General features: G+C 62.6%; 190 protein-coding genes and 9 pseudogenes (1 of these 199 cut by a window edge). 93 read left to right on the plus strand and 106 right to left on the minus strand.

Translation table 11 applies throughout. From position 1 onward, the window contains the following. The 3 genes and pseudogenes from C474_RS23500 to C474_RS06475 form a co-directional block, all read left to right on the plus strand. Nucleotides 1–140 (plus strand): annotated as a pseudogene (locus tag C474_RS23500) (amino acid permease); its annotated part reaches 70 nt to the left of the window's first position; the annotation flags it as partial. Then, nucleotides 136–375: a hypothetical protein gene (locus tag C474_RS22515; protein ID WP_169330560.1), complete on the plus strand. Its 240-nt coding sequence runs from the start codon at nt 136–138 to the stop codon at nt 373–375. The pseudogene C474_RS23500 and the gene C474_RS22515, both read left to right, overlap by 5 nt. Nucleotides 376–925: 550 nt before the next feature. Further along, nucleotides 926–1,852 (plus strand): M78 family metallopeptidase domain-containing protein, encoded by a 927-nt coding sequence (locus tag C474_RS06475; protein ID WP_008385100.1) that lies wholly within the window; start codon nt 926–928, stop codon nt 1,850–1,852. Between the two features lie 281 nt (nt 1,853–2,133). On the opposite strand, the gene C474_RS06480 is transcribed toward C474_RS06475, so the two are convergent. Further along, nucleotides 2,134–2,493, minus strand: coding sequence for a winged helix-turn-helix transcriptional regulator (locus C474_RS06480; RefSeq protein ID WP_083861962.1), 360 nt, complete (start codon nt 2,491–2,493; stop codon nt 2,134–2,136). 78 nt (nt 2,494–2,571) lie between these two features. Between C474_RS06480 and C474_RS06485 the strand changes: the two genes are divergently transcribed. From C474_RS06485 to C474_RS06515, 6 genes are all read left to right on the plus strand, one after another. Next, complete coding sequence (locus tag C474_RS06485; RefSeq protein ID WP_008385107.1) at nt 2,572–3,909, plus strand: dihydrolipoyl dehydrogenase family protein; 1,338 nt, start codon at nt 2,572–2,574, stop codon at nt 3,907–3,909. A gap of 142 nt (nt 3,910–4,051) precedes the next feature. Next, on the plus strand, nt 4,052–5,146 hold the full coding sequence (locus C474_RS06490; protein ID WP_008385108.1) for a hypothetical protein: 1,095 nt from the start codon (nt 4,052–4,054) through the stop codon (nt 5,144–5,146). Then, nucleotides 5,143–6,078: a 2-isopropylmalate synthase gene (locus C474_RS06495; RefSeq protein WP_008385110.1), complete on the plus strand. Its 936-nt coding sequence runs from the start codon at nt 5,143–5,145 to the stop codon at nt 6,076–6,078. Before C474_RS06490 ends, C474_RS06495 begins: the two co-directional genes overlap by 4 nt. Further along, a complete protein-coding gene (locus C474_RS06500; RefSeq protein ID WP_152421612.1) occupies nt 6,075–7,247 on the plus strand; it encodes a helix-hairpin-helix domain-containing protein in 1,173 nt (390 codons plus the stop codon). Before C474_RS06495 ends, C474_RS06500 begins: the two co-directional genes overlap by 4 nt. Nucleotides 7,248–7,595: 348 nt before the next feature. Beyond that, on the plus strand, nt 7,596–8,024 hold the full coding sequence (locus C474_RS06505; protein WP_049916771.1) for a DUF7539 family protein: 429 nt from the start codon (nt 7,596–7,598) through the stop codon (nt 8,022–8,024). Between the two features lie 337 nt (nt 8,025–8,361). Then, nucleotides 8,362–9,639 (plus strand): cation:proton antiporter, encoded by a 1,278-nt coding sequence (locus tag C474_RS06515; protein WP_008385116.1) that lies wholly within the window; start codon nt 8,362–8,364, stop codon nt 9,637–9,639. Nucleotides 9,640–9,740: 101 nt separating this feature from the next. Here the strand turns inward: C474_RS06515 and C474_RS06520 are convergent, their stop codons facing one another. Then, a complete protein-coding gene (locus C474_RS06520; RefSeq protein WP_049916773.1) occupies nt 9,741–10,031 on the minus strand; it encodes a hypothetical protein in 291 nt (96 codons plus the stop codon). Nucleotides 10,032–10,478: 447 nt separating this feature from the next. On the opposite strand from C474_RS06520, the gene C474_RS06525 reads away from it, so the two are divergent. Then, nucleotides 10,479–10,784, plus strand: a complete 306-nt coding sequence (locus tag C474_RS06525; protein WP_049916774.1) for a HalOD1 output domain-containing protein — start codon at nt 10,479–10,481, stop codon at nt 10,782–10,784. A 15-nt stretch (nt 10,785–10,799) separates the two neighbouring features. On the opposite strand, the gene C474_RS06530 is transcribed toward C474_RS06525, so the two are convergent. The 3 genes from C474_RS06530 to C474_RS06540 form a co-directional block, all read right to left on the minus strand. Then, on the minus strand, nt 10,800–11,603 hold the full coding sequence (locus tag C474_RS06530; protein WP_049916809.1) for a TrmB family transcriptional regulator: 804 nt from the start codon (nt 11,601–11,603) through the stop codon (nt 10,800–10,802). A 427-nt stretch (nt 11,604–12,030) separates the two neighbouring features. Next, nucleotides 12,031–12,369: a DUF7344 domain-containing protein gene (locus tag C474_RS06535; RefSeq protein WP_049916775.1), complete on the minus strand. Its 339-nt coding sequence runs from the start codon at nt 12,367–12,369 to the stop codon at nt 12,031–12,033. Between the two features lie 294 nt (nt 12,370–12,663). Beyond that, the gene (locus C474_RS06540; RefSeq protein ID WP_049916776.1) at nt 12,664–12,843 is read right to left on the minus strand and encodes a hypothetical protein; all 180 of its coding nucleotides are present in this window, start codon (nt 12,841–12,843) and stop codon (nt 12,664–12,666) included. 389 nt (nt 12,844–13,232) lie between these two features. On the opposite strand from C474_RS06540, the gene C474_RS06545 reads away from it, so the two are divergent. Both C474_RS06545 and C474_RS06555 read left to right on the plus strand, forming a co-directional pair. Further along, on the plus strand, nt 13,233–13,724 hold the full coding sequence (locus C474_RS06545; protein WP_008385120.1) for a diadenylate cyclase: 492 nt from the start codon (nt 13,233–13,235) through the stop codon (nt 13,722–13,724). A 415-nt stretch (nt 13,725–14,139) separates the two neighbouring features. Further along, entirely contained in the window at nt 14,140–14,454 is a 315-nt protein-coding gene (locus tag C474_RS06555) for a DUF5789 family protein (RefSeq protein WP_008385122.1), read from the plus strand. A 55-nt stretch (nt 14,455–14,509) separates the two neighbouring features. Here C474_RS06555 and C474_RS06560 read toward each other — a convergent pair whose 3' ends face one another. From C474_RS06560 to C474_RS06585, 6 genes are all read right to left on the minus strand, one after another. After that, nucleotides 14,510–15,595: an SPFH domain-containing protein gene (locus C474_RS06560; protein WP_049916778.1), complete on the minus strand. Its 1,086-nt coding sequence runs from the start codon at nt 15,593–15,595 to the stop codon at nt 14,510–14,512. A 187-nt stretch (nt 15,596–15,782) separates the two neighbouring features. Beyond that, the gene (locus tag C474_RS06565; RefSeq protein ID WP_008385124.1) at nt 15,783–16,088 is read right to left on the minus strand and encodes a DUF5789 family protein; all 306 of its coding nucleotides are present in this window, start codon (nt 16,086–16,088) and stop codon (nt 15,783–15,785) included. A 271-nt stretch (nt 16,089–16,359) separates the two neighbouring features. Then, entirely contained in the window at nt 16,360–17,145 is a 786-nt protein-coding gene (locus tag C474_RS06570) for a mechanosensitive ion channel family protein (RefSeq protein WP_049916779.1), read from the minus strand. A gap of 264 nt (nt 17,146–17,409) precedes the next feature. Further along, a complete protein-coding gene (locus C474_RS06575; protein ID WP_008385126.1) occupies nt 17,410–18,618 on the minus strand; it encodes a CBS domain-containing protein in 1,209 nt (402 codons plus the stop codon). A 1,058-nt stretch (nt 18,619–19,676) separates the two neighbouring features. Next, on the minus strand, nt 19,677–21,701 hold the full coding sequence (locus C474_RS06580) for a beta-galactosidase (RefSeq protein WP_008385127.1): 2,025 nt from the start codon (nt 21,699–21,701) through the stop codon (nt 19,677–19,679). Nucleotides 21,702–21,830: 129 nt separating this feature from the next. After that, nucleotides 21,831–24,089, minus strand: a complete 2,259-nt coding sequence (locus C474_RS06585) for a glycoside hydrolase family 3 N-terminal domain-containing protein (protein ID WP_049916810.1) — start codon at nt 24,087–24,089, stop codon at nt 21,831–21,833. Nucleotides 24,090–25,303: 1,214 nt separating this feature from the next. Here C474_RS06585 and C474_RS06590 point away from each other — a divergent pair. Then, a complete protein-coding gene (locus C474_RS06590; RefSeq protein WP_008385132.1) occupies nt 25,304–25,495 on the plus strand; it encodes a hypothetical protein in 192 nt (63 codons plus the stop codon). Between the two features lie 139 nt (nt 25,496–25,634). Beyond that, the gene (locus C474_RS06595; RefSeq protein WP_204366067.1) at nt 25,635–27,239 is read left to right on the plus strand and encodes a TCP-1/cpn60 chaperonin family protein; all 1,605 of its coding nucleotides are present in this window, start codon (nt 25,635–25,637) and stop codon (nt 27,237–27,239) included. Here the strand turns inward: C474_RS06595 and C474_RS06600 are convergent. The 6 genes and pseudogenes from C474_RS06600 to C474_RS22805 form a co-directional block, all read right to left on the minus strand. Beyond that, a complete protein-coding gene (locus C474_RS06600; protein ID WP_008385136.1) occupies nt 27,236–27,961 on the minus strand; it encodes a hypothetical protein in 726 nt (241 codons plus the stop codon). The two genes, C474_RS06595 and C474_RS06600, sit on opposite strands and share 4 nt — an antisense overlap. 78 nt (nt 27,962–28,039) lie before the next feature. After that, a complete protein-coding gene (locus C474_RS06605) occupies nt 28,040–29,269 on the minus strand; it encodes an ABC transporter ATP-binding protein (protein ID WP_008385139.1) in 1,230 nt (409 codons plus the stop codon). 91 nt (nt 29,270–29,360) lie between these two features. Beyond that, nucleotides 29,361–30,248 (minus strand): carbohydrate ABC transporter permease, encoded by an 888-nt coding sequence (locus tag C474_RS06610; protein WP_008385141.1) that lies wholly within the window; start codon nt 30,246–30,248, stop codon nt 29,361–29,363. Nucleotide 30,249: 1 nt separating this feature from the next. Next, a complete protein-coding gene (locus C474_RS06615; RefSeq protein ID WP_008385143.1) occupies nt 30,250–31,176 on the minus strand; it encodes a carbohydrate ABC transporter permease in 927 nt (308 codons plus the stop codon). Between the two features lie 102 nt (nt 31,177–31,278). Next, on the minus strand, nt 31,279–32,871 hold the full coding sequence (locus C474_RS22520) for an ABC transporter substrate-binding protein (protein WP_008385145.1): 1,593 nt from the start codon (nt 32,869–32,871) through the stop codon (nt 31,279–31,281). Between the two features lie 189 nt (nt 32,872–33,060). Next, nucleotides 33,061–33,408: pseudogene (locus C474_RS22805) on the minus strand (phosphate acyltransferase); the annotation flags it as partial. A 1,051-nt stretch (nt 33,409–34,459) separates the two neighbouring features. Here C474_RS22805 and C474_RS06625 point away from each other — a divergent pair. After that, complete coding sequence (locus C474_RS06625) at nt 34,460–35,605, plus strand: Fic family protein (RefSeq protein ID WP_049916780.1); 1,146 nt, start codon at nt 34,460–34,462, stop codon at nt 35,603–35,605. 347 nt (nt 35,606–35,952) lie between these two features. On the opposite strand, the gene C474_RS06630 is transcribed toward C474_RS06625, so the two are convergent. Both C474_RS06630 and nirK read right to left on the minus strand, forming a co-directional pair. Continuing rightward, entirely contained in the window at nt 35,953–36,264 is a 312-nt protein-coding gene (locus C474_RS06630) for a CGCGG family putative rSAM-modified RiPP protein (protein WP_008385149.1), read from the minus strand. Beyond that, a complete protein-coding gene (gene nirK / locus C474_RS06635; RefSeq protein ID WP_049916781.1) occupies nt 36,257–37,351 on the minus strand; it encodes a copper-containing nitrite reductase in 1,095 nt (364 codons plus the stop codon). Before nirK ends, C474_RS06630 begins: the two co-directional genes overlap by 8 nt. Nucleotides 37,352–37,463: 112 nt before the next feature. Between nirK and C474_RS06640 the strand changes: the two genes are divergently transcribed. After that, nucleotides 37,464–38,468: a halocyanin domain-containing protein gene (locus C474_RS06640; protein WP_008385153.1), complete on the plus strand. Its 1,005-nt coding sequence runs from the start codon at nt 37,464–37,466 to the stop codon at nt 38,466–38,468. A 215-nt stretch (nt 38,469–38,683) separates the two neighbouring features. On the opposite strand, the gene C474_RS06645 is transcribed toward C474_RS06640, so the two are convergent. From C474_RS06645 to C474_RS06655, 3 genes are all read right to left on the minus strand, one after another. Beyond that, complete coding sequence (locus tag C474_RS06645; RefSeq protein WP_008385155.1) at nt 38,684–38,980, minus strand: hypothetical protein; 297 nt, start codon at nt 38,978–38,980, stop codon at nt 38,684–38,686. 739 nt (nt 38,981–39,719) lie between these two features. Next, a complete protein-coding gene (locus tag C474_RS06650) occupies nt 39,720–41,174 on the minus strand; it encodes an aldehyde dehydrogenase family protein (protein WP_049916783.1) in 1,455 nt (484 codons plus the stop codon). Nucleotides 41,175–41,471: 297 nt separating this feature from the next. Then, a complete protein-coding gene (locus C474_RS06655) occupies nt 41,472–41,867 on the minus strand; it encodes a universal stress protein (protein ID WP_008385159.1) in 396 nt (131 codons plus the stop codon). A 223-nt stretch (nt 41,868–42,090) separates the two neighbouring features. Between C474_RS06655 and C474_RS06660 the strand changes: the two genes are divergently transcribed. The 4 genes from C474_RS06660 to C474_RS06675 all read left to right on the plus strand — a co-directional run bounded on the left by C474_RS06660 (nt 42,091) and on the right by C474_RS06675 (nt 46,356). Continuing rightward, the gene (locus tag C474_RS06660) at nt 42,091–43,257 is read left to right on the plus strand and encodes a thiolase domain-containing protein (protein WP_008385161.1); all 1,167 of its coding nucleotides are present in this window, start codon (nt 42,091–42,093) and stop codon (nt 43,255–43,257) included. After that, a complete protein-coding gene (locus tag C474_RS06665) occupies nt 43,257–43,637 on the plus strand; it encodes a Zn-ribbon domain-containing OB-fold protein (RefSeq protein WP_008385163.1) in 381 nt (126 codons plus the stop codon). The genes C474_RS06660 and C474_RS06665 overlap by 1 nt, the downstream gene beginning before the upstream one ends. Before the next feature lie 104 nt (nt 43,638–43,741). Further along, entirely contained in the window at nt 43,742–44,242 is a 501-nt protein-coding gene (locus C474_RS06670) for a gamma carbonic anhydrase family protein (RefSeq protein ID WP_008385165.1), read from the plus strand. 113 nt (nt 44,243–44,355) lie between these two features. After that, nucleotides 44,356–46,356, plus strand: coding sequence for an AMP-binding protein (locus tag C474_RS06675; protein WP_008385167.1), 2,001 nt, complete (start codon nt 44,356–44,358; stop codon nt 46,354–46,356). 135 nt (nt 46,357–46,491) lie between these two features. Here C474_RS06675 and C474_RS06680 read toward each other — a convergent pair whose 3' ends face one another. Then, nucleotides 46,492–46,935 (minus strand): metal-sulfur cluster assembly factor, encoded by a 444-nt coding sequence (locus tag C474_RS06680; protein ID WP_008385168.1) that lies wholly within the window; start codon nt 46,933–46,935, stop codon nt 46,492–46,494. Nucleotides 46,936–46,937: 2 nt separating this feature from the next. After that, on the minus strand, nt 46,938–47,999 hold the full coding sequence (locus C474_RS06685) for an amidohydrolase family protein (protein ID WP_008385169.1): 1,062 nt from the start codon (nt 47,997–47,999) through the stop codon (nt 46,938–46,940). A 247-nt stretch (nt 48,000–48,246) separates the two neighbouring features. Between C474_RS06685 and C474_RS06690 the strand changes: the two genes are divergently transcribed. Further along, a complete protein-coding gene (locus C474_RS06690; protein WP_008385171.1) occupies nt 48,247–49,002 on the plus strand; it encodes an SDR family NAD(P)-dependent oxidoreductase in 756 nt (251 codons plus the stop codon). 257 nt (nt 49,003–49,259) lie between these two features. On the opposite strand, the gene C474_RS06695 is transcribed toward C474_RS06690, so the two are convergent. The 5 genes from C474_RS06695 to C474_RS06715 all read right to left on the minus strand — a co-directional run bounded on the left by C474_RS06695 (nt 49,260) and on the right by C474_RS06715 (nt 54,609). Next, nucleotides 49,260–49,682, minus strand: a complete 423-nt coding sequence (locus tag C474_RS06695; protein ID WP_049916785.1) for a universal stress protein — start codon at nt 49,680–49,682, stop codon at nt 49,260–49,262. A gap of 85 nt (nt 49,683–49,767) precedes the next feature. Next, nucleotides 49,768–50,670 carry an ABC transporter permease gene (locus tag C474_RS06700; protein ID WP_008385174.1) on the minus strand — a complete coding sequence of 301 codons (903 nt, stop codon included), beginning with the start codon at nt 50,668–50,670 and terminating at the stop codon, nt 49,768–49,770. Between the two features lie 92 nt (nt 50,671–50,762). Next, nucleotides 50,763–52,337, minus strand: coding sequence for a sugar ABC transporter ATP-binding protein (locus C474_RS06705; protein WP_152421613.1), 1,575 nt, complete (start codon nt 52,335–52,337; stop codon nt 50,763–50,765). Between the two features lie 18 nt (nt 52,338–52,355). After that, nucleotides 52,356–53,708: a substrate-binding domain-containing protein gene (locus tag C474_RS06710; RefSeq protein WP_049916786.1), complete on the minus strand. Its 1,353-nt coding sequence runs from the start codon at nt 53,706–53,708 to the stop codon at nt 52,356–52,358. A gap of 124 nt (nt 53,709–53,832) precedes the next feature. Continuing rightward, the gene (locus C474_RS06715) at nt 53,833–54,609 is read right to left on the minus strand and encodes an SDR family NAD(P)-dependent oxidoreductase (protein WP_008385180.1); all 777 of its coding nucleotides are present in this window, start codon (nt 54,607–54,609) and stop codon (nt 53,833–53,835) included. Between the two features lie 177 nt (nt 54,610–54,786). Here C474_RS06715 and C474_RS06720 point away from each other — a divergent pair, with 177 nt between their 5' ends. After that, a complete protein-coding gene (locus C474_RS06720) occupies nt 54,787–55,641 on the plus strand; it encodes a BKACE family enzyme (RefSeq protein ID WP_008385182.1) in 855 nt (284 codons plus the stop codon). 363 nt (nt 55,642–56,004) lie between these two features. Further along, the gene (locus C474_RS06725; protein ID WP_008385184.1) at nt 56,005–56,772 is read left to right on the plus strand and encodes an IclR family transcriptional regulator; all 768 of its coding nucleotides are present in this window, start codon (nt 56,005–56,007) and stop codon (nt 56,770–56,772) included. A gap of 976 nt (nt 56,773–57,748) precedes the next feature. Here the strand turns inward: C474_RS06725 and C474_RS06730 are convergent. From C474_RS06730 to C474_RS06835, 21 genes are all read right to left on the minus strand, one after another. Next, nucleotides 57,749–58,363 carry a lamin tail domain-containing protein gene (locus tag C474_RS06730; protein ID WP_008385186.1) on the minus strand — a complete coding sequence of 205 codons (615 nt, stop codon included), beginning with the start codon at nt 58,361–58,363 and terminating at the stop codon, nt 57,749–57,751. Between the two features lie 158 nt (nt 58,364–58,521). Further along, nucleotides 58,522–59,829 (minus strand): hypothetical protein, encoded by a 1,308-nt coding sequence (locus tag C474_RS06735; protein WP_008385189.1) that lies wholly within the window; start codon nt 59,827–59,829, stop codon nt 58,522–58,524. 49 nt (nt 59,830–59,878) lie between these two features. After that, the gene (locus C474_RS06740) at nt 59,879–62,239 is read right to left on the minus strand and encodes a phage tail protein (protein ID WP_008385191.1); all 2,361 of its coding nucleotides are present in this window, start codon (nt 62,237–62,239) and stop codon (nt 59,879–59,881) included. After that, entirely contained in the window at nt 62,239–64,416 is a 2,178-nt protein-coding gene (locus tag C474_RS06745; RefSeq protein ID WP_008385193.1) for a putative baseplate assembly protein, read from the minus strand. Before C474_RS06745 ends, C474_RS06740 begins: the two co-directional genes overlap by 1 nt. After that, on the minus strand, nt 64,416–67,859 hold the full coding sequence (locus C474_RS06750) for a putative baseplate assembly protein (RefSeq protein WP_008385195.1): 3,444 nt from the start codon (nt 67,857–67,859) through the stop codon (nt 64,416–64,418). Before C474_RS06750 ends, C474_RS06745 begins: the two co-directional genes overlap by 1 nt. 9 nt (nt 67,860–67,868) lie before the next feature. Continuing rightward, the gene (locus tag C474_RS06755) at nt 67,869–68,258 is read right to left on the minus strand and encodes a GPW/gp25 family protein (RefSeq protein WP_008385197.1); all 390 of its coding nucleotides are present in this window, start codon (nt 68,256–68,258) and stop codon (nt 67,869–67,871) included. 45 nt (nt 68,259–68,303) lie between these two features. After that, nucleotides 68,304–68,594, minus strand: a complete 291-nt coding sequence (locus C474_RS06760; RefSeq protein WP_008385199.1) for a PAAR domain-containing protein — start codon at nt 68,592–68,594, stop codon at nt 68,304–68,306. A gap of 24 nt (nt 68,595–68,618) precedes the next feature. Beyond that, nucleotides 68,619–69,335, minus strand: coding sequence for a phage baseplate assembly protein V (locus tag C474_RS06765; protein ID WP_008385200.1), 717 nt, complete (start codon nt 69,333–69,335; stop codon nt 68,619–68,621). Continuing rightward, entirely contained in the window at nt 69,332–70,360 is a 1,029-nt protein-coding gene (locus C474_RS06770; RefSeq protein ID WP_008385202.1) for a phage late control D family protein, read from the minus strand. The genes C474_RS06765 and C474_RS06770 overlap by 4 nt, the downstream gene beginning before the upstream one ends. After that, entirely contained in the window at nt 70,361–71,032 is a 672-nt protein-coding gene (locus C474_RS06775) for a CIS tube protein (RefSeq protein ID WP_008385204.1), read from the minus strand. 1,638 nt (nt 71,033–72,670) lie between these two features. After that, nucleotides 72,671–73,057: a hypothetical protein gene (locus C474_RS06785; protein ID WP_008385208.1), complete on the minus strand. Its 387-nt coding sequence runs from the start codon at nt 73,055–73,057 to the stop codon at nt 72,671–72,673. A 204-nt stretch (nt 73,058–73,261) separates the two neighbouring features. Then, on the minus strand, nt 73,262–75,310 hold the full coding sequence (locus C474_RS06790) for a phage tail protein (RefSeq protein WP_152421615.1): 2,049 nt from the start codon (nt 75,308–75,310) through the stop codon (nt 73,262–73,264). After that, entirely contained in the window at nt 75,280–77,697 is a 2,418-nt protein-coding gene (locus C474_RS06795; RefSeq protein WP_049916788.1) for an eCIS core domain-containing protein, read from the minus strand. The genes C474_RS06790 and C474_RS06795 overlap by 31 nt, the downstream gene beginning before the upstream one ends. Nucleotides 77,698–77,703: 6 nt before the next feature. Then, nucleotides 77,704–79,941 carry an AAA family ATPase gene (locus C474_RS06800; RefSeq protein WP_008385210.1) on the minus strand — a complete coding sequence of 746 codons (2,238 nt, stop codon included), beginning with the start codon at nt 79,939–79,941 and terminating at the stop codon, nt 77,704–77,706. Nucleotides 79,942–79,947: 6 nt separating this feature from the next. Then, complete coding sequence (locus C474_RS06805; protein WP_008385212.1) at nt 79,948–80,400, minus strand: phage tail protein; 453 nt, start codon at nt 80,398–80,400, stop codon at nt 79,948–79,950. Next, nucleotides 80,400–80,648: a DUF6760 family protein gene (locus C474_RS06810; protein ID WP_008385214.1), complete on the minus strand. Its 249-nt coding sequence runs from the start codon at nt 80,646–80,648 to the stop codon at nt 80,400–80,402. The genes C474_RS06805 and C474_RS06810 overlap by 1 nt, the downstream gene beginning before the upstream one ends. Before the next feature lie 2 nt (nt 80,649–80,650). Continuing rightward, nucleotides 80,651–81,106 (minus strand): hypothetical protein, encoded by a 456-nt coding sequence (locus C474_RS06815; protein ID WP_008385216.1) that lies wholly within the window; start codon nt 81,104–81,106, stop codon nt 80,651–80,653. After that, on the minus strand, nt 81,103–81,540 hold the full coding sequence (locus C474_RS06820) for a phage tail protein (protein WP_008385218.1): 438 nt from the start codon (nt 81,538–81,540) through the stop codon (nt 81,103–81,105). The genes C474_RS06815 and C474_RS06820 overlap by 4 nt, the downstream gene beginning before the upstream one ends. Nucleotides 81,541–81,641: 101 nt before the next feature. Beyond that, complete coding sequence (locus tag C474_RS06825; RefSeq protein ID WP_008385220.1) at nt 81,642–83,918, minus strand: choice-of-anchor D domain-containing protein; 2,277 nt, start codon at nt 83,916–83,918, stop codon at nt 81,642–81,644. Nucleotides 83,919–83,981: 63 nt separating this feature from the next. Continuing rightward, the gene (locus tag C474_RS06830; protein WP_008385221.1) at nt 83,982–84,632 is read right to left on the minus strand and encodes a peptidase associated/transthyretin-like domain-containing protein; all 651 of its coding nucleotides are present in this window, start codon (nt 84,630–84,632) and stop codon (nt 83,982–83,984) included. Next, a complete protein-coding gene (locus tag C474_RS06835; RefSeq protein WP_008385223.1) occupies nt 84,619–85,224 on the minus strand; it encodes a DUF4255 domain-containing protein in 606 nt (201 codons plus the stop codon). Before C474_RS06835 ends, C474_RS06830 begins: the two co-directional genes overlap by 14 nt. 369 nt (nt 85,225–85,593) lie before the next feature. Between C474_RS06835 and C474_RS23035 the strand changes: the two are divergent. Both C474_RS23035 and C474_RS06840 read left to right on the plus strand, forming a co-directional pair. Further along, nucleotides 85,594–85,784: pseudogene (locus tag C474_RS23035) on the plus strand (IS6 family transposase); the annotation flags it as partial. 1,124 nt (nt 85,785–86,908) lie between these two features. Then, nucleotides 86,909–87,214, plus strand: a complete 306-nt coding sequence (locus tag C474_RS06840) for a CGCGG family putative rSAM-modified RiPP protein (protein WP_008385224.1) — start codon at nt 86,909–86,911, stop codon at nt 87,212–87,214. A 274-nt stretch (nt 87,215–87,488) separates the two neighbouring features. On the opposite strand, the pseudogene C474_RS06845 reads toward C474_RS06840, so the two are convergent. After that, nucleotides 87,489–88,178: pseudogene (locus tag C474_RS06845) on the minus strand (cbb3-type cytochrome c oxidase subunit I); the annotation flags it as partial. 240 nt (nt 88,179–88,418) lie between these two features. Here C474_RS06845 and C474_RS06850 point away from each other — a divergent pair. Beyond that, a complete protein-coding gene (locus C474_RS06850; RefSeq protein WP_008385228.1) occupies nt 88,419–89,057 on the plus strand; it encodes a helix-turn-helix domain-containing protein in 639 nt (212 codons plus the stop codon). Between the two features lie 90 nt (nt 89,058–89,147). Here C474_RS06850 and C474_RS06855 read toward each other — a convergent pair whose 3' ends face one another. The 3 genes and pseudogenes from C474_RS06855 to C474_RS06865 all read right to left on the minus strand — a co-directional run. Beyond that, nucleotides 89,148–89,702: a halocyanin domain-containing protein gene (locus C474_RS06855; RefSeq protein WP_008385230.1), complete on the minus strand. Its 555-nt coding sequence runs from the start codon at nt 89,700–89,702 to the stop codon at nt 89,148–89,150. 79 nt (nt 89,703–89,781) lie between these two features. Then, the gene (locus C474_RS06860) at nt 89,782–90,105 is read right to left on the minus strand and encodes a glutamyl-tRNAGlu reductase (protein ID WP_008385232.1); all 324 of its coding nucleotides are present in this window, start codon (nt 90,103–90,105) and stop codon (nt 89,782–89,784) included. 4 nt (nt 90,106–90,109) lie between these two features. Then, nucleotides 90,110–90,421, minus strand: a pseudogene (locus tag C474_RS06865) (radical SAM/SPASM domain-containing protein); the annotation flags it as partial. 114 nt (nt 90,422–90,535) lie between these two features. Between C474_RS06865 and C474_RS06870 the strand changes: the two are divergent. Beyond that, the gene (locus tag C474_RS06870; protein ID WP_008385236.1) at nt 90,536–90,904 is read left to right on the plus strand and encodes a DUF2249 domain-containing protein; all 369 of its coding nucleotides are present in this window, start codon (nt 90,536–90,538) and stop codon (nt 90,902–90,904) included. 32 nt (nt 90,905–90,936) lie between these two features. Here the strand turns inward: C474_RS06870 and C474_RS06875 are convergent, their stop codons facing one another. Beyond that, nucleotides 90,937–91,173, minus strand: a complete 237-nt coding sequence (locus C474_RS06875; protein WP_008385238.1) for a DUF2249 domain-containing protein — start codon at nt 91,171–91,173, stop codon at nt 90,937–90,939. A gap of 133 nt (nt 91,174–91,306) precedes the next feature. On the opposite strand from C474_RS06875, the gene C474_RS06880 reads away from it, so the two are divergent. Then, complete coding sequence (locus C474_RS06880; RefSeq protein ID WP_008385240.1) at nt 91,307–91,963, plus strand: helix-turn-helix domain-containing protein; 657 nt, start codon at nt 91,307–91,309, stop codon at nt 91,961–91,963. Nucleotides 91,964–92,037: 74 nt separating this feature from the next. Beyond that, nucleotides 92,038–92,409 (plus strand): winged helix-turn-helix domain-containing protein, encoded by a 372-nt coding sequence (locus C474_RS06885; protein ID WP_049916789.1) that lies wholly within the window; start codon nt 92,038–92,040, stop codon nt 92,407–92,409. Nucleotides 92,410–92,535: 126 nt separating this feature from the next. On the opposite strand, the gene C474_RS06890 is transcribed toward C474_RS06885, so the two are convergent. Continuing rightward, a complete protein-coding gene (locus C474_RS06890) occupies nt 92,536–93,933 on the minus strand; it encodes a hypothetical protein (protein WP_008385243.1) in 1,398 nt (465 codons plus the stop codon). A gap of 159 nt (nt 93,934–94,092) precedes the next feature. Here C474_RS06890 and C474_RS06895 point away from each other — a divergent pair, with 159 nt between their 5' ends. The 3 genes from C474_RS06895 (at nt 94,093) to C474_RS06905 (ending at nt 95,426) form a co-directional block, all read left to right on the plus strand. Continuing rightward, the gene (locus tag C474_RS06895; protein ID WP_008385245.1) at nt 94,093–94,401 is read left to right on the plus strand and encodes a cupin domain-containing protein; all 309 of its coding nucleotides are present in this window, start codon (nt 94,093–94,095) and stop codon (nt 94,399–94,401) included. Nucleotides 94,402–94,527: 126 nt separating this feature from the next. After that, on the plus strand, nt 94,528–94,773 hold the full coding sequence (locus tag C474_RS06900) for a DUF2249 domain-containing protein (RefSeq protein ID WP_008385247.1): 246 nt from the start codon (nt 94,528–94,530) through the stop codon (nt 94,771–94,773). 62 nt (nt 94,774–94,835) lie between these two features. Continuing rightward, entirely contained in the window at nt 94,836–95,426 is a 591-nt protein-coding gene (locus C474_RS06905) for a hypothetical protein (RefSeq protein ID WP_049916812.1), read from the plus strand. A 63-nt stretch (nt 95,427–95,489) separates the two neighbouring features. Here C474_RS06905 and C474_RS22545 read toward each other — a convergent pair whose 3' ends face one another. Continuing rightward, entirely contained in the window at nt 95,490–95,645 is a 156-nt protein-coding gene (locus C474_RS22545; protein WP_008385250.1) for a DUF7560 family zinc ribbon protein, read from the minus strand. Between the two features lie 57 nt (nt 95,646–95,702). Between C474_RS22545 and C474_RS06910 the strand changes: the two genes are divergently transcribed. The 12 genes from C474_RS06910 to C474_RS06965 all read left to right on the plus strand — a co-directional run bounded on the left by C474_RS06910 (nt 95,703) and on the right by C474_RS06965 (nt 108,001). Next, nucleotides 95,703–95,969: a hypothetical protein gene (locus tag C474_RS06910; RefSeq protein WP_008385252.1), complete on the plus strand. Its 267-nt coding sequence runs from the start codon at nt 95,703–95,705 to the stop codon at nt 95,967–95,969. A gap of 230 nt (nt 95,970–96,199) precedes the next feature. Continuing rightward, the gene (locus tag C474_RS06915) at nt 96,200–96,787 is read left to right on the plus strand and encodes a hypothetical protein (protein WP_008385254.1); all 588 of its coding nucleotides are present in this window, start codon (nt 96,200–96,202) and stop codon (nt 96,785–96,787) included. Then, a complete protein-coding gene (locus C474_RS06920) occupies nt 96,784–97,461 on the plus strand; it encodes a QcrA and Rieske domain-containing protein (protein WP_008385256.1) in 678 nt (225 codons plus the stop codon). Before C474_RS06915 ends, C474_RS06920 begins: the two co-directional genes overlap by 4 nt. Continuing rightward, on the plus strand, nt 97,461–98,975 hold the full coding sequence (locus C474_RS06925; RefSeq protein ID WP_008385258.1) for a cytochrome b: 1,515 nt from the start codon (nt 97,461–97,463) through the stop codon (nt 98,973–98,975). Before C474_RS06920 ends, C474_RS06925 begins: the two co-directional genes overlap by 1 nt. Continuing rightward, nucleotides 98,972–99,196: a hypothetical protein gene (locus C474_RS06930; RefSeq protein ID WP_008385259.1), complete on the plus strand. Its 225-nt coding sequence runs from the start codon at nt 98,972–98,974 to the stop codon at nt 99,194–99,196. Before C474_RS06925 ends, C474_RS06930 begins: the two co-directional genes overlap by 4 nt. Then, entirely contained in the window at nt 99,193–102,135 is a 2,943-nt protein-coding gene (locus tag C474_RS06935) for a nitrate reductase subunit alpha (protein WP_008385261.1), read from the plus strand. Before C474_RS06930 ends, C474_RS06935 begins: the two co-directional genes overlap by 4 nt. Next, on the plus strand, nt 102,132–103,229 hold the full coding sequence (gene narH, locus C474_RS06940) for a nitrate reductase subunit beta (RefSeq protein ID WP_008385263.1): 1,098 nt from the start codon (nt 102,132–102,134) through the stop codon (nt 103,227–103,229). Before C474_RS06935 ends, narH begins: the two co-directional genes overlap by 4 nt. Nucleotides 103,230–103,343: 114 nt before the next feature. Continuing rightward, complete coding sequence (locus C474_RS06945; protein ID WP_008385265.1) at nt 103,344–104,165, plus strand: ethylbenzene dehydrogenase-related protein; 822 nt, start codon at nt 103,344–103,346, stop codon at nt 104,163–104,165. 1 nt (nt 104,166) lies between these two features. Beyond that, complete coding sequence (locus C474_RS06950) at nt 104,167–104,934, plus strand: molecular chaperone TorD family protein (protein ID WP_008385267.1); 768 nt, start codon at nt 104,167–104,169, stop codon at nt 104,932–104,934. Next, entirely contained in the window at nt 104,931–105,821 is an 891-nt protein-coding gene (locus C474_RS06955) for a hypothetical protein (RefSeq protein WP_008385268.1), read from the plus strand. Before C474_RS06950 ends, C474_RS06955 begins: the two co-directional genes overlap by 4 nt. Then, entirely contained in the window at nt 105,818–106,654 is an 837-nt protein-coding gene (locus C474_RS06960) for a HEAT repeat domain-containing protein (protein ID WP_008385270.1), read from the plus strand. Before C474_RS06955 ends, C474_RS06960 begins: the two co-directional genes overlap by 4 nt. A 9-nt stretch (nt 106,655–106,663) precedes the next feature. Then, a complete protein-coding gene (locus C474_RS06965) occupies nt 106,664–108,001 on the plus strand; it encodes a P-loop NTPase (RefSeq protein ID WP_008385272.1) in 1,338 nt (445 codons plus the stop codon). 169 nt (nt 108,002–108,170) lie between these two features. On the opposite strand, the gene C474_RS06970 is transcribed toward C474_RS06965, so the two are convergent. After that, nucleotides 108,171–110,774, minus strand: a complete 2,604-nt coding sequence (locus tag C474_RS06970; RefSeq protein ID WP_008385274.1) for a cation-translocating P-type ATPase — start codon at nt 110,772–110,774, stop codon at nt 108,171–108,173. Between the two features lie 207 nt (nt 110,775–110,981). Here C474_RS06970 and C474_RS22865 point away from each other — a divergent pair. Together C474_RS22865 and C474_RS23505 are read left to right on the plus strand one after the other, a co-directional pair. Continuing rightward, a pseudogene (locus C474_RS22865) lies at nt 110,982–111,116 on the plus strand (SDR family NAD(P)-dependent oxidoreductase); the annotation flags it as partial. Beyond that, nucleotides 111,117–111,248 (plus strand): annotated as a pseudogene (locus C474_RS23505) (SDR family NAD(P)-dependent oxidoreductase); the annotation flags it as partial. A gap of 38 nt (nt 111,249–111,286) precedes the next feature. Here C474_RS23505 and C474_RS23045 read toward each other — a convergent pair. The 4 genes from C474_RS23045 to C474_RS06990 form a co-directional block, all read right to left on the minus strand. Next, nucleotides 111,287–112,123, minus strand: a complete 837-nt coding sequence (locus C474_RS23045; protein WP_083861963.1) for an SLC13 family permease — start codon at nt 112,121–112,123, stop codon at nt 111,287–111,289. Nucleotides 112,124–112,466: 343 nt separating this feature from the next. Next, entirely contained in the window at nt 112,467–112,943 is a 477-nt protein-coding gene (locus C474_RS06980) for a YeeE/YedE family protein (RefSeq protein ID WP_008385280.1), read from the minus strand. Continuing rightward, complete coding sequence (locus tag C474_RS06985; RefSeq protein WP_008385283.1) at nt 112,940–113,527, minus strand: YeeE/YedE family protein; 588 nt, start codon at nt 113,525–113,527, stop codon at nt 112,940–112,942. Before C474_RS06985 ends, C474_RS06980 begins: the two co-directional genes overlap by 4 nt. Before the next feature lie 24 nt (nt 113,528–113,551). Then, on the minus strand, nt 113,552–114,823 hold the full coding sequence (locus C474_RS06990; protein ID WP_008385285.1) for an MBL fold metallo-hydrolase: 1,272 nt from the start codon (nt 114,821–114,823) through the stop codon (nt 113,552–113,554). A 229-nt stretch (nt 114,824–115,052) separates the two neighbouring features. On the opposite strand from C474_RS06990, the gene C474_RS06995 reads away from it, so the two are divergent. From C474_RS06995 to C474_RS07010, 4 genes are all read left to right on the plus strand, one after another. Then, complete coding sequence (locus tag C474_RS06995) at nt 115,053–115,298, plus strand: sulfurtransferase TusA family protein (RefSeq protein WP_008385286.1); 246 nt, start codon at nt 115,053–115,055, stop codon at nt 115,296–115,298. Between the two features lie 2 nt (nt 115,299–115,300). Further along, nucleotides 115,301–115,909, plus strand: a complete 609-nt coding sequence (locus C474_RS07000; RefSeq protein WP_008385289.1) for a DsrE/DsrF/DrsH-like family protein — start codon at nt 115,301–115,303, stop codon at nt 115,907–115,909. A gap of 47 nt (nt 115,910–115,956) precedes the next feature. Continuing rightward, nucleotides 115,957–116,343: a DUF302 domain-containing protein gene (locus tag C474_RS07005; RefSeq protein ID WP_008385291.1), complete on the plus strand. Its 387-nt coding sequence runs from the start codon at nt 115,957–115,959 to the stop codon at nt 116,341–116,343. A gap of 205 nt (nt 116,344–116,548) precedes the next feature. Next, nucleotides 116,549–117,214, plus strand: a complete 666-nt coding sequence (locus C474_RS07010; protein ID WP_239640397.1) for a DUF2270 domain-containing protein — start codon at nt 116,549–116,551, stop codon at nt 117,212–117,214. A 340-nt stretch (nt 117,215–117,554) separates the two neighbouring features. On the opposite strand, the gene C474_RS22550 is transcribed toward C474_RS07010, so the two are convergent. Continuing rightward, nucleotides 117,555–117,722, minus strand: coding sequence for a hypothetical protein (locus C474_RS22550; RefSeq protein WP_008385295.1), 168 nt, complete (start codon nt 117,720–117,722; stop codon nt 117,555–117,557). A 554-nt stretch (nt 117,723–118,276) separates the two neighbouring features. Between C474_RS22550 and C474_RS07015 the strand changes: the two genes are divergently transcribed. The 3 genes from C474_RS07015 (at nt 118,277) to C474_RS07025 (ending at nt 121,302) form a co-directional block, all read left to right on the plus strand. Next, nucleotides 118,277–118,936, plus strand: coding sequence for a helix-turn-helix domain-containing protein (locus C474_RS07015; RefSeq protein ID WP_008385297.1), 660 nt, complete (start codon nt 118,277–118,279; stop codon nt 118,934–118,936). Between the two features lie 602 nt (nt 118,937–119,538). Beyond that, nucleotides 119,539–120,912: an aminomethyltransferase family protein gene (locus C474_RS07020; RefSeq protein WP_049916790.1), complete on the plus strand. Its 1,374-nt coding sequence runs from the start codon at nt 119,539–119,541 to the stop codon at nt 120,910–120,912. A gap of 180 nt (nt 120,913–121,092) precedes the next feature. Next, nucleotides 121,093–121,302, plus strand: coding sequence for a hypothetical protein (locus C474_RS07025; RefSeq protein WP_008385302.1), 210 nt, complete (start codon nt 121,093–121,095; stop codon nt 121,300–121,302). Between the two features lie 84 nt (nt 121,303–121,386). Here C474_RS07025 and glyA read toward each other — a convergent pair whose 3' ends face one another. From glyA to folP, 4 genes are all read right to left on the minus strand, one after another. Then, a complete protein-coding gene (gene glyA, locus C474_RS07030) occupies nt 121,387–122,631 on the minus strand; it encodes a serine hydroxymethyltransferase (RefSeq protein ID WP_008385304.1) in 1,245 nt (414 codons plus the stop codon). Between the two features lie 149 nt (nt 122,632–122,780). Continuing rightward, a complete protein-coding gene (locus C474_RS07035; RefSeq protein WP_008385306.1) occupies nt 122,781–123,647 on the minus strand; it encodes a methylenetetrahydrofolate reductase in 867 nt (288 codons plus the stop codon). A gap of 154 nt (nt 123,648–123,801) precedes the next feature. Continuing rightward, a complete protein-coding gene (locus C474_RS07040) occupies nt 123,802–125,019 on the minus strand; it encodes a hypothetical protein (protein ID WP_008385308.1) in 1,218 nt (405 codons plus the stop codon). 615 nt (nt 125,020–125,634) lie between these two features. Next, nucleotides 125,635–128,037 (minus strand): dihydropteroate synthase, encoded by a 2,403-nt coding sequence (gene folP, locus C474_RS07045; RefSeq protein ID WP_008385310.1) that lies wholly within the window; start codon nt 128,035–128,037, stop codon nt 125,635–125,637. 613 nt (nt 128,038–128,650) lie between these two features. Here folP and C474_RS07050 point away from each other — a divergent pair. The 4 genes from C474_RS07050 (at nt 128,651) to C474_RS07065 (ending at nt 136,519) form a co-directional block, all read left to right on the plus strand. After that, nucleotides 128,651–129,625: a formyltetrahydrofolate deformylase gene (locus C474_RS07050; protein ID WP_008385312.1), complete on the plus strand. Its 975-nt coding sequence runs from the start codon at nt 128,651–128,653 to the stop codon at nt 129,623–129,625. 713 nt (nt 129,626–130,338) lie between these two features. Next, nucleotides 130,339–132,891 (plus strand): GcvT family protein, encoded by a 2,553-nt coding sequence (locus C474_RS07055; RefSeq protein WP_008385314.1) that lies wholly within the window; start codon nt 130,339–130,341, stop codon nt 132,889–132,891. Between the two features lie 98 nt (nt 132,892–132,989). Continuing rightward, complete coding sequence (gene ilvA / locus C474_RS07060; RefSeq protein WP_008385316.1) at nt 132,990–134,237, plus strand: threonine ammonia-lyase; 1,248 nt, start codon at nt 132,990–132,992, stop codon at nt 134,235–134,237. A 488-nt stretch (nt 134,238–134,725) separates the two neighbouring features. After that, nucleotides 134,726–136,519, plus strand: coding sequence for a BCCT family transporter (locus C474_RS07065; protein ID WP_008385318.1), 1,794 nt, complete (start codon nt 134,726–134,728; stop codon nt 136,517–136,519). 105 nt (nt 136,520–136,624) lie between these two features. Here the strand turns inward: C474_RS07065 and folE are convergent, their stop codons facing one another. The 4 genes from folE to C474_RS07085 all read right to left on the minus strand — a co-directional run bounded on the left by folE (nt 136,625) and on the right by C474_RS07085 (nt 140,058). Continuing rightward, a complete protein-coding gene (gene folE / locus C474_RS07070; RefSeq protein ID WP_008385320.1) occupies nt 136,625–137,359 on the minus strand; it encodes a GTP cyclohydrolase I in 735 nt (244 codons plus the stop codon). 54 nt (nt 137,360–137,413) lie between these two features. Next, nucleotides 137,414–137,794 (minus strand): Rid family detoxifying hydrolase, encoded by a 381-nt coding sequence (locus C474_RS07075; protein WP_008385321.1) that lies wholly within the window; start codon nt 137,792–137,794, stop codon nt 137,414–137,416. 175 nt (nt 137,795–137,969) lie between these two features. Further along, entirely contained in the window at nt 137,970–138,542 is a 573-nt protein-coding gene (locus C474_RS07080) for an anthranilate synthase component II (protein ID WP_008385323.1), read from the minus strand. Nucleotide 138,543: 1 nt separating this feature from the next. Further along, nucleotides 138,544–140,058, minus strand: a complete 1,515-nt coding sequence (locus C474_RS07085) for an anthranilate synthase component I family protein (protein WP_008385324.1) — start codon at nt 140,056–140,058, stop codon at nt 138,544–138,546. 339 nt (nt 140,059–140,397) lie between these two features. Here C474_RS07085 and C474_RS07090 point away from each other — a divergent pair, with 339 nt between their 5' ends. The 4 genes from C474_RS07090 (at nt 140,398) to gdhB (ending at nt 147,627) form a co-directional block, all read left to right on the plus strand. Then, entirely contained in the window at nt 140,398–141,291 is an 894-nt protein-coding gene (locus C474_RS07090) for a bifunctional methylenetetrahydrofolate dehydrogenase/methenyltetrahydrofolate cyclohydrolase (RefSeq protein ID WP_008385326.1), read from the plus strand. A gap of 1,891 nt (nt 141,292–143,182) precedes the next feature. Further along, nucleotides 143,183–146,056, plus strand: coding sequence for a bacterio-opsin activator domain-containing protein (locus tag C474_RS07095; protein WP_008385327.1), 2,874 nt, complete (start codon nt 143,183–143,185; stop codon nt 146,054–146,056). 123 nt (nt 146,057–146,179) lie between these two features. Continuing rightward, complete coding sequence (locus C474_RS21300) at nt 146,180–146,323, plus strand: rubrerythrin-like domain-containing protein (RefSeq protein ID WP_008385329.1); 144 nt, start codon at nt 146,180–146,182, stop codon at nt 146,321–146,323. 2 nt (nt 146,324–146,325) lie between these two features. Next, entirely contained in the window at nt 146,326–147,627 is a 1,302-nt protein-coding gene (gene gdhB, locus C474_RS07100; RefSeq protein WP_008385331.1) for a glutamate dehydrogenase GdhB, read from the plus strand. A 634-nt stretch (nt 147,628–148,261) separates the two neighbouring features. On the opposite strand, the gene C474_RS07105 is transcribed toward gdhB, so the two are convergent. From C474_RS07105 to C474_RS07120, 3 genes are all read right to left on the minus strand, one after another. Then, nucleotides 148,262–150,268 carry a heavy metal translocating P-type ATPase gene (locus C474_RS07105; protein ID WP_008385333.1) on the minus strand — a complete coding sequence of 669 codons (2,007 nt, stop codon included), beginning with the start codon at nt 150,266–150,268 and terminating at the stop codon, nt 148,262–148,264. Between the two features lie 528 nt (nt 150,269–150,796). After that, complete coding sequence (locus tag C474_RS07115; RefSeq protein WP_394295417.1) at nt 150,797–150,964, minus strand: cation transporter; 168 nt, start codon at nt 150,962–150,964, stop codon at nt 150,797–150,799. 220 nt (nt 150,965–151,184) lie between these two features. Then, nucleotides 151,185–151,739: a DoxX family protein gene (locus tag C474_RS07120; RefSeq protein ID WP_008385338.1), complete on the minus strand. Its 555-nt coding sequence runs from the start codon at nt 151,737–151,739 to the stop codon at nt 151,185–151,187. 639 nt (nt 151,740–152,378) lie between these two features. On the opposite strand from C474_RS07120, the gene C474_RS07125 reads away from it, so the two are divergent. The 5 genes from C474_RS07125 to C474_RS07145 all read left to right on the plus strand — a co-directional run bounded on the left by C474_RS07125 (nt 152,379) and on the right by C474_RS07145 (nt 157,768). Next, nucleotides 152,379–152,783 (plus strand): DUF302 domain-containing protein, encoded by a 405-nt coding sequence (locus tag C474_RS07125; protein ID WP_049916791.1) that lies wholly within the window; start codon nt 152,379–152,381, stop codon nt 152,781–152,783. 2 nt (nt 152,784–152,785) lie between these two features. Then, on the plus strand, nt 152,786–153,139 hold the full coding sequence (locus tag C474_RS07130) for an SHOCT domain-containing protein (RefSeq protein WP_008385342.1): 354 nt from the start codon (nt 152,786–152,788) through the stop codon (nt 153,137–153,139). Nucleotides 153,140–153,512: 373 nt separating this feature from the next. Beyond that, nucleotides 153,513–154,835, plus strand: a complete 1,323-nt coding sequence (locus C474_RS07135) for a permease (protein WP_049916792.1) — start codon at nt 153,513–153,515, stop codon at nt 154,833–154,835. A 287-nt stretch (nt 154,836–155,122) separates the two neighbouring features. After that, on the plus strand, nt 155,123–156,088 hold the full coding sequence (locus C474_RS07140) for an ion channel (protein ID WP_239640392.1): 966 nt from the start codon (nt 155,123–155,125) through the stop codon (nt 156,086–156,088). A gap of 198 nt (nt 156,089–156,286) precedes the next feature. Continuing rightward, complete coding sequence (locus C474_RS07145) at nt 156,287–157,768, plus strand: multicopper oxidase family protein (RefSeq protein WP_008385348.1); 1,482 nt, start codon at nt 156,287–156,289, stop codon at nt 157,766–157,768. A gap of 114 nt (nt 157,769–157,882) precedes the next feature. On the opposite strand, the gene C474_RS07150 is transcribed toward C474_RS07145, so the two are convergent. Further along, entirely contained in the window at nt 157,883–158,626 is a 744-nt protein-coding gene (locus C474_RS07150; protein WP_008385350.1) for a DUF4396 domain-containing protein, read from the minus strand. 297 nt (nt 158,627–158,923) lie between these two features. On the opposite strand from C474_RS07150, the gene C474_RS07155 reads away from it, so the two are divergent. The 7 genes from C474_RS07155 to C474_RS07190 all read left to right on the plus strand — a co-directional run bounded on the left by C474_RS07155 (nt 158,924) and on the right by C474_RS07190 (nt 168,653). Next, the gene (locus C474_RS07155; RefSeq protein ID WP_008385352.1) at nt 158,924–159,220 is read left to right on the plus strand and encodes a hypothetical protein; all 297 of its coding nucleotides are present in this window, start codon (nt 158,924–158,926) and stop codon (nt 159,218–159,220) included. Between the two features lie 987 nt (nt 159,221–160,207). Then, nucleotides 160,208–160,429, plus strand: a complete 222-nt coding sequence (locus C474_RS07165) for a hypothetical protein (RefSeq protein WP_008385354.1) — start codon at nt 160,208–160,210, stop codon at nt 160,427–160,429. Nucleotides 160,430–160,559: 130 nt separating this feature from the next. Beyond that, nucleotides 160,560–160,928, plus strand: coding sequence for an SHOCT domain-containing protein (locus C474_RS07170; protein WP_008385356.1), 369 nt, complete (start codon nt 160,560–160,562; stop codon nt 160,926–160,928). A 1,468-nt stretch (nt 160,929–162,396) separates the two neighbouring features. After that, complete coding sequence (locus tag C474_RS07175) at nt 162,397–163,626, plus strand: Cdc6/Cdc18 family protein (RefSeq protein ID WP_152421616.1); 1,230 nt, start codon at nt 162,397–162,399, stop codon at nt 163,624–163,626. Between the two features lie 1,045 nt (nt 163,627–164,671). Then, nucleotides 164,672–165,910, plus strand: coding sequence for an orc1/cdc6 family replication initiation protein (locus C474_RS07180; RefSeq protein WP_008385359.1), 1,239 nt, complete (start codon nt 164,672–164,674; stop codon nt 165,908–165,910). Between the two features lie 497 nt (nt 165,911–166,407). Further along, a complete protein-coding gene (locus tag C474_RS07185) occupies nt 166,408–167,484 on the plus strand; it encodes a glucose 1-dehydrogenase (RefSeq protein WP_008385361.1) in 1,077 nt (358 codons plus the stop codon). Further along, nucleotides 167,481–168,653: an MFS transporter gene (locus C474_RS07190; protein ID WP_008385363.1), complete on the plus strand. Its 1,173-nt coding sequence runs from the start codon at nt 167,481–167,483 to the stop codon at nt 168,651–168,653. Before C474_RS07185 ends, C474_RS07190 begins: the two co-directional genes overlap by 4 nt. Before the next feature lie 10 nt (nt 168,654–168,663). On the opposite strand, the gene C474_RS07195 is transcribed toward C474_RS07190, so the two are convergent. The 8 genes from C474_RS07195 to C474_RS07230 all read right to left on the minus strand — a co-directional run bounded on the left by C474_RS07195 (nt 168,664) and on the right by C474_RS07230 (nt 176,966). Beyond that, entirely contained in the window at nt 168,664–170,112 is a 1,449-nt protein-coding gene (locus C474_RS07195) for a M81 family metallopeptidase (RefSeq protein WP_008385366.1), read from the minus strand. A 97-nt stretch (nt 170,113–170,209) separates the two neighbouring features. Beyond that, the gene (locus tag C474_RS07200; RefSeq protein WP_008385367.1) at nt 170,210–171,190 is read right to left on the minus strand and encodes a hypothetical protein; all 981 of its coding nucleotides are present in this window, start codon (nt 171,188–171,190) and stop codon (nt 170,210–170,212) included. Between the two features lie 64 nt (nt 171,191–171,254). After that, nucleotides 171,255–171,488, minus strand: coding sequence for a hypothetical protein (locus C474_RS07205; protein WP_008385368.1), 234 nt, complete (start codon nt 171,486–171,488; stop codon nt 171,255–171,257). Beyond that, a complete protein-coding gene (locus tag C474_RS07210; protein ID WP_008385370.1) occupies nt 171,485–172,366 on the minus strand; it encodes a carbohydrate ABC transporter permease in 882 nt (293 codons plus the stop codon). The genes C474_RS07205 and C474_RS07210 overlap by 4 nt, the downstream gene beginning before the upstream one ends. Further along, entirely contained in the window at nt 172,356–173,291 is a 936-nt protein-coding gene (locus C474_RS07215; protein WP_049916794.1) for a carbohydrate ABC transporter permease, read from the minus strand. Before C474_RS07215 ends, C474_RS07210 begins: the two co-directional genes overlap by 11 nt. A 15-nt stretch (nt 173,292–173,306) precedes the next feature. Further along, nucleotides 173,307–174,620 (minus strand): extracellular solute-binding protein, encoded by a 1,314-nt coding sequence (locus C474_RS07220; RefSeq protein ID WP_049916795.1) that lies wholly within the window; start codon nt 174,618–174,620, stop codon nt 173,307–173,309. A gap of 114 nt (nt 174,621–174,734) precedes the next feature. Further along, on the minus strand, nt 174,735–175,883 hold the full coding sequence (locus C474_RS07225; RefSeq protein ID WP_008385377.1) for an ABC transporter ATP-binding protein: 1,149 nt from the start codon (nt 175,881–175,883) through the stop codon (nt 174,735–174,737). Nucleotides 175,884–175,964: 81 nt separating this feature from the next. Beyond that, nucleotides 175,965–176,966, minus strand: a complete 1,002-nt coding sequence (locus C474_RS07230; RefSeq protein ID WP_008385378.1) for a Gfo/Idh/MocA family protein — start codon at nt 176,964–176,966, stop codon at nt 175,965–175,967. Nucleotides 176,967–177,082: 116 nt separating this feature from the next. Here C474_RS07230 and C474_RS07235 point away from each other — a divergent pair, with 116 nt between their 5' ends. The 5 genes from C474_RS07235 (at nt 177,083) to C474_RS07255 (ending at nt 182,249) form a co-directional block, all read left to right on the plus strand. Next, on the plus strand, nt 177,083–177,886 hold the full coding sequence (locus tag C474_RS07235) for a sugar phosphate isomerase/epimerase family protein (protein ID WP_008385381.1): 804 nt from the start codon (nt 177,083–177,085) through the stop codon (nt 177,884–177,886). Between the two features lie 51 nt (nt 177,887–177,937). Then, a complete protein-coding gene (locus tag C474_RS07240) occupies nt 177,938–178,636 on the plus strand; it encodes a PIG-L deacetylase family protein (protein WP_049916796.1) in 699 nt (232 codons plus the stop codon). A gap of 260 nt (nt 178,637–178,896) precedes the next feature. Then, nucleotides 178,897–180,177, plus strand: a complete 1,281-nt coding sequence (locus tag C474_RS07245) for a Cdc6/Cdc18 family protein (RefSeq protein ID WP_008385384.1) — start codon at nt 178,897–178,899, stop codon at nt 180,175–180,177. A 63-nt stretch (nt 180,178–180,240) separates the two neighbouring features. Further along, nucleotides 180,241–181,239 (plus strand): Gfo/Idh/MocA family protein, encoded by a 999-nt coding sequence (locus C474_RS07250; RefSeq protein ID WP_083861966.1) that lies wholly within the window; start codon nt 180,241–180,243, stop codon nt 181,237–181,239. Beyond that, complete coding sequence (locus tag C474_RS07255; protein WP_008385389.1) at nt 181,236–182,249, plus strand: Gfo/Idh/MocA family protein; 1,014 nt, start codon at nt 181,236–181,238, stop codon at nt 182,247–182,249. The genes C474_RS07250 and C474_RS07255 overlap by 4 nt, the downstream gene beginning before the upstream one ends. 57 nt (nt 182,250–182,306) lie before the next feature. On the opposite strand, the gene C474_RS07260 is transcribed toward C474_RS07255, so the two are convergent. The 3 genes from C474_RS07260 to C474_RS07270 form a co-directional block, all read right to left on the minus strand. Then, the gene (locus tag C474_RS07260) at nt 182,307–183,299 is read right to left on the minus strand and encodes a Gfo/Idh/MocA family protein (protein ID WP_008385391.1); all 993 of its coding nucleotides are present in this window, start codon (nt 183,297–183,299) and stop codon (nt 182,307–182,309) included. After that, a complete protein-coding gene (locus tag C474_RS07265; RefSeq protein WP_008385392.1) occupies nt 183,296–184,270 on the minus strand; it encodes a Gfo/Idh/MocA family protein in 975 nt (324 codons plus the stop codon). Before C474_RS07265 ends, C474_RS07260 begins: the two co-directional genes overlap by 4 nt. 86 nt (nt 184,271–184,356) lie before the next feature. Next, a complete protein-coding gene (locus C474_RS07270) occupies nt 184,357–185,112 on the minus strand; it encodes a sugar phosphate isomerase/epimerase family protein (RefSeq protein ID WP_008385394.1) in 756 nt (251 codons plus the stop codon). Nucleotides 185,113–185,235: 123 nt separating this feature from the next. Here C474_RS07270 and C474_RS07275 point away from each other — a divergent pair, with 123 nt between their 5' ends. Further along, nucleotides 185,236–185,616, plus strand: a complete 381-nt coding sequence (locus C474_RS07275) for a Rid family detoxifying hydrolase (protein WP_008385396.1) — start codon at nt 185,236–185,238, stop codon at nt 185,614–185,616. A 19-nt stretch (nt 185,617–185,635) separates the two neighbouring features. On the opposite strand, the gene C474_RS07280 is transcribed toward C474_RS07275, so the two are convergent. From C474_RS07280 to C474_RS07290, 3 genes are all read right to left on the minus strand, one after another. Continuing rightward, nucleotides 185,636–186,844: an aminotransferase class V-fold PLP-dependent enzyme gene (locus tag C474_RS07280; protein ID WP_008385398.1), complete on the minus strand. Its 1,209-nt coding sequence runs from the start codon at nt 186,842–186,844 to the stop codon at nt 185,636–185,638. 480 nt (nt 186,845–187,324) lie between these two features. Beyond that, nucleotides 187,325–187,765: a hypothetical protein gene (locus C474_RS07285; protein WP_008385400.1), complete on the minus strand. Its 441-nt coding sequence runs from the start codon at nt 187,763–187,765 to the stop codon at nt 187,325–187,327. Nucleotides 187,766–187,778: 13 nt separating this feature from the next. Then, on the minus strand, nt 187,779–188,690 hold the full coding sequence (locus C474_RS07290; protein ID WP_049916799.1) for a ParA family protein: 912 nt from the start codon (nt 188,688–188,690) through the stop codon (nt 187,779–187,781). Between the two features lie 538 nt (nt 188,691–189,228). Between C474_RS07290 and C474_RS07295 the strand changes: the two genes are divergently transcribed. After that, nucleotides 189,229–190,239 carry an aldo/keto reductase gene (locus C474_RS07295; RefSeq protein ID WP_008385404.1) on the plus strand — a complete coding sequence of 337 codons (1,011 nt, stop codon included), beginning with the start codon at nt 189,229–189,231 and terminating at the stop codon, nt 190,237–190,239. A 44-nt stretch (nt 190,240–190,283) separates the two neighbouring features. On the opposite strand, the gene C474_RS07300 is transcribed toward C474_RS07295, so the two are convergent. Further along, the gene (locus C474_RS07300; RefSeq protein ID WP_008385406.1) at nt 190,284–191,396 is read right to left on the minus strand and encodes an endonuclease/exonuclease/phosphatase family protein; all 1,113 of its coding nucleotides are present in this window, start codon (nt 191,394–191,396) and stop codon (nt 190,284–190,286) included. A 335-nt stretch (nt 191,397–191,731) separates the two neighbouring features. On the opposite strand from C474_RS07300, the gene C474_RS22880 reads away from it, so the two are divergent. From C474_RS22880 to C474_RS23055, 3 genes and pseudogenes are all read left to right on the plus strand, one after another. Beyond that, the gene (locus C474_RS22880) at nt 191,732–191,956 is read left to right on the plus strand and encodes an NAD-dependent epimerase/dehydratase family protein (protein WP_204366070.1); all 225 of its coding nucleotides are present in this window, start codon (nt 191,732–191,734) and stop codon (nt 191,954–191,956) included. Further along, nucleotides 191,860–192,162: pseudogene (locus tag C474_RS23510) on the plus strand (hypothetical protein); the annotation flags it as partial. The gene C474_RS22880 and the pseudogene C474_RS23510, both read left to right, overlap by 97 nt. A gap of 89 nt (nt 192,163–192,251) precedes the next feature. Further along, nucleotides 192,252–192,689: an NAD-dependent epimerase/dehydratase family protein gene (locus C474_RS23055; RefSeq protein WP_239640394.1), complete on the plus strand. Its 438-nt coding sequence runs from the start codon at nt 192,252–192,254 to the stop codon at nt 192,687–192,689. A gap of 431 nt (nt 192,690–193,120) precedes the next feature. Here the strand turns inward: C474_RS23055 and C474_RS07310 are convergent, their stop codons facing one another. From C474_RS07310 to C474_RS21310, 3 genes are read right to left on the minus strand one after another with little or no spacing between them, the layout of a single operon-like run. Continuing rightward, nucleotides 193,121–193,333 carry a hypothetical protein gene (locus tag C474_RS07310; RefSeq protein WP_008385409.1) on the minus strand — a complete coding sequence of 71 codons (213 nt, stop codon included), beginning with the start codon at nt 193,331–193,333 and terminating at the stop codon, nt 193,121–193,123. Nucleotides 193,334–193,339: 6 nt separating this feature from the next. Next, on the minus strand, nt 193,340–193,810 hold the full coding sequence (locus C474_RS07315; RefSeq protein ID WP_152421617.1) for a hypothetical protein: 471 nt from the start codon (nt 193,808–193,810) through the stop codon (nt 193,340–193,342). 34 nt (nt 193,811–193,844) lie between these two features. Beyond that, a complete protein-coding gene (locus C474_RS21310; protein WP_008385413.1) occupies nt 193,845–195,038 on the minus strand; it encodes a trans-sulfuration enzyme family protein in 1,194 nt (397 codons plus the stop codon). A gap of 423 nt (nt 195,039–195,461) precedes the next feature. On the opposite strand from C474_RS21310, the gene C474_RS07325 reads away from it, so the two are divergent. From C474_RS07325 to C474_RS07340, 3 genes are all read left to right on the plus strand, one after another. After that, on the plus strand, nt 195,462–196,379 hold the full coding sequence (locus tag C474_RS07325) for a DMT family transporter (RefSeq protein WP_008385416.1): 918 nt from the start codon (nt 195,462–195,464) through the stop codon (nt 196,377–196,379). A gap of 2,225 nt (nt 196,380–198,604) precedes the next feature. After that, nucleotides 198,605–199,477, plus strand: a complete 873-nt coding sequence (locus C474_RS07335) for an NAD-dependent epimerase/dehydratase family protein (protein WP_049916801.1) — start codon at nt 198,605–198,607, stop codon at nt 199,475–199,477. Between the two features lie 310 nt (nt 199,478–199,787). Further along, nucleotides 199,788–201,305, plus strand: coding sequence for an alpha-L-fucosidase (locus C474_RS07340; RefSeq protein WP_008385421.1), 1,518 nt, complete (start codon nt 199,788–199,790; stop codon nt 201,303–201,305). 23 nt (nt 201,306–201,328) lie between these two features. On the opposite strand, the gene C474_RS07345 is transcribed toward C474_RS07340, so the two are convergent. Both C474_RS07345 and C474_RS07350 read right to left on the minus strand, forming a co-directional pair. Beyond that, entirely contained in the window at nt 201,329–202,321 is a 993-nt protein-coding gene (locus C474_RS07345; protein ID WP_008385422.1) for an aldo/keto reductase, read from the minus strand. A gap of 62 nt (nt 202,322–202,383) precedes the next feature. Continuing rightward, entirely contained in the window at nt 202,384–203,175 is a 792-nt protein-coding gene (locus tag C474_RS07350; protein ID WP_008385424.1) for a TIM barrel protein, read from the minus strand. A 136-nt stretch (nt 203,176–203,311) separates the two neighbouring features. Here C474_RS07350 and C474_RS07355 point away from each other — a divergent pair, with 136 nt between their 5' ends. After that, nucleotides 203,312–204,817, plus strand: a complete 1,506-nt coding sequence (locus C474_RS07355) for an alpha-L-fucosidase (RefSeq protein WP_049916802.1) — start codon at nt 203,312–203,314, stop codon at nt 204,815–204,817. Between the two features lie 527 nt (nt 204,818–205,344). Here the strand turns inward: C474_RS07355 and C474_RS07360 are convergent. The 8 genes from C474_RS07360 to C474_RS07395 all read right to left on the minus strand — a co-directional run bounded on the left by C474_RS07360 (nt 205,345) and on the right by C474_RS07395 (nt 213,246). Beyond that, complete coding sequence (locus C474_RS07360) at nt 205,345–206,526, minus strand: ABC transporter ATP-binding protein (protein WP_008385428.1); 1,182 nt, start codon at nt 206,524–206,526, stop codon at nt 205,345–205,347. 42 nt (nt 206,527–206,568) lie between these two features. After that, entirely contained in the window at nt 206,569–206,916 is a 348-nt protein-coding gene (locus tag C474_RS07365) for an L-rhamnose mutarotase (RefSeq protein WP_049916803.1), read from the minus strand. A gap of 61 nt (nt 206,917–206,977) precedes the next feature. Next, nucleotides 206,978–207,850 (minus strand): amidohydrolase family protein, encoded by an 873-nt coding sequence (locus tag C474_RS07370; RefSeq protein WP_008385432.1) that lies wholly within the window; start codon nt 207,848–207,850, stop codon nt 206,978–206,980. 4 nt (nt 207,851–207,854) lie between these two features. After that, nucleotides 207,855–208,661 (minus strand): SDR family NAD(P)-dependent oxidoreductase, encoded by an 807-nt coding sequence (locus C474_RS07375; RefSeq protein ID WP_008385433.1) that lies wholly within the window; start codon nt 208,659–208,661, stop codon nt 207,855–207,857. Nucleotides 208,662–208,727: 66 nt separating this feature from the next. Then, the gene (locus C474_RS07380; RefSeq protein ID WP_008385436.1) at nt 208,728–209,849 is read right to left on the minus strand and encodes an alpha-L-fucosidase; all 1,122 of its coding nucleotides are present in this window, start codon (nt 209,847–209,849) and stop codon (nt 208,728–208,730) included. Between the two features lie 122 nt (nt 209,850–209,971). Further along, on the minus strand, nt 209,972–210,835 hold the full coding sequence (locus C474_RS07385) for a carbohydrate ABC transporter permease (RefSeq protein WP_008385437.1): 864 nt from the start codon (nt 210,833–210,835) through the stop codon (nt 209,972–209,974). Then, the gene (locus C474_RS07390) at nt 210,832–211,776 is read right to left on the minus strand and encodes a carbohydrate ABC transporter permease (RefSeq protein ID WP_008385439.1); all 945 of its coding nucleotides are present in this window, start codon (nt 211,774–211,776) and stop codon (nt 210,832–210,834) included. Before C474_RS07390 ends, C474_RS07385 begins: the two co-directional genes overlap by 4 nt. A gap of 6 nt (nt 211,777–211,782) precedes the next feature. Beyond that, nucleotides 211,783–213,246, minus strand: a complete 1,464-nt coding sequence (locus tag C474_RS07395; protein ID WP_160166821.1) for an ABC transporter substrate-binding protein — start codon at nt 213,244–213,246, stop codon at nt 211,783–211,785. A 220-nt stretch (nt 213,247–213,466) separates the two neighbouring features. On the opposite strand from C474_RS07395, the gene C474_RS07400 reads away from it, so the two are divergent. Next, the gene (locus C474_RS07400; RefSeq protein WP_049916804.1) at nt 213,467–214,642 is read left to right on the plus strand and encodes an enolase C-terminal domain-like protein; all 1,176 of its coding nucleotides are present in this window, start codon (nt 213,467–213,469) and stop codon (nt 214,640–214,642) included. A 51-nt stretch (nt 214,643–214,693) separates the two neighbouring features. Here C474_RS07400 and C474_RS07405 read toward each other — a convergent pair whose 3' ends face one another. Continuing rightward, nucleotides 214,694–215,791 (minus strand): Gfo/Idh/MocA family protein, encoded by a 1,098-nt coding sequence (locus C474_RS07405; RefSeq protein ID WP_049916805.1) that lies wholly within the window; start codon nt 215,789–215,791, stop codon nt 214,694–214,696. Nucleotides 215,792–216,072: 281 nt separating this feature from the next. Between C474_RS07405 and C474_RS07410 the strand changes: the two genes are divergently transcribed. Further along, complete coding sequence (locus C474_RS07410; protein ID WP_049916806.1) at nt 216,073–216,840, plus strand: IclR family transcriptional regulator; 768 nt, start codon at nt 216,073–216,075, stop codon at nt 216,838–216,840. 1,143 nt (nt 216,841–217,983) lie between these two features. Here C474_RS07410 and C474_RS07415 read toward each other — a convergent pair. Next, nucleotides 217,984–218,277 (minus strand): hypothetical protein, encoded by a 294-nt coding sequence (locus C474_RS07415; RefSeq protein ID WP_152421618.1) that lies wholly within the window; start codon nt 218,275–218,277, stop codon nt 217,984–217,986. Nucleotides 218,278–219,131: 854 nt separating this feature from the next. After that, a complete protein-coding gene (locus tag C474_RS23280; protein ID WP_275039806.1) occupies nt 219,132–219,257 on the minus strand; it encodes a hypothetical protein in 126 nt (41 codons plus the stop codon). A 943-nt stretch (nt 219,258–220,200) separates the two neighbouring features. Here C474_RS23280 and C474_RS07420 point away from each other — a divergent pair. The 4 genes and pseudogenes from C474_RS07420 to C474_RS07435 form a co-directional block, all read left to right on the plus strand. Further along, nucleotides 220,201–220,623 carry a hypothetical protein gene (locus C474_RS07420; RefSeq protein ID WP_008385452.1) on the plus strand — a complete coding sequence of 141 codons (423 nt, stop codon included), beginning with the start codon at nt 220,201–220,203 and terminating at the stop codon, nt 220,621–220,623. 3 nt (nt 220,624–220,626) lie between these two features. After that, a complete protein-coding gene (locus tag C474_RS07425) occupies nt 220,627–222,354 on the plus strand; it encodes a hypothetical protein (protein ID WP_008385453.1) in 1,728 nt (575 codons plus the stop codon). A gap of 5 nt (nt 222,355–222,359) precedes the next feature. Continuing rightward, nucleotides 222,360–223,199, plus strand: coding sequence for a hypothetical protein (locus C474_RS21315; RefSeq protein ID WP_083861970.1), 840 nt, complete (start codon nt 222,360–222,362; stop codon nt 223,197–223,199). Between the two features lie 2 nt (nt 223,200–223,201). Then, nucleotides 223,202–223,434, plus strand: a pseudogene (locus tag C474_RS07435) (hypothetical protein); the annotation flags it as partial.

Below are 223,434 nucleotides of genomic sequence, written 5' to 3' on the forward strand. Positions count from 1 at the left end.
AAATCATCGAACCGCGGAAGGCGGTTCCGAAGGCGATCGCGGTCAGTATGATCACCGTGACCGTACTGTACACGTTCGTCATCATCGCGATGGTGAACGCGCCGGTTTCTGACAGCGTTCTGCAGGTGGGTGAGCTTGCTCGTCGAGACGACCCGGCTCGTGACGCTCGGCGCGAGTTCGGCCACCGCCGACCTCCTCACACGGCTCGGCAAGACCGGTCGGACGATCACAGGAGCGGATCCCGAGGATCTCCTCAAGCGGATCCGAACGGGGATTACCGAGGGCGAGCTCCCGGAATCGGACGGCTTTGACCCGGCGATCTCGGAGTTAGGGCCCCTCGTTGCGAACGCCAATCGGTTCGGAACCCATGACTAATGGAGGGCGGTTATCGGAGTGGCCACCAATCAAGATCGTCGCAACGAACTGGCCCACTAGGGTGACCGTCGTGGTCGACTGCGATCCGAAGAGAGGTGCGAGTGGGATGGTTATTTTCGACGACACGTAGGGAGAAGTATATACGCGTGGGTCGCCTCTATATTTCTGAGGGGCACCCCCCACATCCCCCACCCCCGATACGCCCCTCACTCTTCCTGTTGGCTAATTCTGCAGTAGATTTTAACCCGAGTCGCGGCAGCGATTACTCAGCACTCATTCAGGAGTAGGGTCATATTCTACTGTCTCGTGTCGCCAGCATCTGGCCATCGTGTTCTAGGCAATAGTCAGTGCTAAGGAGTACTTACTCCCGGTCCCGGTAGCGAGTATCGGAAAGCGACTGAGCCTCTGCTCCGCCGGATTCACTCACGAAACTGGATTCAACACCGTGGTCGAACCCCCGTGAGTTACACAGCTGTTGAAATGCTCTTTTTTTTGCGCCGTGAGAGGTGCGGCGCATTCTGGTCTGACAGAAAGCGTCGTGGTGAATTCAATGGCAACCAGTGACTCATCGGCCTCCTTCGAGGAGACCGACACGCGACACGACGAGATGCACAGTACGATCGAAGCATGGATCGATGACCTCGTTGACGATATCGATGCGGCGCAGGCCAGCGACGAGTTCCAAGAGTGGTTAGACGTCCAGAGTCGCTTCCACGACTATTCGCACCGAAATACGCTGCTCATCAAACGCCAGTGTCCTCAGGCAACGAAGGTCGCCGGCTACAACACGTGGCGGAACGACTTCGATCGGCACGTCCAAGAAGGCGAACAAGCGATCTGGATTTGGGCGCCGATCATCACCAAGCGATGTCCCGAGTGTGAGAACTCGCCCAGCTACCACGAGAATACTGATTGTGAGTACGACGAGACACCATCCGAAGAGTGGTCGAAAGGCCTCGTCGGATTCAAACCAGCACCAGTCTTCGACGTCTCCCAGACTGAGGGGGAACCGCTTCCCGAACTGGAGACCGCAGCGTTTGGCGATACTGAGGACCTGGTGCCAGCGCTCACAAGGGCAGCTGATGAGCTCGGTGTGACGGTCCGCATCGTCGACGCTGACGAGTGGGAATACGGCGACGCGAAAGGCGTCTGCAAGCAGCGAAGTTTCCACGATCTCACACCAGTCGTTGAGGTGAAAGCCCGTCCGAACCAAGCGGACCTTGCGGTCACGCTAATTCACGAGTACGCTCATACACTGCTTCATTTCGACCTTGATGACAAGGACAAACGGTCGAAACGTGAGGTCGAAGCTGAGGCCATCGCGTACATCGTCGGTCGGTATTTCGGACTCGATACAAGCGGGTCTGCATTCTATCTTGCCGCGTGGCAGGAAGATAACTCTCAAGAGATCCAAGATCGTCTCGGGTGGATCAGTTCGACCGCTCAAAGGATCATCGAAGCAGTAGCCGAGGGGTGAAATATAGATATAAAAACAAATTAGGCCCCACTAATTCTATTTTCTCGGGTTGTATTTGTATGTCTAACGAGAATGGATATATTTTCGGGATATAGATAATACTCAATGTATATTCAAGATGACGCTCAGTTAAAAATCCGAAAGAAGTTACAGAGATAGCGGACGGCTTCGGTTCTCTCAGCGTTAGCTCACGGATCGATACACACGTCCACCTCTCATAGCAACTATTCCCTTGAGTTCTCCTCCTCGACAGACATCTCAGCAGAGAGGCTTTGAGGAGACTAGTCGAGCGAACCGTCCGTCTCTGTCGCCCATTCGAGTAGCGGTTCGAGACGCCTGCGGACTTCGTGACCATTCTCTGTCAGCGCATACTCTACACGCGGTGGAATCTCATTATACTGCGTGCGTGAGATTAGTTCCGCTTCCTCGAACTCGTCCAACCGTTTTGAGATAGTTGAGGTACTCGCACTCGTAAGGTGAGCTTCGATTTCGGCGAAACGAAGGAAGTCGTGAGCACCGATGATGCTCACCAATTGCATCGCGTACTTCCGACTGAGCGTATCGATTACGCCCGTTAGCGGACAGTAGCACGTCCCGTCTACGTCGCACGTCGGCTCCGGTGAGGAAGTAGCGTCTGCCATTACTTTGAGGCCTCCAACCTACTCCATAGCTTTGGACTTCACAGTATAATAACTTCGTGTTGCAAACCATAGACAAACATGACGAATCTGCACTCGTATGACCTCGTGATTCTCGGCGGTGGCGCAGCGGCCTTCGCGGCTATCACGGAGGCCGACCGGCGGGGCCTCTCAACCGCGATGGTGAACACTGGACTGCCACTCGGCGGGACGTGCGTGAACGTCGGCTGTGTGCCGAGCAAGCACCTCCTCGAAGTAGCGAAAACGGCCTACGAGCCGCCGCACAACCCCTTCGACGCGGTCGAATACGACGATGACCAGCCCACCACGGACTGGGCTGCGGCCATCGACGAAAAGGACGAGATAGTCGCATCGCTGCGCGAACAGAACTACGTCGACGTGGCGGAACACTTCGACACGGACGTCTACGAGGGATACGGCCGCTTCGTCGATGATGCGACCATCGGAGTCGTTGAGGGCGCCGACGCCGGCACGACGATTACCGGAGAGAAAGCGCTCGTCGCGACCGGTAGTTCTCCGGATATCGCACCTATCCACGGCATCGACGCGGTGAGTTACGAAACCAGTGAGAGCATCCTCGACCGCCGCGACCTCCCTGAGAGCGTCGTGATGATTGGTGCCGGATACGTCGCGATGGAGTGGGGCCAGATCCTCCACCGCATGGGAGCGGACGTGACGATACTCCAACGGTCGAGCCACGTCTTGTCCAGTATGGAGGGGCTGCTCGGACGCGAACTCCGGCGGTGCTTCGAGGTAGAGGGAATCGCTGTCGAGACGGACGTGGACGTCCAGCGCGTCTCCGAGGGCAGCGAGACGGAAGAGGGTGTCACTGTTGAGGCCGCCGTCGACGGTATTTCGCGGACGTTTGCGACCAGCGACCTCTTCGTGGCCACTGGCGTCAGCCCGAACACCGACGATATCGGACTAGACGAAATCGGCGTCGAGACCGAGGTGTCGGGCGCAGTCGTCGTTGACGATGAGTTCCGGACGGCGAACCCCGACGTGTACGCCGCGGGCGACTGCATCGGAGAACCGATGCTGGAGACCGTCGCCGCCAAGGAGGGCAACCACGCAGTGAGGAACGCGTTCGGAGAGAAGAGCGCGACCGTCGACTACCACGTCGTCCCGAAGGTGGTGTTCACGAGCCCGGAGGTGGCCGCCGTCGGGACGACGGAACTCGAGTACATGGACGAACACGGAATCTGCACGTGCCGGACGGTGGAGATGGAGGATGTCCCGAAGGCGAAGGCCGTTGAAGACACTCGTGGGTTAGTGCAGGTCGTCAAACACCACGAGACCGACGAGATCGTCGGCGTCCACATGGTCGGGCCGCGGGCCGCCGACATAATTCCCGAGGCGACGCTGGCAGTCAAATTCGGTCTCGCCGTCGACACGTGAACGGTGGATGACTCGGCGTGTCGGGCCATCAGGTATCGCTCGTTACGACCGCTAGGCGCCCGCAGCCCCGGACTGTCCCTCAGAATCAACAGTCCGGTATTTATCAGATATGTTATTATACTATAGTGATGTTTGTTACCTGATGGCACTAACCGCGGGACAGGATCTGTACGCCTCAGTCGGCGAGGAGGGACTCAATCGGTTCGTTCGGCATCTGTTCCGTCAGCGTCCCTCTCTGTTCACCTTCGCAACGCCGGGCATCGCCGCGTACGCGGACGAGTTTCTCGATCCAGCGGTTCCGCTGTCGGGCGCACAGGTCGCGCGGAGCCAGCCCCGCGTCAGCGAACTGTCGAGGATTCCCGTGCTCGGGACAGACGGCCCCGTCGAACTGGAGTACTGCGTGCAGCTGACGGCTTTCGAGTTCGACTTCCATCCCGGCGACGAGTTCGAGCTCCCCGTGGGCGGAGAGCTGGAGGCACAGCAGTTCGGCGTGCACGCGGCGTTCGCCGTGGGGCTCGGCTGTCCAAAGGATGCTGCCCCAGATTTCAGACGACGGATCCGTGACCGGTCGATCTTCGAGGGAAATGTCCTGAGTGTCCTCCAGTCCCGAGGAGTCGAAACGCCCCCCGGTCAACGGTCGGTCGACCGCGGGGAGGCCATGGACGGATTGACGGGCGGACGCCCGCTCGCTGACGGCGGCCGAGCGTCGGGGTCGGCGTCGGTAGCGCGGTTCGGCTTCTTCCCCGCCGGACCGGGGCGGGACCGGTTCGGCGGCGGCGACCAGCGAGTCCTCGCCCCGCCGGACGTGGAGTTGATCAGGAAGCCGGACGTCACGATGCACCGCTTCGAGCTGCACGCGTTCCTCGTCGGCGGCGTCGACATCGGAACCGACGGGGACGAGGACGGAAACGGGGACGCGTTCGCGTTCGAACTTGACCACCTCGAACTCGGCGGGGGAGACGACGGCTCGGCGATCGATCTTCCGACCGGCCTGAAGAACAGCATCGAGTGCTACGTCGACCTCTACGTCAGGCACGTCGTCCTGCCGAGCGTCTCGGAGATGATCCAGAGCACCGTCGCGAGCGTCCTCGACAACGACCTCCTGAAGACGGAGCTCACGCCGGAGGATCCGACGGCCCGCTTCCCGGAGACGGATGCGATTCCCGACAACCCGAACCTCGCGGACGACCGGCTCGAAGTGTATGTCGACCTCGACATCACGGGAGACGGGCAGTGAGCCAGCTGACCGTCGCCGTCTCGGAGGACGGCCTGAACGAACAGCTGCAGGCTGTCCAGGAGAACGTCGCCGTCGAGATCGAGGGGACGTTCGGGGAGGGCGGGTTCGAGGTGGCGTACGAACTGGGCGTCAGACTGGAGGAGGGGACCGTCGAACTTCGGCCCGACCGGTTCGACCTGGACGAACTCGATGTCGTCTACGACCCGGTGCGCTTCGAGGTCCGGTTCGATATCCCGGAGCTGTGTACCCCGTCCGTCTGCATCCCCGGCTTCCTGGGCCTCGGCGAGACGTGCCTCCCCCAGATATGCTTGTTCGAGACCGACCCCGACCTCTCGTTCGTCCTGGACCTCGGTGGCATCGTAGAGTCGGAGGTGTCGGCACTGCTGGCGGCGCACGTCGAGTTCTTCGAGAACCCCGACCGGACGCCCGGGATGACCGACCTCGACGCGTACGACGACGACGTGCTGGACGCGTGGCACGTCGTGATCGAGCCGGTCACGTTCGACATCGACATCGTGGACTTGGCGGACACGGTCGGGAACGCTCTGGAAAAGCGACTGGGCGACGAGATCCAGTCCCTCATCGACGCGATCCCGGGCGCCTCGCAGGTGATTTCGGCCGCAGCCGTCTTCGACTTCCTCCGCGACACCTTCGACATCTTCGACGACCTCCAAGAGGCGATCCACGACGAGTTCGAGACGGGAGCCAGCCTCGGCGGGACGATCCTCTTCGAGCTGGCCGAGCAGTTCGCCCGCACGAAGCCCATCACCATCCCGACGCCGTTCCCCGCCGCGGAGGACGACCCCGAGACGGCGGCGGAGGAGGGTCGGGACGTCGTACTCGTGCCAGTGCTCCTCCCGCTGGAGCGCCCGCGGGTGGAGGTGACCGACGAGGAACTGATCGTTGGCCTGGACGTGGGGGTGGAACAGTGACGCTACGAGCCAACCGGCACGTCCTAGCAGCGACCCGTGTAGACAGCGGTGCGCTGACTCAGGTCGGCGTCGTGCTCCACCGGTTCGACGAACCCGGGACGTACCAGTGCCGGGTCTTTCGCGGCGAACGGCTCGCGGGCCGCTGCTTCGTCGTCGTCGACCCCGACGCCGGGGCCTCGGACGCGACCGTCGACCTCGCCGAGGTCGGACACGACGGCTCCACGCCGTCGACGGGCGCCATCGAGGCGGACGACCCGACGTACCGCGTTCACCCGAACGGGGTCGTCATCTTCCACGTCTCGCGCGGTCCGGGTAGTTACCACGTGGTCGCCAGCCGACCACGGGACGGCGGCGAGGGGTTCGAGACGGTGTTCGACAGCACCAGCCTCGGCACCGACGACGTCTTCCTCGCCCGACCGGTACGACCGGGCCGCTACACGGTGACGAACGCTCACTCGAACGCGGAGGGCGAACTGGTGGTGACCCGTCCCGAGGAAGGTGACCTCTTCACGCCGCGAGTGCCGGTGTCCGCGACGATCGGTGGTGCTGTCGACCCCGAACGCGTCGAGACGGTCGCCGCGCAGGGCGTCGCGTACCGCGTCGAGCGCCGCGCTCGCGTCGTCGTCGAACACGAGGCGGACCTCGAGTCCGACCGCGAGGACGAGAACCGGGAGCCAGTACGACCCCGTCCTCGGCCTCGTCCCGGCCGATCAATCGTCGGACGGCGGCCGTCCGACGACCGCTTCACGCTCGTCCACCCCGAGATCGGGGAGCGTTCGGACGCGATCCCGGTGGACGTGATCGAGTCGATCGGCGAGGCGAACGCTGGGGGGCTGGCGAGCGTGGGCGTCAGGTCGGTGGCCGACCTCGCCCGGATGAACCCTGCATCCGTCGCGCGTGCGATCGACGCGAGCCCCGAGCGGGCGAGCCGGCTCGTCGAGACGGCCCGGCTCGTGACGCTCGGCGCGAGTTCGACCACCGCCGACCTTCTCACACGGCTCGGCGAGACCGGTCGGACGATCGCGGGAGCGGATCCCGAGAATCTCCTCAAGCGGATCCGAACGGGGATTGCCGAGGGCGAGCTCCCGGAATCGGACGGCTTCGACCCGGCGATCTCGGAGTTGGGACCTCTCGTCGCGAACGCTAATCGGTTCGGAGTCCATGACTAATGGAGGGCGGTTATCAGAGTGGCCGCCAATCAGGATCGTCGCGACGAACTGGCCCGCTATCGTAATCAAGCTCGACTGCGATCCGAAGATAGGTGGAGGCGAGACAGTTAGACACGCCGACGTCCCCCGATTCGCCGATAGGTTTAGCCAACGATAGAGTCGAGAAGTTAACCAACAACGGGTAGGCGCGACGTCCCTGACGACCCGGAAGCCCGACGTGAGGAGCTACCTCCCCAAACGGAATCGAGTCTCACGACTACCTGAGCGACTGGCAGAGAATCAACGACGTGAGCGAAGGATCGAAGCCATCGTGCGAACGTTGATTGCCTCGGCAGTTCACATAGGATCATGGCCGAGTTTCCAGACGAACGACAGCTCGTACTACGGGCGCGCTCTCAGTTGGATCAGTGGACGAAACATGCCCGAATGGAGGCGTACGCTGAGCTGTTCGAAGGTGACGATCCCGTCCTCTCCCGGGATGAGGTTCGATTGCTCGATGCGCTCGACTCCGAACTGGAGCGAGAGGGTGGCGATGGTGTCTGGGGGACCGATCAGTACGGAATCCACACGGCTGGGACCTCAAGTTCGGATACTTCTCCCGGAGTAGTCTGCGTGTACCACCCACAGATCACCAAAGACTCCGTCCTTCGTGGGGCCGACGATCTCGACGACGAAACCGAAGAACGACTCAACGCTGCACTCTGGAGGTACAGTGAGCGCGTCGCGACACTCATCGAAAGAGAACTCGACGAGTTCATCCGTCACACACAGGGTTAGGCCCCAACCGGCACCCACGAGGTGCTGCTCGGGACCGACGGGCTGTTCGCGAACTTCTGGCGGGTGCAACCGGAGATATCGCGTCACTGTCCCGGGAGTTCCTCGAACGCGCTCTCCGTCGGCAGGCGGTCGTCGACCTCGCGGACGGAGAACCCGAGGAACGGTCGGGCTGAGCAGACACTCGAACGGGGCCACGACGTGGCCGTTCGGACCAATCACCCGAGCGGGTCCCGTTCGACGGCGGCTGGCTGACCGTCATTGGCGTCTCTACGCGGAGACGGTCCGAAAGAAACTATCTGCTCCGCCGACGACTCGTGAACCGGGACCGGGAACACTCATGTCGTCGGCCACCGCGCTCGGAACGACGCCGAAGTTTCTCGTCTTGGTAGCGCTGTTGCTGGTCGTCGCGCGAGCTCTCGGGAGCGTGACCGAGCGCCTCGGACTCACCCGCGTCGTCGGCGAACTCGGGACCGGATTCGTCCTCGGTCCCTCGGTGTTCAGTCGTCTCCTCCCTTCGATGTACGACCCGCTGGCCCCGGCGGTCGCGTCCACGTTGTTGAGCGACCTCTCGCTGCTCGGGCTGGTGTTACTCTTGACACTGGCCGGCCTCGAGACCGACGTCGAACTCGTTCGGTCGTACGCCCGCGACGTGATCACCATCGGCTCCGTCGGCGTCGCCGTCCCGTTTGCGTTCGGGCTCGCGTTCGGGTTGGTTATTCCGGCGTTTCTCCTGACCGATACGACGCCTCGACTGGTATTCGCACTCTTTCTCGCGACGTCGCTGTGTATCTCCGCGATTCCTGTGATCGTCCGCATCCTCATCGACCTCGAGGCGTTCGACAGCACGTTCGGCCAGCGGACGGTGGCGACGGCGATGTACACCGACGTGGTCGGGTGGCTTCTGCTGAGCGTCGTGGTCGGGGTCGCCCGCGTCGGCCGGCTCGACCTTCGGGCGGTCGGTGCCGTACTGCTCACGCTCCTGAGCGTCCTACTCGGAGCGGTCTTCCTGGGTCAGCGCGTCGTCGACGCGGCCCTCGCGCATCTCGACGAAGCCGACGTTCGGAGCCACCTCGTCGTCGTGGTCGCCGCAGCGGTCGGGGGGAGCGCACTCACGTACGCCGCCGGCATCGAACCGGCGCTGGGCGCGTTCGCGGTCGGACTGTTGTTCGCCCGAGCCGGCGGCATCCCCGAGCGGGCACGGGCGGCGCTCGAACGGGTGACGTTGGGAGTGTTCGCGCCCCTGTTCTTCGGCGTCGCCGGCCTGAACGCCGACCTGGGCCTGCTGTTCGATCCGACGGTCGCTGTCGTCGGCACGGCGACGTTCGTCATCGCGACGGTCGGAAAGATCGGCGGCGTGTACCTCGCGGCCTCGTGGCTCGGGTACGACGGACCGGAGGCGGTCGGGATGGGAATCGGACTGAACGCCCGTGGAGCCATCGAAATCGTCGTCGCGACGGTCGGGTTGGAGTTGGGAATACTGAGCACTCGGATGTACACGGTCGTCATCGCCGTGGCGGTCCTGACGTCGGCGATGACGCCTCCGTTGCTCCGGCGAGTGCTCCGGGGAATCCCGGGCGACTCGACTCCCCGGCGGGCGCCTGAATCGGTCGAATAGGTCGCGATCCGGGTGGTTCACGGGGATGCAACGCAGAGCGCTGGCTAGGTCGTCCGGTCGGCCGCCGTCGAACGAGCTATCCGGGATACAGAACTCGGAACTCACGCCCCGAGCCAGTCGTTGTCGCTGACTTCGTAACCGCTCTTCTGACAGAACTTCCGGCCCCGTTGACGGACCGCTCGGGAGCTCGGTCGCTCACCCGTCGACCGCATCTGTTCGACGATCCAGTCGGTCACCACCGCCACTCCCTCGTCGTCGTCGTCCGGGGTGATGTCCTCGAGCGCCCGGAACGTCCGCTCGTAGGCTTCGTACTGATCGCCTCGGTCATCGTCGCGCAGGCCCTCTTTCGACTCGGCCTCGCTGATACGCTGCATCGCAGTGTCGATAGACATAGCCCACGATAGGACGCGAAGCGATGTAAAGAAGAGGTGTCCCCAATCGGAATGCGAAGGTGCGACCACGGCCCGGAGCACACGGTTCCGTGAGTCGTCGTCGGAGCATCACGAGCCGTGGTCGCTGCGCTGGGAACGGACGCCGGAGCTCCGACTCACGATGAACAGAAGTCATTACAGGAATATACTTGTAACGAGATACTCGTTTCTAAGGCGGTGTGTTTAACAGGGTGACAACAACGGCGAGTCGGTCGGGGTTTCCAACCAATGCGAGGCTGGAGTGCCACGGTCGAGCGACGGTCAATCGATGTCTCGCCGCGGGTCAGAGCCCAAGCCAACCGGAAACCGCTACAGCACGCGTCAACTTCCCACCGATCTCGGACACTTGTTGTGATAAAACGGGTGAGAAACTCCACGGGTTTTCACCGCCCAGCACCACGTAGCACTGTGGAGTACGAGATTGAGGGCGGTGAATCTATCAGTATGGCCGTTGTGCGCGCGGTGAGCGTAGTCGAAGGTCGCAACCCGTCCTCCCTCCGAACGCTGACGGAGGTCGTCGATCCGGATGCGTTAGATGCGTTGTGTGCCCCGCACTACGGCGGAGTAGCTCGAACGGGTGGACGCGTCTCGTTCGTCTACAGCGGTTGCCACGTCACGGTTGACAACGGCGAGTATCTCACTGTTCAACCGCTCGAAGACCGCCTCTACGACGAATCCGATCCGGGGCCTACCGACGGACGGGTGAGCCGATGACCGCGTCTCTGCGGTTCACTGCTTGGGATCGTGAACGGTCAACAACCCTTGAGCCATGAGTCGCCGGGCGATTACGACGAGGCCGTTTCCGAACCCTTCGCCGAAAATCGCTTGTTCCTCTTTGCTGCCGGGCATGATCGAACTCACGAGGATCGTCGACCGGTCTGTCAGAAGAAGTCGGCCGATGGCCGTCTCGCTTTCAGTAGCGTGCTCGCCGTGTAACCACTCTAAGCCAGAGATGAACGTCGTGGCGTCCGGTACTGCCGTTTGAATCTGGTCTTGCAGCGACTCCGTCAGCGCCCCGATGAGAAGGTCGACTCCGTTGCCAACGTCGTTAAGGCTGGCAACGAGATCCTTCGTCAAGAGTGACTCGTCGCCGACGACCAGAACGATCTCCTCGGACGCCCCCTTGACGAGCAGATTCGTGCGATTTTCTATCCCGTCTCGCCCGGACATCGCCCAGACCTGCTGGACGGGCGTCTCGTCGTCTTCGTCGACGATTTCGATCGTATCCAACGCATCGTGGAGTCGCTCAACGCGGGCCTCGTACTGGTCGCGCAGGGTCTCCGTCGCCTCATCGAGCGGAACAGCCCGGAACTGCTGTGGGCTCGAATGTTGAATCTCGACCAAGCCCTGCGCCTCCAGCACCCGAATCGCATCGTACACCCGCGTTCGGGGAACCTTCGTCGTCTCGCTCAACTGCTTTGCCGTTCCCGTGCGGAGGCGAGACAAGCCGACGAAGCAGCGCGCCTCGTATTCTTTCAAGCCGAGTTGTTGGAGGACTTCGATCGCTTCGTCCAAACTGTCAGTAGTATTCATGTGTCCCAACCTCACGGGGTATTCCCCAATGATTGTCTGGTAATTCACCCCCGGCACGGATAGGTATTGTCACTCAAGTCATGACGGGAATCGCCGGGAGGACGTGATACGACCCTCTGATGGTCCGACGTCGGTGTCCAACCGACGCCTCTACTCTTCTGTGATAGCTATACTGACAGCCGAGTGCTACACTGCGTGCCGCCTCGGCCACGGGAACGGGTCGTAGAGTTCTCCGCGAGTGCAGACGGCGAAATCGCCCATCCGGTCCGATCCGCGGTCGGAGACCGCGGTCTGGGTCGAGGGGGCCACGGATAGTCCGGTCGTGGTTCTCAGGGTATTCTTCACGTGGGAACTCGGTACGAACGACGCGGACTCACGGCGAGACGGACTCCGTCTCTCGTCCTCTGAGACGTTCGATGTAGTCGCCTCAGACGTGCTTTCCGGCCACCGGTCTGTCAGCGGGGAGTGAGTCCAGTATCGCCTCAACCCGATTGTTGGGCTGATACCGGACGATTCCGCTTTCGCGATCGTATTCGACGACACCCTGTTCCGCTAACTTCGGCAGTGAGATGTGGGAGAGATGGATTGCGAGTTGTTCTCGGTCCATACTTCGGTCATCGGACTGCAGTTCGTCGCCGTGCATCCGATCTACGAGGTCGCCGATTACCGTCTTACCAGCGGTCTCGTGCCGTAACTGCTGAATGAGTCGTCGCCGATAACGATCAGCGACGAGTTGCAGACAGTCGTCGAGGTCTTGTCCCCTCATAGTAGACGTATCGACTACTCGTCTGATAAACAGATAACCTCTTCACGCCAGGATGCTTTTTTTATTATGTGAGTTACAGGCCGATCAGGAGATGGCCGAGGACGGTGTCGGTAGAACCGGTTCCGCACTCCGAGAGCGGTCGACTTCCTACGCCAGCGGTGAACCCGAAGGCTGCCGGCGTTCGGTTCCTCACCGAACGGAGTCGAGTGGATGGGTATCTGTCGAGGAGTACGCCCTCTTCGCGCGATTCCGGTAACGGTCCTTCGAAGACTCCGACCACCTTCTTCGGAATCGTCAAGCGATGCTCCCGAGGTCCCATACGTACTCTTTTTCGATGGTGATCCAGTGTGTCGTGGGTTCGCGTTCCGGATCGAAGACCGTCACTTCGGTTGGAGAGTCCTCGTCGTCGAACGCCCAACAGAGCGTGAAATCGGGAAGCTCTGCGGAGCGGGATTCGCGGTCGTTCGTAGACATGTATTTAGTAGACGCAGATGGTCGATTCGGGCCCGCGCTGGACGTCGACCGCAGCAGATTTCGTCCTCTGACTCGCTCGTTCCTCGAATCGAGTACGAAGGTACTCGAACTCGACCCTCTTCAAGGAGCAACGTTTTCATCACACGCGTTGTACTGATTACCCGAGTGAATCTCTCCGATACTGCGCGGCGTGCGCGTCCGCCGACAACGGGGTTCGGGTAAGGGAGACCCGGAGGGGGCGTTCACCCGGTTACTCAAAACAGAATCTCATTTGGAAATCCAGCGCTACTATCACCGTGTCAGTCCTACATGGCAGTAGTGAGATGAGTGAGCTGTCCCCTAGCTCTGTCGCATCAGAGCTGAAATCTACTAGTACAGATATCGACGCAGTGCTCGAACGGATCGAGGCATGCGTTGCGGATATCAGCCACGGGTTCGAACGGTGGGACGACCCCTACGCTCGTGGACCGGGCCTCTACTTCGTCGTCGAACGTGATTCCATGGCCGAGTTCGCGGCTCCGATGGGGACGAACCGCTGGCCAGTCGAGGACTGTAGGAGTGTCTTCGCCGAAACCGACGTGTTCCTTGAAACCGCACAGAAGGTCGCGTTGTCGTGCGACGGTGCAGTCGTCGTTCGCAACGACGGTACAATCAGAGAGGAGATGGTCCGAGTAAAGCAACTCTCTGCGGACGAATATCGGCGGATTAACGACCTTCCCTATGCAGAGTGGATGGGTACCCGTCACATGAGTGCACTGGAGACCTCGGTCCGCGAAGAGGTGATCGCTGCGGTCACACTCAGCGAGGAGAACGGACGGGTAACGGTCTTCATCGACGGCGCGTTCGAGGATTCCCCGGCGGCATTCCGGGTGACGGACTGACCAACCGGCGTGAGCACACTCGCGTCCGCTACCGCGTTCCTCGTACTTGCGCCCTTCATCGTTTTCCGTAACCTCCCTTCGAACGTCTCCGGCGTGCTCTGCTTCCGCTTCTGCGGATTCCGCTTCGTTTTCGGTCGCACTGACGGGGGTTACGTCACCGTCGAGAGTCTCACTATCGACGAGTGCGGTCTCGACGGGCGTACCACCCGATCTGGGTCTGTCGAACTTCACTCTTGAGCACCCGCCGTCGATTGAGACACGTTCGAAGGATGTCGTCCTCGTGGAACTCGCTCTCGATAGCCTCCTCGGCGTTCGTCTCGGTTTCGACGAAGCGACCGCGTCCTTTGTCGTACCCGGGACGAACGCCGACGAACGTCCACACAGTTATCCGAATCGGGCGCCTATCTCGACAACGATGACAGACGAGAACGTAAACGACGACCAGCAAGAGCAGTCGGAGCGGAAGCGAGAAGACGTGCGCGACCGCACCCGCGAAGACCGCGCGATGGGCGGTGACCCCGAGGGGCGGCTCAGTGGTCTCGACGACGCACTCGAATCCCAGACCTATCCGATCACGACGGATGAACTGGTTGAGGCGTACGGCGACTACGAGATCGAAGCCCAAAGCGGGACGAAATCACTCGAAGAAGTGCTCGCTCCGACCGATAACCAAACGTACGACTCCGCCGACGATGTCCGAAGCCGGGTGCTGGGACTGATACACCGATAACCGTTGTCGTCTCGGTCCTCTCTCGACACTCGCCGATTGCCGCGTTTAGGAGTCCTTACTCCCGAACGGGGGCGTTCTTCCCATTCGATTCGCCGTCCTTGACCGCCTTGGCCTGTTGTTCCAACTCTTCGACATTCATCTCAGCTGCTTCCTCTATTTCGCCGAGGATCTGCTTGATGTCGTCGAGTCCGATCAGTTCGCGCGTCTCCTCGTCGAACTGCAGACTGTCCAACCGCTGCCCGTCGGTCGCGACGTCGCTCCCCGTGAGGTGTTTGCCGTAGCGTCCGACCAGCGAGGTGAGTTCCTGCGGGAGGACGAACGTCGTCGATTCCCCTCGACCGATGGCTTCGAGCGTGTCCATCCCTTTGTCGATGATCGCGCGTTCGCCCATCGACTCCGCGGACTTGGCTCTCAGAACGGTCGAAATCGCGTCACCCTGTGCCTCGAGGATCTGGCTCTGTTTTTCGCCCTGCGCGCGGATAATGTTCGACTGCTTGTCCCCTTCCGCTTGTTCGACTGCGCTCCGGCGCTCCCCCTGCGCTTCGAGGATCGTGGCCCGTCGTCTCCGCTCCGCGCCGGTCTGCTGTTCCATCGCGTGTTGGACCTCCTGGCTGGGATTGACCTCTCGGACTTCGACGGACTCGACGCGAATTCCCCATTCATCGGTCGGTTCGTCGAGTTCCCTCCGGATACGGGCGTTTATTTCTTGGCGTTTGTTCAGCGTGTCGTCGAGTTCCATGTCGCCGAGGACCGCTCGGAGCGTGGTTTGGGCGAGGTTCGAGACGGCCGTTTTGTAGTCTTCGACCTCCAAGAACGCCTTCTTCGCATCCATCACGCGGAGATAGACGACGGCGTCCGCCGTCACGGGCGAGTTGTCCCGCGTGATCGCTTCTTGTCGGGGGACGTCCATCGTCTGCGTCCGCATGTCGAACGTGTACGTGCGCGACACGAACGGGGGGATGAAGTTGATGCCCGGTTCGAGCAGGCCGCGGTACTCGCCGAACACCGTGAGCGCCTGCTTGTCGTAGGCGTCGACGAACCGCACCATCTGCCAGACCGTTACCACCGCCAGCACCAGTACGAGCAGCCCACCTATCGTGAGTCCGAGAGCGGGAACCTGTAGCGAAACTAAATCGTACATCTGCTTCAGATTCGCTCCACAACTGTATGAAGAGTCGACGTTTTCACGCGGGCCGAGTTTTTGATTATATGAGAGACACAGCTGACGGCGTTCGAATCGATCCGACCGGAACACGAATTCCGTCGGCGCTCCGAACGCCCCCGACTCGCGGCTTTTCAGTCACCCCGTGTGTAATCCGTCGACCTCCTCAGAACGAGACGTCGGCTTCGTCCGTGGGTTCTAACGCCGCTTCGAAGGAGTTCCCGCCGCGGTCGTCGTAGAACTTGCGTCCGATGTACTCGTCGTTGACGTTCCCGATGATGGTCGTGAACAACTCGTCGGCCGACGCGTACGTCTCCTGTCCGACGGAGCCGATGATCGTGGAGATAGTCTCGGTTTCCTGTGCGTCGGGGGCGTCGATTTCGACCGCTCCGACCTGTCTGATGACCGACTCGTGATCAATCGGAAACGTGAGTTCGTCTTCGAGAGAGGCGAGTACGTTGCTTATCTTCATAGGATGGCTAAACTACCGTCCTCCTGTCACTTCAAGTGGTCTCATTTTGATGGATCCCATCTGTTTTGATTAACCGAGTTACCGGGCCTCAACGTCGCTGGCGGTGACGTTATTCACCGAACGTCGCATGTGGCCGTTGCCGGCCGATCAGCCAAAGCGCCGTGGCTTGGCGCAGGGCGGCAATGCCGAACGAGGGTCGTGAGGAAGAGGCCAACAAAATAGTGATCCGAACGGTGACGCCCCGGACGCCGGTGGGGCGGATAGCTACGTATTACTCTCCGCCGTCGGACTGGATGTCCGACGAGGTTCGACTCGCCTCGCCCGTCTCACCGCCGTCGGCCTGCGGCGAGTTGTGCGGTGCTGGCGTCCCGGCGGACGCGCGTCCCATCCAGCGGTCGACGTTCTCCGCGACGTAGGTGTGGCCACCCCATCCCACGGCGACGCCGACGCCGATTGCGACGGCCGCGGCGAGTCCCCACGCTAACGCGTTGGCGAAGACGAACAGGATGCCGACGTCGACGCCCATCGTGTCGAGTCCGATCACGATCGCGGTGAAGTAGAGGAACATCCGCGTGCCTCTCGCGAACCACGAGGTGTATCCGGTACGGGTGGCCGTCCGGGTCCGCATGATGGCGTCGCCGATGAAGTCCGCGACGACGAATCCGAGGACGATCACCAACAGTCCGGCGACGAACGCCGGAAGATACGAGACCGCCGTCGAGATCCACTCCGACAGCAGCGAAATCGCGAGCACGTTCGCGGCGGCGAGAATCGCCAGCGCGTAGACGAACAACTTCGCGAGCGTCCCGAACGCGTTCGAGACGGCGTCTTCGGTTCCTCCGAGGATGCGTCCGATCGGCGTTTCGAGTACCATCCGGTCGATCTCGACCCGGTCCGCTACTCTCCGAACCACCTTGGCGGCCGCGACGCCGAGGACCCAGCCGATCAGGAGAACGAGGAGGGCCCCGACCAGACGGGGGAGAAACGAGACGATCTCCGCAACCGTCTCCTCGAGGAACGCGGGAACATTTATCTGTAGTACATGCGGTTGTAGCATAACTCGGATGTCACCCGTCAGCATCATGAACGGACGACATTTTCACATCTCTCGGATTTTCCATTATGTGGGTTACATGCTGAGCGCAGAAGCGTTCACCGGCGTAGTTTACTCACCTTCCCGAGCGAGATAGAGAAAAATTTCGTCTCAGCGGGTCTTCTCGTTGGTTCTTCGCCAGCACGGTATACGGGGCTCAGGGCCGCGTCGACAGACGGTACCCGTGCCGGAAGTCGAGTACTCGTCCGTCCGTCGGCACCGACCGGATCAGCCGCCGAGCCACCAACCGTAGAGCGGTGCCTGCTCATCCGCGTCCGAACGCTTCTTCGATTGGCCGTAGGTCTTCCCCTTGAGGAGTTGGCGCTCAACCGCGTTCGCCGCAAGTCGAAGGGCGTGCGTGGCACCGAACCCCTCCCCGTCGGCCGTGAAGTATCCGCGGTCGGTGACCAGTCGAATCCGTGCCAACACCAGCGGTACACCCCGGCTTCGTTCCTTGTGCTCCTGCAGTTGAATGCTGGCTTTGATCACGCTCATCTCTCCGTACTTCGAGGTCATCTCCTCGATCAGCGCGGAGACGTCGTCGTAGTCCATCCCCTCCAGTAAGTCGAGTCCGAACACCTGGACGGCGTTCCGGTCCTCGCGCTCCCAGGTGAGCGCCTCGATGACATCTGTTTTCGTGATGATACCGACCGGCTCATCCGAGTCGTCGGCCGTGACGACGAGCGAGGAGATCTCACGATCGAACATCGTCTCGACGACCTCGTCGAGCGGTGCGTTCCGCTCGATTGTCACGACTGCATCGGACATCAGGTTCCGTATCGGCAGGTCGAGCATCCGGTCGGCGTCGCCCTCGCGCGCGCCGAACCCACCACGGTTCTGTCGCCCGCCACCGCGGCGACCGGAACCACCCGACGACCCGCCCTGACTCTTATTGCCGCCTCGCGTCGTGAACTCGATGACGTCGTACAGACTCAACATGCCGACGAGAGCGTTCCCGTCGACGACCGGGAGATGGGCGATACCGGCCTCTCGAAGCGTATTGAGCGCTTTTCCGATCGTGGTTTCCGGGGTTGCGCTGACCAGTTCTGCCGTGTAGGCGTCGTCGACAGTCGCCGCGTCGAGGAACGGACGGACCGCCTCGAGGACGGCATCGGCGGTCACGACGCCGACGACACGGTCATCGTCGAGCACGGGGAGCGTCTTGGCGTCGCTTCCGATCATGAGCCGCGCGACCTCACGGACGTCCTCGGTGCGGTCGACAGTCGGGACGTGCTGTACCTGTGAGCCGACCTTCGCAGACGGCTGGTTGGACGAGGACGCCAGCTGTCGGCGACTGACGACGCCGCGATACTCGTCGCCGTCTGTTACGACGACGGCATCGAGTTCTTGATTTTCGAATGCCCCCGTGACCTTCGAGAGCGGTGTGCCGATGTCGAACTCGGTGAATTTCGGTGAGAGGATTTCAGAAATATCCATGGGTAACCCTCTAGTGTGAGGGACGCAGGCCGGTTATGCCTGTCCCTCCCCCGATTGTAGAGGGAGAGACGCGCGAAGCGATGATTTCGCGATGTACTATCACTAACATACATTCAATGTCGGTACTGATTCGTTCTTCAACTGTGTTTCCGCTGCGTGCAAAAGATGTCTATCACACTTTGCTTTGTAGTGAACAACGGTTTTCTATATCGGCGTCGGACCGAGAGAGGAGAGAACCATCACCGCTACGGGCGACGACAGCGAGGCAACCGTTGATCGACTCGTCGAACTGGTCGAGAACGATTTCGAGTTGAGCGACGAAGAGTCGTAGTCCGGTTCGTCGAAGTCGGATGTAGCCCAGTTCTTCCGTAGATGCTTTCGTACTGATGGTAGACGGTCGTTCCCGAAACTATGTCACTATGGCAATTCTTCGACTTGTCCGATGTTTCACAGACCCGGATTACTGCATTACGACTCTATTACCCCATGTTTAGAATTATAATTTGCCAATCTATAGTCAAATATTCGCTCATTTTTCTCATCACCTGTACCACTACTGCCTAGCATTCATTTCTGGCTCCAATTGATGGCTCTATACTGACTAGATGACTCCATCCCACCATTGTTGTAGATAACTCACAGATAACATCTATCCCCTGAAGCTGTGCTATTTCGGTTCCGTCGAGGGTTCACCCGCGAACGCAAACCTCTTTACGGCAGTTTACCTTGTAATTGTGTTCAGCGTACTCTCGCTCAGCGTCAAGATGCCGTCCGCGTCGCAATAGCGGATATTGACGACGGGAGGGCTCATTCTCTCGTCAACCGAGACTGGCGAGGCACATATCGATACGTGGGACGAATAAATCTCCCGCCCGAGCTGTGTCGATTGCGCTATCTAGGCGCTGCGGGAATCCGAGGAGTGGGACTCACATCTGCGATAAACTGGGATCCATTATCGATGCGCTCGCGGTGTCGGCGGCGGGTTTCGGAACCGAACTAGTGGTCGGACGAGCTTTCATCCGACCCTCTGGCGAAAGCCGCTGACGAGACGGAGTCGGCTACACTCCCTCGACGACGTCAATCTCGTGTGACGGTGCGCCGACGACGGCGAGATCGTGGGCTCCGATGGTCGTCTCACCGAGCACCAAAGTTCCGTTACCGGGGTCGATTTCGATGGGATCCGGTTTGAAGTTCATAACCCAGGTGTAGCCGTCACGTTCGGTGATCCGAACGAACTCGGGGAGGCGTTCGCCGAACGGAACGTCGGCCCGTTCGAGGAGAGACGTCGTGATCGCATCGGCGAGTTCCGCTTCCGGCCAGACGCCGGCGTACGTGACGTGTCCGTTCCCGCAGTCGTTTCTGACGATAGCCGGTTCGCGTTCTGCGACACCCGTTTCGTGCCGACCGACGACGGTCGCGTCGTCGGCGGTGAGCCACTCTCCCCACGTTCTGTACTCGTAGCTCTCGCCGTCGTAACTGACTCGCGTCTCCAAGCCGGGTGCCAGACTCTCGTGTTGCTCGACGCGAGCACCCAGCGGTTCCGCCAACGGACCGGGGGCGAGTTCGTCTCTCAGTTTGTGATACTCGTCTTTCATCGCGGTCCGAATCGTCAAAAGCAGTTCACCCCCGTCGGAAACGTACTCGGTCAAGCGCTCTGCGAGTCCCCGATCGAGGAGGTGCAGCGACGGTGCGACGACCGCGGCGTAGTCGCTCAACTTCCCGCTCGTGGACACGAGATCCACAGTCACGCCCCGGGAACGAAGCGCCCGATAGTACGTCCGAAGGTGCGCGAAGTAGTCGAACTCCGGCGTATGAGGTTCGGTTTCGAGCGCCCAGAGACTCTCGTAGTCGACGAGCATCGCCACGTCCCCGGACGGGGCACCGAGATCGGGCAGTTTCTCGAAGTCCCGGGCGGTGTCCGTCGCCTCCGGGAGGCCCCGGTCTGGTGACCCGTCGTAGTTATTCAACCCGCCCCAGTACTGCTCCTGTCCGAAGCGGCACCGTCGCCAGCGGAAATACGAGACGACGTCGCAACCGTGCGCGACCGCTTGGTGGGACCACAATCGCACCATCCCGTCGGCGGGTTCCGCCGAATACGGAAACGCCCGGATGTCTCCGGACTGGCTCTCCATCACCCAGAACGGCCCCTCGCTCACACCGCGATAGAGCGCGTGATTCATACCGACCATATCGGGGTCTCCGACCCGCTGGTAGTCGGACCCGGCATCCGACGCAGGGTCCGGCGTATCCGACGTTCGCTGGCTAAAGAGCGTGGGATAGCAGTCCCAGCTCGCGAAGTCCAAATCCTCGCTCACCGAGAAGGCGTCGATATCCGAGAAGTCGGACATGAAATTGTGGGTGATGAACCAATCGGGGTTCGCCTCACGTAGAATCTCCGTCTGAAGTCGGTTGTATTCGACGACGCTATCGGACGCGAACCGATCGTAATCTAACAGGCGCGACGGGTGGTGTTGGTCTTGTGCTGGCGTCGGCCCCGGAACGTCAATCTCGGCGAAGGAGCTGTACTCCTGGCTCCAGAACGCGTTTCCCCACGCCTCGTTGAGAGTCTCTATCGAGCCGTACTTCTCCCGGAGCCACGTTCGGAATGCCGAAGCGCAGTCGTCACAGTAGCAACGCGTCGTATCGTGACAGCCAAATTCGTTGTCGGTCTGCCATCCGGCGACGGATTCGTTCTCGGCGAAGTTGCCCACCATCTCCGCTATGATTCGCCGACTTTCCCGCCGGTACTCCGGCGAATTAAAGCAGTAGTGCCGGCGGCTTCCGAACTCGCGGGGCGTGCCGTCCCGCTCTTCTTGGCGGATACCAGGGTACTCGTCGACGAGCCATTTCGGCGGCGTCGCCGTGGGCGTACAGAGCACCGCCTGCATCCCGTGGTCGCCGACGAGATCGACGGCCTCTTTCAGCCACTCGAACTCGTAGGTCCCGGGTTCGGGTTCCATCCGGTTCCAGGAGAACTCGGCCATGCGGACGTACTCGATTCCCGCCTCTGCCATCCTCTCGATGTCGGTTTCCCACCGCTGACGGTCCCAGTGTTCGGGAAAGTAGCAGACTCCGGTATTCATCGCTCTCTCGAACGTGAGGGAGGGTAGTAAATCCCACACATTTTTTCGAGCGAATCGGCGACTCTCTGTCGAGCTATCGAATCAGCCGTACAGCCGCCGCAGTAGAGAATTTGATGGGGGACCGGACCGTTACTCCGCGTCGGTGATCCGCGTCTTAGTGAAGTACGTGCGACCGGTGGACGGCACTCGCTTCGTTCCGGTCACCTCGAACGACGCAGTCGTGACGATGTCACTCGCTGAGTGCCCGACTCGGAGCTGGTACGGGCCCTCTTCGACGGTGAGGTCGAAGTTCCGGTCGTGGTAGGCGAGTTGCGACGCGTCGATCTCGAAACTGACGCGGCGGGCGTCGCCCGCGTCGAGCGATACCCGCTCGAATCCGACGAGTTCTTGGACCGGACGGGCCTGACTCGGATTCTCGGCGCGGACGTACAGTTGGACGACGTCGTGGCCCGCCCGCTCACCGGCGTTCTCGACGGTAACCGCGGCGGTTATCGTCCCGGCCGGTGGAATCTCGTCGTCGGACAACGCGAGGTCACCGTACTCGAAGTCGGTGTAACTCAGGCCGTGGCCGAAGGGGTAGAGCGGGTCGCTGTCCACGTAGACGTGGTCTTCGTTCGCGGAGTTGGGTTTTCGGCTGTAGTGGACCGGAATCTGCCCCACGGTTCGCGGGATGGAGACGGGGAGGTGGCCGCCGGGGTTGTGTTCGCCGAACAGCGTCGCGGCGATGCCTTCGCCGCCGCGTTCGCCGGGAAGCCACGCCTGCACGACGGCGGGAACCGCCTCCGAAATCGCCTCGATAGAGTGCGGTTTGCCGCTCACGACGACGACGACGAGCGGTGTTCCCGTCTGGTCGACGCGTTCGACGAGTTCCTGCTGGACGCCGGGGAGGTCGAGGTCGACCACGTCGCACCCCTCTCCGCTGGTGGGAACGGTCGACCGGTTCTCCTGCTCTTTGTCCATGTCAGACAGGTCGACGGCGGACCGAGCACCGACGAACGCCACTGCGACGTCCGCCTCTGCGGCCGCCGACGCGGCCGCGTCGAACCCGCCCGTGCCGGGTCCCGTCATCGTACAGCCCTGCTCGTGGGACACCTCGAATCCGAACTCGTCGCCGCGGGACCGGATGGCGTCGAGAGGCGTTGTCGCGTCGAGTTCCACTTCTTCCTCGGGGTAATGGGCGGCGTAGGCGTAGTCACCCATCAGTTCCTGCCCGTCGTCGGCCTTCGGGCCGATAACCGCGACGGAGTCGGTTTCGCTCCCGGCGAGGGGCAAGAGGTCCCCTTCGTTCTTCAGGAGCGTCATCGACTCGCGGGCGGCCCGCGTCGTGAGTTCGTCCGCCGCGTCGGTGCCGAACGGTTCGGACGCGGCGTCCGGGTCAACCGTCGGGTCGTCGAACAGACCCTTCCGCACCTTCGCGCGGAGGACGCGTCGAACGGCGTGGTCGACCGTCTCCTCGGAGAGGTGGCCGGACTCCACGCCCTTCACGAGAGAGTCGCCGTAACAGTCCGTGTACGGGAGCTCAACGTCGATACCGGCTTCGAGGGCCATCGCGCCCGCCTCCTCCTCGTCGGCGGCGACGCCGTGCTCGCTCCGGAGGAATTCGACGCTGTAGTAGTCCGAGACGACCGTTCCGTCGAAGCCCCACTCCCCGCGGAGGACGTCGGTCAGCAACCACTCGTCGCTGGCGCAGGGGATGCCGTCGATGTCGTGGTAGGCGTTCATCACGGATTCGGCATCGGACGTTCTGACGGCCGCCTCGAAGGGGAACAGATGCGTCTCGCGGAGTTCGCGCCGACCGAGATTGACCGAACTGCGGTTCTTTCCGCCCTCGCCGACGCTGTGGCCGGCGAAGTGTTTGAGCGTCGCGGAGATGCCGTCGCCGTCGCCTTGAAGGCCGTCGACGTACCCGCACGCCATCGAGGCGACCAAGTACGGGTCTTCGCCGAACGTCTCCTCGACACGGCCCCACCGGAGGTCACGCGCCACGTCGAGGACGGGAGAGAGCGCGTGTGCGGTGCCGATGGCCTCCAACTGGGTTCGGATGGTGCCGGTGATTTCTTCGACGAGACTCGGGTCCCACGTGCTCGCGAGTCCGATGGACTGCGGGAACGTCGTCCCTTCCGGGCCCATGTACCCGCTTAGACACTCCTCGTGAGGTATCGCCGGAATCCCGAGACGAGTCTCCTCTCGGAGGTACGTCTGGAGTTCGTTCGTGACTCGGGCCGCCTCGGTCGGCGGGAGGCTCCCCTCGCCGCCGATTCGCGTCAAGTGGCCGATGCCGTCGGAGAGGTGTTCCTCGACGGCATTCTCGTCGAGATTCCCGTCCCCGTCGAGGAGTTTGTCCGCGTTTACCGACCCCAGTTGCGCCGCTTTCTCCGTCAGCGCCATCCGGTCCAGCAGTTCTTCGACGCGCCGTTCGACGGACACTCCGTCGATTTCGCTACCTGAACGTTTTCGCATCAACGAACGTGTTATATCTGGCCTATCTTAACCGTTCGGACGCGAACGCCCACCAACTGGTCGAAATTTCGCCGGTGACGGGCGTTCACCAGAGCTCGTATCTGAGAACGGGCCGGAAATAATATCGACGACAGTCTATGTCGAAACTATCCTGATACGCCGTAGGAGCCTGTTCGAGTAGTCGAATGCGGCGCGTACAGTCCGAGAACGCATAGTTCTGAAATAGAGAACCAAACCACGCGGCCGAATCTAGAACTCGCTTAATTCGTTCGGGATACGTTACGATCCTAAGATTGTAATGACAAGTCCAGTGTTTGTTTGTAGTTCCGAACAGGCGGCCTCAGTGGCGGAGTAACTGGGACGCGAAGGTACGACTGCAACGATGCCCTAGAGACCGTGTAGGCCGTTGTCGTTCTGAGGAGCAGTCCGGCACTCCGGTGTGAACAGAAACGGAGGCACCGAAGTCGAACGGATGAACCTCCGTCCTCGTTTGACAAGTTGGTTCTCTATTACAGAACACTTCCGGACAGATGGAACGGCATGAGACTCCGTCCTCTATACGGGAGATGCGGCCTCGTCGAGGAATTCGGCGGGTCGCAGTATCGGAACGTTGGAGAACCGACGGACCGAGACACTCACTGTTCGATATTCGGCCGGGATACGCCCGTTACCCTGTCAATCGGCTCCCCTCGGGAGGAAGTAGCCGCAGGATTCGCACACAAACTCGTCGTCGGAAAGCGATTCGTGGGTAGCGAGGTTCTGGTCGCAGTCGGGACAACGCATACGAGTGCAACGCTGTTCGTCGTTTACATAAACATACTACGACAACCGTCGAAATAGAGATGCACACGTCGGGTTGTGAACCCACTCTCGAGAAAAATGCATAGAGGTGGAACAGTTATCCGTCTACCGAGGCGGATTCTATCGGTCGCAAACAGATGATCCAGCGTCGACTGCCGTACTACGGCAGTCATACCACTACGCGCGGCGGTCGACGAGAAGAAGGCGTCTCTCCCCTCAAAGTTCACGGAACCTTCCGTTCGACTGCCGCGGTAAGCTACTCCGTCTCGCAGGCGTGTCGAACCCCGCGTCACGATTCCCCGAACCAAATTTATTTATGCCGAGACGGAGAAATATCATCAATGTCCGTAAACTTCGACAACAAGCGCAACGTCGGCGTCCTCTTCGCGCTACTCGCCGCAACCGTCGTCGCCGCGGGTGCCGGTATCCTCTGGCTCCGCGGCAGCGGAGAACCGCTCATCGTAGAGGTGGGATACACGCTCTTGGTGCTTCTTGGGGCGCTGGCGGTCTACGACCGGTTTCTCGTCCAGTAGACGTCCCGCGCCGAACTCTATCTCGAACGATTATTATAAGAAACCCGCATCGGTACAGTAACTCACCCTCGAAGTAACCATGGTCACGAACGAACTATACACAGGCTGGTCGACGGTCCCGGGCTCCGAGACCCGCCAGATGATACGGGACGCGTCCGAAGAGATGGGCGGACTGGTACGCAGTACACTCGGCCCGTTGGGGCTGGACAAGATGGTCGTCCGACGGATGCCGGACGACGAACTCCGCTGGTTCGTCAGCAACGACGGCAGCGCCATCGTAGAGGAGTTCGAGGGGGAGACGAGCCACCCCGTCGCACAATGGTTCATCCGCGCCGTAGAGGACCACGAAGCCGACTACGGCGACGGGGCGACGACGTTCGTCCTGCTGGCATCGGAGCTGTCGTCTACGGCCATGGACCTAATCGACGACGGCGTCCACCCGAACGACGTGATAGAGGGGTTCTCCATCGGCGCTCAGCGGACGATAGAGCGATGGAACGAGATGGCGATGCCGCTGACGAACGCGACCGGAACGCTCGACCGAGACCGATTGCGCGCCATCGCGATGACGGGGATGACGAACGGCCGCGAGACGTCGTGGCCACTCGGCGAGTTCGCCGATACGGTGGTGGAGGCGGTGATGCGTGTCTCCGACCCGGCCACTCGTAGCATCCGACTCGACCACGCGAAGACGGTCGCCGTCCCCGGCGGGAGTGTCGGGGATTCGATGCTCCTCGACGGAGTCGTCCTCCCGGGAGAAGTCGTCGTCGGCGAGCATCTCCTCCCGACGACGGGGCCGGTGCTGCTCGTAGACGCGAGTCTCAAACCTCGCGACCTCTCCGCGGACGTGAACGTCACAGTCGAGAATGACGCCGACGCGGAACGGGTGGCGAACGGCCGCAGAGACAGCGAGGAGATCGCCGCAGCCATCGCGGCCACGGGCGCAGTCGCCGTCGTCGCGACGGGAGACGCCGACATGGCCGTCGCGAAGGAGCTGGCTCGCCGCGGGACCGTCCTCCTCCGGAACGTCAAACACACGGACTTCGAGTACATCAAACAGGCCACCGGTGCTACGCATCGAGGTCCGATTCGTCCGGACACCCGAATCGACCCCGAAATCCTCGGTCACGCGACCGTACGATTCCGTGACACGGGCCGCGACGACGACTGGATCGCCTTCGAGCCACAGGCACGCGCCGGTGTACCAGCCGTCACCCTCGTGGTTCGAGGCGGGACGCAGGCGGTTGCAGAGGAGGCCGAGCGTCGTATCAGAGACAGCAAGAACGCGCTCCGAGCGTGCGTCATCACGCCGAAAGCGCTCCCGGCCGGGGGAGCCGCAGAGATATCTGCGGCGCACGCGGTCAGATCGATAGCGCCGCGATTCGACGGTCGAGAACAACTCGCGGTGGAGGCGTTCGCCGACGTTCTCGAATCCATCCCGCGGACGTTGGCCGCGAACGCCGGACTGGACTCGCTCGCGGCGGTGGCTGATCTGCGCGCCCGGTACGAGGCGGGCCACCACCGGGCCGCAGTTTCGAGTGACGGAACGCTCATCGACGACGTGACCGCCGACGGCGGCGGCATCGATCCCTACCAGATCCGGGTGTCGGGACTGATTCGAGCCGTCGAGTTCGTCACGAACCTCGTCAGAATCGACAGCGTCCTCGTAGACGAACGCGAACCGTCGGTCGACCGAGTGCTTGAGGAACCGAAGGTGAGTCCCGAGGAGATGTTCGACGGTTAGAGAAGCTGTGTCGCGACGACTGCGACCAGCGTCACCGGAAGAACCGAGAGGACGCTCGCTCTCTTGTCGATGCCGTAGAGTTCGCTCACGACGGGGAGCAACAGGAACCCGACGAGTATCCAGACGCCCGCCATCATCGTCCCGACGACTCGCATCTGGGTCGTGTTCACCACCGCGCTGTGGGACTGTACGACCTCGGCGACCGGTTCGGCGCCCGCGACGACGGTCTCCGGCGACGGGATAGTGACCGCAAGCGCCGCCGCGATCGCCACTACCGGAACGAAAAGGACCATCAGGTAGCCTCCGACCTTGAACATCGACCGCTCCATCGCCGTCTCCTCGGAGAGGTGGCCCGCGATGGCTCCGGCGACGCCGAAGTACAGAAAGCAGACGAAGCCGACGAAGAACAGCCCATACAGCAGGTTGATTCCGAGCGCCAACTGCCAGCCGCTGAAGACGTACCCCTTCGACATCGCGAACGGTTCCGAGAGGTACTCGAAGACGCCTCTCACGACGCCGAGAAGCAGCAGTCCGAGAAGCGGCGGCGTCCACCCGTATCGTTCGACCGTCTCGACGAAGTCGCCGATGTTCCGAGCGTGCGTCAGTTCGTGTCCGAGTCGACGCCACGACCGGTCGGTCGCGACGACCGACGTCTCAGATGCGTACGGCCCCGCGTTGGGTTCCGCGTCAGTCTCGTGTTCCGTTGCGTGGTCTACTGTCATGGGTGTGAAGGTGGAATTCCGACCGAGTTCGAGCCCTGTTCTCGCCGCGCGGGATTCCTGCGACCGTCGTCGTGGCGATCAATCGCCCGCTCCGGTTGCCGACTCCGTCTGCGCTTCGGGGGTCGACCGTTGGTCCAGACTGAGATTCTCTCCGGTCTCTGGGTCGAACACGTGGACGTACTCCGTGTCGAACGTCAGGTACACCGGGTCGTCACTGTTCTCGTACCGTTGCGGGATCGATTCCGGCTCGATGAACACCTTATACTCCTCCTCATCGCCTTGCTCGTCCTCGCCGATGTCGATGCTGTTGCCGATGACGCTCGTGACGTCGATGTTACTTTCCAGCTCGAAGTACAGCAGGTCGTTGCTTCCGAGCGGTTCGATGATGTCGACGAACGCTCTGACGGACTCTTCCACCGACGTCTCGTGGACGTGGATGTGCTCGGGTCGGACGCCCAAGAGGAACTGGTCGGCGTCGCTTCGCGCGGCTATCGACTCGGCCTGGCGTTCGGAGATCGGAAGGTCGATGTCCCCGACGAACCGGGGTCGGTCGCCGGATCGGTCCAACTTCGAGACGAACATGTTCATCGACGGGCTCCCGATGAACTGCGCGACGAACGTGTTCTTCGGTCGGTTGTACACTTCGCGGGGCGACCCGACCTGTTGGAGCGTCCCGGTGTCCAGGATTGCGATGCGGTCCGACATCGTCATCGCCTCCTCTTGGTCGTGCGTCACGTAGATGGTCGTCGTCTCGAACGTCTGCTGGAGGCGTTGAAGTTCCGTCCGCATGTGTTTGCGGAGTTTCGCGTCGAGGTTCGACAGCGGTTCGTCGAACAGGAACACGGCGGGGTCACGGACGATGGCCCGCCCCGTCGCGACGCGCTGACGCTGCCCGCCGGAGAGATGCTTCGGCTTCTGGTCAAGCAGTTCTTCGATACCCATGAGTTCGGCCGCCTCCCTGACGCGTTCGTTTATCTCCTCGGCCGGGAGGTCGGTCGACCGCTTGAGGCCGAACGCCATGTTGTCGCGCACCGACAGGTGCGGGTAGAGCGCGTAGTTCTGAAACACCATCGCGATGTCGCGTTTACGCGGCGGGAGTCGGTTCACCGGGGTGTCGCCGATGCGTATCTCACCCTCGGTTATCTCTTCGAGGCCGGCGAGCATCCGAAGCAGCGTCGATTTGCCGGACCCGCTCGGTCCGACGAGTGTCAGGAACTCCCCATCGTGGATGTCGAGGTTGAAGTTGTCGACCGCGAGAATGTCAGCCTCGTATCGCTTCGTCACGCTGTCGAACTGAATCCGACTCATAGTTAACGAACGTTTCCATCGTAACTATTTATTATTTTTGTTGGTAAGAGCGGGACGAGAGCCGAAATTAGCCAGTATCTGGGAACAGTCGTCAGGTCTTGACTGCTCCCTCCGCGAGTCCGTTGATGATGTACTTCTGGAGGAAAAAGAGGATGATAAAGAGGGGGAGGGTCGCGCCGAGAGCGCCGGCCATCAGCAGGTCCCACTGGAGGGAGTACTGGCCGATCCACGAACTGAGTCCCGGTGGGAGCGTCGTCTTCGCGTCGTCGTTGATGAGGATGAGCGCCATCACGAACTCGTTCCACGCGAAGATCCACGCGAAGATGGCAGTGGTCGCTATCGCCGGCGACGAGAGAGGGACGATGACGCGGACGACCGCGCCGATGCGCGTGCTTCCGTCTATCATCGCCGCCTCCTCCAACGCCTCGGGGAGGTTCTCGTAGAAACCCCGGAGCATCCAGATAGAGAACGGCAGCACGAAGGCGACGTACGCTATCGTGAGGCCGATGAGACTGTTGAACAGGCCGATATCGCGGAAGATGAGGAACAGCGGTACCGCCACCAGGATGAGCGGGAACATCTGCGTCAACAGCAGGAACGTCGCCACCGCCTTCCGACCCTTGAACCGGAGTCGGCCGATGCTGTACGCGCCGAACGTACAGACGATGATGCTGAGCACCGTCGAGCTCACCGTGACGATGACGCTGTTACCGAACCAGGTGATGAAGTTCGTCTCGTACAGCATGCGGCGGTAGGCGTCGAGGCTCGCACCGTCCAGCCACACGCCCGGGTTCTCGATGAACGTGTCGAACGCGACCTGGTTCAGCGAGACGACGATCATCCAGAGCACCGGCATCAGCACCACGAATACCAACGACCACAGCACCGCGTGGAAGCCGAGCGCTTTCGCCCACGTTACGACCTTCGGGGACATCTCGAAGCCGAACAGTTCCTCGGTGTCTCGCGTTTTGCTTGCCATGTTACTTCCCTCCGACTTCGTCCTCGTAGAGACGAAGATAGACCATTCCGTAGCCGAGCATGATGACGAGCATCACGACGGCTATCGCCGCCGCGACGCCGAAGTTGTTCTGTATGAACGCCTGCCGGTAGATGTACACCGGAAGCACCATCGAGGAGTTTCCGGGGCCGCCGCTCGTCATGACGAAGACGAGCGTGAAGTGGTTGAGCGTCCACAGACTCATCAGGAGCGTCGTTACGATGCCGATGGGCTGAAGAAACGGGAGCGTGATGTGTCGGAACAGGTCCAATCGGGTCGAACCGTCCACCTTCGCTGCCTCGTAGAGGTCTTGGGGGATACCCTTCATCGCCGCGAGGAAGGTTATCATGAAGAACGGGAAGTTCCGCCAGACGTACGCCATCGTCACGGAGAACAGCGCGTACCGCGACCGACCGAGCCACGCGACTCCTTGGATACCGAACACTTCGAGGAGGCCGTTGAACATCCCGAGTTCGTAGTTGAAGAGCAGCGTCCAGTTCAGCGCGACGGCGATGAACGGAATCGTCCACGGGAGCAACAGGAGCGTCGTCGCGATAGAGCGCCCCTTGAAGTCGCGATTCAGCAGGATGGCGAACCCGAGTCCCACCATCGCCATCAGGACAACCGCCGTGAACGACCAGACGAACGTGTTCTTCATGACCACCCAGAAGTCCGGGAGTGCGAACACGCGGGCGTAGTTCTCGAGCCCTATGAAGACGTCCTCCTCGAGTCCGCCGTACTCGTAGAAGCTCAGTGCGATACCCCGGAGAATGGGGACGACGCTGATGAGCGCCAGCGCCGCCAGCGTTGGCAGCAAGAACAGCCAACCCCAGAGACTCTCCTTCGAGAGCCAGTATTGGTACTCCTCCGGAATCGTGATTCCACCTGTTGCCGAGGTACTTCTTGACATACTTTGTGTAGTGAACTGACGTATAGGTATTCTATCTGTGGGGATTACCGTCGGAACGACGGACCGTTCCGTGAATCACCGGAGACCCGGAGCGGGAGTGGCTTACTCATAGGGATTGTAGATTTTCGGGACGCCGTCGCCCGTGATCCACGGTTGGACCTCGTCCGGTGCGTCGTCCAGCGACGGTTCCTCGGGGGTCTCCAGTTCGTAGTCGATGTAGTCCGCGCTGTTGATAGCCGACCGGGCCTTGTCGGCCATGCCGCGAATCGCCTTCTTCGGGTCCGTCTCGGAGCCGATCATCCCGGATATAGCGGTCGAGTACCCCGTCGTGCTGCCCTCGACGGAGCCCAGGAACGGGGCGACGCGTCCGGCGCCGGTGACGCCGTAGCGGACCGCGTTCGGTGCCTGTTCGAGGCGGGCGTCGAGCCACGAGTCGGGAATCTCCGTCGGATTGTCGGTGAACAGTTCCATCTCCTCTTGTCCGCTTCGAACCGGTAGGAAGTTCGGTGCAGAGACGGGGAAGTACTTGTTCAACTGGTCGGGTTGCGTCATGTAGTCCAGGAAGCCGAGCGAAATCTTGTCGTCGATGTTGTGGCGGGTAACGTTCTCCTTGAACGTCGTCATGCAACTGCCGCCCATGAAGGACTGCCGTTTGCCGTTCGGTCCCTTCGGCATCGGCGTCAGTTCCGTGGCTTCCGCCAGTTCCTCGTTGCCGTCGACGACGCCCTCTTGGGGGTCGATGAGGCTCCGGGCCAAGTCCGTCGGGAGGTGGGCGATGGCCGTCCGCTTCGCGCGGTAGAGTTCTTCGCCGGACGTGCTGTCGATACCGCCCCACCCGCCGGGCGCGATGTCCCACTGCTCACGGAGACTCAGCGTCCAGAGGTGGGCGAAAAGCGACGCCGGGCTGTCTATCTCGACGCTGAACTGGTCGTCAGAGTAGCCGTAGAACGACCCGCCGGACTGGTGCGTTATCGCGGTCTGGTTCTGACCGGTCGGGAAGTCCGTCGCTCCCGGCGTCGTGAATCCGGACGCATCCGTGTTCTCGGAGACGGCCTGTCCGGTCTCGACGAGTTCGGCCCACGTCTCGGGTGGCTTAGAGACGCCGGCTTCTTCGAGGAGGTTCATGTTGACGTGGCTCGTTCGAAGCTCCATGAACCACGGCATCCCCCAGAAGTCCCCGTCGAACTGACCCCACTTCGAGATCGTATCGTACCAGTCGTCGTACTCGTTGAACAGTTCGGTGTTGGGCCGCGCCGCGCCGCGGTTACCGAAGTCCGCCGCGTGTTCGCACGCCATCTCGGAGACGTTCGGCATCGAACGGCCTTCGATGGAGGCGCTCCACTCCTGGAACACCTGGTCCCAGACGACGACTTCGGTGGTGACGTTGATGTTCTCGTCCGCGGCGTCCTCGTAACCCTTCGCCGCGTCCTTGATGGCTTTCGTCTCCGCGGGGATGTACCCCCGCATCGTCCACCACAGGAAGTCCTGTTCGCCGTTGCCGTCGGTGCCGCCGTCGCCGCTACCACTATTACTACTACATCCGGCGAGGGCAGTCGCGCCCGCCGCACTGGCCGCGGCGGCAGTCTCCATGAACTTTCGGCGCGAGTACTCGCCCGACTGGTCATCGGACTGGTCGTTCGGTTCGCCGGTCGGTTGCGATGCTGGTGCGTCCGTACCGTCCACTGTCGACGCCATATAGTATCTGTAAGAAAGGACTATTATATATCTACCGGGGTACAGATTGACCGGCGTTCTAACCGGTCTCGACGAGCAGTTCCGATTTGAACGCCGTCGCTTCTCCCGTAATCCGCGCCTCGAACGCCGCGAAAGCCGGAATTTCGAGATACGGTAGGAGAGTTCCCACCCCTCTCCACACCGACCCAACTCTTCTTGGACGTCGACGACTGCGACGGCCGCGAGGGTAACGATGCCTTTCACGCCGTCGTCCCGTTGGATGACGCGGATGGGTTTGTTCATGCCGACGAGCATCGGACCGACCGCTTCTACATCACCGAACTGTTAGAGCAGTCTGTAGCCGACGTTACCCGCCTCTAAATTCGGGAACACGAGGACGTTGGCGGGGGCGTCCCTTCCGAGAACTCGTACGTGTCTGCGAGAATGCCTTCGACGACGGCCGCGTCGGCCGTGTCGCCGTCGATGGGGACAGTCTCTAGGTTGTCGCGCAACGCGCGCCGCCTCGCGGAGTGTGCGCGTCCCCTCGTTGTCGACGGTGAACTGTCGCGCCAACCCGGAAGAACACATTTATTCATAATGAAGCGCTGGCTTCTGTCGGTAGTAATATTCCGATTGGTACAATGAGGTAAACCGGACTGAGCCCCCCATTAACAGGACGTTCTATGAAAATCACGCGCATAGCGTTGTAAGGCGACACGCCTGAACCTATCTCTGATTGGCGATGATCCACTCGCGAAATCACCCCAATAACTATATCTATGTGATTGATAAATATAAAATATATAAGAGTAGAGTCGTTCTAACTAATCAGAAGCTATATCGTACGTAATTTATGGGAACAAGAACAAAATACCGTGTCTCCTGAAGCCAACTCCTGAACGAACGTTCTGACAGGGGCATCGCAGCCAAGTAACCCACCGCAGCGAGCGTGAACAGCGCGTGTCGGTACGGTGGATCGAGAGTGACGCGGGGCGAGATAGCTGAAAGAGCCCAGGTCGAGCGAAGTCGAGTCGTGAACGTATACAAGACGCTGAATACAGAGCTTGGGCTGCCGGTCAACTCGGTTACTCCGCAGTCGCTCATCCCGCAGCCATCTTCTGAGTTGGCGGTTGAGAATGCTGTCGGCGATGAGCACGCGAACTCGCCGAGCCGACATACGATTCGGCTATCGCGAACGGACGTCATCCAGCAGGATTGCCGGCGCTTGTGTCTACATTGCTTCCCAAGCGTACGGGCGAGGACTCAGACAAACTGGCATCGCGGAGGTCGCTGGAACAACTGCAGCGGCGACACTTCGTGCCCGGCGTGACGAACTCTTGGCACTCGTACTTTCGAGGATGTCCTCTTCACCTGAGGGTCGCGATTGGAGCCTTGGCAGATGTGCAACAGCAGCGCTATCGTGACACAGTAGCTCTGAGACCCACAGTCTTAGTATACCTACTTATATAGACACTATACACAGAAGCTGTTCCGGCGTTCGAACGTATACTATTCGCGGTTGATCTTCCCCGATAGAGCTCTCGTAGTCTCTACGTATACTTACTATAAAAACAGCTATATCAGTAGGGCTGATAGTGGTATTACCGAAATGCCTACGAAAGAGCTTCCCGAGAGTGCACCGGGAAAATATGTCCCCTATCATCCGAATCCGTACTACTCACCGGAGCCGCTCCCAGTAGAGCCGAAGCTCGAACTCTCCGAACAGACACACGATCTGATGGCCGATGCAGCGTACCAAATCGGTCGTGTCGACGGTATCAGCTCGACGGTTGAGTTCTCCGCAGTTCTCTACACCTCTCTCATACGCATCGAGGCCGTCGAGTCAGCACGTCTCGAAGGAGCGGACGTCGCGTATCAAGACGTCGAAGCGTACCACACAAAGCATCCTGCAGGCGGGGCTGACACGACAATCGAGAAAGACCTGAAGGAGGCCCTCAACTACGAGACTGCACTCACACACGGACTCGAAAAAGTCGAGAGCGGAGCGTCGATAACAGTCTCACTGATCAAAGAACTCCATTCGATGCTGCTCGAGGATGTCCGTAACGAGGGTGACGTCGTCGGTGACTTCCGCGACCATATGGTTCATCTCACGAGCCCACAGCCAGGACAGCGTCCGTTCGTCCCACCGACTCCGAAGGGACTCACCGGGCTCATGCACTCACTTGAGTCGTACATTCAGATGGGTGGGCAGTATCATCCGCTCGTCGACGCCGCTATCATCCATTATTTCTTTGAGACGGTGCACCCCTTCTCGGATGGAAACGGTCGACTCGGTCGATTACTCATCATTCTGTATTTGGCGAGCGAGGGGTACCTCGAAAGTCCGTATATCTACCCGAGCGCGTACTTCAATCGTTACAAGGTCGAGTACGTCGAGCGGATGCGGGCGGTGAGTGAGGGTGGTGCGTGGGACGAGTGGCTCACGTTCTTCCTCGAAGGACTCCGAAGTCAAGCAGAGACGTCGTACGACCGGACGCACCGACTCCGCAATCTCCAAGCACGCTACGAGACAGAGTACCCGGGCAGCACGAATACGGACGCGTTCGCTCGGCAGTTACTCCGGTATCCGTATTTTACGGCACCAAACCTCGTGGAGTATCTGGACGTCTCACGCCGGACCGCCTACAAGGTCGTCGACGATCTTGAATCGGATGGCCTCATCGAGGAAGTGACCGGGAAAGAACGCGGGAAGGAGTACAAAGCAGTCGAGGTGTTCGATATTCTGGAGTAGGCGGCAGTGCCTCGGTTTGATTTAATTGTGGATTTTTCCAAGTGTCGAATCAGATGCACACCTCCCGAGGTTGAAATACAATGACGAAGGAAGCCATCCGCGAGTGGTGATTAACCACTACGCTAATTTAGAGGAACTGCGACCACGTGGCGAAGCGATTCGTGTTCCCTACATCGCACCCAGCATCGGTGAGAGTCTATCGGCGTTGTGCGCCGTGCAGCGCCGCGTACAAGCGCTGGACTCACCGATGGATCACTATTTCGGGCGGACTGAGCGCCGTCACCGTCCGCAAATACTCGCGGCCTCAGATAATCGAGTTAGCACTCGAAGCTGGTCGCTGCACGCGCTTAGCGCTCGTAGACGTGAACACGAAGCACGTGCCCACCACATCCGCACTGTTCGACGTAGGACCACTCGACCAGTTCGCCAAACTCCTCGCCGAGGATAGGCCCGAGATACTCCTCTGGACGGCCGTGCGCGCCGTGGGTGACGAGGTTCACGTGATAGCCCGGAGCAGTATGTTCGACCGCTTCTATCGCACCAGCGACGATGGCGTCGCGTCGGTCCCCGTGAACGGGTTTCTCCAAGTTCGCCGACCACGAGTTGTGGTGAACGCGGTCGGTGACGGGTTCGACGTCGGAGCGGGTGTGGTCACTCATCTCCGTCCTCCGGGTCGAACAGGTCAGGGTTCGCCGGACCCTCGGCACGGAGCACGGCCAGTGCACCCTTCCGCGCGACCCGCGAGAGCGCGTGGTCGACCAGCTTGTAGTCGCCGGGCACGGGGAACCGCGCCGTCACGACCGCCGCGCTGCCGGGCAGGACGGGCGTCGTCTGGACGTAGCGGTGCGGTTCCGAGGCGAGCGACCCCTGCGGGTACACCTCGTCCCAGACGCCGCCGATGGCGTGGAAGCTGCTGAACTGGTTCGGGCCGCCCACCGCGTAGTAGATGCGCACCGTCTCGTCGGTCCGCACGCGCATCTCGTCGTACCCTTGCGGTCCGATGGCGTACTTCTCGCCGTTGATGAGAACGTACGTGGGGTCTTCGGCGGCCATGGTCTCGAAGTCAAACTCGTGGTGGCCCTCGTCGCCGGCGGCGCCGTTCGTGTACACCTCCATCTGCCCGAGGTAGAACTCCCGGTCGACCGCCGGGAGGCCCTCCTCGGGTTCGACGAGGATGAGACCGAACATGCCCGACGAGATGTGGTAGTCGACGTTCGCCACCGCGCAGTGGTAGACAAACGCGCCGGGGTAGGTCACCTTGAACCGCAGGCGCTTCTCCTCACCGGGATTGACCGTCGTCGCCTCCGCGCCGCCGCCCGGACCGCGGCAGGCGTGGAAGTCGACGTTGTGCGCCATCGCGCTGCTCTCGTGGTTCCGAATCGTCACCTCGACCGTATCACCGACGCGCGTTCGGATGAAAGGACCCGGAACCTGACCGTTGAAGGTCATATACTGGAAGGTGACGTCGGGTTCGATCTCGGCGACGGCCTCGCGCGTCTCCAGTTCGACGGGGACGGTCGCGGGTTTCGAACGGGTGATCGGCTTCGGGATATCGCGCGGGTCCGCGGCGACGCGGTCGACGTCGACGGGTTTGGCGGCGGCGAGCGACGGTTCGAAGCCGACGTTGAGCGGTTCCGCGACCTGCACGTCGTCTAACGGTGCTCCGACGGTACAGCCCGCGAGCGCTCCGGCGGTTCCGACGGCCATCCCCTGTAACACGCGGCGACGAGTAGTAGTGTACGTCATGTTCCTTCGACAGTTCATCCTTAGAGTATATCGACGATATAAGCGAGACCCGTTTCTCGGGGGAAGAGAATCATGTGTTTTGATTAATCTATTCGGCTGATTATTTCTGACCATGGCCACCAGTACGACGAATCCGACCATCGCGTGCAGCCGACGAGACGTTCTCCGGGCCGGAGTCGGAACAGCGGTCGGCGCCGCGGCCGCAGGCGCGGTCGCTCGCCCGGTCGCAGCGACGGACGGCGCGAGCGAGTTCGACGCGTGGTTCGAGAACGTCTCGAACTACGAGGAGATCACAGACGAACGCGGCGCGTCGACGGTCACGGTGTCGGTCGGGGCGTCGGGGAACGGGGGCGACTTCGCGTTCGAACCGGCGGCGGTGCGCGTCGACCCCGGAACGACCGTCGTCTGGGAGTGGACCGGCGGCGGCGGCGTTCACAACGTGGCCGCCACGGACGGGGCCTACGAGAGCGACCTGCTGTCGGAGGCCGGTACGACGTTCGAACGGACGTTCGAGGAGAACGGAGTCAGTCTCTACTCGTGTCTCCCGCACGAGGCGATGGGGATGAAAGGCGCGGTCGTCATCGGTAGCGCTCCCGCGGGCGACGAACTCCGTGAGGTCGATTACGGCGACTGGTTCGACGGCGTAGAGAACTTCAGCGGAACGGTCGACAAGCGGGGAGAGCAGGTAGTTCGTATCGCGGTCGGTGCCGCAGGCAACGGCGGCAACTTCGCGTTCGAGCCCGCAGCGGTGCGCGTCGACCCCGGGACGACAGTCGTCTGGGAGTGGACCGGGAAAGGCGATGCGCACAGTCTCGCGGCGGCGGACGGGAGCTTCGACGCCGAGCTAGTTGAGACGGCGGGAGCGACCTATGCGCTGCAATTCGGCGGGGTGGGCGTCAGTAAGTACATCTGTCCGTCGCACGCTGCGGAGGCGATGCGCGGGGCCGTCGTCGTCGGCGACCCGATGGCGGGTGTGATCGACGTGCCGATGACGGCTGCAGTCACGGGCGTCGGCGTTCTCGGCGCGGCGCTCTCACCGCTGGCGTTCGGCGCGTTCCTCGCGCTTCACGGAACCAACGACGAACCGTCCGACGACGTAGCGGACGCAGGTCGGTAACAGCCGATTGCACGACGAGTTCTCTCTGAGGACGACGATTAAGCGCGAGCAGCTTTCTATTGGGTTTGGGGCGCTCGAAGGCATTACTCGCATTCACGGACAGAATCCATTCCACACAACGGAGAATCAATTCATCAACCGGACGACCCGCATCATTCGTGCCAACGTGGCTATCGCTGGTGGGCGCGGCAGCAAACGGAATCGTTTCGAGCCTCTCAGGTTCTTTCCTCTAGGGCCGTCATCGACAGAACCTGAACGGTATCCGGGTCGACCGGCCGAAACAGTCGATCGTCACCGTCACCGATGTTCCCGAGCGTCACCCACTCAGTCGTCCCTGTGGCGCCGCACTGGATACACCGACCGGTGAGTCGTGCTTCGACGGAATCCGAACGGACGCCGAGTTCCGAAAATCCCTCCGCGAGAAAGTCGGTTACCTCGCAGTCGCAGAACTCGGTGCCAGTGAACCGCCACAGATCGCTGATACCGAGTTCGCGGGTTCCGTTGACACTCAACCACGCACCTCGGTCAACGAGACGGAGAGACGTACTCACAGGCGGTGTTGGTGCGTCTCACTACTGCCAGTGTCGGCAGTCGCAACATTGACCGTTATCTTGTGTACGCTCCGGTACGTCCCAACAATACCGTGACGTTCGCAAACGAATATTGCGCGACCTTCGAGTCGGCACTCGACATGCTCGCTCGGATGTACGACGTTGACACTGAGGCAGATGTTATCTTCTATGGCTTCTGGGCGCTACCCCCGTGTCACGGCTACCGAAAGCCCTCAACGTCACTCTTAGTAGGAAAAACGGAATCAAAGAAGTCAATAGTGGATATATATTCGGCACAATAGGAAATAAAATTCGACAGATTGTCGTAAAGTTCATCTCCAAACCTAGTCGGTCGAGTGTCGTATTCTCCCGAAATCAGCCCGTAATGACTTTTTGTCGAGCAACTCTCGTATCGTGTTGACTAGAGACATATTTGAGACATACAACTGTATCTTGTCTGATTTGGTCACGTTATCTAGGATTTTTACGTACACCTCGTCGATTTCGACCGGTCAACGAGCTTGATACCCACAGGTGGGGCTATCTGGTCGCCCGGAACTTCTGTCCCTCGATGACCTGCCGACAGGTGGTGCTGCGATGCGGAACAGATTCGGCGTGCCGACCGTCGATATAACTAACTGAGCCGCTGGTCCGAGGCCCCGTGCAGGCAGGCGGTAGTAGATGGTGCCCCCGAGTAGACTCACTCCGAGATGTTGAGACAGACGTTCTTTAGTTGGGTGTAGTTGTGGATGGCTTGTGTTCCGTTCTCCCGACCGATGCCGCTGTCTTTGTAGCCGCCGAAGGGTGTCTCGTTGCCACCAGCGAACCACTCGTTGACGTAGATCTGGCCGGCGTCGACGTCGCGCGCGAAGCGGTGGGCTCTGCCCATGTCGGTGGTGATGACGCCGGCGACGAGCCCGTAGTCCACGTCGTTGGACCGCTGGATGGCTTCGGCTTCGTCGTCGAAGGTGCTCACGGTCAGCACCGGCCCGAAGACCTCTTCTTGGAGGATCCGTGCGTCCTGCGGGACGTCCGCGAACACGGTCGGTTCGACGTAATACCCCTCGCGGTCGAGCACCGCTCCTCCGGTGAGCGGTTCGCCCAACTCCTCACGGCCGACCTCGAGGTACTCCGCAACCGTATCGAGGTGGGTCGCCGAGACGAGCGGGCCGACATCGTGGTCGTCGATGCCCGGGCCAATGGAGAGCGCCTCGACGGCGCTGACGAGTTTGTCGAGATAGGCGTCGTGTACCTCGCTTTGAACGATGACGCGGGAGGACGCCGAGCAGACCTGGCCGGAGTTCGTCGCGAAGATGCCTTTGATCGTCTCGTCGACGGCGACGTCGAGGTCGGCGTCGTCGTAGATGACCAGCGGGCTCTTGCCCCCGAGTTCGAGGTGGGGTTCGGTGAGGTTCCCGATGGCGGCCTTCCCAACCTCGCGGCCGGTCGCGCTCGACCCGGTGAACGTCACACTCCCGATGTCTGGGTGCCCCGAGAGCGCCGACCCCGCGGGAACGCCCTCACCGGGAACGACGTTGACCGCGGCCGGTGGAACGCCGTTCTCGTGGAGAAGTTTCGTGAGTTCGAGCGCCCCGACCGGCGTCTCCTCGGCCGGCTTGACCACCGCCGCGTTCCCGGCCGCGAGCGCCGGAGCGACGCTCCTCGCGAAGAGGTAGGCCGGGACGTTCCACGGGACGATATGGCCGGTGACACCGAGGGGTTCCCGAATCGTGTAGTCGACGTGACCGTCGTCGAGCGGGATGCTCTCGCCCTCGATTTTGTCGGCCAGGCCACCGTAGTACTCGAAGTGGCGCGCGCAGCGCTCCACCTGCCCGACAGCCTCGGAGAGCGGCTTTCCGTTCTCGAGGGTCTCGATGCGGGCGAGTCGGTCCTTCTCGTCCCGGATGGCTCGGGCAACGTCGTTCAGGATCTCACATCGCCGGGCGGGAGTGTACCCGTACCAGGTCTCGAAGCCATCCCAGGCGACGTCGACGGCCTCGTTCACGTCGGCCTCGGTGCCCGCGGCGACCGTCGTCAACGAGTCACCTGTCGCCGGGTCGTGGACGGTGAGCGTCTCGCCGGACGACGCCGCACGCTCGGTGCCGTCGATCAACACCCCGTACTCATCAGCAATTGCTGGTAGATCTGTCTGCATCGTATCTCAACAATACACGTAGACGCTCATAATAGTTCTTGTCAATATCGGCGTGGAGGTCACCATCTACTACCGGACCGGCTCACCGAGAGCAACGCGCAGTTCGTCGAATCTACGGCACGGATCGCCCACGAACTGAACCGCCCCGTGGCAAGCACCGAGTCGACACCAAATGCTCGCTTGGCTCCTGTTGTCGGCTCGTGTCCGTCACGATGAGCTCCGACGGCAGACTGTTGAGATCGCTCGCTACGGAGAGAACCGACGCTGGGTGTGCCAAGCCACCGATTCACCGGTAGTTCACTCGACTCCGACGATAGTTACCGGGACTGGTGAATCGAGCGCCACCGACTGGGTAACACTCCCGAAGAGCGCTTTGCCAGTGGGTGAGCGTTTCCGTCCGCACACTACGATCTCGTCCGCGCTCATCTCGGTCGCCAGATTCACGATCGACTCCGCGACTGGAACGTACAGTTCGGTCTGTTTGACCGTGATGCCAGCAGCAGAGAGGATGTCCACTGCTTCGATGATGCCCGGGCTCTCCTCGTCGAAGCTGTCATCACCTGTATCATCGCGGTAGGCGTGAGCAACCGTCACGGTGACCTCGTCTGTCTCTCCGGGGAGCCCTAAGACGTACCGGGCTTGAGCGGCCGCCCGGTCGGTTTCGTCGTCTACCGGGAGGAGTATCTGATACATAGCATGAAATACGATACCTCGCGTCGATAAATACGTTCCCCCGGACTGCAGTCAGAAACGTCAACCGACCACAGCCAGGGATGTCTTCCACGTCGTGTGGGGTAGCCGGTCGTAGGCGAGTGGATACCGAAGGAGCACCGAGGACGACACCGAAAGAGAGGACCCATAATTCGGTGTCCAGAGACCGCAACACCTACAATCGGGACGGGAATAATCGTAACGTATGCATGCAGTTCGCATAGCTGGTGCTGGCTCAACAGCGTTCAGTGCGTCTCCCGAACGAACCGGGCGCGACCTCTTTGGGGAGGCAGCCCGTATCGCCATCGAAGATTCAGGCGTCCCGAGGGCGGATATCGACCGCCTCTGTTACGGGAACTTCGCCGGAACGGTCACCGAACGGCAGGGACACCAAGGACCACTGATGGCAGAGGCCGCGGGCGTGACCGCACCAGCGACACGGTACGAGAGTGCGTGTGCGTCGGGCGGCGTCGCACTCCGGAGTGGGGTCGAGGCGGTCCGGTCGGGAGCGGTCGACGTCGTCCTCGTCGGCGGGATGGAGCGGATGCACAACGTTACGACGGAGCGAGCGACCGAGGGACTGGCGATGGCGGCAGACGACCTCTACGAGAGTCGTGCCGGCGTGACGTTCCCCGGTGCGTACGCGCTCATGGCACGCGCGTACTTCGAGGAGTTCGGCGGGACGCGAGCGGACCTCGCCGCGGTCGCGGTGAAGAACCACCGCAACGCCCTCGGGAACGAGAACGCCCAGTTCCAACGAGAGATATCCACGACCGACGTCCTCGAAGCGCCCACCGTCGCCGACCCACTCGGACTGTACGACGCCTGTCCGATCACCGACGGGGCAAGTGCGTGTGTCTTGGTCAGCGAGGAATACGCGGAGAACCACGACCTGAACGCCTCAGTCTCGGTCACGGGGTCCGGACAGGGCACCGACTCGCTCGCCTTGCAAAACCGAGAGTCGCTCACGCGGACCCCTGCGACGGAGCGAGCGGCGATGGTCGCCTACGACGACGCCGGGGTTGCCCCAGCGGACGTCGACCTGCTCGAAGTCCATGACTGCTTCACTATCGCCGAAGTATTGGCACTCGAAGGGTTGGGGCTGTACGACCCCGGCGACGCTATCGACGCCGCGACGTCCGGTGAAACGACGCGAGACGGCGATCTTCCGGTCAATCTCTCGGGTGGGCTGAAGGCGAAAGGCCACCCGGTCGGGGCGACCGGCGTGAGCCAGGTCGTCGAGCTGACGAAGCTCCTCCGCGGCGACCACGTCAACAGTAGCGCGGTCCCCGACGCCTCCGTCGCCGTCGCCCACAACGCCGGTGGAACCGTCGCGAGTGCGACTGTCCACGTCCTCGAGGTGCGTTCCTGATGCGAGAACCGAGAGAAGAAGGCTACGACGACCTGCTCGACGCGCTCGAATCCGACACTGGCTACTACCTCTCCTGTCCGGCAGGCCACGGGTCGCTCCCGCCTCGACAGGTGTGTCCACGCTGTGGCGACGAGCTATCGGAAGAGACACTGCCAGCCACGGGAGCGGTCGTCACGTTCACCGAGGTAGCGGTACCGACCCCGGCGTTCGCCGGCAAGACACCCGTCGTACTCATCGCCGACTTCGGACCCGTCCGGCTCACCGGAGAACTCCTGGACGGCTCGGACATACTCGAAGTCGGGAGCGAAGTGGTACCGACCGTCGCGTCGTCTCCGGGCGGTGACCGTCACGTCGGCTTTCGGCTCGCGTCCGAACGCTGACCCCGGCTTCGTTCACTGTACCGTTACGCTCCGTGCCGTTCCGTACGTCTCGGTTCTTGAACGGTCCCGATAGCACTATATTGTCCTATTCTCGCATTGTGAGTATGCAACGCACTTTCGATGAGGCGACACCGACCGTCGCGGAGTCGGCCTTCGTCTCGGAGCAGTCGTACCTGATCGGCGACGTCGTAGTGGGTGACCGTGCGAGCCTCTGGCCGTTCACGTGTCTTCGGGGAGACGGTGGTTCCACGGTCGTCGGCAGGGAGACGAACGTCCAGGAGTTCACCATGCTCCACGGCGCGATCCTCGGCGACGAGGTCACCGTCGGTCACAACGCCGTCGTCGACTACGCGACCGTAGAGGACCACTCCCTCGTCGGTATGGGGAGCCGTGTCCTCCGGGACGCGACGGTCGAATCCGACTGCATCGTCGCCGCCGGTGCGGTGGTTCTACAGGACCAGACCATCCCCGAAGGGCACCTCGCCTACGGCGCGCCGGCCGAGACGAAACCGCTCACGGACGGCCAACGTGACGAGATTGACCGCGTCCACCAGCACTACGTCGACCTCGGACGTCAGTACAGAGCAGCCGGTCGGTTCGAGTGACCGGAGAGTCCGCTTAACCGACTGCGGCTTTCGACCGGACCGTCTCGACGAATCCGCCACGTTAACCCCGATATTTTATATCTATTGCTGTAGCAACCTAGAGACGCGCAACCATGACAGACGGCACCCACGAAGAGCCATCCATCGTCCACGAACCGACCCAGGAGTTCGTCGAGTCGACGAACGTCTACGAGTTCATGCAGACGTACGACATCGACGACTACGACGAGCTCATCCGTCGAACCACCGAGGAGGTCGACGGCATCGAAGCGTCGGGCGTTGAGTGGTTCTGGGACACCATGCCGGAGTACCTCGGCATCGACTTCTACGAGCCGTACGAGACGGTCCGTGACGACACCGACGGCCCCCAGTTCACCGAGTGGTACCCGGGTGGTGAACTCAACCTCGCACACAACGTAGTGGACCGCCACGCTGCCGCCGACGCCGAGACGAGAAACTCCGTCGCGTGTCTCTTCGAGGGCGAACCCGGCGACGTCAGGGAGGTGACGTACCACGAACTTTCTCGACAGTCGAACAAGGTTGCGAACTATCTCGAATCAGTCGGCGTCGAGACCGGTGACACCGTGGGGATGTACATGCCGATGGTCCCCGAAGTCATCGCGATTCTGTACGGCTGTTTCAAAGTCGGCGCAATCGCGGTCCCGATATTCTCCGGGTTCGGTGTCGAGGCGACGGCCACGCGGATCGAAGACTCGGAGTGCTCGGTGCTCTTCACGGGTGACGGCTTCTACCGGCGCGGCAAGTCACTCACGCTCAAAGAAGCGGCCGACGACGCCATCGACGAAGCGGGCTACGTCGAGCACACGGTCGTCTACGACCGCCTCGGCGACGACGCCGAGGTCCCGATGGGAGAGCGTGACGAGTGGTGGGACGACGCGGTCGAGGACCACGACGACGAGTACGACACCAAATCGCTGCCCTCCTCACAGGAGTCGATGCTGCTGTACTCCTCGGGGACCACGGGCAAACCGAAAGGCATCGTCCACACTCACGCCGGCGTACAGCTACAGTGTGCCAAGGAGATCTACTTCGGTTTTGACCACAAACCCTCGGACCGCTTCTTCTGGGTCTCGGACATCGGCTGGATGATGGGGCCGTGGACACTGATCGGCAACCACACCTTCGGTGGAACTGTGTTCATGTACGAGGGGGCGCCCGACCATCCCCAGCCGGATCGGTTCTGGGAGATGATCGATCGGCACTCGCTCTCGACGTTCGGTATCTCCCCCACGGCCATCAGAGCGCTGCGCAAACACGGCGACGAGTGGGTCGAGGAACACGACCTCTCCTCGCTACGCCTGCTCGGGTCGACCGGCGAACCGTGGGACCCCGAATCGTGGCAGTGGTTCTACGAGCACGTCGGGGGAAGCGAGGCACCGATCATGAACATCTCCGGCGGCACCGAAATCTGCGGCTGTTTCCTCATGCCGATGCCGACCCAGCCACTGAAGCCGTGTAGCCTGGGCGGGCCGGGCCTCGGGATGGACATAGACATCGTGGACGACTCCGGGAACTCCATCGCCGACACGCACGAACGCGGCTTCCTCGTCGCACGTGACTCCTGCCCGTCGATGACTAAGAGCCTCTGGAGCGGCGACGAGCGCTACTTAGAGGAGTACTGGTCGACGTTCACCGACCCGCCGTTGTGGAACCACGGCGACTGGGCGCAGAAGGACGAGGACGGCTTCTGGTTCCTCCACGGCCGCGCGGACGACGCGCTGAACGTCGCCGGCCGGAAGGTCGGCCCCGCGGAGATAGAGGGCGTTCTCACCGAACACGAGAGGGTGAATCAGGCCGCGGCCGTCGGCGTCCCTGACGACACCACCGGCACCGCCGTCGTGACGTACGTCGTCCTCGAAGACGGCTACGAGGGAAGCGATGACCTCCGAGCCGAACTGTCGACGCTCGTCGGCGAGGAGCACGGCAAACCGTTCCGCCCGCGTGAGATCCTTTTTGTCCCCGAGTTCCCGAAGACCCAGTCCGGCAAGGTGATTCGACGGGCCATCTCGTCGATCTATCAGGGCGAGGAGCTGGGCGATATGTCGAGCATCGAGAACCCCGAGTCACTCGACGAGATCGAAGCGGCGTCGTAACCAGTCTGCATCGCGTGCGTTGGTGTTTTTGTGTTTTCGCGGGGCGTGTCGGCCCGATCCAACTGGGTGTGAAATCGAAAAGAACGTGGAGTGGACGAGTCGAACGAATCGAATCAGTCGACTTCGTTCCGGCGGTCAGTCCGAGCGTTCGGCGTAGGGGGTGACGCCAGCGGCGTCCATCTGGTCGTGGAACCGCTGCCGTCGGGCCTCCCGTTCCTCGGTCGACATCCGGTCGTTGGTCCAGATCTGGCCGCTGGTGTCCTGGTGGACCTCGCAACTGTCGACCTCGTCGAGCGACTCGACGCGCTCGCGCACCTCGTCGTTGATGTCGAGGAAGTACGTACACCGCTGTGAGGTCAGGAGGAGCGTCACCTCCACGTCGCGGCCGTCGACCGCGATAGACTCGACGAGACCGAGGTCGAGGATGCTGATCGGATTATCGCTCATACAGCTACAGGGGTCGAGCACCTCGTCCAGTTGCGCCTTGACCTCCGTCTTGCGCTCGTCGTCGAACTCCGTGCTCGGCGTGACGTGCGTAGCCTCTTCCGTCCGCGCGTAGGGGTCGGTGTGTGCAGACATGGTTAGTCGTCGGATGCGAGAGCCGCGTCGGCCTCGTACGTCGACCACGGCTCGGCGGGGAAGTCGCCGCTCTCTTCGCGCTCCGTGCGGAGTTGGTCCCACTTGTCGCCCTTGATGTCCTTCTTGATCTGCTCGGGGTCTTTGTCGAGAAGCCGAAGCGCGTTCTTGCCGAGGATCTTCTCTTTCATCTCCCGGGTGACTTCGGGGTAGTCGTAGTCTTCGATGAGGTCCTCGGGCATCTCGAAGTTCCAGATGCCGTCGATGGGTGGCTGGGGGTGCAGCGCCGTCGCACCGCCGGCGTAGACGATGCGGTCCGGGCCGGCCCAGTAGAGCATCTCACCGAGCGCTTTCGCGAACTTCCGCGGGCGGGTGTTGACGAGACAGGCGGTGTTCTCGAGGTTGGCGTAGACGTTGTCGTGGCTCGCCATCGCGAGCACCGTCTCCTCGACGAACGAGAAGCCCGCGTGGATGATCTCGAAGTTGACGTCGGGGAACGAGTTGGCCGCGTCCTCGACGTCGTCGGGCTTGAAGTAGCGAACGGGCGCCGTCGCGAACGGGATGAACTTGTGGATGGCCAGCGTGTCAACCTCGGAGTCGGCGACTCGCTGGAGGAGGGGCCAGACGGCCTCCTCGGTCAGCTGGAGCGAGAGGTCGTTGCCGTTCTGGTAGCGCGCGGGATAGAACTTGATGCCCTCGACCCCGTCTTTCGCGGCGAACTCCTCTATCTGGTCGCCCGCGTCGTCTTCGAGAGGGTTGATGTCGACGTACATCGATACGCGCTCGGGGTTCTGCTCCATGAACTCGAAACCCTTCTCACGGGAGACGTAGCCGTCGTGAAAGTAGTCGTCGAGCGGCAGCGAGTGGTAGACCGAGTAGTCGATCTGACTCTCCAGGAAGAGGAGCCGAGCGAGCTCTTCGGGCTGATGGTTGCGGTAGAAGACCTCTTCGGACGGCACGTAGCCGTCGGGGAGGAGCTTCGCACCGAGTTCGTACGTCTCGTCGTCCCAGATCTGCGCGTGCGGGTGTTTGTGATTCTCCGGCGTGTGGTTGAAGCAGTGTGACACGGAGTCCACTACGAGTGAGCCACTGTCTAACATCTCGTGGTGTAGGTCAGGTTAACCATTATTAAACATTTGGGTGTCGGCGGCGGTTCGCGTGTCGAGAGTGATCGCCAGACATTCACAGAGTCATCAAATCGGAGTCGGTCGACACACGACACTTGAGCCAGCGTGCGGAACTGAGCGGAGAGTGGAAACCGGGGCCGGAGCGCGAGAAACACTTAATTGAGCGGCAGTAGCACCCTAGCCTGTCATGTCCGAGCGATTGCAAGGGAAGACAGCACTGGTCACCGGTGGCTCCTCCGGCAACGGACGGGCCATCGCTCGACGGTTCGCCGAGGAGGGTGCGCGCATCACCGTCGCCGACGTCCGCGAAGACCCACGGATGGGCGGTGAACCCACACACGAACTCATCGAGAGCGAGGGTGGAGACGCACAGTTCGTCCACTGCGACGTCAGTTCGGTCGAGGACCTCCACGCGGCGGTCGACGCCACCGTCGAGGCGTTCGGTTCGCTGGACGTGATGGTCAACAACGCCGGGGTCGAGCGTCAAATGCCCCTGGGAGACGTCACGGAGGAGGACTACGAGTGGCTCATGGACATCAACCTCAAGGGCGTGTTCTTCGGGAGTCAGGCGGCCATCGAAGCGATGCGCGACCAAGACGACGGTGGCAGCATCATCAACATGTCCTCGATTGGCGGCATCCGCGGCTTGGAAAACTCCTCTCTGTACTGCACCTCGAAAGGCGGGGTGACGAACCTGACCCGAGAGTTGGCCGTCGAACACGGCGAGCACAGCGTCCGCGTCAACGCCCTCAATCCGGGGTTCATCGAGACGGCGATGACGATGGAGGACGGCGACACGGCCGGCGGCATCCTCGATCAGACGCCGCTGGGGCGCGCAGGCCAACCCGAGGAGGTTGCGGACGCGGCGCTGTTTCTCGCGAGCGACGAGTCGTCCTTCGTCACGGGGCACAACCTCGTCATGGACGGCGGCTTCACTGCCTGAATCGGACGGGGTGAGCACCGCTTCTTGTTTCGTGCCCACGGCGACTGTGTGTATACTCCACCCAGAGGGGACCCCTCTTGACGGTCGACGTCGGCGATCGCTCGACCGAGACGATCGACATCGACGAGATGAACGAGACGTTCATCGGTGGGCACGGCGTCGCGACCAGAGGACTGTGTCAAGCGATCACGTCGATGCCGCCGCGAGCGCCGACTGACCGGCCGCTCCGTCTTTTAGAGTCGTTCCGCGGTCAGTGCTCAGTGAACCACCGTCGTCGGGCACTCGGAGCGACGGACGACCTGTTCGGCCACGCTCCCGAGGAGGACGCGTGCGACACCCGTCCGGCCGTGGCTTCCCATCACGATTTGATCGACGTCGCGTTCGTCTGCACAGTCGAGAATCTCTTCTGCGGGTTTCCCCTCACTGACGACTGTCGTCACGGAGACGCCGTCGTCCAGCAATTCTGTGGCCTCTGACAATAGTTCCTCGGCGTCCTCGGTTGCCTTCTGGTACCAGCCTTCCAACCGCCTTCGGCCGCCACGGTTGGGGTCGGTGATGGATTCGCTGTAATCGATGACGTGGACGAGCACGAACGCGTCGTCGCTGTGGGTCGAAAGGGCGTACTCGAGCGCGTGCTGTGCCTGTGGTGAATCGTCTAGTGCGACCAATGTGCGTCCCATACTATGAGATACAGTACCGTGGGGCATGAATGTACGGGTCGCACGGCGGGTGTAGAGACAAAAAAGAACGCAGAGAAGAGTCGCTCTACTTCACCACGTCGATCTTCTCGCGGTCGATCGACAGGGCGACCGCCGCGACGACCACGAGGCCCAGGATTATCTCCTGGACGAACGAGTCGATGCCGAGCAGGTTCATGCCGTTGTTCAGGACTGCGATAACGAGCACCCCCAGGATGGTCCGGTGGGGCCCGCCGACGCCGCCGGTCAGCGCCGTCCCGCCCATGACGATGGCGGCGATGCTGGGTAGCAAGAGCCCGCTCCCGATGTTCGGGGAGGCCGACGAGATGCGCAGCGTCAGCAGGACGCCGGCGATGCCACAGAGCAGCCCCGACAGCACGAAGGGGTAGATCTTGTAGCGGTCGACCTTCGCGCCGGCTAACTCGACGACGCGTTCGTTCTCGCCCAGCGCGAAGCAGTACCGGCCGAACTTCGTCCGGAAGGCCAGCACGATGGTGCCCACGTAGATGAGCAGCCCCCAGAGCACGAGGTTGGGGATGCCGAGGACGTCCCCGGTCGAGATGGTGCGGATGGCGGGGTTCCGGAAGGTGATGGTCGAGCCGCCGGTGATGATCTTCCCGACTCCGGCCATCACCGAGAGCGTCCCGAGTGTGACCAGGAACGAGGGCACCTTGAGCTTCGTGAAGACGATGCCGTTGAACAGGCCGGCGAGCATCCCGACGCCGATGGCGAGCGGGATGGCCAGCAGGCCCAGACCGAACTGTGAGATCAGGACGACGGTTACGACGCCCGTCAGCAGCACGACCGACTCGACCGAGAGGTCGATGCTCTGCTGGAGGATGGGAAAGGTCCCCGCCAGCGCCACCAGCAGCAGCGTAACCGCGTTCTTCGCGACGTTGTCGAGCAGGTTGCCCTCGGTGAAGAAGCGCTCCGTCGTGAACGTGAAGGTGATCATCAGCCCGAACAGCATGACGAACGGGCCGAGATCCTGTATCCAGTCGTGGAGGGTGCGCTGCTCTCGTTGAGCGGTTATCCATTCGCTTAAATTACTTGTACTCATTGTTAGATCATCTCCTGTATCAGGTCTTCTTCGGTCGGTTTGTTGCCCGGCGAGGCGTCGAAGGGCTCGCCGACGAACTCGCCTTTCGCCATCACAGCGATGCGGTTGGACATGCCGATGACCTCGGGCAGTTCGTCGCCGATGAAGACGATCGAGACGCCCTGGTCGGTCAGCTCACGGCAGAGACGGTACACCTCCTCTTTGGCACCGACGTCGATGCCCCGAGTCACGTTGTCCATCACGAGCACCGGGGTCTCTTGAGCCAGCCAGCGGGCGATGACGACCTTCTGCTGGTTCCCGCCGCTCAGGCCGTGCACCAGCGCGTTGGGCCCCGGTGTCTTGATCGACAACTCCTCGATGGCGTCGAGGGTCGCCTCCTCCTCCGCGTCTAGGTCGAGCAGCGGCATGTTGCCGTTCATGTCCCGAACCATCGCCAAGGAGGTGTTGACCAACACCGACTGGTAGAGTAGCAAGCCCTCGGACTTCCGATCTTTCGGAATGTAGCCGACGCCCGCGTCGACCATATCGGAGACCGTCGGGCTCTGCAATGTGGTGCCGTCGACGGATATCGAGCCCTGCATCGTGTCGAGGTCGCCCGCAAGTAGGCGGCCAAACCGCTGCTTGCCCGAGCCCTCGACGCCGACGATGCCGAATATCTCCCCCTCACGGAGTGAGAAGGATATCGGGCCGACCGTGTCTTCGTGGACCACCTCGTCGACGGTCATCGTCGTCTCGCCGAGGTCGGCCTCGCGCTGTTGGTCGGGGACTCGGTAGTACTCGTCGGCGGTCTCCCGGCCGACCATCGCCTGCTGCAGCGACTCCGTGGTTGCTTCGGCCACGGTGGTGTCGTCGACGCGCTCCCCGTCCTTGAGGACATAGATCCGGTCGGATATCTGCAACACCTCGTCGAGTTCGTGGGAGACGAAGACGAACGTTGCCCGGTCTCGCAGGTCGTTCACGAGGTCGAAGAGGATCTTCCGGCCGCTCTCCTCGAGTCCGGCCGTCGGCTCGTCGAGCAGGATGACGGGGTTCTCGGACTTCTGGGAGACGTGGAACGCCTTCGCGATCTCGAGCATCTGGCGCTCGTTGAACGTGTAGTTGCGCACGCGTTCGTCCACGTCGATGTTGATTCCCAGGTCGTCGACGAAGGCCTGGGCCTCCTCGCGCATCTGTTCTTTCTTGAGGACCCCAAACTGCTCCATCTCTCGCCCGAGATAGAGATTCTCGTACCCCCGCATGGTCGTGATGACGTCCTGTTCCTGGTGGACGAGCGAGACGCCGTAGTTCGCCGCTTCACGCGGATTCGTGAACGTGACCGCTTCCCCGTCGACGTACAGTTGGCCCTCGTCGGCCTCCAACACGCCGGTCAGGATGTTCAGCAGCGTGCTCTTGCCCGCGCCGTTCTCTCCGACTAGCCCGATGACCTCGCCGTGGTCGACTGCCAGCGACACGTCTTTGAGAGCCTGCACGTGGCGAAACGACTTCGAGATACCCTCGACACGGAAGCTGTGGTCGTTCCCGCCAGCCGGGTTGGCTTGGTCCGCGTTCATCTCCTCTGTGTATGTCTCTGATGCCATGGGGGTGTGTGATGAGAGTTACTTGAGCGGGTTCGATTGGAACTGATCGCTGTACAGTTGGGTCGTTTCCTCCTGGGTGGCGTCGTCGGTGTAGACGCCCGGCAGGCCGTAACCGTTTGGCTTGTCCCCCTCCTTCCAGTCGAGGACCTGCTTCATGTCCTCGAGGCTCATAGGTTGCATGTCGATCTGGGGGTCCCAGGCGTCCTCGCCGGATTCCACGACGGACATCTTCTTCCAGTCGTAGGGCGTCTCGCCCGAGAAGATAGCCTCGTTGTAGTCGGCGGCGTCGACGACCGGGAGCCGGTCGATGGTGCCAGTCCAGTCGTCGGGATTCTTCACACAGACCGGCGCGTTGAACGACATCATCTTCTCTGCGGGGCTGAGCGTGTGCCCGTTGATGTAGTCGTGGCACTTCGCGACCGACCAGCCGGCCTGCCACGGGCCCATTCCCGAGACGGTGCCGGTCATCCGATCCTCGGCGATGGCCGCAAGTCCGGGCTCGCTGGCGTCGATGCCGACGACGGGCACGTCGATGTCGTTCTCCTCGAGGATCGTGAGCCCACCCAGCGCGACGGCGTCGTTCTGGCCGAAGAAGCCGCCGATGTCGTCGCCGAACTGGGAAATTTTGTCACTCATGACACTGCGGGCGTCCGAGCGGATCCAGTTGCCCGGCTGGCGTTCCCCCGCCATCTCGATGTCGGGATACTCCTGCATCGCCAGGTCGACACCCTTGTTCCGGCCGATGTTCGGGGCCGTGCCTCGGTTCCCTTCGATGTGGACGAACGTCCCACTGCCACCCATCGACTCGAACAGCATCTTCGCGGCGCTGTAAGCGTGGTTGACGAAGTGGGGTGTAAAGAACGTCACGTACTCCTTGCCGGCGTCCTGCGGGACGTACCAGTCGGCGATGGTGACCGCAAGCACACCTGGAGTGCCCGACTCCACCAGCGTCTCCGCGAGCGTGATTGCGGCGGCGTTAGTGTAAGTCTGCCCGGCGATGAAGTCCGCGTTGTTCGACACTGCCGTGTCGAACTGCTGTTGCTGTGTTTGGACCTCGCCGTTGTTCGTCTGGACGTTCGTCTTGTAGCCGAAGGCCTCGCAAGCCTCGAGGTAACCCTTCTCCCAGCTGAGCCAGTAGGAGTTCTGTCGGTTGGCGATGGATCCCATCGAGGTCAACGAGCCGTCAGACCCGCCTGAGCTGCCCGAGGACGTCGACGACCCGCCGTCGCTCGACGACCCGTCACCACTCGAGCCACCGTCGCCCGAGCCACCGACACATCCCGCTAGACCACCCAGTGCGATTGCGGACCCACCAACGGCGGTTTTTTTTATGAACCGGCGCCTTGACTGGTTACTGCTATCTCGTGCCATGTTTGCGTCACTGTGAGTTCGTGAGTCCTCCGATATATAGTTTATGATTGTTCATGCGATACGTATCCTCAGTCGTCACTCTCGCCGGGGAGTTTCCTGCGGGCGGGTCGCGCGTCGGGTTTCGTCAGTACATCACTTTGCCCGCCGAGACGTTGAGGTCCTGCCCGGTCATCCGGTCGGCGTCGGGGGAGCAGAGGAACGCGACCGTGTTCGCGACGTCCTCTCTGTCGACCAGTTCGTTCCGAGGGCTCTGACTCTCGGCGTCCGACCGGACCGCCTCGTAGGACCGGCCCGCCGCCTGCGCCTTCTCCTCGAAGACTCGCTGGATACGGGGACCGTCGACCGACCCCGGACAGATCGCATTGACGTTGATATCGTGGTCGCCGACCTCGGCCGCGAGCGTCCTCGTGAATCCGATGAGCCCCATCTTCGAGGCCGCGTACGGTGTCCGCTGTGTGAGCGGCCGCTTCCCTGTCACCGAGGCGATGTTGACAATCCGGCCGTACGACTGTGCTTTCATCGATGGAAGCAGCGTCCGACAGGTGTAGAACACCCCCCGGAGGTTCACATCGAGGGTATCGTCCCACTCTTCCGAGTCGATGGACTCGCACGGCGCAGTCGGTCCCGCGATGCCGGCGTTGTTGACGAGGTACTCCACGCTGCCGAACTCTTCGAGTGCGGTATCGACCGTCGATTCGACGGACTCGAGGTCGGTAACGTCGGTCTCTATCGCGCAGGCACGCTGGTTCTCGGCGTCAACGAGTTCGACGGTCTCCTGCATCTCGTCGGGATCGAGGTCGGCGACGACGATGTCGGCCCCGCGCCGTGCCAGTTCGACGCAGATGGCTTGGCCGATACCACGGCCGCCACCGGTAACTAGGGCTGTGCTATCTTTCTGCATACACTCATATCCCGAACCATGATTGATAAGCATTAGGGTTCTACCGGGGTCAGCCCCTCACACGCGCACCTCCGTACTCCCGATCGGAAGCGGAGTAGAACCGAGTCGCGCCACGAAACAGTCGTCCCAGATGCGCCCCCCGGAAGAATTAACACGATGAAATGGGTGGGTTGGGGTATGCCGTACAGTGGCTACGAAGATTACTTCGACCGAAAGCTCATCATCTCCGTCGCGACGACCGGTGGACACCACGGAAAGGAGGCGAACCCGAACCTCCCGACCCAGCCCGTCGAAGTGGCACAGGACGTTGCCGCCTGCGAGGAGGCAGGGGCGTCTATCGTCCACCTCCACGCCCGCGACGAACACGGTGAGAAGACGAAGTCGGTTGCCAGGTACCAAGAACTCATGGACGCGATCGACGAGTACTGCGATGACATCATCGTCAACTTCACCACAGGCGGTGGTGGTATCTACCCGCGGGAAGAGCGCATCGCGCCGGTGCTCGAGACGGACCCACGCCCGGAGGTGGCAACCGTCGACTTGGGCCCCATCAACTTCGGCCAGACGCGGACAGCAGAGAACACGCGCGAACAGAACGAGGAGTACGCCGAGCGGATGCGTGAGGCCGGCGTCAAACCCGAACTCGAACTGTTCAACCCGGGCCACATCCCGGAGGCGGAACATCTCATCGACGAGGGCCTGCTGGAGGAACCCTACTGGGCGACGGTCATCTTCGGGATGCAAAACGGGATGCCGCCCGGCCCCCGGAACTTGGAGGCCTTCGTCGACAACTTGCCCGACCCCGTCGAGTGGCAGTGCCTCGCAGTCGGTAAACACCAACTCCCGATGACGACCGCGGCCATCACGATGGGGGGCCACGTCCGCGTCGGGATGGAAGACAACGTCTACTACCGGAAGGGTGAACTCGCCGAGAGCAACGCACAACTCGTCCGCCGGACCGCTCACATCGCGGACGAACTCGAACGGCCTGTCGCGTCCCCTGCGGAGACCCGTGAGATGCTCGGGCTCTGAATCCTGGAAGCTCCGCGAAACCCCGGAGCAGCGGTCGACGCTTCCACGATATTCGGGAGGCGCGAATCGCATCGTAACCGCCAACACGTGCCGAATTCTCTAAATCCTCTGCCCAGTTTGGCTGGCTTGCCCTCTAAATTGAGAAGAATCTCAACCTCGAACGCCCAGTTCTGTGGCTTCTGGCAGCCGTCGGCACTCTGATACTCGATCGTCGCCCGAAATCGTTTGTGCAGAGGCGAATTTTATATACCATGCGTCAGTTTGACACACCTATACGGATTTCATGTCAGGAATTGCATCGGGGAATTATCTGGCGATTTGGGACACGCGAATTTTATATACTGGCTCCGGTATGTGTAACGTATGAACACGAACAAAGGCGGTCGGCAGTTGCAGACCACGATGACCTCACTCGAGGTCATAGAGAAGTTGCGCGAGTTAGACGGCGCTCGAGTGACGGAGCTTGCGGAGGTACTCGACCTCTCACCGAGCACTGTTCACGCACACCTCTCGACCCTCGCCGGCGCGGATTACGTCGTCAAGTCGGGGGACATCTACCACCTCAGCCTCCAGTTCCTCGGACTGGCGGACTACGTTCGCAACAGGCGAAACGCCTACAGAACCGCCGAATCGTACACCGACCAGCTCGCACGGAAGACGGAGTGTCGGGCCGTCTTCGCCGTCGAGGAAAACGGACGGGGTGTCTACATGTACACTTACTCCGGGAAACACGCCGTCTGGAAGTACTCCACCGTTGGCAAGCGGTTTCATCTTCACCAGACCGCCGCCGGAAAAGCCATCCTCTCCCGTCTCCCCGAAGAACGAGTCATCGCCATCATCGAGGAGTGGGGACTCCCGGCGAGCACGGAGAACACCGTTACCGACCGCTCTGACCTGCTCGAGGAACTGGAAGTCATCAAAGACCAAGGCGTCTCGTTCAATCACGAGGAACAACTTGAGGGCGTAAAGGCCGTTGGCGTCCCCGTGGACGGCTCTGACGGTCGTGTCGCCGGTGCCTTCAGCGTCGCCAGTCCCGCGAATCGGATGACCGAAGATCGGTTCGAAGAGGAGATCCCGCAGATCCTCCTCGGCGTCGCCAACGAGTTCGAACTCGAGAACTCGATGTCCTGACGTCGACGCTACGCATCTGCTGGTATCTTCACAGTCCTACTATTGTAATGGTATTCGCGACCTGAATTGCACCTCCGGATCCGACGGTGTTACATTCTTAGTACTGTAATTCTAAAATCCACTCACTGACGACCGAGGCTTCGGGCCGACTAACGACTGTACCGTTCTCCTTCCAGGTGTCCCTTATCGGCCAACTGCCGAACTCACGGCGTATTGACTCACCAATCGTTACCCAACTCAGACCTCATCAAATATATTAGATTGGACAGTACTCGTTTTGGTACTCATCGCTAAGACCGAGGGACGTATGTGAGTGGTGCCCAATATCACATAGTCCGCAAGGTCCATGCCGGTCGACGGGTGAAATTGCGGTGCGCCGTCCGGTACAACAATCAGGTCCTCTTGGAACTGTTCGATGAGTGAGGAGGCGAGGTGTTTCGCGTATTCGGCGGACGAATTTGTTGTACTGTGCGCGTATCGATCGCTATTTTGGCCGTATAATGAGGAAATAGTCTAACGTCTGGTGTTTTAATACTTTAATTTCTTCTCACTCCGTGTCAGTTTCTGCGACAATACGTCGTTGTAAATACCATCTCGATCCCGTTTCTCTCATCGACCGGTAACAGCCCAGAAGAGGCTAAGACACGTCGTAACGGTTTTCGAGAGGTATCGAGAAATTATATGTCCACGCGAGAGTATCACACCAGACGTCAGTCGATAGTGAGCGGAATCCATCTAATTTATTTTGTTCGATTTAGGAGATGAAAACCTAGTCGTTCGGATCCTAACCGCCAATCACAGCCCGTTCAAACGATCGATGTGGACCCAATTAAGCGGTTGTAGATGATTTTTGGCATACCGTGCCGCTCGACTGATTCGGTTTGGTGACGCCGTTTTTCGGTGGTCGCAGCTTTAGTGAATCGCCATACAGCGTGTGGTTCCACTTTAACTAGGCAGTGCCGGAGGTTCGATCTTGTCAGTTATCTGTGTTGGTCTCGTGCAGGGAGCTACTCCACAAGAGTTCGTACTGGTCTCCCGATTGCGTCTTCAGCGTGACCGGTTTACCGCGGCTGACGTCCAAACTCGCTTCGACGGGAAGTGACTCGTCGTCACCGGGTGCTATTAGCAGACCCTCACGAAACGTGAACTCCTCTCCGTCCTCGTCGACGATGACGGCCCCAGAGAGGTCCCACTCTCGGTCGCTGGTATTCCGGAGGACCAGGTACTTTCGGTCCCGGCGCCTTCTGACTTCCTCTATGACGATGTCCTGCCAGCGCGCTGGTTCCGGGTCGGGGTCCGTGTCTTCTGGCTCTGGTACCGGTTCCGGTTCTGGTTCGGGCTTCGGTTTGCGGAACCACCGGTACAGTCGAATCGTACCGACCAGGACGACCAACGAGAGGACGAGAGACCAGAGCAAGCTGTCGGTGAACGAGAAGAAGAAGAAGATGGTGAGAAACAGGAGCGCAATGAACGCGAGCAGGCCCTTGACTATGAGGACGATCAAACTGGTCACGTCTCGTCCGACGTTCCCGAGGAAGCCACTCCTTCCCCGTCGTTCTTGACCCCCGTTCGGTTCGTTACTTCGACTCATCGGTCCGGTATCTCCTGGCTGTCACGGTTTCTCTCCTTCTCGTTCTGACGAGCGCCCGGAGGATTTCCCCGGGTACGAGCAGCCGTCTGAACGTATTCTATCTACGTGTCATATCGTGATAAGCGTTTGTACCTCTTGTGTGGGAGACGAAGCGACGGTCATCGGTTGGTGGCGGCGAATTTGACGAGAAGCCACGAGGCAGTCTCGTTCACGCGGTCCAGCGCGAGTACGACGCGGAGGATATCGCGTTCAGCCTCGTCTCTCTCGTCCTCTTCGTTCCACACCTCGACGAGTTGTTCGACCGCTCGCTGGTACCGTTTGAGGCTCTCCGGAGTCGCCTCATCTCGGAGTTCTCCACCGAGTTCGGACGCTAACCCGACCAGTTCTCCGACGGTCTGGAAGTACTCCTCCGGTTCGAGGAACGGTTTCTCTTCGATTCGTTCGAGTATCGTTTTCGCGATATCGCTCGCGGCTTCGCTCTCGAACTCGTCGCTTACCACCTCGAACGCTCGGACGGACTCTTCGAGCGACCGGTCGACGACGTAGTCTTCGAGCTTGGATATCTTCGCTGCGTCTTCGGTCGCCTGCGTCTGTAGCTCCTCGACGTTCGTTTCGAGACTGTCGATTCGCTTCTCGAGTTCCTCCGGGACGGAGGAGTCTCCACCACCGGAGACGCGGTGCGGGTTGTCGAAGTCGAAGACGTGGCGGACCAACGCGGCGTAGACCACGTCGTTCGAGTAGACGAGCGGTCTGTACTCCTGCTTCGTCGGCCGCCACGACCCGTCGAGGCGTTCGAACGCGCCGAGGAAGACGTCCGCGTCGTCGCGCGTCGGAAGCGCGTCTCTCGCGGTACGATACTCGCGAGCGAGTTCGCTCAGTATCGGGTCGTCCGGTTCGAGTGGCCCGTCCGCGTCCGGGTCGACGTCGTTCGTCAGTTTCGGGACGAGTTTCTGCACCCCTTCGACTACGTCCTCGCCCGCCGCGTAGTACCGACAGACGACTGTCGGTGTCTCGACGATGCGGTTGAACTCGCACTCCTCGGAGACGGCCTTCCCGAGGTCGGGTGTTGGGACCTGTTCGGTCTCCGTCTCGTCGTACCGGAGGTGGACGTGAACGACGGTGTCGTCGTCGTTCGGTGCCGTGAACTCTTGGCGGAGGGTGTCCTCGACGACGAGGAGGCGCCCCTCGCCGTCGACTGCGACGCCGGGTTGGACCGTGACTTCGAGTTCGACTTCGTCGTCACCGTCACGACCACTTCGCTCGCGGACCTGCGTAGCGTCTAACCCTTCGATGATTCCGACACCGGTAACGAATCGAGCCATCGTGTCGAAACGCGCACGATGAAACTGTTGTTCGTCCCGCATGTCGCGCGGTGTCATCAGTTTCCCGTAGAAGTAGCGGTTGCGTTCGAGTGACGGAAAGTCTCCCCGACTCGCCAACCGCTCTCGCTCGGTATTAGCGCTCATTCGATGGATAACGTACGACCTCTCACCGTATCAAGATATCCCCGAAACGTCAGAAACTGTCCGCGTGCTCCCACAGCATCGAGTCGACGCCGAGGCTGGACCGGTCGACGACGAACTCTCGCGTCGCGAGCGCGGTGTTGAGTCCGAGATACGAGTGCCCCCCTAGCCGAATCCACGGTGTCAGTCTCGCGACACGGCCGACGGCGTGAATCGGCGTCTCCGTCTCGACGAGTCGTTCGAGCGCGATGACCTCCTCGTCGGTGACGCTCGGGCCGACGAGGACGACGAACCCGGCGGGCGAGTTCACGAGCCGTCTGTACGGCTCTCGGGCGGGCGAGTCGGGAGCTATCGGGTCGAGATCGGCGTGTTCCCAGAGGGCGACCGCCCTCGCCAGTTCCGCGGCGACCTCTGCGGGCGTCGGGTCCTCGTCTGCCGTCTCCTCGCCGCCGCCCGGACCGTCCGAATCGCCGTCCGAACCGTCGTGCTCGTCGTTCTCCTCGACGGAGTCGTCGGATTCGTCGACGACCGCACTCGACCCCGCGTTCGCGTCCAAGTAGAGACGGAGCATCGAGAGCAGTCCGGTCGGCGTCCCGCGACGCTCGAACAGCGACGGTGCGTTCACGACGAACGCTCGTCGGACCGAGTCGGGCCACGTCTCGTCCGTCTTGATACCGATCCACCGGCCAAGCCATGAGAGCGACTCCGAGGGGACGCCCTCCCGGTCCAGATACCTCGTCAGCGTGTCGACGTTGCGTTCGATGCTCTCGAAGTCGCTCTCGGGTATCGACAGGTACCGTTCGAGGAACCCTGCGCTCTTCTCGTCCGCGCGGTATATCGACGGCAAGTAGCGAAGGTACGACTCGCGCGGGAAGAACGCTCGGAGTTCGCGGACGCGTGGTGAGGCGTACTCGCTCCCGACCAACTCTAACTCTACCCACAGATACCGCCCGGTCGCATCGACGAGTGAATCACGCGGGTTCGGACCCGGTGTCTGTTTCCACGAGACCGCACGCTCGGCGGCCGCGTCCAGCCACTGCCGGGCCTGCGTGCGGAGCAGACCCACCCGTTGCGGTGACGCGGCGGCGATCGCCGCCAGTCGGTCTGCGTCGTAACCGATGAGCTGTGACGACCACGCGACGCCCGCGTTGCGAAGTCTCCGGGCGTACGTCGGCCCGATTCCGGGAACCGACTCGATGGGTACGTCGCCAACGTCGTCGTCGTCGGTCGCGCCGTACCGGAGTCGAACCTGTGAACTCGATTCGACCGTGCCGACGCCGACTCGCTCTTCGCCCACGTCCAGCGTCACGCGGTGCCATCGAACGCCCGAGATGCCCGAATCGAACCGCGTGACCAAGCGGGCGTCGAACCGTCCGGTCGACTCGTTTCGGCGGTTTCGTCCCGCCTCGACGACGAGCGCGACGTTCTCGGTATCGTCGTCGACGACGTAGTAGGCACCCGCTCGACTCGTGGACGTCTGTACCGCGAGGAGCCCCGTCGGGCGCAGGGGAAGCGAGTCGGCGGTGACGGCGACCGTCTCGTCGAACGCCTCCGAGAGGTGGTATCGACGGACCGCACCGACCTCTGTCTCGTCGACCGCACCGACGACGACGAGCGTTCTGTCGTCTTCGCCGGCCTGTACGACCAGCCGGCTCGCGTCGAGCGTCAGACGCTCAGTGTCCACGTGTACGTCGGGACGCGGCGCGACCCTCTCACCACCGTCGTCACCTCGACCGACAGCGAACACGCGGACGCGCCACGGGTCACCGTCCGCGCCGTCTTCGCTCTCGTCGCCTCCGGCGTCTAGCACGGCGAGGACACCGTCACCACCGACCGCGAGGTCGCGAGGCGCGGTCAGACCGTCGACGACCACCGTCGGCGCGACTCGGCCGGCCGGATCGATCTGCAGTACGGTGCCCTCTCCGCGTCCCTCGCCGCCGTCGAGGAGGTAGATCCTCCGGTTCGATGCGGCGAGTGCGACCGTCTCAGCGGACGCAACGCCGTCGAGTTCGCGAGCGAGGCCGGTCCGCCGTGGGACGGCGAACAACCGACCACCCGTTCGTCCCTCGTCCGCGCTCTCGCCCGTCGCGATATACATCGTCCCCTCGTGGAGACACAGTGCTCGCGGGTAGGCGAACCCGTCCGCGACGCCGTCGCCGTCGAAGTCTCGGTAGTGACGGACGTCTCTCGTCCCGGTGTCGTACCGCCGTATCGTCCCGTCACCGGTGAGGACGTACAGTCTCTCACAGGGGTCGAGTGCGATGTCGACCGTGCCGTCCGAACCCGCCTCGTGGACCACGGTCGGAACGCCGAACGTGCGCTGGATGACGACGCCGTCGTCGACGAGCGCGTTCGTCCCTCGCCACGCGTTCCACGCCTCCGGCGTCGTCGTCCCGACGAAAGCGGCCGGCATTAGGGGTTTACCCCCGCCGTCTCCGAGCGGAACTGGACCGAGACGTCGTGTGCGACGGGCCTGACGAGCGCAGACTCGTCGATGAGGACGTTTCCCTCTTCGTCGACGCCCTCGTGCCCGTCGGCGTGGACCGACACGTCGATGACCCAGTCGACGCCCGACACCTCTTTGACCACGCCGTAGAGTTCCGATTTGTAAACAGACCGGCCGAACGGCCAGCCCGTCCCCTCGAACCCGTGTTGCGGGTCGAGGAACGCATCGAGTGCCGCCTCGATAGCGCGGGACCGTCCCGCTATCGAGTAGCCGGGGACGATTCGCGCGTCGACGGTGACACCGATATCGACGTAGCGGGGCGCCGAGACCTCGACACGGTCCGTGAGCAGGCGGTGTTTTTCGAGGTGTCGTTCGACCGCCGTCAGGACGCCGCGACTCGGTTCGGGGTCCACCGAGTTCGGGAGCGTGCTGTACGGCAGGACGGTAACTCGCGTTACGTCGGACCCGTCGGGACCGACGCTGGGGAGGACGCGCGCCGCCGCCCGTGAGACGCGAATCCCTGGCGTGTGCTCCGCCAGATATCGGTAGTCGTCGACGGTCACCGCTCGGTACGGCGTGCGGAGGTCACGTTGAAGTCGGGCGACCGCGGCGTCGATTGATTCGGCGTCGCTCGCGCCCGTCGCGGACCCGACCGGCGTCACTGTCGCTCGCGTTCGCCACGGTGCGTCGGCCGTGCGCTCGTCCGCCGCTCCTTCGTCGGGGGCGAACGCCCACACCGCCGTTTGCGGGACGTTACCCTTGGCGCCGCCGCCGTGAATCGAGGTTTCGGCGAGCACGCGTCGACCGACCGGCGGAACTGCGCCACGGACGTTGTCGCCGAACCGAACTTCGCCACGTTCGCCGTCGAGCACGTAGTGGGTGTCGTCGGGTCCGGAGGCGTCGAAGTCGACGACTTCGGTCCACCGGTCGCGTCGTTCGCCGTCTCCCCGTCCGGCGACGAGGGCGATTTCGGCCGAGAGCACCGGCGACTCCGAGAACACGTACGTCTGGTTCGGGAATGCGGTCGTCTCGACACCGCCGTCGGGTCGTCGGAGGACGGTCTCTGTCCGCGTGAACCGGTTCCGCGCTTCGACTGCGTTCACCTCGATACGGTCGATTCGCGGCGGAATCTCGTACCCCGGCGTCGAGACGCGACACCGGAGACCGACGAGCGACCGCGCTTCGTCCGCGACGACGGAGTCGGGCCGCCTCGAAGTTGGGGGGACCACCCCCGTGGTCGATTCGGCCCGTTTGACGGTCCCGCCGGACTGCCCTGCGGTCGATTCAGTCGGTCGGTCGCCGGCTTCATCTCGGCCGTCCGAGCGACCGGCGGCACGGCGCGGCCGCCAGTCTCCTGGTGACCACTCCTGCGGTCGGCGTACCGTGATGCGCCCACCGCGGTAGAACCGCATCGTCTCGTCGCGTACGACTTCGAGCGGTCGCCATCGGCCGCCGTCGTCCGCGGTAGCGTAGTACTCCCACACGAGTTCGACAGAGGGTTCGAAGAACGTCTCGTCGACTTCGTGCGCGGACACCGGCGGGAGGTCCGCTTCGTACAGCCTGACCGAGAGGTCGAGTTTCGTCGCGTTGGCGAACGGGTCGGAAGTGAATCCGAGCGTGAGCGTGCTTCCTCGCTCGGCGACCGGTCCGAACGCGAGGTAGTGCACGCCGCCGGCGCGATTGGATTCGAGTTGGTCCGCCGTCCCCTCTCGGTGAGCGCTCTCGATTGCTGCGAGGTCCGCGACGCTCAACGTCACCGGTTCGGTGGTCTCGAAGACGACCGGTTCGCCGGTGTCGTCGGTGGCGACGAGTCGTTCTCCCGCGGGAATCGTCATCCCGTCGAGCGCGCTTGGGAGGGCGTCGCCGCCCGGGCCGTGGAGTCGCAGTTCCACCGACGCCGGCGTCGGCGGCGACGGACGGACGCCGAGCAACCAGAGATACTTCAGGACGTGACGCTCCGTCACTTGGTCGAGTCTATACCGCGCAGCTTCGGCGACCCACGCGAGGGTCTCGAGGATCGTGATACCCGGGTCGTGGGCGTTGTGGTCGGTCCACTCCGGCGCGTGGACGGGGATACGCTTTCGAGCGTCCGCGAGGATGTCGGTGTAGCCGCGGTCGTCCAGTTCGGGAACGTCGACACCCATCAGAACCCACCCGTAGCGGTCACGTCGTGCGTCCCGCTGAACGCCAGTACGTCGGACGCGACCGTCGGAAGCGGTTCGCCCTCGGTCACCGTCACGTCGCGTTCGCTCCCGCGGTACGTCACCGACAGCCGTTCGACGTGGTCGACGCCGTCGACGTGCTCTAACATCGCGTACAGTTCCGAGAGCGAGGGTAATTCGCCGAACCACCAGCCGGTCCCGCCCGGCCCGCCGGTAAGGGGGTTGAGGAAGGCGTTGAGACTCTCGGTCACGCGACGTTCGAGCGTCGAAACGCTCGTGGCGCCGACGCCGACGACGTCGGCCTCGACAGAGACTGTGACGAAGTTCGGTCCCCGGACGAGCAGTCGTTCGCGACCGGGCGTCAGGAGCGACGCCGGGACGTGCTGGTGCAGTGCGTCACGGACCTGTCGACGGAGTTCGCGGGACGGCACCGGCTTCCTGTCTCTGGAGTCGGGGACGACGACCAGCGTGACCCACCCCGGCGTCAGTTCTCCCGAGGGGCCCAGTCCGGAGAGACACTTCGCGCGCGCCACCCGCGGGGAACTCGCCTCGGTGATTCGTTCGAGGTCCGCGGCCGAGACGACCCGACCGCGGTCCCGAATCGCGCCCGGTGCACGGTCGATTACCTCCGCGTTCGACTCCTCGTCGGAACCGCCGTCGGCGGGGACCCAGTTGGTGACCGACTCGACGAGGGGAATCGCGCTCGTCAGTCCCGTGACCGCACCGGCGGAGACGTTGCCGGCGGCACCACCACCGGTACGGTACGTCATGCGGACGTTCTCGCGGCCTCGCGGCGGGATGCGTCCGGCGGTGCCGTCGCCGAACTGAATCTCTCCGGCGACGGCGTCGAGCGTGTAGTGACGGTCGGTCGCGGTCGAATCGAGGAGAGTCGGGACGTGCGTCCACCGCACCCAGAACTCGCGGACCGCGCCGTCCGGACCGGTGACGGACTCGACGTCGTCCGAACGAGACGCCGCGACGTCTTCTTGTCTCCCCACCGAGAGTGCGGCGAACTCGTCGACCCAGACCGTTCCCTCGAGGACGGGCGACGTGCTGGCCGCGAACGTCTGTCCCTCCGACCCATCGCTCGACCCGAGCACCTCGCGGCGAATCGTCCGCACGTCGCGGGCCCACCCGGTGTTCGAGTAGATACCCCCGAGCGTCGGTGGGGCGGTCGTTCGACCCGCCGTTCGGTCTCCCGCGACGAGTCGCTCACCCGTCCGTTCCGGGACGACGGCGTCCCCTTCGGTGACGGACGCGTCGCGAGCGAGTCGCTCGTCTCGGCGCACGAGTAGCGGGTCGTCCGAGACGGCGAACTCGTCGCGCGCGAACCGCGCGCGGAGCCAGTGGAGTTCGGTTCCGAACCGTTCGCTCGGAACGGTGGCGTCCTCGAACAGCAGACGGACCGTTCCGCGTTCGGTCAGGCCGACCGTTCGGTCGGTCGCGTCCACGACGGTCCACTCGTCGCGTCTCGGGTCCACACACCGCTCCCAGCGGAGTCGTGGGCGGAATTCGGCGGGGTACTCGCGCGTGCCGCTGTCGAACAGGACGCTGATCGGTCCGTCGGTGAGCGGTCCGTCGAACCCGAGATACACCGTCTGGGCCTTGTCCGGGACCCCCGAGAACGGCCGTATCGGTTCCCCACCCTCGCCCAGGCTGGTTCTGTACCGTAGGTTGTTGTGCGTGACGACGTGCGAGACCGGTGTGCGGGCGTTGTACGTGATCCTGAGGTCGCCGTACTTCGGTGGCGATCCGGTCGTCTTCGTCACGATAGTTCGCTCTGTCGTCTCCGTCTCCGACCCCGCTTCAGTCGTCTCCTCCAACTGCGTGTACGTCGTCCGGACGTACGCTCCCTCGACGAGACGGGCGCGAATCCAGTACCCTTCGCGGCCGACGACGCTCGTCGACGCGAAGTCGTTCGGAACCGTGAAGCTGACAGTCCCCTCCGTCTTCAACGCCGAGGTTCCGTCCGTGACTCCGGGGAGGCGCGTCCACCCGACGCCGTCCCAGTACTCCCACGAGAGACGCGGTATCTCGCCGCGGATACCCCGGTCGTCGGTGTCGTCGTCGTCGGCGTACGTGAATCCGAGCGTCACTCGCTCTCCACGCTTCGTGAACGCCTCGCTGGAGGCGATGTAGAATGTGTCCTGTGGGGTCGGTCCGAACGGATGAAACGACTCGCCCGCTTCGATAGCGAGCGGCGAGACACCGGACAGGAGCGTGTCGGGCCGGATGCCGCCGCTGAACGCGGTTCCGCGAGTCAGCACGCGAAACGAGGGATCCGAGACCGAAACCGAGAACAGGTCCTGGAGGAGTTCGCCGTCGGGGAACCGACCGCGGATCCACTTGCTCTCGACGCCGGCCACCGCCGTCGGCGTCGGTTCGCCCCCGACGGTGAAGTCGAGCGTCACCGTGGACGGGCGGCCGCCCGCGGCCGAGCGGTCGGCGGGAGCGTCGAGCGACCGGAGTTCTTCGACGGCCACGGACCGGTCCCCGTCCGTCGCGTCTCTCGGGAGTAACCCGTCGACGACGACACCTTCCGTTCGCGGCGACCGGTCGGCGAACCACTCACGAACTGCCGCAGCGACGGCCGTGAGGCTGGCCTGTCCGTCGGCGGTGCCCGTCTCTCGGACCTCGTACTTTGGTCGGCGGTCGGCGACGCGCGTCGCGAGACGTCTCGCGGCCGCCCGGACGGAGTGGCGACGGTCTCGCTCGCTCGTTCGCGAGTCGAGCGGATGCCAGTCCTCCCGTTCGTTCCCGTCTGCGTCCGTTTCGACGCCGTAGTACTCCCACGTGAGACAGTCGCGGAACAGTTCCGGCGGCGACTGCGTCGTGAACAGGAGTCGAAGGAGAGAACCGGGCGCCACCGTCAACAGGTCGTCGTCGCCGAGGTAGAGGGCGTGTTCCTGTCGGTTCTCGCCGCTGAACAGCGAGAGTTCGCGCGGCGGTCCGGCGGCGTCGTTCTGAGACCCTGCTGGCGTATGGTTGTAGATTGCGTCGGTCCGAGGCGCGACGCTGAATACGCGTCCGAGTCGCGCCGGTGTCGCCTCGAACGCGTCGCTCTCATCCACCTCGAACGTTCGTTCACCGCCGTCGAGTCCGGTTGCGACGATCCGCGTCTCCGCCGGTATCGGGACGTTCGTGCTCGCTGACGGTGTGACGGCGACGGAGACGGCGACGCGAGATGGCGACGGCGGAGCGCGCTCGAATCCGAGGGTATCGATGAACGCCGCGCGGTGTTTCTCGACGAGTCTGTCGGCGCGCTCGGCGACGTCACCCGCGAGCGCCGCGTGGAGACGCAGTAACGCCGTTCCGAAGTCCGCTTCGGCGGCTTCCCACTCCGGGACGTAGTACGGTGCCCGTTCGAGCGATTGGCTGAGGATGTCGGTTTCGTCGCGTCCGTCGATGGTAGGTTCTGTCGGCACGTCTCCTCCTCACTCCTCGAGGTAGAACGGGTAAACCAGGTTTCGACGCGCGTTGCTGCTCCGAATCCGGTACGCTATCTCGACGAGGAGTCGCCCGGCGTCGAGGTCCGCCGTCGACGTGTCGACTCGCTCGACGTCGATTCGGGGTTCCCAGCGGGCGAGTGCCTCTTCGACGCTCGAAGAGATGAGCGTTCGAGTCGTCGTGTCCACGACGGCGAACGCGTAGTCGTGGATGTCGCACCCGAAGTCGGGTCGCATCACGCGCTCACCTTTCGCCGTCCCGAGGATGATCCGAATCGACTGCTCGATGTCCGTCTCGTCCGCCGCAGCCACGATGGTGCTTCGGCTGTCCGTCCGTACGGGGAAGTTCCACCCGGTTCCGAGAAACGTTCGCGTCATTGTTGGTGTTGTCCTGTTTCGTTCGTCTGCGATGGCGCTGTGTCGTCACCCGATCATTACCGTCGAGCAGCCGACCGCAATCGTGTTCGGCGGCCCGGCTTCGGTGACGACGTCGCCCTGTCTGGCGGCTGGGAGGCCGTTGATGAGTACGGTCGCACTACCCGCCGCGACCGGACCGCCGACGTGCGGGACCGTACCGGTCACGAGGGGGCAGACGTGAACGTCCGCCACCGCGCGCCACGCCGGGAGTCCACCGATGAGTACCGTCGGGCTCCCGACACCAACGAGGGGCGTTCCATGGGCCGTCTGGTCGGTCACGCGGGCCGCGGGGGGCACCTCAGACACCTCCGAGCGTTCGGGTCAATTTATCATCACCATCCCGCCTTTGAGCGTGAGGACGCCTCCCGCCCGGACGGTGACGTTGCCGTCACCGGAGAGTTCCATCATCGGTGCGGAGAGTCTGAGCGTCCCGCCCGCCGATACCTCGACGGTGCTCGTGACCGCGTCGAGGACGACGCTGTTCGCTCCGGTCTTGTCGGTGACGGTGACCGCCTCGCTGCCGGGAGTGTCGTCCAGCGCGACCGTGTGGCCGCCGTTCGTTGCCAGTGTGATCGAACTGGCACCGTCGCTGTCGTCCAGGACGAGCGTGTGACCGCCGGCCGTCGTGAGTTCGAGCCGCGACTTCCCGTCGGTGTCGTCGAAGACGAGTTCGTGCCCGCTTCGCGACCGGACCAGACGCACGTCGTTCGACTCGCTCGCGTTGTCCTCGGGTGGTTTGTCCTTTCCGTTCCAGAGCGCTCCGAGGACGTACGGGTAGTGAATGTCGCCGTTCTCGAAGGCGACCAGCACCTCGTCGTCGACTTCGGGGAGAAAGTACGTCCCCCGTTCGGACCCGGCCATCGGGACGGCGAGTCGCGCCCAGTAGCTCTCGTCTTCGGCGTCTCGCCACGGGTACGTCACCTTCACACGACCGAGTTTCTCGGGGTCGACGTTGTCCGTGACGACGGCGGCCCACACGCCCCGAATACCCGTCCGCTCCTCTCGGTCGTCGTCACCGAACCGTTCTCGCGAGCTCATAGTGACCGCTCTGTCACCTCGAACGTGGTGGAGTATCCCGAATCAGACACACGATGTATAGAACCCTTAACATAATAAACGTTCGTGAACATATCGATGTTCTCTAACCTTATCGTCTCACCAGCCCGAACCTCCGGGAGTCCGACCGACTCACCGCTCCCGCTGACGGTCCGGTTTCGGAGTCGGTCGAGTGCCGCCACAGCCTCGCGATCCGCTTCCTCTTTCGAGGCGACGGGGAGTCGGAAGACGCGCGTCGCGTCGCCGCCGGCGGGGTTCTCGGCCGTACCGACGATTTCGCGTTTGTTTGCCGGGTCCCAGTGTCGAACTTCGACGGTTCCCACCTGCGTTTCGTCGGCGAACTCGGGCGTGAACGCTCCGATCGACTGTCCGTACTGGAGTGTGACGACGGGGTCGGCGTCGTACGGCGGTGGTCGAAACGCGAGTGCGCCGTTCCGAGAGAACAACTCGAAGCCGTTTCGGTCGGCGAGTCGGACGAGGAACCGGTAGTCGCTCTCGCTTTCTTGGAACAGTTTTCGGTGGACGACGTTCGTCGACTCGACGGTCACCTCCGCGAACTCGTACGCGGAGACCACGTCCGAGACCACGTCGCTATCGGTCGTCTCGTCCCACGAACGCGACCGCGTCTCGTGCGTCATCGCGAACGACCGGTCGTACCCATTCACCTCGACTGCCGGCGGGCCGTCGGTCGAGAAGGCCGGTCGGACGGAACTGACACGACCGTCGAACATCGGTTCCAGACGGTCCGCGTAGCCGATCGAAACGAGGAGTCCGCTCCCGACCGCGATCTGGTTCCAGTCGACTCCGGCGAGTGCCCCGGTAGCGGGGTCGAACGGTGCGCCGAGCACGAACGAACACCGGTCCGCACCGTCGACGATCGTATCGACTTCGAGTTCGGTCACCAGTCCGTCGGCCTCCGTGTACGTCGTCTCGCCGACCTGCACCTCGAAGCGCGGCGCATAGAGGCCGTCGTACTTCCCTTCGAGTTCGGCGAAGTCCGTCGGCATCTACGGCTCCCGCGGGGGGATGACGAGCACCGTCCCCACTCGCAGTTTCTTCGGGTCCTCTATGCCGTTGGCGTTGGCGATGCGCCGCCACTCCGTCGGGTCGCCGTACTCCTCGCCCGAGATGGCCCAGAGCGTATCGCCCTGGACCACGGTCCGCGTCCGCGTCTGGTCTGTCGTTTCTTCCGCCCCGCCGCCCTTCTGTTCGTCACGGCCCAACTGGAGGCCGGTGAAAGAGATGCCGACGCTCGCACGGACCGGCGTGCCGTCCGGCAGGAACATGGTGAACGTCTTGTCGGCGCTCATCAGATGGCCAACGAACCCGAACGTCCCCCAGATAAACCGACAGCTCGGGGGTGCGTGTCGCTCTTCGCTCTTCGTCAACAGTGCGTCGAGTTTGTTGGTGTACTCCTCGCGTACGTCCAGTCGCCTCTCGTACGTATCGAACAGGAGCGTCATCGAGAGCGTCTCCGGTTTCCCGCCCGCGAACTGCGGGTCCGCGGTCGTTCGCCCGGCGGTGTTCTGCTGTCTGTAGTTGACGTCGGTGACCAGTTTGTACTCCGCCGGGTTGAACGTGACCGTGACCGTCTTCGCGTCGTCGACGCGCTTGTTCTTGTCGAGAATCTCGATTCGCGCTTTCGTGAGTTCCGTGCTCGTCGCGCGGTCGGACGCCATCTCAGAGCCCCCTCCGTTGGCGCTCGATACGGTACTTCCGCTCTAACTGACCGTACAATCGGTCGACGAGTCGATTGACCTCGTGTCGGTTCATCGCGTCGAGTGTCGCGGCCGAGAACGGGGGGGTCCGCGACTCGGATTCGGGCGTCAACGACGCCCCGTCGGGTGGCGTCGCCCGCGACGTCCGAACCGGGCGATGGCTCGTCGGGTCGGCTGTCGTCGCGGCGGAAGCGGACGTCTCCGACGACGAATCTCGTGAGCGACTGGTGTCTGTCACGCGATAGGTGAGCGGTTCGTCTCGGGTCGCAGACGAGGTGACGGACTCGCTCGAACCGTTCGATAGTCGACCGGAGGAGGCGGTCCGGAACGACCCGAGACTGGCCACCTCGTCTCGCCGACGTCCAGTCTTCGACTGCACCCACTCCGAGACGGTGCCGTGACCACGACCCACGACGGGACGAACGGTCGTCGTCGAAGCCTCGTCCCGCGTCTCGACGGCCTCACCGAGTGAGGTTCCACGGTGACGCCGAAGTGCCGTCAGAGCGCCGGCGGGAGACGAGAGCCGATTCGGCTCTCGGACTCCAGAACGGGTGGTATCGAACGAGGTGACGGCCGGTCGTCGGGACTTCAGAACCGTCAGACCGGGGTGCTGCACGTAGAAGAGAGCCTCAAATCCTCCTCTCCACCGGTCGGCGAGACGCTCCGGAGTCTCACGGACGCTCGGAGCCGAACGACGGTCGACCCCCCGCCCGAGCGGCGTGACCTCGTGTAGCGACTGTCGTCTTCGGGATGCGGTCCTCCCGCGTTCGTCGTCACCGCTGCCAGCGTGACCGCTCTCGGCCGGTCGGCGGACATGCTCGAAGACGAGGGAGCGAGGGAAGAGCGGCGGGGGCCGCCCGAGATTGCTGTGATCGGCCGAAGTCGGGCGTTCGCCGTACCGTCTCTCCGTCGTGTTCGTACGTCGTCTGCCGACGAGCGGCGGTCGCGTGTGAACGAGCAGACTCCCCGGCGAAGGCGGGTCGTCGGCCGTAGCGTAACGCTCGTCGCTCTGTCGTCGAAGCGCCTGTGAGGCCCCTCGTCGGAGAGACGGCTGGGCGACGACGGCCGGGCGAACCGTCGCCATCCGTGGAGCGACTCGGAGTTTCGTCTCTCTCCACGTCCGGTCGACAAACGGAGTCGAAGGCCGAGTGGAGTCGAGGCCATCGCTGCGAGCGTCGTTACGCTCTGAACCGAGTCGAGAGACGCCGGTTCCGACGAGTACGGTCGTCGCTGTCGGTGGACGGCGAACGTCGGCGGAGTGATGCTCACCGTCAAGGACGACGCGCGTGTTCTCCCCCCGTCGTTCTCGTATCCGTTCGACTCTCGTTTCCCGGTTGTGCCTCGTCTCTCGGACGCGCCTCTCGCGTATCTCGCGCGTCTCGTGGAAGACGGCGAGGACGAGATAAGACAGGTCGATAGCGGTCAGTTGGTCGGGAGAGTCGGCGAGCGACCGTCTGGTCGAGAGGCCCTCGAACGGCGAGAGGAGACCGGCTATCTTCGGAGAACGACCAGGCATCCCCGGAGCGAGCGTCGTCCGTAGCCGAGTCAGTGCGAGCGCGTTCGAAGAGAGGGGTATCTCGACCCCGTCGACGACGTGTATCACGGTACCACCACGGAGACAGCCGAATGCGGCTCCTGACGCACAGACGTCAGGAAAAGGTATAACGGTTTCTCCCCCGAAGTCGGTACGGGCGGACGTGACGAGAGCTGAGCGACGTCCGACAGCAGTTGCTGAACCGCAGTCACGAGTTTAGACGCGAACCCCTTCAGGGTCGAAACGAGTCCGTCGAATCCGAACTTCGCGACGACGAGAGCACCGCCGACGATCCCCGCGAGACCGACCGCCACTTCGGCCGCACCGATAGCCAGGGTTACCCCGAACAGCGTGACGACGCGTTCGAGGACGGCCCGTCGCGTGCGCACCACCATCGTCGCGTCGGCGCGTTCGCCCTGCCTGAGTTCGGCGATTCGGAGCCGGTCGCCCACGCCGGTTGCTGGGTCTGTCCCTCGGCGACACCGGCACCAAGTGCGAGCACGACCGACCGACAAGACGGGAAGCGCGACTCTCCACTTGGAGTCCCTCGCCATCGTATCTGATTCGTCACGTGTCGCGATGGCGGTTTTGCCGAGATATCCGGACGGTGCAGGATGTACGGAAGTGTTCGTGGCAGACCGCAGAGACGAGCATCGTCACTCCTCCGTGTGGTGGATGATGCCGTCCTCGTCGACGGTCAGGCGACGGAGTCGTGAGCCCGGCGGACGCCGTATCACCCAGCGGCCCTTCTGGTTCTGATACGGTCTGTCGTAGCCTGCGCGGAGGAGTTCGTTCCACGTGTTCGCGTCCTCGATAGCTCGACCCTCCCAAACGGGGTGTTCGGACTCCTGCGCGTCCTGGAGCAACAGCGCATCGGACACCAGATCGTATATCGTGTCGTACTGCTGGTTCGCTGCCTCTTCGACCCGACTCTCACTCGGGACCGGTTCGGACTCTCCGCGACGCATGCCATTGGTCAGCGGACCGCACCCCTCCTCGGCGTGCAGCCACTCGGCTCGAATCGCCTCCGAGGTCCGTTCGACGGCAGACTGACGGAGGGTTTCGAACGCTCTGGAGATGTTGCTGATGGCCTCTTTGGCGATTGTCTCTGCATCGTCTCTGTTGCCGCCGTGGTACACCGTGACTGCCCGTCCGATCGTCTCGGATATCTCGGCGTCGCGCATCTGCGCTTCGAACCTGGCCGACAGTCGGTTGTCGACGGGGTCTTTCCGTTTGGCCGCACCCTTGTAGATCAGGAGTGTCGTCATCCCGTCGTCGAACTTGCGAAGCGTCTTACGACTTCGTTCCGAGAACCCGACTGCGAATCGGAGATTACGAGCGGTCGCGAACGGGATGATGTGCTCGGACTGCGTGTGGTGTATCTCCGGGCCAGCAGTTCTCCCCGGTGGCTGGTCTCCGTGAACCGCGATCTTGCCGATATCGGGCGCGCTAACTCCCGGCATCTCACAGAGTCCCTCCTCGAAGAGGTCGAACAGGCGCCCGAGTACGTACGCGAGCGATTTCTCGGCCGTCTCAGTTTCCTTGTCGGCCGACTCGAATCCGTCACCCCCTTTCGACCCGCGGAGTTCGTCTGCCGCCTCTTCGGCCTCCTTCTTCGTGAGTCCGAGTCGCTTCTCTGCCTCTGCGAGTAACGTCCGGGCCTCCGTTTGCGTCTCGGCGGTTCGAGGCGCTTTGACGTCCGTCTTCCCACCTTCTGCCTGCTTCAGACGAGTCTGCCAGTCGCGTATCTTCGCCGCGACGAGGCCCTCCTGGCTCGCGACGACGACAGTCGGCTTCTGGCCCTCGATTCGGATGAAGAGCCGGTGTGTCTCACCCGCTCCGGTGAACGTCACCGTCTCACCGACTTCCGAGTCGCCCGCGGTCGGTTTTCCGGCAGCGGCGGCGTCGTCCTTCGTCCTGTCGAGTCCGATCGCACCCAACACTGACTCCACTTCCTTCACCGCCTTGTCGACGAGCCATCCGAGCGCTTTGTCCACTATCCCCCGGACACCGCTAACGATCTCCAGGATCTTCTCGCCGATGTCGTCGATACCGAGTTGTTTCGCGAGGAATCCGATGGCGATGGGGATGATGTTGGCCAGGCCCTCCTCTAGCTTCTTCGCGCCGGGTTCGATGTCGCCGCGGGCGATGCTCACGAGTGCGGTCACGTAGTCGTTGACGACCGAGAGGATGTCGCGCATGTACTCGATGGCGGACGTGACGGCGTTGAAGAACGCCTTGAACGTGTTGATGACAGCCATGACGCCGGTCGGGTCGACCAGACTCAGCAACCACGTCGCGGCGCGCTCGATCACCCGCTCCATAATCCACTCTTGGGCCATCTCCAGCACCGTGTCCCAGAGGCCGCTGATCTGTGACTCGATGTACTCCCAAATCGCGGCGACGCCGCGTTCCTGTACGTCCTTCACGAAGTTCCAGATACCGGTCACCCGGTCGATAGCGCCGCGGATACGCTCGACGTTCTCCTCGCCGATACGCTCTCCCAACAGCTCCCAGAGTCGGTCGACGCTGATACCGAGCACATCGAGTGCGAACCCGAGCACGGATTCGAGAGAGGTGATATCCGGTGACTCTATTCCCGCGTCGCGAAGCCCCCGGAAGAGCCAGTCGACGAGGCCCTCGCCGAGATAGACGAGTGCGTTGTCGAAGAAGTTCACGAACCCCTGCTTCTGTCTCTTATACACATCTCTGAGCGNCCATCAGAGATGTGTATAAGAGACAGGCCGATGGGGTCGCGTTTCACGTCGTCTATCGCCCGCATCACGTTGGCGACGATACTCTCGAGCAGTTCGGTCGGGAACTGCATCGCCGCGAGGACGAGGAAGAATATCTCGCGGAGGACGACGTTGACGAACCCGAACAGCCGAGAGACCGGCTTTTTGAACCGAGCGACTATCGCGAGGACGGTGTCGAACGGCTTGGCGAGTGCCTCTATCGTGACGAGGTCCCACACCTCGGTGAAGAGACCGCGGATGAACTTCCACGTGATACCCAGCCGTTCGATCGCCCCCTCAATGCGCGCGCCTGCCTCCGCGACGACGCCCGACTCTGCCAGTTGCTGATAGATTTCGCGCCCGCCCGGGAGGAGCGTGATGAACCCGCGAATGAGGTTCTCTGCGGTCCTGGGGACTGTCTCTCCGGTGAACGGATTCTGCCCGAGGATGACCGTGAGGAGGTCGAACCCGGGCAACTCCGAGTCGACGTGTTCGCTCAACCACCCGAGGAGAGCGTCCTTGATACGCGAGAACACCTCGGAGGCGACGGTCCACGCGAACGCTCCGACTTCGCTCACGAAGTCGAAGACCTTCGTCGCCAGCGACCGGAGGTTGTCCGTGAGGTTCAGGATGTTCCGTGGTTGGATGGCTTCCCACGCGCTCGCGAACAGGCCTCCGAGCTTCTTGAGAAGTCCTTTGAACGTCTCTATCTGCGTAGCCACCCACTCTGCGGTCTCCTCGACGGTCTCCCGTTCGCGCATCTGCTGAAGGTGTTCCTCCTTCCCGATGTAGAGCAGGAAGTCTTCGAGAATCTCGGTCGGCGTCGCTTTCACCTCTTCGTCGCGAAGCGGGTCGTAACCGAGAACCTTCTTGACCAGCGACCAGAGTCCGCTGTCGCTCAGGAATCCCTCGGCGACACCTATCGCCGCCTCTTTGAGCAGTTCCATGACCTTGTCGAGCGCGCTCCCGACGAACGCCTTCAGTTCGAGGTACATCGGCCGGAACTTGTCGATGAGGATACCGAATATCTCCGACGGCTCCAGGAGACTCACCTCGTCCCACGCCTCCTCTAAGATGTTCCAGATTCGACTGAGCGAGAGGTCGGGTACGTTCTCTTCGAGCCACTCGAACGCGTCGTCGACGATACCGCGTTCCGAGAGCGCGTCGTAGACGTCGGCACCGAACGGCATCAGTTCGACGACCCCTTCGAACAGGTTCCGCGCGTTGAAATCGACGTCTTCGTCCGTGACGGGGTTGTAGCCGACGAGTACGGTCGCGAGTGTGTATCCCGGGACGCGCCGCGCGATGTCCTCCGCGTCGATACCGGGGAGGTCGTCGAGGCTCAATCGCTGGACGTGCGGGACGGAAACGCCCGCATCCGCGTCCTGTTGGACAACGTGCGTCGCCTCGTGCGCCATGAGTTCGAGGTCGTACGCCGACTCGCCGCGCCCGAGGAAGATGTGATTCCGGTGCGTGAAGGCGCGAGCGTGGAGACTCCGGGCGGCCGTCGTCGCCGCCGGATCGGTGTGGACGCGCACTCCGTCGAGTGTCGTTCCGAGCCTCGGCTCGATGCGGGCGCGAACGCTCCGTGGGACGGGGTGGCCGACGCCGGCCCGACGAATCGTCGCGGCGGTCTTCGGCGTCACCGGTGCGGCCGCCGACCGCTCTCCCGTGAGTCGCGCCTGAACCGGTTCCGCTTCCTCCTCGTCCTCCGCCTCGACGACCTGCCGCGCGGTCTCGTCGCCGCGTCTGCTCACCGGAAGCGTCGAGACGACTGGCGCGGGTCGGTTCGCGGTGACTGCCGCCGCGACGGCGTCCGCTTCACGCTCGTACTGGTCGGTCGGTCGGCTCACCCGTAACTTCGGGAAGACGGCGAGGGAGTCCGACGTCGAGACGGGATTTACGGCGGGTTGGGTCGCGGATACCGGTCGCTCCGCTCGTTCACCTGACGCTGTGGTCGGTTCCGGGGACTCGTCCTCGCGTTCGTCTTCCACTCTGGACTCGCTCGGTTCGTCGCTCTCACGGGCGGCCGACTCGGTGGCCGAGTCAGATGCTCGCGCTCTCGGCGGTGATGGCCCGCGCGTCTCGGCACTCGACGTCACCGTCGGAACCGGCGGCTGCCCCGGTCGAACCGCGTCGAATCGACCGCGCCGGTGGAGCGACTGGACCGCTTGGTTGCCTGCGGTACGTTGCAGGCGGAGGAGCGTAGACGCGCGTACGCCCTCGCTGGAGCGGTCACCCTCGTCGCGACCGGCCGTCTCAGAGCGTCGGCGGGTGGGCGACCCGTCGGTCGTCGATGTTCGAAGCCTCCGCTGGTCCCCCGCGACCGACTCTCGGTGGCTTCGTTCGGCGTTCATGGCTACTCACGTGAGGTCGTCTTCGTAGTCGGCGAACGTCTCGGGGGCGACCAGGGTCCCCGACTTCTGGAGTTCTCGGCGAACCGCTCTGACGACGTGCGGCATCCGCACGTCTTCGCCCGCCTCCGCGGCGACGAACGCCGCCGTCAGCGCCGCGTTCTTGATGCTACCGCCGGTCAACTCCAACCTCGACAGGAACTCGACGTCCAACTCGTGGACGGGCGTCGCCTCGGGGAACACGCCGCTCCAAATCGCCGCGCGCGCCGCCTCGTCCGGGCGCGGGAACTCGACGCTCAGGTGGATTCTTCGAGTAAAGGCCTCGTCGATGTTGCGCTTGAAGTTGGTCGTGAGGATGACCACCCCATCGTAGGTTTCGACGCGCTGAAGCAAGTAGTTCACCTCGACGTTCGCGTACCGGTCGTGTGCGTCTTTGACCTCTGAGCGCTTGCCGAACAGCGCGTCTGCCTCGTCGAACAGCAGCACGGCGTCGCCCTTGCCCGCCTCGTCGAAGACGCGGGCGAGGTTCTTCTCCGTCTCGCCGATGTACTTGCTGACGACCGACGAGAGGTCGATACGGTAGAGGTCGAGTCCCGCCTCACGGGCGACGATGCTCGCCGCCATCGTCTTTCCGGTCCCGGACGGACCACTGAAGAGCGCCACGAGACCGTTACCCGTCGCATATCGATCGGCGAACCCCCAGTCGTCGTACACGGTTCCGCGGTGCGCGACGTGCGCGGCCACCTCGCGGAGTTGCGTCATCCGCTCGTCCGGGAGGACGATGTCGTCCCAGCCGTACGGTTGCGGGACCGACTCCGCGAGGTCCGAGAGCGAGCCGCCCGCTTGTCGCCGGCAGGCGTCATACAGCGCCGAGACGGTCGGATTCGCGGCGTCTGTCGACTGGCGAGCCGTCTCGACGGCGTCGCGGATCCCACCGGGAGTAAGGCGGAACTTCGATGCGAGTGCGTCGACGTCCGTCTCGTCGACGTCGGTCTCACCGAGGGCCGACCGCCAGAGTCGACGGCGCGTCTCGGCGTTCGGAACGGAGAGCGGGAGCGCGACGAAGACGTGATTCGACGGCGGTGACCGCGGTTGCCAGTCGGCCTCACCCGAGAGAACGACCGGGCCGACGTAGTCGTCGACGGCGGTCACGAGTCGTTCCCGTCCGTCGACCGGTAGCGAGTCGAGGCCCCGAATCGAGAGCACGGCGTCTTGGAGGACGGCTTCCCGTCTGACCCGGTCGAGTACCGCAGTGATCTCCGGAGCATCGCCCGTCACTCGCGCCGCTTCCACGGCGAGGAGCGACCGGTCGTGAGAGCGAGCGACGGCCGTCGCCACCGTGTGTCTGCCGGACCCGCGGGGACCCCAGACGTAGGCCATCGGCGGACGAGGGTCGGTCGTTGCGCCGTCGCCGTCGGGGTTGTGACGATTCGGACTCACCGAGAGCAGTCGAGCGATCGCGTCCCGCGAGTCATCGGTGAGACCGAGTGTCCGAACGAGATCGGCGTGATCGACGCCCGTCTCGTCGGGGTCGAAGCGTTCGACGACACCGTCGAGAGCCGCGTCAACGTCGTCACTGCCGAGGAGGTAATCGACGATTCGTTCGTCGACGGTCACCGGACGCGAGAGGAGCGAGGCGGCATCTCGGTCGTGGAGGCGAAGGAGTCGGTTGCGAACGAGCGGTCGTCCGTGCGCGAACGGTCGCCTGACAGCCGTCGGGTCCTCACCGTCCGACGACAGGAGCGTACAGACGAGGCCGACGGTGGGTCGCTTCGCGGTCACGTCGTCGTGGAGATACGAGTACAGCGTCTCGTACCTCTGGCCGAACGCCGGTGCGAGTGCGACCAAGAGCGCGTCGACGTCGGTCCGCGAGAGGTCGAACCGGTCCGCGAGACGCGGGAGTCTGAGTTCCGTTCCCGCTTCGACCGTCAGTCTCGCTCTCGTCGCTATCGCGTCTGCACGCGCGGCGGCGGCGACGAGGAGTTCCGCGTCTCCCGCGGTATCGTGACCGTCCCCACTAGAGCGACCCCGTTCGGCCACGTCCGCCGGAAACAGCGAATCGGCCGTCTCGTCGGAGACGTACAGCCCCCTGAACTCGTCGACCGTACCGTCGTGAGACGCCCACCACGCTTCCAGGTGATACCGGAGAAGCAGGTCGAGTCGGCCGAGTTCGTCGCGGAGGTGGTCGACGCTGTCGGTGTACGGGGCCGCACCGGCGAGATTGGAACCCGACTGACTGTCAGTCATCTGTGGTCACGTCGAGGGGAGTCCCTCGACTCTCTTGATACCGGCGTGGGTGAACTCGAGCGTCTCGAACGCGACGGCCGACTGCTCTGCGTTGAACTCGGGGCCGGTCCACTTCACCGGGTAGGCGTCGAGGAACGACCACCCCCAGACGCGGTTGCCGGGTGCGTCCTGCAGATACACGTCGACTCGTTCCCGTCTGACGACGCCGTGCGTCGTGGCCCAGATCCAGTCCCAGAAGTCGACGTAGTCGGTTAGGCCGCGTTTCAACACGAGGTTCTGGTGTCCAAAGCGGGCCGGGAGTTTGTGCGTGTTGGTGTTTCGGCCGCCCTCCTCGACCTCTTCGGGTTGCATCTCCATCGACAGACCGCCGACGCTGGAGAACCCGCCGACGACGACGCCGCCTATCTCGACGACGAACCGATGGGCGAGGAACGGGTCCGTCCGCTCGTCGTCCGCCATCAGAGATCACCCAGGTCGAGCGATTTTCCCGTGAGACTGTCCGACGACGGCCCGAACGGCGTCGGCGTCAAACTCCCTCTCTCCACGCCGGAGTCGGCGTTCATCCGCTCGTTGATGCGGCTTATCTCCTCGCACCACCGACGGCGCTCCCAGTGGGGAAGGTCGAGGACGTCGTCGTGCGACCAGTGGAAGTGGTACGCGACGAACGAGAGTTCCTCGTACAACTGGTCGAGCGGATAACGCGTCATGGTTACGGATTTCCCGACGGCGAGGCGGTGCTCACCTCCTCGTCGTCGAAGGGGTCGTCCGGCGCGCCCGATTCGTTCGTGTCTACCGACGCCGGTCCGGCGTGGAGTTCGACTTCGTGTTCCTCACCGCACGACGGACAGACGGCGTCGGCAACGTCCGCGCCGCGGGTGTTTATCCGGACGTAGAGTTCCTGCAGGTAGTCGAGGTCCGAGACGAAGAGGTTCTCGACGACGTTCGGCGTCACGTCGTCGATACCGCCGAGTCTGGTGACGACGCGCGACAAGAGGATGATCGTCAGATACGACTCGTTCGACCGGACTCGTGGGTCCTTCAGCGGGAGAATCTCGTCGGCCGCCGTCGCGAGTCGCATGACGCCGTCGCGGTGGAGCGTCCCATCGTCGTCGACGTATCCGCCCGGCAACGTGAACTCGAACTCGGTCTGGAGCATCCCGCTCATGCGGTTCGCTCCATACCTTCGTGGACGATTTCAATCGATTCGATGGCGACGTTGTTCTCGGTCGCGTTGAGGTCAGGGGCGTCGTACTGCCGCGGCCACGCGTTCGTGAACTCGTACCGCGGGCCGGCGTTGCCCTCCTCGTCGAGGACGACGACGGCGATGTTACGCCGCGCGTCGTCGACCTGTCCGTCCGTCACCCCCTTGCGCCATTCGAATAACTCCATCGAGTCGGTGACGCCCGTTTGGAGCGTGAGATTTCCGTAGGCGGTACGCCCGGCGAGTTTCCGGTTCGTCGCGGAGTCGTCGCCGTTTCGGTACTCGACCAGTTCCGTCTGTACCTCGGGGATGGTCGCCTGGCTGAATCCGGCCTGCGTGATTCCGTCGATCTCGAGGAGGAACCGGAAGTTTCGGTACGGTCCGTGTCTGTCTGGCATGCGTAATTACTCCTGTGTTCGGTGGTCGCTGTCGTGTGCTGTGCGTCCGTCGTCTCGGTCGGTCGGTGTCGGCCGCTGGCGGGGACGAGAGTTTGCGGACATCAGTTACCGGCGTCTCCCGTCCACTGCGCGATTCTGATGATGACGAACTCGGCGGGCTTCACCGGCGCGACGCCGACGAGAACTTTTAGACGGCCGTTGTCGATGTCGTCCTGTGTCATCGTCGTCCGGTCGCACTTGACGAAGAACGCCTCTTCCGGCGTCGTTCCTTGGAGTGCGCCATCGCGCCACGTCGTCGTGAGAAAGCCGCTGATGCTCTGTCTGACGCGCGCCCACAACGCTTCGTCGTTCGGCTCGAAGACGACGTGTTGGGTGCCCTCGTCCAGCGACTCCTCGATGTAGAGCAAGAGTCGTCGGACGTTGACGTAGCGGTGGGCGGCGTCGCTGGACGACGTTCGCGCGCCCCAGACGCGGATGCCGCGTCCGGGGAAACTCCGGATGCAGTTGACGCCCTTCGGATTGAGCACGTCTTGGTCAGCCTTCGAGACGGCCTTCTGGAGGCCGAGCGTACCGCGGACGACTTCGTTCGCGGGCGCTTTGTAGACACCGCGTTCGGTGTCGGTTCGGGCGTAGATTCCGGCGACGTGTCCACCCGGCGGGACCAGCGTCTCCGCGTTCGTCGCCGGGTCAGCCACTCGAATCCACGGGTAGTAGAACGCCGCGTTCTTCGAATCAACCGGGGGTCGGAGTTTCGACGGTCGTTCGGCGCGTTCCGGCGCTTGGATGACCGCGAATCGGTCCCCCATTTTCTCGCAGTGGTCGACGACTTCGTTCGTCAGGTTGGCGACGGTCACTTCGTCCGGCGCGTTGACGATAGAGATGTCGTCGACTTCCTCGAACGCGGCGAGACCGGTCCGTTCGCCGGCCGTCTCTCGACCCTTGTAGTCCGACAACTGCGCTGGTCCGGCGGACCCGCCGTCGAGTCGGGCGACGACCGGAGCGTCGGGCGTGCCCGTCGCCGGGCGACCGTCGCCGAGACGGCGTAGCGTCACGAGGTTCGACGAACCGTTTATCACCTTCTCGTAGTAGTTACTGTGGTTCTCGTTCGTCGAGAGGTTGTCGTACACCTCTTCGACCGCCGGGTCGGGGACGGCGTCGTGTTCGGGGTCGGCACCGTGTTCGAACGCCACCTCGGCGTCGGCGTCGCTCCAGTAGCGGACGGTGAGTCGGAACGGGGCGTCGTCGCCGCCCGCCTGCACGCCCGTCACGTTGCCGACGACGAGGGCGACGTTGTTCCCCCACTGACCGGGCCCGACCGCCGTCGCTTCGGCGACCGGAGCGCCCTCTTCGGAGGGTACCGTCTCGGCTGGTTCGTCGTCGCGGGCGAGGTTTCCGACGAGGCGAACGACGACCTGTCCGTCGTCGAGTGCCGCGGTAATCGTCGCCTGTTTCGGACCGTCGTCGCCCGGAGTGAACCGGGCCGAGAGGTCCATGGCGTCACCCGGTGCCAGCGTCGTCGTCTCCCCCTCGCCGAAGTCGGTGGTTACCACGAACTCGTCGTCTTCCGTGTCCTGACCCGCCGCGACCGAGACGTCGTCCTCGGCGACGGTGACCGCGGCGTCACCGGTGTTTCGCAGCGTGACCGTCTGCGTCGCCGTCTCCTCGGCCTCGACCGACCCGAAGTCGACTCGCCACGGAGACGCGTCGAGTAGGCCGTCGCGGGCGGCACCCTCGAGTCGGACCGAGAGCGGTTCGTCGCCCGCATCGACTTCGAGCGTCGCGTTCTTCGCACCCGCGCTCTCGGGTTCGAACGTCACCGTGAGTTCCGTCGACTCACCCGGCGGCAACGTCGTCTCGCCTTCGAACTCGGCAGTGGGAACGAACTCGGCGTCCTCGGTGTTCGTGCCGCCGGTGACTGACAGGTCCGCCGTGCTGAGGACGAGTTCTGTCCCGCCGACGTTCGTCACGGCGAGCGTCTCCGCCGCCGTCTCGCCGACGGGGACGAGTCCGAGTCCGAGTCTTCCGACGGTGCTCAACGTTCCAGGTGGGGGGTCTCCGCCCGCGCGGAGCGTGAACGCCGCCATCTTCGCGTTCTTCGGCGTCACGCGGGCGACGTAACAGCGCTTCCCACCGTTCCGGAAGAACCCCTCGACGGCGTAAGCGAAGTACTTCGTCTGGAGCGCACCGCCCTTCCGGTAGAGGTCGAACCCCCCGTACGTTCGCTCGAACTCGGCGAAACTGTCGATGAGTCGAGGCTCCGTCGGCCCTCGTTCCGTCTCACCCAAGAAGCCGGCTGTGCTCGTACTCACTCCTTCGATGGGTCGGGAACCGATCTGTACCTCCTCTACGTACACGCCCGGCGCCAGATACTCGGGCATCTAGCACACGCTCCCGAACGGGTCGGCGTTCATACGAGCAAGACGAGAGTGAGCGATATAACCTTATCTATCAATCATGTTGTTTACTACTAGTTCGAGCGAGACTTGTCCCCCCTCCGCGACGGTTACTTCGGTCGGGTCAGACGCGTCGTCGAGGGTTGGATGCGTCGCCGTCGCGACGAGTGGGTCGCCGCCTGGTGCGACGATTCGACGCCCGTCGTGTTCGACGACATCGTTCGGACCGAGGTCGGGGAGAGCGACGACGAACTCACCTCTGTCGTCCGCTCGGCCGGCCGAGTCGACGCCGGAGAGAGTGACGACTGCGTCGGCGAGGGGGTCACCAGTCTCGGTCACCACTCGTCCGCGGACGAGCGTCACCCACGGGTCGAACGGGTACGCTGGTGACGGCGTGAGAGGAACTTCGACGACGGGGTGAAGCGGGTCCAGCGCCGCGACCGTGACCGTCTCGGACGCGGGGAGATAACGGTCGTCTCCCGAGATGACGACGGTCCGTTGTTCGGGTTTTTCGTTCAGGTCGAAGAACAGATAGTGGCCGCCGACCGAGAAGACGGGCTGAACCCGCGTTTCGGAGAGTTCGACGTCGACACGGCCGAGCGGAGGGTTCCCACTGTAGGAGTCTGTCAGACGGACGGCCACCGATAGCTGCACCGTCGACGTGTTCAGGCGTTCGACGAAGCGCTCATTCGTCGGCATCGCGGCCCTCCAAGAGGTGCTTGTCGACCTGTTGGCTGACGACACGCTGTGCCTCGGGTGCCGTCTCGGACTCGACGAAGACGGGACCGACGACGCACACGACGGAGGGCTGGAACGGAACGTCGGTGAACGTGTTCCATACCTCGAACGCGTCGTTGGTGGACTGTGAGTCGAACACGACGCGGAGTTCTCGGTCGTCGGCGAGGGACGCTCGTAAGTTCGACCCCGTAACGACGCTGTTGTCGGCCAATACCTGTACCGCACGTCCGAGCACCCGCTGCTGTTCGAGCGAACGCGCCGTCTCGTCGCTCCCGCCGTCACTCGGATGCGCCGTCAACAGGTAGTGTAAATCCAGCGCGAGCGAACCCGGTTTCGGACGACTGTCCGCCGTCCCGGCGTGGTCGCGGTTCCGGAGGTACGGGTTGACCTCGGTCCGATAGAGAAACAGCGTGAGTCGTGGTGTCCCGTCCGTTCCGGTCGCGCCGGGTGACGTGAGAGCGACGTCACTCTCGACGACCAAGTCCCGCATCTGGCCCCGGAGGAGTTCGACGAGCGTCTCGCTCGCGTCGGCGACTGCGGTGTACGCGCCCACTGCCTACCACCACCGATCCGACGTAGAGTCTATCCGCCCAATCACGCCTTCCATCTTCGACGGCGACGGATATAAGTGTGCCTCGAATGACGGGAGCGGATCGTGTGAGGAATCGGGAGGGATTACAGAATTACACTTGTAACTGTAACTCTAAACATCCGAAATAATAGTAAATTATCTAACTCATATACGAGCTTGGCAATAAGTGTCACGGGTTCCGGAACAGGACACGAGACCTGTGGAGAGATGCGAGAGAGATAACATGGATTAGACGATTATTCGGATGGTACTGTCTTGATGAGGACGAACAGCTAGTGATCGATGCTGGTCGGAGACCCACTCAAAGAATGTTTGGACACAGCTACGTGAATGTGGCAGCACGAACGGACTGTTCCGCCGTGTTAGGGGACGCCCGTCGGGGCGTTCGCCGTTCGTCGCCATGCTATCGGGTTGTCGCTCAGGGAAACAGAGCAGTTCTCCGATTGATCGGCGTGGATGTCTCGGTTCAAGCGATATTTCAGTGGGTTCATCGACTGGCCAACCGCGTTTCGGACTCGCCTTCGTTCACGAGATCAAAGTTCTCGCGTGGCCAACCAGAGCGCCGCAAAGGACCGTCCGAGCAGATTTGCGAGCGCCACTCCAATCTAACTCGACGACCTACTCGTTCCTCCAAACCGGGTCATCCAGACAGTTCCAGATTGGGCTATCTTGCGGATTTTCAGATCTTTTTCGATTCTTACCGCGTGTCAGGGGGCTTCATCGTGTGAGTTCCGACTGCCCGACGCCAACCCATATGCATCCTTGAATCCAAGAATCATTGACTCACTGATTCTTGTCCTGCTTTGCGAGTTCGCGAGTCTTCTCTCCAATACGTCGCGGTAGAAGTGGTTGTTCTGGATCACGTCAAACACCAGATAGCGAGCGTCTGCTCGACAACCCCGATCCCAGACGCAGTCACTGTAAGCATCCCAGAAACTCTTACTGTGCTGTTTACAGCGGTAAGAAAGCCGAAGCTCTCGGACAGTAGAGACTGACTTCAGAAGCCGTATCGGGCTCTTAGGGATGTTAAATCGTCTGTTGTGGAAGAACAACTACCAACTGCTCAATCTTCTCCTCCGACTAACAGCCACCTCATAGAACACGCGTATCGTCCACAGATATCACTCCACAGACTCATCGACAGCGCACTTCTTACACAATTCTCGCCCTTCGTAACTATCTCAAGAGGTGGTGTTTCCACAGTTTCGGAAGTTGGAAATATGTAGTCCGATTTATTCTCAAATCTACCCTATCTGGATCTAACTACGAGTGATAAACGCTCTTTGTCTATAGTGTAATCCTATTCTCGAGAGACCGGGGAAAATATCCCGAGTTTGATGGTGTAACCGCTCTGAATGGGAAACAGGCGAGCGATCACGGCTCAGTCAGGTGGTCTACGCGTACAGGGAACCAATTCGATGCACTCCCCGGCAGTTACCACTGGCGCATCCTCCATCTTCTCACCGACGGCAGCCTTCAGAAAGAAGTCGGTGAGTCGTCAGATACTGTGCAGAAGTACCGCGAACACGAATGAGGAACGACCGCACGCAAGAGTCCCTCCGATTCGACCATCTCGCTGCTACGTCGGAGTGAGACGAATATGTTCGGCACACGGACTACGAGTTGGGACCGAGAACTGTCTGGTATGACCGTTCACTCTCGCGACTCGGTCGAACCGGTGACTGACCACAGCCACGACAACTCTTGGTCGGCGAATCTGGAGAAACCAGTCCACGCGGACGACCGAGAGTTGGTACTCCTCCAAGCAGAGACGGCTATCGAGAAAACCGTTCCAGGAAATCACGTCAACCTCGTCACGCACGGAGACCACGGCCACCCGAAGACGTACCTGTTCGGACATCTCGACGCGGCTTACGGCGACGACATCGACGTCGAGTACGTCCGACAATGTGGTTGTGGTGGCCACGTCACCCGCGTCCACGTTCGATAGCAGAACGCAATCGGTGGCGTTGTCGGCTGAGCGAACTCGCCGATTAACCGACGAAGTGGATTCGTACGGTTGAGAGTCGCCACTACGCGAAACCGCTCGGCGAATGGGTTTGACGAAACGCAGTGTTCAGACACGAACTCATCGATACAGGGCGCTAATCCGTATACGAGCATTCACGGCCTGACGAGCGTACTACCCCCGACACTCGGTCGCTCGCGTCCCCCTCGACGACGCTTCCACCGGACCGACGTATCGGAGATGGCTCGGGTCGAAATCAGTCGTCGTTGAGTACCCCCTCCGCGACAGCCATATCGTCGACGGTCGGATCCTCCTCGGACTGTCGGAGCACGAACCGCTTGCGTACGAGGTCCGAAGCGTAGATTATCGTCCCTACGATGATCAGCGTATCACCGGGAAGGCGGACCCAGAAGAGCGTCTGAACGAGCGGTCGGTTGTAGAAGGCGAGGCTTCTGCCGACGGCGTAGCTCTCGGTGAACACTGCTTCTAGCTGAAGAAAGTCGACCGGGAGGACGGAAACGAACACCATGAGCGCGAGCCCGATATTCCAACACCAGAAGGCTGCACGGAGCCAGGACCCGTCCCAGCGGCTCGGTTCGATGGATATCTGTAACATGTAGGTGACCATCCCGAGCGCGAGGAATCCGAACGCGCCGAACATCGCCGCGTGGGCGTGACCAACCGTGAGGTACGTCCCGTGTTCGTAGTAGTTGATGAGCGGGAGGTTGATGAAGAACCCGAGCACGCCCGCGCCGACGAAGTTCCAGACGCCGCTGGCGATGATGAACATGAACGGCAGCCGATAGGGGAAGCTCCCGCTCTCGTTCATCGTCCGGTACTGACCCAGTGCCTCGTAGAGGAGAAACACCAGTGGAATGAGTTCCAGCGTCGAGAAGACGCTCCCGATAGGCACCCACATGTCCGGCATTCCGACCCACCAGTAGTGTAGCTCCATATCGAATGCTGATCCTCGGATTCATTGAATCTCGTCTCCGAACACGTTCCCCGAACTGCCGAATCGGCGATCAACTCGCGGACACGAGAAGGTCGTCCGGTCGGGTGCCCAACGTTTGACTCTGTGAGTACGTCGTTTGAGCGCGTCGAACCGGACAAAAAACTAACGACTGTTCCAGGACGGGTATACTCGGAGGAGGGTGTACCCGTCACCCTCACGTTGATTCATACGATGGGCTCCGGAATCCGAGTCGAGGTGGAAATCAGTGACGCGTCGGTCTGTCGTATCGTCGAGGAGTCGCGCGGCCTCTCACCGATCACCTCCGTGACGCGGTCGGCGACCCCGAACGGGGACGCCGTGACCGTGGAGTTCACCGCCGGCGCGGGCGCCGATATCGGCCGTGGAGACGAGGTATTCAGCTACGACGACCGGTCGGTGTACCGGTTCAGCGAGGATGCCGACTCGGCGTCGAACTGCGCGTGCACCCTCGTGGAGGGCGAGGGCTGTCCGGTCCACCACCTCCAAGCCGACGGGGGCGTACTCACCGTCGCGTTCTTCGCCCCCGACATCGACGCCGTCCGGCGGATCGTCACCGAACTCAAGGAGTCGTTCGACGGCGTCTCGCTCCGCCAACTCACCCGGTCGAAGCGGATCGACGACGGCACCGACCCCGTGTTCGTCGACCGGGCGGAACTCACCGACCGACAGCGGGAGGTGCTCGACACCGCCCACCGGATGGGCTATTTCACCCACCCGAAGGGGGCGAACGCGACCGACGTGTCCGAGGCGCTCGGAATCAACTGCTCGACGTTCGCCGAACACCTCTCGGCCGCACAGTCGAAGCTCCTCAACGCCGTACTCGAAGCCTGAATCGAACCTGCGTCGGAGGTTGTAGCCCACTGACCGAGTTCGATACCTACCCCAAGTGAAGGACGATAAAGCGGTGAAAACGACCCGGGATCACTCGACCACGACGACGCCCTTCATCCCCATCGCCTCGTGCGGTTCGCAGACGTACTCGAACGCTCCGCTCCGCTCGAACGCGTGCTCGAAGGAGTAGCCCTCCTCGGCCGAGAGGTCGCTCTCGAAGCTGCCGCCTTCGGCGACGACGTTGTGACTGCCGCCCCTTCCAGTCCACTTCCAGACGACGGTCGTCCCGGGGGAGACGCGAACCGCTGGCGGGTCGAACGCGTAGGCGCCGCCGTTGCCCTCGGCGCCGACGTCAACCGTCACTCGCTCCGCCCCGGTCGCGTCGGCGACGCCGCCGAAGTTACTCACGTCGTCCATCCACTCGCGCACGTTCGACGACGGACCGGCATCGGACGCCGGTCCGTCGGCCCCCGTCGTTCCGCTCTCGCTCGGGTCGCCCCCGCCGTTCGTCTCGTCCGACCCGCCCTCGGGCCGGTCGGTCGCCTCGGGCGCGCCGCCGGTACATCCGGCCGCTCCCCCCGCGACCGCCGCGGCCGTCGCTCGGAGGACCGTGCGCCGCGTCGTCGGGAAGTCGTCCAGTGTCATCACGTTCGACAGTATCCCGCTCGCCGCCTCGGCGGTTTCCCCGAACAGGTTCGGCCCGCTCTCTGACCGATGCGCGGAGTCATCGCTCGGACTCGAACAGTGCGAGAGCCGTCCGCACCGCGTCAGGATCGGTCTCCCCGCCCGCGAGCGTCGATTCGGGGGCGGCGAGCACCCCGTCGACGACGGCCGCCGCCATCTCCTCGACGACGCGCCGTTGCTCGGACGCGAGTCCCCCGCGTGCCTCGAGACGGGAGAGCGCGGTCCGTAGTTCGCGTCGCCTGACGGCCGCGCCGCGGGCGCGAATCAGACGGCGTGCCGCCTCCGCGTTCGGTTCGTCGGCGTCCGCGTCTCTCTCACCGGCGTCAACGGCGGACTCACGCGCGGATGGTTCGGTATCGGTCATCGGCTCAGTCGGCGGAGGACGCGTCCCGCGCGGCTAACGACTGCTCGGGACGCGGACCGTCGTACCCCTCGGGGACGTACTCGGAGAACGGGTCCGACGCGAGCGGATCCCCGGTGTACGCGAACGCGCGCGACCGGCTTCCCCCGCGGCGGTTCCGGGACTCGCAGGCGCCGCACTTGCCGCGGAGGGCGTCTCGGTCCCGCAACGAGCGGAACAGGTCGGCCGGGTAGCGGTCCACGACGCTTCGGTCCCCGACGGGTCCGGCCGTCCCCGGGAGGAAGCCGGACGGGCACACGTCGCCGACGCGGCTGACGAACGGTCGCCGGTCGGTGTCGACGGCGCGCGGATTCATTCGTTCCCTCCCGCACGGTTCGCGTCGCGCGGCGCAATCGCCTCGCGTCCTCTCGGTCGGTCGTGAACGACGGTCGCCATGGTCGTCGTTCGAGCCGCCGGCGGGGAAAGCGAACCGCCGAACGTGTTCGGGACAACCGTCTGTAGGCCCGAGGCCCGATTCGACGGTATGGACGCGTTGACGAGACTCGTCGAAGAGACGGCCGCACCGACCGACCGACCGCGGGAACGACTGGACGCGCGGGAACTGCCGCCGCCGCAGCCGCTTCGTAACACGCTCGAACGACTGGCCGAGTTGGACGACGACGTCGTCCTCGTGCAGACGAACGACCGCGCGCCGAAGCATCTGTACCCGAAACTGGATGACCGGGGGTACGCGTACGAGACCGTCGACGCCGACGACTTCGTCGCCACGGTCATCTGGCGCGACGACGCGGAGACGGCGTGACCGGCGCGTCCGGACCCCGGAGGCGACTCGGCCTACGCGCGCGTTATCGACACGCGCCACTCGTCGGGGGCCTCGCGGGTCGCCTCGTAGGCGAACCCCCGGCGTTCGAGGACGCCGTAGAGCGGTTTCGGCTCGAAGCCGTTGACGAGGACGAGACGCTCGTCCTCGCCGAGGGCGTCGAGCGCGGTCGTAATCTCGCCGAACGGTTCGCCGTCCATCGTTCGAACGTCCAGTTCGCGCGTCTCGCCGCCGCTTCGTTCGGACTCCATGGACCACGCCTTTCCGCCGGGTTCCCATACCCGTTCTGCCGATGGTGTTCGCCGTTCCCCCCGCGAACCCGACTGACGAACATGTTCGGGAGAACTATTCAGTCGCGGGGCCGAATACGTTCTACCGAAACCGATGCCACGAGCGAACCTCACCCTGACGATTCCCGAGGGCGTCTGGATCGGCGACGTGACGCGGGCGCATCCCGACGCCGGCGTGCGGATACTGGCGGCGCTCACCGGCGACGACGCCGGGGTGGGGCTCGCGGAGATCACCGCGGCCGACCTGGAGGATATCGTCGCCGACGTGCGAGGCAGCGACTCGGTAGTCGAACTCGACGTCCTCCAGCGGTACGAGGACACGGTGCTCGTCCAGTTCGAGACGACGATGCCGCTGCTGCTGTTCCCCGTGCAGGACTCGGGCGTCCCGTTGACGATGCCGTTCACCATCCGAAACGGGCGGGCGGAGTGGGAACTCACGGCCCCGCAGCGTCGTCTCTCGGAACTCGGCACGCAGTTGGACGAGTTCGGCATCCCGTTCACGGTCAACGAGATCAGACAGGAGATCGAACCCGAGCAACTGCTGACCGATCGACAGCTTCGGCTCGTGCGCGCCGCCGTCGAGAACGGCTACTACGACACGCCCCGCAAGTGCTCGCTCACCGAACTCGCAGACCGAGTCGACCTGGCGAAGTCGACGTGCAGCGAGACGCTCCACCGCGCCGAGGAGACGGTTATGAAGCGATTCTTAGCGGAACTGGAGGAGACGGGATCCGAGTCGTCGCTCCCCTGAGGCTTCGAATCTGTCGGACGCGCCGCCTCAGTATCGCTCGGACGACCACGCCATCGCACTTCACCTGAATAGCCATGCCAGATTCATTCGCACCCGACGCACCGGACACCCAGGGCGTGTTGGACGCGCTCGACGACCCCGACTGTCGAACCATCATCGAACGAATCGACGGACCGATGACGGCGACCGAAATCTCCGACGCGTGCGATATCCCGCTCTCGACGACCTACAAGAAACTCGCCCTCCTCACCGAGACCGGCCTCCTCGACAGGCGAGCGAGACCGAGAGCCGACGGGCGGCACGTCGCGCGCTTCGTCCTCGCGTTCGGGGAGGTCCGGATCGGTCTCGATGAGACCCGATCAGTGAACGCGGTCGTCGACCGCTGGGAGCGGTCGCCAGCAGACCGCCCGTCGGACCCGTGGTCCGAAGCGGGCGAGGAGACGTGACCGCGGAGCAGACGAGCGCTCGGCGGAACACGTTCGCCGTCCGTCTCGAAGTCCGGGCCTGACGATACTCCGGGAGAGCGCCGCTCACTCACGACTACCGAGCGCTTCGGTGACGGAGACGCGCGCTTACTCCGTCGACTCCCGTTCGACGGCGCCGTCCGACCGCTCCTCGCCGCCGGTCCCTCTGGCCGCCTCCGGGAGCAGCACCGCGAACAGCGACGCCGAACCGTGGGTTCGGATCACCGACAGCAGGTTCGCGACGAAGACGACGAACCCGAGGAGGGCGAGTGTCCCGCCGAACGACGACGCGAGTCGCGGGAGCGCGACGAACTCGGTGAGGCCGAGCACCGCGAACCCGCCGAGAAGCGCCGCGAAGTCCACCGCCGCGAGCCGGTCGTCGTAGAGGTCGTCGATAGCGGGGACGTCACCGAGACCGAGCAGGTCGCTGTACCGGTGCACCCAGACGATGAACGGCACGACGTGGTACAGCGTCCCGAAGACGACGAAGCCGACGACGCCGAACAGCAGGAGATAGGTGGACGACGGCGCGCCGAACAGCGCCGCCGGCGAGAGGGGGTCCGCGACCCAGACGGGGGCCGTCAGCGCCGCCCACGCGAGCATCGCGGCGGCGGCGACGGCGTACCGGGAGAGCATCGGCGTCCACTCGACGGTCGCGCCGACGAGTCGGCGGGCGAGGACGACGCCGAACGCGACCACGCCCGCGACGACCAACAGCGCGCCGAGGCGGCCGACGGACGGGGCGTCGAACAGTCGACCGAGCGCCAACGCGACGACGCCGACGGGGTACCCGACCTCCTCGACCCGTCTGAGCGGGAAGTCGACGCCGCGGAGATCCGACTGCGTGAACATCGTTCCGAGTTGGTACAGCGCCCCGAACACCGTCGTCAGGACGACGCCGAACACCGCCAGCGTCGCGTGCGCGGCGTGGAGTCCGGACCGGGTGATCGGGATTCCGCCGAGCACCGGCCGCGTGAAGCCGACGGCGAGCGTCAATCCGAACGCGGTCACGACGGCGAGGTACCCGAGCGCGAGGGCGAAATGCCGCTCCGTCACGTCCCACGGGCGGGCGGCGAGGAGCGTCCGGCCGACGTTGTAGACGAACAGCCAGAAGCCGAGCAGCAGCAGGCCGCCGAACGGCGAAAGCCACCCGTAGAATCCGCCGAGCAGGCAGATGACGAACCCGAGCAGTCCCGGTGCGACGAGCAGGAGTTGGAGTCTCGATAACCGCTCGGAGTGGAGCGCCGTCCCCGACCAGACGGGGACGAACTGCGTCATCGCGCCCATGATGGTGACGCACACCCACCCGACCAAGAGGAGGTGGACGTGCGCCAACTCCCGTTGCCCGGGGAGCGCGCCGAGCGAGCCGAGCACGCCGACGAGGCCGCCGCCGAGCAGGAAGCAGAGCCCGACGACGAAGTGTCCGAGCGGGACGGCCATCGGCGGCTGGCTGTCGACTTCGATGGACGAGGGAATCGCGGCCATGCGGGAGGCGAAGGGCGCCATCCCCCTCGCTCTACGTCCGAACACGTTCGGGCGAACCCTGACTCCCGCTCGGACGAACGTCGAGGTGATGGAGCCTCAGAGACGGCGACCGACGGAATCGAGCGGTTCTCCGAGTACGAACCGGCCGGACGCGTCCGCGTCGACGGGGGGGCGAGGACGGTGACGGAACGAGCGCACCTCCCGGATCTCGACGGGACGCCGCACGCGAACGTGTTCCCCGAATCGGAGCCGAAGACGGTGCGGCTGACGCTCGACGCGGGCGAGGGGGTCGCGCCGCACCGCCATCCCGGCCGGAGCGTCGTGCTGTACGTGCTCGACGGGTCGATCGAACTCGGTCTCGACGACGAGACGCACTCGCTCGGACGCGGCGATATCGTCCGATTCGACGGCGACCGCGAGATTGCGCCGCTCGCGAACGAGGCGAGCACGGCCCTCGTCGTGCTTGCTCCGACGGCGGACGAGGGGTGAACGACGGCGAGACGCCCCTCCCCGCTCGAAGTCGAGAATTCTGACAGGGGGACAGCCTCGGAAACGCCCGCGGCCGAACGGGTTCGGGGGAAACGCTTCCTCGCCGAGCGGAGACGTACTCACCGTATGGCAGCAACCACGCTCGATCTGAGAGACGTTCCGCCGGCCGAACGACATCCGAAGATACGCGACGCGTTCGCGGCGTTGGAGAGCGGCGAGACGCTCGAACTCGTCAACGACCACGACCCGAAACCGCTGTTCTACGAGATGCGGGCGGAAGTCGACTCGTTCGACGCCGACGGCTACGAGATGGAACGGCGCGGTCCGACCGAGTTCGTCGCGTCGCTCCCGAAGCACGCCCGCCCCGAGTGACGGCGCGTTGGGCGAACGTGTTCGGCGTCGCACCTACCGACCGCCGGAGCGAACGACTCGGTATGGTGGGTTTCCCCTCCCCGTTCGGCGGCGACGACGACGAACTGTTCGACGGGCGCGACGAGTTCGTCCCCGAGCACCTCCCGGACCCCGGACCGTTTCTGCGCGACTCCGACGTGCTCGCGGGCGAGGCGCACGTCGCGTTCCACGAGGTGACCCGCGATATCTTCGAGGAGCGGTCCGTCTACGACGCGACGTTCGGGTACAACCTCGCGCGACTCAACCTCGACGCGCGACACCCGGACGCGGGCTACCGCTACGCGGAACAGTCGGGGGAGGGTTCGGACGGTCCGATACTCCGGGCCGAGTTCACGCCGACGACGGCCTTCTGCCCCCAGAGCGGGACGCTCACACTCGGTTCGTTCCGGGCGTGGAACGGCCTCTCGGACCGCCACGGATACGACCTCGTCCGGGTCCGACTCCACCCGATGCACCACGACGCCGAGTCGATAAACGAGCGACTGGCGGCGGTCGAAGACGAGTACCGGGAGACCGGCGACCTCGCGAACGCCGGTGGGGGACGTGCCGAATCGCTCGCGACGCGACCCGCTACCGGCGGCGAACCGGACGCGGGACCCGATTCGCCGTTCTGACGCGCTCCGCCCGGCGGCGCTCGCGACCGCTCCCGGTCGCGGCGACGGCGCCATCGGCGCCGGCTACTCGGCGTCTCTCGGCGCCGGGGAGAACGCGTCGGCGTCCACCGAGACCGCGCAGAGGACGCACCCGTTCGCGAGTATCTCGGTGCGAATCTCCCCGCCGACGGCGACGACGGCGTCGCACTCGGGGCAGTCGAAGGTGAACTGTCGGGGCACGGCTCTCTCCGGGGGTAAATTCCGGGTGGAGGCCCCTGACTGCCGACCCCGTATCCTATGGGTGCTGAAATATTCACCGAGCGATACCGACACCTCCGCCGGTCGTTGCTCGGCGGGTTCAGGAGCCGAGACGTTTCGACCGGGGCGCAGCGAGACGCTCGGGAACCGCTCTCGGCGGGCGGCGGCGGTCTCTCGGAGACGGCGCACGTCGCGGGCGACGAACAGGCGAACGAGCGAGTCGTCCGTCGCCGCCGGCGGGTGATCCGGTCGCCGTCCGTCGTTCCGTCCCGGAATCGAACGCCGCAGGTTCGCGCCCCCACATAAACCCCCCTCATTCTGTGGTGTCCCGAATACCCGCCCCGGGGCGAAACTCGAATACGGGACAGTGATCACTCACAGAGATCAGCGCCCGACGGGACCGGCTCCTCGCAAGCGTCGGCGAGCGAGGGGCCGCCGAGGGCGCAAGCGGAGCGAAGGGACCCGGCGGGGGTCGGAGAGACCGGCGAACGCCGCGGGGGCTACCGGCGTCTACACCGGGTTCGGGGGGAGATGCCGTGCGGCGTGAGACGGCCATCGTCGTCCTCCTCCTCGTGGCCGTGCTGCTGCCGATGTGGTTCGTCGCCCTGCACGGCGAACCGCCGAGCGAGGAGGTGGAGATCGACCGGAGCGTGACGGAGATGCGACCGCTGCAGGAACTCGTCAACACGCCGAACAAACTCGCCCCGAGTCAGGTCGGCGTCATCGTCTGGGTGGCGCTGTTCGGTCTCCTCGGTATCCTCACCGCGGTCCACCGGTTCATGGACTCGGCGGTGCGGCCGGACGGCCCGAGCGATGCCGAAGACACCGTCGTTGCCGACGGCGGCACGGTCGGGTTGCCGTGGTTCCGGACCGACGACCGGTGGGTCGTCGAGTACCACGACGCGTCGGACGCGGCGGAGGGAATCGTGGCGATGGGCGGACTGACCGTCCTCGCCATCGTCTTTGCCGCGCTGTTCACCGGCGAGTACCTCACGCTCGCCCGCACCCAGTACTTCGGCGTCTACGCGGCCGGGATGTTCGTCTCGCTGGCGCTGCTCACAGTCGCCTACTACGCGTGGTTCCTGCCGCACGTCGAAGTCGCCGAACGGAGGGACCACGGATGACGCGAGAGCCCCGAGCGGCCGGCGGGCGTCGGGACGACGACACCGACGACTGCGACGGCCACTGTTCGGAGTGCCCGGGCGGCGGGGAACCGCACCATCCGAGCATCTTCTCCGACGACCGGGGGGCGATGGCGCGTCGGGACTACGCGAAACTCCTCGCGACCGTCGGCGGACTGACGGCCGTCGGGAGCCTCGCCGCGCCGTTGGCTGGACTGACGCGCGTGTTCGAGCGGTCCTACACCGGTCCCGTCTACTCGGACGGCGTCTACCTCGTCGACGGCGAGGGCGAACGCGTCGCCGAGTCCGCGCTGGCGAAGGGTGAGAAGACGACCGTCTTTCCCGAACCCCGTCCGGGAATCGCGAAGGCGCCGACGCTGCTCGTCAGGCGCCCCGAAGACGCGTACGCCGGCGCGACGAACTTAGAGTACACCGTCGGCGGCTACGCCGCGTACTCGAAAGTGTGCACGCACGCCGGGTGCATGGTGTCGAACGAGGAGGGCGAGATACTCGTCTGCCCGTGCCACTTCGGGAAGTTCGACCCCGTCGACGGGGCGAGCGTCGTCGGGGGGCCGCCGCCGCGGGCGCTCCCGCAACTCCCCGTCACGCTCTCCAGCGACGGATATCTCATGGCGACGGGCGACTTCGAGGGGCCCATCGGCCCGGGGGGCGAGTGATGTCCCGCGCCGACCGACTGGCGGACCGAGCGGACGACGCCGGCCGCCGCGCGTACGACTGGCTCGACCGCCGGTTCGACCTCGACGGCGGCCGGTCGTTCCTCGGGAAGGCGTTCCCCGCCGAGGATTCGTTCCTCCTCGGCGAGGTGGCGCTGTTCTGCTTCGTGGTGCTCGCCCTGACGGGGATGTTCCTCGGGATGTTCTTCGAGCCGTCGACGAGCGACGTGGAGTACGAGGGCAGCGTCGCGGCGTTCCAAGGGCAGGAGGTGCCCGAGGCGTTCGCCAGCGTGCTCCACATCACCTACGACATCCCGTTCGGCATGTTCATCCGGCGGATGCACCACTGGGCGGCGCACCTCTTCGTCGCCTCCATCGGACTGCACATGCTCCGGGTGTTCTTCACGGGGGCGTACCGCAATCCCCGCGAGGCGAACTGGGTCGTCGGAACCGGACTCGCCGGGTTGGCGATGGGCGCGGCGTACACGGGGTACGCCCTCCCGTTCGACGAGTTCGCCGCGACGGCGACCGGAATCGGATACAACCTGGCCACGTCCGTCCCGTTCGCCGGCGACGTGCTCGGAAAGGTGGTCTTCGGCGGCGAGTTCCCGTCGAGCGCGACCATCCCGCGGCTGTACTTCCTCCACGTCCTCGTCATCCCCGTCGCCATCGCCGGCCTGCTGGCGATACACATGGCGATACTGGTCCGCCAGAAGCACACCGAGGCGCCCCGCGACGACGACGTGGTCGGCCCGTCGCCCCCGCGGTCGAACCGGGTTACCGACGGCGACGCGGTCGGCGACGGCGGCGCCGCGGGGACGGTGGACAGAGACGACGACAGCGTCGTCGTCGGACTGCCGGCGTTCCCGAATCAGGCGGCGGTCAGCGTCGTCGTCTTCTTCCTGACGCTGGCGACGCTCGCGGTGCTGGGCGGGTTCCTCCCCGTTCACAACATCGCCGAGTACGGGCCAAACAACCCCGCTGGGACGCCCGAACTCATCATGCCAGACTGGTTCCTGATGTGGGTGTACGGCTTCCTGAAGCTTCTCCCCTCGTGGATGAGCTTCACGGTCCCGGTCGCGGGCGTCCACGTCTCGACCGAGTTCATCGGGGGCATCGTGCTCCCGACGCTCGTCTTCGGGGCCGTCGCCGTCTGGCCGTTCGTCGACTACCGGGCGGACCCGGTCCACTTCACCGCCAACCCGCTCGACCGACCGCGGCAGACCGCAGTCGGCGTCGCGGCGATCCAGTTCATCATGATCGCCTCCATCGCGGGGATGAACAACCTGCTCTCGCGGGCCCTCGGCGTCGAAACCGGCGTCGTCAACCCGGTCCTCACCGCCGCGCTGGTCGCGGTTCCGGCGGTCTCCGGGTATCTCACGTACCGCCTGCTGGACGGCGGAGAGGGGGCCGACGGGTCGGGAGGCGACGCGTCCGACAGCGGCGACGACGCCGACGACGGGAGGACCGACGACGACCGCTCGGAGACGGACGCCGCGGAGGTGAGCGACCGGTGACGCACACCGGAAGCCCCGACGCGGACGCGGATGCGAACGCGAACGCGGGGGTGGCGCTGCCCGCGCGGACGTACCGACGCCTCGACCGTGCGAGCAAACTCATCGGCGTGGCTCTCGTCGCCGTCGGTCTCGAAACGGGCGGCGACACGCTCGCCGGAATCGCGCTCGGTCTGCTCGGCGCGGCGATCGCACTGACGACGGTAGTTCTACAGAGACAATGACTCGAAACGATTCACGCGACCGGACGACCGACGCATCGACGGACGAACGAACCGACGGAGGAGCGGGCGGTCCCGACGTGGGGGACCCGCCGGGGAACCCGTCCTCGGCCCGCCTCTCCCGGCGCGGATTCCTCGAAGGCGTCGGCCTCGCGTCCATCCTCGGCATCGGGGGCGCGTCGGCGACGGGCGAGACGCTGTTCTCGATGGACGGGCTGCGACCCGTCGACGATCCGATCGGCGAGTATCCGTATCGGGAGTGGGAGGACCTCTACCGAGAGGAGTGGGACTGGGACTCGGTCGCCCGGTCGACGCACAGCGTCAACTGCACCGGAAGCTGCTCGTGGAACGTCTACGTGAAGAACGGGCAGGTGTGGCGCGAGGAGCAGGCGGGCGATTACCCTCGGTTCGACGAATCGGTGCCGGACCCGAACCCCCGCGGCTGTCAGAAAGGGGCGTGCTACACCGACTACGTCAACGCCGACGAGCGCATCAAACACCCGCTGAAGCGCGTCGGCGAACGCGGGGAGGGGAAGTGGCAGCGGATCTCGTGGGACGAAGCGCTCACCGAAATCGCCGAACACGTCGTCGGCGAGGTGCAGGCCGGACGGTACGACGCCATCAGCGGCTTCACGCCGATTCCGGCGATGAGTCCGGTCTCGTTCGCCAGCGGGTCGCGGCTCATCAACCTGCTCGGCGGCGTCAGCCACTCCTTCTACGACTGGTACTCCGACCTCCCGCCGGGACAGCCCATCACGTGGGGAACGCAGACGGACAACGCCGAGAGCGCCGACTGGTACAACGCCGACTACATCATCGCGTGGGGGTCGAACATCAACGTCACGCGCATCCCGGACGCGAAGTACTTCCTCGAAGCGGGGTACAACGGGACGAAGCGCGTGGGCGTGTTCACCGACTACTCGCAGACGGCCATCCACACCGACGAGTGGTTGAGCCCCGAACCCGGCGCCGACACCGCCCTCGCCCTCGGGATGGCGCAGACCATCGTCTCTGAGGACCTGTACGACGAGGCGCACCTGAAAGAGCAGACCGACATGCCGCTTCTCGTCCGGCAGGACACCGGGAAGTTCCTCCGCGCGAGCGACGTGCCGTCGGTCGACACCGACGCCGACCGCCCCGAGTGGATGCTCCTCATGCTCGACTCGGAGGGGTCCCTCCGCGAGGCGCCGGGGTCGCTCGGCGAGCGAGACGGGCAGAAGGACTACTCGAAGAGCATCGAACTCGACTTCGATCCCAGACTCGGCGCCGAGACGACGGTGCAGACCACGGATGGGAGCGTCGAGGTTCGGACGGTCTGGAACGAACTCCGCGACGAACTCTCCCGGTACGACCCGGAGACGGTCCACGAGATGACGGGGGTCGGTCGCGAGACGTACCAGCGGGTCGCCCGCGAGTTCGCGGAGGTGGACCGCGCGAAGATCATCCAGGGCAAGGGCGTCAACGACTGGTACCACAACGACCTCGGCAACCGCGCCATCCAGTTGCTCGTCACGCTGACGGGCAATCTCGGGAGACAGGGAACCGGTCTCGACCACTACGTCGGCCAGGAGAAGATCTGGACGCATCACGGCTGGCAGACGCTCTCGTTCCCGACCGGGAAGGTCCGAGGCGTACCGACGACGCTGTGGACGTACTACCACGCGGGCATCCTCGACAACACCGACCCCGACACGGCGGCGAAGATACGGGAGTCGATCGACAGGGGATGGATGCCGGTCTACCCGGCGGAGCGCGAGGACGGCTCTCGACCCGACCCGTCGACGATGTTCGTCTGGCGCGGCAACTACTTCAACCAGGCGAAGGGGAACGTCGCCGTCGAGGAGGAGTTGTGGCCGAAACTCGACCTCGTGGTGGACATCAACTTCCGGATGGACTCGACGGCGATGTACTCGGACATCGTCCTGCCGACGGCGAGTCACTACGAGAAGCACGACCTGTCGATGACGGACATGCACAGCTACGTCCACCCGTTCACGCCCGCGGTCGAACCGCTGGGGGAGTCGAAGACCGACTGGCAGATATTCCGCGAACTCGCGGCGAAGATACAGGAGGTGGCGACCGACCGAGACGTCGAACCGATTCCCGACCGTCAGTTCGACCGCGAGATAGACCTCCGGTCGATCCACGACGACTACGTCCGCGACTGGGCGTCCGACGAGAGAGGGGCGCTGGCCGAGGACCGCGCGGCGTGTGAGTACATCCTCGACCACTCCGAGGAGTCGAATCCCGAGGGAACGGACGAGCGAATCACGTTCGCCGACACGGTCGAACAGCCGCGGCGACTGCTCGAAGCGGGCGACCACTGGACCTCCGATATCGAGGAGGGCGAGGCGTACATGCCGTGGAAGGACTTCGTGCAGGAGAAGAACCCGTGGCCGACGGTGACGGGGCGACAGCAGTACTACGTCGACCACGACTGGTTCCTCGAACTCGGCGAGCAGTTGCCGACGCACAAGGAGGGGCCGACGAAGACGGGTGGAGACTACCCGATGGAGTACAACACGCCGCACGGCCGGTGGTCCATCCACTCGACGTGGCGCGACAACGAGAAACTGCTGCGCCTCCAGCGCGGGGAACCGGTCGTCTACCTCCACCCCGAGGACGCCGCCGAACGCGGCATCGAGGACGGGGACGCCGTGGAGGTGTTCAACGACCTCGCAGAGGTAGAACTGCAGGCGAAACTCTACCCGAGCAGTCAGCGCGGAACGGCGCGGATGTACTTCGCGTGGGAGCGGTTCCAGTTCCCCACCGACTCGCACTTCAACTCGCTCGTGCCGATGTACATGAAGCCGACCCAGTTGGTCCAGTACCCCGAGGACACCGGCGAACACCTCTACTTCTTCCCCAACTACTGGGGGCCGACCGGGGTCAACAGCGACGTCCGCGTCGACGTGCGGAAGAAAGGGGGTGACGGCGGATGAGCGGTCGCGAGACCGACGCGGGGACCGAGACGGGGGCGTCGACGCCGACGCCCGACGACGGCGTCGACCTCGCGGAGGGCGTCGACCACCAGGTGGCGATGGTGATGGACCTGAACAAGTGCATCGGCTGTCAGACGTGCACGGTCGCGTGCAAGTCGCTGTGGACCGAGGGCGGCGGCCGCGACTACATGTACTGGAACAACGTCGAGACGAGGCCCGGCGAGGGCTACCCCCGCGACTGGGAGAACTCCGGCGGGGGCTGGAAGTCGGGCGAGCACTCCGAGCGTCGACCCGGCGAGATACCGGCACAGGAGGATTACGGCGACGCGTGGGAGTTCAACCACGGGGAGGTGATGTACGACGGGAGCGACCAACCCCTCCGGCCGCAGTCGGACCCCGAGTGGGGGCCGAACTGGGACGAGGACCGCGGCGACGGCGAGTACCCCAACTCCTATTACTTCTACCTCCCGCGCATCTGCAACCACTGCACGCACCCCTCCTGCGTCGAGGCGTGCCCGCGAAAGGCCATCTACAAGCGCGAGGAGGACGGCATCGTCCTCATCGACCAAGAGCGGTGTCGCGGCTACCGCTACTGCGTCGAGGGCTGTCCGTACAAGAAGGTGTACTACAACGCGACGAAGAAGACCTCCGAGAAGTGCATCTTCTGCTACCCGCGCATCGAGGGCGAAGGGCCGGACGGCGAGACGTTCGCGCCGGCCTGCGCCGAGGACTGCCCGCCGCAACTCCGGTTGGTGGGCTTTCTCGACGACGAACAGGGACCGATTCACAAGCTCGTGAACGAGTACGAGGTGGCCCTCCCGCTTCACCCCGAGTACCGGACGCAACCGAACGTCTACTACATCCCCCCGTTCGCGCCGCCGCAGCACTCCGAGGACGGCGAGACGGTGGACGTAGAGCGCATCCCGCGAAACTACTTGGAGAAGCTGTTCGGCGAACGCGTCCACGACGCCCTCGACACCATCGAACGGGAGCGCGATAAGGTGGACCGCGGCGGGTCGAGTGAACTGCTCGATCTGCTCACCGACACGAACCCGGCGCGGAAGTACCGGTTGGAGGTGTTTGACGATGATTGAGCACAGCGAAATCTCGTCAAGCTCGGGAGAGATCCGCTCTCCCGGTGTTCGACTGATGCGAGCAGTGCGAGCGAAGTCGAGTTCGCCGGCGCCTGCGCCGGAGGTGTTCGGCTGATGCGTGACCGAAAGGGGTGGACCGTCGCCGCGTGGGCCGCCGTCGCCGCCTGTTTCGTCCTCGCGGCGGCCGTCGTCGGCCCCGCGACGGTGTCGGCGCGACCGGCGAACCAGATTCCCGTCGAATCGGTGTCTGTCGCGGACGACCCGCAGCGACCGACCGGCGAGGCGTGGGACACGGCGCCGCCCGTCGAAGTGCCGCTGACGAGCGCGCCGAGCGGGCTCCCGAACGCGAGCGACACGTCCGTCGAGACGGTCCGCGTGCAGTCGGTGCGGACCGACGAGCGGTTTTTCCTCCGCCTCTCGTGGGCGGACGACACGGCCGACCGCAACGCGTCCGGCCCCCGCGAGTTCGCCGACGCGGCGGCGGTCCAAGTGCCGGTGAACACCAGCGCCCGACCGCCCATCTCGATGGGCAGCACCCGCAACCCGGTGAACGTCTGGTACTGGCACGCCGGCGGGGAGTCGGAGGAACTCCTCGCGGGCGGGCCCGGCACGACCACCGCCTTCGAGTCCGCGTCGGTCGAGACGTCGACGGCGTACGACGACGGTCGGTGGACGGTCGTCCTCTCGCGGAACGTCTCGACCGCCGCAGCCAACCGAACGACGCTCGCCGTCGACCGCGACGTCGACGTGGCGTTCGCCGTCTGGAACGGCGCGAACGCGGAGCGCTCGGGTCGGAAGGCGGTCAGCGAGTGGCACCACTTCGCGCTCGGACCCGGCCCGCGGGGACCGCCGTACGAGTCCATCCTGTGGACCATCGCCGGCCTCGCCATCGTCGGGACGACGCTGGTCACGATACAGGCGGTGCGGAGGAACTGAGATGAACGAGATGAACGCGAACGCAGACGACGACGCGACGGTCGAACCGAACGACGAGACGACTCCGAACTCCGAGACGACTCCGCGCGCCGACGACGCCCTCGACGCGGGACGGGTGGACCGGGAGGCGGCCGCTCGGGGCGGCCTCTACGCGCTCTCGGCGACGCTGTTGGACGAACCCGACGAGTCGCTGTACGCCAGGCTCGCGGCCGGCGACGTCCACGAGACGTGCCGCGAACTGGTCGACGCCTGCGGTCTGGCGGTCGAGCCCCCGGACCTGACCGTCGACGAGGACCGCGAGACGCTGTGCGCGCGGTTCAACGACCTGTTCACCGTCGGGTACGCCGAGTACGCCGACCGGACAGACGGGTCGCTCGATACCGAGGGACCGCCGGTGTCGCTGTACGGGTCGGCGTACCGGCCGGACGCGTCGTGGAACGACGTGAACCTCGACTTGGCGCGGGCGTACGAGTACTTCGGGCTGACGGTCGACCAGTCGGCCCGCGACAACCACGATTTCCTCCCCTACCAGTTGGAGTTCACGGGCTACCTCGCGCGGCGCGAGGCGGACGCCTCCCCGGACGCCGGCCGGGCGAGGCTCGACTTCCACGACCGACACCTCCGCGTCGTCGCCGACGGGTTCGCGGAGCGGATGGCCGGGGAGAGAGGAACGGGGCCGTACGGCGAACTCGCCGACTTTCTCGCGCGGTTCGTCGCCGCCGACCAGTCGGCCCTCGCCGAGCGGTTCGAGGGGGGTGACGGCCCGTGAGCGGTCGGCGCGTCGCGGAGACGCTCGACGACGGATCGAGCGCGGTGCGCGCTTTCCTCTCGGGAGGTTCGTCGCGTCCCGTCCGCCCCCTCGCGGGAGCGCTCGCGCTCGTTCCCCTCGTCGGGACGGTGCTGTACCGCGTCGTCCACAACGCGCCCGGGTCGCCGCCAGCGTCCCTCGGGAACCTCGCCGCGCTCGCGCTGCCGTTCGCGGCCGCGGGACCGGCGCTGGCGGCGCTGCTCCTCGCCTCGACGGCGGAGAAACCGGCGGCGCGGGTCGGTCTCGCCTTCGCCGGCGGGTTCGGACTCCTCGCGCTCGCCGCATCGAGCGCGTGGTACCCGGCGGCGGTCGGCGTCGCTTTCGGCGGGGCGCTCCTCGCCGGGTCCGTCGGCGTTCGGGCACGGCGGAGCGGCGTCGCGGGGCTTCGGTATCCGGTCGTCGCCACCCTGCTCGTCGTCGGTATCACCGCGTCGTTGGCGGCCGTCGCGGGCGTCACATCCGCGACGCTCCGTCCCCTCGGGTCCGACGCGGCGCTCGTCGGCGTGGGACTCGCGCCGGTACTCCTCGGAACGGACCGGACGAGCCTCCTCGCGGGCGTCGTCGCCGCCGTCTGCACGTTCTCCGTCGCGACCGGCCTCCCCTACGTCGCCGGGGCGACGCTGCTCGTCGGCGGCGGTGTCGTCGGCGCGCCGATATCGCTCGTCGTCCTCGCCGTCGGCGGCGGCGTCGCCGCCGTCGTCTCCGCGCTCCGCCGGGGGCGGCTCGACGGCGCGTGCGGGGCCGGACTACTGCTCGCCGCCGGCGTCCCGGCGACGGTCCCGCGTGCGCTCGGCGTAGTCGTCGCCCTCGCACTGCTGCTCGACGCTTCGGGGGGTGAGGCGTCGTGAGGGACGAAGAGGAGGCGACCGACGGGCCGCCGGACCCCCAGCTACACCCGGAGAACAGCCCGGGTTTTGGCGACGACCCGGCGGGGCTCGAAGACATCGAGGTGGACCGCGACGTGACCATCGGCGAGGCGTCGCTGGACGAGTTAGGCGCGAGCGACACCGAGCCGGTCGAGTCCGACGCCGTCGCCGACCTCCTGGCGGCACTCGGGGACGAGAGCGTCGTGGAGCGACGCCGCGCCGCGCTGGCGCTCGCCGAGCGCGAACGCTCGGACGCCGTCGTCGACGGACTGCGCCGGGCCGCGACGGCCGACTCCGACGCCGAAGTCCGGCAGTTCGCCGTCGAATCGCTCGCCAAACACGGCGGTTCGGTCGCCGCGGAGACGGCGCGCGGGCGGGCCGAGAGCGACCCGAACCCGTGGGTGCGGGCCGAGGCCGTCGTCGCGTTGGACCGCCTCGACCGACGCGCCCACGAGGACCGACTCGCGGCCGCGCTGACCGACGACCACCACGCCGTTCGCCGGAACGCCATCATCTCGCTGTTCAAACTCCGCGGCGAGGACTCTCTGCCGCACCTGTTGGAACTGACCGACGACCCGAGCGAACGGGTCCGCGAGTGGGCGGCCCACCTCCTCGGCGGCGTCGACGACGACCGCGCCCGGAATCGACTGGACCGACTCGCCGAGGAGGACGAGAGCGACATCGTCCGCGAGACGGCCGGCCGCGCCGAATCGGTCGACCCGGGGAGCTTCCGCCGCCAGTTCAGCGGCGCACTGGACGAGACCGACCGCACCCTCCCCGGCGAGGACGACCTGAACCGGACGCCGGACCTCTGAGCATCCACCATGACCGACGAGACACCGCGAACGACCGACCGCGACGCACCGGAATCGAGAGACGAACCGCGAGACGAGCGACGAACGGACACACGGCGGGCTGCCGACGGACTCGAAGACCGAGTCGAGGCCGCACTGCGCGCCGTCAGAGACCCGGAGGCGAACGTCAACGTGTTCGAGGCCGGGTTGATCGAGTCCCTCGACGTGAACGGAGACGAGGTGACCGTCGGAGCGGCCGTGGCGGAGTTCGACCCGCAGAGCGCACAGGAGGTGATGCGGGCGATACTGCGGGCGGTCCGGGACGTTCCCGGCGTCGAGAACGCCCACGTCGAACCGATGGCCCCGTCGTCCGCCGACGGGACCGCGGGCGTGCACGGGTTTGACACCGTCATCGCCGTCGCCAGCGCGAAGGGCGGCGTCGGGAAGTCGACCGTCGCGACCGGACTCGCCTGCGCGCTCGCGGCCGACCGCGCGACGGGCCTGTTCGACGCCGATATCCACGGTCCGAACGTTCCGACGATGCTCGACGTCGACGGGCCGGTCCATTCCGCCGACGACGGGAGTCCGCTTCCGGTCGTCGCCCCGGGGGGCGACGCCAACCTCGACGTGATGAGCGTCGGACTGATGGAGACCGGCGCGCCCCTCGCGTGGCGCGGCGCGATGGCGCACGACGCGTTGACCGAACTGTACGAGGACACCGCCTGGCGCGCCGACGACACGCTCGTCCTCGACCTGCCGCCGGGGACCGGCGACGCGGTTCTCACCACGTTGCAGGAGGTGCCGGTCGACGGCGTCGTCGTCGTCACGACGCCGTTCCCCGCGAGCCTCGAAGACACGGCGCGGAGCGTCGAACTGTTCCGCGACAACGACGTGCCGGTGCTCGGCGCCGTCGTCAACATGGGTTCGTTCGACTGCCCCTCCTGCGGCGACGAACACGAACTGTTCCCCGACGGATCGCCGGCGGAGACGCTGTCGGCCCCGCTGTTGGCCGAACTCCCCTTCTCGACCGAGTACCAGCGGACGCCGGTTCCGGGGGACTCGCGCGGTCCGATGGGCGAACTCACCGACGCCGTCGCGGATGCGGCGGAGGCGCCGTGGGACCCGGAGATTCCGCCGTCGACGCTCGACATCCGGGGCGACCCGCCCGAACGACGGCGGGAACGCGTCGCTGAACGGTTCGCGTCGCTCGACGGCGGCGCCGAGTTCTCGCTCGTCAGCGACCGCGACCCCTCCCCGGTCCGCGAGTTCCTCGCCGACCTCGCCGACGGGGATTCCGCAGCGTTCGACGATTTCTCGGTCGAACGTCGCACCCCCCGAGACTGGGTGCTCTCGGTGACGGTGCCGTGAGCGCGGCGGCGTCCACGGCGGGCGTACTCGAGACCGGGCGTTCTCCCACCTTTCGACGTTGAGACGGGACACGGTATCAGCGGTGCCCCCTCGATTGCACCACGGCGCTCACAGTCGCCTCACTCCGGACGTCTCCGTCTCGGTCGCCGGGGTTCGCAACTTCTAACGTTCACCGCCGGGTGGAGCGCCTGGCGAGCCATCCCACGAGTACGAGAACGGGGGCGCCGATGACGAGTACGACCGCCAGGAGTCCCCAGTCGGTGATGCCGAGCGGAACGGTCCCGAAATACTCGTTTAGCGGCGCGTAGAGGACGGCGAGTTGAAGTATCAGCGACGTTGCCACGGCGGCGGTGAGCCAGGTGTTCGTCAGTATAGAGGCTCCCTTCGTCCATCGGATGACGTACAGTTTGACGAACTCGAATACGACGAGTCCGGTAAACACCATCGTCATGGCGTACGGGGTGACCGTCGGCGAACCGTCGAGCGTGTAGAACATCAATCCGAGTAGTAGGATCGTCGCGGTCAGTCCAGTTCCCCCGACGAGACTCAACATCTCGGCGTCGACGATTCCGCTCGCCTGCTCTCTGGGTCGCCGTTCCATCACGTCGCCACCCGGGTCGGTCCCGAGAGCCAACGCGGGCAAGCCGTCGGTGAGTAGATTGATCCACAGCAACTGGACCGCCGGGAGGATGAGGTATCCGAACAGCGAAGCGACGAAGACGATGGCCACCTCCGCGACGTTGGCGCTGAGCAGATAGGCGACGAACTTCCAGATGTTGTCGAAGATGATGCGCCCCCGTTTGATCGCGGCGCGGATCGAGGCATAGTTGTCGTTCAGGAGGACGATATCACTCGCTTGCTTGGCGACGTCAGTACCGCGAACGCCCATCGCGATGCCGACGTCGGCGTTCTTCAGCGCCGGCGCGTCGTTGACGCCGTCGCCGGTCATCGCCACCGTAGAGCCGTTCGCTTGGAGCGCTTCGAGGATCCGGACTTTGTGGGCGGGTTCGGCCCGCGCAAACACGTTGATATCCGTGACACGTTCGCGGAGCGTCCGCTCGTCGAGTTCCTCGATCTCCTGACCCGTCACCACGGTCGACCCGATGCCGACTTGAGAGGCTATCGCTCTCGCCGTGATCGCGTTGTCACCGGTGATCATCTTCACGTCGATTCCCGCCCGGTGCGTCTCTGCGATAGCGTCGAAGACCTCCCGGCGCGGCGGGTCGAGCAGCCCCTGAAGTCCGACGAACACCAGATTCTCTTCGGGTCCGCTCTCGTCGCTCCGATTTTTGTACGCGAACCCGAGCACTCGAAGCGCATCCCCCGCGAACGATTCGGTCTGTGCTTCGATGCGCGTTCGCCGCTCTGCATCCAGTTCGACCGGGCCGTCCGGTCCGAGGACGCGCGTCGAGCGTTCGAGGATGACGCTCGGAGCCCCTTTCACGTAGACGACGTCGTCGTGAACCGTCGCCATGCGTTTGCGCTCGGCGGAGAACGAGATCTCATCTCGCCTTGGGCGAACCGCGCGACGACGCTCGGCGTCGACCCCGCGGTCGGCCGCGGCCGTGACGAGCGCTCTCTCGGTCGGGTCGCCGTCTTCGGCGGTTGCGTCGTTGCAGACGACACCGATGTCGAACAACAGGTCACGGCGGTCCTCAACCCCCTCTGTAGCGCTGGATATCTCCGCCCCGTCTTTGTCGGTTGTACCGTCGACCGTTCTCGTCTCCTCGACCGGTATTTCTTCGTCGTACACCCACGCGGTCCGGACGCGCATCTTTCCCTCCGTCAACGTCCCGGTCTTGTCCGTACAGATGACGTCGACCGCGCCGAGAGCTTCGACTGCCGGTAGCGTACGAACGAGAACGTTCTCCTTGGCCATGCGTCGGACGCCCAGCGCTAGCGTCAGTGTGACGACGGCCGGAAGTCCCTCGGGAACGGCCGCTACTGCCAGTGAGACGGCGGTCAATCCTGCTTGGATGAGTCCCTGCCCCCTGAGGAGGAGGAAGACGACGACGAGAGCCGAGAGCGCCACGACGCCGATTCCGAGGCGTCGGCCGAGCCGATCTAGGTCACGCTGGAGCGGGGTGCGCGAGTCTTCCGCATCGATTAGCGCCGTCGCGATTTCACCGACTTCGGTCTCCATGCCGGTCTCAACGATGACGGCGACGGCGCGCCCGCGGGTAACGCTCGTCCCCTTGTATATCATGTTCGCGCGTTCGGCGAGCGGCGTCCCCGCGTCTACCCGGCCCGTCGTTTTCTCGACGGGGACGCTCTCGCCCGTCAGCGCAGCCTCGTCGACTTCGAGACTGTTCGCCTCGACGAGTCGGGCGTCGGCGGGGACTACGTCTCCTTGCTCCAAGAGGACGATATCGCCGGGGACGAGCGCTGTGGAGTCGACATCTCGTTCCGTCCCGTTCCGGCGGACCGTGACTTCCGGCGTCGACATCTCGCGGAGCGCTTCGAGGCTCTGCTCCGCCCTGTACTCCTGAACGAATCCGAACACTCCGTTCAGAAGCAGAATAATCCCGATGAGGACGGCGTCGACTACGTGTCCGATGGCGAAGGAGAGGGCGGCTGCGACGAGTAACACCCAGATGAGCACACTGGAGAACTGCGCGAGGAGAATCCGCAGCGGTCCCCGGCCCTGATCACCGGTAATCTCGTTGAGTCCCACCGCGTCGCGGCGTTCGTCAGCGGTCGGTGCGCTCAATCCTTCCGGCCCCGTGTCCAACTCGTCGTAGACCTCGTCGAGAGAGGGGGTGTACCAGTTCATTCTCGACCAACGTACTGGACGCGCGGCTGCTCTGAGCGCAGGGGAACGAAGACCGGCCTACCGACCGATGAGTCGTCGGAATGCACGTATCCGAACTACAACCGGGAGACATACAGTCGTTGCCCCGCGACGACCGGCCGGCGGCGAGTATCTCGTGCAGGTCGAGGGGTTCCACAGAGAGGCTCTCGCGACGCGACCGGTCCCGGAGTACCTGCGTACTCGACGGCGAAAGCCGGTGTCGTGAACTTCACCCGCGAACTCGTCGTCGACGACGCTAGTGAGGTCGTCCGTATCGACAGCCCCTGTCCGGGATTCGTCGAGACGCCCATGACGGATGACTAGCTGGATCAAGAGCAGTTCTACGAGTTCGTCCGCGGGGAGCCGATGAGTCGAGCGACGCAACCCGGTGAGGTCAGCGGAGTCGCGATGGTCCTCGCTTCGGACGAAGCCTCCTACATCGGGGGCGCGAACGTTCCCGTCGACGGCGAATGGACGCTCACTAACCGACGATGTCAGAGTACGAGCGGCCAGACGAACAGGAACGCTCCGAGCACCATGACGGTCGATATCAGGACCATGAGGAGGTCGAGCGGGACACCGGCTCGAAGCATGTGCTCCCGGCGGACGTTTTCGGTCCCGAACGCGATGGCGTTCGGCGGTGTCGCGACCGGGAGCGCGAACCCGAAGGACGCGGCGACTGCGCCCGTGACCGCGAGAAACACCGACGCCGCCTCCGGCGTCGAACCGAGCACGTCGGCGTAGCGAGGCCCGATGGTGATGAGAACGGGCGCGAAGATTGCGACGACGGCCGTGTTCGAGGCCAGTTCGCTCAAGAGGACAGTGACTGCAACGACAGCGAGCACGACGATGAGGATGGACTCACCGACCAGTGCGCCGAAGGTCGTATCGGCGAGCCACCGGGTTGCGTCGGTCACGGCCAGTCCGTCCGCGAGAGCGAGTCCACCGCCGAGGAGGATGAGCGTACCCCAGTCGATATTCATCACGTCGTTCCACTCTAGGCACTCGCTCGCGAGCAGTACGGGGACCGCCGCGAGGCCGACGAGGGCGTAAAACAAGACGCCCTGGTGGGGAGCGCCGACGATGCTCCCCGCGCCGCCGAACAGCGTATCGAACCACACCGATGGAAGTACGCCTTCGAAGAGAAAGTCGAGTCCGCCGAGAATCCAGAGTCCTGCGGTGACCACGGTGACGACGACGGTTCGTCGCCCGGCAGCGTCGATGGGACCCATCTCTTCGAGCGTGTGTGCAGCGTGACGCCGTGCACGCGTCGCGTCGACCGGTTCCGGTGGGAATAGTATAATCCGTCGGCCCGAAACCTCGATTACGATCGCCGACGGCCGAAGATTCGTTCGGTCAGATCGGGAGGACCGACTTCTGACTACTCTCGAGCGCGCGTATGTCGCAGTACAGAGTGATTTCCACCCCGAAGACGAGCCCTCTCCTCGCTATCGCTTCCGTCGTGCCGCTAGCGGTTTCCAATCCGTACATCTCCCATCCCCCTAATCGTTTGTAGAGGTAGTCCGTCTACCGAGCAATACTCTTCGCCGCGACCTGCCGAGCGAGTGTTTTGAAACATGGTACTCAGTCGGTGGAGGGTGCGGCCGCAGCGTCGGTCTCTTCGGCGCGCGAGGAGCGGACGAACCCCTGTGCGTACGCGCCGAGGAACATCCNTCAGTCGGTGGAGGGTGCGGCCGCAGCGTCGGTCTCTTCGGCGCGCGAGGAGCGGACGAACCCCTGTGCGTACGCGCCGAGGAACATCCCGAGAATCGCCCACAGGATGGTAACGTTGCCGAGGCCGACGCTCGCGTAGGCGGCCCCGGGACAGATGCCCGAGAGCCCCCACCCGACGCCGAAGATCGCTCCGCCGATGGGGACGTTCTTGTCGAACGTCTTCAGCCGGCGAGTGTACCCACGACCGGTCAGTGGCGCCCGGTCGAGGAAGTTCGTCGCGCCGAAGATGGTCACCCCGGAGACGACGGCGGCCCCGCCCATCACGAACAGCAGGCCGAAGTCCTCGAACTGCAGGAAGTCGAGGACGATTTCGGGTTTCGCCATCCCGCTGAGTCCGAGGCCGAACCCGAACACGAGTCCGCCCAGGAGGATCACGAGGGTGAACGGGAGTCCGCGCCCGTCGGTGTCGGCGCTCATGGCAACACCCCCAGCGCAGCGACGATCTGCGCCGTGCCGATGGCGAACGCCATGAACGTCGCGACGTTCACCAGCGACGTCTCCGAGAGCGACCCGACCCCGCAGACGCCGTGCCCGGAGGTACAGCCCTTCCCGACGCGCGTCCCGACGCCGACGAGGAAGCCCCCGCCGAGCAGTCGCCACCACTGCACGTCGGTCGTCCAGCCGAACTCGCCGAACGCGAGCGCGTAGACGGCGGCTCCACCGACGATGCCCAGCGTGAACACGACGCGCCAGTCGCGCGAGGCGAGGTACTTCGCCCGGTTGAACCGGGGCACATCCGAGACGTACGACAGCGTCGATTCGAGGAACGTGCTCGCGCCCGCGATGATGCCCGTTCCGAGGTANGCCCGGTTGAACCGGGGCACATCCGAGACGTACGACAGCGTCGATTCGAGGAACGTGCTCGCGCCCGCGATGATGCCCGTTCCGAGGTAGATTACGGCGACGCCGAGGCCGATGAGCAGTCCACCGGCAGCGTACTGAGCGACGCCCCGCGGGAACAGATCGGCGAATGCGACCAGCGGGAGTGTAGTTATGTCCATTAGTTTAGTTCGATAGTTCCGTTCTCAGTCACTCGTCATCGCGTCGCTGCTGGCGGCGCAGTTGTTCGGTCCCAGTTCGAGTTCGAACGCCTCCTCGTCGTCGGTGTCCTGCCGACCGAGGTTCGTCGCGATGATCTCCTCGTAGTTCGAGGGGCGCGGCGGCATGTCCGAGAGGATGAACTCGACGAACCCCTCGCGCTCCATCGACAGCGCGTCCATGCGTTCCGTCAGGTCGCCGAGTCGCGCAGCGTAGGTGCCGTCTTCGCGCGGCGTCGNGAACCCCTCGCGCTCCATCGACAGCGCGTCCATGCGTTCCGTCAGGTCGCCGAGTCGCGCAGCGTAGGTGCCGTCTTCGCGCGGCGTCGCCGCATCACTGAAGTGCGCCGGCGCGACCAATACGTCCTCGTCCAGCGGGGTGAGCTTCGACTGGAGGGTGTCGTACAGTTCGCCCGCCGCCGCACGGGCCTCCTCGTCGTCGGCACCTTCGAGGTCGGGCCGGGCGACGCTCTCGGTGAACAGTCCGTCGCCGGTCAGGAGCACGGCGTCGTCGACGAGGTAGGAGGTCATCCCGGAGGTGTGTCCGGGCGTGTGGAGCACGTCGATATCGACCGCACCGACCGAGAGCGTATCGCCGTCGGCGACCGTCTCGTAGTCGGTGTCGTACTCGACGCCGCGCTCGACCGCCGATTCGGGGAGGACGACCCGTGCGCCCGTCTCGGCTGCGAGTTCGCGGACGCCGCTGACGTGGTCGGCGTGGACGTGCGTGTCGATCGCGTACTCGATGTCCGCGCCCATCATCCGCGCGTCCTGCACGTAATCGTTGACGAACGCCCGAAGCGGATCAACCACAACGGCTTCGCCGTCACTGACGACCATGTACGCCAGACAACCGCTGGAGGGGCGCTGGTACTGCGCGATCACCGCTTCGGTATCGGCGTCGAGTTCGCGGTACTCGTAGACCCGCGCCCAGCCCTTCATACCGCCTTCGAGGTTCACGGCGTTCACTCCCGCCTCCAACAGTTGGTCGGCGACGTACTCGCTGGAGCCGCCCTTCGCACAGACGACGATGGTCGGATCGCCCTCCGGGATGCGTTCGAGCTGCTCGTCGACACCGTCGAGGAGTTCGAAGTAGGGGACGTTGACGACATCGACGCTGTCGCCGTCAATACCCCACTCCTCGAACTCGCTTTCGGCGCGTACGTCGAGGATGCTGACGCGCTCGCCGTCGTCGATGCGCCGTTTGACCTCTTCGGGTGCGATCGAGTCCACTTCCGCGTTCGATTCTGAATCGTCCATCTGTACCTCTCGCTACCGTATCCTGCCATATAAGAGTGTGTATAGTATTTCTAAGGTTGTGCAATACCGATAGGCCGTAAACGTACCCCATGGCGCGTATAATGAATATAAGATGGGGATCGTCCGGGACCCAGTATCGGTAGTGTGGACTTGTCCCAATAACCGACACACTTTTTAGTACCACGGCGGTATTGGATAATACGCCCAATACAGAACGGGCAAACCAACAATGAGTACGGAATACACTGTTACCGAGACGCTCGACGTGCAAGGCGAATCCTGTCCGATGCCGGTCGTGAAGACGAAGGGGGCCACTGACGACCTGAGCGAGGGCGAGGTGCTAGCGGTGCTCGCCACCGACTCCGGAAGTATGAGCGACATCGCCGGGTGGGCGGAGACGACCGACGGCGTCGAACTCCTCGAGCAGGAAGAGGACGGAGACGTGTTCAAACACTACGTGCGCAAGACGGAGTGAACATGAGTACGAATACATCGGACACCTCGGATACTCGGGAAGCCGTCGAAGCGACCGACGTATCCGAAAACCCATCCGCGTCGGAACTGGCCGCGGAGGTCGAGGCGCTACGCGAAGAGCTCGCGGACTTGAAAGCTGACGTCGACGACGACGGGACCTCTATGGTCATCGTGTCGACGAAGGGAACGCTGGACATGGCGTACCCGCCGCTCATCCTCGCCTCGACGGCCGCCGCCTTCGGCTGGGACGTCACCGTGTTCCACACGTTTTGGGGGTTGGACATCCTCCACGAGGAGAAGTCGAAGAACCTCAAACTCTCGGCGGTCGGTAACCCGAGCATGCCGATGCCGAACGCCGTCGCGTCGCTGCCCGGGATGGACTCGATGGCGACGAAGATGATGAACAAGAAGATCGCCGACAACGGGACGGCGACCATCGAGGAACTCATCGAGGTGTCGCTCGACCAGGGCGTCGACCTGCAGGCCTGTCAGATGACCATCGACCTGATGGACTACGACGAGGAGGACTTCTACGACGGCGTCACGACCGGCGTCGGCGCCGCGACGGCGCTCCAGCGCATGGCTGACGCCGACGTGCAACTCCTCGTCTGAGCACCGTTCATCGAACACACGCGAGATCAACACCTACACTCCAACCCATGAGTTACACGACGCAGAAACAGATAGACGGACAGTTCGACGACGTCGTCGAACGGACGATCAGCGCACTCGAAGACGAAGGCTTCGGCGTCCTCTGTGACGTCGACGTGCAAGCGACGTTCGCGGAGAAACTGGACGAGGAGTTCCGTCAGTACCGGATCCTCGGTGCGTGCAACCCGCAACTGGCCTTTCAGGGACTCGAAGAAGAGATCGAACTCGGGGCGCTGCTCCCGTGCAACGTCGTCGTCTACGAAGGAGACGACGGGACGGTCGTGGTGAGTGCGGTCGACCCCGGTCAACTCGTCGGAATAGCCGGCAATTCCGACCTCGATTCGATCGCGGAGGACGTCTCGGAGCGGTTCGAGCGCGTGCTCGACTCGCTATGAGTGAGACGACGAACAGGTCGGTCACGACGAACGGAGAACTGGACGCCGCTACGCCACACCTAATGGGAACCCACCCATTGATTTCGTAATTCACGATATGAGCGATTCCACCTCGAACACGGCCGAAGAGGAACACTCCGGCCCCGCGAGAGACGGGTACGACTGCGACGAGTCGTTCGACGCAGTGAGCGAGGAGGCCCGAACGATGGGTCGGGGGTTCTTCGAGGAGTCGAGCGCACCCGGGTCAGCGATGGCACACCTCTATCGGGGAGAGATTCACCGAATGACGCTGTGGCGCGAGCGTCTCGACCGCACCTCCAACTGGGCGGTGACGCTCATCGCGGCCATCCTCACCTACGCGTTCTCCAGCGCGAACCGCCCGCACTACGTCATCCTCGTCGGCGTCGTGATGGTGGCGGTGTTCCTCGTCATCGAAGCCCGTCGATACCGGGGCTACGACATGTGGCGCTCTCGGGTTCGAATACTCCAGCGGAACGTGTTCGCGTACTCGCTGGACCCCTCGCAGGGTATCGAAGACCCGGACTGGCGGCCCCGCCTCTCGCGTGACTACCGCGAACCCCGCGTGAAGATATCCTACGAGGAGGCCATCGCGCACCGGCTCCGCCGGGTGTATCTCCCACTGTTCACCGTGCTCCTCGGCGCGTGGCTCTTCCGCGTCCTCGTCACGGCCGACGCCGGGAGCACGTGGCCCGTAAGCGCGTCGGTCGGTGCGGTGTCCGGAACGGTCGCCACCGGCCTCGTCGGCGTGTTCTACGCGGTGCTCGTCGGGATCACGTTCCGTCCACGCGTCTGGCAGGCCACTGGCGAACTTCGGCGGAACGACATCGGTGCGTGGGACGATATCGAGTGAGAGACTCAGTCCTTTCGCGGCACAGTCCGCGACACTGAGCGTCGAGAAGTGGTTGAACGGCGGGTCTCTCCGTCTCGCGTCGCTCGCACGTAGTCCAGATAGATTGACCGCAACATCCGTTACTGATTTGCTGCAAACTGAAAACATCTCATCGAGCTACGGTCACAGAGCACTGCCGAGGTAGCCGATAGACGGCCCGTCGTTCCGCTCCAAGAAACGGTGGCGTCCGAAGCGGAAACATCGTAGGCATCGATGCCAACGATCTCAACTGCTGGAATCGAAACGAGTCGGGCTAACGGGCCATATACGTCAAATCAGCCGAAGCGGTTCCGAATGCTGCCTACTTGTTGTACGTATCGGGGAGCCGCACCACTCCGTGGAAGTTGAATACGTCGCCGACGACGTCACCGATCCGATCGAAGCTGGGCGAAACTGCAGTCGCAGGCAGATAGAAATTCGTGTTCTCCTTCTCGCTAGCGTCCGCGTCGAACTTGGTCAGTTCACTCATTGCAACTACTGCTTACGGCTGTTTCTCCTTAGCCGCTAGCGCGTACAGTTACGGGCTATTTAGTATGCAAGAATTCGTATAATTGTTACTGATGGACCAATGGGCCAACGGCCGCTTTGGCCAGCAGACCTGGGGTGGGACCCCCCGGTGCGGTGGTCGATACGGTTCCGGTTAGTTCGTTCGTGAACAACCCCGTATCGAGGGTCCGTGATCCACGTCCGTCATACGAGTTAGCACACCACCATGGCATATATCGATTGATGCGTCATATGCCACCCCTTTATCTCAGTCTCCGTTCGTTTCTCTGTCGCCTCGTGGTGCCCCTCCACCAGGATGATACTCAATTGACTGGCCGTTCCGGAGTCACGAAACGACCATCCGACGACAACATACCCCCTAATAGAAAAATTTAAGATACCAGTATATATACACATTAGTACTCACAGAAATATGTATAGAAAGACACGCAGATGCCGAGAAACTGGAGGTAGCGTGGCTGTGAAAGAGACTCACAAGCGCAGGGTCTACCGCCGAGAGGCGAGGGCGTCACACCAATGTCAATAACAGCCAAAATCCACATCAAGCACGACCGACTCGCGCTCGTTCCGACGCTACGTTCCCTCGACAACATAAAAATCAGAGTCATCTCCCAAGGAACGACCAACCCCGGGACGACCGTCTTTCCCTTTTTGGTCGAATGCGACGACCGAGAGTCACTCGAGAGGGCACTGGACGACGACCCGACGGTCGCGAGCTACAAACTCGTTGACTGGGAAGATGGAAGCGGCATCTACTACATCGAGCACGCCAGCGGAACGAAACTGATCAGCGCCGTCGTAACGGACGTCAACGGCTTCTTGGCCCACACGGAGACGAAGGGCAATGGCTGGCTGGTCCGGCTCCTCCTCCCCGATAAAGAGGCGCTCAACTCGGTGTGGCAGTACGCCCGCGAGAACGATATTTCGCTCGAGATAATAGAGATCTACGGAAACGAGAGTGCGGACGGCGAAAGTTCGTACGGACTCACCCCCGAACAGCGGACCGCTCTCCAAACCGCCTACGAGAAGGGGCACTTTCAGGAACCGCGGGACATCTCGCTGACCGAAGTCGCAGAGGAGATGGGGCTGTCGTCGACGGCGATGAGCGGTCGACTCCGACGCGGGATGCGGAACCTCATCGCCGCGACGATCGCCGATCCGAAAGACGAAGATTGATCCGCCCGCGCCTGAAGAGGTCCCCGGAACGCAGGGCGTTCTGGTGGGCGGACGAGACGCGACCTGGGACTGTAGAACGGGTTGACGGATTCATTCTGACGCTCGAGGACCAAGTATTCTCCTTGCTCTTCGTAAACGACTAGCTCAGAGGGGAGCGAGAACCACCAACTGATTGGACTCGATCCGCGCCGCTTTCCTCGACTCTACGCACGATACGCCGGAAACAGGACAACAGCGCATCGACGGCTGAGACGAGCGACCGTTCCTTCGTCGCGTACCGAACTCTGATTGCTGCGACCTGAGAACGACGGTGGCCGCAGGCTCTCGCGGTGTTGTAATCTATCCGTCACCTTCTGCCCCTACGAACGAAGGACGCGCGAGGGGCATCTCCGCGTCACTCCTCGACCGTCCGCGCGGTCGGTGACTCCCGAGGTTCCCATCAGGCGATCTACGATGGGAGGGGGCCGACTCCACCGGTATCTCTCGACGCCACGCCCGGTCAACATGATCGTTGAGTGATGTGGGTTTCCCGGAGGGAACATAAAGGATAGACGTGTTCAACACCGTCTTTTATCTAGGTTTACCCTGTTGGATTGAATGCTATGACAGAGGATACCGACCACCCCAACCATCCGGGTGTCGACCAGTCAGACCGCGTACTGCCACGGAACCTTCGCCAGAGCGGCGATCCGGGTATTCAGATGCTCGTCTCGACTCGAGTGCGGAAATCCCCGTTCTTCGATAAGTCGTTCAACGAGGAGGGCGCCTGGCGCTGTACCGTGTACAACCGAACGTACCACCCGCGCGGCCTCGTCGAGCCCGAAGATGGCGGTGCGATGGCCGAGTACGAAGCACTAACCGAGAAGGTCACCCTGTGGGACGTTGCCGTCGAGCGTCAGATTCGCGTGAAGGGGCCGGACGCCGAAGCGCTCACCGATTACGTCATCACGCGTGACGCCACCGAAATTGACACGATGAAGGGCAAGTACGTCATCCTCTGCAACGAGGACGGCGGCGTCCTCAACGACCCGATCCTTCTCCGTGTCGAGGACGACGAGTTCTGGTTCTCGATTTCGGACTCCACGCTCATGCAGTGGCTGCAGGGCGTCAACGTCGGGAAGGACTTCGACGTCGAGATCGACGAGATCGACGTCGCCCCGATGCAGATTCAGGGCCCACTCTCCGAGGACGTGATGATCGACGTCGTCGGCGAGGAAGTCAGCGAGATTCCCTACTACGGTCTGATGGAAGCCGAAATCAACGGCGCCGAGGTGCTGGTGAGTCAGACCGGGTTCTCGGGCGAGAAAGGCTTCGAGATATACGTCAAGGACGCGATGGAGAACGCCGAACGCGTCTGGGACCCGGTGCTCGACACCGTCAAAGAGCACGGTGGGATGCAGATCGCCCCGGGTCACCACCGCCGCATCGCGGCCGGGATCCTCTCGTGGGGTCAGGACATGGACCACGAGACCTCGCCGTTCCAAGTGAACCTGGGTTACCAAGTTCCCGACGACAAGGAGGGTGACTACATCGGCAAGGAGGCGCTCGAGCGCCAGAAAGAACAGATCGAGAGCGGCGAGTACCCGTTCAACCTCAAGATGGTCGGCCTCAAGATGGCCGGCGAGCCGATCCGCGACTACGCACCGGACTTCTGGATCGTCTCCGACCCCGACACGGACGAGGAGTGCGGCTACATGACGTCGCCGTGGTGGAACCCCGAACTCGAGACGAACATCGGACTCGGGTTCGTCCCCGCGGAGAAACTCCAGAACGAGACCGGAGCGGAACTCAACGACGAAATCTACGAGGAGGACCTCGACATCGAGTTCGAGGTGCACCTCCCCGAGGAGTACGCCGAAGACGGAGAAGACTCCGTCTACGCCACGGTCGCCGAGGTTCCGTTCAAGGAGTCCGTCAACCCGAGCGCCCGCGAGCAGGCGAAGCTCAGCGCGAAGCAGAAAGCCAGCGACGACTGATCGACTGAGTCGAACCGTCGATTCCGGCCGTCCATTTTCTTCTTTTTTGAGACCGTGAGCCGCGGGACTCGTCGCACTCGGTGCGTCTATCGTCAGGTCCCGATCGGCGGGAAACGGCATCGGAAACAGGGCGTCGCTCTCGCTCGGCATACGTTTGTCGAGCGTGGCCACTCGGCAGATATGGGAGACGGCTTCGCAATCGTCGACCCCGACGAGGTGACCACGGTCCGCACGTACGAGAGTCAGGAGGAGGTGCTCGTGGCGATGACCGCCGACGAAATTGAGAGCGAGAGCGACCCGCACGCCGTCCCGGCGGGCGGCGTCGTCCGGGTCGGCGACGACGTCGTCAGGAACCGCTGTAACCGCACCGGCGAGTGGACGCAGGTCTGACTCGCGTTCGGCGCACGCCGGTGGGTTCCGTCGAGGACTTCGGCGCCTCCGCTGTCGCCGACCTCGCGATCGATGCTGCGGCGCTCAGTCGTACAGCGGGTGCCGCGCCGCGAGGTCGTCGACGCGGTCGCTCACGTCGGCGACGGTGTCCTCCGTCGGTGACTCGACGATCTCGGAGACGATGTCGGCCACCTCTCGGCAGGCGTCCTCGTCGAACCCGCGGGTCGTCAGGGCCGGCGTCCCCGCCCGGATTCCCGACGGGTTGAACGCCGACCGCGTCTCTCCGGGGACGGTGTTCGCGTTCAAGACGATCCCTGCCTCCTCCAGCGCGGACTCGACTTCCTTCCCCGTCGTGTCGGGATGCGACGGTCGGAGGTCCGCGAGGACGAGGTGATTGTCGGTGCCGCCGGAGACCAGACTGAGCCCGCGTTCCTGCAGTCGTTCGCCGAACGCCTTCGCGTTGTCGACGGTCTGTTGAGCGTACCGTTCGAACGCCGGATCCAACGCCTCGCCGAATCCGACGGCCTTGCCGGCGACGTTGTGCATTGCCGGTCCCCCCTGGGTGCCGGGGAAGACGGTCTTGTCGACGGCGTCGGCGTGCTCCTCGGAGGTCATGATGATCCCGCCGCGGCCGGAACGAATGGTCTTGTGCGTCGACCCCGTCACGAAGTCGGCGACGCCCACCGGGGACTCGTGCACGCCGGCGGCGACGAGCCCGGTGATGTGCGCGATGTCCGCGAGGTGGTACGCCCCGACGGCTTCGGCGGCCGCCTGGACCCGCTCGAAGTCGACTTCGCGGGGGTACGCCGAGTACCCCGAGACGATTACGTCCGGGTCGAACGACTCGGCGGTCTCTCGAAGCCCCTCGTAGTCGACGTATCCCGTCTCGGGGTCGACCTCGTACTGCTCGACTTCGTACACCTGACCGGCGAAGTTCGCGGGATGGCCGTGGCTCAGATGGCCGCCGTGCGTCAGGTCGAGCGAGAGAATCTTGTCGCCCGGGTCCAGCACGGCCAAGTAGACGGCCATGTTCGCCTGCGACCCGGAGTGAGGTTGGACGTTCACGTGCTCGGCGCCCCACAACTCCTTCGCGCGGTCGATCGCCAACTGCTCGATGCCGTCGGCGACCTCGCAACCGCCGTAGTAGCGCTCACCCGGATACCCCTCGGCGTAGTTGTTAGTTAGCTCGGAGCTCTGCGCTTTCATCACGGCTTCCGAGACGTGGTTCTCGCTGGCGATCATCGCCAGCGTGTCGTTCTGTCTGGCTCGTTCCTGTTCGAGCAGTTCGGCGGCGGTCGAATCCGTCTCGCGGACGGTGTCGTACGACATGCGTAGGTCTCGGAACCGGGTCCTAATAGTCTGCCCGCCGACATGACGTGACGGACAGTCGACCGGTCGTGTTTGAACCGCGCGAACGAAGAGGAAACACAGTCGTCGACGGTGGCCTGTCACTCCGCGGTTCGAGGGCGCGAGGAGCGCTACCGTTCGAGGCGTTCGAGCCGCCAGGACTCGAGGTCCGCCGTCTGATTGAACGCGTAGATGTGGACGCCGCGGATGTTGTACGCCTCGTTGGGAACGTAGGGTGCGAGACCATCGATCAGCTTGTCCGGCTTGTACGTTCCCCGGGAGCCGATGAGCTGGCGGATGAACCCGAAAATTCCGGTCGTCTTCTTCAGGAACTGGATCGAGTCACCGACGCCGACCTTCTGTGATATCTCGAGCAATCGCTTGTATTTCATCACGCCCGGGATGCCGACCGCGACCGGGAGGTCGACCCCGCGGTCGCGTACCTCCGAGATCCACTCGAGCACCGTCTCGGGGTCGTAGCAGAGCTGCGTGACGATGTAGGTCGCGTAGGGTTCCTTGCGCGCCATCGACTCCCAGAGCGTCTCGTCGTCCAAGAAGGCGTGGCCCTCGGGGTACCCCGTGATACCGACCTCCTCGAACTCGTACTCGGTCCGGTCGAGCGCCGTGAGGAGGTCGTACGCCGACTCGAACTCGCCGGCCGGTTCCTCGCGGTCGCCGCCGGGAACGAAGATGTCCGTAACGCCCGCCTCGGTGAGCCGGCGGGCGATCTCCTCCAGATGCTCCTGGTCCTCCACGTAACGGGCGGCGACGTGCGGAACGGCCTCGTACCCCCGTTCGACCGCCATCTCGGTTTTCTCGACGGTGCGGTCGATGCCGAGTTGGGGGGACGTGGTGATGGCGATCGTCGCTCCCTCCGGAAGATGGGTTATCTCCTCGTCGAAGCTCTCGAACGGCATGAGTTCGAAGCGGGTGTTCCCGAGGAGGGTCTCAACGTTGTCTATGTCGTCGATCGTTTTCGACTCGGATTGCAAAGACATTGCTTGTGCCAAGGATTCGTATGGAATTACTTCCCTTTGAGGGTGACTCACAGCACCCATTTAAGTTACACCGACAACGCCGAGCGAGTGAGCGTGCGAGTTCGGGGCGTCGGGGCACAAACCGCAGTCGGTCTCGACCGAGGCCAAGGCCGGCCTACGCGCTCCCCGTGCTCCGGCGGATTCGCTCGGCGACGTCGTCGTGCGATAGCTCCTGTTTTCCCCCCGGGAGCCGTCTGGGGACGAAGTCGAGCAGGTTCAGTTGCCGCAGGAGCTCCCGCGCGTCCTCCTGTTCGAGGTCGAGTCGCCGTGCAAACCCGTACAGGGTCACCGAGGTGACGACCGCGTCGACTACGTCCGGGATCTGAACTCTGTTCGGCAGTCCGATACCGTCGGTGACGAGTTTCTCTGCGCCGACCGTATCGGGGGACGGTTCGGGAGACGGCTCGGGCGTCGGTTCGGACGGAGAATCGTCCTCCGATTCTCGTCGTTCGTCGGGGTCCGTCTCTGACGAGTCGGCGTCCGCGCCGTGCGCTGTGGACGAATCAGTGTCGGGCTTCCGGCCGCTTGGCTCGCCGGCATCGGGTTTTTCGAGCCGAGGCTCCTCGCTCTCCGGCTCCCGGGTCTGGGGGGCCGTGTCGTAGGAGGTCGGGGTGTGAACACCGGCCTCGATCATGTAGCGCCTGACAGTCTCAGAGGAGACGTCCATCTCGATTAGCCGGGTCATCTCCGTGAACGTCTCACAGCGCTCGTAGAGCTGCTCTAGGTAGTCGATATCCTCGTACGGCGGGACCGACTCGTCCCGAACCGCCGCGAGCCCCTCGGTCACGGACGACGACGGCGTCGGTTCCCCACCGGCGCACCCGGCCGTCTCAGGTCGGTCTCCGTCCGTCTCGTCGCCACCGTCGAACGCCTCGACGCCGTTCTCGGTCGGCTTCTCGTCACCATCCGAACCCTCCCCCGCCGCTAACAGAGCCTCGTCCGTGTCGGCGTCGTCCGCCGTGGTCACCTCCGAAGCATCGCTCGGCGCTCCGATAACGACCTCTACGGTGAGCACGAGTTCGCCGTCGTCGGTGCTCGACGCCCCCCGAACTTCGGCGTTGACGGACGCTTCGGACCGCTCCATGACGTCGATGAGGTGCGATGCGGAGAACGAAACCTCGACGCCACCCTCGTCGTTGACCGACGCTGACTCGGCGACGAGCGTCGGTTCGCGTCCAGTGTCCGAGCCGGGAACTGCAGCCGAAACGGTGATCATCGCCCGAACCGCCTGGTTATCGTCCGTCGTCACCTCGACCGCTCGTACTGACCCTCCTTCCGACTCGTACTGCTCGACAATTTGAGAGAGGAGGTCGAAGCAGGTTCCGAGTGACATGCGTTGCTAGGTCGTAACACACTATCAAGCATAATCGTACGTGGGGAATAGCTCACCCTTTTAATAGCTCGTCTAAGGAGAGAATCTCGCCGCGTATCGCGGGAGCGAATCCGACACTACTCGTGGACCCACTGACGCCCCTCAGGCAGTTCCATACTAATTCGCTCGCTTCGGTCAGCGTTGCTTCCATCGGAGATTAGCGACAGGTCGGGAGGACCGAGGCTCACCCGGGTCTACATCCGGAGAAGACGAGTTCAGACACGGCACGAAGAACGACAGGATTCGCCTCTCGAAAGGTCGAAACCCGAGAGAACACTGGTCGAACATCGTCACTGCGAAATCAAAACTCGACCAGACGTAGATGGAGAGAACGTCCGCCGAGTCCGAGCCATCGATGACGAAACCACCGGCATCGACCTCGTCATCTCGAACCGCGCCGTTATCTCCCGCCTCGCGGACCACGAGTTGTATCCGAGGAGCGCGCTGAGACCGCAGAACGGAACTTCGTCACGGAGATTACGGAGTACAACCTCCCCTCGATACACCTTCCGGTCGAGGAAGCGCGTCATCCGAGTCTCCCCTTCGGAACCCTCGCCCGTGAGAGTGTAGAGGACGTCAACGGTCCACGCCGTTGACCTCGCGTTGTGTTCGGACCGCAGCGGCGTTCTCCGCGACGTCGTGAGCGCGAACGATGTCCGCTCCTCGCTCGGCCGCTATCGTCGTGGTCGCTATCGTCGGTGGGAGCCGCTCGGTGGAACTGCAGTCGACGCGCTCGAACATGGACTTTCGCGAATGGCCGACCAGAACGGGGCACCCGAGAGCGCGTAGCTCCCCCAACCGATCGATCAGCTCGAAACATTCTGCGGCGGATTTCCCGAAGCCTAACCCGGGGTCGACGATGATCTGATCGCGACTAAGTCCCGCCTTTTCGGCGAGCAACACTCGTTCGTTGAGCTCTCGGGTGACGTCTTCGACGACATCGTCGTACGCTACGGTCTGGTTCGGATTCACGGGGGCGTCGACGCTGTGCGTGATGATGATCGGCGCGTCGTGATCGGCGGCGACGAACCGCATGCCCGGATCCGCCAGCCCGGAGACGTCGTTGATCATGTCCGCACCCGCATCTAAGGCAGCGTCTGCGACGGCGGCCCGCCTCGTATCGACGGAGATTGGCACCTCCACGTCCGAAATACGCTCGATGACCGGGACGACGCGTTCGATTTCCTCTTCGACGGTGATTGGCTCGGCCCCGGGTCGAGTGCTCTCGCCGCCAACATCGACGATGTCTGCACCCGAAGAAACCATATCGTGGACTCGCCGAACAGCGTCTTCGACGCCGGTGTACCGACCGCCGTCGTAGAAACTGTCCGGAGTCGCGTTCAGAATGCCCATGACTGCCGTATCGGCGTCCCACGGGCGTCCGTCCGCCCCTTCTCCACCGTCGATGACTTCTCTCAACCGGTCCGACGTATGTGAAAGCCCCAGATCGCCGCTACGCACCTCGTCGGCCAGACGCTCGTACTGGGCGGTGGTTCCGGACAGGACGGTGGGGACGTGTCTGCCGGGAGAATCGGTCTTCGGGAGGACGCACGTTCCACCGATCCGTTTCATCAGCCGCTGTAGATACTCCGCTTGTTCGTCATACAGCCAGGTCTTGAACGTGTGCGTAGTGATGTCTCCGGTGAACTCCTCGGAGAGAGACGCCCCTGTGAGAACGGAGCGTGCAGCGTCGAGCGTCTCCACCCGCTTCGGGATCTGAAGCCGCGTCCAGCGATTGCGCGCTTCGGCGACGACGTACAGCGAACCCGTGATTAACACGCAATCGTCCTCGTCCGCCGCGTCGAGTGCCCGCTCGACAGCCGTCTGAACTGTTCGGTCCCGTGCGGTTTCGGCCGAACGCGACGCGAACGCGTCCGAGAGTGCGTCGAAGGAGGCGGCCCGACTTACGTCCGGCCGACAGAAGCGAATCACGTCCGCTTCGGGAAGTGCTTCTGCCATCTCTGCGTGGTCTTTTTCCTTCATAGCTCCGAAGACGAGGTGCGCCTCGTCGAACTCGTATCGGTCGAGGAGATCCGCGACGGTTCGACACGCGGCCGGGTTGTGGGCACCATCGAGGACCACGAGCGGGTCAGTAGACATTATCTCGAACCGACCCGGCCAGTGAGTGCTGCGAAGACCGCGCTCGATAACCGGAGTACCGACGTCCGATACCCGCCGGGCGAGAGTCGCCGCGACTCCGGCATTCGTCGCTTGGTGCTTGCCGAGCAACGGAAGGTTCGCGGTGACGTCCCAGTCTGAGCCGGCGATGGAGACGGACGATTCGATCCGCGAGGACATCTCCCCCTCTCGAGCGACGACATCAGCGTCCGTCTCGCCCACTGTGACAACCTCCGTTTCCGATCGGATCGCTTCGAGCGCTTCACCGTCCGCACTAGTCACGAGTGGTTTCCCATCCGGTGCGACCTGTGCCTTGTCTCGAGCGATTTCCTGAACGGTCTCACCGAGGATGTCGGTGTGCTCCAGACTCACGCTCGTGACCGCACTCGCCACCGGGTCTACCACGCTCGTCGCATCGTACCGACCTCCGATACCCACCTCTAGAACCGCCACGTCGACATCTTCGTTTCCGAAGTACTGGAGTGCGAGTACGGTGAGCACCTCGAAGTACGTGGGACAGTCGCCTTCGTCGCGTAGACGAGAGATAGCCGGTTTGATCTCCTCGACGAACGACTCGACGCGGTCTTTCGGTACTTTCCGCCCGTTGATCCGAACGCGTTCGCGGACGTCGTTCAGGTCTGGCGAGGTGTAGAGTCCGACGTCCAGACCCGCCTCTCGAAGTATGCGTTCGAGCATCACCGCCGTGCTTCCTTTTCCGTTCGACCCCGCTATCTGGACGTGGTCGACCCGTTCGTGAGGATCATCGAGAGCAGACAGCATTCTGGCGGTTGTCTCCGTTCCGAGTTTCGGACTGGAGCAGTCCAGATTTTCTAGATAGTCGACCGCCTCGTGGTACTCCATACCAAATAGGGATGCTGTCCCTGTATTAATTTGTTGCCACCCTGTTAGCTGGATGAAAGCATACCGGAAGACGCCGCGACGAAACCGTTCACTCGACGCCCAATCGCCTCTAACTCACTCCACAATGACGCGATGTACTTCGTATCTCACCATCCTGTCTACGGATAGTCTCGCCGGCACGAGGTCGCTTTCCGCTTCCTTAGCATACGACGCCAGAGTTTGGGATTTCCGTCAGGGCGGTCGATTCGACGACGAACCTGCGACCGCCGCCGAATACGTGCGGAGTGCGTGAATCGGTTCGGGGCACGTCGTCCGGGCGATCGGCCGTCTGTCGCACCGCTACGAAGGGTGCGTCGCACTGTCCGGCATCTCGTATGTATCAGCTCCGTTATGTACTGTGGCTACGAAGCACAACGTATTCCAGTTCTAGCAGGAGAAACAAGGTTAATTACCGGAGAAGCAGAAATCTGGCTTGAATGCCCAACATTGAGACTCGGAGGTCCGTGTCGATGGACCACGATCCGCTGCACGGTGAGCGTACGGATTCCCCCTCCGACAGATCGATCCCTCGGAGGAGTGAAACGGATGATAGCGGTTGTCGGAGGGACCCGGTATGAGTCGTGAGTGGACCGAGATAACCGTCATCGGGGAGGACGACACTGGCCTCATCGCCGAAGTAACCTCCTTCCTGTTCAAGCGCAACGTCAATATCCTCGACATCGACCAAGCCGTCCGAGAGGGTACGTTCCGGATGATGATGCAGGTCGATACGTCGGAGATGGTCACTGCTCAACCGAAGTTCCGAGAGGACCTCGAAGACCTCGGCGACGACTTCGGAGTCGAGATGCAGATAGAGTTCCCCTCCGACAGTCAGAACCAGTCTATCGCTGTACTCGTTACCAAGGAGAGCCACTGTCTCGAAAGGCTGCTCGAGGCCCAGAACAACGGTGAACTCGGTGCGGATATCGAGGTGGTTATCGGTAATCACGACCATCTTCAACCGCTCGCGGAGGAGTACGACGTTCCCTTCCACGACGTCGGCGACGAAAAAGGGACTCCCGACGAAGAGAGACTGCTCGACCTGCTCGGCGAATACGGCGTCGACGTGATCGCGCTGGCGCGCTTTATCCGCATTCTCTCGCCCGAGGTCGTCTTCCGCTATGAGACCCAGATAATCAACGTTCACCCGAGCCTGCTCCCCGCGTTCCCCGGCGCCGCCGCGTACAGACAGGCTCTCGAAGAGGGTGCTCGTATCGCCGGTGTCACCGCCCATTACGTGACGACGGACCTCGACCAAGGGCCGATCATCACGCAACGCGCGTTCAACGTCCCGTCGAACGCCACGGAGGAAGATATGAAGCGGCTCGGGCAACCGCTCGAAGCCGAGGCGCTCCTCGAGGCGATCAAGCTCCATCTGAACGACGAACTCTCCGTACAGTTCGGCCGGACGGAGTTAGAAAACCCCGACGAGACCGACGCGCAACTCGGCGCTCCCGACGAACTCAACCGGATCATCCCAGACGGACCGACCGATGGTTTCGACAAGGCGACCATCGACTTAGACGAGACGGCGACCGCGGACGACTGATTCCACGTACCGTAGAGCCACTTCATCAGTTCGGTCGCGACGGTGAGCGCTCCTCTCGCGCGTCCGCCACGCTCGAGTTCTCGTGTTCGTGGTTGATTCCATCGCAGTGTTCTTCGGCCAGTTCGCGGTACGCACACGGAGCCGAGGACGGACACCGGCGCCGACTTTGCATCCGGCGCCGGAGACGGCATCAACTCGACCGACGCGGCCGCCGTAGAGAGCCCCAGACTCGCTCAGTTCGAGGGTGACGAACTCGAACCACGCGGCCGGCGAGGCGCTCGCGGGCGGTGCGAACGAACGCTCGGATTCGTTCCGGTTCGGAGACTCACGTGCGCTGAAACCGGCACGCGAAGTCCCGCGCTCGGCTCGTCACCCCTGAGACGGTCTCCCGCGACGCGGCCGTATGCGCTGCCGACGAATCCGGAGTCACGGTCGAGATTTCGGGAAGGGTGGAGACACGTCGATACCGCCGCTTAGGTGCCACCTTTCGGTTCGTGACCGGTGACCGACGTGCGACCGCCGCTCTGTCGAAACATCACACATCCGTCAGTTTGTGGTTGGTCGTCCGCTGCAGCCGCGAATGAGATGTTCACAAGTAACGAATCAGGGCGATATCGGTGATAGAGGCACTCTACTAACCGGTCTGTGGCAAGAGGTTGTAGAGGGCACCGGTGTATTTAACATACTGACGGAAAGAACCGGCTGTAATAGAGATGAATGCCACAGACGTTCCTGCTGAATCGACGACTGTCATTATCGGTGCGGGCGCCGTCGGGTGCAGCGTCGCGTACCACCTGACGGAACTCGGTGCCGAAGACGTCACCGTCGTTGACCAGGGCCCGCTTCCCGTCACCGGCGGGTCGTCGGTTCACGCACCGGGGATCATGTTTCAGACGTCGCCATCGAAGATACAGACGAAGGCTGCCCACTACACCAGTCAATTTCTCTCGGACATCGGCACGTACGACGAGGTCGGTGGCATCGAGACCGCGCGCAGCGAGGAACGTATGGACTTCCTCAAACGCCGCTTCGAGTGGGCAACCTCCTACGGACTGCCCGAACCCGAACTCCTCTCACCGGAGGAGGTCGGTGAGCGTCTCCCGTTGGTGAACGAGGACGAAATTCTCGGAGGCTACTACTCTCCGACCGACGGCCGGGTTGACGGTATCGAGACGCTTCAATGGTACATCGAGAACACGCCGGCAAACTTCGTCGGCGACACGGAGGTGACAGACCTGGAAGTGACGAACGGCGAGATAACGTCGGTCGTCACCGATAAGGGGCGTATCGATTGCGATCGCTGCGTGATTGCGACGAACAACTGGGGGTACCAAACCGGCCAGCTCGCCGGGCTCGATCTCCCCATCGCGCCGGTCGAACACCAGTACGTCGTCACCGAACCGATGGAAGAGCTCTCCGGTGCCGACTCGGCCGTCGGCGACAACACGGCCGGGCTCGACGTCCCCGGCGACCGCGCCATACAGGAGTACATGAGCGAGGGACCCAACCGACCCGTGGGCCGCGATCAGGATCACTCGCTGTACTTCCGAACCCACGGCGACGCGCTCGGCATGGGATCGTACAATCACGAGTCGCTGTCAGTCGATCCGGAGATGATGGGTCGAAACAGCGAGGACCGCCAAGCGTCGGTTCGCGGGTTCACGAAGGAGCACTGGGAGCGTCCGACCCACCCGAACCGGGACAAATCCGCGAAGCAGGCGTTCGACGAACTGCTCCCGGCCAGCGCGGACAAAGAGTACGCCGTCACCGAGAACGGAATCTTCGTGTTCACGCCGGACGGGATGCCCGCCGTCGGCCCGACGGCGCAGGTGGACGGGCTCTGGACCGCCCTCGCCATCTGGTGGACCCACTCCGCCGGCTACGGTCGAATCGTCGCCGAGTGGATGGAGAACGGCGTCCCGCGGCTTCCGTCGGGACCGGTCGACACCGGCGGCATCCACGTCCGACGCTTCGAGCCCCACGCCGGCGAGAAGGACTTCTTCGTCGACCGCGGCGCGAAGCGCTACGAACAAGTGTACAGCATCGTCGAACCGCGCTGGCAGCCCGACGACCATCGCGGGCTGCGGACCAGTCCGTTCTACGAGCAGCAGCGAGACCTCGGCGCGGAGTTCGTCCAGAGCGGCGGCTGGGAGTCCGCGCAGTACTACGAGTCCAACGCCGACCTCGTCGACCAGTACGAGGACCGCATCCCCGAGCAGGACGGCTGGGGGGGAATCAACCGCTCGCCGATCGAGGGCGCCGAGCACATCCACACCCGCGAGCACGTGTCGATGTTCGACATGACCACCTTCAGCTCGATCATGGTCTCGGGCGAGGGGAGCGGCGAGTTCCTCCAGCGGGTGTGTAGCAACGACATGGATATCGAGGAAGGCAAAGTGCGCTACTCGCTCCTGCTGAACGAGGGCGGTGGCATCCTCGCCGACGTCACCGTCGTCCGCCTCGCTGAGGACGAGTACATGGTGACGACCGGCGGCGGCAACTCCCCGCGAATCCACGGCTCGTGGCTGGAGGAGCACGCTCCAGAGACGGTTTCCGTCCACGTCGAGGAGGGCGCGAAGTCCACGATCGGCCTCTGGGGCCCGAAGTCCCGCCTCCTGCTCCAGCGCTGTACCGACGCCGACGTCACGAACGACGGCTTCCCGTATTTCAGCGCGAAGCAGATGTACGTCGGCGAGGTACCGGTGATCGCCCTGCGCGTTTCGTACGTCGGCGAACTCGGCTGGGAGCTGTGGACGCCCAGCGAGTACGGCCGGCGCCTCTGGGAGACGCTGTGGGAGGCAGGTCAGGACCTCGACGTGCGGCCGATGGGCGGCGGCGCCCTCGAGTCGATGCGCCTCGAGAAGGGGTTCCGCCTCTGGGGGACCGACATCGACACCGACTCCAACCCGTTCGAGGCCGGCCTCCCGTTCGCCGTCGACATGGAGACCGACTTCATCGGCAAGGAGGCCCTCGAAGCCGCGAAGGACGAGGGAATCGACTCACGCATCACTCCCGTCACGCTCGATGACTCGACCGACATCGCCCTGAGCGGACGACCGGTACTGAAGAACGGCGAGGCAATCGGCTACGTACAGGCCGGCGACTACGGATACACGATCGGCGAGTCGATTGCGTACACGTACGTTCCGAGCCAGTGGGCGGAGGCCGGAACGGACGTGCAGATTCGGTGCGAGGGCGAACTGTACGACGCAACCGTGCGCGAGGAACCGCTGTTCGACCCCGGCCGGGAGAAGATCATCCGGTAACTCAGGTTCCGGCCGTCACCCCGCCGACCCAGAACCACCCCTTCATTCACGAGCGATCCACACTTACGAACGATCCATCCCCACCTTACCTACTAATCATGACCGACGACGACACGGACGGGCTCCCCGTCCAATACGTAGATATCGAACGAGCCTCCGAACGCCTCGACGACGACACCGTCGTAAAGCACACGCCGGTCGAGCGGAGCACCTCGCTCGGCGAGTTCGTCGACGCGGAGGTGTATCTGAAGATGGAACACCTCCAGTGGACCGGCTCGTTCAAGACCCGAGGAGCGTACAACAAGATCAGTCAGGACGTCGACCGCGGCGTCGATAGCTTCATCGCGGCGAGTGCCGGCAACCACGCCCAGGGCGTCGCGTTGGCGGCGACCAAGTGCGGGGCGAAGTCGACAGTGTATATGCCGGAGAACGCCCCACAGACGAAGGTTGACGCGACGCGCGGCTACGGCGCCACCGTCGAACTGGTCGGAAAGGACTTCCAAGATACCATGGAGCGGGCCCAAGCGGCCGTCGAGGGGACCGACGCAGAGTTCGTCCACGCCTACGACGACACGGACATCATCGCCGGCCAGGGGACGCTCGGCGCCGAGATGTATCACGACTGCCCCGACGTCGATACCGTGATCGTCCCCATCGGCGGCGGCGGACTGATATCCGGCGTCTCCACGGCGATCAAACATCTCTCCCCGGATACGCGCGTCGTCGGCGTGCAGGCGACCGGGGCCGAGACGGTCCACGAGAGCTTAGACAAGGGAATCCCGGTGACGCTCGATGAGGTCGACACCATCGCGGACGGCATCGCGACCGGCGGTATCTCGCGAACGACGCTCGATATCATCCAGCGCAACGTCGACGAGGTGGTCACCGTCTCGGACACCGAAATCGCCCGCGCCATCCTCATCCTCCTCGAACGGGCCAAACAGGTCGTTGAGGGAGCGGGCGCCGCGTCGGTCGCGGCGCTTCTGAGCGACAAACTGGACGTGACGGGCGAGACGGTGATGCCGTTGCTCTGCGGCGGGAACTTGGACATGACGCAGTTACAGACGGTGTTGGTCCACGCGCTCACGGAGCGCCGACAGCTCCTCCAGCTCAGGGTGCACATCGACGATCAGCCGGGGAAGATGGAGGAGATATCCGGCCACATCGCCACCCACGGGGCGAACATCCGCAACGTCCGCCACGACCGGTCCATCCAGGATCTCGAAGTCGGCGAAGCGTACCTCGTGTTCGACGTCGAGACCAGCGGCGTAGAGCACGCGGCGTCGATCATCGACTCGCTCGAGGAGGCTGGCTACCCCGTCGCCGACGTGACGAAAGCCCGGTAAGGAACCCCTCGGCGGGAGTCACACCACCGCGACCGGCGCGACATCGGATGCGAAACGGACGTGTGGTGCGAACAGCCAGCGGCGAGGTTTCGACTACGCCGGGGCGGACGAGACCGACGCGATCGTAACCGGGTCGGCTTACTCAGGGTCGGCTCGCGTTTCCGGGAAACGACAGACGAAGCGGTCCGCAGTGTGCGGCCGTACTCATCCTCTCACATCGAGTCTCAGAATATCATCCGACAACCGAATCGGGATCAGCGAGAAATCGTCCTGCTCCGCCCGTCATCCACAACTAGACACTATTACAAACTGTACGTAAAGGTTTATCAGTCTCCGTTCGTTTCTTCAGTGTGAGGTTGTGTATCATGCGACATCACGACCAGACGAGGCGCTGGACGACTCGACCGCTACAACTTGGAGGATAATGAACATGAGATCAAACGACAGACTGCACCGTGCTCGACCAGTAAACTACCGAGAGGAATCCCATGCCAGACGATGACCAAGCGACGGGGGAGCTGTCCGAGGGGTTACAAGTAGAGCTGTTCCACCCGGACTCCGACCGAGCCCCCGGCGACACTAACATCGAAAAGTTCGGCTTCGACGTTCATCCGGTCGTATTCCCGGTTTCGCTGGTGGTCATCGCCGCGTTCGTCGCAGCGACCATTCTCCTTGGCGACCAGGCGTCCGAGGTCTACGGCGCGGTGTTCACATTTATCAACACGAACTTCGGCTGGTTCTACATCTTAGCGGTAAACCTGTTCATCGTCACCATCCTCTACTTCGCCTTCAGTAAGTACGGCACCATCCGCATCGGTGGCGTCAAGGCGGAGAAGGAGTTCAGCGACTTTGCGTGGATGGCGATGCTGTTCAGCGCCGGGATGGGAATCGGCTTGATGTTCTTCAGCGTCGCCGAACCGATGTGGCACTTCGGCAGCGGAGCCTCCGAGTTCATGGTCGTCCCACCCGCGTTCACGGCGGACGGCGGGACGTCCGGGGCTGCCACCGCCGCGATGGCTCAGACGTTCTTCCACTGGGGGTTCCACCCCTGGGCCATCTACGGCCTAGTCGGACTCGGACTCGCCTTCTTCTCGTTCAACCGCGGCCTGCCGCTGACGTTCCGGTCGATCTTCTGGCCGCTGCTCGGGGACCGAATCTACGGGTGGCCGGGTCACATGATCGACCTGGTGACCGTGTTCGCGACGCTGTTCGGCCTCTCGACCTCGCTCGGCCTGGGGGTCGCACAGATCAACACGGGGCTCTCGTACGTCGGCGGCGACATCCTCGGCCTCGTGAGCATTCCGACCGGGACGATCCCGCAGGTGATACTCATCGCCGCGATCACCGCGATCGCGACGGCCTCCGTCGCGGCCGGCCTCGAGAACGGCGTCAAGCGGCTGAGCACGGCGAACCTCTACCTGATGCTCACCATGCTCGTGTTCCTCTTCGTCATCGGGCCGACGCTGTACATCCTCGGGACGCTCTCGGGCGGACTCGGCGCCTTCCTCGGCAACCTCTTCCAACTGAGCTTCTTCACCGGCATCGTCGGCGGAGGTGCGGAGCTCGGCGGGTACACCGTCCAGGGGTGGATGGGGAGCTGGACCGTCTTCTACTGGGGCTGGTGGATCGCGTGGTCGCCGTTCGTCGGCATGTTCATCGCGCGGATTTCGAAGGGCCGCACCGTCCGGGAGTTCGTCCTGGGCGTGCTGTTCCTGCCCGCGCTGTTCTCGTTCGTCTGGCTCGCCACCTTCGGCGGCTCGGCCCTGTGGGTCGAACTCACGGGCGGCGGCGGCATCGCGACCGCCGTCGCCGAGCAGGGTCAGACCATCGCGATGTTCGCCATGCTGAACCAGTTCCCGCTGGGCGCCCTCTCCGGGCTCCTGGCGACGTTGCTCGTCGTCACGTTCTTCGTCACGTCCTCCGACTCGGGGTCGCTGGTTGTCGACCACCTGACCTCCGGCGGGAAGCACGACGTGCCGAAGGTTCAGCGTATCTTCTGGGCCGTCACCGAGGGCGCCGTCGCGGCCACCCTGCTCATCGGAGGAGGCCTGGGCGCACTGCAGACCGCCGTCATCACGACGGGGCTCCCGTTCGCGGTCATCCTCGTCCTAATGTGTTACACGGTGTACCTCGGGCTCGACAACGAGTACGAGATACTCCGTTCCGAACAGTTCGCCGACCGAATCGACCATCTGACCGCCGAAGGGGACGTGGACGTCGTCACCAACGATAGCGAACTCGTTACCGAGGTGAGAAGTTCCGACGCGGAAGGAAGCGACTGACTCGACGCCGCCCGTCCCCGTCCTCGTCCTCAGCACCAATTCGGACTGACGCCGCCACGTTCCGGTTTTTGTGGTCTGTCCGGCCCGGAATGCATCGAGAGTTGTTCAGAACACGTCGGGAGTCCAGCCGCTGTCTCGAACCGACTCGCGGAATCGCTCGTGGTCCGTCGACGATAGCTCGCCGACAGACTCGTGCGTCGTCGTCGCAGTCGCTGTCTCGACGCCCCGCATCGCCTCGCACATGTGCGTTGCAGTAATCTCGACGACGACCCCCTCGGCTTCGAGTTCGTCGGCCAGACCCGTCGCAACACCGCTCGTCAACGCTTCCTGTGTGGTGAGCCGCCGCGACCGCCACCGGACGTAACGGACGAGCTTCGAGAGTCCGACCATCGACTCCCCGGGTTTGTACGCGACGTGTGCGGCCCCGTAGAAGGGGAGCAAGTGGTGCTCGCACATGCTGTACACCGGGATTCCCGTCTTGATGACGAGTCCGTCGGTCTCCGACTCGAAGGTTCGCATGGTCGGCTTCGCCGCCTCGCGCCGGCCCTCGGTGAGCGTCTCGAACATCGCCGGCACGCGGCGCGTCCACGTGTCGGAGACGCCGCGCGCGTCGGGGTCGCGGCCGACCGCCTCGAGCAGCAGTCGCGCGCCCTCGCGCGCCTTCTCGTGGTCGAACTCCTCCGCTTCGGTCGAACCGGTCGATCCGGTCACCTCGGCCGCCCCGGTGGCCTCGGTTGTCGGAGTCGCCTCCTCTGACTCGGTCACGCCGGTCGGGACCGTCGGTGACGTACCGTTTCCGGCGTCGTAGCCGCTGTCGCGCTGCTTATCGTGCGAATCCATTACTCCGTATTAGGTTGTCTGCGTGCAAAAAAGTACGGTCCGAAAGGGGTCGCCCTACTCGGTCGTCGCGATAGCCTCGATTTCGACCGCCGCACCTTTCGGTACGGCACCGGCCTCGACGGCGCTGCGCGCCGGCGGGTCCTCGTCAAAGTACTCGCTGTAGGCCTCGTTGAACGCGTCGAAGTCGTCGATATCGTCGAGGAACACCGTCGTCTTGAGTACGTCGTTCAGCGAAAGTCCCTCGGACTCGAGGATGGCCGCGACGTTGTCGAGACACTGCTCGGTCTGTCGGCCCACGGACTCCTCGTCGAGCAGTTCTCCGTCCGTCGTCAGCGGAAGCTGACCGGCCGTGATGAGTATGTCGCCGTTCGTCGTCGCCTGACTGTACGCTCCGACCGCCGCCGGTGCGTCGTCGGTGCTGATGGTTCGCTTCACGTGAGACCGTACCGACCGGGATCGCCTTAAATCCCGGCCGCGGGGCCGACGGTCGCCACATCGTGACAGCTTCCGTATCGGTCGTGGATCCGCCAGCGACGACCGGATCCGTAGGAGGGAGAGCGAGTGACGGAGGGCGACGGAGGGCGCCGACGGCGAGTCGAGAGGAACCGCCTCAGGCGCTCGCAATCGACGAGCAGAAGTTCTCGACGATGCGCTTGCCCGCGTCGGTGAGGATGCTCTCGGGGTGGAACTGGACGCCGAGATGCGGCCGGTCGACGTGGCGCACGCCCATCACGACGCCCTGTTCGTCGTTCGTGTACGCCGTCTTGACGAGGTCGGCGGGTAGGTCGCCGTCCTCGACTGCCAGCGAGTGGTAGCGCCCCACCTCGAACGGGTCGTCGACGCCGTCGTACAGCGCCGACCCGTCGTGGCGGATCTCGGAGGGTTTTCCGTGGACGACCTCGGGGGCGTGGACGACCGACGCCCCGTTGGCGGCACACAGTGCCTGGTGGCCGAGACAGACCCCCAGCGTGGGGTACTCGAGGTCGCGGAACACGGGGACGGAGACGCCGGCGTCGGCGGGGGTCCCCGGGCCGGGCGAGACGACGATCCCGTCGGGGTCGAGGTCCGAGATCCCGGCGGCGTCGATCGCGTCGTTGCGCCTGACGACGACGTCGTCGAACTCGCCGACGTACTGGACGAGGTTGTACGCGAACGAGTCGTAGTTGTCGACGATGAGTATCATCTCACCGGACCTCCTCCAGTGTGTCCGCGGCGGACTCGACGGCGAACGACCCCTGCTCGCCGAGTGCCTCGTCGACGGCGTCGACGAGCGCTTGGGCCTTGTCCAGCGTCTCTTCGTACTCCGCGGCCGGGTCGGAGTCGTGGACGACGCCGGCGCCGACGCGCAGGCGGTACTCGCCGCCGTGGCGGACGAGCGTCCGGATCGTGATGTTCAGCGTCGCCCGGTCGTCGAAGCCGAACACGCCGATGCTCCCCGTGTAGGGACCCCGGCGGGTTTCCTCCACCTCGTCGATGATCCCCATCGTCCGGGGCTTGGGCGCGCCGGTGATCGTCCCGCCCGGGAACACGGCCGCGACGGCGTCGGCGACGCTCACGCCCTCGCGGCGACGGCCCTCCACGAGCGAGACGAGGTGCATCACCTTCGAGTAGCGGTCGACCCGGCGGTACTCGGTGACGTCAACGCTGCCGTACTCGCTGACCTTCCCGAGGTCGTTGCGCTCGAGGTCGACCAACATCGCGTGCTCGGCGCGTTCCTTGTCGTCGCTCGTGAGGTCGCGCTCCAGTTCGGCGTCGGCCTCGGGGGTGTCGGCGCGCGGTCGCGTGCCCGCGATGGGCTCCGTCAACAGACGATCGCCCTCGACGTCTAACAGCAGTTCGGGGCTGGCGCTGACGAGATCGACCCCCGGGAACTCGAGCAGCCCGGAGTACGGCGCCGGGTTCACGCGTCGCACAGCGTCGTACGTCTCGACGGGGTGGACGGCGGCGGGGGCGACCAGTCGGTGCGAGACGTTCGCCTGAAAGGTGTCGCCGTCGCGGATATACTCCTTCACCCGGCGCACCCGGTCGGCGAACGCCGACTCGCCGCACTCGCTCTCGAACGTCGCCTGTCGGTTCGCGACCGGCGGGGAGCCGACGGCCGGGTCCCCGTGGAGCGCGGATTCGGCCAACTCGGTCGCCATTTCCACGCCGGCCTCGTAGGCTGCCGCGGGCGACTCGTGCTCGTCGACGACGGGACAGGCGGTCACTCGGAGTCGCACGTCGCCCTCGGTCGGCGCCTCCCAGGCGGCGACGCGGTCGAACACGCCGAGTTGGAGCCGCGGGAGCCCGTCCGGGGCCGTCGTCGCCGGCAGGTCCTCCAATTCCCGGGCGACATCGTAGGAGAGCCAGCCAAACGCGCCGCAGGGGTACGGAACCTCGCAGTCCCCGCGGACGAGTTCCTCGCGGTCGAGCAGCGAGTCGATCGCGCCGACGGTCGGACTCTCCCCGTCCGGCGAGGCCGCGTCGGCGGCCACTTGTAGGCGCTCGACCGGGTCGACCGCGAAGTATCCCCAGCCGGACTGCCCGCCGGTCGTCTCGAGGAACGTTCCACCCGTATTGCCGTCGCGGGCTCGGCGGTAGGCCTCGAAGGGGTCCGAGACGGTGACTCTCACCTCGACCGGGACCCGGGCCCCGGGCGGAGCCGAGGCTGCGGTCCCGACGAACGATGCGCACTCCGTGACGACTGATGGCTGGCTCATGTGAGACGAGGACTTCAGGGGGACCGCCGGTCGATCCCAATCGTTACTCGGACCGAGGCGCTCGTCCTCAAAAAAACCTTCCGCGTTGGCGCCTCCTGCCGGAGTTCCCTGGGTCGGCGGCGCGTCGTCCCCGGACAGACCGGTCAGGGGAGGCTTCAACGGGTGGAACATACCCCACGATGGCTTATTACGATGGGTGAAAAGGTTGGGAGAGAGAGCCCGTGCGCGACGTTCACTGGCACATCGGCGCGCCCCCGCCGCAGGAATGTGGGACGCAAGCGGCGCGGCGCATCCGGACCGGGGCCGGGCCGAACGTCGACGACGGCGCCACCACCGACCATGACAACGATTATCGACGGAAACGAGATTGCGGACCGGATAAGAGCAGACGTATCGAACTGTGCGGCGCAACTCGCCGACGAAGGTGTGACTCCAGGACTCGCGACGGTGCTGATGAGCGACGACGGAGCCAGCGAGACCTACGTGTCGATGAAACAGCGGGCCTGCGAGGAGACCGGAATCGAAGGGATTCACCAGGTGATCGACCCCGAGGCCTCGGCCGAGACCCTGCTCCAACAGATCGACGACTTCAACGACGACCCCAGTGTACACGGCATCCTCGTTCAGATGCCGGTGCCAGACCACGTCGACTCGCAGGTCGTGCTGGAACGCATTGATCCGATGAAAGACGTCGACGGGTTCCATCCCGAAAACGTCGGCCGCACTGTCACCGGGAACGCCCGGTACAAACCGTGTACGCCCCTCGGAATTCAAAAACTCCTCGAAGCCGCCGACGTCGAGACCGAAGGGAAGGACGCGGTCGTCGTCGGCCGGTCCAACATCGTGGGGAAGCCGATGGCAAACCTTCTCATCCAGAAGGCACCGTGGGGCAACGCCACGACGACGGTTTGTCACTCTCGCACCGACGATCTCGCAGCGAAGACTCGAACGGCCGACATCGTGATCGCCGCGGCTGGCGTCCCCGAGATGATCACCGGCGACATGCTCTCGGAGGACTGTACGGTCATCGACGTCGGCGTCAACAGAGTCGACGCAGACAACGAGAAGGGGTACGAACTCGTCGGCGACGTAGAGTTTGAGAGCGCGAGCGAGAAAGCGGACGCCATCACCCCCGTTCCCGGTGGTGTCGGCCCCATGACTATCGCGATGCTGATGTACAACACAGTCAAGGCGGCGAGCCTGCAGTCGGGTGTGGACGTTGACCTCCCCTGAATAGAGGCATTCAGGCATCCTCGAGGCGTCCGAGAGTCGGCGACGGCCTGTCACGTCACGTCAAACTGGTTCGTGCTCCGAGGGACGATACCAACTCCACCTCGAACGCCGGATCTACCTCGCCCACTGCGCACGCTGACGACCGACTCCGCCTGCACCTTTTTGGTCGCTATTCCTCGATAGGATGATCGACTAACAGTTGTTCGGGCGCCTCGACAAATTGTCATGTCGAGTTTTGCGACTGATAGGTACCGCTAATTTCCATCCCGTCTCAGTCAGTGTGAGACTCGCGTCGGGAATCTGAGGCAATCTTGTATTTCAGTTTAGCCGCTTATTATAATAACAAGGGACTGTCAAGTGTATTTGGTTTTACGCTCTCAGTCGGGCTCAGCGGTCCGTGCTCGTACAGCCACAAACGAGACACGGCAATCCTCGCAAAGACAGCTAAATGATATTACGAGTTGTTGACTCGGCGCGTCGTCCGCAGATACCGCGGAGAAGTTTCTCTCGCGGTGTATCGTCGACTAGGGCGGCGCGTACAGTCGGTGGGACCACATCCTTGACCAGCCTGGTTGAAGTTGTCTGGCGAGAGGAATGATTTGTTTCGACGGGGAACAAGGTGTTCTCATTTCGAAGAGCTTCGGGTTCGAGAATCGCGTTTCGAGTGACTGCGTAGACCTTGTTCGGTCGCCTGCTGAACTCTGTAAGCAGCAGAACAGGGAACTGGTCGGAGAACGCTTGATTCGCGATAGAGGAGAGCGAACCGGATTTCGGTTGGTGACTGCCTCTACCGTTCGGAAGGGTTACGAAACTATGGGTGTAACACCCACGGTATTCGGTCGACGCTGAGAATCCGCGAACAGGCCGTAACCCGCCGTCTATTTTTCATTGCACCTCGCGACTCGTGAACTCGATTTGCACTCTTGTGCGCGGGGGCGCAGCCTATCTTTAATTATTTATTATCCTATGTATCGCGGGGAGACGGTCTAGCTAACCCCTCCTCGGCACTGTACAGTGAGGGAGTGAACGGGTCGAAGAGTCGTGCGTCACTGCGGCCCTGCGGATTCCGAGACACCGGAACGGCTTCGCCGTTCTAGGGATATCCGTCAGGGCGTTCGTCGTCCGCTTTCACGCGACCAAGTGTTCACTCGGGAGAATAGCTCGATTCCTCGCTGAATGAGGTGTCGAACGCTCTCACCGAGTAGTTTTTCAGTGACTTCAGTAGTTTTCCGACAGATTCTCGGACCCGCCGGCGCTTGCGAGAGCTCCGTCTCGTGCGGCCGATCAGAACGCCTCGCGTTCGGGTGACGGCGCGGCCGTCGCGGGTCGCCGGCGACGAGACCGCTGTCAAGATCACCGGCAGGTAGTCTTGGTTGTACGCTGCAATAGTAAAGATACAACGCTGATTCTCGACGTGCAGTTGTTCGAACGATATGGGGTTGGTTCGGCGGCCGCGTTCCTTCACCGCGTCGTCGAGAAACGCGATTTCGAGGAGACGGTTTCTCGTCGGTCGGTTCGGCTATAGGACTGTAGTCTCTCGGTTAAGTCTAAGCGGCCGGGCTGATTGTACCGACCGAACCCCCATCGAAACGTGGTTTCATACGTTTAAGCTGAGTGTTGATGTTCCCATAGTTCACGGGTGGGCAGTCGGTCGAATATCCGCAGTAGTATTGTGGCTTTATTTCATTATTGTAGATTCTCAACGACCGCACCGAGCCACAACGGACGAACACCAGCCGAGGAGGTTAACAGGCAGTGTCCAAACATCTATTACCTATCGCGGGGTAGCGATTCAACCAGTAATGAGCGCCACTCTCGCTTCGGGACCGCAGCATAGCTTGGTGCAACGCTGCATCGACCTACGTTGCCGCTGGCACGCAGGTATCGACTGATGCCGTCCTCGCCGAGCATCCTTGATTCGTCCTCCGTTCTGCTCGTCGGGACGAATGAATGGCTCACCCAGTTCGCCACAACGCTCGAATCACGAACGGACGCGACTGTACAGCGAGCGAGAACTAAATCGAAGGCGGTCGGTATCGTCCAGAAGGGGACCGTGGACTGTCTCATCACCGAGTACGCGCTCGGAGAGACGACCGGACTCGACCTGTTGAGGGAGATCCGCGCCGAAACCACCGCGCTCCCCGTGATCGTTGGTACCGCGTCCGGAAGCGAAGCGATCGCTAGTGAGGCTATCGAGGCCGGAGTAACTGATTACGTCGCACTGACGGACTCGGCCGAACAGACAGGAGCGGAGCTGTTGGATCGAACCGAGCGGGCGGTTCGGTCCGCACAGCGGACGACTGCACAGCGGGAGCGGGCCAGACAGTTCGACGCCATCTTCAGCGATTCGCGGACGGCGACCTGGGTGCTCGATCCGAATGGCTCGCTCGCTCGCGTGAACCAGACCGCACGGGAGATGATCGACGAAGACGTCGAAACGGTCATCGGCGAACCGTTCTGGACGCTTCCGTGGTGGTCACAGTCGGAGGCGACGGAGACGGACGTTCACCAAATCGTAGAGAACGCACTCGACGGTACGTTCGGAAACGTCGTCATCCCACAACCACCTCACGTCGAGGACCCGCGCGTCATCGATCTCTCTGTACGCCCCGTCGAGAACGAACGCGGCGATCTGGTTTCGATACTCATCGAGGGAGTCGATATCACCGAGCGGGTGGCGCTCGAACGAAGTCTCCGTCGATCGGAGGAGCTTCATCGCGTCACGCTCAACAACATGACCGATACCGTCCTCATGACGGACGAACACGGCGAGTACACCTACGTCTGTCCCAACGTACACTTCATTTTCGGCTACACGGTCGAAGAGATCCGAGAGCTCGGTACGATCGACGCCCTCCTTGGAGAGGACCTCTTCGACCGCGACGAACTCGCAGCAGAAGGCGTCCTCAAAAACATCGAGACGACGGCGATCGACAAAGCCGGGCGAGAACACACGCTGTTGGTCAACGTTCGAGAAGTGTCGATTCAGGACGGAACACTGCTGTTCAGCTGTCGAGAGATCACGAAACGCAAGCAACGCGAGGAAGCGCTGGCGACGCTCCACGAAACTGCCCGGGATTTCCTCTACGCCGAAACCCACCAAGAGATCGCACAACACGTCGTCGACGACACACCCGGTGTTCTCAATCTCGATGCGAGTGCCGTCTATCTCTTCGATGCCGACGCCAACGAACTCCGACCTGCGGCGCACTCCGCGACGATGAAGGAACTGAACGGTCCGCTCCCGACCGTGCACGTCAACGGCGAAACCCTCCCGAGTTACAGTTTCGTCGAGGACGAGGCGCTGTTCTTCGACGACGTCCACGACGCAGACCGGCTCGAGAACCGAGCGACGGACCTCCGAAGTGGGACCTATATTCCCCTCGGCGATCACGGTGTGTTCTTTGCGGGCTCGGATCAGATCGGTGCCTTCGACGACGTGACTCGTGAACTGGCCGATCTCCTCGCGGCAACGGCTGAAGCGGCCCTCGACCGCGTCACTCGCGAGTCACGACTCCGCGAGCAAGACCGCACACTGCAGCAACAGAACGAACAGCTCACCGCGTTGAACCGCATCAACGAGACGATTCGCGAGATCGACCAAGCGCTCGTCCAGGCGGAAACACGAGAAGAGATCGACCGTGCCGTCTGTGAGTTGTTGACCGCCGACGACCGATTCAGGTTCGCCTGGATCGGGACGATCGACCCGACGACCGACACCGTCGACCCGCGGGCCTGGGCCGGCACTGAACGGGGATATCTGGATAGCCAGTCGTTCGCCGTCGCTCCGTCGGATACGGAGCCGGCCGGGCAAGCCGCCGCGACCGGTGAGGTGACGACGGTGCCGAACGTCGCCGCCGGTCTCCGCGACGAACCGTGGCGAAAGGACGCCCTCGCCCGTGACTACCTCTCGGTGTTGAGTATCCCGCTCGTGTACAACGACCTGACGCACGGTGTGCTGACGGTCTACGCACCGACACAGGGTGCGTTCGATGACACCGGAGGGGTCGTCCTGGCCGAACTCGGGGAGACCATCGCCTCCGCACTCAGCGCGATCGAACGGAAGAACGCGCTTCTCACGACGTCAGTGACGCGCGTCGAGTTCTCCGTCGACGACCCCACGTTCGTCCTCTCGCGTCTCGCACGGGACGCAGCGTGTACGCTCTCATATCAGGGAGGGGTTCAGCAGTCGACGGAGGGGAGTTACGTGTTCATAACCGTCGAAGACGCATCGCCGACGGATGTCGCCGAAGCGGCATCTCGGCTCGTCGCGATCGACGACGTCCAGCAGATCAGCGCGGACGGCGAAGGCGGCGTCTTGCGGTTGCGACTCACGCAACCGTTTTTGGCCTTAGAACTCGCCGATCACGGTGCCGTCTTTCGAGAAGCGACTGCCGGTCCGACCGCCACGACGCTCGTCATCGATATCCCGGATAGTATCGACGTCCGAACGATTACACGCCTCGTCCGAGAGACGTTCTCCACCGTCGAACTCCGCTCGAAGCAAACGCTCGATCAGTCGATAGAGCGCGACCTCTACGCGACGTTCCTCGAGAAGTTGACCGAGCGACAACTAGAGGTGATCCAGACGGCCTACTATAGCGGGTTCTTCGAATCGCCGCGCGAACGTACGGGCGAAGAGGTCGCGGAGACACTCGGAATCTCCCCGCCCGCGTTCTACAAGCATGCTCGCACCGTCCAGCGGAAACTGTTCGAGACGCTCTTCGAGAAGAACAACCTCTCCGTCACGGTTCCCGCCGAGTAGGTTGAATAACTAACCCCCCTATTCGAAAGCGGTTTGATAATCAACCACCGAATATTCCCTAATACACTTATTACATCTATGCAGAGTGCCCCGGATTCCCCCGTCGGCGCTCACGAACTCACTATGAGAGACGTTAACCCCAAATCGGGCGAGGAAACGGCATACGAGTGCTTCCAGTGTGGCAATATCATCATCAAAGAGCACAGCCCCGGACGATGTCCCGACTGTAGCGGACCGATGCGAAATCGGCAGACACCGCTCGAATAACCATGGCATCCCACACCGAGGTTACGCACGACGAGTCAGGCGAACCGACGACGGACTCGGCTGAGCCCGAATCGGCGCTCGAAACGGCTCGTCGACAACTGTACCACGCCGCTACTCATCTCGATATCGACCCCAGTGTCGTTGAGCGACTCAAATATCCGAAGAAGGTCCACGAGGTGACGGTCCCCATTAGACGGGACGACGGAACCGTTGAGGTGTTCACGGGCTACCGAGCCCAACACGATAGCGTCAGAGGCCCCTTCAAGGGCGGACTCCGATATCACCCCGACGTAACGAGAGACGAATGCGTCGGACTCGGGATGTGGATGACCTGGAAATGTGCGGTCATGGACCTTCCGTTCGGTGGTGCCAAGGGAGGTATCGCGGTCAATCCGAAGGAACTGAGTCCGGGCGAGAAAGAACGCCTCACCCGGCGGTTCACACAGGAGATACGCGACGTTATCGGGCCCAATCAAGATATCCCGGCTCCGGATATGGGAACGGATCCCCAGACGATGGCGTGGTTGATGGACGCCTACTCGATGCAGGAAGGGGAAACGATACCGGGCGTCGTCACCGGCAAGCCGCCGGTCATCGGCGGCAGTAAAGGTCGCGAAGAGGCCCCCGGGCGGAGCGTCGCGACCATCACGCAGTTGGTTTGCGAGTACTACGATCGGCAACTCGAGGAAACGACGGTTGCGGTCCAAGGATACGGAAGCGTCGGTGCTAATGCCGCTCGACTCCTCGATGAATGGGGAGCGACGATCGTTGCGATTAGTGACGTGAACGGCGCCATGTACGATCCAGCGGGTATCGATACGGCTGCCGTTCCGTCTCACGACGAAGAACCGGAAGCCGTCACGACGTACGCAGATGACGTTATCTCGAACGAGGAGTTGCTTACACTCGACGTTGACGTCCTTATCCCCGCGGCACTCGGGAACGTGATCACCGAAGAGAACGCAGAAGCCATCGCTGCGGATTTCGTCGTCGAAGGTGCCAACGGACCGATGACGTCAGCGGCTGATTCGATCCTTACGGACGGAGATATCGCTGTGATTCCAGATATTCTCGCCAACGCTGGCGGAGTCACAGTGAGTTACTTCGAGTGGCTTCAAGATATCAATCGGCGAGCGTGGTCGCTCGAACGGGTGAACGACGAACTCGAAGCGGAGATGCAGACCGCCTGGGAGTCGGTTAGAACGGAATTTGAGCGGCGCGACGTGACATGGCGTGATGCGGCGTACATCGTTGCGCTCTCTCGCATCTCGGAAGCGCACGAGGCTCGGGGATTGTGGCCATAACGGACTGTCTGCTTCCCCCCTGAGCCGACGTTCGAAGGCCGGATTCGCGGGAGCGCTGAAAAGTATAGTACTGAACTTTTATTGCAATTCTCCGGCGGATACTCAGCCGACTGCCTACCCGTGAACTCTGGAAACGGTAACTCTCAGTTTGGGTGTGTGAAACCACGCTTCACGAGGTTCGGTCGATATAGTCGATCCGGCGATTACTCCTAATCGGGATAATGAAGCCCGTTACCCGAAGGTGTCGGTCAAAAGCATAGTCTCTGAACAATCGCGTTTCTCAGCGGCGCCGTAAAGGAATACAGTCGCCAGACCGGTTCCGTGTCGCTTAAAATCGGTACATCGAGGAGTAACGCTGTATCGCGTTTATTGCACGTTATAACCAATACCACTCGCCGTTGATCTCGACAGCAGTTTCATCGACCGCAACCCGCTTCGACCGCGCCGTCACCAGAACGCGAGGCGTTCCGGTCGGCCGCACGAGAGTTTGCTCCCGTGAACGAAGGCGGGTCGGAAACGCTGTCAGTCGGTCGGTGAACCCATTGGAAGATCGCCTGGTAGGAGCGATTTCCGCCGATCAGATGCGGAATCGACTCTGGCCACGTGGGGTGTGCGCATCACCCTCTCAGTATCGTCATGCCGAGAGATCGACCCCCTTGAGCCGTCGTGCGTTAATTGCGACGATGACCGTCGACAGCGACATGAACACCGCACCGATAGCGGGTGACAGGAGGATGCCGACCGGCGCTAGCACCCCCGCGGCGAGGGGGAGGGCGAAGACGTTGTACCCCGTCGCCCACACGAGGTTCTCCTGCATCTTCCGATAGCTCGCCTTCGAAAGTTTGACCAGCCGAATGACGTCGAGCGGGTTGTTCTCGACGAGAATGATATCGCCCGACTCGATGGCGACGTCCGTCCCGGACCCGATGGCGATGCCGACGTCCGCGCGAGTCAGCGCAGGCGCGTCGTTGACGCCGTCGCCGACCATCGCGACCAGTTTGCCCTCCGACTGCAGCCGTTCGACCTTTGTATCCTTTTCTTCTGGTAAGACCTCCGCGAAGTACTGATCGATACCCAGTTCCCCGGCGACGGCCTTCGCGACGTCCTCGGAGTCCCCGGTCAGCATCGCTACTTCGATACCCATCTCGTGGAGCGCTTCGATAGTCCGGCGACTCTCCTCGCGGACGACGTCGGCGAGGGCGAACGCGGCCACGACCTCAGACTCGTCGTGAATCAGATAGATGACCGTCTGCGCGTTCGAGCCCGCTTGGTCGGCGAACGAGGCTATCGCTTCGGACCGTTCGACGCCGAGCTTTTCGATAAGGTTGGGACCGCCGAGGTGGACCGTCTCGCTGTCTCGCGGGTCGCTCCGCTCCCCGCTCGACCGTTCCGAGACGCGAGGCAGTTCCCCGTCGACGGTGGCTCTGACGCCGAGGCCGCGAAGGTTCTCGAAATCGGAGACCTTCGCCCGCCGAATTCCTCGTTCGTCGGCGGCATCTCGGATGGCGCGAGCGATCATGTGTTCGGAGTCGCCCTCCACGCCGGCGGCCACCGCGAACGCTTGCGTCTCGTCCCACTCACCCGCCGTTTCGACCCCGACGATGCCCTGTTCGCCCTTCGTGAGCGTACCGGTTTTGTCGAACATCACCGTGTCGAGGTTACGGGCCTCCTCCATGGCGATGCGGTCCCGAATCAGTATCCCGTTCTGTGCGGCGGTGGAGGTGTTGATGGCGACGACGAGGGGGACGGCGAGGCCGAGCGCGTGGGGGCAGGCGATGACGAGGACGGTGACGACCCGTTCGAGGACGGCGATTTCGAATCCGACGGCGGCGACCCACGCCACGGCTGTGAGAGCGGCGACGGCGAGAGCGACGTAGAACAGCCACCCTGCCGCCCGGTCAGCCAGGAGTTGGGTGCGGGACTTCGACTTCTGTGCCTCGTCGACGAGGCGCATGATCCCCGCCAGCGTCGTCTCGTCGCCGGTCTTCGTCACGCGGACGCGGAGGCTGCCGTCCTGATTCACGGTCCCGGCGACGACTTCCACCCCGGGTTCCTTGTCGACGGGCTTCGATTCGCCCGTTATCATCGACTCGTCCACCGACGAATCCCCCTCGACGACTTCGCCGTCGGCGGGGACGCTGGCGCCCGGACGGACGAGGACGACGTCGCCCTCCGAGAGGTCGGTTACTGGCACCTCCTCGGTATCCCCGCCCTCGGTCACTCGCTCGGCGGTGTCGGGCATGAGTTTCGCCAGTTCGTCGAGCGCTCCGGATGCCTGCCTGACCGAGCGCATCTCCATCCAGTGGCCCAACAGCATGATGTCGATGAGCGTGACGAGTTCCCAGAAGAACGGCGTCGTGCCTTCGAGGAACAGGCTCGCGACGGAGTAGACGAACGCCACCGTGATGGCTAAGGAGATAAGCATCATCATCCCCGGTTCGCGGTTCGTCAGTTCAGTACGGGCCATCGAGAGGAATGGCAGACCGCCGTACGCGAAGACGACGACGGAGAGGACAGGAGTTATCCAGACGCTGCCGGGGAACGTCGGCGCGGTGTACCCGACCACGCCTTGGATGAACTCGCTGAAGAAGATGACGGGAATCGAGAGCACCAGCGACACCCAGAACCGACGCCGGAACATCTGTTCGTGGCCGGTGTGATCGGTGTGCGCCGTGTGGTTCCCGTGGTCCCCGTCGTGACTTCCGCCGCGGCCTTCGTGGTCGTCTCTCTGTTCGTGTGGTTCGCGACCGGTCTCGGTCTCTGCGTGATGAACGTGGTCGGCCGTCGTCGGGTGGTCGTGTCCCCGTTCGCCACCGCGGGAATGGTCGTGAGACGAGTGATCGTCCGTCGCAGCCGTTGTCCCTTCCGCGGGTTTCCCGTGGTCGGATGAGCGTACGCTGGGGTCCGCGGTCGCTTTTGCTGACTCTCGTGTGTCGGTACTCGAGTCTAGCTGACAGATCCGACAGCACTGTATCCTCCCAGCCCTAGCCTGAGGGGCACGCTCCGCCGATGATTCCTCCCGCGACCCGTCGTAATTTGAATGCTCCATCGTTTAATTGTCGACGTAGTTATACATGGTTCTGTTCCATACCGGACGTGAGTCGTCCCTTCTACGATTCGAGTCCAGAGGACGGTCGGTGCGGTCGGACGCCCATCCCGGTCGCTCCGCTCAGGCGGTGGCCGAGTACCCGGCGTCCCTGACGGCGGCGGCGAGGGCGTCGACATCGGCGTCACCGGCGACGCTCGCGGTCTCACGTTCGCGGTCGACGGTCGCGTCTGTTACGCCGTCTACGCCTCGAAGCGCGTCCTCAACGGTCTGCTCGCAGTATTTACACATCATCCCCTTCGACGCTTATGGTTGTCGTCATACGATATCACGTACGCGAGCGGCTCTTATGCGGGTTTCTCTTTCGATTAGTTGGTTCGGTGGTCGATATCCCTTCGCTAGCAAGATTGGACGCTGACTTCGCCTGTGGCAGTTCGATGACGGCTGCTGTGGGACAGGATGCCTGCCCGTCCCCATCTGCCGAATGGTTTCTTGAGCGTTCGTCGTTCCCTCAGCCGAGTAGGTACCGCGTCCACGGATATCGGTCGATGAGCGGCTGTCCGTTCACCTCGTACTGTTCGAGCTTCGCGTCGAGACCCAGAATGCGGCCCGCGCCGAAGGCGGCGACGGCGAGGAACACGAGCATGTACGCGAAGTCGCCGTTGATATATCCGTGTGCGATATCCCAGTTTCCGAAGTAGAACATGAGCATCATGAACGCTCCCCAGAACGCGGCCAGTCGAGTCAACGCGCCGACGAGGAGTCCGAGTCCGATGAGTATCTCTCCCCAAGGAACGGCGACGTTCACGAATTCGACGAACCAGGGGGTCTCCCCCATCGCAACGAAGAGACCGGCGAGCGGGCTTCCGGTGTTCGGGACTGCGCCCGTCAGGTAACCGCCCGCGCTGAAACTCCCGGAGAGGACCTTGTCGAGTCCGCTCTGAAAGAAAGCGATACCCATCATCAGGCGGAGCGCGAGAATGAACCACACGCTCAGCGTGTGGAGTCTCCCACTGGCCGTGAATCCGCCGACGGTACTTTCCAGTCGTACTTCTTGTGACGTCATGGTACGAGCTATTTTCTCGGAAGACGTTAAATCTACCACACTTCTTGTGGTATCGATAGGTTCCCGTGCGGCTCCAACCGGAAAATCGAGGCGGCTCTGGTCTCTTCTCGGTCGTCGGATTCCCTCCAGCCTTCGTCGCATCGCGCTCCCTCGAAAAGACTCATTTATATGTTCACCACTTTCGATACGGGGGCAGGTAATCGTCGGTTTCTCTCGCATATACACCCGATTCTCACACATCAAGTCAGCGATGTGAAGCGCCGGCCTTGGTAGGAAAAGAAATCGAGTATAGAAACATGCAGCTCGTGTGTATGTTACGACCTTACTACTGTAATACCGAAGCAAAGTGAGTATAAAAACGATCTCTCGAGCATTCTATTTCGAAGCAGAGCGGAGTAGAAAAGAACGCATCGAAGGGCGCAGAGAAATCTGGTATTTTCCCGTGTGAGAGTCTACCCGTCCGGAACGAACCCGAACAGCGTCCTCTCAATGAGCGCACCGTGTCGATCGGTCTGCATCTCATCGTGTTGGTTCACCGGTGCCAAGGCTTTCATCCTCGCTCAGTCGGGCGTACTCGATCACCCCGCGACCGGCGTACGACGCAATCTTTATCCCGCTATCGGGTCAATATTGTATAGAATGTCCTATACTATGCAGAAAAGCGCCGGCGGGGAGTTCGACGCCGTCGTCGAGACGACTATCGAATCGCTCGAAGGCGAAGAGTTCGGCGTGCTGTGCGACATCGACGTGCAGCAGACGCTCGAGAAGAAGCTCAACGAGGACTTCCGAAGGTACCGCATCCTCGGTGCGTGCAATCCCGCACTGGCGCACCGCTCCCTCCAAGAGGAGATCGAGTTGGGAGCCCTCCTGCCCTGTAACGTCATCGTCTACGAGGACAACGACGGCGGAGTCACCGTGAGCGCCGTCGACCCCGAGCAGTTGGTCGGCATAGCTGACAACTCCGCGCTCGATTCCGTCGCCGAAGAGGTACACGAACGGTTCGAACGAGTCTTGGACGCCGTGGAAGCGGCGGCGAGGGACTGATAATGGCGGATCCGAGCGGGCGCGACTGGACGACTATCCTCCTCGTCGTCCTCGCCGTCCTCGTTCTCTGGCCCGTGCTCATGATGCTGGGCTTCGGTGGGATGGGGATGGGATACGGCGGGATGATGGGCGGGTCCTACGGGGGCAGCACTGGCTTCGGATGGGTCGGGCTCGGAATCCAGTTGCTGTTCCTGCTCGCCATCCTAGGCGGCGGCTACTTCGTCGTTCGCCGTCTCCTCGACCAACGCGAGTCGAACGACGCAGCGTTGGAAGAACTCCGCCACGCGTACGCCCGCGGTGACCTCTCGGACGAGGAGTTCGAGACGCGACGGGCCAAGCTTCGGTCCGACGAGTGAGGCGTGACGATTGCGTCATTTCGACCTCGGGACCACGGTCGAGCTCGCCGGGTTCAACACGACCGCCGACCGCACTATCGAGCGGCTTCCGACCGCGGTCCGCGAGGCCGCCCCCGGGCACGAGGAGTTAGAAGAACGAAACGAAGAGATAGGTTCATCGCCCGACACCGGTGAGTTCCGTCCAGCGTACCGGCCACCCATTTCAGTGTTCTTTATCGCAGTTCTCGCTAGACGCTCACGACGGATCGCTGGCTCTAGTGAGGACAAAATCAGCGTCGCTCTCACTTTGGATTGTGGATTCCAGCGGCGCTCGGATTCACTATTCGTAGCCAGAAAGGGCATGAATTCACCTCCCGTATGAATGAGTACAACCATGGATCGCTGGGAATACGCGCTTCTTACGATACTCGGCTTGGCGGTGGTTGGCGTCGGGGTTGTGACTACCAATCAACCACTCGCACAGTTCTTCGTCGAGAGTACGAAACAGGCGGCGACCACGACGGTCTCTATGGCGTGGATCACGTGGTGGGCGCTGGTCATCGGGTTCGCCATCGCCGGCGGCGTCGAGGCGTGGACCTCCGACGAACAGATCGCCGACCTCATGGCCGGTCATGGCCCGCGCGAACTGGGCGCCGGCACCTTCTTCGGATTCGTCTCCTCGTCGTGTTCTTACAGCGCCATCGCCACGGCGAAGAACCTCTTCAAGAAGGGCGCCTCCGCGGCCGCCTCGCTCGGGGCGTTCATGTTCGCCTCGACGAACCTCGTCATCGAGATCGGCGCCGTCATCTGGATCCTGCTCGGCTGGCAGTTCCTGGTTGCGGACCTCGTCGGCGGCCTCATACTCATCGTCCTGATGGCGCTCGGCCTCACCTACCTCGTCCCCGACCACATCGTCGAAACCGCCCGTGAGAACGTGACCGACGACGAGCAGACCGCTCAGGACCCGGTCTGCGGGATGGAGGTGAACCCCGATGAGACCGAGCACTCGACCGAGCACGACGGAACCACGTACTACTTCTGCTCGCAGTCGTGCAAGGAGAGCTTCGATCCGAGCGAGGCCGAAACTTCGATCTCGGAACAGGCCACCTCGCGGCAGGGGTGGAAAGCGCTGGCCGACAAGCAGTGGTCCGAGTGGGGGATGCTGTGGGACGAGATCGCCATCGGATTCGTCTTCGCCGGCCTCATCGCCGGCTTCATCCCGCAGTCGGTCTGGACGAGCATCTTCTCTAGCGGTTCCTCCGGCACCCCCGTCTACATCCTCTGGACGGCCGCGCTCGGTGCCGTCATCGGGATCGCCACGTTCGTCTGCTCGGTCGGAAACGTCCCCTTCGGGACGGTGCTCTGGACGAGGGGGCTTCCCTTCGGATCGGTGCTGTCGTACATCTACGCCGACCTGATCGTGCCGCCGATCATGGACGCCTACCGAGAGTACTACGGGACGACGTTCGCTGCTATCCTCTCCGCGATGATCTTCGTCGCCGCCGTCGTCGTCGGGGTCGTCGTCCACTTCCTCTTTTTCGCCCTGGGCTGGATCCCGGATCCATCGACCGCGCAGGTGGCCGAGGTGAAGATCGAGATGAACTACAAACTCGTACTGAACGTCCTCGCGACGGCGTTGTTCCTCGGCCTCTACTGGCTCCACCGCCAAGACTCGATGGGCAGTGACGGAGACGGTCACGCTCATACCGCCGATTAATCCTCCCCCTCGACAGGGTATATGTATGGTACGGTCCCTTTCGTTGAGCGAGCGACTATCCGCTCTGAACGACCGGTTCGATCGAAACCCGCAAAGAGCGACATCTACCGTTGCGTGCAGTTCGCGGCTGATAACATGGTACTCGAGAATCTTCACCGAACCGAACGCCGGAGTCTCGTCAGCGGAATCACCCGCGAGATCGAACGAACGAATCGGCTCGATTCCTCGACCAACCTCCTACGGGGGACGCTAACGTGAATTTCCCGTATGCCGTACTCGGTCTGATCGTGCTGGGTGGGACGATCACCGACCTCCTGTGGACCACGCTCTGGGTCGAAGGGGGCGCGGGGCCCCTCACAGATCGGCTGATGGGCGGCATCTGGAGCGGGCTCCGTCGGACCGCAGACCGTCATTCGCGGCGTCTCACCCTGGCGGGGCCGCTGATTCTCGTCGTCAGCCTCTCCACGTGGATCGCGCTGCTGTGGTTCGGGTGGACGCTCCTCTTCGCTAGCGCGGCGAACGCCGTAATCGAAGTCAACGGACCGACGACCGTCACGTGGGTCGAGAAATTCTACTTCACCGGTTACTCGCTGTTTACGCTCGGAAACGGCGGATTCGCCCCGGGCGGGGGCATCTGGAAAATCGCCACCGTGCTCATGACGGCCAGCGGGATGCTGTTCATCACGCTCATCGTCACGTACGTCCTCTCCATCCTCGGCGTGGTCACGCAGAAACAGCAGTTCGCCAGCAACGTCAGCGGACTCGGAACGTACAGCGAAGCCTTCGTCGAAGCCGGGTGGAACGGGCGCGAACTCGACGGGTTCGACCTCCCGATCGAGACGATCACGACCGAACTCAATCAGTTGACCGTGAACCACATGGCCTACCCTATCCTCCACTACTTCTACACGCAGCGACGGCAGTACTCCGCCGTCGTCAGCGTCGCCATCCTCGACGACTCGCTCACGCTACTGCGATTCGGTGTCCCGCAAGAACACCGTCCGAGCAGCGCGATTCTCAAGAACGCGCGTTCGAGCGTCGAGAACTACCTGGAGATGGTCAGCGACACGTTCGCGCAGTCGGACGGCACCCCGCCCGAACCGGACTTGAACAGACTCCGCGAGAACGGAATTCCGACGACGTCCGAGGAGGACTTCACCGATGCGCTGGAGGAACTGAAGATGCGTCGGCGAAAGCTACACGGACTGACCGACGCCGACGCCCGATACTGGCCACGACCCGAGGACGAATGACGAGGTGGTGTAGACTGTTCGTATTTCTTCTCCCTGCAGGACGGACCCGAAATACCTATTCGGCGGCGGAAACTACCCGTTAGTATAACCTCCACAATATGATGCAATACTACTCGCACGAACTGTGGAGCTAGTCGATTCGAGCCTCGCGGTCCGACCAGCAAACACTCACCACGGCCGCGAAGAGCGGAATCGGCGATGAACTCGAAAACGATGAAATCCGACAACTCTCACGCGCGCGGAGACGGTACCGCAGGCGGCGACCAATCGCGGCGTCTCTCTCGCCGGACGCTCCTTCACTCGGCACAGTTAGCCGCGGTCGGTGCGCTCGCGGGATGCGCCGGCGAACTCCCCGACGTCGGTTCGAGCGGTCGCGAAGTCACGCCACGGTCGACAGTTACCGACGACCCGAATGAGTCGGTCACTCTCACCGCAGCCCCCGGGGTGGAATCCGAGGCTATCGATTCGTCCGCGACGTGGGCGTACGACGGCCAGACTCCGGGACCGGAACTCCGTGTTCGAGAAGGCGACGTGCTCGGGGTCAAAGTCGCCAACGACCTCTCCGAAGAAACGACCGTCCACTGGCACGGCGTCCCCGTCCCGAATCCCGTCGACGGCGTTCCGGGCGTGACGCAGGAGCCGATTTCGCCCGGCGAGACGTTTGACTACAAGTTCCGTGCGGAACCCGCGGGGACGTACTTCTACCACAGCCACGTCGGACTACAACTCGACCGCGGGTTGCTCGGTCCGCTCATCGTCGAGGAACGCGACCCGCACGTCGAGTACGACCGCGACGTCGTCGTCGTGTTCGACGACTACCTCGCCGGCGAACCGCGGCTTCCCGCGGACACCGGAACAGGCGGCGGGATGGGAGGCGGCATGGGCGGCGGGATGATGGGCGACGTTCGCCCGCCGTACGAGGGCCATCTCGTCAACGGCCGACTCCCGAGCGACCCGACGCGGTTCGAGGTGACCGAGGGCGAGCGGGTTCGGTTCCGGTTCGTGAACGCCGCCAGCGCGACCGTGTACGGCGTTCGGATGGCCGGTCACGAGATGACGATCACGCACGCCGACGGGCGTCCGGTCGAACCCGTCGACGCGGACTCGTTCGCCTTCGGTGCGGGTGAGCGATACGACGCCGTGGTCGAAGCGACCAACCCCGGCACGTGGGTCCTGCAGGCGGACGCCCTCGACGGGAACGAACCGCCGGCGAGAGCGGTTCTCGCGTACGACGGCATCGACGAATCGTCGACCCCGGCGTCGCCGTCGTCACCCACGACCCGACTCGGTTACGGCGACCTGCACGCCGTCTCGTCACTCGACGGAATCGGCGGGAGCCCGGACCGAACCTTCGACTTGACTCTGTCCCAGGGCAGTGGAGCGTACGTGTGGACCATCGACGGGCAGGCGTACCCGGACGCGGACCCCCTCCAGATCCGTCCGGACGAACACGTTCGAATCCGGATGACGAATCGGAGTCCGGTCGTCCATCCGATGCACCTCCACGGACACTTCTTCCGCGTCGGCGACGCCGTCAAGGACACCGTCCTCGTGCCGGGGCACATGGGACAGGTGACGATAGACTTCCACGCGGACAACCCCGGTCGGTGGCTGTTCCACTGCCACAACCTCTACCACCTCGACGCGGGGATGGCGCGCGTCCTCAGATACGTCGAGTGAACCGGGCGGCCCGCTTCTACTACCGCAGTCTCTCTCGGGGTCTGCAGACGGTGTAACCGAGGTATGTCTCCACGAGATAACGAAAATCCGCATACGAACGAAACGATGAGCGGGTTAGTCGGCCGCCTGTGCCTGCGAACTGCTGCTATCGTCGCCGCCCATCTCGGAGGGGTCGCTCATCCCCTCCTTAACGCCGTACTTCACGAGTGCAACGTTGACGGGCCAGGCGACGAGGAACCCGATGGACAGCGAGAACACCAGCGCCATCCAAAACAGTATTTGGCCCATGTGGGCTTGGCTGGCGAGCAGAAGATCGGTCCCGATGGCGAAAATCTCCATGATCGTGATCGAGGGCGTCTCGCTCAGAAGCGCATCCCACGTCGCCTCTGTGAACCCGACGCCGTCCTGCATGAGCGGACCGATCGTGAGCGCGTAGCCGAAGAGATACGCGAATCCGAAGGTGACCGCCGCGACCCACCCGATGCTGAGTGCGAGGATGCCTTGTGCGAGCGTGATCCCGACAATCTCACCTGCGCCACATCCCGAGTAGCAGTGGGCAGTCGAGCGGAGGCCGCGGCGCCCCACCGAGTCGTGCGGGATCTGCGTGCGTCCGGAGTACCAGTAGATAGCGAGGCCGAACGGACCCGAATAGAGGACGACGAACGTCCAGACGGCCTTCATCATCGACGGGAGCGCTTGGTTCCGATTCCGAAGGTCCCACCAGAGCGTCCCGACGGACGCGACGACGAAGAGCGTCCAGACGCCCAGCACGGTGGGGCTAGAGAGGATCGGTTTCAAGACCTGACGGATCGGTGCGAACGCGTGTTCGATCTGCTTGGCGAGTTGTTGAAGTGGCATGTATCGTTGTGGCGTTGTCGGCGACGGCACGTACTGGAGTTTCGAGCGTGCTGTGTTGTTCGGAATCCGCTTCACCGCCCAATTTTCACGGAAAGCATTAGACCGTTGTGGCCCCTTTCTCTCTAACACCGCAGATGGGTTGTTTCTCCACCTTCTCGAGTTCGTTGTAGATGAACGAGCTGCCTCAGAAGAGACGGTTGGGACGTCCTATGAATGCTTTCGAAGGTTCTCTACACTGTAGACACATCAGTGGAGATAACGTCTGAACCGGCGTACGACTAATCGAGGAGAAAGACCATGACGACCATGAGAATCGGACGTTGGCTGCTCGCAATGCTCGCAATCGTCGGACTCGCGTTCGCTGCGCCCGTGGTCAGCGCACACGGCACCGACACGACTGCTGACGACGCGCCCCCGTACGACGAGACCGCTAACGACTGGGCGGCCTGGATGGAGGCGCACATGACCGAGCACATGGGCCCTGGTAGCGTCGAATGGATGGAGTCGCACATGGGTGTGACCGTCGACGAGATGGCCCAGGACATGGCTGACGACGACTACGACGGCGGAATGTACGGGCAGGGTCACTGCTGACGGACCCTGACCGTACCGAACGCACCGAACGAACACTGAGACGCACCATCCGACTCACGATCATGACCCGATGCACTACGCAGTTCGGATTCCTCACACCGCTGGAGGCCTCGATAGCACGGCGAATCATCAACGTTCAACCGAACAGCCGCCTCCTACTCGCCGACGATGGCGTACCCAACTACTTTGATAGCTGATGCTGAAGTATATCTCTAGATGGGACAGCCATTTCCCGACCACGAATGATGAAACAGTATCGATTGACCAGACACCACAGTGTGAAGTGCGAGATTGACCGATAAATCACGTGATACAATGAGAAAGAACACAGCGACACGGACCGTTATCCGCTTCGCAATCGTCATCGCGGTCGCAACGACGCTCACGTCAGGTATGGTTGGCGCCGTAGCGGGCGCAGAACATCAAAGCGGGGAGACAGAGAACGTCGAGGTTTGCCACGTTCCTGCAGGGAACCCCAGCAATGCGCAATTGGTTACAGTTTCCGAGCGGGGATGGGAGAACGGCCACTCGAACCACGGAAATGATATCCGCATAGACGAGCATCGCTCGCACCATCCGGACCACCACCATAGCGCGGAAACGATGTGTGAGCACCACGGGGAGCACGTCGCATAGGTACCCCGCTTTGCGAGAAACCGAGTGCCAGGAACCGAGCACAGCGATGTATGCCGAGAGTTACCGTACGTTCTACGAACCATGGTTCGGTGCGACATCTGTGATTCAGCGTGTGAAAGCGACGACGGGGTGCGAGAGTTCGTCTGCGAGCGCTGCGGGATCTCGTGCCACTGGCATTGTCCGGAGGAATACGACACCGATGTCTGCCCGAAGTGCGTCAGCGAGCCGGTGATTGGAGCGATCGAGTTTTAGTCGCTTCGTGTCACGCCTACACCGGGGATAGCCCGATGGCGGAGTATATGGACGGTCAGACGGCGAAATGCGTTTTTGACTCGAGCCCGTAGCGCAGATATGTCTACGACCATCGAGCGTCCCGACATCGACGAGGCCTGTGTGTACTGCGGGTCGCGTATCTTCGACCACGACCCGATCTGTGTGCGCGACTGTACCGACGACTGCGGGTCACCGACGTACTTCTGCAACTTCGCGTGTCTCTCGACCTACGTGGACGAAAACGGCTTAATGACGGGCGACGCGTGCGAGTGGTCGCCCGACGAAAACGACTGCTGCTGAGTGGACTCATCTCGGTGAATATACGGAACGACGTGTCCGCTGTCCATCTCTGTCGGGGGCCTTACTAGAGCGGTACCGGCAGCCGCCCAACTTTATGCACTCCGTCGACGAATCTATCTAGTGGTTCATCATGTCTACTGAGCGCACGTCCGACGGCCCACTCCGCATCGTCCTGATCGTCCTGGCGGTAATCGTCCTGTTCCCGCTATTGATGATGATGCTCGCGATGCCGATGATGGGGATGATGGGCTGGTGGTGGGGCGGTCGGATGGCCGGAGGCCTCTCGTCGCTGTGGGGCATCGAGATGATGCTCGTCTGGCTCGTCGTCCTCGTCGGCATCGGCTACCTCCTCTATCGCGGCCTCGTCGGCGGTTTCGGGTCGTCGCTGACCGGCGATAGGGCACTCGAAGAGCTCCGAGTAGCGTACGCTCGCGGTGATCTCTCCGAGGAAGAGTTCGAGGAACGTCGCGCGAATCTCCGCCGCGAGGAGTCGCGGTAAGTCGCAGACGGGTCGCAAAAGAACAGCGGCGAAAATTCCGACGCGCTCGGCGCCGAGACGACAACTCTCTCAACTCCGGCACGAACACCAGCATGCTCGATGGCGTACCTTCCCGGAGCTAAATCGCGGCTCCGATAGACAGACGTTGCGGCGGTTGAGACGACGCCAGTGACGCTTCGTCGTCGGCACGGCGAACTGCAGGTGGTGATAGAAGAGCTCTGTCCGTTGTCTGTGTTCAGCCAGGCGGAGAGTTCTCAAAGCGGGCGGGTGTGACGTACTTAGAGGGGCACCCTACGCAGAGGAAGTCGTCCTCATCACCGTCCTTGCGGCAGGGACGAGTCTCGCCCTGAATCGAGTGAGAGGTTGATGGCGACAGTCTCGACTGAGAGGCGCTGACAGTTGCTGGGAACGCGGTACGCACGCGCCCCGTATCCAACACAGCCTCGGCAAATGATCAGCGACTGAAGATTGTAATAGAGCCACGTGAGTGTCTTCCTCGTCTCTGGTTGGGGCGCGTTATTTTTTGGCGATATCGGCCCAGACCAGTCGGTGATCCGAGGCCGTTTGGATCTCATCCGGGAGACCGCGTTTCCTCGCGTTGGGGTTCGGCCAGACTACCGACGACGAGCGTAACGAGAAGTCCGGTGAGGGAACACCCAATCAACCTGTGATCCATCGCCGAAAACGGCCGTCGCTTCGGGGTTCCCGAGCCGTGCTCCACCGGGGCTCGTGGGCAGTCTCCGCGTGTTGAAATCCTCGTTTTCGATGAAGTACGTCGTCGCCGGATCGAGTGGACGATCGGTCTTCGGTCCAGCGTTCATATCGCCCATCAGGACATACGAGGCGTCCTCGTCCAGCCCTCCGTGGACTCCGCTGTCATCGTAGATATACCCGGCATCGTCGACGTAATCCGCGAAGAAGCGAATCTCATCGTGGTTCCAGCGGCCGTTGAAGTTGTTCGGGCCATCGAGCCACCATCAACGGTCTCGTTGACTACAAAACCGTGACACTCAGGGAGGCGTTCATCGGAGTCTCACGTCTTTGAGCGCGAGAAGGTTGCCACCGAGCGCGCGTTTCCGCTGTATGGACGAACTGCTTCGGACCCGGTCGTTGGTCAAGAGGCTATGCGCGGGTTTCCGCTGTATAGCGTGAGCGCTAGCTAGTGCAAGACGCAGTATGGATCAATCATATTAGATCGTCCTTTAACTTGAGGGGTTGTTTAAACACTATAATAATAAATCTTTCTGAGCTAGTACTAGCTTCGAGATAGGTTGTCGAGTTCGTCTTTACGACGTTTACAGCGGAAACACGCGCTGACTCTCGACCACTACAGCGGAAACGTGCGCTCGCATCTGCGTGCATTTCCGCTGTATAACCCCCTGAGATGGCCTAATTGCGTTGTTTATAGGCTTTTTCATCGGAAACTCGCTTGCGAACCTTTATGCTGGGCCGGAATCACGCCGGGTGTATGAGTGGGGGCACGAACTACTTCGACTCGGTCGGATCTATCTTCTCAAACAAAGATCTCCTCCGAATCGAGACAGTTCCAGAATCCGATGACCGAATCATCGGTCGAGGCGACCAGCTATCTGAATTGGCGAGCGAACTTGGATCGGCTATCGAGGGTCAAAAACCGAACAACGTGTTCATCTTCGGCAAACCCGGCGTCGGGAAGTCGATGTGCGCGAAGTTCCTCGGGCGACAACTCGTTGAGCGGGGCGCTGCCAACGGCGTCAGCATCGGAGTTGCTTACGTAGACTGTATGCAGAACTCTTCGGAGACGCAGGTCGTCGTCCGGGCGGGCGAACTCGTCAACGACCCCGATGAGACTGACATCACCTTCCCTTCGGGAGGGGTTTCACGGTCACGCCTCTACGACCGACTCTGGAACGCCTTTGACCAGTTCTACGACGTGGGCGTCATCATCCTCGACGAAATCGACAAGCTAGATTCCCCGAACGAGACACTGGGAACGCTCTCACGGGCCGGAGAATCCGAGAAACTCTCTGATTGTCACCTTGGAGTCGTCGGCATCAGCAACAAGGCTCGCTTCGAGAATCGACTGACCTCAGAGGTGCGGTCGAGCCTCACCCAGAACGAACTGGTGTTCCCACCTTACAACATCAACGAACTGTTCAACATACTCAAGGCCCGCCGCGATGCGTTCAATCCTGACGTACTCCCCAGTGACGCACGGGCACTTGACGATATTTTCGCGACCGCCGCCAAGTTCGCCGCACAGGAGTACGGTGACGCGCGTCAGGCTATCGATATTCTCCGGAAGACTGGTGAGATAGCCGAACGTGAAGGTGCGGACGTACTGACCACCTCCCACGTCGAACGCGCCCTCGACAAAGCAGAGGAGGACAAACTCGTCAAGATGATGCAGACGCAACCGGTGCAGTCCCAATACGTGATGCAGTCGGTCGCACTCACTACCGACGATGCCGACCCGGGCGAGGACGTGAAGTCACACGACGTTTACTCCAAGTACGAGCAAATCACTCAGTACGAGGATACGAATACGCTTTCGTGGCGACGTGTGCGCGACTTGCTCGACGAACTCGAAGACCTCGACGTGCTCGACCAGCGGCGCAAGGGTGCTGGGAAGGGGAAAGGGACGTACCGCTCCATCTATCTCGCGGATTCCCCGGAAACCGTTCTCCGTGCCTGTGAATCTGTCACCGACGGTGGGTGAGCCAAGCGCACATTTCCGCTGTATAGCCCGCCCGAGAACGCTCGTGTGACTCAGATGCTGTCGACGGTATCGTAGACGACGCGATACCCCGTCTCCATTCGTTCTTTCGTATTGAGGAGGATCTCTCGCGCGCGAACGTATCTCGACTTTGATTTGGTCTCGGTCTTCAGTCGGGGCTGAAAGACGGCGCTTTTACTGGAAATGGTGGTGTGGTGGCTGGCGATACTGGTCTCGGCAGTTCGTCGTCCCGAGTGAAAGTTGTTCTACTCACGATAGGAAATTAACAACGGGTGAACGGAATCTCGCTTCACGCCAGGTAACCGATCGGGAATGTCTGACGGATGTCAGACCCCACTATTTCCACTAATACGGTTACATGACGAGAACCGGCGGCTACACCCATCCACTCTCCCCCCACCATTTCCAGTAAAACTAGCGACGAAGGTCTCCCGAACTCTCTCGTTATTTTCTTTCACTAGAACCAACCCCAACCGCAACCGTTCTCTAGCTCTCCTGCGGACTAGCTCGAACGCTATTGATATAAACTTTCCCCAAATTTAGAGTTCTCGCTCACGAGGTGGGTCTCTTTCGTGGTGCTTTACTGGAAATAGTGGGGAGGGGGTGTCCCACCGTTCTCAGTAACCGACCCCCTCCGCCGTCTGTCGGTTCGTATTCAAGCCGAGTATACTGGAAACGATGGTGTCTATAGTGTATATAAAGAACCGTTTACTGGAAATACTGGAACCCCATGGTTCGTTCTTTCGGAACCAACCACCTGGAGTCACCGCGAATTACTGGAAACGATGGGGTGGTTCGATCATTCGTGATCTGATGGCTTTACTGGAAATAGTGGGGTGAAGTTGTTCATCGAGAGTTGGATTATGGGATGTCTTTGCGATACCTCTCTCGACGCTCACCGATTAGACTGGAAGCGGTGGGGTCGATATCAATTAGTGGAAATCACACCCTACAGTGGTTATACTGGAAATAGCGGAAACGGTGGTCGAAACAGTTATCATTCCAGCCTGAATCAGTCGAGCACAATATGACTCCCCGATTCCAGCCCGACGATACGCTGTACAAACGTCGGAATACGCTCAAAGTCGAGTATGTACCAGACGACATCGTCGGGCGGGACAACGAAATCGAGGAGTACGAAGCGGCCCTACAGCCGATCATCAACGGCGAATACCCCGACAACATCTTCATCTACGGGAAAACCGGCGTCGGAAAGACCGCCGTGACGAACTTCCTGCTGAACGAACTTCTAGAATCGGCGGAACATTTCGAGGTCGACCTCTCTGTCATCTCGCTCAACTGCGACGGTCTCAGCACGAGCTACCAGGCCGCGATTAGCCTGGTGAACAATCTTCGAGAACCCGAACACCACATCGCCGAAACCGGCCATCCCCAATCCAAAGTCTATCGTCTGCTCTGGGACGAACTCAACAAGCTCTCTGGGACCGTGATCATCGTTCTCGACGAGATCGACCATATTACGGACGACACGTTCCTCTACCAGATCTCTCGTGCAGACAACAACGGATACATCGACAACATTCAACTCGGCCTCATCGGAATCAGCAACGATTCGACGTTCCGAGAACAACTCGACGCGAAGGTTCAATCGTCTCTGTGTGAGACCGAGATTTCGTTCCCGCCGTACGGCACGGAAGAGCTTCAAAAAGTCCTCGAACAGCGGGCAGAGATCGCGTTTCACCAGAGGGCGCTCGAAGCGGGCGTGATCCCGCTGTGTGCGGCCCTCGGTCGCCAGGATGGTGGTGACGCCCGACGAGCGATTACGCTCCTTCGGAAGGCTGGCGATCTCGCACGTACGGAAAACGCGAATTCGGTTACGACCGACCACGTCGAACGTGCCCAGGAGAAACTCGAGGCGCAGCAGAGCATGGACATCATGCGCGACCTCACCGAACACGAGCAACTCACACTCTACGCGCTGACCACGCTCGCTGCAGAGAATGCGACACCGGCTCGGTCACGAATCGTCTACCAGCGCTACAAAGAACTCTGCGAGTTTCAAGGTCGGGATCCGCGTACCGCTCGGCGGATGCGCAGTTTCCTCTCTGATTTCGAGATTCTCAATCTAACGCTCTCGTACATGGAGCACCGTGGTCAGGACGGTGGAACGTACCGTGAACACGAACTCAACCGCGATATCGCGACGGTCGTCGACGCGCTACAGACGATCATCAGCGAATTCGGTGCCCACCAAAGCATCATCGAGTACCTTCCCGACTCCGGCGAGGAGTTCACTGCGATGTAGCGATCCGGACTGAGGGATGGGCCGTTGTTGTCGGTGAGGGAGTCTCTGTCAGAACAGACATCCGGAGTCGTGCAACAACCACGACTGAAATGGTGTCCTGTGAACGCTTGGATTGAAACGTGGCATATCCTGCCGTGTCATTGTAAAGATATCAACCCGGCATACACAACCACTCTACGACAAACAAGATTAAACGAGCCCTCGAAGCGCCTTTGGAGGCATATTTTGGTTCAAATAGAAGCGAACTAGCTTCGAAACACCATTACAACGTTCAAACGAGCGTAATCCACTATTCAACCACGAGATATCTCTCCTCTTGATATCTATCTGTAGGCTTTGACCGGGTACATAGAACCGGTTCTACGGACGCATCTACGCTCTCGTCGGAGTGCTTATTAGCTCCGATGAAAACCGTGACGTATGCCTCGTAGTGACGACGCGGTTCTCCGACTGTCAGATAGGTCCAACCACAGCGTATCGCTCGGAGGGACTGTACGATGAAGGCTATCGCTGTCGAACGAGGGAGTTCCCGACCGACGCTTCTCGATGTTTCTGAACCGGACCCCGATGCGGGAGAGGCCCTCCTCCGAACACTCCGCGTCGGCATCGACGGCACCGATCACGAGGTCGTTCGCGGCAACCACGGGGGCTACCCGGTGGGAGACGACTATCAGATTCTCGGTCACGAGGCCGTCGCGGCCGTCGAAGATCCGAACGGCACCGGTTTGGAATCGGGACAGCTCGTCGTGCCGACGGTCCGCCGTCCGTCCACTGAGACGGAGAGTAACGAATACTTCGAGCGCGGCGAACCGGATATGGCCCCCGACGGCGCCTACGTCGAACGTGGAATCGTCGGCGCGCACGGTTACATGTCGGAGTTCTTCGTGAGTCCGCCCGAGTTTCTCGTCCCCGTTCCCGATTCGTACGCGGAACACGGGTTTCTCGTCGAACCGATCTCGAACTCCGAGAAGGCGTTCGAGCACGCGTTCGCCGCCCGGTCCGCGTTCGAGTGGACGCCCGAGAGCGCTCTCGTCCTCGGCAACGGACCGCTCGGGTTGCTCACGCTCGCCATGCTGGAGACGGACTCCTCGCCGTTCGAACGGAACTACTGTCTCGGCCGGCGGGACAGGCCCGACCCCTCCATCGACATCATCGAGCGACTCGGCAGTACCTACGTCGACTCCCGCGAGACGCCCGTTGACGGGGTGGCCGAGGCGTTCGAGCCGATGGATTTCGTCTACGAGGCGACGGGCTACGCCAAGCACGCCTTCCAGACCGTCGACGCCCTCGCGCCGAACGGCGTCGGCGCCCTCCTCGGCATCCCGAACGACTGGGCGTTCGAGGTGGACGGTGGACGACTCCACCGCGAACTCGTCTTGGAGAACAAGGCGCTGTTCGGCAGCGTCAACTCCAACGTCGGGCAGTACGAGGCCGCGAGGGACCGACTCGCCGAACTCCCCGACTGGTTCCTCGACGCGTTCGTCACCGGCGTCTACGCGCCCGACGAGGCCGAATCGGCCTTCGAGGCGAGCGACGACGCGATAAAGACGGTCATCGAGTTCGACACGCCGTGACCGTCCGCGAGGCGCTGCGCGGGATGGACGAAGGGAGCTACTTCAAGGCGTTCTACTTCCTCTACTTCGCCGCCTGGAGCGGGTTCGTCGTGTTCCGCAACGCATACTTCGAGGACCTCGGCATGACCGGCGCCGAGATGGGGACCATCGGATTCCTGCTCCGCACGGCGGGCATTCTTGCGCTTCCCGCGTGGGGACTGCTCGGTGACCGATACGGCGCACAGAAGACGATTCTGCTCGCCAGCGTCGTCGCTTCGGGTGCGCTCGGAGCGATCTATCCGCGTGCCGCGTCGGTGTTTCCCCTCCTCGCTCTCGTCTCCGTCGCGTTCGCCGCGTTCCGCGCGCCGGTCAAGCCCGTCGCCAACGCGATGGTGCTCTCGACGGGTGTGCCGTACGGGACCGTCCGCGCCTACGGGAGCATCGCGTTCGGCGTCGCCGCCCTCGGACTCGGCCTCGCCAGTTCCCGCGTCGGCACCGTCGTCGTCTTCTACGGCTTCGGCGTCGGGATGGCCGTTCTCGCTGCGATCCTCCTGCGTATCCCCGTTGAGAACCGCCCGCCGACGGAGAGCGTCGGTCTCCGCGCAGTCTCGCTCGTGCGGAATCGGAACTTCGCCGCGTTGGTGGTCGCTGCCTTTCTCATGGGCGCGATGTTCCCGGCGGGGAGCGCATACCTCTCCGTTCTCGTGCGGAGCCTCGGGGGAACCGACGCGGTAACCGGCCTCTCCGTCGCCGCGAAGACGGCCGGCGAGGCCGTCGTCTTCCTCTACGCCGCGCGCTTCGCGACGACGTACCGCCGCCTGCTCGTCGTCGGGGCGGGGTGTCACGTCCTCACGTTCGCGTTCTACGCTACCGCGCCCCCGCCGGCGTTCGTCGTTGGCGCGCAACTGTTCCTCGGCGTTGGATACGCCGCGTTCATGCTCGCGGCGGTGAATCTCGCGGCCGAACTTGCTCCCGTCTCGCTCGGATCGACGGCGCAGACGTTCCTCACCGGATTCGGCTTCGCCGCCGGGGCCGCGCTGGGCGAACTCGCCTCGGGTCGTCTGTTGGACCTCGTCGGCGTCCAGTCGATGTACCAGTACGTCGCCGCCGTCGGTCTGGTCGTCGTCGCGGTGACCGGACTGGTCGACGGGTCGCTCGGAACCGGACCGTTACTACCGGCGGACGACTGACTCGCCGGCGTCACTCTCGCCGCGCCGTCCGGGGGGACCACTCCGCGTCCTCGTCTAGCGGATAGGTCGGCCGCGGCACGTGCTCGTACGGCAGGTCCGCGAGTCGCTGGTTCGTCTCGCCGGGTGTCAGCGCGAACAGTCGACGCGCGGCGACGCCTTTCCACGCCGGGCTGAGGTAGCCGCTCTTCACCGCGATTACGGCTCGTTCCGTCGGGTCGACGCCCAGTCGCCGGACGAACTCGGGATCCCGATGGGCGTTCGTCCGCCGGTCCGCGACGACGACGTCCGCGCCGTCCAGCGATACGAGGACCGTCCGTGCGCCGTCGGCGTCGAGAAACCGAACGGGGACGCCGGCGACTTCCAGCGGCGTTCCGCCGGGGTACTCCTGGCCCAAGGAGAGGTTTACCTCCGTCCCCTCGCCCGCCTCGCGGCACGTCTCGTAGCTCTCGGCGTCGGCGACGACGGCGACGAACGGTCTCCCGAGGTCCTCGCGGGCCAGCATCGCCGACAGCAGGTTCGTCGTGTTCTCGCCGGCGCCCGCGCCGGGGATGTCGCCCGTGTCGGCGACGACGACGGGCCGGCCGTCCGTCGCGGCGGCCGCCTCCAACGCCCCCTCGGGGTCGTACGCCTCCGTCGTGAAGCCGAACTCCGCGCGGCGGTCCCAGAACGCATCGGCGAGTTCGGCCGCCGTTCCCTCGACGACGGATCGCGCCCCGGCGTCGCCGGTAACGAGAGCGTGGCACCCCGCGTGCGGCGAGTCGGCCCACGGGAACCCGAGGAAGTAGTTCGCGTCGTACACCCCGTCTCGCTCGTCGGCGTTCTCCAGCGACTCGACGAGCGTTCGCATCGGTTCGGCCTCGGTCTCGGACTGTTCGCCCGCGAGGAGCATCGGAAGCGGTTCCCACCCCAGGGTAAGCGAAGCGTCGCCGTTGAGGGCGTCGAGAAGCAGGGTCGCGGCGCGAACGCCCGTCTCGGCGACGTCGGTGTGCGGCGCGGTGCGGTAGCCCGCGACGCCGTCGAGCGATTCGACCATCCGCTCGGTCACCGTCGCGTGCATGTCCAAGGCGGCGGTCATCGGCGTGTCCGGGCCGACGGCGTCGCGGACCGCGGCGAGCAAGTCGCCCTCCGGGTCGGGTTCATCCGCGACGAACATCGAACCGTGCAAGTCGAGGCAGACGCCGTCGACGGATTCGCCCGCCAGGCGGTCCAGCAGCTCCTCTCTCAGCCACTGGTACGTCTCGGGTTCGACCGCGGGGCCGGGAAGCGCGCTGGCGCCAGCGGTCGGGTACACCTCGACGCCCGCGTCGTCTAACGCCTCGACGATACCGCCGATGGACCGCCCGACGTGGTCAGTCTCCAGTACCCCGTCGCCGACGGCGGTGGCGAACGCATCGATGTCTGTCGTTCCCGCCGCGAACGTGTTCGTCTCGTGGCTCATCGCGCCGACTGCGACCTTCATGAGGACACCTATGCGAGGAGTCCTCATGAATCGTCCCCTGACGGTAGTCTCTCGACGACCGGTCGGCCGACCGAGTGACCGAACGAGCGCCGAGGAGCTACAGACCGAGCGCGCGTCGACCCATCGTCGACCGGCGGAGGAGGTAGGCGAACGCGACGGGCGGGAGCAGGACCGCGGTCAGGTAGAGGTACCGCGTCGGCCCCCACTCGAACCCGTAGTCGGCGAGGGCGGCGAGGTCGAAGTAGATCATCGGGAGGAGGGCGATACCGAACGGCAGCCACAGGAACGCGGCTACCCGCCCTAACCCGATGGCGAGGAGTCCGGGCGTACCGCCGAGGACGACGAACAGGAGGAAGTAGACGGCGCTCGCGAGCGCGATGCGGCGGTACCACGGCGAGGGGACCGGCGGAATCGGCTCGGCGTCGACGCCGAGGAGTTCGACGGCGTCCGGGTCGTTGGTCTCCTCGAACTCGGTGCGTCGGCGGACGAGATAGACCGCACCGACAACGACGTTCACGACGGGGACGGCGAGACCGACGAGCCAGAACCGCAGCGACGGATTCCAGTGGGTGTGTCCGCGCACGTGCTCGGCGTCGAGGTAGAACGACGCTGGACAACCGACGAGCGCAACGAGGACTAGCGGTCCCGAGAGGACCGTGCCGACCGCGCCGGTCGAAATCACCCCCGAAACGAGGTTGACGAGGACGAGACTCGCCCAGAAGGCGAGTCCCCCGACGACCCCGTACACCCACTGCCCGGACGGGACCGTGTTCCGGAGCGCGCTCTCGCGGCGGAGACAGTAGGCGGCCCCCGCGGCGGCGTTGGCGAGCCAGATGACCGAGACGAGCAGCCACGGACCGATGGCGGGGTTCCACGGAACGTCGTCCCGGATGCGACGCCAGTCGAGGGCGACGAATATCGGGAGCAGGAACCAGAGGACGAACAGGAGTCCGCGGAGACCGAGGCCGACTTCGGATGTCGACAGCAGTGCGACGAGGTCGGTCGACCGACCTAAAAGGAGATAGAGGGCCCAGACGAGCGACGTCGCCGCGACGCCGTACCACCATCGTGCGTTCATGCCAGTCGGATAAGGGGGAGGGAGATAAAATACCCCGTGAAAGCGAAGGAAACGCCCGTCGCGGTCAGTGTGGCCAGGGGCGACTCGGCCAGAAGTACGACAGCAGCGTCAGGAGGAACAGTAGAACCGTCCCCAATTTCAGGACGATTCCCGCGCCGAACTCCCGCCTCACGAACGCGAGGTAGCCGATGGCGAGGGTGACGAAGCCGAAGACGATAACGCCGGTCCAGACCGGCTCGTTGAGTCCCGCGGTACCGATTTTGAGCGGGACGATCGCCAGGGTGGCAGGAGATATCATCCCTTCGACCCCGTGAGGGCGATGCCCTCCATGAACGTCTTCTGCGCGAGCAGGTAGGCGGTGATGACCGGAAGCGCGGCGATGATGGCCGCGGCCATCAGCTGTCCCCACTGCGAGCTGTACTGACCGGTGAGGCCGGCGAGACCGACCTGTAAGGGATACATGGCGCTGTCCGAGAGAATGATGAGCGGCCAGAGGAACGCCCCCCAGATGAACGTGAAGGTGAACACGGCCAGCGAAGAGAGCGCCGGCTTCGCCATGGGAAGCATGATGCGGGTGTATATCTGCAGGGTGCTACAGCCGTCCATCCGTGCCGCCTCCAGGTAGGAGTCCGGCACCGAGAGGAAGAACTGCCGCATCATGAACACCCCGAACGGGTTGGCGATGTAGAGGAACATCACCGCCCAGTAGGTGTTGACGAGCTTGAACTGCGACATCTCGATGTACAGTGGGACGACGATGGCCTGCGGCGGCACGATGAGCGTCCCGACGACGAGGAGGTAGACGAACCGCTGTCCCTTGAAGTCGCCCTTCGCAAGGGCGTACCCTGCGAGACTGTCCAAGAGGAGCGTGAAGAAGACCACGCCCGCGGAGAGGAGCAGGCTGTTGAATATCCACCGGTCGAGCGGGTTCTGCATCCAGATGTTGACGTAGTTCATCACCGTCGGCTCGGCCGGGATGATCTGCGCCATCGTACTGAATATCTTCTCTTCGGGCTTCAGCGACGTCAACAAGGCGTACGCGAACGGGATGATGGCGAGTGCGCTCGCGACGATCAAGATACCGTGGGCGAGTGCCTTGACGACGTACTGACCGGTGCCGGTCGCGCGGCCCGTCCCCGTCCGATCCTCGCCGCTGAGGTCGAGGTCAGTACTCAACGTCGGTCCCCCACGTGCGCTGCTGCAGGATGCTCAATCCGAACACGATCACCAGGAGTACGACCGCCATCGCGCTGGCGTAGCCGTAGTTGAACCGCCCGAAGCCCTGCTCCCAGAAGTAGTACATCAGCGTGTACGTCGCGTGCACCGGGCCGCCGTTCGTCATGACGTACACCTGCGTGTACACGCGGAACGAGAATATCATCGTGACGATGATGACGAAGAACGCCGTCGGTTTGAGGAGCGGCAGGGTGATGTACCGGAAGCGCTGCCAGCGGTTCGCGCCGTCGATGATGGCGGCCTCGTAGTAGTGGTCCGGTATTCCGCCGAGGCCGGCGAGAAAGATGACCATGTTGAACCCGATGTGTTTCCAGATGCTCATCGCGGTGACGGCGGGCATCGCGAGGGCGCGGTTCCCGAGCCAATCGAACGTCGGGAGGCCGAGCGACGCGAGAGAGATGTTCAGAATGCCGTTCGTCGGGCTGTATATCCACGTCCAGATGAGCGAGACGACGACCCACGAGGTAACGACCGGCAGGAAGATGGCTGCCGAGTAGAACCGCGTTCCTCTGAGCTTCATGTTGAGCAGCAGCGCTAATCCGAGCGCGATAGGCACGTCGAACAGCAACAGCATCGCGGCGTAGAAGACGGTGTTCTGCAGCGACTTCCAGAACACCTTGTCGTGGAGCAACTGCACGTAGTTATCGAGTCCGATGAACGGATGCGTCTGTGCGAGCGGCGCCCACTCGTGCAAGCTCACGTAGAACGCCCCGAGGAACGGAACGATCATGATGAGTCCGAACAGCAGCACCTTCGGGACGACGATGAAGTACCACGCCGGGTTCGTCTGCGCGTCTACGAGGCCGGCATTTGTCAGCCATTCTGACAATTGCTTCGGAATCTCCCGCACTGATTGCGTGCTCATGATGGTTCGAGCGGGTTAGAGGACACTCTTTATTTCCTTCGCGGCGTCGTCGAGCGCCTTCTGCGGCTCGGTCCCCGTCCAGAGTGCCTGCGCCGAGGTGTGGACTGCGGACCACATCGTGCTGACCTCCGGGTGGTCCGGGAAGGCGATGGTGTTCTCCATCTCCTGCTCGATCGTCTTGAGCTTCGGGTGCTCCTCGATGTAGTTGTTGAAGTAGTCGGTCTCGTACGCCGCTTTGAGTCCGGGGAAGCCGCCGACGGCGTCGACTACTTTCTTCTGCGTCTCCTCCGACGCGATGTATTCGAGGAACCGGAGACCGGCCTCTTTGTTGGCCCCGCCCCGGGCCGGGGCGGTGTAGTACACCCCTGCGCTCCACGTGTGGCTGGTGTCGATCTGCGGTCCGCTCGGGTGGGGAACGTACTGCCAGTCGATGCCGGAGTCCTCCATCCGGCCGTAGTCCCAGGACCCGGCGTAGTACATCGGGATGTTCTTCGATTCGAACTGCGCGCCCGCCGTCGTCGCGCCGCCGCCGGTGAACGTCTGTATCTTCCCGTCCATCGCCAGCGGTTGGAGGAATTCGGCCGCTTCGAGCGCAGCCTTGTTGTTGATGATGGCCTTCGTGCCGTCGTCGTTGATGTAGCCGCCGCCGTTCGAGAGCACGAAGCCGTCGAATCCCTCTCCGGCCGGCATCCCGTACCCCGCGTCGTGCTCCTTCGCCAGCGTGGTGACCCACGACTTCCATTCCTCCCAGGAGGGGCGCTTCATCGGGTCGGGCACCTCCAACCCGGCGTCTTTGAACATCGTCTTGTTGATTGCGAGCGCCCGGCAGTCGGCGTACCACGGGATGCTGTACAGCGACCCGTTCGACATCGCGTTGCGCTTCGCGCCGGCGACGTAGTCGTCGGCGTTGAACCCCTCCTTTTCGAGGTCGAGGATGACCTCCTGCGACGCGTAGCGCGGCACCCATAGCACGGACAGGGCGGTCGCGTCGGGCGCGTTACCGCCCTGGAGCGCGGAGGTGAACTTAGCCGTGAAGTTCTCGAACGGGAACGTCTGCCAGTTGATGGACGTCCCCGTCATCTTCTTGAACTCGGCCGCCTGTTGCTCGCGGACCGGTTGGAGCGAGGGGTCGTTCCACGCCCAGTTCGTCATCGAATCCGGGAGGTCGCTCGACGAGTTGCTGGATCCGTCGCTTTGCGTCGAGTCGCCTCCCGAACTGCTCCCTTCCGTGGAGTCCCCGCCGCCGGATCCGCTACTGCACCCTGCGAGACCGGCGATACCGGCCGATCCAACCGCTCCGAGGAGCGTCCGCCTATTGACTCTAGTCATACGTTCACATGACCTATTTCAGAGTACATAATATTTTTGTATATCATCAAAAATCATAACAGTCTCCCAGTTTCCGCGACTCCGTCCACGACTCGCGGCGGCTCGCGTCGGGTCTCAGACGCTCTGTTGGTCCAGCGCCATCTCCTTCGGCGCGGTCCGGTTCTTGATGGCAGTCCCCGTCTTGCCGTCGAAGAGGTGGATTTTGTCCTCGGGGAATTCGATGTGAACGGTCGTTCCCTCCTCGATGAGCACGTCCCCGTCGACGCTCACGGTGTAGGTCGTGCCGTCGCCGAGGTTGAAGTAGACGTAGCTCACCTCGCCGAGCGGTTCCACCACCTGCACCGTCACCGGGAACGACGACGCCGTCTCCTCGACGACGACGCCGATATCCTCCGGTCGGATGCCGAGGGTGAGTCGGTCGCTCGCGCCGGCGTCCGCTATCAGCGACTGCGTCTCCGGGCTCAGCGGGTACGTGAACCGGTCGTGGACGAGTTCTTCCGTGTCGCTCCGCATCGAGACGTCGATGAAGTTCATCGAGGGAGAGCCGATGAACCCCGCGACGAACTCGTTTGCCGGCTCGTGGTAGCACTCGAGCGGCGTCCCTATCTGCTGGAGTCTCCCGTCGTTCAGGATGGCGACCCGGTCGCCCATCGTCATCGCCTCCGTCTGGTCGTGAGTGACGTAGATGGTCGTGACGCCGAGGCGCTGCTGGAGCTCCTGTAGTTCGGTCCGCATCGTCGTCCGGAGCTTCGCGTCGAGATTCGAGAGCGGTTCGTCCATCAGGAACACCTCGGGCTCGCGGACGATGGACCGACCGAGGGCGACGCGCTGTTGCTGCCCACCGGAGAGTTCGCCGGGGTGCTTCTCCAATAGCTCCTCGATGCCCATCATCTCGGCCGTGTCCTGCACCCGCTCGTTTATCTCGTCCTTCGGGAGGTCGGTCCCCATCCGGAGGCCGAACGACATGTTCTCCCGCGCCGTCATGTGGGGATACAGCGCGTAGTTCTGGAACACCATCGCCATGTCCCGATTGGTCGCGCTCTGGTTCGTGATGTCGTCGTCGTTGAGTAGGATAGTGCCGCTCGTCGGCAGTTCGAGGCCGGCGATACAGCGCAGCGTGGTCGACTTCCCGCACCCGGACGGGCCGACGAACACGATGAACTCGCCGTCTTTGACGTCGATATTGAGGTCGTCCACCGCGACGATGACGTTGTCGCTGTCCGAGAACTCCTTCCGGAGGTCGCGGATATCTAACTTACCCATGGGAACTCACTACGTGCCGAATCGGGATAGTACATAATAAATTCACAGGGCGACTTCGAAACCTGACGGACCGTCTCGGAGTTACTCGAACGTCACCCTCCGGTTCGACTCCGCCGCCTCGCGCGCCCCGAGCGTCAGCGCCAGCGTCTCCGTCGCGTCCGCGAAGTCCGACCGGACGTCGCCGCCCGACGCGCCGCCGGCCGCCGCGCGGAGGAACGACTCGAACTCCCGGCGGTACCAGTCGCCGTCGCCCTCGAACGACACCGTCTCGCGGTCGACGGTGCCCGAGAGGGAGTGCGAGAAGTAGTCGAGTTCGAGGAAGGCGTCCTCCGCGGCGATTCGCACCTCGAAGCGCGATTCGGGGGACGCACACGTCGAGGAGACGTGGGAGACGGCGCCCGAGTCGTGGTCCATCGTCACCGACGTCGAGTCCTGAAAGTCGACGCCGTCTTCGAGTAGCCCGTCCGTTCCGCTCCCCGTCGCCGCCCGCACGTCGCCCGCGAGGTATCGGTGCAGGTCGTAGACGTGCGTCGACTGTTCGACTATCTGGCCCCCGGACCGCGCGCGTTCGCGCCACCACGGCGTCTCCGGTAGCGACACCCAGTAGGTGCTGTCGACGTGTCCGACGCCGCGGCCGTCGAGCAGTTCCAGCGCCCGTTCGGTTATCCGCGCGTAGCGGCAGACGTAGCCCGCCTGCGCGAGGACTCCCGCCTCCTCGACGCCGCGACCCGTCTCGCGCACGGCCTCGACGTCGAGTCCGAGCGGTTTCTCCACGAAGAGGTCGACGCCCTCCTCTGCCGCCGCGCGTTCGTACTCGCCGTGGGCGAACGGCGGCACAGCGACGACGACGGCGTCGACCGACTCCGATTCGAGGAGTTCGACGCCGTCCGCGTACGTCGTCGCCCCCCGCGGATCCGCCGCCGCCGCCGCCCGCGATTCGTCCACGTCGGCGACGGCGGCCAGTTCGACGTCCACCGCCTCGTCGTCGAGGCCGGTCAATCCGCCGTCGACGGCGGCGTCCAGCGTCTCCAAGTGAACGGAGGCGATACCTCCCGCACCGATGAATCCGACCGAGAGCGTCACGGGTTCTCACTCTCCATCGCACCGTGTTAAGCGTACTTGCCCGCGGGGGTTCGACCGCCGTTCCGGTCCGACGGCCACGCGAAGCTATAACACGGACCGGCGGCGAAGCGGTACGCATGCGGTTCGCACTCAATCAGATGGGATTCCCCGCGGAGGGGCTCGAATCGAACGCGGAACTGCTCGCCGAGGCCGGATACGACGGCATCGAACCGAATCTGACCGCTGACGGCCCACTGTGGGACGACGGCGCCGTCGACGCCTTCGCCGACCTGACCGACGAACTCGGGTTAGACGTGCCCGCGGTGTCGACGACGCTCCACTGGGACCGACCGCTGTCGAGTCCCGACGAGGAGACGCGCGCGGCCGGCGTCGAGGCGGGTGAACGGATGATCGCCGTCGCGGACGCACTCGACGCCGGAGCCATCCTCGTCGTCCCCGCCGTCGTGGACGAGGGGACGCCCTACGACGAGGCGTACGACCGCGCTCTCGACTCGGTCCGCGAACTCGCCGCCGTCGGCGCCGAGGCCGGCGTCACCGTCTGCGTGGAGAACGTCTGGAACGACTTTCTCCTCTCGCCGCTGGAGTTCGCCGAGTTCGTCGACGAGGCGGCGGAGGCGGGCCCGGTCGGAGCGTACTTCGACGTCGGCAACGTCCGGCGGTTCGGCCGCCCCGAGCAGTGGATTCGTATCCTCGGCGACCGAATCGAACGCATTCACGTGAAGGACTACCGGACCGACGTCGACACGATAGACGCCTTCACCTACCCGTTGGAGGGCGACGTCGACTGGGACGCAGTCGCGGGCGCTCTCGGGGATATCGACTACGACGGGTGGGTGACCGCGGAGGTGCCGCCGTACCGGACCGCCCCCGAACGGATGCCGCCGCGCGTCCGGTCGGACCTCGCGCATCTGTTTTCGTAACCTGAACCGTCGGCACAACGTTTAATATCGACTTCTCTGAGTCACATGTGTATGCATCTCACAGCAGTAGTCGCGCATCCCGACGACGCCGATATCTTCTGCGGGGGGACGCTGGCCAAGCACGCCGCCCGCGGTGACGACGTCACCGTCCTGTACATGACCCGCGGCGAGTACGGCGGGTTCGACACCACGGAGGAGGAAATCGCGACCGTACGCGAGGAGGAGGCGATAGCCGCCGCCGAGACGTTGGGCGCCGAAGCGACGTTCCTCGACTTCGAGGACGGCCGTATCACCTACTCGTTGGAGAACCGCCTCGAACTCGTCGACGCCCTCCGCGAACTCCGACCGGACGTCGTCCTCACGCACTTCCGCGACGACATGCACCCGGACCACCGGACCACCTCCCGACTGGTGACCGACGCCTACTACATGTGCTCGCTTCCCCTGTTGGAGACGGACGCGGACCCGTGGGAACCGGAGAACGTCTACTACTTCGGCAAGCCCACCTCGTCGTTCGAGCCCGAGACGTACATCGACGTCACGGACTACCAATCCACCAAGGAGGACGCCGTCTTGGAGCACGAGTCGCAGGTGGAGTGGTTGGAGGAACACGGCGGCATCGACGCCGAGTTCGACGGACTCGTGGAGGGTATGCGCGCGGAGGCGCGCGTCCTCGGTCGGACCCGCGGCGTGACGTTCGCCGAGGGGTTCGTCCCTCTCCACAAGAGCGCGGACGACTACCTCGGCTGAACGACCGACGGTCCCGACTTTTCGACGCCGCCGCTTCCGTAGGAATTCACCTCCTGATGAGTGAATTCTGATGCTTGTAAATGACTCGCAAGGCATTACATACATAAAAACGTAATGCGATACAGGTGAAACGAGGGGAGGGGGTCGTGAACGGCGGAGCGACGGCAGGACGGCGGCGACGTATCGAGTTCGAGAAACGGAGAATCTTCGAGTGCGATTCCTCGGTGAATTTATCAGTGGCGTCGCGTAATTGTCACGGTATGACAAGGCGCAACGGTTCGGTCGAAAACGCGAGCGCCCTCGGGGACGCGTTCAGCGCACGCGCTGGCGTGTTCTCGGATAAGGCGCTGCTCGACGTCGGGTACGTGCCCGGCTCCGAACGCATCGTCGCCCGAAACGAGGAGATTCGCCGCCTCGCCACCGCGCTCAACCCCGCCGTTGAGGGCGAGGCGCCGAGTAACGCCTTCCTCTACGGCAAAACCGGGACCGGCAAGTCGCTGTGCGCGCGCTACGCGACGCGGCGCATCGTCGAGGCGTCGGCGGAGACGGGCGTCGACGTGGGGCGCGTCGTCGTCGACTGCTCGCAGGACGACACGGAGACGCGGGCGGTCCGGGCGACGGTCCGCGGTCTGAACGACCCCGCCGTCACGGGTATCGCGGTTCCGGAGACGGGGCTGGGCCGGTCGCGCTACTACGACCTCCTCTGGGAGGTGCTGGACGCCCGATTCGACGTCGCGTTCGTCGTCCTCGACGAGGTGGACTGCCTCGACGGGACGGACTTCCTGATGCAGTTGTCCCGCGCCGCCGAGGCGAAGAAACTCGACCGCTGTTCGGTCGGCGTCGTCGGCGTCAGCAACAAGGTGCGGTACCGCGATCGACTCGAAGAGCGCGTCAAGAGCAGCTTACAGGAGCGCGAGATAGTGTTCACGCCGTACGACCGCGAGGCACTCAGCGAGATACTCCGCAGCCGGTTGGCGGCGTTCGACGACGGCGCTCTCGAAGCCGACGTGGTCGTCGAGTGCGCGTCGCTGGCGGCCGAGGAACACGGCGACGCCCGGAAGGCCATCAACCTCCTCCGGCACAGCGGCGAACTCGCGGCCAGCGAGGGAGCCGACCGGATCGCCGTCGACCACGTCCGCCGAGCGAAGAGCGTCGCCGAACGCGACCGGATGCGCGAACTCATCGACGGCGGGACGATACAGCAGAAGGCGACCCTGCTGGCGATAACGTCGCTCGCCCTCGTCGAGAAGACGCGGACGTTCAAGACGTCCGAGGTGTACGCCGCTTACGAGGACATCTGCGCGGAGTCCGGACTGGAGACGCTCTCGAAGCGCCGGGTCCACGACCTGCTCCGCGAGTGGGAGTTCCTCGACGTACTGGAGATAACGCGGACGGGCGGCGGCCGCGCCCGCGGGAGCTACCTCCAGCACCACCTCCTCGAGGACCCCTCGGTCATCCGGTCGGCGTTCGACGGGAGCGAGCGATTCGCCGGCGTCGGTTTCACCGCGGGATCGACGACCACGACGTGGTCGAACATCTAACCCGGCGGCTGATGTTTGCCGCTGGGTAAGGTTTAATACCGATAGTTCCGCACGATACGGGTGATGCAACGAATTGGGTTAGTGGGAAGTGGTTTCATGGCCACGACTCACGCTAACAGTTACCAAGAGATATCGGACGCCGAGGTGGTGGCCGTCGCCTCCCTCGACGAGAACCGAGAGGTGTTCGCGGCCGAACACGCTCCGGGAGCGGAGGTGTACGCCGACGCGGAGGAGATGATGGACGACGCCGACGTCACGGCCGTCGACGTCTGCACGCCGACGCCGACGCACCGTCCCCTCGTGGAGGCGGCGGCCGAACGCGGACTCGACGCGTTCTGCGAGAAACCGCTCGCCCGGACGGCGGCGGACGCCGACGCCATCGTCGACGCCGTCGAGAACGCCGGTATCACGTTCATGACCGGACACGTCCTGCGCTACTTCCCCGAGTACGCCGAGGCGAAACGCCGCATCGACGCGGGCGAGATAGGGACGCCGGGGACGCTCAGCACCGAACGGCTCTCCTCGCCGCCGCGGTACGGAAGCGACTCGTGGTTCGGCGACAAGGACAAGAGCGGAGGCGTCCTCCTCGACATGGCCATTCACGACTTCGATTACCTCCGCTGGGTCGTCGGCGAGGTCGAACGCGTGTTCGCCCGCACCACCGAGTGGGACGACGGTCACCTGAACCAGCACTCCTCGGTTCTCCTCCGCTTCGAGGACGGCGCGACGGGCAACGTCGAGGCTTCGTGGGGTTACCCAGAGGGGTCGCCGTTCGTGACGAGTTACGAACTCGCGGGCGACGAGGGTCTGTTGGAGTTCGACGCTCGCGACGAGAACGCCGTCCGCGTCTCCGGCGGCGCGGAGGGGACGAAGGCGCCCGCGAGTCCCCTCGCGAAGAGCCCCTACACCCGCGAACTCGAACACTTCGTGGAGTGCGTCGAGACGGGGCGCGACCCGGACATCACGCCGAACGACGCGCGCGAAGCCGTCAGAATCGCGCTGGCGGCCATCGAGTCCGCGGAGCGCGGAGAACCCGTCTCGCCCGCGGAGGTGGGAACGTGACGGTCCGAATCGGCATCTGTTCGACCGCGCACCTCCACGCCGACTCCTACGCCGCCGCCCTCTCGGAACATCCGGACGCCGAAGTCGTCGGGGTCACCGACGTCGGCGAACGCGTCGCCGACGCCCGCGCGAAGGCCGAAGAGTACGGCGTCGAATTCCTCGAACCGGACGAACTGTTGGCCGCCGCCGACGGCATCGTCGTCTGCTCGACGAACGCCGACCACCTCGCCTGGGTCGAACGCGCCGCGGACGCCGGCGTCGACGTCCTCTGCGAGAAACCGCTGGCGCCGTCCGTGTCGGAGGCGAGAGCCATCGCCGAGGCCGGCCGCGAGGCGGGGATCCACGTCGGCGTGGCGATGCCCCTGCGGTTCAGCCAACCCGTTCGGAACGCGAAGACGGCGATGGAGGACGGTCTGCTCGGCGATCTGCGCTTCCTCAGCGGGACGAACCGCGGGCAGATGCCCGGCAGTTGGTTCGTCGAGGAGGCCGAATCCGGCGGCGGTGCGGTGACGGACCACTCGGTGCACCTCGTCGATGTCGTTCGCTGGATTACCGGTGAGGAGATCGAGGAGGTGTACGCCGAGACGGCCACGCGCTTCCACGACGTCGACGTCGAGGACGTCAACTTCCTGTCGATGCAACTCACCGACGGGACGGAGTTCGTCCTCGACGGGTCGTGGAGCAAGCCCGACGAGTGGGACTTCTGGGGCGACGCGACGCTCCGCCTCGTCGGTACCGAGGGCGTCGTCTCCGTCGACTGCTTCGACCAGAAGATTAAGCAGACGCGCGACACCGAGGAACCGGGCATCCGGTCGATATACTGGGGGTCGAACCCCGACGAGGGCCTCGTGACCGACTTCGTCGAGGCCGTCGCGGGGGACCGACCGCCGCTGAAGACGGCCGCGGACGCCGTCAACGACGTGCTCGTCGTAGAGGCGGCGTACGAATCCGTCGAGCGGACCGCGCCCGTCGCCGTCGAGATGAATGAACCCACCGCCTCGACGAACTGAGCCGAGTCAATCGGAAGCAGAGTCGGGGGAGCGACGAGACGGACGAAACCCGTCGGATCAGCGGTCGACGTCGACGGGTTCGCCCCGTTCGACCGACTCGTACGCTGCCTCGATGACCGCAGCGGTGCGGACGGCGTCGTCCACCGTCGCCGCCGCCGCCAACGTCGATTCGCCGCGTATCGCCGCGACGAAGTCCCGTAAGAGGGCGTTGTTCGGGTCGGCGCCCCAGTAGATAGACTCGGTGTGCCGTCCGTGTCCGGTGTCGCTGACGTGGTCGTACCGGTAACCGAAGCAGTCGGCCGCCAGCGTCTCTTCCGTGCCGACGAGTTCGACGTCGGCGTCGCCCCAGAAGGAGTTCTTCTGCGGGGTGCTCCACGACCCGTCCATGATGAACGAGGCGCCGTTCGAGAGCGTCATCGACAGCAGGTTCACGTCCTCGACCGGGATATCGTAGAACCGTGTGGTCGTCTCGGCGTACACCTCCTCGATCTCCTCGCCGGTGATCCACCGCACGATATCGACGATGTGGTCGGTGTGGTCGGCGACGGCGCCGCCGCCGGCCTGTTCGGGGTCGACGAACCACCCGCCGGGCATCCGGCCGCGGTTGACGCCGGAGACGGCGATAAGTTCGCCGACGGCGCCCGCCTCGTACTGCTCTTTGAGCCGCCGCATCGGACGACTGTAGCGGATGGGCATCGCCATCCCCGCGACGACGTCGCTCTCCGCGCAGCGGTCGCGAATCTCCCGCGCCGTCGCTAGCGACGTGGCGAGCGGTTTCTCGCAGAGGAAGGCGACGTCGTTGCGGAGGGCGAGGTCTACCAACGCCTTGTGGGCGGCGTTCGTCGAGCAGATGACGACGCCGTCGGCGGCGTCCATCAGTTCTTGGTGGGACATCGCCGCCGCGCCGACACTGTTCGCTTGCTTCCGCACGCGCTCCCGCGATTCGCCCGAGATTCCGACGAGGTTCGCGTCCGGGAGTTCCGAGAGGAGGGCGGCGTACACCTCCGCGTTGACGTGATCAGTCGAGCAGATTCCGACGTCGACGGTCACCGAGACCCCTCCTCTGTGAGCGTGACGGGTCGACCCTCCGCCACGGACCGCCGCACCGCGACCACGGCCCGCGAGGGGCCTTCGGGGTCGACGGCCGACGGCGGTCGCTCCTCGCCCTCGATTCGCTCGAGGAACGCGCGTAGCGCACCGCCCCGACAGTCGTCCCCAGGGGGGGCGACCTGCCCGTGATCGCCTCCGTTTCGGAGCGCGGTCAAGGTGTCGTGTTCGTCGAAGTGGAGGCGGCCCTGGTTCCCGCTGTACTCGACGTCGACGCGCGGTTCGGGGGTCCACTCGTCGCTCCACGTCGTCTCGATGGTCGCCCGCCCTCCCTCGCGGAACGCGAACATCGCGTGGACGTGGTCGTACCGGCCGCCGGACCTCGCCCGCGCGAACACGCGTTCGACGGCGCCGAACGTCCACTCCAGCACGTCGGCGTCGTGGGCGAGGACCGCACAGAGGGCGTCGACCGGATCCGCAGCGGCCGAGATGCCCGCGTAGGAACTGTTCCACCCGGCGCCGTCGAACGGCGCGGTGCGCTTGATTCGCGCGACGCCGATACTTCCGATGGCACCCGCGTCGACGTCCGTGCGGAGGCGGTCGTACAGGCGGGAAAAGCGGTGCGGAGAGTAGGCCGTCAGCCAACCTTCCCCGTCGGAGGCGAGCGAGACGAGTCCGTCGAACGCGTCGCCATCGAGGGCGAACGGCGGGTCGCAACGGGCCGGAACGCCGGCGTCGAGGGCCTCGCGCAGGGCGTCGCCGTGGACCGCGCCGGGCCCGCAGACGTCGACGCCGTCGGCGTCCGTCTCCCGGAGGGCGTCCGAGACCGACTCGTACCGCGGCGCGCCGATTCCATCGGCGCACGCCTCGGAGACGCCGACGAGGCCGGCGATCGCCGCGTCGTCGAACCGGTCGTACCGCTCGACGTGGGCTCGCACCGCCGTCTCGGGTCCGACCGCGACGATTTGTCGCATGCGCCAGCGTACCACATCGCATCTGATAAGTATTGTGACCCGTCCACGCCGCCGTCGGCCGTTTCGACCGCCTTCGGGTCGACGGGTTACGGGCTGTCGAGTAGTTCCCGGACGCGGTCCGAACTCCGGGTCAGCGTCGCTTCGGGGTCAATCGTCAGGCCGTTCTCGTGTATCAGCCACGCCGCGTCGGCGTCTGCGGCCGCGTGGGCGCACGCCCGGAGGTCCACGACGCCCTCCCCGAGGTCGACGTGGAGCGTTTTCTCGTCGCCGGGCACCGTGTCGGTGAGGTGGACCAAGGAAATGCGGTCGGCGTAGCGGTCGAGGTACGCCGTCGGATTGGCGCCGCCGTGGCGGGCGAGTCCGACGTCGAACTCCAAACCCAGTCGGTCGTCGGTGCGCGCGGCGAAGACGTCGTACGCCGTCCCGAACTCGCCCCGCATCTCGGCGAACTCGTAGGCGTGGTTGTGGTAGTGGGCCTCGAAGCCGTCGTCTGCGAGTCGGTCGGCGAGCGTCGTCAGTTCCTCGGCCGTTTCCTCGACGGCCGACTCGGAGGCGAACCCCTCCTCGCCGTAGGTGGGGACGACGATTCGCTCGCAGCCTATCGCGTCGTACGCCTCGACGGTCGCCTCGTAGTCGTCCTGTAGGTCGCCGAGGGGGACGTGCGCGCCGACGGGTTCGAGACCCGTCGATTCGAGGGCGTCGGCGACGGCGTCGGGCGACTCCCCGCCCAACCCGGCGAACTCGACGCCTTCGTACGCCGTCTCGGCGACCCGGTCGAGTATCTCGGTCAGCGGTTCTCCGATCTCTCTGAGCGTGTACAGCTGAATCGCCGGTCGGACCATCGTCCGTGCGTCGTCGGCCGCCTACATAGCCGTTCCGCCGCGTGCGGGGGTGGCGACTCGGAGTCGCCCCATCTCCTGGAGAGAAACCACTAAGCCCGCCCCCGTGTTCTTCACGTACGACGGATGGAAGAGATTCACACGGATGCGGCACCCGACAGCATCGGCCCCTTCTCGCAGGGAATCAGGGACGGCGGACGGATCTTCGTCTCCGGACAGGGTCCCGTCGACCCCGACTCCGGCGAGGTGGTGAGCGACGACGTCGGCGAACAGACCGCGCGGACGCTCGAAAACGTCGCCGCCGTGCTCGAAGCCGGCGGGAGTTCGCTCGACAGCGTGGTGAAGACGACGGTGTTCCTCACGGATATGTCGAACTACGACGCGGTGAACGAGGTGTACGCCGAGTACGTGAGCGACCCGTACCCGGCGCGAAGCGCCGTCGAAGTCGCGGACCTGCCCATCGATATCGGCGTCGAGATAGAGGTTATCGCGTCGGTCGAGGACTGACCCGATTCGGCGCGACGACCTATTCCAGCGCGGTCCGCACCCGCTCGGTCACGTACGCGGCCTCCTCGTCGGTGAGACACATCGGGTTTATCGTGAACGCGCCGTCCGACAGGTCGTCTGACCCGACGAAGATACGCGGGTTCTCGGTCCTGAGCGACCCGACGAGTTCGACGGCGTCGGTGCCGGCCGCCCCGGGGTCGATTTCGACGTGTACCTCCGGGGCGACCATCAGTTTCCCGCCGGGTTCCCGCCGCGTCGTTACGCCCGGTATCCCGTCGAGTCCCTCCTCCACGATATCGAGTCTGGCGTCCCACTCGGCGTCCAGTTCGTCCTGGTCCTCCTCGACGAACGCCTCTAACGCCGCGATGAGGCCGACGAGTTCCTCTTTTCCCACTTTCAGCGGTCGACCGATGCCCTGCCGGGGGACGCCCGCTAACGACGCCTTGTCGAACAGTTCGGTCGGCGGTTCCCAGACGGACTCGGCGACGTGCATATCGAGGTGTTGTAGGGCGGCCGAGCGAACGTATTCCCGTTTGCCCGCCAGGATACCGGTCGTCTGCGGGCCGCGGATGGCCTTCCCGCCGCTGAAGACGACCACGTCCGCGCCGGCGTCGACGAACGCGGAGAGGTTCTCGCGCGGCGGCACTTCGGCGGCAGCGTCGACGATGACCGGAACGTCGTGGTCGTGGGCGATCTCCACGACTTCTTCGAGAGGCGGCATGCTGAACGCCTTCTCCATGTAGCCGACAGCGACGGTGTCCTCGGTGATGGCGTCGGCAATCTCCCACGGTTCGGTGCTGTTCGACCCCGTGCCGAGATAGTTGTCGTTATTCCCCACATCGACGATTTTCGCGCCCGCCGCGCGGAATGCGTGGTCGTACCCGTTGCGGTGGGTCCGCGGCATCACTATCTCGTTCGGAATTCCCTCCGTTTCGGGCAGTCGCGCCATCGTCCCCAAGTCGTCGCCGGCGATGGCGGCGGCGGCGGCGAGCGTCATACAGGCGGCTGCGCCGCTTCCGACGTATCCTGCCTCCGCGCCCGTTACCTCCGAGATGAGTTCGCCCGCCCGGACCTGCAGATCAGAGAGGCGGACGAACGATTCCGCGGCGCGACTCATCGCCTCGACGGCCTCGGGCCGGATGAGGCTCCCGCCGATTCGCGTCTTCGTGCCCGCCGCATTGACGACGCGCGGCACGCCTAACTCCTCGTAGATGGTGTCTTCTTGCATGTCAAGTCTACGTGTGCTTGCGCGCCCGCGAGTTATGAAACTCGTGGTGTCCGTCGCCGTACTCGCTCCGTTCGCCACTTGACACGGCCCGCTAACAGGTTCGCCTCAGCGTTCGATTCCACGTACTTCACCGTCGGCGTAACCGCGTTGGCGGACGAGAGACTGCCGTTCTTCGGTCTCGTACTCGTCTCACATATGGTGCTTCGTTGGTCGTATCGGTAACTGCCATGACGGAGTCGGGCTGAACAACCTGTGAGCTAAATCGGATCGAGCGGGCTTACAACGTACGTTCAACGGATGCAACGGTTTGTCAACGTCCATACTCCGCTAATTGGAACTTCAGGAACTCCCTGTTAGTATAGCAAGTGGTAGTTTATATTGACCTTTAGAGAGATAGAGGACACTGGTACTGTGCATCTCGGATGAATACTGAACCGCCCTGTGAGTATCGTGGATTCAGTGATTCAGAGACTCAATGAATTATTGATCTCCATCCCGTTTTGCGAGTTCGCGGATTTTCTCTTTCGTTTCCTCTTCATGTTCACTGAATGCCACCTCAAAGACGCCGCGGTAAAAGTGCTTGTTCTTCTCCAGCGTGATGTCTTCGCGCTTTAACTGCTTTTTCAGTCGCGTAAACGTGATCTCTATGTCCTCGCTCTGTTCTGGTTCGACGTATATCGTGGCTGAATCCCAGTCCTCGCGAATATTTAGCGGTTCGTCGTCTGATTCTTCTGCTTCATTCGCGGATGATTCCGTTGTTGTCGTGGATGCGGCTCTCTGCTTGGTGGACTGTTTCTCAGCGGCCGTTCCAGTATCACGATCTTCCGCTTCTGATTGCGCCGACGCCTCTGTAGTCTCCTTCTCGCTGTCCGCGTCCTCACCGCTCTCTTCGTCTGAGGGGTCCTCGAATCGCTCGTCCATTCCTCGAGGCATCTTACGCCTCCACCTGCGTTTTGTCGAATGCTCGTTCCATCGTCTCTGCAATCTCTAAGAAGAGTTCACGCTCTACTTGTTGGTCGTTCGGGTCCTCCCACTCGAAGATGTCCCGTCCGTTGTCCCACGCGCGCTGGATTGCCACTCGCATCGGGAGTTTGAAAATCGGAGCCATCGATGCGAACGACTCGTCGAACGCGCTGAGGAACTTTTTCGACTGGCCGTCGTCTCGGTACATGTTCGCCAGTAGTCCGACGATTGCAATCTCGATCTGCTGGTTGTCCTCGATCGACTCCAACTGGTCCCACAGATCGTCCAGCGCATCTCGTGACGTTGCTTGAGTCTGCGCAGCCAAGAAGACGTTCTGGGCCGCGATGAACGCCGCGTCCGTCAGAACAGAGAGGTCTGGGGGGCAGTCGATTAAGATGAAATCGTAGTCGTATCCGTCATCAACCATCTCTTCGAGGGCGAGTTTCAGCGAAAGACGGGCGCTCGCATCGTCCATCCAATCTCGCGCAAGACCCATGTCTTTGTGACTTGGAACCAGATCGAAGTTCAGATGGTCGTACTCACCGGCCTCGATCACGATCTCTGAGAGACCCGTCTCGTGTGTGCGCGGATTGTCGACGAGAACGTCGAGGAGGTTTGCGTCATCGGTGACGAGCGTGTTCGGAAGTTCGTTCTTCGGACTCGATGGATTCGTGTCGTCACCCGGACCCAATCCGAGTCCCTTCGTCATGTCGGCTTGCGGGTCCATATCGATCGCGAGTACCTTGTGACCCCGCGTCGCTAACGCCCCTGCGCTGTTGAGTGTCGCTGTCGTCTTCCCGGTCCCGCCTTTCTGGTTGCCGAAAGCGATTGTTGGAATACCAGTCGATGGTATGACGCCCCATCCACGCGGTGATTCATCCATATTCCAATCATTGAATCAGTGATTCATAAATCTACGTCAGACAAATAGCTATCCGAGTTGGCACTACCCTACGTATTCTGGTACTCTGCTGGCCGTTCTCCGATGATTAGGGGGATACCTAGCGATATTTCAATGAGTTCTTGATTCAGTGATTCATCGATTCAGTGATCCAGCAACTCCCTGAATCCGAAAGTCGCTTCATCACTGATTCTATGATTCCTTCTCCCATACTCAATGAGTCTATGATTCTGTGATTTAGTGATTCCCTGAATCTAAAACTCATGCTATCACTGATTCCATGATATCTCATCCCATACTCAATGAGTCTGTGATTCACCGATTCAATGAATCGGTGACTCAGTGGGGGCCAGCACTCTAACACTGAGACCACATCTTTGAATCAATGAATTACTGAATCGGTACTTCATAGATTTGGGTGCTTTCTCCGCCCAAAGGAGGGGAGCGCCGTTCTAATCAGAACCGGCGACCAACGACGACATTACACGGATTTATCGATCTACGGCTGATTATCAGTGGTATGAGCGAAGCGACGGACGTCGACCTCGATTTCGTTCGACTTGGCGAAACGGGTATTCAGACCAGCGAACTCCAGTTCGGGACGTGGCGGTTCGGCAAGGAAACTGAAGAGGGCAACGTCGAGATAGACGAAGAGCGCGCCCACGAACTATTGGACACCTACGACGAAGCGGGTGGACGCTACATCGACACCGCCGACGTGTACGGTGGCGGCGACAGCGAACGATGGATCGGCGACTGGCTAACCGACCGCGACCGGGAGCGGTACACCATCGCCTCGAAGATTTACTGGCAGATCCGCGACGGCGATCCGAACAGTCGCGGCACGAACCGCAAGAACATTCGCCACCGCATAGACGCTCTGCTCGACCGACTCGACACCGACTACGTCGACGTGCTCTACATCCACCGATGGGACGACCAGACTCCGACTCGCGAAATGATGAAGACGCTGAACGGACTCGTCGAGGATGGGACGGTTCACTACCTGGGCGCGTCGACGCTCCGACCGAACGCGTGGAAGGTAGCGAAGGCGAACGAGATCGCTCGCGAGAACGGATGGGAGCCCTTCACCGTCTCGCAGCCGCGATACAACCTCGTCGACCGTGAGATAGAGGGCGACTACTTGGAAATGACGCGGTCGTACGGGATGGCAGTGTGTCCGTGGAGTCCGCTCGGCCAGGGTTTCCTGACGGGCAAATACTCGCGCGAAGACGGTCTTACGGGTGAGTCGCGCGCTGCGGAGTCGAGCCAATTCGAGGACGCCTACCTCACGGATGAGAACTTCCAAGTCCACGATGAACTCGACGCCGTGGCCGACGAAGTAGGCGCAACCCCGGCACAAACCGCTCTCGCGTGGCTGATGCATCGTGACGGCGTCTCCGCGCCCATCGTCGGAGCACGTACCATCGAACAGCTCGAAGAAAATCTCGCGGCAGCGACCGTGGATCTCTCGAACGAGCAAGTGGACCGGCTGACTGAAGCGAAAGGTGGACCGTACGCCGGCCTGTAGCTAATCCGCCCGTAGGATTCTCACTCGACCCTCTCTGAACAGAGCTATTTTCCTCGGTTCCCGGGGTTCGTTGCGATATCGGCCCAGACGAGTCGATGATCCGAGGCGGCGTTGACGTCCTCCAAGAGGCCGTTCTTCGTCGTGGCCTCGCTCGGCCAAACGACCGACGAGTCCCGAAGTGAGAGATCGGGAGAGGGGAGGACGTAGTCGATCAGTTCGACGACGCCCTCAACGTCACCACCGAAGCGCGTTCCGGTGGGAAGACCGTGCTGGTACCCGCCCGGACTCGTGGGGAGACGGTCAGTGTTGAAGTCGTCGTTGTCGACGAAGAACTTCTGAGCCGGCTGGAGTGGACGCGCGTCCCGATTTCGACCCGGACCCGCATTCATATCGCCCATCAGGACGTACGAGGCGTCGTCGTCGAGCCCCCCGTGCTCGCCGTCGTCGTCGTAGATGTACTCCTCGCCGGCGACGTAGTCCGCGAAGAACCGAACCTCGTCGTGGTTCCACTTCCCGTTGAAATTGTTCACGCCGTCGAACCCGGGCGGCGTCGGGTGCGCGAACAGACCGTGGACCGTCCCCCCTTTGACCCGAAACGGGACGTCGACGTGCGTCTTCGACGAGAGCCGATAGACGTCGAGTTCGTCCTCGGTGAGGTAGAGCGCCGTTTCGTCGTCCTCGGGGTCTGTGACGACGCCTTCCTCGCCCTTCACCGGAATGAGGTTATCGGGCATATCGGCCCACTCGAACGTCTGGAAGGAACGGATCTCCGACTCTGCGATCGGGTACGTGCTCGCGACCGCGAACGCGTAGTGTCCGGGATACTCGCCGAACCCGAACGCGTCGCCGGGCAGCGCACCGGCGTTCCCGTCTTTGTTGAAGTCGTAGTCCTCGTCGGGAAGGACGCCCGTGTTGCTGGTCGGCTGATACGTGTGTTCGTAGTCGATGCCGTCGAGGTCGTCCCGTTGGGGGACGCTGAGATAGTGCTCGACGAACGCGTCGATGTTCGCCGTGTCGGTGTGTTCGCCTTCTTGGAGATTATTCGTGAGTTCGTTGACGACGAGGACGTCCGGTTGAGCCTCTTGAACGACTCGAGCCGCCGCTTCGGCCTGCCGGTCACCTCGCTCTTGAACCTGCTCCGTCTCCAGTTCGATCACGTTAAAGGCCGCGTAGCGTACCCCGCGACGCCGGTCTCGATTTTGCGATCGCTGTCGACCGCTCACAGTACCGGTCACCCCGGCGGCCGCCGCCGTGCCGCCTATCGTCTTAAGTAACGCTCGCCTGGTCTGAAATAACGACATCGATTGTGTCAATACAACGAATTCACATTAACCCCTGTTGCACGTATGGGTGATATTTTTGATTTCAAACCCGAATATTGCGATCGGCGATTCGTAGCAGCGGTTCGGACGACAGTATCCGTTTTCCGTCATCAGTCCGTGGCATAGCCTGTAACCGAATTCTTTCGCAAGGACCGGTCATAGCACTAATCATGCGAATTACTGTCATCGGAGCAACCGGGCACGTCGGTACCCACCTGGTGCCGCGACTGGTGCGGGCCGGCCACGAAGTCGTCGCAGTCAGTCGGGGAGAGCGGGACCCCTATTGGGACGACGGCGCGTGGGCCGACGTCGAGTCGGTCGAACTCGACCGCGAAGCCGCCGAGGAACGCGGCGAGTTCGGCGAGGCGATCGTCNGGACGCCGTCATCGACCTGATCTGCTTCGAACCGGAGAGCGCCGAAGCGCTCGTCTCATCGCTGCGCGGGGAGGTCCAACATCTGTTGCACTGTGGGACGGTCTGGGTCCACGGCCCGAGCGACGTCGTCCCCACGACCGAGGACGCCCCCCGCACGCGCCGGCCGCTCGGCGAGTACGGACGAAAGAAAGCCGAAATCGAGGCATACCTGCTCGATGAGGCGCGGCGAAACGACTTCCCGGCGACCGTCCTCCACCCCGGACACATCGTAGGTCCCNGGAGCCCCTCAATCCGGCGGGCAACTTCGACACCGAGGTGTTCTCGCGACTCGCGCGGGGTGACGAAGTCGCGCTCCCCAACTTCGGGCTTGAAACCGTCCATCACGTCCACGCCGACGACGTGGCACAAGGCTTCCAGCGTGCGCTCGAAAATTGGTCGGCGTCCGTCGGCGAGAGCTTCCACGTCGTCTCGCCGCGGGCGCTCACCCTCCGCGGCTACGCCGAGGCCGTCGCCGGGTGGTTCGGACAGGACGCCGACCTCACGTACCTGCCGTTCAACGAGTGGGCCGACCGCCCCGAATACGACGATACGGACGTCGAGGCGACCGAGGAACACATCCGCTACAGCCCGAACGCGAGTATCGAGAAAGCCCGCGAGCGACTCGGATACGAACCACGGTACACCTCGCTCGAAGCGGTCCGCGAAGCGGTCGAGGCGCTGGTCGAGGCCGGCGAAATCGACTCGAGCGAATAGCACATCCGCATCGGAGGGCCCTCATCGAGGGGTGGGTCCGGAATCGTGGGAGTTCCCAGGTTCGACGACTCGAATTTCGGGTTGAGGCAGTACGGCCCGCGCCGAAACCACGTACGGTAGGGATTCGAGTCCCGACATCGTTAGAGATGTCAGTTAATTCATGATATGACCTCACCGCCCGGTACACCTCTATTGCCAACTTCAAGTCCACTTTCAGTGGATTGTACCTCTACTTGAGCTAATTTACAAGTAAAAATACACGAGTGACACTCAGATATAGATTCGTGAGCGATTACGGGTAGTGTTTAACGAGATGTGAGCAGGGGCAGGCAGCAATACGACTGTTAGTACAGTCTGAGCGTCGTGGGGGACCGTTTTCTCACAACGGTCTCAAAGCAGGGCACAGAAGAGATTGAGACGGTCCCAATTCGTCAGTCGCCTGAGTCTGCGTCGGTTCCGCGGACGCTGGTCACCGCACCACTCGCACTGATGATGACATCGACGTCGCCCCGTGCTGCCTTGTCGTCAATGCGGTCTACAAACTGCTCGGACGTCAGCAACTCATACTCGTTTTGAGGCCCTTGTAGAGCGTTCACTTCACTGAGCACGAGTGCAACCTTCGCGAACGCAAGATTCCGTCGCATTGTTCGCTACTCCTGTAGTGTTTCTTGCTTCAGGTCATCGTTTGCCTCAACTGCCACCCCGGGGGACGCCGTTTCAAACTGTTCCTGATACGAGCGAATATCCTCCCGGATCTCTGCGACACGTTCTTCGAGCGTTGCCGGGTCAACTTCTGATAGTATTCGGCGTGCCTGTTCGAATGCGGCGGACTCCGCCGAGCGCCGGTAGACCGTCGCACTCTGGTCAGGGTTGGTGGTTTCCTCGACGAAGTCAACTCTGTGAGGCGTTCCAACTGCTCCCTCGTCCGTCAAAGCCGCCCAGCAAATTGCCGCGGACCGTGAGCCGACGAAACTGTCGTCACCGTCGCCTGCGATACCGGCCTCAAGTACCTCTCTGGTGGCCTGTACGAGGACCTCGACAAATCGACATTCTATCTGTTGAATCAAGTAGAGCCGGGAAGATTCAGGCGAACGTGGACGGTTCCTTGATACTACCCCCATATTTGCTCCACTCAGCTCAGACCACGGATGTAATCTATATCGAATCTAGTTGCGTCCGTAGATCAGCGATAAGATCTTCTGCATCTTCGATTCCAGTCGAAATACGGATGAGAGTGTCAGAAATCCCCATCTCACTACGAACCTGTTCGCTGACTTCGGCATGAGTCATCGTTTCTGCGTGTGCGATGAGCGATTCGACACCGCCAAGACTGGCAGTGAGTGCGAAATGATTGAGCCCTTCCAGAACATGCTTCACAGCATCCCGATCGCCATCAAGTTCGAAAGAGAGCATTCCACCATGGCCCGACATTTGGGACGTCGCTAACTCATGCTGGGGGTGGGAGGGAAGGCCCGGATAATGGACCGACGACACAGATTCGTGCTGTTCAAGAAATTCAGCCAAAGCCTGCGCATTCCGCTCGTGAGTCTCCATCCGCTGAGGGAGCGTTTTCATCCCGCGCGTGACCAAATACGAATCGTGCGGAGATTGAATCGCACCCGTTCCGTATTTTTGAACATGATGGAATCGGTCGTGGAGATCGGCATCGTCAGTGACGATTGCACCGCCGACGACGTCACTATGCCCATTTACGTACTTTGTCGTACTGTGAACGACTACATCAGCCCCGAGCGACAACGGCTGTTGGAAGTAGGGGCTCATGAACGTATTGTCCACTGCGAGCACAGCGTCTGACTCTGCTGTTGCCTCTGCTATCGTTTCAATATCACAGAGCTTCATCAGAGGGTTCGTCGGACTTTCTACCCAAATCAGCGCAGTTTCGTCACGAACTGCACTGACAAGATCATCGGGAGACGCTGGATCAAGATAATCGATGTCGATATCGAATTCGGTGAGAAGATCTCCGAACAGGTTTCGTGTCCCTCCATAGAGTGAATTAAGAGTTACAACGTGGTCGCCCGGGCGTAGCAACGCCCAGCCAACAGTTGCGATCGCGGCCATCCCGGACGAGAGTGCCAGTCCGTTTTCAGCCTGCTCAAGCGTTGCAATCCGCTGAGCTAGCTCATCGCGTGTCGGATTACGGTTGCGTGAGTAGACGAACTCATTCCTCGGTGATTCGATTTCGTCGCGGACGAACGTCGATGAGTGATGAATTGGCGGGATAAGATCACCGAACTCCGCATTTTGTTTTGACTTAGACCGGTCGCCATGGACTGCTTTGGTCGAAAACGACGCCTCAGTCAAATCTGCATCGTGTTCTTCAGTCATTGGATGGCAAATGTGTGAGTGTCACACAACGTCTTCTTTCCTCCTCTGTGACTATATATGGCCTTTTCTCAACATAAAGGGAAGGCTTCCCCCCGCCTCAGTCGGAAGCTATCGCTCTGTGGTAAGTAGAGATGAAGCAACTATCGTTCAGTACAGAGGATGCACCTATCGTTCAGTACACCGGGGATAGTGGGTGCTGGGTAGTCGACTATCCTCAAGCAGCATTTTATGACTTGAATATTATCTTCAAATCGAATTGATGGATTCGTTATTCTAACACCGTATCCGACAACCACGATAGATACCTATCAAACAACGAGTACGCCAGCAGATCGACGATGACGGCCTCCAAAACAAGGTGACGATGGATCTGTCACCACAACTCGGTGGGTTAATCTGATTGCAAAATCACCGTAAGGACAGATGGCGACGTACAGAGACATTCGGGATTTGGGGCTTCTCGCCTTGTTGTGGGGGACCATCTTTCCGGCCACGGAAATCGGGCTCTCGACGTTCCCTCCGCTGCTGCTGATGGCACTGCGGTTCGACGTGGCCAGTCTCGTCATGATTGGGTATATCGTCCTTCAAGGTGTGGACTGGTGGCCACGCTCGCGAGGTGACGTGCTGGCAATCGTCGCTGGTAGCGTGCTGTGGACAGTAATCGGTAACGGAATCTGGTATATCGGCCAGGACTTGACCACGAGCATCTTCTCGGGCGTCATGAGTAGCCTCGTACCGGTGTTGACAGCCGGGTTCGCATGGGTGCTGCTTCCCACCGAGCGCCTTCGCCCCCTCTCGATTGCGGGCTTGGGCATCGGATTCGTCGGCGTCGTAATTATGCTGATTCCTTCGGGAACGGTTACGTTGACCGGGGGTTTATTGGGTAAGGCAATCCTGCTGGGAGGAGCGAGTAGCGTCGCGCTGTCAAGTGTACTGATTCGATACGCCGACTTCTCGCTCTCTAGTATCGCGCAAACGGCGTGGTCAGCGGCCCTCGGTGCTGTCCTCTTGCATGGTCTGAGCCTGCTCCTCGGCGAAGCATGGAGTGGCGAAGTCGAAGTGCCACTGTCTGCGGGCGCAGCAGTAGTGTATCTCGGTGTCCTCTCGACGGTCGCCGCATATCTGCTCTACTTTTCGCTACTCCAGCGTCGCTCCTCGTTCGAGGTAACACTCATGATGTACCTAGCCCCTGTCGTGGCCGCGACAGCTGGGTGGCTGCTATTTGGTGAGCCAATTACGCTCCCCATGGTCGTAGGGTTCTTTCTCGTCGTTGTCGGATTTTTACTGATGAAACGTCGAGAAATTCGGACAGAACTCACCCGGTACGGGATCGCCAGCTGACGGTGCCTCTGTAACTATCAGTAGATTAATGTTTGCTAAGAGTGCCTTTGGAGACTGACCGCCAACACAGAGAAACGCCTGCTCGCTGACCCTGCGGCCGCCTGTTCATCGCCCTCACCTAGGAAAGAGTAGTTAAGACTACTCGTCGAGGATCGACTAGCGGTCTCACCGCGCTCTGAAGCGTCGATGTGTGAGTACGCCTCCTTCGTCACGGAGAGGCTAGAGTGCCGAAGGATGTCGGACGCCAGCCCCCGGTCTTTCCGGAACAAGGCATCCCCGAGGCCACGACGGGCGTCGTGTAGCTTCGGTGCTTCACCGTTGACGTCCACACCGGCATCCTCAGCAATTCGTGCGAGAACCCGACGAGCGCCATGAGTCGTAATCGCCGGTGGAGCAATCTCGAACTCGTGGAGAACTTCGTCGACATCGGCGTCACCGAGGAGTGCGTCCGCGTCGTCGCGAGCGTCACGGATCGCCGCGTACTTCGACGGCGCGTGTCCGGTCGGGAACACCGGCCACTCGTCGGTCGGTGGGTTCTGCACGCGCTTCCACTGCCGCATCGCCTCGCGAGCCTGTTCGAGCACGGACACGTCCTCCCACGACTGGGATTTGCCCCAGACGCGGAACGTCCACGAGTCCGTATCGACGCGTTCCCACGTGAGTCCCTGTCGGCCCGAGCGGTCGTCGCCGCTCACGCGGAAGACCTCCGCTCCTCGGACGCCCGTGTACGCGAGGACGTGGATGAACGCGCGGTCTTGGACGGCCTGTGTAGCGCCGAGACCGTCCGCTTCGATTGCTTCGTACGCGCGGTCGTTCGTATACTCGACGAGTTTCTGGCGAACGTCGGGCGTCCAGAACTGCTGGGTCCGGTCTTCGTCGTCGCGGGGCAAGGGCTCACGAGCGCGATCTGTGAGCGCCGGATTCTGCGAGAGGACGCCGTCGCGAACACAGTAGCCGAGAAAGCCGCTGACGACGTTATAGTACATCTGTGCCGTCGATGCCGCGATTCCGTCCGCCTCAACGCGCTGGTTGAGTCGGTCGGCATACCGGCGAAGNCTGACGACGTTATAGTACATCTGTGCCGTCGATGCCGCGATTCCGTCCGCCTCAACGCGCTGGTTGAGTCGGTCGGCATACCGGCGAAGAATCTGCTCGCCATCGTTCTCGAAGGAGTTGAAGGTCTCGAGGTCGCGACGCTGAAGCCAGTCGGTGAACTGGTCGAGGACGGTTTCGGCGGTTTGGCGGTACTGGTCGGAGTCACCGCTGGANGTCTCGAGGTCGCGACGCTGAAGCCAGTCGGTGAACTGGTCGAGGACGGTTTCGGCGGTTTGGCGGTACTGGTCGGAGTCACCGCTGGATCGGAGGTAGCGGTCAGCAGCCTGCGAGATGTCCGAGTCTTCGGCAGTCACGTGTTCCTCTGTGATTCTCGAGTGGCGTTTTGCGGGTTGTAACCCCTGGATTTCGTGGATGACATCGGATAGGATGAGGGTACAGCGTCGACCCCCTTAGTTCTACGTTCGTGTACTGGGCTACACGTAAGTGAAACTTCCGCGTTACGATTTGCTACAGAAAGAGCTTTTACCCGCTGAATTCAGCAATTGATTGCCTCAGTGCGAAATAATAAATCATATAGTGCTATACAAAGATATGGCGATGAGTTGCCCCACAACCTCGGAGGATAATTTGATGCGTGCCTTTTAAATCATCAGAGTATTATGTACAATCAATATATCACAACTATATATTCCCGTCAACAGCGTCACTCGTTACAATCATCGAATGAACTGAATCGTTAATCCCTAGCTCGTGGCACTTTTTGCCTCCGGGAGAACAATAGAAGAGAGAATCAGTATAGTTGTAGCGTTCTTAGAAGAGCTCAAACGAAAAGAGATTGTGAGTTCTAAAACTTGTCCTATATCTTATACTATCATGGCCGCTTCTTTCGTCTGTATCTACGGTAGAGAAACTTGCACGGAGTATTCTTAACCTGCTGATTGCGCACCTTCTCGAGTGTTATTTCAATTTATTGACATTCGTAATTGGGATACCCTCGTCCCAAATGGGTTAGTCAGATCGAGGGGCAGAGGACTCCCATTGCCGATTTTGCTTTGTAAAGTCCATGTAGGCCTCTTCGTCCAATTCCACGGTATCTGTCGGCTTGATGGTAGGACGGCGACCGGATCCGGGTCACGCCTTTATTAGGGCGGAGGAACGACAGCGGGGGTATGTCTCGGATTATAGTCACTGGTGGCTTCGGACGATCCGGTCGCTGGATCGTCGACCGACTCGCAACTGACGGCCACGACATCATGTGTATGGATCAAACAACTGCTGACGTGGACCACCCTGCAATTGATGCCCGACAGGTCGATCTGACCGAGAAGGGCGACGTGTTCGACTTATTCCACGAGTTTGACCCTGACGACGTGGTTCACTGGGGGGCAATCCCCGACCCGCTCGGCCACGCCGGCGGGCACGTCTTCGAGAACAACCTCATGGGCGCGTATAACGTACTCGACGCCGCTGGTCGCGTCGGCGCGGACGTCGTGGCGGCGTCTTCCGAGAGCGCGTACGGCTTCGCATTCGCCGACGAGACGCCGCTCCCGGACTATCTACCGATCGACGAAACCCACCCGATGCGACCAGAAGACCCCTACGGTACTGCCAAGGTCGCGGCAGAAGAGGTCGCCGAGATGGTCGCGCGACGGGACGGGATCGGTATCGTCTCGATTCGACCATCCTGGATTCAGTATCCCGGCGAGTACCTCTGCCGGGACCGCGACCCGAGCGAGGAAGGCGACGGCAACATCTGGTGCTACGTCGACATCCGCGACATCGTCGATAGCGTCGTCGCGGCCATCGACGCCGACATTGATGGCCACGAACCGCTCAACATCGCGGCTGCCAACAACTACGCCGACATGCCGACACGCGACGTGGTCGAGAACTGGTTCGGCAAACTGCCCGAACAGTGTGACATCGGGGGCGAGCAGGCGGCACTCTCGACGGCCAAAGCACAGGAGATGCTCGACTGGGAACCGACCTACTCCTGGCGCGAGGCCGCCGACGAAGATGTGGCGGGGGCGACGATTTTCTGAGCTGACTCGTACTTCGTCGTCTCAAGCGCCTCAGTAGGCAGTTTTTGGTTGAGCATAGACACCAAAACCACCAAACTGCTCACTTCTCAAACTGGCTTAACTTGACAGTGCCATGCTGTCAACCACGGTGTCGACTCACGAGGCCATGTACAATAGTACTCGGACCGTTGCCGACGACCTCGTGGCGACCGTCGAGAATCGGGATCCCGAGCATCGAGTCGACTGATGATCGTTATGCATATGACTCTCGAAGGTGTCTCGGGGGATCTGGATCTCAAACTATTAGTAATGGGGGTTGGACACTATTGACATGGCCGAGTACGAGCCAACTTGGCAGTCATTAGACCAGCATGCCGTTCCGGAGTGGTATCACGACGAGAAACTGGGTATCTTCATCCACTGGGGCATCTATTCGGCCCCAGCGTGGGCACCCACCGATGCCGAGATCGGCGGTGAGAACGCCTCACCGTACGCCGAGTGGTATCCCTACTACATGCACGAGGAGGGATCTCCCACCAAAGAGTATCATGAAGAGACCTACGGTGAGGCGTTCGAGTACATCGATTTCCTCGACGACTGGGACGCCAAGAACTGGGACCCCGACGAGTGGGCGTCGTTTTTCGACGACGTAGGCGCAGGCTACGTCGTCCTGACTGGCGAACATCACGACGGGTTCCCCCTGTGGGACAGCCACTATACGAAGTACAACGCCGCTGAGATGGGTCCGGAACGCGACCTCGTCGGTGACCTTGCCGATGCGGTCCGCGAGTATGGCCTGCGCTTTGCCGCATCCTACCACGCCAACTACAACTACTACCAGCCTGGCTTCGATGGGCAGTTCGGCCATCCCGACTACGAGAAGGGCGGTCCGGCCGAGGAGCGCGGCGGCCCGGGTTCGGAGTACGTGGACTTCATGAACGCCAAGCACCGTGAACTGATCCGCAAGTACGATCCCGACCTGCTGTGGTTCGACGTCCCCAAGGCCGACGGCGAACACGCTCACGCACAGGAACTGATCGCGGACTACTACAACCGCGCCGAAGAACGCGGACAGGATGNGTTCGACGTCCCCAAGGCCGACGGCGAACACGCTCACGCACAGGAACTGATCGCGGACTACTACAACCGCGCCGAAGAACGCGGACAGGATGTCGTCGTCAACGACCGTGCTTCGACCGATGCCATCGGCCCCACCATCGACATCGAGGGGAACCGCCGCGACAACGACGAGTACCACGGCGACTTCGTCACACCGGAGTACACCTCCTTCGATGAGATCCAGGACCGCAAGTGGGAGTGCTGTCGTGGCATCGGCCACTCCTTCGGCTACAACGCGGTTGAGGACGCGGAGGACCATCTCTCGGCCGAAGAACTCATCCACTCGTTCGTCGACATCGTCTCGAAGAACGGTAATCTCCTCATCAACGTTGGCCCGCGCGCTGACGGGACCATTCCGGACCTCCAGCGGACGCCGCTGGCCGGACTGGGGTCGTGGCTGGACGTAAACGGCGACGCCATTTTCGCCTCCCGACCATGGGCCGTCGCCGAGGACGACGCCAGTAGTATCGATGTACGCTACACCCACCGCGACGGCGACCTCTACGCCACCGCGTTCGATTGGCCTGGCGACGACCTAGAACTGTCGGTCCCAGCTCACGTCGACCTCGACACCGTGCCCGGTGCGGAGTTGCTGACCGGCGGCGGCCCACAACAGTGTCAGACTGCCCTCAATGGCGACGTGCTGACGGTGTCGCTCCCGGCAGAACCGGACCACGACCACGCCTACACCCTTCGCCTCATCGGCGTCGATAATCCGCGCGCACAGTAGTTCGATCCGCGCGACGAAATCACCTACAGCAGATCGTCCGACCACACGGGGTCGATCGGAGCTTCCAGCCGTTCGATATCCTCATCTGAGAGGTCGATATCCAGCGCACCCACAGTCTCGTCAAGCTGGTCGACCGATTTCGGGCCGACAATGGGCGCGGTGACCACGTCTTTGTGCAACAGCCACGCGATGCTCACCTGAACCGGCGAGACGTCCTGCTCGTCGGCGATCTCTCGGACTGCGTCCAGCACCGCCCACTGGTCGTCGTCGAACTCCTCGGCGGGCGTGACACCCTCTTCAGCCATTCGCGACCCTTCCGGTGGCTCGTCGTCTCGTTCATACTTCCCGGTGAGGAAGCCACGGTACAGCGGCGACCACGGGACAACACCGATTCCCTGATCCGCACAGACCGGCACGACGTTCTCTTCCTCGTGGCGGCGGACGAGGCTGTACTCTGGTTGCATACTGACGAACCGCTCGTAGTGCTCGACGTCGCTGGTCTGCAGCGCCTTCATGAACTGCCAGCCGGCCATCGAACTCGCGCCGACGTACCGGACCAGTCCCTCATCGACAAGATGATCCAGCGCCGACAGCGTTTCCTCGATGGGCGTCTGGTCGTCCCAGCGGTGTATCTGGTAGAGGTCTATGTAGTCGGTCCCAAGTCGGTCGAGGCTCGCGTGGGCCTGATCGAGGATGTGCTTTCGCGAGAGTCCCTGTCCGTTCGGACCCGTGTGCATCTGGCCGTACACCTTCGTCGCGACGACGAGTTCGTCGCGCTCGTACTCCTCGATGGCGTTGCCGACAATCCGCTCGCTGTCGCCCGTCGAGTAGATATTTGCCGTGTCGATGAAGTTGATTCCGTGTTCGATCGCCCGCTCGATTACCGGCTGACTGTCTTCCTCGTCAACTGTCCAGTCGTCCTGATAGGTCGGCCGCCAACCGCTGCCGAAGTTCATCGTCCCCAGACAGAGGCGCGAGACCTCCAGTCCGGTCGCTCCGAGTGTCGTGTACTCCATTGTCTGGCTCACACATAGAGTTCGACGGGAGGGGCCATAAAACGGCCGGAGCGGTGCCCGTTTCAGGCCACGCGATCATGGATTGCGACAGCGTCGGCGACAGTTTCGTCGGGATCTCCCTGCGGGACGTACTCCAGCCCGACGGTGCCCTCGTAGCCGATCTCGGTAATGGTTCTGAAGATCGTCGTCCAGTCGAGTTCATCCGGCCCGAGTTCGGAGCGTCCCGGGACACCGGCGACGTGGTACATTCCGATTCGATCGTGGTACTCGCGGATGCGAGCGAGGATATCGCCTTCTGTGATCTGCTGGTGGTACACGTCGTAGAGGAGTTGGACGTGCTCGTGGTCGACGGCATCGACGATCTCGATCCCGCGGTCAGTCGTCGTGAGGAAGTATCCCGGATGGTCGACGCGGACGTTCAGCGGTTCGACGACCAGCGTCACGTCGGCGGCAGCGGCGGCTGGCGCGGCCGTGCGCAACACGTCGACGATGGCGCGCTGCTGGATCGCCTCGTCGACGCACTGTTGGTCCGGCCCGACCGTGACGACGACGTTATCGACGTACTCGCCGACGCACTCACACGTCTCGATGATCGTGTCGATGGCCGCATTGTGGCAGTCTGGATCGGTCATCGCCGGTCCCTCGTGACCTGTGTTCCCTGCTGCCTCACCTGCAGCGGTGCTGACCCACTTGACGTCCTGCTCGTTACAGGCCGCGGCGAGCGCGTCGGCGTCGGTCTCGCGCCAGTGGAGGAAGCCGATACTGTCGGCCCCTGCGCTGGCGACGCGCGCTGGGAACGCTGTCGGGTCGTCGTCGGGGAACACTGCCCACTTCGTCACGTGAATGCCGAACATACGAACGGCTTCGAGGGGCGATGACTTTACCCTTGACTTTGTCAGGATGCTGCTGCACAGCGAAGCAAATCCCGTTAGGACGGTTGCAGACTGTCAGAACGCAAGCTACTTTGTGTGCGGTGATGACTATCCACACATGTCGGAATACAAGCCGACATGGGAGTCGTTAGACTCGCATGCGCTACCGAACTGGTTCCGTGACGCAAAGCTAGGTATCTTCATCCACTGGGGCGTCTACTCCGTCCCGGCGTGGGCCCCTCCAGATGCCGAAATCGGCGGTGAGAGCGCCTCACCGTACGCCGAGTGGTACCCCTACTACATGTACGAGGAGAACTCACCGACCAAGGACTACCACGAGGAGACCTACGGCACCGACGTCGAGTACGCCGACTTCATTGACGACTTTACCGCCGAGAACTGGGATCCCGACAAGTGGGCGTCGCTCTTCGACGACGTGGGCGCGGGCTACGTCGTCCTGACTGGCGAACATCACGACGGGTTCCCCTTGTGGGACAGCCACTATACGAAGTACAACGCCGCCGGAATGGGCCCGAAACGCGACCTCGTCGGTGACCTTGCCGATGCCGTCCGCGAGTACGGCCTGCGCTTTGCCGCATCCTACCACGCCAACTACAACTACTATCAGCCCGGTTTCGACGGGCAGTTCGGCCATCCCGACTACGAGAAGGGCGGCCCAGTCGAAGAGCGCGGCGGCCCGGGTTCGGAGTACGTGGACTTCATGAACGCCAAGCACCGCGAACTGATCCGCAAGTACGACCCAGACCTCCTGTGGTTCGACGTCCCCAAGGCCGACGGCGAACACGCTCACGCACAGGAACTGATCGCGGACTACTACAACCGCGCCGAAGAACGCGGACAGGATGNGTTCGACGTCCCCAAGGCCGACGGCGAACACGCTCACGCACAGGAACTGATCGCGGACTACTACAACCGCGCCGAAGAACGCGGACAGGATGTCGCCGTCAACGACCGTGCTTCGACCGATGCCATCGGCCCTACCATCGATATCGAGAACCGTGAGATAGAGGACACGCACGGCGATTTCATCACGCCCGAGTATGTGACGTTCGACGAGATTCGCGACGAGCCATGGGAAGGCAACCGCGGAATCGGTCACTCCTTCGGCTACAACGCGGTTGAGGACGTGGAGGACCATCTCTCGGCCAAAGAACTCATCCACTCGTTCGTCGACATCGTCTCGAAGAACGGCAACCTTCTCCTCAACGTCGGGCCGAGAGCCGACGGGACGATTCCGGACATCCAGCGCGAACGCCTCGAAGCGCTTGGTGCGTGGCTGGACGTGAACGGCGACGCCATCTTCGCCTCCCGACCGTGGGCCATCGCTGAAGACGACGACAGTGAGGTGGAGGTCCGCTACACCCACCGTGATGGCGACCTCTACGTCACTGCACTCAACTGGCCAGGTGACAAACTCACGCTGTCGGTTCCAGCCTACGTCGATCTCGACGCCGCGCCCGACGCGGAGTTGCTGACCGGCGACGGCGGTGAATCACTCACTGTCGGTCACGAGGCTGATCGACTCTTGCTCGAACTACCGGACAAACCGCCCCACGAACACGCGTCTGTGGTCCGGCTGGCAGACGTAGAAAATCCGCGATAATACGGTCGCAGGACAGTCCCTCCCGTCGTCGAACATTTTCGAAGCGCTTCACTGTCCGGCGCGAGTGATGATGAACGGCCGCTGTCGGCTTCGAGAGCAATCCGAACGCTTCGCCGACTTTGTCGGCAACCTATTCGAGCATCGATGGAGCAGCGAACGCGCCGTCATGAAGATCAGTGGCGTTAGTTCTTCGACGACGCGGAGGTCTTCCGCTTGCGTGCCACTTCGACCAGTGCCGCGGAGGCATAGAAGCGGTCCAAGTGCATCTGTCCGGAATGCGCATCACGCCGACAGTCGGGACCGATCGTCGAGAGGGCCGTGATGAGGCCCGCCCAATTGGTCTTGACAACGGGCGGGGGGCGAACGCCGCGGATCGTACTCGCAGTGAGGGTCGTCCGATCTCGTCTGGCGGGATCGGATCGGTGTCCCGCATCTGCTCGACGACCCCTATCGCCGGGAATGGCGTCTTACCACAGGCGTCAGTGATATCGAGCTCGGACACGCTCAGGGTTTCGACTCTCATATCGTCAGTCGTCGCTCTGACCCGCTGCGAACGACGAGGTATTCTGGAACTCGTCGGCTTCGGCTTCCGCGGCCTCCGGCGGTTGGCGGTTCTTGATCGCTTCGCCTGTGTGTCCGTCAAAGACGTGGATTCGATCCTGCGGGAACACTACGTCGATCTGGCTGTCTTCCTTGATGTACTCCTCGCCGTCGACGCTTGCGGTGCAGGTCTGGTCCCCGACCGTGAAGTAGACGAACGACTCGTCGCCGAGCGGTTCAACAACGTCGACAGTCACTGTCAGTGCGTTCTCGTCGTTAGTACCGGCGATGCGGATGTCCTCTGGTCGGATGCCGAGTGTCAGGTCGTCTGTACTGTTCGCGATGGTGTCTGCAGTCGCCGGTTTGAGATGGTACTCAAACTCGTCGTGGACCAGCGCTCCGGCGTCTCGATCCTGTTTCACCTCGAAGAAATTCATCGACGGTGAGCCGATGAAGCCCGCGACGAAGCGGTTGGCTGGAAGGTGATAGCACTCCAGCGGTGTCCCAATCTGCTGGAGTTTGCCGCCGTCGAGGACGGCGATGCGGTCGCCCATCGTCATCGCCTCCGTCTGGTCGTGCGTGACGTAGATGGTCGTCACGCCGAGGTCCGACTGAAGGTTCTGGAGTTCGGTCCGCATCGTCGTTCGCAGTTTCGCGTCGAGGTTCGATAGCGGCTCGTCCATTAGGAACAATTCGGGATCGCGGACGATCGCCCGTCCCAACGCGACCCGCTGTTGCTGGCCGCCCGAGAGTTCGCCCGGCTTCTTCTCTAACAGTTCCTCGATGCCCATCATCGACGCCGTCTGTTCGATGCGCTCCTCGATCTCGTCGCTCTCCATGTCCGTCCCCATCTTGAGACCGAATCCCATGTTTTTCCGGGAGGACATGTGGGGGTACAGCGCGTAGTTCTGGAACACCATCGCGATGTCGCGGTCGCGCGATCGCTGGTGGGTGATGTCCCTGCCGCTGAGGGTAATCGTCCCCTCGGTCACGGATTCGAGGCCGGCGGTACACCGAAGTGTGGTCGACTTCCCGCAGCCCGAAGGGCCAACGAGGACCAGAAACTCGCCGTCCTCAATTTCGATCGAGACATCGTCGACGGCGACGATTTCCGTTTCGGAGTCATTATTGAACCGTTTGGTCAGGTTCTGAATTACAAGGTCGCCCATAATTTGAGTCTCACAGTAGTCGATGATAAATCTTGTTCCTTGCTATCTGTTCTCATCTCCAGAGAGTGTCCAGATTCGGTCCATGAAGGGGATTGGTTCGTCCGCGTCGTCGACGTCGACACCCTCGCGCTTGAACTGGGCAGTAAATCGTTCCCACTCTTCGACCGCCTCGTCGCCGTCGACCTCGTCGAGGTAGGCGTCGAGGTCTTCGACTTCAAGGATACAGACCGCCAGATCGTCGCGGACGTACAGTTCGAACGCCGTGACGCCGCCGCGGCGCATCGCGTCGGAGACGCCCTCGGGCACGTCTTCGTGAGCTTCGAGGTACTCATCCTTGTGTTCGGGGTCGATACGTTGGATATACACTGCTCGCTCCGTATCCGAGGACATACTTACGGTAATGTGTGAGGCGATAATGAAGGTTGTGTCAGTCGGAGGCGAGCGCGCTGGACTACGTCTCGTGGATCCGCTCGAACGTCCGGTGGGAGAGGTACGAGTAGTCACGTGCCGAGAGGAACGAAGCTTCTTCGAACCACGAGAGACAGTCTTCGTAGCTCGCCCAGTCGTCCATCCACGGGAAATCAGAGCCGAGCATGAGCCGTTCGGGACCGAACCACTCGACGAGGTTGCTGACGTAACCGTGGAGGGCAGCGTAGGGCCACGCTTCGTCGGCCGACCGCGGGAGCGAACTCACCTTGACGGCGACATTGTCGTGTTCGGCAACAGCCTCGAAGTCAGTCCACGGCGCTTCGTCGGGCGCGGTCGTCTCGTCGGGGAACGCCATGTGATCGACGACGAGTTGCACGTCGGGATGGGATTCGGCGATATCCGCGACCATTGACAGTTGCTCTGCCTTCGGGAAGACGAAGACGGCCGTATCGAGCGCTGCGGCTTCCGCCCAGACCGGCTCGAGCGCGTCGTCTGTAATCCAGTTTGCCGTCCGATTCAGCTGGCTCGGATACTCCGCGTACTCCAGACAGGCGTGCATCCGAACACCAAGTAGTCGCTCGTGACCGACGACGCGGCGCAGGTCAGCCCGCACCGCCTCAGGATCGTCCTGAAAGAAGTCCATCAGCCCGACGCCCCACAGGCGGTCAGGGAATGCCTCGATGGCCCGCATCGTGTACTCGTTGGCCCGCATCCCGCGTCCGTATAGCGGTGTCGTCACGATGACGCTCTCGTCGACGTTGGCGGCGTCCATGTCGGTGATCAGATCGCGAGCGGTGTAGGGCCCCTCCCACGCCGGCGGCAGAATTTCGGCCTGCCATGGCAGTTCATTCGTGTTCGCGCCCCATGCGTGCGTGTGCGTGTCGATGAATCGCATCGGCTTATTCCAGATTGCCGCCGCCGCTCACTCGGAGGATCGCCCCGACGACGTAGGACGCTTTGTCGCTGGCGAGGTACATTACCGCGTTCGCCAGATCCTCGGGTTGACCCATGCGACCGATGGGGCGGGCTTCGCCCCACTCACGAAGGATGTCGTCGGGCGTTCGCTCGGGGTCGTCTTCGGCTGCCATCTCTGCCTCGTAGTGCACCTGATAGGTCTCGGTGAGGTCCGTCGAGATAGCGTTCATGCGGATGCCGTGCTCGGCGAGTTCGTGGGCCATTCGCCACGTCAGCCCGTTGATCGAGGTCTTCGAGATGCCGTACAGGCCGCGCCGACCCGCCCGACGGTCGCCGGTCTGGCTTGTGTGGTTGACGATCGATCCAGCGATGTCTTCCTCGATCATGTGGGCCGCGACGAGCTTCGAGGCGTAGTACTGCGCGCGGACGTTCACATCCATCGCGAAGTCCCAGTCTTCGAGCGAAGCGTTGACGAGCGACGCTTCACGGGGCCAGACCGCTGCGTTGTTAACCAGCAGATCGATCTCGCTGAAGGCGTCGATGGCCGTCTTGACGAGGGCCTCGATGTCGTCGGGGTTGCCCATGTCTGCCGTGACACCAATCACGTCACCTTCACTGCGGTCGTCGAGGTCTTCGGCGACTGCTGTCACGTCCGCTTCGGTTCGAGAGTTGACGACGATATTCGCGCCCGCGTCGGCCAGTCCCTCGGCGATGCCGCGACCAATTCCTTTCGTCGAGCCGGTGACGATCGCCGATTCACCGCTGTAGTCGTAGCTTGCATGGCCGACCATAACGAGTAGATGATCAGGGTGCTCGATCAAGAATCCACCGGTGCAGGCGGTCGAGGACCCCAGCAGCTACGCTGCGCTGTCTCGACCGGGATACCCCTCACGCTCAATTCGCTCGCCGATCGACCGGAGCGTCTGGACGTCCTCGGGGTCGAGGCTTCCGTCGGGAAGTGGGCCAACATTCAACAGGAGGTTGTACCCCTCGGAGCGCGTCGTTTCGAGTTTGCGCCAGACTTCCTCGGCGTCGCGGTGCATCCCCTCGGCCGCCTTCGCATAGCCCCACGAGGTCGAGACCTGTTGCTGAGTCTCACCACCCTCGCCGCCGTAGCCCCACTGGCCGGCCATTTCCTCCCGATGGGCCTCACCAGGGATCATCGTTGTGCAGACCTCCCCCAGCACGTCGGCCTCGCCAGTCTCGTGTTCCGGCGTTACGAAGTCCTCGGTTCCCGTGACGCCCTCTTTGTAGCTGATCAGCGTCTGGGGCTGACAGTCCCATATCGTCTCGTACAGCGATTCGAGTCGGAAGGCCTCAGCGAACCGTTCAGGGTCTTTCTGGGGGAGATAGGACGGATCGAGCCAGATGCCCGCAATAGGGCCGTACTCCGTGAGCAGTTCCTCGACCTGCGATTCGAGATAGTCGAGATAGATGTCAAGATCGTGACCCGAGTCGGCGTAACAGCCGGGTTGCTCCTCGTAAGCCGGCCGCACCGGGTCACCCCACTCCTCACGGTTGGGTGCGTGGGGGTGGTGCCAGTCGTAGCCATGCGAGTAGTACAGAAAAAGGCCCAGTCCGGCGTCCTGACAGGCCTCGGTGAGTTCGGCGACGAGATCCCGACTGGCCGGCGCTTCCGTGGATTTGTACGTCGTGTACTCGCTGTCGAACAGGCAAAAGCCCTCGTGGTGGCGTGCGGTGAACGTCACGTAGTTCATTCCGCAATCCTGTGCGAACTCGACGATCGTCTCGGCGTCAAACCCCTCGGCGGTGAAGTGGTGCTGCAGTTGTGCGTAGTCGGCTGGCTCGATGCGTTTGTGATACTGCACCCACTCGTGGTTACCAAGGAGCGAGTAGAGCCCGTAGTGGAGAAAGAGTCCATAGTCGGCGTCGTCGAACCACTCGCGGGCAGCCTGTCGGGGGTTGTCGTCATATCGCTGTTCGTAGCCGTCGAGGTAGCTCGGAGCTGTCGATGTCACGGTTCGAAAATGTGGTGCGATACCAATAGTCATTCCGGTTTTTCACGTCCGAACAACAGGTGACGCGAACGGAAAACCGCTGGCAGTCGCGGCCGGTTCGATCGAAGGGGTCGACGACGGTACTATCCTTTCGTCGTCCCCATCGAGATGCCCCGCATGAACTGCCGCTGGAAGAGCAGGAAGAAGATGACGGTCGGGGTGACTGCAATGACGATCCCCGCGGCGAGTTGCGCCCAGTCACCGGAGTACTGGCCCTGAAACGCCATCAGGCCGGCCGGGAGCGTCCGAAGGGTGTCGTCGGTGATGAAGATGATCGCGTAGAGGAACTCGTTCCAGAGGAAGACGAACTGGTAGATCGCAACCGCCGCCAGCGCCGGCATCGACAGGGGCAGGTAGACCCGAAAGAAAACTTGGAGTTCATTACAGCCGTCCATCCGCGCGGCTTCGGCATACGTGTCCGGGATCGTGACGAAGAACTGGCGTAGCAGGAATACCGAGAACGGCAACCCGAACGCGATGTACGCGAAGATCAAGCTGTAGTAGGTGTTCAGCAGGTTCAGCGCGTTCATGATGGTGTACAGCGGCACCAGTAGCACCTGTGGAGGGATCATGAACCCCGCGAGGAAGAAGACGAGCATGAAGTTGTCGGCTGGGAAATCGAACTGGACCAGCGCGTAGGCTGCTAGACTCGACAGCAACAGGATAAACACAAGGCTGATCCCGACGACGATGACGCTGTTCAGGAAGTACTGTCCGAACCCGCCAGTTGTCCAAGCGTTGGCGTAGTTTTCGAACTGGAATTCCGCGGGCAGCGCCAGCGGGTTGGTGAAGATCTCGGTTCGGGACTTGACGCTGGTCACGAGTAACAATCCGATCGGGACGAGAAAGATCCCTGTCACGACGAACGCCATCAGGCCCGAGAGCTTCTCGACCAGTTCGGACCCGATTTCTCTGACCGGGATCCCGTAGTCCGATTCGGTACTCATGGGTTCGCACCTCCCGCCTCGCGGTCACCGAGGCGCATGTTGAGTAGCGACAGCAAGAGCACGATCACGAATAGCAGGACGCTGATCGCCGCCGCGCGTCCGAAGTTCGACTGGAGGAACGCGTTCTTGTAGATCCACGTGACCATCACCTCGCTGGCGTGACCGGGACCCCCTCGGGTCATGACCCAGACATACACGAAGGAGTTGAACGAACCGATGATCGTGTAGATCGAAATGAAGATTGCGACCGGCTTCAGTAACGGGAGCGTGATATACCGGAACCGCTGGATCGGGCCGGCACCGTCGATTCGCGCCGCCTCCAGCAGGCTCTCGTCAATGCTGTCGAGGCCAGCGAGCCAGAGTATGACCCGGAAGCCGGTCCACTGCCACGTTGCGACAATGATGATCGCGTACAGCGCTTGGCTCTCGCTGCCGATCCACAGCGGACTCCAGTCGGAACCGAGCGCCTTGATGACGGTGTTCAGCACGCCGTAGGAGGGGTTGTACATGTACCCCCAGACCATCGAGACAGCGACCGACATCAGCGTCATCGGAAGTAGGTACGTGACTTGGAAGAACTGCCGCCAGCGGTCCGAAAAGCGGTAGATCACGAGCGCCAGCACCAGCCCGACACCCGCCTGCAGCACGAGGCTCCAGAACGCGATTTCGATGTTGTGCCACAGCGAGGTGTACACGATGTCGCTGGTGAAAGCCCTAACGAAGTTTTCGATCCCGTTGAACGACATATCGCCGAGTCCCGACCACTGGAAGACACTCAGCCCGAAGATGCCCAGTGCCGGAATGACCAGGAACGGGAGGTAAATTAGGAGCGCGGGCAGGAGGAAGAGCCAGTGTGGCCGTTCCTCGAAAACGCTCTTGGTTATAGCGACCGCTGACGAGGCGACTGCCCGCAGATTGCTCCCCTGTTTTTGGGTACTCATGCTATCTCAGAGGTTCGAGAGGGCATCCTGGTTCGTCTTCTGGACGTCCTGCAACAGCGACTCGGGATCGCCGCCGGTAAACAGTTCTTGCCCGGCCGACAGCAGCGCTTCGGTCGTCTCTGGGAGGAATGCCACGTCGAACACCATCCCGACTGCGTCCGAGGACTGCAGTTGATCGACCGTGTTGGTGAGCGTCTGCTGGGTGGCGTTCATGTCGATCTCCTCGTACACGTCGGTCCGGGTCACCGGAGAGCCGGAGATCTCGAAGAACCGTTTCTGTGCGTCGAAACTGCCGAAGAAGCTGGCGAAATCCTTGACGTTGCTCAGGTGTTCGTCGCCGCGTTCGGCGGCCTGCGCGCTGATAGCGACCGTGGAGTTGGGCACGACACTCATCCGTTCGTTCGCGCTGTTTTCGTAGGAGTCCGGGAACGCCGGCCACCACATGTAGTCCATCGCGTCGGGAACACCACCGAATTCCTCGGGGGCCTGCGTAGAGATCTGTTCGGTGACCCACGTGCCCTGATGCCAAAAGGCAGCTTGGTCGCTGAAGAACAGCGCTGCGGCCTCGTTGTTGTTCAGAGAGTTAATGTCTCGGTTGAAGTAGCCGTCCTCGTACAACTGTTTCAACCGCGAGAGCGCCGTCACGAACGGTTTGTCAGTGAGCGACGCGTCGTTGATGCCAAACGCCGCGTTGTAGTAGTGGTCGACACCGGCAGCCTTGATCATGAACGCCGAGATCCAGTGGCCAATCGTCCATCTGTTCCGGTTCCCACATTCGACCGCCGTGTAGCCAGCGTCCGTAATTGTCGAACAGATATCGAGGAAGTTGCTCCAAGTGAGGTCCGTCGCGTGCTGGAGCCGGTCCGTATTGACGCCAGCATCGTTGAGGACGTTCTTATTGTACCAGATCGGGATGGCGGCGACATCGTATGGGACACCGTAGGTCGATCCGTCCTCGGAGCGCCACGAGAGGAGGTCCCCTTCTTCGTATTTGGTCCCACGGAGCGCGTCCGAGATGATGTTGCTCTGCTGGTCCTCACTCAGGACGCCGTCAAGCGGAATGACGTTCCCGTTCTGGACGTACCGACCCAGTCGGTTCGGGCCGGGCCAGATGTAGAAAATGTCCGGTGCCTCGCTCGTTCCGAGCGCGTTCGAAATGGCGGACTTGTAGGGAGTGTTCTCATATTTAGTCTGTTCAACCGGAACACCCGTCTCCTCCTCGAACATGCTTTCGAGTTCAGCCGCGGCCTCCTTGGAGGTCCCCTGTACGGCCAGGTTCCACCACGAGATCGCGTCCTGATCGCCGTTACCGCTGTTACCGCCGTCACCGGATGACGTTCCATCAACCGATCCATCACCTGTTCCACCACCTGATCCACCGTCACTCCCGCCGCCGGCACATCCTGCAAGGCCGATCAGACCTGCAGCACCGATTGTTCTAAGGGCTCGCCGTCGTTCTTCATCAATCATAACCATAATCCGATTCGGAAGGGGGTATAATGAATGTTTCCCACGAACAGACGAAAATCGATGCGTTGACCGAACTGGGTACGTGTTTACACCGCGAGTCGTGTGACTATTATCGAACCAAATACCTGAGAGCAAACTCCGTGTCTGTCGTTGGCCACAGGCATGCGGTGATTGTTGTGAAACACAGATATTTATTACCGTGCTATCAGTCACGGCGTGTATGGTACCGGAGATTACCAGAATCGAGTCAGCCGAGTTCGCATATCCGATCGAAGATGTTGGCACAGACCACCACGGGTTCAACCTCGTCTACGAGCCGGGGGCAGTGACCGAGCGCAAACTGTTCGCTCTCAAGATCCATACGGACGAGGGGGTCACCGGCGAGTATGTCGGTGGCAACTCGCCCGCCGCGGCCCAGATCAACACGTTCGCGAACTACCTCATCGGAAAAAATCCGCTCGAACGCGAGCAACACTGGAGCGAGATCAAGCGTGCACTGCGCAAGTACGATCGAATGGGCATGGGTCCGATCGACATCGCGCTGTGGGACTTCGCCGGCAAGTACTACGACGCGCCGATTCACGAACTACTCGGGACGTACCGTACCGAGTTCCCTGCGTACGCCTCGACGTATCACGGGGACGAGAACGGCGGCCTCGATTCGGCTGAGGCGTTCGCCGAATTCGCCGAGGAATGTCGCGACATGGGCTATCAGGCGTTCAAGATCCACGGCTGGGGCGGCAGCGAGGGTTCACGTGACCTCGGCCGCGAACTCGAGACGGCGCTGTTGCTCGGGGAGCGCGTCGGCGATGACATGGACTTGATGCATGACCCGGCCTGTGAACTGGAGACGTTCGCCGATGCGCTCAAACTCGGTCGTGCCCTCGACGAAGCGGGCTTCTTCTGGTACGAGGACCCCTACCGCGACGGCGGCGTCTCCCAGCACGCCCACAAGAAGCTCCGACAGGCGCTCGACACCCCGATCCTTCAGACCGAACACGTGCGCGGACTGGAGCAGGCAACGGATTTCATCGCCAACGAGGCCACCGACTTCCTCCGGGCCGATCCCGAGTACGACGCGGGGATCACCGGCGCGATGAAGCGCGCGAAGGTCGCCGAAGGCTTCGGTCTCGACGTGGAATTCCACGCTCCCGGCCCCGCACAGCGCCAGTGCATCGCCGCGATCCGCAACACGAACTACTACGAACTGGCACTCGTCCACCCAGACTGCCCGAACACGCAGCCGCCGGTCTACGAGGGCGACTACTCGGACATGATAGACACTATTGATGAGAACGGGATGGTGGAGGTCCCTGAGGGGCCGGGCCTTGGCGTCGAGTACGACTGGGACTACATCGAGGACCACAAGACCGGCAGCGTCCACATCTACGAGTAATGTAATCTGGCTTTGATTTTTCGTGTCCGCTTCAGCTGTCGTCTACGCGCCTCACCACGACGTGATTTCGATGTCCCGCAGCGGCCGATCTAGTGGGATGTCGACCTGCCCACTGGTGTAGTGCGATATATAGAACCCAATGATGATCTCCAGCGAGCGCAGCGCTTCCCGGCCCGTTGAGGCGTTTTGCTCCTCGCCATCAAGCACCGATTGGACGTGACGCGCAGCGTTGGCGAACGCGCCCCGATAGTCGTCGTCCCACGTCCAGGCACCCTCGATGCCGGGGAGTGTCTCCTCGATGTGTTCGCCGTCCTCGAGCCGCCAGTAGCGCCACTCGCCGTCATCGTTGTTCATGTACAGTTTTCCTTCGCTCCCGATGAACTGCAGCGTCATCGACGAATCGTCGCGCGGAATGGTACAGTCGATGGTCGCGAATGTTCCGTTATCCAGCAGCGCGAAGCCGCCGCCAGCCGAATCGTCGACCTCGCGGTCGGCATCGAGCGATTCGACGGCCTCGTTCTCACCGGAGATGTACCCGCTGACCCGTTCGGCCCTGGTATCGAGAAGATAAACAAGCGTGTCCAGCAGATGCGTGGAGTTGCGCAGCAGTTCCATCCTGAACTGCGTCGAGACGGAGTGAACCTCGCCGAGCAGGTCATCCTGCTGAAGGTGGGCGTGGAGCTTTCGAAGTTTATCGGTAAACCGAAACGAGTGGTTGATGACGAGTTCCGTCGCCGTCTCATCACATACTTCGATCATCGACTCCGCGTCCGAGACCGAGGAGGCGATCGGTTTCTCACACCAGATGACATCCGGGGCCGCGTCCGACCGCGCGGCGTCGACCACGTGATCGTGATGCAGGAGCGACGGCGTACAGACGGAGACGACGTCGAGGTTTTCGGCCGCGAGCATCGCCTCATGACCGACATACTGCCCGTCTGTCGGGATGTTCCACGCCTCACCGAACGTTCTGAGTTTTTTTTCGTCGATGTCGGCGACCGCGACTAGTTCTATGTCAGCAGTCGCGTCGTAGCCACCAGCGTGACTGGCACGGATCTTCTCGGACCCGATTGCGTCGGCATCGTGCATGCCGAGAATACCCATACCTGCAATACCGCCACTACCGATGATCCCCGCGCGATAGGTCATTGTTAACTCGGTTAGAAGAGTTTCACACCGGGTGTAATCAATGTTGTGTCTGTACCGGATGCAGTGACAACCGGCGAGAATAGCTGTTTCAGCGGCTCATACTCCAAGATATTCGGGAAGGGACGGTAAACCGAGAGGGGTAGTATACCGTTTCCGGTCGTCAGAGGGAAGTGAAACGTACAGGACCTCGGTCTCGTCAAGGCGGAATAGCCCACCTCGCGACCGGACGGTTTACCATAGCTGGAGAGGGGTTTATTATGAGTGGGAAGAACGGGACAACTATGGCAGATGAAACGGATCCGACGATGGTCAAGACGGCGCGGACGACGTTCCGGATCTTGGAGACCATCAAGGCCAAGGATGAGGTCACACTGACTGAACTGACAAACGAGTTCACACTCTCGAAGAGCAGTATCCATAACTACCTGAAGACGCTCGAACACGACGGGTACGTCGTCAGAGAGGGCAACACGTATCGTGTCGGACTGCGCCTACTCGACCTTGGGGGCTACGCTCGATACAAAGAGCCAATATACCAGTCGGCCAAAGAAGAGGTGACGAAACTGGCCGAGGAAACCGGCGAGATGACAAATCTACTCGTTGAGGAGCACGGTCGTGGCATCTATCTCCACCGAGCGAACGGCGAGCAAGCGGTCACGTCCGACTCCTACATCGGTCACCGAGTCTACCTCCACAACACCGCACTTGGGCAGGCGATCCTCGCACACCTCCCGAACGAGCGGGTCGATGAAATCATCGACAGACACGGACTGCCCAAGACGACCGAGAACACCATCACAGACCGCGACGAACTCTTCGACCAGTTAGAACGTGTCCGAGAGGAGGGTGTCGCCTTCGATGACGAGGCACGTCTCGTCGGTCTCCGCTGTGTCGCCAAACCGATCGTCAACAAGGAAGGGGAGATCGAAGGTGCGATTAGTATTTCTGGACCAACGAGTCGGTTTCAGGACGAACACTATCAGACAGTGCTCCCGAAGAAACTCGAAAGCGCTGCGAATGTCATCGAACTCAACATCAACTACACCTAAACGGATACACTGACTCGACCTGTTGACAGTCGCGATTCGTGCATCTGACGTGCTCTGCGAACCGGGAAACGACCGAATAGCGCGACCTAGTGATCTCACCACGTTCCGACGAGGGGACGTGAACATCGCCACTTGGAGAAGAAAGGAACGGAAAGCGCAGACAGATTCTGTCAGTGTCGGTCCTGAGGATCACTCAGTGACGGCACGCAAGACGAGTCAGAGTCGGCCCCCGATCCGCAACCATTCACCAATACTGGATGAGAAACAGATAATGACTAAGAATCCACTATTACTCATTGTTAATTAAGTATTTCGAGAGATGAGTCCAGAAATAGTAAACACTGGGGCAGCAACTCGAGAAACGCATCTATATCCGGGTTTCGAGACACAGAGGTACAATACTACCTAATTATTGTATGATAGTTATAAAAACCGAGAAAAATGGACAGGTTTTGGCTAACTGTATCGAGTAGAGAAGACGAGTAGTACTGTAGGTTGATTTAGGATAGCTGCCAGCTCGTAAAGTTGTGATGCAGCATGTATACATATTACTGGAAACGACGAAGCCAAGCGTGCACTCTGCAGCGACCTAACGATGTCTAACTCGGCCCTGAACGTTTATAATCTAATCTCGGAGTGGATGAGAAGTGATCGATTTTTTCCATCGGTCCATCAAGATCTCGCTTTAGTTGTTCACAGACCCCAGGAAAATAGGTTGTAGATGGCTTCTTTGAGGCCATGTTCGAATGGTCAAAGAGATGAGGATTTCGAGACGAGTCTCTTCGGGGCGCTCGATTCGGGACCAAGACTAGAAGACAGCCGATCGCAGATACGACACGAAAGCCTTACTGACAAATTGGCGTGACTGATGTCTATACATTACAACAATAGGTCTGTAATGTAAATGATGCTTCGCATCTAACCCTCTGTTACTACTCTGTCTGAGTCGTAATTGCGGGTTTGTCTGCCAACGTCGTCATGAGGTCATGTAGTTACACCGAGAGGATGCACACTGGGACACTCTCTAGTTACTTGACTTCGCAACTTATGCTGGTGTAGCGCGTAGAGAGACGCGAAGATCGGATGCTTCCACTCACGTCGTTTCTGTCTTGTACCGCACCAATTGGCGAGTTAGAGCGCTTCTCAACTCGGCAGAAGTACCACGCTAAGACCTACATCACCGGTCTTGTTGCGGCCAGCAACAAGACTGTGGACGGTATCTCTAGGCACGTGCTTCCAGCCAAGAACGAACGCGCTCTCAACAACTTCCTCACCGAGCACGACTGGAACGAAGATTAACTGAACAAAGAGCAGCTGGAACTTCTCCAGCAAGCCGACGACACTCGCTGGTCCAGTGAAGGTGTCGTCATCATCGACGACACCTTCACGCACAAAACAGGCACAAAAATCCCCAACGTGAAGCAATTCTACGACCACATCGTCCCGGGCTAAATTTGGGGACAGAACCTCATCTATGCACTTTACGCTGACGAGAAAACCGGTTTCAACCGAGGATTCACTTCGAGATTTTAGATCTCCGCGCGGCTTTCCTGTGCTTGGTGGCGACTGCTCGTTATTGTTCTGTAGAACAGAACGATACTTCTTGTACAATCAGCCGATCGGAAACATTACAGTGCTAGTTATGTAATTACAGATGGAAGAGCTGATCTCTGTAGAAACGGCTTCCGGAAGCACTCCGTGGGACACTGATTCCGCTGAGTTCGGTCCCGATCCGAGTGACGGAGCTGATATCACTCGCGTGCTCGCTCTCCTGCGAAATACTGTTCTGTAGAGTAAGATCATTCGACGAGATTACTAGTGGAGTGTTTCTGCTTAGAGAACTGTTTGCAAGTGCTCGTATGGTCTCTAAGACCACTACGAATCAGAAAGGGTATTTCTGCGCAAGCGAACGCGCCGGGGGGTAAGTCTTTGTTTCTATCGCACTATCATCGTCGACGTCTCGACTCCGACTGATGCTGGCACGTTCCGTCCCTTACTACAGCGGAGTCCTATACCGACTTGATATATATTCATTCTTCAAGAGATACCTTCATTCTCTATTTTTGTAGCTCTAGATTTGAATCGAACATCTGTACTAACGTATGAATTTATATTCTTTCGCTTAGTTCTGTATACTGCATCTATACTACATTACACTTCTATAACTACGTATCTATGACCCGTATGTCCTCGAAATGTATATCAAATGGGGATGAAGTATACTTAGAAGAGAAATATACGAAATTTGAGTCAAACGGATGGCCGTGTACCACTGCGGCGTCGGATGGTCCTCACTCTGCGGGTTTCAACCACTCTCGGAGGGTGTCCTCGTTGAGGACGACGAACTGCTCTGCTCGGTCTCGGATCCGGCTCTCCCAGCGGACGGTGACAAGGAGGTGGGTCGAACTCGCCGGCACCTTCGCTCCGGTCGCCTCCTCAGAGACGAGCGAACGCCGAGTGACCTCTGGTCGGAGACGGCGGTCCTCGATACCACAGGTCCGAACCTGCTGAGAGCGATACGAGGATGGGCCCGTACGAGTGTAAGTGCTCGGCAAAACTAGCGACAAACGATCCTTCGGACCGGTACTTTCACACTTTGTGTGACGTCCGCCTCGTCGGCACATCGGACCAACTGCAACCCGTTTCGGCTCGTCCCAGTCCCGTCACTACGTGGGGGTGCGTTAGAAGTTCTTGTGTCGGGCCGGAGACGATGTTTCGGACACCGAGCAGTCCTTCTACGTGTGTCGAGTTATGCATCTTCCAAAGCGTTTTGCCGTCGTCATCCCATACGGCGAGGAACCTGCGGCGAGTCGAGACGGCGACGACCTCGGTGCGTCCGTTCTCGTCGGAGTCTGTAGCCACTGCTTGGTCCGGCCACTTCTGCATGTGTCCGTGTCATAGGTACTCCGCATCTGAGTCCGATAGGTAGGATTGCTGTTTGAGTTACACTTTGACCGCGGGCTGCTTGGCCCACTCGTCGTTGAGGAATGCGACTTACACGTCGAGTACGATCGCGATGTCGTCGTGTTCGACGACTACTCCCCAGTGAACCTCGTCTCCTATCCGAGGGAGGAACGAACGGAGGCATGGGTGGCGGGATGATAGACGCCGTACATCCCTACGATGGTAACCTCGTCGAAGCAAACTTGAGATCCGTTCGTCATCACGCTCTTAACCAACTCGCAGGTCCTCTCCCGGTCTTGTTGGTTAAAATCGCTCGGTACTGTTTCAGCTTAAAACTACTTCATCAATCACCTCAATATACACTCTCTAAATGCAGAATTTATTTATTCCCTTCTACTGACCTCGTTGATAGCCGATCTCACGGCACCCACCGAAGACGCAAACGAAGAACTCGCCATGTCACAGGACAGCACCACGTCCAAGATCTCTGAGAATCGTACTGACAGTCAATCTCCGGCTACGAGCACGGTTTCGAGACAAGCAGTTCTCACTGTCGCGCTGTTGAGCCTGTTTGCCGTCTCCCCCGTCGCAGCGCAAACCGGCGCCGTTTGTAGCGCCGAGAAGCTTCCGAGCATGATTGAGGGATTCTTCCAGCTGACTACCGGGCTCGGCATCGTCGGACTTGCTGTGGTCTGGCAGGCAGACTCACTCATTGAAATGTTCACCCTCAATTCGGAGCAGAAGAAGGGGCTCAAGCGCCACAAGCGCTCGGCGATGAAGTCTGCCGTCATTCTCCTCGTCCTCGGCCCGCTGTACACGGTCGCCGGATCGATGATGAGTCTTCCACTGGCTGACTGCGTTAATCTCACTCCCTGGTAGGCNATGCAACACCGAGAACTCTCCGTGCTCATGGCCGCCCTATTCGTGACGAGCCTCGCTACGGGCCTCGTCACAGCTACCCCACCACGACCGGGGACGGAAGACAATGGGCTCTCCGAGAACGAATCCGCGACGCTATGGTCTCGTGACACGGACAACTACACCAGCCAAGAAGCGTACCGCCAACGCTACGGTGACGAGCGAACTGCCATTCACCAGCTCGCAAACGGCAGCGATATCACGTTCAAGCGGCCGCCCGCGACCGCCGCGACGTGGACTCGGAACGACTTCGAGGACCTCGAAGCCGGTGGCTCGGACATGTCCGTACACCCGCCTCATGCGTCGCTCGAGGACGGGGTATTCATTGAGGACGCCCACGCGACCGTATTCGCGGTTCAACCATCGACCCATGGCCATCTCGAATCCGGCGAAACCCCACTCTACATCGCACCGAATGGAACGATACGCGGGTTCGTCGATTATCGCGTCCGCCTTCCAAACGAGGGCTCTTCCGATAATCGAACTGTCGAGTGGTCGCTCGCGGAACACGGGATCAAAGAGGTTCGACTGCAGAAAGACGGAGAGACCATCGCGAGGATGGATGGGTCGCACACACCAGTGCTCGACTATCAGATCGACGACGACTGGAGTGCAACTCTCTCCCTCGAAGCCGAGATCCATGTCCGACTGAAGAAGACGATACAGACTGACGGGACCAACGGAACCGATGTCGAGGTCGTCTACCGAGAGGAGGCACGAAACGTCTCCGACTCGATCGACGTCGAGATTTACGACCTCTCCGCATACCCCTACGACGCTGAGTATCCCAACGGTGATGCTGGTGTCGCCATCTTCCAGTCCCGCCCGTGGCAAGGGTATACTCTCTCCGAGGACGGAAATGCGAGTGTGCGTGGTGTCTGGCGGTTCTACACCGCTCGCAACACCAACTGGGATACGCTCGTCAGATCGAATCGGACCGACAGCGCCGAAGTCGAATCCGATGCAATCCCCGTGTACGTCCACGCGTATCCGTCTCGAATCGGACCGCGTGCTGAACCTGTTCGGGACGGCCCGGAGATAATCGACACGTGGGGGACAGAACGACCCTCTCCAAAGAGGACCATCGGCGAGAACGTCACCGTCGAAATCGTCAATCAGTCTTACGAGACGACGTACGGTGTTGCTGTCCGTGCCGCCAGCGTCGACAGAGAGGCGCTTCACGTCGCCGGCATCGTTCGCGGCGTGAACGCGTCTATTGCCGAACCCGACGGCGGGTCTGGACGGCAGCTTCGGCGCAGTAACCTCACAGTAGAGGTTCTTCAGCAGAATCAATCGCAGGCGACGGTCCGAATCGAACTGCGTGATAACGAAACAGGCGCACCGGTCGTCCTTAATGACGACACTCGTCGGTATCTGATCGGGGAGAGCACCCGTAACGGCTATATCACCGTCGCCGATCAGGAGGTCGAGACCAACGCCTCTGGCGTCGCCATCGTAACGATCACTGATCCCGGTATCTACACGGCCCGCTATCATCCGGGCTCGTGGCTCGGACATAACCCGGCCTACGTGAGTGACACGGCGACCGCCCGGTGGCATCCACTCGGATCTATCGACGGCTGGTTCGCCCTCGTCTTTGAGGCCGGCTGGCAGTTCATCCCCTTCTTCGTGGTGTTCTATGCGGGACGCCGTCTCCTCCGAATGCTCGGTCCAGCAGACATCTTCCAATGAAACCCATGACCAGAAACAATTCACACATCAGTCGTAGAAACGCCCTCCGAACAGTCGCAGGTGCGACGCTCGTAAGCGTAGCTGGCTGTCTGAACGACGGTGGAAACTCCGGAACGTCCGGTAGCGAGACAACCGCCTCAGACAGTGAGGAGCCGCTCAAGCGAGTCACCGTCGAAGGGACGGCACTCGTCGTTGAGCTCTCGGCAGAAGCCGATATCGACCAAGTCAACCTCATCCAGCCGAACGGAGAGCTGTTCGGGAAGCGTGACGTGGCTGCAGGGGCCCAGCAGGTCTCGTTCGAGATCGGAACTGCGTACGAACCGGGAGAGTACCGCGTGGTCGCTCTGAAAGGTGAGGAAACAGTCGCAGAAAGTACAACGGATATCGAACCGGAGATCCGGATTCTGGACGTTGGACTCTATCGAAACAACCCCGACAAGCCGTGGGATGAAGTCTACGGTGAGAGTCAAACTAACTCGAAAAAGAACGGAGAGGCATTCGTTACTGTTCAGAATACTGGAAGCGGACCCGATGCGACCGTTGAACTCCGGTTTACTGGAGATGTGCCTAATCCTATCGAAAATCCTCGTGGAAGAGGGATCTATGAAACAGACAGCGTTGTGGTCCCAGCAGGTGAGACAGTAGACCTCTTCAGTGATTCATTCCCGTTCGGTTCAGAAATCGGAGACGAGGGTATGGGCTGTTCGACTGACGGAAACAGTGGACAATTCACGGTCGTATTGGAAACTCAAGTCACTGGCCAGGAAGTCGCGAAATCGCACAACGTAGAGTATACTGGCTCTGACGGAATGCAAAACTGCGAAATCACGATCAGCGAGGCCTGATCATGGTTGATCTTATTGACGTTGTCTTAGAGGGATTCAAAGACGTCGTTGACTGGATTATCGGCCTCTTCATGGATGGCCTAACGACGGGATACAACGCTCTCACCGAGGAAATGTTTGGGACTCCCACCCCGCAGACGAATGGTGTATTCATCTTTGGGGAACCGACGAACGCACCTTGGTCAACGATTCAGGATGCACTCGTCGGTGGCGAGATCATGCTCATCGCGTTGCT

Origin of the sequence: Halogeometricum pallidum JCM 14848, from assembly GCF_000337095.1 — an archaeon.
Lineage (GTDB): Archaea > Halobacteriota > Halobacteria > Halobacteriales > Haloferacaceae > Halogeometricum > Halogeometricum pallidum.

Coding starts and splice junctions, on each gene's coding strand:
- C474_RS07105 (WP_008385333.1), bottom strand. CDS start 150,268: ATGTTCCGGCGTCGGTTCTGGGTGTCGCTGGTGCTCTCGATTCCCGTC.
- C474_RS07390 (WP_008385439.1), bottom strand. CDS start 211,776: ATGAGTACCCAAAAACAGGGGAGCAATCTGCGGGCAGTCGCCTCGTCA.
- C474_RS07240 (WP_049916796.1), top strand. CDS start 177,938: ATGCATCTCACAGCAGTAGTCGCGCATCCCGACGACGCCGATATCTTC.
- C474_RS06765 (WP_008385200.1), bottom strand. CDS start 69,335: ATGAGCTCGCGAGAACGGTTCGGTGACGACGACCGAGAGGAGCGGACG.
- C474_RS06585 (WP_049916810.1), bottom strand. CDS start 24,089: ATGGCGCTGACGGAGAAAGCGGCGCAACTGGGGTCGGTAAACGCGGAC.
- C474_RS07405 (WP_049916805.1), bottom strand. CDS start 215,791: ATGACCTATCGCGCGGGGATCATCGGTAGTGGCGGTATTGCAGGTATG.
- folP (WP_008385310.1), bottom strand. CDS start 128,037: ATGGAGTACCACGAGGCGGTCGACTATCTAGAAAATCTGGACTGCTCC.
- C474_RS06970 (WP_008385274.1), bottom strand. CDS start 110,774: ATGAACTGGTACACCCCCTCTCTCGACGAGGTCTACGACGAGTTGGAC.
- C474_RS07115 (WP_394295417.1), bottom strand. CDS start 150,964: ATGTGTAAATACTGCGAGCAGACCGTTGAGGACGCGCTTCGAGGCGTA.
- C474_RS07235 (WP_008385381.1), top strand. CDS start 177,083: ATGCGGTTCGCACTCAATCAGATGGGATTCCCCGCGGAGGGGCTCGAA.
- C474_RS07345 (WP_008385422.1), bottom strand. CDS start 202,321: ATGGAGTACACGACACTCGGAGCGACCGGACTGGAGGTCTCGCGCCTC.
- C474_RS07270 (WP_008385394.1), bottom strand. CDS start 185,112: ATGGTCCGACCGGCGATTCAGCTGTACACGCTCAGAGAGATCGGAGAA.
- C474_RS06770 (WP_008385202.1), bottom strand. CDS start 70,360: ATGCCGACGGACTTCGCCGAACTCGAAGGGAAGTACGACGGCCTCTAT.
- gdhB (WP_008385331.1), top strand. CDS start 146,326: ATGGCATCCCACACCGAGGTTACGCACGACGAGTCAGGCGAACCGACG.
- C474_RS07180 (WP_008385359.1), top strand. CDS start 164,672: ATGACTCCCCGATTCCAGCCCGACGATACGCTGTACAAACGTCGGAAT.
- C474_RS06650 (WP_049916783.1), bottom strand. CDS start 41,174: ATGCAGACAGATCTACCAGCAATTGCTGATGAGTACGGGGTGTTGATC.
- C474_RS07360 (WP_008385428.1), bottom strand. CDS start 206,526: ATGGGCGACCTTGTAATTCAGAACCTGACCAAACGGTTCAATAATGAC.
- C474_RS06575 (WP_008385126.1), bottom strand. CDS start 18,618: ATGGATATTTCTGAAATCCTCTCACCGAAATTCACCGAGTTCGACATC.
- C474_RS07135 (WP_049916792.1), top strand. CDS start 153,513: ATGGATCGCTGGGAATACGCGCTTCTTACGATACTCGGCTTGGCGGTG.
- C474_RS06670 (WP_008385165.1), top strand. CDS start 43,742: ATGCAACGCACTTTCGATGAGGCGACACCGACCGTCGCGGAGTCGGCC.
- C474_RS06480 (WP_083861962.1), bottom strand. CDS start 2,493: ATGGCAGACGCTACTTCCTCACCGGAGCCGACGTGCGACGTAGACGGG.
- C474_RS06515 (WP_008385116.1), top strand. CDS start 8,362: ATGTCGTCGGCCACCGCGCTCGGAACGACGCCGAAGTTTCTCGTCTTG.
- C474_RS06475 (WP_008385100.1), top strand. CDS start 926: ATGGCAACCAGTGACTCATCGGCCTCCTTCGAGGAGACCGACACGCGA.
- C474_RS06900 (WP_008385247.1), top strand. CDS start 94,528: ATGGCAGCAACCACGCTCGATCTGAGAGACGTTCCGCCGGCCGAACGA.
- C474_RS06870 (WP_008385236.1), top strand. CDS start 90,536: ATGGTCGTCGTTCGAGCCGCCGGCGGGGAAAGCGAACCGCCGAACGTG.
- C474_RS07250 (WP_083861966.1), top strand. CDS start 180,241: ATGCAACGAATTGGGTTAGTGGGAAGTGGTTTCATGGCCACGACTCAC.
- C474_RS21310 (WP_008385413.1), bottom strand. CDS start 195,038: ATGACTGAAGAACACGATGCAGATTTGACTGAGGCGTCGTTTTCGACC.
- C474_RS06710 (WP_049916786.1), bottom strand. CDS start 53,708: ATGGCACGAGATAGCAGTAACCAGTCAAGGCGCCGGTTCATAAAAAAA.
- C474_RS07245 (WP_008385384.1), top strand. CDS start 178,897: ATGACAAGGCGCAACGGTTCGGTCGAAAACGCGAGCGCCCTCGGGGAC.
- C474_RS06680 (WP_008385168.1), bottom strand. CDS start 46,935: ATGTCTGCACACACCGACCCCTACGCGCGGACGGAAGAGGCTACGCAC.
- C474_RS06805 (WP_008385212.1), bottom strand. CDS start 80,400: ATGGCGGACGACGAGCGGACGGACCCGTTCCTCGCCCATCGGTTCGTC.
- C474_RS07420 (WP_008385452.1), top strand. CDS start 220,201: ATGTCACAGGACAGCACCACGTCCAAGATCTCTGAGAATCGTACTGAC.
- C474_RS07125 (WP_049916791.1), top strand. CDS start 152,379: ATGTCCTATACTATGCAGAAAAGCGCCGGCGGGGAGTTCGACGCCGTC.
- C474_RS06945 (WP_008385265.1), top strand. CDS start 103,344: ATGCGTGACCGAAAGGGGTGGACCGTCGCCGCGTGGGCCGCCGTCGCC.
- C474_RS07325 (WP_008385416.1), top strand. CDS start 195,462: ATGGCGACGTACAGAGACATTCGGGATTTGGGGCTTCTCGCCTTGTTG.
- C474_RS06690 (WP_008385171.1), top strand. CDS start 48,247: ATGTCCGAGCGATTGCAAGGGAAGACAGCACTGGTCACCGGTGGCTCC.
- C474_RS07155 (WP_008385352.1), top strand. CDS start 158,924: ATGACGACCATGAGAATCGGACGTTGGCTGCTCGCAATGCTCGCAATC.
- C474_RS07215 (WP_049916794.1), bottom strand. CDS start 173,291: ATGAGCACGCAATCAGTGCGGGAGATTCCGAAGCAATTGTCAGAATGG.
- C474_RS06655 (WP_008385159.1), bottom strand. CDS start 41,867: ATGTATCAGATACTCCTCCCGGTAGACGACGAAACCGACCGGGCGGCC.
- C474_RS06625 (WP_049916780.1), top strand. CDS start 34,460: ATGCCTACGAAAGAGCTTCCCGAGAGTGCACCGGGAAAATATGTCCCC.
- C474_RS06565 (WP_008385124.1), bottom strand. CDS start 16,088: ATGAAGATAAGCAACGTACTCGCCTCTCTCGAAGACGAACTCACGTTT.
- C474_RS06745 (WP_008385193.1), bottom strand. CDS start 64,416: ATGGGTGTCGACGTTCCCGAACTGGACGACCGCGGCTACACCGACATC.
- C474_RS07200 (WP_008385367.1), bottom strand. CDS start 171,190: ATGAACGCACGATGGTGGTACGGCGTCGCGGCGACGTCGCTCGTCTGG.
- C474_RS06505 (WP_049916771.1), top strand. CDS start 7,596: ATGGCCGAGTTTCCAGACGAACGACAGCTCGTACTACGGGCGCGCTCT.
- C474_RS07205 (WP_008385368.1), bottom strand. CDS start 171,488: ATGATATCTCCTGCCACCCTGGCGATCGTCCCGCTCAAAATCGGTACC.
- C474_RS06855 (WP_008385230.1), bottom strand. CDS start 89,702: ATGACACTGGACGACTTCCCGACGACGCGGCGCACGGTCCTCCGAGCG.
- C474_RS06555 (WP_008385122.1), top strand. CDS start 14,140: ATGACAGACGAGAACGTAAACGACGACCAGCAAGAGCAGTCGGAGCGG.
- C474_RS07150 (WP_008385350.1), bottom strand. CDS start 158,626: ATGCCACTTCAACAACTCGCCAAGCAGATCGAACACGCGTTCGCACCG.
- C474_RS21315 (WP_083861970.1), top strand. CDS start 222,360: ATGACCAGAAACAATTCACACATCAGTCGTAGAAACGCCCTCCGAACA.
- C474_RS07310 (WP_008385409.1), bottom strand. CDS start 193,333: ATGCGACGGAATCTTGCGTTCGCGAAGGTTGCACTCGTGCTCAGTGAA.
- C474_RS06485 (WP_008385107.1), top strand. CDS start 2,572: ATGACGAATCTGCACTCGTATGACCTCGTGATTCTCGGCGGTGGCGCA.
- C474_RS06570 (WP_049916779.1), bottom strand. CDS start 17,145: ATGCTACAACCGCATGTACTACAGATAAATGTTCCCGCGTTCCTCGAG.
- C474_RS06665 (WP_008385163.1), top strand. CDS start 43,257: ATGCGAGAACCGAGAGAAGAAGGCTACGACGACCTGCTCGACGCGCTC.
- C474_RS06615 (WP_008385143.1), bottom strand. CDS start 31,176: ATGTCAAGAAGTACCTCGGCAACAGGTGGAATCACGATTCCGGAGGAG.
- C474_RS06705 (WP_152421613.1), bottom strand. CDS start 52,337: ATGGCATCAGAGACATACACAGAGGAGATGAACGCGGACCAAGCCAAC.
- C474_RS07015 (WP_008385297.1), top strand. CDS start 118,277: ATGTCAATAACAGCCAAAATCCACATCAAGCACGACCGACTCGCGCTC.
- C474_RS07005 (WP_008385291.1), top strand. CDS start 115,957: ATGAGTTACACGACGCAGAAACAGATAGACGGACAGTTCGACGACGTC.
- C474_RS07370 (WP_008385432.1), bottom strand. CDS start 207,850: ATGCGATTCATCGACACGCACACGCACGCATGGGGCGCGAACACGAAT.
- C474_RS07050 (WP_008385312.1), top strand. CDS start 128,651: ATGAGTCGTGAGTGGACCGAGATAACCGTCATCGGGGAGGACGACACT.
- C474_RS07375 (WP_008385433.1), bottom strand. CDS start 208,661: ATGGTCGGCCATGCAAGCTACGACTACAGCGGTGAATCGGCGATCGTC.
- C474_RS06675 (WP_008385167.1), top strand. CDS start 44,356: ATGACAGACGGCACCCACGAAGAGCCATCCATCGTCCACGAACCGACC.
- C474_RS21300 (WP_008385329.1), top strand. CDS start 146,180: ATGAGAGACGTTAACCCCAAATCGGGCGAGGAAACGGCATACGAGTGC.
- C474_RS07000 (WP_008385289.1), top strand. CDS start 115,301: ATGAGTACGAATACATCGGACACCTCGGATACTCGGGAAGCCGTCGAA.
- C474_RS07170 (WP_008385356.1), top strand. CDS start 160,560: ATGTCTACTGAGCGCACGTCCGACGGCCCACTCCGCATCGTCCTGATC.
- C474_RS06520 (WP_049916773.1), bottom strand. CDS start 10,031: ATGTCTATCGACACTGCGATGCAGCGTATCAGCGAGGCCGAGTCGAAA.
- C474_RS06715 (WP_008385180.1), bottom strand. CDS start 54,609: ATGCAGAAAGATAGCACAGCCCTAGTTACCGGTGGCGGCCGTGGTATC.
- C474_RS07095 (WP_008385327.1), top strand. CDS start 143,183: ATGCCGTCCTCGCCGAGCATCCTTGATTCGTCCTCCGTTCTGCTCGTC.
- C474_RS07085 (WP_008385324.1), bottom strand. CDS start 140,058: ATGAGCCAGCCATCAGTCGTCACGGAGTGCGCATCGTTCGTCGGGACC.
- C474_RS07225 (WP_008385377.1), bottom strand. CDS start 175,883: ATGGGTAAGTTAGATATCCGCGACCTCCGGAAGGAGTTCTCGGACAGC.
- C474_RS07410 (WP_049916806.1), top strand. CDS start 216,073: ATGGCAGATGAAACGGATCCGACGATGGTCAAGACGGCGCGGACGACG.
- C474_RS06880 (WP_008385240.1), top strand. CDS start 91,307: ATGCCACGAGCGAACCTCACCCTGACGATTCCCGAGGGCGTCTGGATC.
- C474_RS07335 (WP_049916801.1), top strand. CDS start 198,605: ATGTCTCGGATTATAGTCACTGGTGGCTTCGGACGATCCGGTCGCTGG.
- C474_RS06535 (WP_049916775.1), bottom strand. CDS start 12,369: ATGAGGGGACAAGACCTCGACGACTGTCTGCAACTCGTCGCTGATCGT.
- C474_RS07220 (WP_049916795.1), bottom strand. CDS start 174,620: ATGACTAGAGTCAATAGGCGGACGCTCCTCGGAGCGGTTGGATCGGCC.
- C474_RS06660 (WP_008385161.1), top strand. CDS start 42,091: ATGCATGCAGTTCGCATAGCTGGTGCTGGCTCAACAGCGTTCAGTGCG.
- C474_RS07040 (WP_008385308.1), bottom strand. CDS start 125,019: ATGTCACTCGGAACCTGCTTCGACCTCCTCTCTCAAATTGTCGAGCAG.
- C474_RS22550 (WP_008385295.1), bottom strand. CDS start 117,722: ATGAGTGAACTGACCAAGTTCGACGCGGACGCTAGCGAGAAGGAGAAC.
- C474_RS07055 (WP_008385314.1), top strand. CDS start 130,339: ATGAATGCCACAGACGTTCCTGCTGAATCGACGACTGTCATTATCGGT.
- C474_RS07120 (WP_008385338.1), bottom strand. CDS start 151,739: ATGACGTCACAAGAAGTACGACTGGAAAGTACCGTCGGCGGATTCACG.
- C474_RS07265 (WP_008385392.1), bottom strand. CDS start 184,270: ATGCGACAAATCGTCGCGGTCGGACCCGAGACGGCGGTGCGAGCCCAC.
- C474_RS06700 (WP_008385174.1), bottom strand. CDS start 50,670: ATGCTGTTCGGGCTGATGATCACCTTCACGTTCACGACGGAGCGCTTC.
- C474_RS06630 (WP_008385149.1), bottom strand. CDS start 36,264: ATGAGTGACCACACCCGCTCCGACGTCGAACCCGTCACCGACCGCGTT.
- C474_RS06530 (WP_049916809.1), bottom strand. CDS start 11,603: ATGAATACTACTGACAGTTTGGACGAAGCGATCGAAGTCCTCCAACAA.
- C474_RS07145 (WP_008385348.1), top strand. CDS start 156,287: ATGAACTCGAAAACGATGAAATCCGACAACTCTCACGCGCGCGGAGAC.
- C474_RS06905 (WP_049916812.1), top strand. CDS start 94,836: ATGGTGGGTTTCCCCTCCCCGTTCGGCGGCGACGACGACGAACTGTTC.
- nirK (WP_049916781.1), bottom strand. CDS start 37,351: ATGACGTACACTACTACTCGTCGCCGCGTGTTACAGGGGATGGCCGTC.
- narH (WP_008385263.1), top strand. CDS start 102,132: ATGAGCGGTCGCGAGACCGACGCGGGGACCGAGACGGGGGCGTCGACG.
- C474_RS07365 (WP_049916803.1), bottom strand. CDS start 206,916: ATGTCCTCGGATACGGAGCGAGCAGTGTATATCCAACGTATCGACCCC.
- C474_RS06590 (WP_008385132.1), top strand. CDS start 25,304: ATGTCCGTAAACTTCGACAACAAGCGCAACGTCGGCGTCCTCTTCGCG.
- C474_RS07080 (WP_008385323.1), bottom strand. CDS start 138,542: ATGATACTCATCGTCGACAACTACGACTCGTTCGCGTACAACCTCGTC.
- C474_RS06850 (WP_008385228.1), top strand. CDS start 88,419: ATGGGCTCCGGAATCCGAGTCGAGGTGGAAATCAGTGACGCGTCGGTC.
- C474_RS07295 (WP_008385404.1), top strand. CDS start 189,229: ATGAGCGAAGCGACGGACGTCGACCTCGATTTCGTTCGACTTGGCGAA.
- C474_RS06815 (WP_008385216.1), bottom strand. CDS start 81,106: ATGAGCGGGATGCTCCAGACCGAGTTCGAGTTCACGTTGCCGGGCGGA.
- C474_RS07065 (WP_008385318.1), top strand. CDS start 134,726: ATGCCAGACGATGACCAAGCGACGGGGGAGCTGTCCGAGGGGTTACAA.
- C474_RS06800 (WP_008385210.1), bottom strand. CDS start 79,941: ATGACTGACAGTCAGTCGGGTTCCAATCTCGCCGGTGCGGCCCCGTAC.
- C474_RS07290 (WP_049916799.1), bottom strand. CDS start 188,690: ATGGATGAATCACCGCGTGGATGGGGCGTCATACCATCGACTGGTATT.
- folE (WP_008385320.1), bottom strand. CDS start 137,359: ATGGATTCGCACGATAAGCAGCGCGACAGCGGCTACGACGCCGGAAAC.
- C474_RS06875 (WP_008385238.1), bottom strand. CDS start 91,173: ATGGAGTCCGAACGAAGCGGCGGCGAGACGCGCGAACTGGACGTTCGA.
- C474_RS07195 (WP_008385366.1), bottom strand. CDS start 170,112: ATGAAGGTCGCAGTCGGCGCGATGAGCCACGAGACGAACACGTTCGCG.
- C474_RS06840 (WP_008385224.1), top strand. CDS start 86,909: ATGACCGTTCACTCTCGCGACTCGGTCGAACCGGTGACTGACCACAGC.
- C474_RS07175 (WP_152421616.1), top strand. CDS start 162,397: ATGAGTGGGGGCACGAACTACTTCGACTCGGTCGGATCTATCTTCTCA.
- C474_RS07395 (WP_160166821.1), bottom strand. CDS start 213,246: ATGATTGATGAAGAACGACGGCGAGCCCTTAGAACAATCGGTGCTGCA.
- C474_RS07165 (WP_008385354.1), top strand. CDS start 160,208: ATGTCTACGACCATCGAGCGTCCCGACATCGACGAGGCCTGTGTGTAC.
- C474_RS07275 (WP_008385396.1), top strand. CDS start 185,236: ATGGAAGAGATTCACACGGATGCGGCACCCGACAGCATCGGCCCCTTC.
- C474_RS07185 (WP_008385361.1), top strand. CDS start 166,408: ATGAAGGCTATCGCTGTCGAACGAGGGAGTTCCCGACCGACGCTTCTC.
- glyA (WP_008385304.1), bottom strand. CDS start 122,631: ATGTCGTACGACACCGTCCGCGAGACGGATTCGACCGCCGCCGAACTG.
- C474_RS06725 (WP_008385184.1), top strand. CDS start 56,005: ATGAACACGAACAAAGGCGGTCGGCAGTTGCAGACCACGATGACCTCA.
- C474_RS06935 (WP_008385261.1), top strand. CDS start 99,193: ATGACTCGAAACGATTCACGCGACCGGACGACCGACGCATCGACGGAC.
- C474_RS06610 (WP_008385141.1), bottom strand. CDS start 30,248: ATGGCAAGCAAAACGCGAGACACCGAGGAACTGTTCGGCTTCGAGATG.
- C474_RS06995 (WP_008385286.1), top strand. CDS start 115,053: ATGAGTACGGAATACACTGTTACCGAGACGCTCGACGTGCAAGGCGAA.
- C474_RS07025 (WP_008385302.1), top strand. CDS start 121,093: ATGGGAGACGGCTTCGCAATCGTCGACCCCGACGAGGTGACCACGGTC.
- C474_RS06825 (WP_008385220.1), bottom strand. CDS start 83,918: ATGCCCGAGTATCTGGCGCCGGGCGTGTACGTAGAGGAGGTACAGATC.
- C474_RS06490 (WP_008385108.1), top strand. CDS start 4,052: ATGGCACTAACCGCGGGACAGGATCTGTACGCCTCAGTCGGCGAGGAG.
- C474_RS06860 (WP_008385232.1), bottom strand. CDS start 90,105: ATGACCGATACCGAACCATCCGCGCGTGAGTCCGCCGTTGACGCCGGT.
- C474_RS06775 (WP_008385204.1), bottom strand. CDS start 71,032: ATGGCGTCCGACCGCGCGACGAGCACGGAACTCACGAAAGCGCGAATC.
- C474_RS07020 (WP_049916790.1), top strand. CDS start 119,539: ATGACAGAGGATACCGACCACCCCAACCATCCGGGTGTCGACCAGTCA.
- C474_RS06820 (WP_008385218.1), bottom strand. CDS start 81,540: ATGCCAGACAGACACGGACCGTACCGAAACTTCCGGTTCCTCCTCGAG.
- C474_RS07425 (WP_008385453.1), top strand. CDS start 220,627: ATGCAACACCGAGAACTCTCCGTGCTCATGGCCGCCCTATTCGTGACG.
- C474_RS06600 (WP_008385136.1), bottom strand. CDS start 27,961: ATGACAGTAGACCACGCAACGGAACACGAGACTGACGCGGAACCCAAC.
- C474_RS06735 (WP_008385189.1), bottom strand. CDS start 59,829: ATGAGCGCTAATACCGAGCGAGAGCGGTTGGCGAGTCGGGGAGACTTT.
- C474_RS07090 (WP_008385326.1), top strand. CDS start 140,398: ATGACAACGATTATCGACGGAAACGAGATTGCGGACCGGATAAGAGCA.
- C474_RS06810 (WP_008385214.1), bottom strand. CDS start 80,648: ATGACGCGTTATCCGCTCGACCAGTTGTACGAGGAACTCTCGTTCGTC.
- C474_RS06730 (WP_008385186.1), bottom strand. CDS start 58,363: ATGAGTCGAAGTAACGAACCGAACGGGGGTCAAGAACGACGGGGAAGG.
- C474_RS06740 (WP_008385191.1), bottom strand. CDS start 62,239: ATGCCGGCCGCTTTCGTCGGGACGACGACGCCGGAGGCGTGGAACGCG.
- C474_RS06910 (WP_008385252.1), top strand. CDS start 95,703: ATGGGTGCTGAAATATTCACCGAGCGATACCGACACCTCCGCCGGTCG.
- C474_RS07400 (WP_049916804.1), top strand. CDS start 213,467: ATGGTACCGGAGATTACCAGAATCGAGTCAGCCGAGTTCGCATATCCG.
- C474_RS22520 (WP_008385145.1), bottom strand. CDS start 32,871: ATGGCGTCGACAGTGGACGGTACGGACGCACCAGCATCGCAACCGACC.
- C474_RS06890 (WP_008385243.1), bottom strand. CDS start 93,933: ATGGCGCCCTTCGCCTCCCGCATGGCCGCGATTCCCTCGTCCATCGAA.
- C474_RS06830 (WP_008385221.1), bottom strand. CDS start 84,632: ATGCCGACGAATGAGCGCTTCGTCGAACGCCTGAACACGTCGACGGTG.
- C474_RS06965 (WP_008385272.1), top strand. CDS start 106,664: ATGACCGACGAGACACCGCGAACGACCGACCGCGACGCACCGGAATCG.
- C474_RS07285 (WP_008385400.1), bottom strand. CDS start 187,765: ATGGACGAGCGATTCGAGGACCCCTCAGACGAAGAGAGCGGTGAGGAC.
- C474_RS06980 (WP_008385280.1), bottom strand. CDS start 112,943: ATGAGCGCCGACACCGACGGGCGCGGACTCCCGTTCACCCTCGTGATC.
- C474_RS07350 (WP_008385424.1), bottom strand. CDS start 203,175: ATGTTCGGCATTCACGTGACGAAGTGGGCAGTGTTCCCCGACGACGAC.
- C474_RS06605 (WP_008385139.1), bottom strand. CDS start 29,269: ATGAGTCGGATTCAGTTCGACAGCGTGACGAAGCGATACGAGGCTGAC.
- C474_RS06560 (WP_049916778.1), bottom strand. CDS start 15,595: ATGTACGATTTAGTTTCGCTACAGGTTCCCGCTCTCGGACTCACGATA.
- C474_RS07315 (WP_152421617.1), bottom strand. CDS start 193,810: ATGGGGGTAGTATCAAGGAACCGTCCACGTTCGCCTGAATCTTCCCGG.
- C474_RS06925 (WP_008385258.1), top strand. CDS start 97,461: ATGTCCCGCGCCGACCGACTGGCGGACCGAGCGGACGACGCCGGCCGC.
- C474_RS06950 (WP_008385267.1), top strand. CDS start 104,167: ATGAACGAGATGAACGCGAACGCAGACGACGACGCGACGGTCGAACCG.
- C474_RS06540 (WP_049916776.1), bottom strand. CDS start 12,843: ATGTCTACGAACGACCGCGAATCCCGCTCCGCAGAGCTTCCCGATTTC.
- C474_RS06595 (WP_204366067.1), top strand. CDS start 25,635: ATGATACGGGACGCGTCCGAAGAGATGGGCGGACTGGTACGCAGTACA.
- C474_RS06580 (WP_008385127.1), bottom strand. CDS start 21,701: ATGAATACCGGAGTCTGCTACTTTCCCGAACACTGGGACCGTCAGCGG.
- C474_RS07385 (WP_008385437.1), bottom strand. CDS start 210,835: ATGAGTACCGAATCGGACTACGGGATCCCGGTCAGAGAAATCGGGTCC.
- C474_RS06920 (WP_008385256.1), top strand. CDS start 96,784: ATGACGCGAGAGCCCCGAGCGGCCGGCGGGCGTCGGGACGACGACACC.
- C474_RS07280 (WP_008385398.1), bottom strand. CDS start 186,844: ATGCAAGAAGACACCATCTACGAGGAGTTAGGCGTGCCGCGCGTCGTC.
- C474_RS07035 (WP_008385306.1), bottom strand. CDS start 123,647: ATGTCTTTGCAATCCGAGTCGAAAACGATCGACGACATAGACAACGTT.
- ilvA (WP_008385316.1), top strand. CDS start 132,990: ATGACCGACGACGACACGGACGGGCTCCCCGTCCAATACGTAGATATC.
- C474_RS06640 (WP_008385153.1), top strand. CDS start 37,464: ATGGCCACCAGTACGACGAATCCGACCATCGCGTGCAGCCGACGAGAC.
- C474_RS07130 (WP_008385342.1), top strand. CDS start 152,786: ATGGCGGATCCGAGCGGGCGCGACTGGACGACTATCCTCCTCGTCGTC.
- C474_RS06695 (WP_049916785.1), bottom strand. CDS start 49,682: ATGGGACGCACATTGGTCGCACTAGACGATTCACCACAGGCACAGCAC.
- C474_RS07010 (WP_239640397.1), top strand. CDS start 116,549: ATGGGTCGGGGGTTCTTCGAGGAGTCGAGCGCACCCGGGTCAGCGATG.
- C474_RS06755 (WP_008385197.1), bottom strand. CDS start 68,258: ATGACGCGAACGTTTCTCGGAACCGGGTGGAACTTCCCCGTACGGACG.
- C474_RS06720 (WP_008385182.1), top strand. CDS start 54,787: ATGCCGTACAGTGGCTACGAAGATTACTTCGACCGAAAGCTCATCATC.
- C474_RS06885 (WP_049916789.1), top strand. CDS start 92,038: ATGCCAGATTCATTCGCACCCGACGCACCGGACACCCAGGGCGTGTTG.